Genomic DNA, 230,686 nt, shown 5'->3' with positions numbered 1-230,686 from the left:
ATGGATAAAAAAATTCTTGCGTTATAGACTGCACAATCAATAACCTACACCGATGTTAGTTTAGAAACAAGGAGACTTTCTCAGTGGATATCAATAGCAGTATAGCATATATCAACGATTATTTATGGAATTGGCCGCTCATATTTTTTATTTTTTTTGCGGCTACAACCATAACGGTAGCTTGCCGGTTTGTTCAATTCAGGCATTTCTTTACCGCCTGGCGCCTCACTCTCAAGCGAGAAATGAACCGCAGTAAGGGCGATATGACCCCGCTTGAAGCACTTTTTAATGCACTCAGCATTAGTACCGGAAATGGGAGTATTGCCGGAATGGCCACGGCGGTCGCTTCTGGCGGCCCGGGCGCTGCATTATGGGTTTTTATTTTTGGCTTTTTAGGAATGGGGCTACGATTTGCGGAAGTTTTTTTAGGTTCTTATTTTAAACCTGAGCATCAAGCAGATTTAACAGTCGGTGGCCCGATGATCTATTTACAGCGGCTTCCATTAGGGCATTTTTTTTCGCGTATGTATGCATTTTTGCTCCTTTTTCTTGGCCTTGCAGCAAGCGCTGGCATGCAATCAAATTCGATGTGCGTGGGATGCGTTTATCTTTTTGGTGTTCCGGCTTGGTTGGTAGGCTTAGTTTTATTCGGCTTCGCGCTTTATGTAATTACCGGTGGCGCGGAGCGCATTGTTAACATCGTCGATGCGGTGGTTCCTTTTAAAGTGTTGGCTTTCTTTAGCACGGCGCTTGTGATTATTGTTTATCATTATGATAAATTACTGCCGGCTCTTTCGCTTATTATTCGATCTGGATTCAGTTCAGCGGCCATTGCGGGAGGAGCTGCCGGATTTGGTGTGCAGCAAGCGATGCGGTACGGTTTTTCTCGTTCGATTAACGCCTCAGAAGCGGGCCTGGGTTCTGCTGCGGTATTTTTTGGCGGCACCAACATTGCCGAGCCAAGAAAAAACGGTATTTTATCTATGCTCAGTGTTTTCATGAGCGCAAATCTTGTATGCTTTTTGGTAGCTTTAATTATTGTAATGACCGGTGTCGTTAACTCTGGCCAAACAGGATTGGCGCTCACTATCGCTGCGTATGAAACAGTTTTTGGATCTTTGGGCGGATTAATTGTTACGATTCTATCGCTTGTTTTTGGGCTTGGTGTGATGATTTCATATGCGTATGTTTCTCTTTCTTGTTGGTTATTTGTTACCAACGGTAGATTTGAACGCGTTTTTAAAATTCTTTTTCCACTTTCCGCATTTTTCGGTGCGATTAGTAAGGTCGAATTAGTATGGAATTTGAGCGACCTGGTAAATGCCGGATTATTGGTGATTAATATTTCGGGAATTTTGTGTTTATTGCCGATTATTGCAAAAGAGATGCGAAAATCCACCCATTAACTTCTCATTAGCCGCATTAATTAAATCTCTTTTTTAACAAAAATCTGCCATTCGCTGATTTTTGCATGAAAAGATGCTTTTGTTCATTTCCTCCAATTGATTTTGGTATTATATATTTTAAATAATACTTTAAATGGGGTGGCAATGAAGAGAATAATTAAGATCTTAATTACGGTGTGCACATTTTTAGTTTGCACTATTAAGCCAATGGGTGTGCAGCAACAACAATCATTTAATTGTCCATTAACTACGCCCATAACCGTTACTCTTTCTTCGATGGCCGTTACGTCCAAGGGAATGATAGAGTTTAAAAGTGTCCCAGAAAAGCGCCAGTTAGTAACACAAGAAGAAAAGAGTAGATTTTTAGCATTATTGAATGCAATACCTGCATGGCGCCAAAGACGTAAGAATCAAACATCATTCGATTTAGGAATATCAGATCTTTCTCTCCGTTATTTAATGGAAAATGCTGAAATTTTATCGAACATAAAAAAGTTTGAAGAAAAAATACATTTCATAAATTCGCCCTATCATTTGACGATGCTGCTTCAAGATGTGGCAACGCTCGGATTAAATAATCTGGCAGAAATTATTGCGCGCGTTCTTGCACAAAAGATAACCGGGGATGCAAATCTTAATCTTTTTATGAATAAGGGAGATTTAGATTTTGATGAATTATATACCTATTTTAATTCACTAAATAAACATAGCACAGAGCTTAGTTCGGTTAACGATTATTTAAGAAATGCACTTGCTGCTATGTATCAGTATTCGTTTGGGAATATTTCTTCTCGGATTTTTTCTTTTAAAACAAATAACTCAATTTCTTCGCTTGCAGTTGATACTAAAAAAGGGTGGCTCGCTGCAAGTAATGATGCAAATGAATTGAAATTGTGGCAATTGAGTGATGGTAAGCTGTTGGCAACTGAAAATATTAAAATAAAAAATTTAATTTCTCTCGTATTCAACCCGGAAAGTACAAGGATCATGGGTGCTTACGGCGCGAAAATTTATGAATATTCCGTTCCTGAGTTAAAGGCAACACACGAAATTGGAGAAGATCAAGATATTAACCGAATTGCATTCTCGCCGAAGAATCCTTTCCTGGCTATCGCAGGCGGTAAAGATGGGAAAATGCTTAGTTTGAAAACAGGAAAAAAATCATATATTGAAAAACTAGAAAACAAATCCCTTTTTAGTATTGGCTATAATAAATCTGGCTCTTCACTTGTTGCTGCCGGATCCTCCGCTATTTGGCTGTATAAAGGTGCAATAAAAGGCGAAGAAATAAAGCTGTCGCCGAATGCATTTGCTTTTGATCCGGTAAATAGCCTCGCCTTTGGCACAAATGAAGATCATTTATTTGCAGGAACAAAAGACGGAATTATTGCGCGTATTAATTTGCTTACTAAGAAAGCTGCGGCGGTTTCTCGTCATGAAGCTTCGATTAAAACAATAATCGTGGATGAGAAACGCAGCTTACTTATTTCAGGAGATACGGATGGGTTAGTAAAGGTTTGGCGCATAGCACAAAGAACTCTGCAGCTTAAAAAAAGCTTTAAGTTTAACGGATCAATTAATGCGCTAGCATTGAGTTCCGATAATAATTATCTTTTTATTGGTACAGCTAAAGATGGCATTCGTGTTGTTGATATGCGGGTCGTAATGGACCAACTTTCACCTCTTAATATGATTTACTTTATCTATATAGCCCGGAAAATGGGTGTTGCGCAAAAAGGCGGAATGCTTGAAATCGGTGAGAAGGCTGTAGACTTTTACAACGAAAATATTCCTGCATTTATTCGTAATTCTCTCAATGCACAATTTGTTCCTTTACGAGTTTCAACGTCTGAGCAAATGCAAGTCACAAAAACTAATAAAGAAGAAGAATCTCCCGAAATAAAACCTATTGAGCATAAACCCATAAGTATTTATGAAAGAATGCTTAAATGGTTTAGTTTGCGCAAAGAACAAGCAGAGAAAAGAGAAGCGATAAAAAAACATGCAGAAAGCCAACTTGAGCAGCTTGATTGAGTGAAATGTCTTCGCGACAAACGAATAATGCGTTAGAATTGTTTTCATAATTAACTTATTTTTCAGGATTTTTATGAAAACGCAGGGCATTTTACCATTTATCTTTCCCGTTGCATGCCATACCAATAATGTTGGTGGATCTTCTATTTTTGTAGCCGTTAAAGGTATGAAAGATGATGGGGTTAATCATATTCCTGAAGCATTATCACGCGGTGCACGCATTATCGTTGTTGCGCATGATGCGCACATTTCAGATGAAATTCAATGTTTGATTCAAAAATCACAAGCACTTTTATTGCGCACCGATAATCCACGCCGCGCGCTTGCCCAATTGAGTGCGCATGCGCTAAATTATCCTGCGCATGCGTTGAAAATAATAGGTATTACGGGCACTAAAGGAAAAACGACCACCGCATTTTTGCTTGCGCATCTTTTGCGCAGTGCAGGAAAGAAAGTTGCGCTGCTTAGTTCTGTGCATAATATGATCGATGCTGAAATTCTTCCAACCGAACTTACAACGCAACATCCTGATTATTTGCACGTGTTTTTTGATGCGTGCAAAAAAAACAATATTGAATATGTCGTGATGGAAACCGCTGCGCAAGCATTTTCGCTCGATCGTGTTTTTGATTTATTTTTTGATGGCGTTATATTTACGAATTTCTCAAAAGAGCATGCGGAATTTTATCCAAATCAGGAATCGTATTTCGAGGCAAAATGCCAGATTTTTGCGCAATCCAAAAAAAATGCACCAGTTTTTATAAATGCTGATGATGCGCATTACGAAGAACTTAAAAAAAAATGTGCTGCTGCGCAATCGTTTTCTTTGCGTACGGAGAGCTTGATCAAGGGTGAAATTATTTCAAACGATTGGAATGGCCTGAAATTAAAAATTGTGCTTGATGGCAAAGATTATCAATTTCTTTGCCCGGCGCTTTTGGGCGAATTTAATGCGTATAATATTTTGGCAGCAATAAGTATGGCTCATCGTATTGGTATTGATGCTGAAACTATTTTTAAAACATGCATATCGTTTAACGGAGTTCCTGGGCGGCTTGAATTGTATAAACTTCCAAACGGTGCACGCGGCATTATTGATAAAGCGCATAATGCATCTTCATTTGAGGCGGTGCTTTCTGCGTTGCGTCCATTAACAAATAAATTAATCGTTGTATTTGGTGCGGGCGGCGATCGTGATGCAACAAAGCGACCATTTATGGGCGCGATTGCAAGTAATTATGCCGATTTAGTAATTATCACTTCAGATAATCCTCGATCAGAAAAATTGGCTACCATTATTGGACAAATTATGGCCGGGATTGATGAACAAAAATTAAACAAAACTATTATTATTGAAAATCGCGAAAAAGCAATTCTGCACGCATATGCAAATTCTTCGAGCGGCTCGATTATTGCGTTGCTTGGTAAAGGGCCAGACGAATATGAATTAGTGAGCGGCGTAAAAACTTATTTTAGTGAGCGATCTATTTTACAATCGCTCCCCATAAAGGAAACGTTGTGAATATTATCGATATTAGTTGGCCAATAATTGCTGGCATGACCGAATATAAAAACCGCGCGAGCGTGCAAATAAAGAAATTAAAATCTGTTGTACATGACCGAATTGCAGAATCTGAAATTTGTTTGCATAGCCACACCGGCACACATATCGATGCGCCATCTCATTTTTTAAACGATGGTAAAACCATAGAAAACGTATCGCTTGACTCGTTGGTTGGTAGCTGCCGCGTCATTGATTTAATGCATGTTAAAGATGCAATTACGCGAAGTGATATTGAAACTCACGAAATTAAAAATGGCGAGCGAATTTTATTGAAAACAAAAAATAGTGAGCATTCTTTTACAGAGCCGTTTGATGCATCATTTATTTATCTTGCTGCAGATGCTGCTCGTTTTTTAATAGATAAAAAAATAAAAACAATCGGTATCGATTATTTAGGAATTGAGCGCGCCCAACCCAAACATGATACGCATGAATCTCTGATGAAAGCGGATATCACGATTATTGAAGGTTTGCGTTTAGAGCACGTACCGGCAGGAAATTATGAACTTTATTGCTTGCCACTTTTAATGCCCGGAATCGATGCAGCTCCCGCTCGCGCGATCTTAATGAAGCGATAAGCTACTGCAATTCTTTTTTAGTGAGCACACGAATTATGCCTTGCGCAAAATCTTTTGCATCTTCGGGGCCTGCTGCTGTAACTATCAACCCATCGGTAACAATCTTTTTTTCTTCTTGGTAATCTACGCCGTGCAATTTGTATATAACGCCCAAAGCGTTATCGCCGTTCCATCCGGTAGCTTTTTTACCAGTGAGTGCGCCAGCTTTTGCAAGAATTCGCGTAGAAATGCAAATCGCTCCATAGGGAGCATCGCTGTGTTTTGCTTGCGTGATCAAATGGGCTGTTGTGGAATTATCCAAACATTCAAGCGCGCCTGAACCACCAATTAAAAAAATACCATCATATTGGTTGCCATCAAGTTGGTCGATTGTTGTATCGACCGGTGCAGTTGAATTGTCGGTCGCGATTGCGCCGCCAGCTCGATCGCTTGCGGTGAGTACTTTTACACCTTGTGCCTCAAGCTGTTTTTTCGTTTCCAGATATTCAATTGGCTGGAATCCTTCACTCGCGATAATCAATACTACTTTTTTATCTTTTACTACGTTCATTACTCATCCTTAGGTGTCATAAAACTTGGCGTCATCTTAGTTTGTTGAAGATTGGTTGTCAATGGAGCGGGATTTAAGCGAATTGATTCGTACCTTTTGATTAAGAATCGATAACTCTACTTGATACGCAGGATATGAAATCGTCTCATAAGTGATCGATGAATTTGTTGGAATGAAAGATGCGCATGCATTTGGGCCGATGCGCAAAAGTGTGCGATTTTTTGTAAGCCGAACGATATTCGTTTCCTCTTTGCTGAGTGCGGTGCGCAAAATGCCATAGTTGCGCATGAAATTTTTTGGCGCATCGCCGTGCCAATAGGGAAGATGTATATTTTTAATCATGCAGCATTGCGCAAGTCTGGCCACCGTGCTTAGAGTGCAGGTATTTGGCTGGAGGATGATAAGATGATCTATCGTGCTCGTGCCGTATGAACTGATTAAGTGTGATATAAGCGTATACTCCACCCAGCTGATTGTGGAAGCGCGCTTTCCTAATGCGCCAGGATCTATGATGACTGTTTTTTCATTTGCTCGCATGATAGTTAATTCACTTTCATTGCATACTATTTTTTCGATTGACGGTTTGCTTTGTGCACTATATTTGAGCATTGCGGTAAAAAAGATAAGGGTTGTTATAAAACCAGTAATTCGTTTAAGTGGATGATTAAAAAATTTTGAGTGCAGGATGAAAAAAGAAAAAAGAGGCAGAGCCAATAAAACTAATGGATGAATAGTCGGCAGTTCGATGAGCCAAGATGCGCTACCCCATGAAAATACAGTATTTGATAGCTGTGATATTTTTTCTAAGCAGATAATCAAAAAAGAGTTTGGCAGAAAAAAAAGTTCGCTAAAAAAAATGAGAGATGAAAGGAAAAGTAAAATAAAAAGAAATGGATTAAAAATTAAATTACTTACCGGTGTCATAAGGCTAAAGGGAATGCCCCATGCAATGAGCAACGGCAGAGAAGCGAGGTTGAGAAAAAGCTGAACCTCAAGATAAGCAATGAGTGATGAAAAAATGCGATATAAAATTGGGCGAATCATGTTATTTTTTACTCTAGCGTTTTTTTCGGCTTTTGTCATACTTGCAAGGAGTATTAATCATCTGCAAACCCTGATCTGTTGACATTTTTTTGCAAATAGGCTATTATAAAAGGTGTATAATAGGATTGAAATTTGCATATGAGGAGTTGAATTATGAATTATAAAATTATCATGCTTATGGCTGTTCTTATTGTAGGTATGAATGCTTTTGCACAAGAATCTGCCTATCCTTTGCCACATTCTGAACCAATGATCGAAGAATTTGGGGAACTAAAAGTAGAAATCCCAACAGATATTGATAAAGACCTTGAAGAGCTACAAAAGAAACATGCATTAGCTCGCGAAGCAATGGCGCACGAAGAAGTGCCAGGACCAGTTGGCGTTCCAGTGCCTGCAAATGCTCAACCAGCAACCAACCACGATGTTGAGGGCGGAGAAACTGGTGAGCAAGTGCAGCAAACCGAAAACCAAGCAGAAAAAGCTATTAACGGTTAATATCTCGCACTAAAAAATAGTAGAAAGATCGGTTTTTAAACCGATCTTTTTTTATTCTTTTTTTCCTGCATCAAACTAATTCAATCGCATTATTGCTTATCTTTTAAGCAAAGAAGTAAAATAAGGAAAAATGTGATGAGGGGAGATGGGGATGAAAAGGTTATTTAATATATTTTTCTTATTTAGTTTTTGTTGCAGCCTACTTAATGCAGTTAATTTGACCGTCGCCGATATTGAAGCAATAAAAAAAGATCATCGTGATCAAATTAATTCAACTATTAAGGCTGTGCATGATCAGCCTTCTGTGCCGATAAAATTCGAGCAATTACAGCGCCTAGCACTCATACGGACGGGCAATAAAACTATGGACGATTATTTTTTTGAATTAGGTACATGGCTTGGAAATTTATCCTATCAACGCGATGCCTTAACGCTTATTAACCAGACGGGAAAACGGTTACAAGAACTTATTGCACCATTGAAAAAAGCAATCGAAGCACCAACTACTGCCAATGCGACTAAAGTTGCTTTTAGAAATCTTTATAATCAAATAGTAGTGCTTATGCTTGAGTATGCAGATAGATTAAAGGCTGATGGTGCGCTTGAGATTCAACTAGCTCCGATTAAGATTCCTACACTCAGATAATTCGAAGCTATTCACAACTTACTACTTCTATTTTATGATACCACCAAAAACTTAGGATAAGTTTTGGGGTAAATAAAAGGAGGTACGTTATGTCGATCGCTTTATCTCAATCGTCATCTTTTTCATTTCGTGAATTATTAGGGATGAATCTAACGATTCTTTTTGTGTGTGCATTCGCACTGAGAGCTTTATTTTTTTATTCATACGGACAGCATGAACAACGATATTGGCAAGCGGATAGTATGGATTATCATGTATGCGCTGTTGGCATCGCACATGGAACAGGAATGCATCGCGTGGACGATCACAAACCTATTTTTTGGCGCACGCCCGGATACCCTTATTTTATTTCACTTTTCTATAAGTGGTATGGCCTTTTCAGTCCAGCATTTGACGCAAATATGCCAGCACAAAAAGCGGTGGTTTGGGCCCAAATTGCTTTTGCGTCGTTTATCCCACTTTTGATCTTTTTTCTCGCGTTTTTAATAACAGGATCACTGAGTTTAGCGCAAATTGCAGGTTGGATTTTTGCGTTTCATCCGGGATTTGTTTTTGCACCAAGTTATTTATTAACCGAAGCAATAGCGCTTCTTTTCTTTTTTGGATTTCTTAGTTGTTTATTTTCCATAGCTCTGCCGACTAATAAACACTTACAAGAATCGTCGGCACTCTCACGAATTATTGTAGGCGCAATCTTGCTTGGCCTTTATACATGGATGCGCCCCAATGGCGAATTTGTTTCAATTCTTGGATGCATTATCCTCTTATTAAACTCAGTTTCTTGGCCGAAAAAAATAATGCGCAGTGCTCTTTTTTTAGCAGTATTTTTTGCGACACTTTCTCCATGGTATGTTCGTAATCATAATCTTACGGGCCGTTGGTTTTTTTGCCCAATGTCTGGCGCTTATTTGTGTGCATTCTCGGTGCCAAAGTTAATTCGTCGCGCAGCAAACCAACCGCTTGATTTGTGCCTCAAATATATGTTCGTTCAAGCACAAAACGAAACTGCATCGCAAGAAGAAATCTACCGCGCCATTAAATCTCCGTACGTTGTAGCGCGCGAACTTTTTTGTATGCAGTTAGCGCTTCCTTGGATTCAGCAATTTCCTAAATATTTCCTGCTCGATTGGATGACTGAAGTAATTAAATCGACCTTCGATTTATATAGTAGCCAATTGGTTTCTTTGGCAAAAAATACTTTTAAATGGGATCAAATTGAAGAGGTATTGAGTCAAAAAATTGCCGCTTGCTTATATGCAGAATCAATTCCTTGGTGGATGCGCATTACCGCTTGGCTTGAATTTTTCTATGCGATTCTTTTATGGATCGGATTCTTAGCAGGATTTTGGCTTTTTTTTATACGCAATGCGTATGCATTTTTAAAAAAACGTTCGTACGATAATCATATGCTGATGGTGTGGTTGTTATCGGGCATACTAATAGGCGGCCTTCTTTTTATGACCGGGGGTTTTGGATACGCTCGCTTGCGTATGCCAGCCGAACCGCTTCTTGTTATTCTTTCGCTTACCTTTTGGCTATGGATATTTGGAAAAAAACAAGAATATCTTGAAGTTTAATCGTAGAGAAGCATAGATTAAGCATTAGTGGCATATGCAAAAAAATGGGGGATGCTATGAAACTAATGCTTAAAAATAAGAGCACATTTTTTTTATTTTTCTTAATGTTGCCTTGCGATGCCCAACTACATCCTCATATATTAAAAGTGGTTGATGAGCGCCCTGCAGATGGATTTGATCCAAAATCGTATTTAATTACCAGTGATATCGAGCCGATTACTAAAAAAACATTCGCACATCTTTTCTCAACTCAGCCGCCGCTTTCAGTGGTACAAGCATGTTGCAAAACTGAAGAAGGTACGGCTATCGTGCGCTATTATTCTCAATTAAGTTTTGAATCAATATTTAGTAAGCCTGGTAGCCTGAAGGGAATCCACGATTCCTTTAGTTACGGCGCAAAAATAATAGATGGTTCACTGGAAGTGACATCATTTGCAAATTATATTGAGAATATTGGAATCGAGAACTCTTCTGAAACAAAGCAACTTATGAGAAATTGGTATGCGATATATCAACCCAAGAAAAAAAACTGTTGCACGCCAATAAAACTAGCAGCAACAGGTACAACGCTTCTAGGAATGGGAGTTCTGGCGCTTATTTTTAGCAATTGGCAAACTATTGAAAAATGTTGCCCGCAATAATCTGCTTTTTTAATTCGAATTGTTGCTCATAAAAGAACTTAATATATCTGCAAATATAATATCGGTCCCCTGGGCTGGAGCGATTTCCAGGGCCAAATCTTTTTCCTTAATCTTTTTGATGGGAATAGAAGAGCATCGTTCTTTATATAGCTTTGCATAGGGATTATTTGCATAAGAAGGGCGAGACGAATTGGGACTTGTAAGCCAAAGAATCTCTCTTTGATAACTATGACCCAATTGCGTAAATTCTTTGAGGGCATCTAGCAGTTTGCATTGATGGTTAGTCGTCCAAATGCCCGTTGAAGATTGCCTCTCCAGCTCTTTTATTTTTTTTATATTGGCAGCTATCATTGGTACCTGGACGAAATAGAATTCGGGTTTAAAGTGCTTATCCCATTGCTCTAAATGGGGATAGACGTAAGTGGAGGGAAATTTTTCTGCCCATCTAGCGGATTGATAAAGCTGTTTTGTTATCGTGTTCAGATAATATTTTTTAGTGTCTTCATAACATTCAATAGCGACAATGCGGGAAGTATGGGGTATGAATGCGGCGGATTTAATTGAGCATTCAGGAGGCAGCGGAATTTTTTCTTCGCACCTCTTTCCGCTCATATCTATGAGACTAAGTTCTGAGTATCCGTCTTTGAAAAGAAGAATATCGTTCGCCTCACCAAGGCTTACATATTCATTTTCTGCTAATTTTTTTATAACCGGCTCACCATTTGGCGTTAAACTAAAAAGTGTATCTGAATCAATATGAGCTATGGGGATTGGATCACTATCGATAGGATAGAGGTAATACATATTGTCTAAGACTGATATCAATTTATGCGGCATCTCAATGCGCCAAGTAGATACCAATGAATCCGAGTGGTCGGCTTTGCCCAAATAAATATAATCTTTCACATCTCCAAAAAAATATGAAATGAATTTATCTGGCGCAGACTTTTTTAAAGAAGCACCCCACGATTTATTCAAAGGAGGTTTGCAACCTTTCTTGTACGCAGCAGCTAATCGATTATGGTTTGTTCTGTCGCCACATTTCTCTTCAGAAACGACATCCTTATCACGCTTTTCATTTAACGTTAAGCCTAACGCAGTCTGATAAGACCACTCATTTCTTTTGCGGGCAATAGAGGGAATGTGGCATGTGCTGATTGTTTTTAATCCTTCGTATGTTGGCTTGTATACATCTATGAGTCCACCGTTCTGAGGATCTTCTATTTTTGAATCATTTGTTAGAAATGGCTCGAAATTATGCCGTTTCCTAAAGGCGGCGGCGTAAACGTTGTAGTATTCCTTAATCTTGCCATCAGCTGCTTTTAGTTGATCTATCGTACCAATTTTTTCGCTAAGATATTTCTTTTCTTTTTGATCTGAATCTGCAAAAGATTGCAAGATTATTTCTTTAACAATCTCTGGCGGCATGTGCAAAACAATCTTTGCAAAAATATCATCTGAATATGCGGGATGTTGTGTATAATCAAAAGGCTTGGAAGCCTCTTGCGCACAAATGCTTTTTGGCAAGAGTAAAAATAAAATAAAAATAAACATATACTAAATTTTAATAGGTGATGTATGAAAATTTTTGCATAAATCATGCTAGCAGAAAAGCTTTAAATTAGAAATAAATTTATAAATAATTTTATAATAGAAACATTGGAAGATGTATGGAAAAGTTATATTCTCCGTGGCGCAATTCGTATGTCCGCGGCGTACATGGCCAAAAAAAAGAAAATAATGCTGAAGAAAAATGTCCGTTTTGCGAGCAATATGCTGCTAACGACGACGCATACTATGGTATTTTACTCAGAGCAAAGCATCATTTTGTGATGATGAACGCGTATCCTTATTCTGGCGGGCATCTGCTTATTATTTCAAATGAGCACACGCCCGGAATTGAAGAATTGAGCAAAGAATCGCGTGCAGAATTAATGGAATTGGCGTCTTTTGCTACAGCTCTACTTAAAAAAGAACTGAATGCTCAGGGAATAAACCTTGGGGCCAATTTAGGAAAAGCGGCAGGCGCCGGCATTCCTGCCCATTTTCATTTTCACGTACTTCCCCGCTGGGTTGGCGACACTAATTTTTTCCCCTTAATTGGAGAAACAAAGCAAGTGAGTACCGATTTGAAAAAGATTTATGAACAACTACTGCCCGCATTTAGCGGGTTCAAAAATTAACGAATCGACTTCGAGACGGTCTCGACGCCAAAAATGGTTTGTGCTAGAGTAAAAATACATCGATTCTGCTCGTCTTATAAGGATAAATCAATGCAATCGCTTGAAATTCGTAAACTCTTTTTCGATTTCTTTGTTAGCCGCGGGCACACACAAGTGCCAAGTTCTTCGCTTATTCCCGCTCAAGATCCAACGATTCTTTTTACTAATGCTGGAATGAATCAGTTTAAAGATCTCTTTTTGGGTAAAGAAACGCGCAGCTATAAACGAGCGGTAAGCATTCAAAAATGCATGCGCGCGGGCGGTAAGCACAACGATCTTGATAATGTTGGGTTTACGGCGCGCCATCTAACTTTTTTTGAAATGATGGGCAATTTCTCTTTTGGCGATTATTTTAAAAAAGAAGCAATTCAATTTGCTTGGGATTTCTTGACCGGCTCGATGAAATTTAAGCCGGAAGTAATGCATGCATCGGTTTATTATAAAGACGAAGAAGCGTTTGAAATTTGGAATAAACAAGTAGGCCTGCCTGCAGAGCGCATTCACAAATTAGGCGAAGCTGATAATTTCTGGCAAATGGGCGATACTGGCCCCTGCGGCCCGTGCTCTGAAATTTATATTGACCGCGGCGCAAAATATGGCTGCAATAAACCGGACTGCAAGCCTGGATGCTCATGCGATCGTTATTTAGAAGTATGGAATTTGGTTTTCATGCAATTCGATCGCCAACCGGATGGCAGCGACAAATCGCTCAAATCGCCCGGCGTTGATACTGGAATGGGGCTTGAGAGACTCGCATTGCTTCTTGAAGGAAAAGATACCGTTTATGAAACCGATGTATTTGCGAACGTTATTTCTCGTATCGAGCAATTAACTGGCAAAAAATATGGACAGCAAGATAAAGAAAAAAAAGCGGCATTTCATGTGCTTGCAGATCACATTCGCGCTTCCAGCTTTTTAATTGCAGATGGCGCAACCCCTTCAAATGATGGTCGCGGTTATGTACTACGCAAAGTTATCCGCCGCGCCGCATTATTTTCTAAAAAATTAATTGAAAAGCCGATTTTTCCGTTGCTTGTTGATGCGGTAATCGAAGATATGGGTTCAGTATACCCTGAGCTTGCGCAGCATCGCGCGCGCATCGTTATGCTTCTTGAACAAGAAGTAGAAAAATTTGATGCGAATTTGACCAAAGGACAGGAAATGCTAGCCGACTATTTTAAAGAAGCAAAAAATAAAATAGTTTCAGGCTCTCAAGCTTTTAAACTCTATGATACGTATGGATTCCCGCTTGAAATAACGCGCATTATTGCGCAAGAAAAAGGGTTTGAAGTTGATATTCCTTCTTATGAAAAAGAGATGGAGCAACAGCGAGAACGCTCAGGAAAAAAGGAAACGGTTCACGAAATTCAACTGGGCGAAAATATTAAAACAGACTTTACCGGTTACTCAGATCTTGAAGCCGCTTCAAAAATTACGGCACTTATTGTCGATAATCATGAAGTGGAAAAAGCGCCAGCTGGCTCCGACGTATGGGTGGTGGCCTCAAAATCACCATTTTATGTTGAGAAGGGCGGGCAAGTAAGTGACCAAGGTTCTCTCAGAATCGATGGGTTTCAAGCGCCATTGATTGGTTTAAAGAGAATAGATAATGCGATCGCTGCACGGATAAAAACCCCAAAGCCAATTTCGGTAGGTGATCCAGTTGTATCGATCGTAGATAAACAGCTTCGATTAAATACTATGTACAATCATACCGCAACACATTTGCTTCAAGCTGCGCTCATTAAATTTCTGGGAAGCGAAGTGCGCCAAGCTGGTTCGCTGGTGGCTCCCGATTATTTACGTTTCGATTTTACGTATCATGAAGCAATTTCTGCAGATCAAATAAAACAAGTCGAAGATTTAGTTAACGAAAAAATTAGAGAAAATATTCCAGTTTCTATCACCGAAACAAACTATAATGATGCAATAAAGCGCGGCGTAATGGCGATTTTTGGAGAAAAATATAATCCAGAAAAAGTTCGTGTGATCGATGTACCAGGATTTTCTGCAGAGCTTTGCGGCGGAACGCACGTGCGCCAAACGGGCGATATTGGTTGCTTCAAAATTACTGAACTAACAGCGCTTGCAGCTGGGCAAAAACGAATTGTCGCGCTCACTGGCCCTAAGGCGATAGAAATGTATCAGCAAACGTTTACCATTTCAAAAAAATTGAGCACCGATTTTAAAGTGCCGGTTGATCAAGTAATGGATGCGATTGCAAAACATCGTGAGCAATTGAAATCTGCGCAAGATTCAATACGACACCTAAAGAAACAAATGATGCATTTGCAGCTTCCCCAGTGGCGCGAACGCATTGAAAATATTAACGGCATTCCATTTTTATTCTTATCATTCAATGATGCTTCAGTTGATGAATTGCGCGAAATTGGGCATGAATTAATGCGTACAAAACCAGGATTTTACTTCTTGTTGAACTCTGCGCAGCAAAGTTCATTTGTGGCACTTCTTTCGCCAACAATAAAAACGTTTGCGCTGAAAAATGTTTCAGAATGGCTCAAAACAGCATTCAATATGCACGGCGGCGGAAAAGCAGAATTGCTTCAAGGCGGCGGCCCGGGAGTTGATGCTCATGCATTTTCTAACGAGCTTAAAAAATGGATAGCAAGCAAAAAATAATAATTTAAAATTTTGGTGTTTAGGGATTCTGATATGATTTATTTTATAATGCTTTTTTTAATGGTTCATACGAGTTTTTCCTATTCTATGGATAAGTACTCAGTTAGTGCGAATAATCCACCGAGCTATTTACTGGAGTTAAGTGACGGTACTCATTTAGAAAAAGATGGAGCTGTAATTGAGAATATTGTTGAGAAGAGTAGTTTTTTTAGAGAGGCAGTTTTTGGGGACAATTCTACCTCCACTAAAGAGAAATTATCCAGTTTGGAATTGAATCGTTTGAGAGAGATGGGGGCCAAGAAAGAACCGGTCAAGCTTCCTTTTATCAACAAGAGCATGTACGGAAATATAGTATTTGATAATTTGATCGAGGATTTAGAGAATAATTTAAAAGAATCGAAAGAAGAGTTAAGCGGTTTCGATAAACAATTTTTCACAAAATTTGATTCTGAAATTTTTAATGATCGTAAAACATTAAAAGAAGCCAAAAGAATTGTAATTGATCGTATCGCAAAAAAAAGATATTCGGCGTCTGATGTTATTTGGTTAAGCCCCACGGAACAATTTATAGCGAACACATCTGTTTGGACTAATCTGAAGGTAGAGGATCTAGCCACAGGAAAAGTACACCATTTGGGTACAAAAGGAGAAATCCAAACGATTAGCTTTACCGAAAATGGCAATTCTTTAGCTATTGGCGAATCAAATAAAAAAATTAATATCCACGATACTCTCTCGGGAAAGCTTCAGCAGGAACTAGCTGTAGATTCTGATAAAATATCTCAGCTAAAAACTATTTTCTTGAGTCCGTTTGGTAAATATCTAGCTATTTTAGGAATTAAGAATTCTTCGCAAAAAGGCTATGTACTGCAACTAGATTCAAATAAAGCAATTATTGACGATATTAGATCGGACAATAATAGTGATGGCCTTATTTCTTTTGATAAATCGGAAAAGCAACTGGTTTATATAAATGGAAAAGAAATTGTATGGTATGATCTTGTTAAAAAAAATTCCTTTAGAAAAATAAGCCCATTTGGTTCAAAAGTTCCCAAAAGTGTTAAATTTTGTAAAGACGAAAGAGTAATAGTCCAAGGAATGGATGGTTGGCTTCAAGTTGATACACCTCAAGGCGCTAGCGGATCGGTTTATGAAGATGTGATTGGATTTACTGATGTCGGCACAGATCTCTATTATTTGGATAAAGATTATGACCTCCATAAATATGGTAATTGGAGTCAAGCTAAAACTGATCAAAATATACATTGGGCTATGTTAAGAGGAAATTTTGCCATAGGGTCAATAGCTAAAAAAGATGGAGATATTAGAACCGTAGCTTATGATTTGATGAGAAAAAAAATGGTTAAAATGCCATATATAACTAACAATAATGGAGCAGTTACTTCTACAGGAATTAATTATATATGTTCTGAAAAAACACTTTATTCAATACCGTTAATCTCCGCTATTAATCAGTGTAATTCCCCCAGCCAGTTAGCATTAATAACGGCTTTATTTCATTTGCAAAATAAAAATACTCCGATTGATTTGAAAAAAGGAGAAATGCAAAAAAAAATATTCGATAGTTTAAATTCAGAGCAAAAAACTGAACTTATAGATTATTTCAAATTAAACTAGAATATAAACTGAATGCTGCGTCTTTTATATGCAAAATTTTTTTAACTTTGAGAAATCTATTTTTTTTAAATGCATATTTCTTCAATTTTTTGTATAGCCTGATCAATCATTGCATCAAGATCTGCAGAATTTTGCGAAAAATTTTGCAATACATAATCGGGCACTTGTTCTCGATTTGCGGGGCGATCGATGCCGACAGAGAGGCGTGCAAATTCCGGGCCGACGAGTTCGATAATGGATTTCAATCCATTATGCCCTTTGGCGCTGCCGCCTGCGCGTACCTTAAGTTTACCAAACGGCAATTCCAATTCATCGTGAATCACGAGAATATTTTCTTTTTTGATGCCTTGCTTGGCCAGTTCGGGTAAAACTTTTCCTGATACATTCATAAACGTTTGTGGTTTAACCAAAATAACTTTATTGCCATTGATCTCTATAGCGGCAACTTCCATATTTCCTTTGGCGTGCCACGAAGCATTTGCTTGATCTGCCAGTGCATCAACGATCATAAAACCGATATTGTGCCGCGTACGGGCAAATTTCGGGCCAGGATTTCCTAGCCCGATAATTGCTTTAATATCTTTTAACGCTGTTATTGGAGCGATTTGCATGAGTTATTTTGGTGCTGTTGGCAATGAAGATGGTTGCGCAGCTGGAGTTAGTACTGGTTTCATGCTTTTGCGTTTTTCTTCGTTGTATTTTTTATTCATGCGAGCTGAAACTTTATCAGAAATATTGAGCGCTTTAGAACCGTATACAATGCCGGCGCCTTGCACGAGAATGATTCCTTCTTCATTTGCAACTTCTTCAGCAGCCTCTTGGATTTTTTTAAAGAAACGCATTTCGAGCTCTTGTTGCGCTTGTTGCACGAACGTTTGCAAGCCTTCCATTTTTGTTTGCCCTTGTGCGCGTAAGCTCATAATATCGGATTGATATTTTTCACGAGCATCGGGGCTAAGTGCAGGAGCCTTTGCTTGAAATTCTGCCTCTTTTTGTTTGATCTTATTTTGAATATCAACAATCTGACGCTCTTTTGTTTCAAAATCCGCTTTGAGTTTTTGCTCAGCATCTTTTACTTCATCAAGTTTTTGCAAAATTGAATATGGATCTACGAACGCGAGCAAGCTTTGTATGGTATCCTTAATCACTTGTTGCAAATCTTTTATTGAAAGATCGGCAACTTTTTTATCTGAAGGCATTTGAGCAACTCCCGCCATTGAATACATTTTGGGGCAGAGCAGCATTGTAAAGAGAGTTAGATACGTTTTGATGCAGACCGATTTCATGGCTCATCCTTTTGCAAATAGAAGTTTTAAAATGTTATTTTAGTCTATCCCATTTGGATGAGCAGTCAAATGGGCAGAATTCAAAGAAGCCCAAGCTTTTACTGACTTTGTTTGTTCGTATTGGCAGGATCATTTTTATTTGTTTGATTAAATTGCGACCAATCAATGGTTGAGTTGGAAAAGTTAATCGCCTTATCTGAATTTTTAGTCCCGTTAATGGTATTGAATACTACTATCACTTCGCAAAGATCATCGGTGTATTTGTTCTGATCTAGAGGGAATTCGTATCGCTCAAGCATTTTTGCAGATTCTTTTGAAATAATGCACTGCTGCCCTGAGCTCAACTTAATTAAAAGTTGATACGCTGCTTTCGATGGTGCATTAGAAATGTCCTTATGAATTTTTTGTAGACGCGGCCAATATTCGTTATAGGTTTGTTTATCTACCAGATAATCGGTCTCATTTTCGTCTGATATTAGAATATTTTCTTTTTCTTTCTTGGAATTGTTAAAGGAATTATCCATACATGAAGTTGATGAAAAAACAAATAATAAAGCGAGAAAAAATAGCATTATTGCATTCCTTTTTGTTGCAAAAATTGCGCAATAAATTTGCGTGCTTCTTCAATAATTACTAATGAACTAGTAAGTATAAAAATTAGAAACCATTGGTTTAGGGTTAAGGGTACCGTATGAAAGAAACGCTGCATAAATGGCGCATAAACCAGGAGGAGCTGCAGAAATAAAACGAATGAGGTTGCTGCAATCAGCCAATGGTTGCTAAAAAAACCAATTTGGAAGTTAGTTAAATGTTGAGATCTGCAATTCCACGCGTTCATCCACTGGTAAAGTGCCATGGTGACCAAGGCCATGGTTTGAGCCAGTGGAATACTTGTTGATTGGTACCATAAAAAAACTCCGAGCGAACCGATTGCCATAGGCAGAGACAAATAAAATGTTTTTAATAGTAATGATTTATCAATGAGTGTGGTACGACGGTGCGATACTTTCAAATAATGGTTTTTTTCCTGTGGCTCAACTGCGAGCGCGACATTTAAAAAACCATCAGTAACTAAATTAAGCCAAAAAATCTGCACCGCATTCAGTGGTAATGTGGCTATATTTAAACCCAGTGAAAAAAGTATGAGCAGGACTTCCGCGAGATTAGTGGCAAAAAAATAAAGAATTACACGCCGGAGGGTGGAAAACATATGTTCACTGTAGGCGATCGCATCCATAATACTTGCAAATGAATCGTCCAGCAGAATTATATCAGCAACTTCTTTTGCAGCTTCAGTGCCAATCCTTCCCATGGCAATTCCAATATCTGCGGCAACCAACGAAGGCGCATCATTTACTCCGTCTCCCGTCATCGCTACGACTTGGCGCCGTTGATGATAAGCTTCGATAAGTTGCAGTTTATTTTCTGGCGAAAGACGTGAATAAACTGTTGCTACTTTTGATTCTTTAGTAAGTTCTTGCGCGCTCAATTTTTTAAATTCTGGCCCATCAATTGCCGTATCGCCTTCTTTGTAAATGCCAACCGCTTTCGCGACGTAAAGCGCTGTACCCTGATGATCGCCGGTTGCCATCACTACGCATAAGCCGCTCGCGCGAGCTTGCTTGATCATATCGCTAACTTCTGGGCGAATGGTATCTTGTAGGCCGAAGAATCCCAAAAATATTAAATTTTCTGAGATCATATTTTTTAATACTTCTCCACTGAGTTCTTTTTTCGTTGGTAAATCAAATTCTTTATACGCTGCAGCGATCGTACGAAGCCCGCCTCTAAGCAAATCAGCGAGAGCATTTTTGTCATCTTGCGTTGTTATAGTTGAGCGATTCATCACCAATTCAGGAGAGCCCACTATGAGGGCTATAAGTTTATTATCTTTCAGATAAAAATCTGCTTGATAACGCAAATCTGCTTGAAAAGGTATTTCAGCATAAAATATGTATTGATTACGCAATTGAGCCGGATCGTAGCCTGCTTTTTGAGAAAAAACGTATAAAGCTGCCTGTGTAGGATCGCCTTTAAGGGAATAGAGTCCTGTTTTTTGATCTATATTCATTTGGGTTCGATTAAGCAATGAGGTTGTCTGCGCCATGAGATCGAGATTTGGATGCTCATGTATATTTTTTATGATGGAACCGTCACTGATCATTGAACCTTGGGGGTGATAACCCTGACCGGTAATTTCGTACCAATGATGATTTGTATAAACTCGAGAAACCATCATTTCATTTTTGGTAAGGGTCCCGGTTTTATCGAGTACGATAACGGAAGTGCGTCCCAATCCTTCCACTGCCTGAAGTCTTTTTACTACGATATTTTTCTTTGCCATCTGATATGCACCATTAACTAGTGTTAATGTGAAAACAACTGGCAACCCTTCAGGAACGACACAGATAAATAAAGCGCTCAAAATAATGAGTAAATCTGTCCATGAGCGACCATGCCAAATGCCAATAATAAATAGGAATATACATGCGGTTACAATAAAAATGAGCACCCAGAGCGAAATGCGATCAAGATCTTTTTTGAGCGGCATATCGGTATGAATAGTTTCTGCAAGAGTTCCAATTTTTCCGACCTCAGTTTTCGCACCTATCGCAACAACGAGTGCGGAAGCATTTCCAGAAAGCACATACGTTCCCTTGAAAACCATATTTGATTGATTTGCAATGCCGCGTTCATCTGCAATAGCATTAGCAGTTTTATTAACGCCCATAGATTCACCAGTGAGTAATGCTTCGTCAACCATAAGTAGATGAGCATTAATGAGTCGAGAATCGGCTGGTACTTGTTCTCCTTGCTGGATGATAATAATATCCCCAGGGACAACTTCTTTCGATGGAATAATAATTTGCTTTCCATCGCGCACTACCAGAGCTTCAGTTTTTAAATAGTTTTTTAAACTAGCAAGGAGCGTCTGCGTTCTTCCTTCTTGGATTGTTCCAATGAGAGCATTAAAAAAAAGAATAACGCTAACAATCAATGCATCAATTGAATTTCCAAGAATCATTATGATGCTTGCAGCGGCAGCGAGTACATAGATAAGTGGACTCTCAAACTGTCTTAAAAAAATTCGGAACAGTGAAACCGGCTTTTTTTCCGGTAGCTGATTGAGCCCATATTCTTTCAAACCGTATTGCGCTTGCTGAGTAGAAAGGCCATCGGTTAGATTTGTTTTAAAATATTCAGAAAGGGCTTGAACGGTTTCTTGATAGGGAGGCTTAATATACATGCTTTTTTATTTCCTTTTTTTTTACCGTAGCATGGCAAATTTAAGGAACTCAAGCATGTTTTTGAAAAAGAGCTTATTAAATTAGTGAACAATAATAGTCTTTTGTATTGATTAAAATTTTAGAGAGAAGAAATTATTTTGAAGACACTGAATTTTTGAATTTTTCAATAGCTGCAATAGTTTCGTGCGTAAGACGATCAATTGCTTCGTTGCTATTGAACGCATTATGGGGGGTGATTAAAACATGTGGATGATTAAGAAGATAATTATTTTCTACGATATTTTTTAGCTGCGATTCATTGGGGTGCTTTTGCGAAACGAACTGCAAAGGTTCGATTGTGACGCTTTCGTCTTCCAGTACATCAAGGGCTGCGCCCGCAAGTATATTTTTTTGTAAACCGGTTATTAATGCATGCGTTTGAATAATTCCTCCCCGTGCGGTATTTATTAAATAAGCGCCTTTTTTTATGAGCGAAATGTTTTGTTCATTTATTAAATGATGAGTCTTTTCTGTTAATGGCACATGAATTGAGACTATATCGGCAGTTTTTAATAATTCTTCTAGAGATAGATAGATTGTTCCAAATTCTTTAAGTTCTGGATTTTGAACGATATCGAATGCGATTGTTTTCATGCCAAGGCAATGTGCAATCCGAATGACGTTGCTGCCGATATTTCCGGTACCAATAACGCCTATGGTTTTTTCGTAAAGATCGAATCCGCGCAAACCTTGCAGCGAAATTGAATGTTCTTGCGAAGTTCTTTTAGCGGCAGGATTAATTTTGCGTGCGAGATTAAAGATTAATGCAAACGCGTATTCAGCAACTGAGCGATCCGCATAGTGTGCAATATTTGAGAATAAGATGCCGCGCATTTTTAGCGCATCTAAATCAATATGGTCACAACCTACCGATCGTGTGAGAAGAAATGCAAGATTGGGGAATTGATCGATAACTTTTTTGGTGACGCAGGAAGAGGTGAAAACTGAAATAACTTCCGCATCGCTGTGATTTCCTGGAACGGTTTTCTCATTCAATGGTTCCGAAAAGAAAAATAGTTGGTCTTTCGAAAAAGCAGTGCGAAAAGAAGCTTCTTGCAAAGGCTCACATTCAAAAAATAACATTTTCATAAAAGCATTCCTTTTCTGCAAGTATGAAACGTTATTTAAAAAATGGTCAAGAAGCTTCTAAAAAACAAAATACGAATGAACTGTTTTCAATCTTGCTTTGTTTAAGATTGCTATTTATGCGGATTGGCGTTTTGGACTGCTTCATCTGCAATCATATCATTAGCTAAAACTTCCATTCCGGTTTCAGGAATAAAAACTTCAAATCGTTGCTTGGTATCGTTTAATTTTACAAATTCCAATGCCATCGTGATGAAATTCATTTGGTATGACTTACTTACGTAATCTTTTATTTGCGTAGACAGCTGGCCATTTTCTAACAGCCCAAGTTGTTCTAATTGTGGGAGGTTATTTTTATCTTGTGCATCCATTTTTTCATCTTGCGCTAACCCCGCAAGTGTTCGAGATAAACCACTTTTATTCTTTTGATGCTCGAGTTGTGCAATTTTTTTCCAAATGCTCTCGTGATCCATCGATAAAATCGATTGGCAACTAATAAATGAAAGGCATAATAGTATACGCATCCTATTCCTTTGCAATAATTGATTGAGCGCTATTAATCCCAAGTAGATTCGCAGTATCCTTCTGTTGGATCGATTGGGTTAATGAAGTCAAATGTAAAATCTTTCTCTCTTTCCAATTCTATTCTTTTTTGAGGAGAAAGTGATAATGCATTAGTAGCAAGAATAATTTTTTTTGTGTCTTCATCTATTTGTGATGGATGGGTAGGAAAGCCGGCATCGCCAACTTGTTGTTTCCTATCCTTGAACAATAATTCTTGTCCATGGCAGAGAGAATACAAGCAATAGGGAAGGTCACTTTGCAACGTATTACTGGTGAGCAATTTTTTGAACTTTGGCCATCACTCATCGAATTTTTCTTGGGATACAGCTTGTCCTGTATGTAAAACAACCGTTCGATTATCCATAGAATGAATTAAGGTAGGAAAAAATGCTATTGCTGCAAAAATATATTTCATTCATTTCTCCTTTAATTATATAGAGCTTATTGCAGCAAAGTATAATCATAATTGGAGAAGCGTTCAATTAATGGAGGCTGTTTTCTATTAAATAAAAAACAGCCTCGTTAACTATAGATCCGAACTTGTTAATAATTCAGTGGGAAAGTGTATCACGCTGTGTAGTGAAAGGGGAAAAGCTATTTCTTTTTTGATACCAATTGTGCACGAATAACATCTAATTCCGTTACTGTTTTTTCTGCTTTGAGTTCTGCGCCCAATTTAGAGGTGTTGATTGCAAAATTTATTGCCTCTTTGACTAAAGGGGTATATTCGGGAGCTTTTTTGGGAAATCCGTATTCTTCAAGAACTTTGATATTCTTTAAGCCATCTATCCCAATGCCCTGTTCATATTCTTTACCGTTTTCTTTATATTGACCGTCGAGATCCTGTTTCCTGTTGCCGTTGATGATATGGTTTAGAGTTATCAAAGGCCATGGATCATTTTTTGGATGCTTCATGAGTTTTGCAACAGCTGGTTGCACCGACTGATAGGCATTAATACCTTGTTGTCGCTCCGTAAGTTTTTGCTGATCCATGCAATTTATAAGCGGATAGAAAAGAGGTGTCATAAACAATAGTTTATAATTCATAAAGTCCCCCTAAGAACTGTGTACCGTTTAATTAGTTGATGAGTTTTGGCATCTCTTTGTAATCGATGCCATTTTTTGTAATAATGCAGTGCTTCATTTTCCACTCGTCAAACGATTTACCAACGCTTAAAATCCCATACGAGTCGAAGTGAATATTCATTCCGTTAACAGGGGATGAAACAAAGGTATAAACCAATCCGTTCCAGAGTGGAACAATTCCCTGATTTTCTTTCATCATTTCAAGCATTGATCCATGGTGCTGATGCGCGCGAAAAATTGTGCGAATGTGAGCATTTGCGGCGCTGTGCATACTTAGAAAATGTTTGGTTAGAATTTTACCAAGCACCCAACCGCGATCTTCTTTATAGCCAATTGCAGATGATGTATACAGCGTATCTTTTTCAATAAAATCGTTCCATAAAAATCCAAGATGCGTAGGCGAAGTTGGAGCTGAGAGCGAACAGCCGCATATTTCTTGCGCGGGAATCGTATCGAGAATTGGTTTTTTTAACGCTTGCGGCAATGCGCGAATGGCGCTTGCTCTCTCGATTCGATCAATTGCTTGAAAAGTTTTGTGTGATGAATGCTCTAGTAATTTTTGAGGATTGAATCCAATTTCAATACCCCCGTGGCAACATTGAATAATATCAAAATTATTATTTATTCCTGCGCCTAAATAGAGCACAGAGGGCATCAAATCAAATAATTTATAGATTAGTGAATTGTCGGCTGCGGCAATTTCCGGAAACTTTGTAGTAAGTTCTTGGCCAAACCCGAATGAACGGTTCATCATTTCATCTTCATGGTTGCCGCGCAGTAAAATCACTTTGCCAGGATTTCGTATTGCAAATTGTAAAAGAGTATTGAGCGTTTCTATGCTGTAAAAACCGCGATCGACATAGTCTCCCAGAAAAACAAAGTAAGTATTTGGTTGTGTAATCGCGAGTTGATCGTTCACGATTCCTTGTTTTATGCAAGAATTAAACATTCGTACGATCGAATGGACTGATCCATGAATATCACCAAAAAAAAGAATTTTGCTGTCTTGCGGTACGATTAACTTTTGCGCAAAAAGACCATTTGAAGAACGCGCGTCTATCCATGGAGCGTTGCGTTGTTCGATTACTCGTTGTGCCCGATAAGTGGCTATTGTCGCTCGCAACTGATCTAAGCTAAGAAAGGTTGGCATGAAGCGGAAGGTCTTTTCCGGCAATACCGAAATTTGACGCTCCAGAAGCGCTAGTGATTCAAATGAAGGAGCTGCGCTTGCTAAGTGGGCAATCGAAGCAATAGGCCATGCTATTTTTAAAAATAGTCGGTTCATAGTAATACCTCCGGTTTTTGCTTTTTTTAGAGAAAAACTCCAAATAATGCATGAAAACGAACCCTTATTAATTAAGCTAGCACAAAATGAGATGATTGAAAAAAGGGTCTGGCCAAATTATATAGCAGGCGCTTCTTAGGGGATATTCTCGGGTTTTAGTATGAATTGGCCGGTTAGATCTTTAGGATCTGATGGATTGATGATCAACTTACAATTTGCATGGGCTGCAATGATGATAGAACGTTTATGCACATCGAATTCCTCGCTGCTGGTAGGAAGACTGTGTTTTTCCAATATTTTTTTATGGTGGTCTGGTAGCGCTGTGCCTTCTTTGCAAAGAGCCAAAAGCGAAACATGCAGATCTTGAGAATAATCTCCACTTCGAGCAACGCGCAGAATGTTACCCCAAAAGTTTTTGAACGTCTCCGTAAAAACGGTTTCGCCGGTATGTAACGAAACATACGTATCAATTTGCATAGGTTTAGGTTTACTGCTCATATTCATAGAGCAAAGAGTGCAGGTAATTGAAAATGTAATGAATGTGAAAAATAACTTCATTGCTCTCCCTTAAAAATAATTAAGGAAAGTATAAGAGCTTATGGTTTCTAGATCAATTATTTGTGATGTGTCCGTGAAGGCAATAGTATGGATTTAATAGACTCGCCCTACTTCGCTCGTTGGCGAGCTACGAAGGGCATACTTCGCCTCAATTGGCTCGCGATATTTATTTTGATCCGTTAAAAAAAACTGGCCTGCCATACGTAGTTTACCGAGCCGGAATGCCTCGGATAAGCGAAAATAAGGATTCTTTTGATTGGATCAGCCCAGGCGTCGCCTAAAGGCTATGCCGGGCAGTCTTCGCTATTTAACTGTGTATCCGTCCTTAGAAAAGATGGCGAAGCCAGGCGTAGCTTGTCGAGCCGGAAGGCCCGGATAAGCGAAGACTGGTGGAGGCGATGGGAATCGAACCCATGTCCGCAAAATAAAAAACGTAAAACGCTACATGCTTATTTTTCGAATATACTCATACGCCCCTCGAAAACACAGGAATGCGCATGAGCCAGTTTCGTGATACTGATACGCTACGCAACTGAAAAATCTACCGCATCAGTTCTATCTGATTAATACGTGTCAGTTCAACTGATAGACACGCCTTACTGACAAGTGTCTCTTAACGATTAAGCGAGGGCAAAACCTGCGTTGTAAGCGTTAGGATTCGGTTGAGATGCGTTTGCATTTCTGTTTTTGACCAATTTTGTACGAGTCTCAGTCAAACTCGGCATGCTTTCTACGATGTTTATAGAACGTCGAAGCCAGTACGCCCCCAAAAATTTCAAAGAATCCATCTATTCAAATAGTAACAAAATTTCTTCATTTTGTCAAAAAACTAAAATTCATCGGTGATTGCTATAATTTCTTCATAGATGCTTCAATTCGTTGTCCATTTTCCATCTTTATACATCTGATTTGCGCTTGGGTATCTGGATTTTCTGTAGATCGTGCAAGAATATATGCTGCTGAATTATCATTTTCTAAAGCTTTTGATCTGACTAAATAATAGTCTGCCACGCTATTTCTTTCCATTCCATATCCATCGTCGATATCTGCCGCTATTGCCATATTCGGTTTTGGGAATTTTTTATTTTCTATATCTTGCAAATAATCTTGTGCGGTTCCGTGAACGTACATGGAAATAGTAGTTTGAGGGAATGCTTCTTGCAGGTAATCTAATAGACTATTATGCAGAAATGATTGAGTATGTAATTCGTCCAGTATTGTATTTTTTAGAGCCAGGCTGTCTGATGCCAAAGCTTTTTCTTCAGAGTTTTCGCTAAATTCGTTTTTAGTTGATTCTAAGGTTTTTTGAATAGAACTTAAGGTTTCTTCTGATGAAAATGTTTGTCTTTTGACGCGTCGATTCTCTTCTGTTTTATTCAAATATAATTGAGGAATAATTAATTGGTGATCAATCTGATGAATGATGAGCTCTGCTGACTTAGTTGTTTCAAGGGCTTTGGTATAGATAATGGCATCAGAAAGAAGTTGCCCGCACCCAAAGCTTGCAATGGATATTGTTTTTTGGTTTTTTAATTGTCGTGCAAGTTCTTGAGAAACTGTATTTTCATATGTATCTCGATAGTTGGGATGTATGGCTCTGCTCAATGGACAAACCCCCATTTGAGAGGATGCACATTCCGATAGCGCTATGAGCGGATGTTTTTTTTTGTACTTTTCCAGAAGGGCTATGCGCTCTGTATACTTTTCTTCTTTGGTCAATCCAAGATCATCTATTTCTTGAAAAACTTTTTTTCGTATAATTTCATGATTTTTTAAATATTCGTTACTCATTATCTGGTTTTTTGTTGTTTCAATTGAAGGCAGCTCATCCATTCCAATAACGTAAAAGGGAACAATGAAGAACAGGCAAAGAAGATTAAACATTAGATCCTAACTATATTAATGGGTATTCTTTTTTTTCAATTTTTAAATTTGCAGATTTCTATCAATATCGAACTGCTTGGCATTGTGATTACTTAGGAGCGCTTGGCTGAACACTTTTATTTCAATTTTACAACTGACGGTTTTATGTATTGAACTTCATAATAGAAGGTTGTAGTAGGCTTGCGAGTTATCGTTTGAATAATGCCCTCGCATTTTTTGCTCAAGAGGATTGATTTAGCAGTTGGATTGGCAACAAGGGCAGCAATCGAGAGTTCATGGAAGGCTTTCGATGCAAAATTTTTATCCGACAGGTCAAATTCGTGTTCAATATCGTCCCCGCAGACAATATCGGGAACAAGGAAGTCATCATCAGCTGCATGGTTTAAATAATGATCAACACAATTATAAACGGACAATGTCAAATCGGCCTTTGGAAACATCTTTCTCAAACCATTGAGTAATTGATTATTGCGTGTTTTTCCAACAGAAAAGCTTTCAACCAACCGTTCTTTTTTAACTTCACTTGAACAAGGAGTAGAAACAAGTTCTTGCATCTTGCCAAGCTCTTCTTGTCCTATTGTTTTTTCCATTAGATTATCGAGAGAATGATCTTTGCTTTGAACAGTGCAAAATAAATCGAAAATGCCGTGAAAGATATCAACAACATCAATCGCTATTTTGGCATTGCTTTTTTTATCAAGAGTTCGCGTTAAAATCTCCAAGTCTGAAAAAAGCGGTGTGCTTACTGTAGTATATTTAACCGTTTCTTCTGTGCGGTTAATCTTTTCAATAAGAGCAGCACTAACGATTTCAGCATATTTTTGTCTGAGTTTAGGATTTTTAAAACGACTTAAAAGACAATCTTCACTGCTGTGTCTACCACATTCATTAATAAAAAAAAATGGAACTGTTTTTTCTATTTGCGCTACAAGCCCCTCTCTGGGAACATCATCATCTAGTTTTTGTTCTTGAATTTCAAATGCAGCCTGAGACAACATATTAGCTTGCAATAGATCTACTGGCTTTAAGAGAATTGTTTTTTTTAAGTTCTCAAAATCTGCAGATTTTTTTGTTGTTGTTGATTGCGTTTTTTTTTCCATGCAGGAAAGAGGAACATTAAAAATTGAAAAAAATAAAATTATAGCCGATAAATAATTCATGCGTTTGCTTTCAGATCAACTCTGAGAATATAGTTATTTATTATGAAAAAAGAGATATGAGCGCAATAGGAGTTTGGTCATTCTTTTTTTTCATAACGAGCAATTGCGCCTGTGTCGACGATGGATCTTCGCGGGCCAATAAAAAAGTGGCCGCGTTAGGATTTTCAAATGCTTTTTTAGAGATATCAGCATAAGCAATGGTGCTGCCGGACTTGAAGTCTTCCACGTTATCGATATCGCAAGCAGTAACAATAGTGGGCGGGCTTAGCTTTTCACGCTTCATATATTGCAAATAACTATCTGCCGATTGGTGGACATATAACGAGATCGCTGCTTTGGGAAATGCATTTTTAAGAAAATCAAGCATGCTGTTATTCTTTAATGACGTGTAATGCAAGCCGGATAGAATAATATTTCGTGCTGTTTCTTTTGATAGAGGCTGCTTAGACTTAGTTTGTAACGATTTTGAAATGAACTCGATCGCAAAATTTTCTGTAAAGTCTTCGTGTTCAATTAGACGCTTTTTTCCAATCAGATCCGAATAAGGCGTGTTAAACTTATAAACTAGATCAATGTTATGAATGGTGAGTTTTGGGTTATCGGTCACTTTAGCAAGTGCTTTTGTGTACACAATGAGGTCTTGTGAAAGATCACCCGAACCAAAACTTGCAAGGTGCACTTCTTTCTGTGTTTGCAATTGCGCCGCCAATTCTTTTGAAACCTCTTTCTCGTATGCATCTCGTAACTCGGGAAAGAGCATTCGATCAAGCGGACAATCTCTTCCTGAGATTCCTGGGCATTCGCCAAGTTGAACAAGGGGCATGATTGCTTGATATTTTTTTATAATTTCGATGCTTGCGGGCCAGTTGTTTACGGTATCAAGATTTTTTGTTTTTATTTCGCCCATCATTTTTTTCTGATGATTTCTTATTTCTTGTATGAACGATACGGGATCCTTCAGAATAACTTGGCGGGTTTCTTGAATTGTGAACGATTTGTTTTGTTCCATGCAATGGGCATAGGAACCAAAAAGAAGTAACAAAGAGTAGAGAACCATCATGATAATCCTAGATGTAAATGCTTAGGTTTTTTAATATTTATTTTTTAACTCGCGTTGCGATTCGCGCTTGAGATCTTTTTCTTTAATTGCTTCTCGTTTATCGCCAGCTTTTTTGTGTTTACCAATTCCCAAATCTACTTTAATGAGATTTTTTTCATTCAGGTAAATTTTGAGTGCTAAGATCGTAACTCCTTTGCGAGAGATATCGCCGGCGATTCGATTAAGTTCGCGCCGATGAACGAGAAGTTTTCGTGAACGAGTTTTTGTTTCATCTTTTTTTTGATACGCCTGCGCATACGGTGCCACGGTGCAATTGATTAAAAAAAGCTCTCCTCGGTAAATCGTCGCATAGGCACCAACAAGCGAAATGTGCCCGGCCCGCATCGATTTTACTTCATCCCCGGTGAGCACAATTCCTGCTTCGATGTGATCGAGAATTTCATAATCAAAAAAAGCTTTTTTATTTTGCGCTAAAATTTTCATAATGAAGATTCCGATTAATGCTTAGAGAAATACAACAAAAAGCGCTTAACAAAAGGATATGCTGCGCAACTAATAATAAAAGCTAAAATCGTTCCGCCAATAAGAAACGGCCATAAGCTTGGCGTTGGTATTGCCAGCCGTGTTTGAAGCCAGAGTTCAATCGGTGCAAAAAATGCTGGATTTTTTGGCGGTGTTCGATGAAGAACTTTTTCAAACAGAAAGAGGCCAAAATTGTAATTTGCTAAAGAAATAGGAATAACGGTCCAAATATTATTAATCATGAATGAAGCGGTGAGCGTTATAGATGCTTTGAGCGAAAAAAAATAAGAAAGAATAATAGCCAATATCGTTTGCAGCCCGAGAAAGGGTGACCAAGCGACAAACATACCCACGCACCACGAGCGGGCGGCCAGCTGGGCTGATATCGAAGGAGTAACGGTCTGTTTTATAAATAGTAGGAAACGTTGTATCATGGTACGCTGCTAGAGTTCTTTTCACCTTGTAAACATTAGTATAAACTAAGAAAAAAAATAAAAATACACAATATAACTTGAGGAGCAATCATGAAAAAGGGATTTGGAACTTTTTTGTTGATGGTTCTTGTCGGTTCGGGCCTCTTTATAATTTTTCCAGTGTTGCAAGTATATGCGGTTAGCCAACCAACCAAACAGGTAACAATTTTTGGATTTATTAGTAGCCCAAATGGTACCGAAGATCTTGGTGGTTTGCCGGTGTGCTATAAGGGTGGGCTCTATAGTGTTTCGGTTGATAAAGAGAGCGAAATCAGAAAAGCTGCATTTGAAATTTACGAGGATGATAAACCGAATCAAATTCACGTTCTGATCATGAGCACAGAGGATCTAAAAATCCCTGACGCAAATCACATTGAACACTTGCAATTGGCGCCTAAAGCTTCATATAAACTTTATAAATTAAGTAAGTATACGGTTGATATGCCTCAAATTGATCCGCTTGAGCTTTTGCAAAATAAAAAATCAATTGAATGGCGTGATTCATGGCGCGTACAAGAAATTCGCTTTAAAGAGGGCGAAATGATTGTTCCTGATAATACGGTTATCGTCTTCATGAATCCTGAATATATCAATCGCCTTGATGTCCGTGAATGGGCAAGCGGCGGCACGAGCATTTATTTGCCAACGATTGTAATTAAGGATTCAGTTACCAAAGAAATGATAAGATCGATGCGTGATCGCATGGTTATTGGCGGAATCAATCTGCGCTCATTTCACAAAAAACCATTTAAGGCGATTGTGCAATGCGCCTCAAACAGACTCATATCAATACCTTTCAATGCGCGCGGATACAGCGCATAGAAAAAGTTAACTTCTGGATAAATGAGGGAATGTATGGCGGGACGATTGATTTTAGGGATAGAAACTTCATGTGATGAAACGGCGGCAGCTGTGTATTCAAGTGATGATGGCCTTCGTTCCAATGTTTTATATTCTCAAACGGAAATCCACAAAGAATACGGCGGCGTTATTCCTGAGCTTGCATCGCGCTCTCACTTGGAGAAAATAAATAGCATTGTACGGCGCGCGCTGGAACACGGGGGCGTGACTCTCGATGTTATCGATGCCATTGCCGTAACGGTAAAACCGGGATTGCCCGGATCACTTCTGGTTGGTCTTTCATTTGCAAAAGCTATAGCATGGGCCAAAAAAAAACCGATTATTGGCATTGATCATCTTGAGGGACATATTTTTTCATCATTCTTGGAAAAATCTTTACCATTTCCCTATCTTTGTTTATCAGCGTCAGGCGGGCACACGGCGCTCTATCTAGTTAAAAATTTTGGTGAATTTCAAATAATTGGACAAACGCTTGACGATGCGGCGGGCGAAGCGTTTGATAAAATTGCAAAACTAATGGGGCTCGGATATCCAGGCGGTCCATTAATAGAAAAATACGCTCAAGAAATTTCGTTTGAAGATTTTTTTCATTATCCGCGCGGTAATCCACATACACTCGATTTTAGTTTTTCAGGATTAAAGACGGCAGTTCTTTACGATTTAGTAAAACGCGGTTGGTATGATCTACCAGCAAAATCACTTTTGGCTACTATGAATTTTGAAAACAAAAAGCAAGTTGCCAGTTCTCTTCTTGTTTGTATTAGTAAAATGTTTGAGCAAAAAATTGAACTTGCATTAAAAGAGTTTTCATATGTGCGCGGTATTTCTTTTGTTGGTGGTGTTGCGTGCAATCGATTCATTAAAGCAAAGTTAGCCCAGTTAGCAAATAAACATAACTTGCCATTTGCGAGCCCATCGCCAGCCTTTTGCACCGATAACGCAGCTATGATTGCATTTGTGGGAAATTATAAAGCTGAGCAGAATAAGTTCGATACCTATTCTCTCGATATTTTTTAAGAAAAATAGATTCTCTATTTTTTTACAAAGTGAACACTGACCAAAATAAAAGGCCATGGAATTCCATGGCCTCTATAATCTTTTGCAAGATTTATTTTCTATCGTATTTTTAGAATCCGATACCGATGCCGCCAGAGCCAACACCAACGCCGACGCCATCAACGCCTACAGCAACGCCGTCATCGCCAACGTAACCGCCGTCGTCGTAATAAGTGCCATAATCATCGTAGTCGCTATAGTAGCCAGGGCCGCCATAAAAACCTATTCCGGTACCGCCGTAGAATCCTCTGTCGTAACCTCTACCATAACCACGACCGCCATATCCGCCCCAGTGACCGCCACCGCCGCCGAAATGTCCGCCGCCGCCGTGGCCGCCCCCGCCTCTACCGTGTGCAAGAGGCGCAATTATCGCAATGGATAGTACGACGAGCATAATTTTTTTTAGCTTCATTATTTTCTCCTGATTTCTTTTTCATATTTTTAATAAAAAATAGGCCTCGATAGTTTCAAGGCCTATTTGGAAAATTTACTGATAAGGTTTATGTATTATCGGTAAAAGCCACGCCCTGATGGGTTGCTCAACACGCCGCCGTGTCTATATTGACCTAAACCAGATCGCCCTTGTCTGTATGTACGGTTATAGTAGTTATTCTCTTCAGGTGTTCCTGTAGCATAATTCGTTTCAGTACCGTAAACATTAGGATTTGTATAATTCGGATTAGCCAAACTTGCAGTTCCTGGATTTGTATAACCAATCGCAGTTGTTCCAACCTTAGTAGTTGGATATGCGGTGGCAGTTACGCCAGTGTTTGCCGTGGTTGGATAACCGGTAGGGTTTGTATACACGCGGTTACCATAATAAGTAGTTGTTCTACCTATAGTGCCATCTACACGAGTTGTACCAAGACTTGCTTGTGCAACTGGAACGACAACGAGAAGTGATAAGGCAAAGAATGCTATATTTTTTAACTTCATATTTTCTCCTTTTAATATGTTCTTTTTGATCCACCATTTTGCTATAAAAATGGAAGAACTTTTTTGAGGTCGAATTGAGCAAGAATTGGTTGGAAATTTTGAGTATATAATCCGCCAGGCATTTTTTGAGGCGGCAACTCATTTGACCATTTCAATTTGTTCAAATTACCTACAATCAATTACCAGAATAGCTTATTTATACGCGGAAAATCAATGCTATTTGAAAAGTGGGGCATGGTTATTTTTGAAAAAAAGCCATAACAATTGGCCATCAATAAGTGCTCAATTTTATAGGTGGCAATTTTATAAGATATATATAATTAGCCTTTAAGAAAGCCGATTTTTTTTATGAGTTTTTCCCAAAACTCTGGGAGCGATTTATTGCCCTTATTTTCAATTTTTAAGTTTTCAAGGGCGGGGGATTGCGGTTTAAATGTTGGTTTCAATTCTGAAATACAAAGTGCATCATCTAATCCGCTGATAAGTAGTGAATCATCTGCGTTAAAAACTGCGTGATGGATTCCTTTCGGGTTAGCGTAATCAATTCTTTTTATTATTTCGAGGTTAGTAGAATCGAACAGGAGCACTTCTCCGTGTGTACTTCCCGCTGCCAATCTTTGATCATCATTGCTGAACGATAATGCAAGTACGTGCCCCGAAAGTTTGGTGGATTTTTTTTCCCAACTATGAGTATCCCATAAAAAAAGTTCGCCACCGTGTGCCCCTGATGCCAATAGCGATCCTTCTTGATTAAATGCAAGGGATGTAACAGAGCCGGAGGTATGATGAAGCGACGTTTTATGTTTTTTCTTATTCTCGGGGCGATCTAAACAAAAAATGCGGATTCGCATATCATGGCTCGATTGAGCTATCAATGATTTCTTGTAGGAGAATGCGTGCGGTTCATCGCATCCTTCATTATATATCAAATTTCTTAGCGGATATGGCTGAGAAGGATTCCAAAAACTCAGGTTCGATTGTTCGTCAAAATAGAGAGTTTTGCAAAAACAATCAGGGACGTTAATGCTCGTCGTTGATACAACTTTTGATGCATCTTCATTTAAGCTAAACAGAGATCCCGTTTGGTAGCGAGTAACAAACGCGATATATTTATTATCGTCGCTGATTGCAAGGCAAACGGGATAGTTTTCTAATTTGATAGCTAACAGCTCTGGGAAAGAATAATCTTTTTTTTCATTCTTGAATTCGGCTAATTCCATTCCGCTGGCCTCGCTGCATAAAATCGATGCCAAAGCACTTAAAATAATATACAGCGCCATTTTTTAGCTTAAGTATTTTTTGAGCAGTTCTTGAATCACTTTTGGATTTCCTTTGCCCTGCGTTTTTTGCATCGCAGCTCCGACAAAGAATCCAAAAAGTTTTTGCTGCCCAGCTTTATATTGTGCCGTTTGCTCAGGATGAGCTTCAATAAGTTCCTTAATAATCGATTCAAGTTCCGCAGAAGCACCAACTTGCTCCAGCCCAAGTTCTTTAACGAGAGCGGAAGGGTTTTTTCCCGATTGCGCGACGTGCATAAAAATTTCTTGTGCTGCCCGATTATTAATCGTGCCTTTATCGATGAGCGCGACGAGTTCCGCTAATTTTTCGGGAGTAACTTTACTTGCCGTTAATTCAAGTTTTTCTTCTTTTAAATAGCTTAAGAGGTCGCGCAAGATCCAGTTAATGATCTGTTTGCTTGGATTGATGGAATATGCTTTTTCAAAATAATTTGCGAGTTCTGGCGCATCAACTAAAATTTCTGCTTCATATGCAGAGAGATTTTTTTCTCTCATAAGGCGCTCAAGTTTTTGTGCAGGAAGTTCAGGAAGGGTAGCTTTGATCGCGTCGATTCTTTTTTGATCGATTGCAACGATAGGCAAATCCGGCTCACTAAAATAACGATAATCGGCAAGCTCTTCTTTGCTGCGCATTGGAACAGATTTGCGTTCTTTTGTATCCCAAAGTCGCGTTTCTTGTTTTACAGCGCCGCCATCTTCGAGCAATTCGATTTGTCGTTCAATTTCGTATTCGATAGCATCGCCAATGAATTTAAACGAGTTAATATTTTTAAGTTCTACTTTGGTACCAAGATTTGGATCGTCTTTTTTTCGCACCGAAATATTGGTATCTGCGCGAAATGCTCCTTCTTCCATGTTGCCGGTAGAAACATTTAAATATTTCACCGTTTTATGAAGCATTTGCAGATATTCTCGCGCTTGATAAGCACTATTAATATCTGGATGGCTGACAATTTCAAGAAGCGGAGTGCCTGCGCGATTTAAATCCACAAAACTTTCGCCCGTTTGTGCATGAATATTTTTTCCAGCATCCTCTTCCATATGAATACGAATAAGGCGAATATTTTTCTTGCTGCCATCTTCCAAATGAATGGTAACAAATCCATCAGTACAAATGGGCAAGTAGTTTTGGGTAATTTGAAAATCTTTTGGCAAATCTGGATAGAAATAGTGTTTGCGATCAAATGTAGATTCTGGACTAATGGTGCAGTTTGTAGCAAGGCCGGTCATAATAGCGTATTCAACTACTTGAGCGTTGAGGCGGGGCAGAGCTCCCGGTTGGCCTGAACAGGTTTCGCAAATATTGATATTTGGCTCGGTTGCAAACCCGTTTGAACATGTGCAGAAAATCTTACTTTTTGTGGTAAGCTGTACGTGAACTTCTATACCAATATCAACACGGTAAGCGGGGTATGCATCAAGAACCGAAGTTTTGCCAGACACGGGTAATCCTTTGCCGAATGAGTCTTTTTATTGAATAAGTATAGCAAAAAAAGGCCAATCGTAAAATTGGCCTATAGATTATGAAATAATTATCCTGCCTAATTGCTATCTTTTGAGTCGCGATGGGAAGAATTGGCAATCCTACGGATACAAAACTTTTTTAAATCTTCTTTTTTCTTTTGAATTTCGGTTTCTTCTGTTGGGACGAGCGTTGAGACCACCTGGAGGGTGCTATTAAGTTTTTCATAGGTTTGGACTATTTCTTTTTTTTCTTCAATGGATAAGCCCTCCAAAAGATTTTCAATACTTGATGTCGGCGGCGTTTGGCGACGCGTGTTATCCATTGCTAGAATCGAAGATGCATTGAACGTTAATAGTAGGCCCGCTATGATTTTTTTCATAAAAACTCCATTATGGGGTCGTTTGCGAAATTAAATACGTTGTTTCTTATTGCTTAAAATTCTATCTTTTCCAGTTTTAAAATTGTTGTAGAGCTTTTGCGCCTTAGAATCAAAATTGGCTCGATCAATTTGTTGGTCAAAATGGCTATCAATCAACTGTTGTAACCTGCTTGTGTACCACGATTCTAGAGCATAAAATTGGGTTACTTGCGTGCTCGTGTAAGTTCGCTTGCTAATTTCATTAGAGCGCGCTTCCATCCCTAGCAAGTTCGGAATCGAATATCCAATGATAACGGCAATGATAATTTTTTTCATGGCTAAATATCCGATAGTTTTAAATTAAATTTACTAATCAGATTTTAAACAGAACAGTAAAGACTGCAAGTAAAAAGAAAGTTTTACTATTGAGATTGTGCAGTTGTGTCGACTTTTTTACCGCTCTGTAAGAATTTATCAAGACCGGTTAATTTCGACCACACGCGTAATCCGGTTTCTACGTAGAGAGACGTTTGATTCCATTTAAGCGTTCGTACTATATTATTTTTACACATTGCGCCCAGGGGCGACGTACCAATACTTTCTTTTGTTCGGGTGTCGACAAAATGAATAGTTCCTAATGCTGCAACGGCCAAAAGATAGTCGATTTCTGGGTGAAAAGCGACAGCGTTTATTTTTTCTGGAAATTCAAAAGTTGCGCTTTCGCTCCCATACATTCCCAAATCCCACAGCCTAACGGTTTTATCGGCAGAGCCTGAAGCGAGTATAAGTTCATTTTGTGATAATGATGATAATGAAATGCTCGCTATCGGTTTGGTATGTTTTGCTATTGTCTTTATCGATTCTGTCTGCTTTCCAGGATTTTCAAAGATTTGTATCTCATTCCCTTTTGTATCGATTAATTTACCGGCAGCAAGAAGCGCAGAATCAATATTAACAGCTTTTGGGTCGAGCTCAGTGAACGTTCCTCGGTCGACCTCCCACAAATAAAGAATGCCACCTTTTTGTTTGTTTATAGTTGTGGAAGTTGATCGGTAAAGGGTTAAGAGTTTATTATTATCGAGCCCTTTCACCGTAACTGGATAAGGTTTTTTCCCTTGAGAAATAAGATCTGGGCTAGACACCCCTTGTGGGATTTCAAAAGTAGAACTGTTGAAATCAATTACTTTAAAATCTGTGCATTTTACATGTTTTCCTGTGGGCACTTCTACAACGCACACAGCGCTTTCCGGCTTTGTAATATAAGCAATGCTTGTTGGGCTGGCAAAGGTGGTATGCGTTTTCCACGGTGAACCGTTCAAAGTGAGAAGCTCTTTATCCTCTTCCATATCGTGAACTGCAAAAACCCCAGGACCAGGATATGTAATCGCGTACGCCTTAGAAGAAAGTTCAGAAAAACTGCGTGTGAGTGGTTGCCTTTTGGAGGTATACGATTCGATTGGTTCAATTGCGATTTTTGGCACACTTGATGTTCTGCGGAATGGATCGTATTTTTTCATCATTCTCGCAAAAGAATTCTCCATTATTTCAGGCATTGAAGCGAGGTTTACTTCAGTAACTTCATCTTTTGAATTGTTGTTATTGTTGTTAACCAAAGGCTGTGGAGATTGTTCAAAGGTTTTGGTTTTAAAGGGATCTTCTTCCAGAAGTTGTTTTAAATCGCGACAGCTATTGGTTCTTCGCATCTCGGGCTTTTTTTCTTTATGCATTTGGGAATAACTGGGAAGTGCAATCACACAAAAAAATAAACACCCAATTATTTTTTTTAGATTCCCCATTTTTTACCCACTCCCCATTTGCCCAAAAATTATTTTATATGGAACTCCCCAACAGGCATCTCTGGATTGCTCATCAGCGTAATTTTTAATCCCAATTCTTTTTCAAAAGCTAAGATGGCATTATATTCGATCGTCGTTATATAATCGAAAATGGTTGGATTGAAGGTAATTTCGATGTGTTTAGTGCCGCGCATTTTTTGCAATTTTTCTCGAATTTCAGAAAGAATTGCATAGCATTGCATTTGTGTCGATTTAACAAAACCAAGCCCGTGGCAGCAACTGCATGCGCGTGTTAATTCTTGCAATAATGTTTTGCCAGAACGTTTACGCGTCATTTGCACAAGGCCGAATTCAGAAACTTTAAGTACAACCGATTGAAATTTATCACGCTCTTTGAGTGTTTTTTCCAAAAAGCGCATTAGCTTTTGTTGGTTTCCAGATGAAGCCATATCGATAAAGTCGATAACGATCAAACCACCAATATTGCGCAAGCGTAACTGACGCACCACTTCTTCAGCAGCTTCAAGGTTGGTTTTGAGAATCGTATCTTCAAGATTTGCCTTGCCGATATATTTTCCGGTGTTTACATCGACTACCGTCATCGCCTCAGTGGTTTCAATAATGAGCGATCCGCCCGATCTGAGTGGTACTTTGTGTGAGAGCGCTTGCTCAATTTGCTTATCGATTTGATATTTTTCAAAAATATTTTGGGGGCCAGAATAGAGTTTCACTTTGTACATATATTCCGGTGCTATTTTTTTTACAAACTTATAAACATCCGCCTGTGTTTGTTTATCGTCAACGATGACCTCTTCAACATCGTCATCAAGATGATCACGAATCATGCGCAATGGCAGCGGAAGATCTTCGTGAATTTTTTGTTGGGGTTTTGCTTTTTGATATTCGTGCATAATCGTTTGCCAGATATCAGTAAGGTACTGAACATCTTGCACGATTTCTTTTTCTGTTCGATTTTGCGAAGTGGTACGAATAATTGCGCCCATCCCTTCAGGAAGATTTTTCATCAAAATCTCCTTGAGCCGGATGCGCTCTTCGCGCTCTTCGATTTTTTTTGAGATCGCGATGCGTGGAATATTTGGCATTAAGACAATAAATCTGCCGGGTAGCGTAAAACAGGTGGTTAATTTCGCACCTTTTTCATACACAGGCTCTTTACTGACTTGCACAAGAATATGCTCGCCTTCTTTAAGAATCTTACCAATGTCCATTGCTTGGCGATGGTGCGATTCTCGTTGTTGGGGTGCATCGTCAAGATCGACTGTTGAGCTCATTCTATCTATAGCAAGCTCGCGGTCTATCTCAGAAATATGAAGGAACCCAGCTTTTTCCTGCCCGATATCGACAAACGCTGTTTGGATTCCGGGTAGAATCGTGGTAACCACGCCCTTGAAATACGATTGCTCAAGCGTCGTACTCACTGGCGAAGAGAAGTAAATGTTTTGCAGTTGTCCATCGCGCAGAATTGCAACTCGTGTCTGCCACGCGGCAACATTAATTATAATTTTTTTCATGAATCGTCCCCACCCTAAGGTGCTGGAAAAACGTGTTGTAAAATACCTTATAACCGTAAGTATACCGTATCCGATCGCCAAATAGTAGAAAAACTCGCTAAAACTAATAGAAAAGAGGAGAAAAATATGGTAAATTGCCCACCGTTGCTTGAGAAACATAACCCATTTTGGAGGTGGAGAGCCTATGCAAAAAAAATTATTAGTTTTCGTTACTCTATTCATAATTGTCCTATCAGGGTGCGGAAAAAAGAAGGTAAAGCGGGAACATCCTGCAAATTTAGCAGCTGCAGTTGATATGCCGGTCCCGTCAAAGGGCCAGCCTAAAGTGAGTTTCTTTGATGAGGATTTGGGTGCATTTGAAGATGTAGAAACATTGGTTTTAGATGAGGAAAATGCACAAAAAGGCGCAAAGAACGATGTTTTAGCGCTTGGCGAGCTCGATCAGAATGATGAAGATGTACTCGTTGTTTATTTTGACTACGATAGCCCAAAAGTCCGGGACGACCAAAAAGCAAAACTTGCGTCCGTAAAAAAACAAGTTGATACATGGGTAGATGAAGGGAAAAAGGTTGTCGTTAAAGGGCATTCATGCACCTGGCACGGTACCAAAGATTATAACTTAGCGCTTTCAAATCAACGTGCGAGTGATTTGGCTCAAACCCTAGTTGGAGATTCTGCTAAAGGGAACGTTAAAGTATTTGGCGTAGGCAACGAAGAACTTGCCGCTTTTGAAAATACTTTCGAAGGCCAAGCGCCAAACCGTCGTGTAGAGATTTATGCGATTAATGCATAAATAAGTTTAAAAATCTTACATAAAAAGGCTCAGACTTTCTGGGCCTTTTTATATTTAAACCTTTGAATTTGCGCCATCTCTCGATACACGCACTTCGTGCGCACTCGAGACGAGCGCAGCTAACAAAATATTAAGAGTTTTCCAGTAAATAACATTTTTTGAAGCGCTCGTCCCGAGTGAACGCTTTGCGTTTGTATCGAGGGATGTGCGAAAAAAATGGCAAAATCCTAAAATAGTTCCTGAATCATCACGTCAATTTGTTTTGCGGAAACTTGTGGTGCCATTGCGCGATAAAATACTTCATCATATTCGCGGGTTTGTACGACAACTGGCATTGCGACTGCATGGCCAACAATCATCGCCTGTTTTTTTGTATCCAACGATGCTAAAATGCCGCGCAAATGATGCGCATTTGAAATACCAGTGAGCACTGCTTGGATATCTTTATCATCATTGAGTTGTGCAATAATTTTGGTGCCAATTTGAGAAATAATTTCTGGATCGATGCCTGATGGCCGCTGATCAACAACTAAAAGAGAAACGTAATATTTACGCATTTCCCGCGCGATCGTGCCAAAAATAGTTTGGCGTGCCGCGTGCGGATTCAAAAATTTATGCGCTTCTTCGATAGTAATCATTAATTTTTTCGGTTCATCTTCAGCCCGCTGACTTGCTAAAAATTTTTCTGTTTTTTCAATATATTCGGTATGAATACGGCGCGTGATCATGTTTGCAAGCAGCAAATAGCAAAGGCTTGAAGTGAAATTACCAAATTCGATGATGACCGAAATGCCCTTGCTTAAATATTCAATAAGCTGATCAATTGATGAACCTTCCCGAAAATTGCCACCCGCAGCGTGCCGGAAAAACGGAAATCGCTCAATGCGTTTTAATTTTCTATAAAGTGCAGCAATAGATTCAGGATGGCCGCCAATTTCTGCTGCAAATTCTTTTAAGCGATCGCCTTGCGCTAAAAGAACTCCGAGCCATTCGTGTTTGTGCCGTGCGGCAATTAAATGCGCTGCTTCAACTGCGGTACTATGCAAATTAAGTTCTTCTTGCAGCGCTAAAATATCTTCAACATGCACGGCGCTATACGGCAAATTGATTTCTACATCAGGGGTGGCACCGCGTCTGCGCGTTGATTGTGGATCGAGAGAAAAAAGTGCAACTTTTGAAGGAAAGAGCGTTTTTAAACCTTTAACAAATGAATGCGATCCTTCTTTTCGCGCTTGCAGGCCGTATTCGCTATGCATATCAAAAATTAAATTTACCGCTTGGTCTTGTTTTACTAATCCAGCAAGCACGAGCCGTGTTAAGAATGTTTTTCCCGTTCCGGTTTTTCCAAAAATACCGTTACTGCGTTCGGTAAGCCGTTCAAGATTGATGCAAACCGGCGTATCCATATCAAGTGGGCAGCCAATGTTAAAATAGGGAGTTTTAGTATCGTTTTCATCGCCAAATATGAGCGCGATATCTTTTTTATCTGCTTCAAAAATCGGCGCAAAATGTGGTGGAATAGTTTTTACGGGAATCACGCGCTGTTCTTTGGTCATCATAAGCATTGGTTTAACTGATGCGGTCGCATAAATGTCTTTTTTTGCAAGAATTTTGGCGAGTAATTTTTCTTTTTCGCTTGGTGGAAAAAGCAAGATATCTGGATGCGTAACGGCGAGTGAAAGATCGGTGATTAGTGAAAAAAAAGTGTGATGATCGCCCGCAATGCACACAAATTTTCCAGCTTTAATCTCTTCAAGATGCGCTGCGTTCGTGATCCGCATCACGAATCCTTCGGTTAACGATCCTGAGATAATATAGCCCAATTTATTTTTCATAAAACTTAACCCTTCGATACAATTTCTCACTCTGTTCGAAATCACTCAGGGCGAGCGGGGTGGATAGATTTTTTGAATTAATTTTTTCTTATTTATTAACGTTTTTTTTGGGGCCTTCTATTGTGAGTGCCGACTCCGCTCGTGGTGAGTGTTTTGCGAATTTTATGAGCAAAAAGTATCGAACCATGGCGGACGAGGGATCATTATTCGTTTAATAATAAAAATGCGGCTGTTCTGGTGATTTCTAAAATGCCACCTGGTGTGCAAAACGTCTCCTGCTTACCGTTCTTCAAGCAAACAGTAAGCGGTTGGTTCGGCGAGACAAGAACGATCATCGGTGCGTGGCCGCGCTGAATGATAAAATTTCCATTAGGCGTGTTTACTTCAAGCCAAGATATTGCTAGCTCTTTTTTTTCGCGGGGACTAATAATCGTGAAATCCATTTACGCCTCAAGCGCTAATTGTTTTGCTTTTTTTTGCGCATCTTCAAGAGTGCCAACCATATAAAATGCTTGTTCTGGCAAATGATCATAATGCCCGTTGATGATGTGCTCGAAGTCGTCTAACGTTTTGCTCAGTGGAACGTACGCTCCTTGCATACCGGTAAAAGATTCGGCGACAAAAAACGGCTGTGTTAAAAATTTCTGAATTTTTTTTGCACGTTGAACGAGCAATTTATCATCATCTGCGAGTTCGTCCATGCCTAAAATGGCTATAATATCTTGTAGATCTTTATAGCGCTGCAAAATTGTTTGTACATTTCGAGCTATGGTATAATGCCGCGGCCCCACAATATGAGGATCCAGCGCCTTTGAATTTGATTGGAGCGGATCGATAGCAGGATATAATCCGAGTTCAACTAATTTTCGTGAAAGTACGGTGCTTGCATCAAGATGCATAAAGGTGGTAGCTGGAGCGGGATCGGTAATATCATCTGCGGGAACGTATACCGCTTGAATTGAAGTAATCGAACCGTTTACCGTATTTGCAATTCGCTCTTGAAACGCGCCCATCTCAGAAGCAAGTGTTGGTTGATAACCAACTGCTGATGGCAATCTGCCTAAAAGAGATGAAACCTCAGATCCTGCTTGCACAAGCCGGAAAATATTATCAACAAAGAATAGAACATCTTTGTGTTCATTGTCGCGAAAATACTCGGCCATCGTAAGCCCCGATAACCCGACGCGAAAGCGTGCGCCTGGCAATTCTCCCATCTGGCCAAAAACCAGGGTAGTTTTATCAAGAACGCCCGATTGTTTCATCTCGAGCCACAGTTCATTACCTTCGCGCGTTCGTTCACCGATGCCGGTGAAAACCGAAACGCCGCCATGTTCAACGGCGATATTGCGAATGAGTTCCATAACAATAATTGTTTTTCCAACACCAGCGCCGCCAAAAAGGCCAATTTTTGAACCTTTTAGATACGGGCACAGAAGATCAATTATTTTTATGCCAGTTTCTTGGATTTCGTTCGTAATTTTTTGCTCAGTTAGGGGAGGAGGATCGCGGTGAATTGCCCATCTTTCTGAGGATGCCACAGGGCCTTTGCCATCAATTGGTTCGCCAAGGACATTAAATACACGGCCTAAATTGCTGGGCCCAACGGGTACTTCAATCGGATTTCCGGTATCGACAACAGTGAGGCCGCGTTGAATATTTGCGATATTTTCAAGGGCAATACAGCGAACAATGCCATCCCCTAAATGTTGAACGACCTCAACCGATGCAGTGGTTTGACCACGATTATTATCGGCCGGCAGCATAATTTTAAGTTCGTTCAAAATGTGAGGGGTATGCTCTTGGGGAAATTGCGCATCGATTATGGTATTGGTGACGCGTAAAACGGTACCCTGTTGTTGGCCATTTGTTTCTAGTTTTTCGGTAGCCATGAAGCTCCTTGCTGCAACGCTTGAAAGCACTGATTTTTATATAGGTATCAGGCTAGTTGAATGCATTTGAGTTGTAAAGATACCCCGATAAAACTTTTATTTTGATCGGCTACAATGTGTTGCTCCGCAAGAGCTAAATCTTTTAGACTAATTTCAATCTTAAATGGAGGGTCTATGAAAAAAATAGCTGTGGTGCTTTTATTTTTACCAGTAATGATAAGTCAGGGTGCCTATACTGCACGTTTTGGCGATGTTCAATTTAATCTAAAAGATGATCAAACGGTTATTGTGCCGCAGTCGACATTCATTCAACTGAGAGAATATTCTCCGACTATCAACAATGCTGCTGGAGAAGTCGAAGCCAGTGCAAACGCTGTTAAAGAGCTGCCATTTTTACAGGTCGACAAAGACTCGCTCAAATTTATCGTCGAGGCTCTTAAGATTATTCAATCGCCTGGCCAATTAATAATCAAATTAAAAAATTATCTGCAGACACGCGGCGCCAATTCATTTTCGAATTTGATGAGAGTTGTTGAATTTTTTGATATTAAAGAGTTACTTAACGCGTATGATAGTTTGCCGCAGCTCAAGCAAGCTTGCCCGATCACTATCAAAAGAAAAGAGCCAGAATCTGAGATAACCGAGCCAAAGAAATTAAGAATAGAAGGTAAGCAATTAACGATCTCGATTCCGACAGGAGGTAAAAGCAGAGAACGGGTATTAAAGATAGTAAAAGCTTCACGCGTTCTTACAGATTATGTTAGAGATGCGCGTAAGCTTGAGAACATAGATGAGATTGCGCCGGGAGCAGACCTTCTTATTACCAGTATTTCGATCGATCACTGGAATTTACTCCTAGAGTTGGCTGATAATATTGAAGATTTTTCTAATGATAATCAAGTGCATAATGCTCTCAAGCAATACAGCGCAGATAGATTAAAAGATATTCTCTTGATTGCAGACTATTTAGAAATGGCTCGATTGTTGGATAACGCTATTGATCTACTTTTAGCACGATTGGAAAGCGAAGAAATAGTTTTTGATGCGCTTGCGCATTTAGGCGCCTACGATAAATTTTTTAATCAAATAACGCCAGAAGTTCGCGAAATACTAAAGCGAAGAATTCTAAAAAGCGAGCTGTTGGGAAAATTCCATTGGAGTGGGCCATTGAAAATTGGCACCGATCGAGAATTGAGCGGGATAGCGATGAGGCCTGATGGTTTAATTGTTGCCGCGGGTATTAACGATACCCACAAAGAGAAAAAAGGAATAATACTCATAGATACTACTACGAAAAAAATAAGTTTCCTTGCAAGTCTTGAATTTTCACCAGATGCGATGCAATTTAGTCCAAACGGGAATTATATTTCTACTAAAGCTCGGATAGGCTTTTCTCAAGGCCTTTATTTGATGGACATAAAAAACGGAAACCAAATAACGGTCAAGCAAGCCTCAAATTCTGCAAGTGCCTTTAGCCATAATAATAAATTTCTTGGATATATTGCCAATGGTAGACTTTTCACCCTCTATGATCTCGCTACAAATAACTATGATTCTGTTTTTGATACATGGGACTTATCACATTCGAGTATTTATAGCATGGCTTTTTCGCCAAACGATCAAACGATTGCATTGGGCCTGGCGGATGGACGAATTTTCTTTATAAATCTCAACACAAAAGAAATAATCAAGCGACTGCTGACTGAAGATATGAAGCCGATTGAAAGCCTTGCGTTCCTAAGTGAAAAGCAGCTTCTTGCTAAGTCATACGAAGGAAAGATGAGACTGTGGGATATCGAAAAAGAAAAAATAATTGAGGACATGTCTTTCGAATACAATGAAGCGCCTGGTTGGATAACGAATCCTATTTTCAGTCCCAATGGTGCAAAAATTGCAGCAGACTACTGGAAAGAGATACGAATTTGGCAAGTTTCGAATCCTCAACACTATCAAACTATTATTCTCCCTCAGGAAGTTTGGTCTCTGGTGAGAGGCGAAATGGCTCGACATGATTTAATCTCGTTTAATGGTGATGGGTCTCGCATAGCAATCGCGACACGGCAAGGCGTACTTGTATGGAAAAACATTGATTACCAACTCGATAAGCTTTCAATCGATAAAGTTTTTACACTTGCGTTAATAAAGAAATACCATGCGCTTTCTGGTCCGCAAAAAGAAAAAGTGATTTTAAGCCAAGATTTTGAAAAAAAGATAACTAGCTTACCAATGGATATTAAGATTCTTGTTGAGCAGTATTATCCTAAATTTATGTCGGATCTAAAATTAAATAAATAGGCGCGGGCGCGTTAATTAAGCAATAGGTAAAAAATGGAAGATATAATAAAACAAGTAGCTCAACGTGCAATTATCATTGCATCCGCTTTATTCATGATGGGCAGCTGCCCGCCTGATCAGGTTTTGGTCAAACTTAAAGGCGATGTGGAGATAACGATTCCTAAAAATAAGCTCCTATTTCTTGCGACTAAATCTCAAACACTTAAGGAATTGATAGAGGATATTTTACAACAAGGCCAATTACAAGAAATTGCCCTGCCAGATATTGATGAAAAGTCTTTTGTCTTTCTAAAATCATTGCCCGAAGCGGTTTTGAACGATTTGCAACAATTTGACGAAAAACTTCGCTTAGAACAAACAAAAAAGCTGGGAGGATTTGAGTCAGTTCTAGATATGCTGAATTATCTTGATATTCAATTGCCTCCTTCATTTCAAAATATGTACTCAAAAATTCTTAAGAACCGAGAAGAGCTTGCTCAACAAGAACAGCTTGTAACTCCTTTGCAGCAGGGGAAACGCAAAATTGAATCAACAGAGGAAACTAAAAGACTAAAAACGGAGGAACGCGAGCTGTTCGCAGTTATATTTCCAAAAGAGCAAACAGAAGCTCAAACGATCATTAGGATTTTTAATGCATCGACCGTTTTAAAAACGTTAATTCAAGATATTTATGAAGTATCTCCTGAAAAACTTGCTCCAGGAAAAAAAATTGTGATTGGTAATATCAGCCAAGAAGAGTGGGAGATTCTCAAAAAGCTTGCAATAGCCGTGCGCGATTTAAATAATGAAGAAAATGTGACGCATTTATTCAACAACATTAGCTTCAACTCTGAGCAATTGCTCAAATTTCTGCAGCTTGCCGATTATTTGGATATGAGAATATTGAGCAATGTTGTCGAAAAAAAAATGGCAAATGCTCTCATTAAAAAACTCTTAGCGACTGAAGCAGCTGATGTCGCAACCTTCTTAAAATGGGTTTCGTCATTGCCCAGCACCGCGGAGGCTTCAATTGTTCGTAATACTATTTCACAAACGGATTTTCTCAATTCGTATGGATGGAAAACTGAAGAATTACACCTCTCAAATTATATTGCGACGAATCAGATAATTTCAGATCTAATAGTTAATGAAGATACCAACACGCCAATAATTTTTTTAAAGAGTCCAGATTCTCCTCTTCAAATTCTTTGGATAACAAAAGAAGTTTACCGTCTTACTTACGAGTTGGCTGGAAAAGGATTGAGAATAAGTCAAAAAGGCACCGTGTGTATGTTTTTGGGAGAGCAAGCCCTCCGTTTTTGTGATCTGAGTGCAAAAAAAGATATGACAGCAATCCCCTTGGAACAATTAGGAATGGCTGCCTCGATTTTTGATTTGGGTTTAGTCCCTGGGATTTTGAGTAATGATGGCACTATGGCAGCAATTCGTACTTCAGATACACGAGTTCAGATTATTAATCTAGCAAACCAGAAAAATATTCGTATTATTCCGCTTGACGGAACATTTTCTTTAATTTGTACTATGGCATTTGATGACGCAAAAAAAACATTGGCTATTGCCGATCCGACCACTTTAGAGATCCAGCTTTGGGATATTTCATCTTCGCCAAAACAAAGAGTCATCTCAGTCGCGAATGGAATTGAACGAATATGGTTTGATAAAGATGGCAATTTAATAACAAAAACTCGAAATTTATTTGTGACTTTAGATATTAAATCGGGTAATCAGCTTAGATCATTTTCGGCTACAGATAGGATCCTGCGATTTAATTCAATAAACGAACAAATTATTATGCAAAATAAAAATAATGCGATTAAAATTGTTGGGTTGAAAACAGGTGAAGTGCTCACAAGTATTAAAGTGAACCAGGAATTGACAGCTGCTGCGGTTAATTCAAGTGATAGGTTATTTCTTGCAGCTATAAAAAATAGAGTTAACTTATCCAGGAATGCATTACGTCCTATCGTTAATAAATTAGCGCTAACGCAACTATTTACTCTTTTAATGATCTATCAGTTGCACAGAATCAACAAACAACCTGAATTTAAACTGCCTCAAGACATGATGCCATATTTCCAAGCGCTGCCTGAAGAATTGAAAAAAGAATCGACTGAAAAACTAAAAATTAAATTCTAGGATTATAAATAATATTCTGGTGAATTGCTTAGATCATTTTTAGAAGATAAGCTTGTAGAAAACCTTCTTAGAAAGAATGTGTGCAGGCAGTTACTATGAGCAAGATGCTTCTTATTGCAACGAATAATCCAGGAAAATTTCATGAACTTTCTTCTAGAATATCAAAGTTTTTACCTACAACTTCATTAAAAGAGGTTGGAATAACTGATGATGTTGAAGAAATTGGACTTACCTTTGAGGAAAATGCAGGAATCAAGGCACGTTTTTTTGCGGAACGCGCGCATATGATGACGCTAGCAGACGATAGTGGGCTTTGCATTGATGCATTGCACGGTGCACCCGGTATTTACTCCAAGCGGTTTGCCGGCGAGAATGCTACGGATGAACAAAGAATCGCCAAAGCTCTTGAGCTGATGAAAGATATCCCTGAAGGAAAAAGAACGGCATCGTTTGTAGCGGCACTTGCTGTCGCTCACTTAGATGGCACAATTCATTATTATCGCGGAACACTGGATGGTTTTATTTCACGTGAGCAGAAGGGGAAATTAATTCCAGGGCTTCCCTATAAAACAATTTTCTTCTTGCCTGAATATGGAAAAACGTTGGCTGAGCTAGATGAAGAAAACATTTCCTATGTTTGTCTTCGCGATAAAGCAATAGAAAAGCTACTTGCCGATTTAAAATAGATTACAAAATTAATGCGGGTCTCTGAGCCTTTTTGCTACAGTGATTAAAAAATGTGAGCAAAAGGAGCCTTATGAAAAAGTTGATAGTAATTTATTTATTATTTTTTGTCACTTTGTTGCAGGCAAGTTTGCCTTCATCTATTACGGTGCATCTTAAAAATGATAAATCTGCTAGGATTTCATCAGAACAATTGCAAGAGTTAGCAGCAATATCGCCTACTATTAAAGATATCATCGCTGATGAGAGGTTTGCAAATGAATTTGGTCTACCTGATGTGGATGAAACATCATTTAATTTTATTCTGAGCGTATTGCTTAAACTTTCGAGGCCTGACGAGCTGGTTATCACCTTCAACAATTTTAGAAAATTTCATGGCACTACCGCATTTACACAACTAGGAAAAGTAATACGATTTTTAGATATACCAGTACTGCAAAAGATATATCAGCAATTTGCGCTTACTGGCGTTGCCCCTGCTATTAAGTCTGCACAAAAAAAATCATCGCAGCACGACGTTTGCTCTATCCCTTCAAGTAGCTTTGAAAAAAAAGCACTTGTTAATTATACGCTCACAATACCTGCTGAAGGTGAAGCGCGAGCTATAACGATAAACATCATTGAAAATTCGGAGACACTAAAAAATTTATCAGAATTCTTGGGGTATAAAGATCCTAAGGAGCTTCCTGCTGATACACAAATGTCGTTGCCCAACGTAACCGGCATAGGCTGGAACCTTCTTTTTATCCTTGCCAAAAAAACTAATCTCCTTAAAGAAAAGTTAGCAGAAGATCTCTCTTCTTATGAGCGAAAACAGCTTATCGAGCTCTTATCAGTAGCAAATTACTTGGCGATGCCAACCGTACTTGATCTTGTTGAAAGCGCGCTAGCGCATAAAGTGGCTACTCCTGCTTTTTTAACACAAGTTGCTAAGAATCCAACTTTATTGTTTGAGATAGTTGATGAAATTGTGCCAGATTTGCAGTTAACATTGCAGGAAAAAATCATTGCAAACATGCTTGCAGATAAATCAGCACTCTTTGGCTGGGCTCAAAAACTAACGCTTACCTTTGCTCCAGAGGATTGGAAAACCAAAGGTAAAATAGCATTAGGGAGCATTCGTACTGATATACGAGCGATAGCTTTTAATAGTGATGCGACGCAAATTGCTGTTGCTATGGCGAGTAATAGTATTGCTATCTTTGATGTGCAAACAGGGAAACAAGTAAGAGTAATTGAAATTCCTCATTTTACATCACTTAAATCTTTGATCTCTGGTGGATCGGTTCTAGCTGCTGATGAATGGAATGGATCTGAGATTGTTATCCTTGATTGGAATACAGGCAAAATCATTCAAACAATAGTTGATCCAGCAGGAAAATTGTATAATCGCCTCGTGACGATGAGTGCTGATGGTCGTCGATTGGCCTATGAGAGCATCCATAATGATATTATAGCAGTAGACACAATGAGTGGAAAAAAGCTGAACGAGTTTACAGCTCTTACACAATGTATTGTTTCTCTTTCTTTTAATAGTCATGGTACACAATTAGCGATAAGAATAAGCAATTTGACTCTCACTCTATGGGATTTGGATAAAGATACGGTGAGTACTTATCCGAAAAAAGTGTACCAATCAGTATTTAATCCTCGAAAGGAAGAAATTGCGGTCGGATTGGATAACGTCCACATAGGAATACTAAACGCTGCTGATCATAAACTTCAGAAGACGGTAACTGTATATGACCAGGAGATTAAGGGATCCTTGGTTGCTAATTCCTTTGTTTTTAATGGTGCTGGTACTATGCTTGCGTATTCTTTTAAAGACAGTTCTGCTTCTAACGGAATAGCCCTTTGGATACCGGAACTTGCATTATCTTCACCTTATCCGATCGTAACAGGTTTTGATGATAACATTATGCAGTTTGCCTTGAGTGAAAATGTACTCGCGTTTTTTCTTATGAACAGTAAGTCAGTAATTATATGGGATGATGTCACCCCTTATGTAGCTCGTTTGACTTTGGAACAAGCATTACTTGTAAGAGTTATTCTTCATTTAGGTAAAATTAAGAAGACGGTGGAATTGCCAAGTGATCTTAAAAGCCTGTTTGGCACCTTGCCGCATCCTTTGCAACAGCGTTTGATAAACAAAATGGGAATAATATTTTAAAAATTAAAGCTACCATGTACAATTTTTTACATCTACGGCAGATGTCGTAGCTTTTTTTTGTAGTTCCTGCTGGGTCAATAATCCTTCTTTTGCATCGTGATGCGTGAGCACGCTTGCGCTATTGATCATCCCATTTATTAACGCTTGCTCGATCGATTCTCCTTGAACGATTGAAGCGACAAAGCACGAACCAAATGAATCGCCGGCACCCACGGTATTGATCACATCTATTTTCAAAGCAGGATGAAAAAGAATTTCATTTTGAGTCGCGACGTACACACCTTCAGCGCCATTAGTAACAACAACAATTTTGGGGCCCTGGGCGATGATCGTGGCACAATAATCCAGGAGATTAAAACAAGAAGTGGCATGCAGTAGCGATGGTAAATTATTTGTTTTTTGGCTAATCGGCGCACCGGCTTTTAAATGTTCTTTAGAAATCGTTCCCATAAAAAGTTCAGCTTCTTGTGCATTTAAAATTAAAATATCGATCGCGTGAAGCGATTGAAAAAGAATTTGGGCGCCGATTCCTGCATGCAATTGGCTGCCGCCAGGATTTGTCGCAATTTTTACGCCAAGCTCACGCGCTTGGAGCGCAATTGGCAATAAGAGAGGAGCTGCTGCATCGCTGAGTGAAGTTATATAAATCAAATCAAACTGTTTGAGCATTGAAAGCGGCATATGCTCCCGATGCAAATGCGTGTTTGCACCGCGAAATGATAAAATAGTTCGCTTTCCGCCCGCGGACGGAATAATGAACGATCTGCCTGTTTGTGATTCGTCGGTAGTATGAATATAATTCGTGTTTACGTTTTCTTGTTCAAGTTTTTGAATAACTGCGTGCGCGGCAAGATCTTTGCCTAGCAGGCAGTTAATAAATGTTTGAAATCCGAGTCGAGAAAAAGAAACGGCGGAGTTTGTAGCTCCTCCGCCGGTAGAGTAGAGTATTGTTTCTAGTTCTATTTTTGTATCAACTTCCAGCGCAAGATACGAAGTCCCTTTTAGATTGAGTGTTTCAAGCTGCTTGGGCACAATATAGATATCTTGCGTGGCGCCACCAATAGTTAATACTTTCATTTTTAGTCTCCGCTATGGTTCGATACATTTTGCTCACTAAGGTTTGCAAAACACTCACCACGAGCGGAAGACATAAATCCCGCTCGCCCTGAGTAAATGCGACAGCGTTTGTATCGAAGGGTCGGGATAGTTTTCAATGTTTTTCTTTCGTTTCTGGCATGAGTACGTGGCTTAACACTTCATTTGCGTGCGTCACCCAAATGACGTTGATATCTTTTACAATATCTTCTTGGCCAACTAAATCGCATTTGTTTTTCTGCGGTAAAATCACATGCGGAACGCGATTACGTTTTGCGGTCAAGATTTTTTCTTTAACGCCGCCAATTGGCATCACATCGCCATGAAGATTTAGTTCTCCCGTCATTGCAAATTGTGCATTAATTGGGCGCAAGGTGAGCGCCGAAAGAATCGACGTGAGCATCGCGATACCCGCGGACGGGCCATCTTTAGGAATTGCGCCAGCAGGAACGTGAATATGCAGATCGTAGTGTGTAAACATCTTGCTATTAATGTTGAACTCTTTTGAATGTGCACGCGCATAACTCATCGCCGCTTGAGCAGATTCTTTCATCACGTTGCCAAGTTGCCCCGTTAAAATCAAGCGTCCTTTTCCGGGCATTGCAACCGCTTCGATGCGAATCATTTCGCCACCATAAGAAGTCCATGCAAGGCCGTTGGTTACGCCCACATGATTTTCCTTATTAACATCATCTTCAAGGAAGCGGCGCGGCCCCAAGTAAAGCTCAATATTTTCAGGAGCAAAACTAATGGTGCGATTTTCTTCCACATAGCATCGTGCAGCTTTTGAGCAGAGTTTTCTGATTAAACGCTCAAGTTGGCGAACACCAGATTCTCGCGTGTAGTTAAGCACGAGATCTTTAAGCACATCGTTGTGGAAACTTAAATTATGATCTTCCATGCCAGCATCTTTAATCGCTTTTCTAATCAGATGCAGGTTACTAATATGCAGTTTTTCATCGAGCGTGTAGCCAGAAAGTTGAATAATTTCCATCCGGTCGCGCAATGGTTCTGAGATTGTTTCCAGCGAGTTGGCGGTAGCAATAAAAATGACTTTAGATAAATCGAACGGAACGCCTAAATAGTTATCGTAGAACGTTTTATTTTGTTGCGGATCGAGCACTTCAAGTAACGCCGCTGAAGGATCACCACGGAAATCTGCACCGATCTTATCAAGCTCGTCGATAACAATAACCGGGTTGAGCGATTTTACTTTGCGGAAACCTTGAATTATGCGGCCGGGCATTGCACCAACGTAGGTGCGGCGATGGCCACGGATTTCTGCTTCATCTTTTACACCGCCAAGAGAAACGCGGAAACATTCTCTTCCTAAACATTTAGCGATCGATTGCCCAAGTGAAGTTTTGCCTGTTCCTGGGGGGCCAAAAAAGCACAGGATCGGTGTGTGCGAATCTTGTTTAAGTTTGCGGATCGAAATGAAATCTAAAATACGTTCTTTAATCTCTTTAAGGCCATGATGATCTTGATCAAGAATTTCTCGCGCGTGCTTAATATCAAGATTATCGGAAGTTTCAGAACCCCATGGCATTGAAAGCATCCAATCAAGATAGGTGCGGGTTACCGATGCTTCCATAGAATCGGCAGCGGTTCGCTCAAGACGATTTAATTGACGATTAACTTCAACCCGTGCTTCTTCAGAAAGCGCGAGCGTTTCAATTTTTGTGCGCATTTCTTCAACATCTTCAACATCATCTTCGCCGAGTTCTTTTTTAATCGCTTTTAATTGTTCGCGCAAGTAAAACTCTTTTTGCGACTTGTTCATAGATTCGCGCGCGCGGTTTTTCACCCGTTCTTGTACTTCCGCAACTTCAAGTTCGCGGCTTAAGAGCAGATAAATTACTTCAAGGAATTCTCGTAATGTCGGTTTTTCAAGAAGGCCTTGCGCGTCGACGACCGATAAACTTAAATGAGAAAGAATAAAATCGGCAATTTTTTGCGGATCCTGCATTTTTGAAAGGATGGTGTGAAAATCGGGGCTAAATGTTTGGCCTGCGGCATCCATGCGTTCTGTTAATTCTTTAATATTTTTAATTTGCGCGACAACCTCTGCGCTTTCAGGCATATCTTCATGATTTAAAACTTGAACGCGTGCCGATAAAATAGAATTATCGGTTATTATTTCACTTGCAGTTGCCTTGTGCAGACCCTGAACTAAAACTTTAATGCCGCCTTCAGGAATTTTAACGAGACGCATAATTGAAGCGACGGTACCGATGCAGAAAAGATCTTGGGTTCCTATAGCGGTTTCGTGGTTATCAATTTGTTTTTTTGAAGCTAAAAGCATAACAAGCTTTGAACCTTCAACAGCTTCTTGTACACCTTTAATAATCCGTTCATCAAGCACCAACAATGGAACGATCATGTGCGGAAAAACAACGACGTCCATTGTGGGGATGACTGGGAGTATATCAGGAATGGTTTCTTTAATATTTTTAGATGACAATGTTTTCATTACACTCACTCCCCCTTATTTGTATTTTACCCAAAACACCGTATACTCATTCAGCGCAAATACCGCTTGTAATATTGGTGTTGTCCGTATCCCTTTTATCTTCATTGTAGAGTATGAACACAATTGAAAACAATAATTGCGTGAGAGTTGCCCAAGGGCATTTAAACAAGCGGCTGTTTCCCAATAGAATGATTGTAGCAACATGCGCTTAAAAACCCTTATTTTTCAAGCCGTTAGTAAATCGTTTTCGGGACTGAATCGTTTTACACTCAATCCAATAACAGTTTGTTTTGAAAAAAATAGATGCTATGGAGTTGTAGGGCGATCTGGCGCCGGCAAATCTACGTTTATGCATCTTGCAGCAGGGCTTGAACAAGCAACAGCCGGTTCTATTATCTACGAATTTGATAATGGATCGCAGATTCCCGCTTCGCTTGGTGATTTAGCACGGCAAAAAAATATTGGCATCGTTTTTCAATCCCCCCATTTAATTTATGAACTCTCGGCATTAGAAAATATTGCTATTAAAGGTATCATTGCCGGTTATTCTCAAAGCGAGGCTATAAAAAAAGCGATGCTTCTTCTTGCGCAGATGGGTTTGCAAGAATATGCGCATTCATTTCCACCAGTGCTTTCAGGCGGGCAGCAGCAAAGGGTGGCGCTTGCACGCGCATTAATTACACAGCCAGATTTTTTACTCGCAGATGAACCGACGAGCGCACTTGATGCTAAAACCGGCGAGGAAATTATTAATCTGTTACTTGAATACCAAAAAGATTTTCAAGTGGGACTCATTTTAAGTACCCATGATCATGCTATTTTATCAAAAATGGATACAATCATCGAAATAACGAATGAACAACATTAATTAACCCCAGTGGGGACCCCGGAAAATATTTTTCTCATTCACCCGCGGCTTCAAAACCAAGGTTTTCTGGGGGAAAAAGAAAGGATTTATCATCGTGAATAGACAAGCGATTCGTCAAAAAACGGTTCAAGTTGCAAGCTCAACCATGATCAGTCGTCTTTTGGGCATGGTGCGCGAAGTACTCATGGCAAATCTTTTGGGCGTCGGCGTGATTGCCGATGCTTTCATCACCGCATTTAAAATTCCTAATTCTATGAGAAAAGTTTTTGCTGAAGGCGCATTAAGTGCGGCGCTGGTGCCCACGTTTGTTTCGTTAGGCAAAAAAGATGATAAGCAAGCAGTCAGCAGTTTAATGACGCTATCATTACTTATTTTTGAAGGAATCTTATTAGTTCTATGCGTTCTGATTTTCTGGAAAGCGGAAGCAGTGATTCGTTTTATTGCGCCAGGTTGGTATTGCATTCCTCAGCAGCGCGAATTTGTGGTTTTTGGTATTCCGGTGCTTGATAAAACTATCGGCGCATGCGTCGCCTTTCTAGCGCAGGGGCAAGCAGGAGCACAAGTAGCGTACGCTGTTTCTTTCCTGCGGCTGCTCATTGGATTTATTCTTTTCTTATCAACCAGCGCGCTGCTTGCAAGTGCATTGCAATCGGTGAACGATTTTTTCGTGCCCGCGTTTGCTCAGGTGCTTATTAATGTTATTTTTATTGGCGGCATTTTATTATGCATGATTTTTAATTGGCCAATAAAGGTGTTGTGTGGCTTTATTTTATTCAGCGGCTTAGCACATATGCTTTGGCATTTAATCGCCTATTTTAGAGTTGGTTTTAGTTTTGCGCCAATAACGGAAAAAACTTGGGTTTCCATTCGGCAAGTGCTCAGAAAATTTTTGCCCTGCCTTCTTTCAATGAGCGTTATGGAATTATTGCTCGTTGTTTCAACCAGCATTGCATCCTTTTTGCCTGCAGGATCGATTTCGCTCGTTTATTATGCGAATCGATTTATGGGAATTCCGCTCGGCGTTTTTTCTCGCGCGTTTTCAACCGTTTTATTTCCTTATTTTGCCCGGGTGGGCACGTATGCGCGCTCGCGTTTGAGCTTTTTTCTTTTTGAAGCGGCAAAGCTTATTTTTTGGGTGATGGTTCCTGTTTCACTTATTTTTGCGTTTATTTCAGAAAAACTTTTCTTAACGCTTTTCCTTTCAAAAAAATTCACGATGGTCCATGTACAGGAAGCGAGCACTATTTTGATTATTTTCGTCACAGGGCTTTTTTTCTTTTCGCTCAATCATATTTTATTGAATTTATATTATGCATTGCATGAAACGCGCATTCCGCTGTATATTTCTGTCGCAGTTTTACTCATTGATGTAGTGCTCAGTTATTATATTTTGATGCCGCTTTTTGGTGCAGCGGGCATTGCACTCACCACCGTAATCGTCAGTGCGTTGCAAACAGTGCTCTTCACGTTAGGGCTGCAGTATTTTTTTGGTATTGTGTTGTATACAAAAAGATTTGCATCATTTGCTCTCAAAAGCGTAACGCAATGTACTTTGTTGGGAGCGGCATTTGCGGTGATTTATTATGCAGCAGTTTCACTCATAAACTCTCTGGGTTCGTGGGCACCAACGCTTCTTACTACATTGATGTTTTGGGCATGGTTCTGCCCGCTTGCGGTAGCTTTTTTTCTTGCGCTCTTTAGAACGCGCCGCTATTTTGGCATATCGCTCTATTTTTTGGAGTAATAAAGTATGAATCGCGAATTTTCTGCGGGTGTCGTTGTTTATTATGAGCGAGCGGGAGTGCGTACCTATCTATTACTTCATTACGCGTCGGGCCACTGGGATTTTCCTAAAGGGCACATTGAGAAAGGCGAAGATAAAATTACAGCGGCAATGCGAGAACTTCAAGAAGAAGCTGGGTTGACTGCAACGTTGGTTGATGGATTTGAAGAATCGTTTGAGTATTTCTTTAAAAATTCAAAAACGGGCGAGTTAATTCTTAAAACCGTGTATTTTTTTATAGGAAAAGTGAACACAAAAAAAGTTACGTTGTCGCACGAGCATGTTGGCTACGAATGGCTGCCGTATAAGGAAGCTGTGGAAAAACTCACGTATCCAAATGCAAAAGAATTGCTTAAAAATATGGAACAGTTTTTAAATAAGTCAGATGAAAAAAAATAGGGATATCGAGCGCGATATCCCTATTAAACAAAACTAGTAACGATTATTTCTTTTCTTGCGTTTGCTCAGTAAAGAATATCATTGGTTTTTGTGAACCTGATTTTGTTCCACGGAATTTAACGTGAGCATCGGGGCCAACAATAATCTTATTAATGCCATCATTTTCAAGAGTCTTGATATCATAACTTTCAGAAACGGCGTCTAATCCGCTGTTTTTTGCCGGCAAGAGAGAATATAAGGTGAGTCTTCTATCTTGCGCGTTAACTGTGGTAACCAATCGCGCTTCCGTATCTGGCTTAATAACGACTTGGATGTTATCGCCAATAGTATGGATCCCTTTTTGCCCGACATGGTTAAGCAAAGCTTGCTCGTGAGCCCCATGCTGCCATAGGTGAGTTTTGCCAGACTTAGGTTCTTTTACGATGAAGCATCCGTCCTGTTTTTGGAGTTTTCCGTCTTGATCTCTCTCGAACTTCAACCCTTGAGGGATAAATGTAACTTTTTTCTGAATTCTGAACGCAGGCTTAGGTTTTAATAAATGTGCCGCAACGCTCACTTCGTCATCAAAGTGAACCCATTTATCATCTTTTTTTACTTCAGAAACTATGTTCTTATTATCTTGATCAGCAATAACTTTCACTAATCCAAAAGTTACATGTTTTGGAGCTTTTGTTTTTTTAGGTACGTATGCGCAAGTTGAATTTTGAGCGTTTGTTTCTAGCGTCGTAGCTTCACTCTTATTCAGGTCTACATTATGCAGGCGCGCATGTCCCTGGTATGTTTTAACGATTTTCTTAGAACCATTTTCCATACATAGGGTAGAAAATGAGAAAGTTACAAAGGCTAAAAATAGAATATTCATAATAATCCTGTAGTTTCAAAACAAAGATTTAATTTTTTTTATGCTTTTTTTGCAGATTCAATATTCGCCAATTTATTCGTCGGAGCCGATTCCAAAATAGTCGGCGTGAAATATATAACCGATGATAGATTTGTTTTTTCCGGAAGAATAGCTATTTGATGGGTGAGGTGATCAAATACGTGATCATTGCCCATATAAACGAAGCGGCCATTTCCGAATGTCTTGAGACCAACGCTTTTTGGCTTACCATTCGAAAAAAGACTGCGCGCAGCTGGCTGCGTAGTTGCAGGAGCAACTCGAGCAAAAAGATTTGCTAGCGGGTTATTGTTATTAATAACGATTGATGATTTTGGCGAATAAAGTGTTTCTTTTTTATCATCCAGTGTTTTAATTACCCTTGCTTGTGGCGATGCTTTGCTCGATGGTTTAGTTTCGAATTGTATAGAGTAATTTTCCTGCTGCAACGCGTTTATTTTCTTGGGAGTTCCTTCGGTTTTTACACGAAATCCCGGAATAGTCTTATTGGGAGCAATAAGAATCTGCTTATCTCCGCTTGTTTGTATTCCGCCAAAAATAAGAACAGGATCAATCGCGATAGGATTTTCATCTTCATCGCAAAATAGAACATTTTCATTTTTTGGTTTTAATGCTTTAAAACCATTAAGCTCTCTGATTCGTGCGGCTTGGACATATTGAAATATCTTATCAACGATCGCTGGGTGACCATCTAACTTTTTGATGATCGCCGATCCATCATTGGCAGATTGATTGTTGTTGTCTGGATTTTCCATAGAAAAAATAGAAAAATGCATGATGAATGCACATATCAATAATAAAAAGTTCATAAATAACCCCATATAAATAAATAATTGATATTAATTAAGTTCACTTGGCAAGGGCAAGTTCGTGATAGAATCTTGGGTGTTATTCATCGGAAGAGCGCAAAGCTCAAATAATAATGCTAAAGAAAAGAATATAACCAACATTTGAAACTTAAGTTAAAAGGCTCGGCCTAACGGAAAACACCAATATACGCATGCTCTATTCATAATAATTGAATTAAAAAACTATGTCAAACTGGCTACTTTTTTAAATAAATGACAAATGTGAAATTGGTTGATAGCTGACAAATCAGGCTATCGAGAAACTCTGGCCGATCTAAAAAAAGCGGCGCAGGGCTAAATAGATAAATATAGTTATCAAGAAAGAAGATTCCTTAAAAAAGAGTAATGAAAACGAGGGCACTTTTTTAATCAAAAAGGTGCTGAAAAATCATGTTAATAGCGATAGTAATAAAGAAAGTCGTAATCCTACGAATGAAATAAAAAAATATGAACACATAAAAATTGAGGAAGAGAAGACGATTCGTTAAGAAAGGGCCGGGCCAGAATTAGCTTTTTTGGAGCATAAATTGGTGGCGGGGGCTGGATTCGAACCAGCGACCTTTGGGTTATGAGCCCAACGAGCTACCAGGCTGCTCTACCCCGCGTCAAACTTGTTTTTCAATTTTCAAAACGCTTATTTGCAATATCTTATTGAAATGCGCTTTTGTACTGGTAATAGTACGCTTTTTTTGTTCTTTGTCAACAGGTTAAACCTATTTACTCTCTAAAATTATACAAACTGTAGCGATTGTGCGCGTATGCGTGATGCTTATATGAGCAACTGGTGCCGTTTTGAGCTGTGGGAAGAATGTTGATATAAAGAAGGGCCAATCGATCCGAATTATTGGCGCACCATGAATTCCTTGGTAAATTTCAGATTTTTTAGCGACGGCCAGGAGCAAAAGTGGCTTTTCGGGGATAAGATTTGAAAGCGCTTTGAACAGCGCTTCTTTTGCTGCAAATCGGGCGGCAAATCGTTCAGCACTTTTTGCGGGGATTGCTTTACAATAATCGATTTCATGCTGGCTAAAAAATTTGAGCAGTTGCTGCTCGGTAAACCTATGCCAATGTATAAATCGTTCGATTTCTGCCGAATCGATACCAAGGCCAAGGATCATGAGCGCATTTTTTCTAGCGTTGCATCAAGTGAGCGATAAAAGATCGCTTCACGAATGTGAGGCATTTCGATTATTAAAGAGTTTTCAATATCTGCGATGGTGCGCGCAACTTTTAATATTTTATGATATCCGCGCATGCTTAAATGAAGTTTCTCAAAAGCTTGCTTTATCAGATGCTCCGCATCGGGAGTTAAAACACAAAATGCATCAATCTGCTGCGAATTCATGTTGCTATTAAATTCATGCTGATTGCCAAATCGTTTTGCTTGCGCATCGAGTGCGTTTTGTACGCCAGCAAAAAGTTCTGCCGAAGTAAGAGCTGGCGCGTCAGTTTTCTTGAGGGTATCGTAATCAAGAGAAGGCACATTAATTTGCAAATCGATGCGATCCAAAAGCGGGCCCGATAATTTAGCTAAATAATGTTCAATTGCGGTGCGCGAACAGTGGCAATTCCGTTTTGCATCGCCAAGAAATCCGCACGGGCAAGGATTGAGTGCCGCAATAAGTAAAAAAGATGCTGGAAAAGTGACGCTTTGATTTGCGCGTGAGATGCAGACCGATTTATTTTCTAGTGGTTGGCGAAGCACTTCAAGCGTTGTGCGTTTAAATTCGGTAAGTTCATCTAAAAAGAGAATGCCGTTGTGCGTTAAACTTATTTCGCCCGGTTGCGGAAAAGAACCGCCGCCTACGAGCCCCGCTTGCGAAATGGTATGATGCGGATTACGAAACGGACGCTCGGTAATCAATTGTTTTTGCAATTTACCGCTTACCGAATAAACTTTGGTGGTTTCTAAAATTTCTTGAAACGATAAAGGAGGCATAATTGAGGGCAGTCGTTTTGCAAGCATCGTTTTTCCGGAACCTGGAGGGCCTATAAATAAAATATTATGCCGGCCCGCAGCACAAATTTGCAAAGCGCGTTTTGCTTGATGTTGGCCTTTTACTTGCCCAAAATCTAAATCAGCAGAAATTATATTTTTTGGAATATAAGAAGTTTTGGTTGGCGGGATCGATAATTCGCCCCTGAGAAACGAGATTATTTCTACAAGATTTGAAACACCAATTACTTCCACGCCATTAATAAGCGCCGCTTCGTGCGCATTTTCTTTTGGAACGACTAATCTTTTTTTTCCTAATATTTGCGCATCAAAAGCGATAGGCAAAGCACCTTTTATGGAACGAATCGTGCCATCCAGCGAAAGTTCTCCAATAATAAGAGTCTCGTGCAAGAATGCAGATTCAATTTTAATTAATTGCGCCGCGGCCAGAATTCCAATAGCAATCGGTAGATCAAAAAGCGTTCCTTCTTTTTTTAAATCGGCGGGGGCTAAATTTACCGTAATTTTTCGTTCCGGCAAACGAATACCGCTATTTTTTATGGCAGTTGCAATACGTTGACGACTTTCTTTAATAGCAGTATCGGGCAGGCCTACAATAAAAAATTGGAGCATGCCGTACGAAAGATCGACCTCTACTTCAACCAGATGCGCTTCAATACCAATCGTTGTAGCTGAAAATATTTTTGCATGCATATTTTTTTGTATTCCCTAAGCAGCAGATACTTTAAAGTTGTAATTAGAGTAAACAGAATTTACAGTTTTAGCAAAATAAAAAACTCGATTAGAGACAATTAGGCATTTATTAGAACGCGTTAAAGAGCAAATGAAGAAGTTTTATTGATAGCCAAGCGAATATGACTAACGAGCACAAGGCTGGTAAAGAAAGCATAATTTGTGTTTTTCTATCAATAACCTTTTTCGTGTTAGGGTCGAGAAGCATTTTTAAATGGGCGCCAATAAAGGTGGGCGAGGAATAATGAGAAAAATAAGCAATATTAGGATTGCCAGAATCATTATAACTGCTTGAAAATATGAACGGAAAGCTGGCTCGTGTCTTTTCAAAAAACATCTTTTCCAAAAGCTCTCTAGAATCTTCGCTTTGTTCTACGCTAAACGCATCAACTTTCTTTTTTATATAAAGGTAATGAGCGCAAAAGAAAAAGAGGCCAATAATTATTCCAATTGCTTCACGATTATTTAGTAAAGAATACCCATCTGGAAAAAATAATGTCTGAAAAGCAATAACAAGCAACGATAGAAAAATATAATTTCTCATTCAGTCTTTGCTTTTTACATTCCTGCATTTGAAGGCATGGGAACAGCGATCGGATTTTCAAATGCTGAATCAAATTCAAATTCATTAAACTCTTTGATCATGGTATAATTCTGTACCGCTTTTTCGACACGATGTTGATAATACCAGTTGTGATAAAGCGAATTATAAATGCCCCAGATGATTCCTACTGCGCTTAATGCAGCGCACGGAATTGCAATAACGAGTTTTCCTGCATCGTACGAGCCGTTAACGCAATTTTCAGTTTTTGATCCATGGTAGCAACCTGCAAGCCCTAAAAATGCGCTCAAGAGGCCAATGGTGCGATACCGAAACTGCCATTTATCAATTCCTTCTTGGCTCGTTTCGCTTTTTTGCTCATCAGTAATTTCATTTAATTTTGTTCGAGCAGTATGCACAGCGTTATTAAAGAAATATTCTTCTTCGAGTTTTTTGCGAGCGATATCGAGCGACTGATTTAGTTTGTGAATAACATTTAGATTTTTCAATGTAAGTGAAGAAATATTTGCTTGAATCGCATCGATCAGTTTCAGGAGTTTTTTGTAGATAACTAACTCCGCTTGATAGCGCTGATACGCTTGCTGGTAAGCTGCTGTATCAAATTTTTGCATAGAGCTTTCTTTGTGGCTCATTTTTATATCTTTTGCATCGCGCCACAAGAGCGTGATCATATTATCCGATTTTTGGGTGTTGATAGTCTCTGTAAATTGAAAATCAACTTTGTTGGGAGCGACCGGCAATGCAGGCAAATTAACGAGTATTGCAGAAATTCCTCGAGAAATTAAGGAAGGATGGAGCTGATTGATACCATCAACAACTTGCTCATGATTTTGAGTAGGGAGAGAATTGTAGACATCCCGTAAATCGATTTCTGCGTGTTGCGCGTTCGTTGCTACTATGTGCAAAAGAGATAAAAAAAACAATTTTATTTTCATTTTTTCCTCGCTAAAAGAAGAGATAAAGTCCATTTTAGCAGGTTTTTAAAGATTGCGCGATGGGGGGGTTGGGCTTTGGCGGATAAAGAGCACAAAAAAGGGCAGCTTGGCGCTGCCCCTAAAATCTTTATTCTCGAGACTTTTACTAAAATTTTAGATTTTCGAATTTGTTAATAAGCTCGATATTGTGGTTGGCATCTTCGGTGCGTTTTTGATAATGGTGAATGTGATTATTTGATGTTGAATTTGTGAGAATGGCTCCGCCTGCACCAAGCAATGTAGCTGCGGCTCCCGCTCCTCTAAGTTCTGGCGAGTTGCCATAAACAGCCCCAACCACTCCAACCACTGCAAGCGCTCCCCAGCCAACTATCAATTTGGTATAGAAACGATACCAGCTTTCCAATTGCGGAGAGGTCGTTTGAAATTTTTGCTCAGCCTTTGCTTCTCGTTCGCGCGCTTGAGCGGTGTACGCTGCGTCTTTCAAAAATTGAACAAGTGATGATTTTTTTTGCACTAGATTTAAATCTGGGCGAGTTTCGTTAATCTTTTGAAGCATCTCAAGATCTTCGCTTTTTACCTTTCTCAAAACATCCATAGCAAGATAATATTTCTCTTGGTATACGGCCGATTTTTCTTCGAACGCAGCCAGATCTTTTTTATACGCTGCATAATCGTATTCGGTCGAGACAGATCCTTCAGTGGTCCGTAAATTATCTTTGTGTGAACCGCCTGCGCCGTTAGAATTAAGCATGATTTCAGAATTCTTCAGTCGAGCTGTTGTTTTAACTTTTTTATAATGTTCAAGTTGCGGCTGCACTGGCCTTTCTGGAACCGTTACAAGGAGTTTTATCAAACTGTCGGCCAAATTGTTGTGATTTATTGCTTCGATATTTTCTACAACCGCCTTTTGTTCTTGGTTAAGGCTATTTTTAATAAATCTTAAATCAGCAACTTTTGCATTAGCTGAAAAAGAAAAAACAAATGCGAGCACAAAAAAGCGAATTAAATAAAAATTCATATAAATCCTTGTTGTTTAATGAGCATAACGCGTCATTTTTGTTCAAAGTATAAGTTAACAGGCAAAACTTTTCAATTTTATAAGGGACCTGGGGCTCGAAAATAAGAAAGGTTAAAAGCAGCCACAGTAGTACTTTTTAAAATTTTGCGTAAACTGGTGCGTAACCAAAAAAATGCATGCATAGAGGAGACGGGTGAATGATGCTTCTGTTTATTCTTATGATTTTAAACCAGGCCTTGAGTTTGCATGGTGCCGCTGATCCAATTGTTGATTTTTCCAATCGCAATCTCGCATTTGCTATGGAAGATGGCAGAACATCTTCTTTAAAAATGATTGGTGATATTCAAGTTTCATTTGGTTATTCCTCAACCGTATACATTAACGGGCAACAAGTTAAAGATAATCCGCTAGAAGATAAAGAAGTTAGTTTATTTGATTTATTGGTCGATCAACCACTCATTGTTACTAAAGACGAACCGAGTACACTTTATCACATTGTTTCAGCACCATCGTCTCCAGTATTAGCAATTAATAGTATTGAAGGAATCAACGATGCGGGAACGAGTGGAACTGGGCCACTTCCAACCGATGGTATTCTTGGGCTCAGCATTGGCGCTTCCGGAACACAAGAGAATATTGATCACGATTATTTTTTTGCTGCTGTAAAAGGGCACGGCCGCCAATTTGGAGAAATTGGTGGTGGGATTGCGGTACTCCGGCTTGATCGCGAGATCGGCACGACCATGGTTCGCAACGAAAAAACAAACAAAGAAGAGCCGCAACCGTACATTAAACGCTTTTATTTTAATCCGCTGGATGCGCACAGCGGCAAAAGTAATGGAAACTGTGCTTATCCGATCGATAACGGAGAAGGGAATTCAAATCTCCTCTCCATTAATGGTGGTTTGGATAGCTTGATGCCGAATGCTGTAGCTTTACATTGGGATCACCATCTGAGACGCCTTTTCATTGCGGTTCAATCGACGACAAAAAAACATGCGACTCATGATCAAGGAAGCTGCGCATTGCTCGTTGGCAGATTGGTTGGCGATCGTTTATGCCTTGAGCCATTTGCGCCGCATGAATCTCTTGCGCAATTGGGCGATACTCCGTTCAGTTCAATGGGTTCTTCAAAAAAAATAAGTTTACATAAAATTCAAACTCTCAGAACATCAACGGGAGCTCTTTATTTAATTATCGTTGGCGGTAATGGTTCTCCTGAGGAAACGAACAAAAAGATGTTTGCTTTTCCTGTGGTTGATCGATCGTGGACGACATCTTTTTCAGAATGGAGTGAAGATCCTGCACTTGGAACGTTAGCAAATAACGAAACCGGAGCAAGCTCTGCATGGGGGTTTTTGTTTAGAAATAAATTTACGCAAACAAAACTCGATCCTGAATCTATTTCCATCGGCGGCGGCAAAGAGCTTCCAGGATCAATAATTGATATGCAAACGGTGGGAGATTCGGTATGGGTAGCTGTGCGAGGTACAGATGCAAATGCGCATGGGCTTTTTGCATCCGATCCTATTTTCGATGAACAGGGCCGCATTGCTTCGTGGACACCTTGGAAACGCTCCTTCCCGACAAAAGAACAACCGCTCAAATTTATTTACAACGATCAGCATCGCGTTCTTCAAATAATGGGAGTTGATAATCAAAAGGCTCTGCATCCTTATAAATCTGCCTGGATGCCTGCGGTGGATAATGAGCAGATTAAAGAACATCAAACAACTTTCACTCTGGCGCGCGAACTGGTGAATTCTTTTTCTCCTGCTTTGGGTGGTGTTCAGGGAGTTGCGTTTTTTGATAAAAATACGCCAGGAATGATGGTTAACGATGATCATGCAGGTTTGATCGCAGCGACAGGATTTAAGAAAGTTTTTCTTGGGCTCACAAGCCGTACTTGTCAGCCATTGCATTATACCTTCGAGGGTAGTGCTTTAGATGATCTTGGGCCAATAACGTGCGTTACATCAGTTGCCAGTGATGGATCAACGTGGTTAGTTGCCGGCGGTATTAAAGGTCTTGCGATTCTTTGCGATAAGGATGGCAAGGGAATACCTGCACAGGCAACATTTGAGGATTTTTTATTTGAAAGTTCAAAAGAAGAGTATTCGTGGAAAAAAATAGGTACGCATCGAGGCATACAAAAGTTAATTTCCGGAGATGATTGTCTTTTTGTAATGACGAGAAACGGGATTGAACGAGTAGAATTGTCTGATGAAGCGATTGTTAAAAATGAGCTTTTATCAACGCAAGTTTTTTCAATAAAAGAATATACGCGAGGAACGATTACCGATGCGATTATTGGCAGTAGCGGAGCGATTGTAGCAACCACCCATGGTTTATTTAATACAGCTCCTGGCGTTTCTCTGCGCAGTGTTCAGGGAGCGATCGATTGCAATTGGCAAGCAGTTGCGCCATTGCAGAATAAATCGATAATAAGTCTTTACGCTGTTTGCGGTGGCGATTGCGCGGGTTCTAGCGAAAAAAAACAAATCTATGTGCTTGCTGGTTCAGTTCTTGAGGCCAATTCGTGGGTATATCGTTTTTATTATCTCAACGGTGAATTGAAAATTGTTTCGTGCAAAGAGAAGCAGGATATGCTTCTTAATTGTAAAGAGTATCGCCGTTCTATTTTAGCTGAAGGATCACATCTTTTGATGACCAAAGCTGCCGGCCGCGGAGTGGCTCCATTTTTCCAAGTTCATCAATTAATAAACCCTGGCATGCGCTTAGGGTTGCACAAAACTAATAATACTTTTATACAAGCTTCCGGGCCGTATTGGACAGAGCTTGATCATACTGTTTTTGATACAAGTACGGGGCGATTAATGCTATGCGGAAACGGCGGTATCTATGTGCGCGAATAGAGATTTTAGCGGGCGAGGAATGCATCAATGACGATAAAAAAAAGTAGTATAAAAATTATTCTTCTTGGGTTTGCTGCGATTATGAGCGCCCATTCTTATGGAATGTTTCCGATAAATTTATTTAGACCGTGGGACATCAATTTGCGACCGCCAAAATGGTGCAACACCCATGTGCAACTTACTGGGTGGGGAGAATTTGGATTACGTGCGTACGGTTATAATGCTGAGGGCAAAAAAGTTCCTGTAACCCAAATTTGGACGCCAAACCAAGATGCGATTGCGATGCTCAAAGGTTTCGGGCCAGATTCTCCGGAAACCGATTTTTTTGTCGATGTTTTGGGTTCTCCCGTTGACGATGGTATCCGAGGAAATTTTAAGGTTACTGGAGATTATGAGGCAAGCACTTTTGGGTGGACTGCCCGCTATCATGCCCCCCATAATTTTACGATAGGTTTTCATATTCCTTTTTACGCAACACATTTGAAAAATGTTGTTTTCATTGATCAGACAAATTTTGTTACCGCTTCGGATATTACAGTACGCGAAAATTTAACCGATCAGTTCGCATTCGTTCTGAGTCAGTTTGATCCAACACTTAATATCGGAGGTTGGAAGCACATTGGGATTGGAGATGCGGCAGTTGTTGTAGAATGGCTGCGCGAATTTTATCAAGGCAGGCCCGTATTGAAAAGTGTGCAACTCAATGCGCGAGCGGGGCTCACTATTCCATTTGGTGCGCCAACCAATATTAACGATATTCTTTCGATGCCGTATGGATTTGATCGTTCTGTGGGCATTATTCTTGGGGGCGGCATCAACGTTGATTGGTGGAATTATATTCGCGCCGGCATCGATGCAGAATTTATTCATCTTTTTGGCAATATTCGTGAACGACGAATAAAAGTTAATTTTGATCAAACCGATTTTCTTTTGCTGGCAAAAACGCGCGCATTTAAAGAGTACGGCTTCACTCAGCGGTTTGATGTGCATGCCGACGTTTATAATCTTTTGGGCGGTGGATTTTGGTTTGGGGCGGCGTACCAATATTGGCGTCACGACGATGATGGTTTGAGCCTGTGCTCGAATGAGTTTAATCAAGATATTGCAAATAGCGCCCAAAGCTTGCAAGGTTGGACAATTAATGAGCTTATCTTCAAAGTTGGTTACGATTTTCAAGCCATTATTCCAGAATGCAGGGGATTTAGGCCACAGGTTTCTGGTTTTTTTAAATTGCCACTTCCAGGAACACGTTCAATTGAGGAAGTAACTATAGGTGGAACATTTTCTTTGAGTTTTTAGAAGGAGTAAATTGATGCAGAAACTTATTTGTGTCCTGGCGCTTTCTTTTTTTGTTTCGCCTCTTCGCTCAATGAATACAGAACAAGTTTGTGATCTGCCGCATGATAATGCTCAATTACTTGTGAATATGTTATGTGCGGCAATGCCGTTATCAAAACTAAATCAACAAGATAAAGAAAAAGAAAACATAGTTCGCATCACTGATGAGACGGCTATTGAAAGTGAAAGAATTAGTTATATTAATGAATTCAATAAATTATCTTTAAGCGAACGCACTGAGCATATTAAAAGGGGCGCAGTTTTCAATCGGACGCCTTCACTTTTAATGCATTCAGCTTTTGCAAAACTATCGCCTAAAGAACTCAATAGGTATTTTAAGAAAATCGATTTTCCTGATGATCTTACCTAGCATTCTTATTTTTGCAGTGCAATTACTTCAGTAATAATTCCTTGAGAGCGTGCCGCTATTTTTGCGCGTGTTGTGCTGAGCGCGTCAAGGAGCCGTTGCTTTTTGGTAATTAAATCTTCTTCTTGTTCGCATATATGGCAAACGATGCAATCATCAAGCGCAATATCTTTTTCTATGGTAATGACCGTATCCATTAAAAGATCTGAGCCGGCTAATTCAAGAAAATGAATAAAGCGTTCAACGAGCGTATTAAGTAAATCATCAAGATCGTCTTCTATGATAATTTCTTGTTCTCTTAATGAATTGAGATGTTCTGAAATCTTTCTAAACGAATCCCATGCATCGGTTTGATCTAAAGGGCTCCAGATAATTTTTGAAAGTGCCGTATCTAGAAAATGTGCAACGGTGGTTCGCAGTTGTTCTTTATCAAGCTCTGCTTGCATAAATTCACTTTCTTTAACTTCTTTAACAATATCGGTTGCAAGTGTATCTAAGAAATTATTTGGTTCAGCTTTAAAATAATCAAAATGAGCATTGAAAGCGGTAAATAAGAGTCGCTTAACGAGTTTTTTTAGCTTGGCAAACATTGTTGTAGATTGTTCCACCATCGTATCTTTTAAATATTCTGGCATTTCTTGTGTTATTGCAAGAATGGGGCCTGCGGTCATATAAGGAGCCGCTTTGATCTTATTGGTAAAAAGGCGAAGAGAGGCGCTCGTGGATCCAGCGCTTTGATGCGATTGCTTCGACCATTTTAAAAATTGATTTACTGGCTTATCAAGGTTGTGCGGTATAAATTGCGCTGCATATGCAGGATCATTAAACGCATGCCGCAGAAAATCGCGAAAACCTGTTTTAGTAAAATTGATCGGTTGATAAAATGATTCTAAAAGTTTATCGTTATCAGTAGAGTATGCGTTATAATTGTTTTCGCCATAGATAAAATCTTGATTATCCATAGCGGTTAAAGTATGAATGAAAATGGCGCTGAGCACTATCATTAAAAATCGTCGATTTTTTAATAGCATCGCGCTTCTCCTAGAAATAAAGTGTTAATAACTATAGAAAAAGATCGTATCATGAAAAAGAGCATACATGCAACAACCTCTGTGTCAATTAATCATAGACCTGACCGACTGTTTTGAAAACATGCTCTCAAGGAAGAGATAAATGGCATTATTTGCATATCAAGCGCTCGCAAAAAATGGTAAACGGGTGATCGGAACTGTTGATGCACCGACGATTGATGCGGCTCGTGATTGGATTATTAAGAATGGTTTATATCCAATCGATATAAAATCGACAACAAACGAAACTGCGGGGCAATCACTCTGGCAGCGAGTTCGCGGTCTCTTTTCTCGCGTTTCATTTAAAGATAAAATTCTCTTTACCAAACAATTAGCGGTACTTTTAAAAGCTGGCGTGCCGCTGTTGCAAGCATTTGAGCTCCTTGTGGATCAATTTCAAGGAAGAATGCGCACCATTTTAGTTTCCGTGCGAGATGATTTAAAAGAAGGTAAATCACTCGCTGATGGATTGGGAAAATATCCAAAAGTATTTGATAATATTTATATTCAGCTCGTGCGTGCGGGCGAAGCGAGCGGTAAGCTGGAGACTATTTTAGATCGATTAGTTGAATATATGGAACGCCGCCAAGCTATTATTAAAAAAGTTAAAGGCGCACTTACATATCCGCTTATTCAGTTGGTTATGATGGTCGGCATAGTTGGCGCGTTGGTGACGTTTGTTTTACCAAACTTAGTTTCTGCATTTGGCCAGGATCAAGCTCTTCCAGCAACAACCCGCTTTCTTCTTGCGACTTCGACCGCTATCCGTTCCTATTATCTCGTTATTATTGGCGTAATTATTGTACTCATTTTTGCGTATCGATGGTTTAAATCAACCGCTTCGGGCGGTCGCATTATCGACGCAATTAAACTGAAATTGCCGATTATTGGTTATTTTACGCAAATGGGTGCGGTGGTGCAATTTAGCAGAACGCTTGGAATGCTACTGGAGAGCGGCGTTAATCTCTCCGATTCGCTTGATATTGTTGTTAAAGTAATCGATAATCGAGTGCTTAAAGATGCGTTAAGTGAAGCGCGCGATAAAATTATCAAGCAAGGTAAAATTTCAGAATACTTAAAACAAACAAATATTTTTCCTCCGATTGCTACTTATTTAATTAATACCGGCGAGCAAAGCGGGCAACTTGATTTCATGCTACTGACGATTGCAAAAAATTATGAAGATGATTTGGCAGAGTATGCAAATACCCTTTCAACTCTTCTTGAACCGATTATGCTAGTAATTATGGCAATATCTGTTGGATTTATTGTTATGTCGGTTATCCAGCCAATTCTTGGCGTCACACAGAAATTTAATATTTAATGGGAAAGGGCATTTTTATGACGACTGCAAACAGGCAAGCAACTCCAGGATTTTCTCTTATAGAAATCATGGTTGCTTTTTTAATTCTCGGTTTAGTTATGGCGATTGCGGTGCCATCATATTTTGGCATTGTTAATTCTGCTCGCGCACGAAGCACGAATGCAAGCCTTCAAGTGGTTAAGAATGAAGTAAATCTCTATCAAATGGAGCATGGTAAATTTCCTGCACGTTTGGTCGATTTAGTAGAGCGTCCAAAAGGTGAAGAAGGAAAAGGCTGGAGAGCTCGCATGGATAAACTTCCTAAAGATGCGTGGAATAATGAATTTTATTATAAAGTACTTCCATCTGGCAGCAAACATCCTTATGAGCTCTATTCATATGGCGTTTCAAATCCAGAGGATAGCACTCCTGAGGATCGCATAAGTGCATGGGAATAAGAGCGGGTTTTCGCTTATAGAACTATTAATAGTTTTATTTATTTTGGGACTTGTTGGATTAGTCGCTATTCCCAATTTGCGATTTCGCAATGCGGAATACGAACGTAAAGATTTTGTCGCAAAATTTGAAAGCCTGATTCGTTCTGCTTGGTTGCAAACATTGCAAACGCAGCAAACGCATCGTGTTAATATTGATCTAAAAGCGCGCACTATACTTGTTGAACGTGTGGTGCGCGCTCCAGAAAAAAGCACCAAAGAAAATTATGAGCCGGTAATTATTCCGTATGTTTCTTCTCCATTTAAAATTCCTGTAACGATCGAGTTACGGCAATTTTTTATTCAAGGAAGCGACATGCTTAATCAGCCCGGAATAAAAATTGAAACGATTTGGTTTTATATCGTTCCTGAAGGATTGGTACAGGAAGTGATTATAAATGCGATCGATTTAAAAGATCTGGACGCACAAGGAAAAGCTAAGCAATTTAGTTTAATTATTAATCCGTTCACTGCACAACTAAGTGAGTATGATGCATTTAGTAAACCGTAATACTATGCGAAATGAATTTGCGGGGTTTTCACTCATTGAAGTGATGCTCGCTCTTTTTATTGTAGGTTCGGTGCTCACCTCGATTTTTTTACTACAGCAAAGAATTACCGATAGCGTAACGAGCTATGCGACAAGTTGGCAAAGTATCATTCTTATGAAAAAAAGAATGAAGCAATCTGTTTTTGATCGAGCGAAAGAAGGGCTTTATGGCCCAGCAAGCAAAAAATCAAAAGAAACCATAGGAACTCCTCCGATAACTATTACCTACGAATTAATAAAACCCCCAAAAGGCTCAGCGCTTGAAAAATTTCCGTCAATTATGATCGAATCGATACGCGCACAATGGGATGAATGGTACGGCAAGCGAGAAGAAAAAATGGTTTCATTTCTCTATAGGCCGGAGCAAAAAAAATCATGAAAAAATCTGGCTTCACGCTTATTGAACTTGTTATAGGAATGCTTTTTTCTGGCATTTTAATAACGGTGCTTTTCAGTAGTTTTTCGCTGATTAATCGCGTTAATAATTTTGTTGATCGCATTATTAGCCGGGATGTGCGTGTGGCAATAATTGATAATCAACTTCAAAAAGATTTGAACGGAGCATTTATTCCGCTTCAAGCGGTACCTGCTGCAGAGAAAAAAAGCACTCCTTTGCCTGGCCAAAAAGATGCGGCTGCTCCAAAAGAACCAGCTAAAAAAGAAGAAAAAAAGAAACTTCTTGAAAATGTTTTTATAGGAAGAAATAAAGATAATAATCTTTCTGTATTGAGTTTCATTACCAACAATCCGTTATTAATTTACGAAAAAGAAAAAGGAATTGTTGCAAAGCCGAGAATTGTGCGGGTGGTATATCGCTTGGCGGCAGATAAGGAACATCCTGGAAGTTTTATTTTGACGCGGCAAGAAGGATCAGATCTTTCGCTTGATGCGTATGATGAAAAAGCTGCAAAACAAATTAAGGGTTATCACCTTGGTTCATTTATTAAAAGTATAAAAGCTGAATACAATGCGCCAAAAAAACAGGAAAATAAAGATCAAAAAAAAGAGTATAGTGCGCTGCAAGAATGGCCTGAAAAAGAAAAAAAATCTGATGAAAAACCTGAGATGCCTCAATTTATTAAAATAGAGATGGTACTTTGGGATGAAGCAATGGAAGAAGAAAAAAAATATTCATTTATGCACGAAATTTTTGCGCGAGAGCAATTGTGAAATCAAGCACGAATCAACAATCAGGATACATATTAGTTCTTACGGTCATGATCATCGCGATAGCGTTAATGCTTGTTTCGCGTCTTTCTTATCGCGGATCGGTGCAAGTAGCTTTTGATCATACGATGATTCAAAGAGAAAAGGCGAAGGCGTTAGCGCTTGGTGCAGTACAACTGGCGATAAGTCAGCTTTCACTTCTAGATACTCAGACCGGAGCTGCTGCACAAAAGGAAGCTGCTGGCCAGGAAAAAAAAGATCCATTGCTCGAAGCGGTAAAAACAATAATTCCCCCACTCAATCAATGGCAAACTCTTAATCTCACAAAAGATAAAGAGGGAGTTGATGCTACAGTGCAGTTTTGCATCATGTGCGAGAACGGCAAATTTGATTTGCATGAATGGTTCGATTTTGAAACAAAAAAATTTAAAAATGAAAATGCACCTGCTGGCCAACAAGATGGTAAAAAAAATGCACAAGCATTATTTGCAGCTATAAAAAAGTTTACAAAAGACAAAGATTTGTTTGAGCCGTTTGAAAAATATATGAAACAGAGACAAGGCAAATTTAATGATGTAACTGAACTGTTAGAGATACCTGAATTTGCTGCGGTATTTAAAGATGCGATTTTTTATGAACCGCCAGATCCTGAACTTTTAGATAAAAAACGGCCTCTTTATCTAAAAGATCTTTTTACGATAGAGAGCGGCAATCCGCAATTATTAGCATGGTTTCTTTCTGATGCAGCGCTTGCTGCATTAAATGCTCCCCGCGTACAAGCAAATGAAAAAAAGCGTGCCGAATTGCTTAAGGAGCCTCTTGCCAGCTTCAAGCAAATTATGCCTCTCGATCAATTATGGGATAAATTTTTACAACCACTTTATGGTAAAGAATTTAAAAATCTGCCCAAGGAATTTGTTCCCCTTCTAAGTCCTAAATTCGAGCCAAATGCGTTTTCTGTGCTCTGTTATGCCAAAATTGGGGCGATAACACAAAAAATTTATGCTATTATAGGAAAACGCAAAAAGGCCGAAGACAATCCTGTGCCTTTTGCAATCAACAAGCTCTACTGGATTTGACATAAAGGGTTAGCATTGCAGATTAAGGCAGAAACCATCGTTGGGATCTTTATCCTGACAGCCCTAGGTATTTTTTTTTATTTGAGTTTTTTCCTTGGCGTTTTTCGTTTTGATCGTCTTAAATATAATCAGTACATCGTCTATTTTAGTGATGTATCAGGAATGGAAAAAAAGGCTGATGTAAAAATCGCCGGGGTGAAAGTTGGATGGATTGAAAAAATAGAATTAGCCGCGAATACGCATTTTCAAGCATGCGCCACTATTATGGTGCAGAAAGATTTTATTTTATATCGCGATGCGCATGCAATTGTTCGCCAGGATGGGATCTTGGGCACTAAATATTTGGATATTTTTCCAGGAGATGCTGATCAAGCAAGATTATTTCCGGGAGATATTCTAGGCGTGCCAGGCAGATCTCCCGTTTCTGTTGATGATATTTTAGTGCGGATGCGTGATATTGCGACCGATGTTCAGCAAGTAACTCGCTCGCTGAGAGAAACTTTCGGGGGAACACAAAGCTCTGATGAACTGCGCGGTATGTTTAGAAATTTCCAAGAAGCTGCAGAACGAATTGCATCTATTTCTCAGGTTCTTGATAGAACACTTATTGGTAACGAACAAAATCTTAATGGTATTTTAGGCGATCTTCGAGAATTCACTCATGGGCTTAGGGATAAATTTCCCGATTTGCAAAGCAGCATAGCGCACACATCGCAAACAATTGATCGGGATGTATCTCGTTTAGCAGATAGGTTTGAAGCTGCGGCGCAAGCACTTGAAGATGCAGCTTTTCAAGCGCGTGATGGCTTTAAAAATGTCAGCTCCGTTGCCGGAAAGCTTGATGAGGGCAAAGGGCTTCTTGGCAAGTTAATTAACGAAGATGAAACCTATCGCGATTTAAAAGTGACGATTCAAGGAGTGAAAAGCTATTTTAATAAAATGGATGCGGTCAATGTGGTGCTCGATTCGCACAGCGAATTTATGTTCCGTCCTGCAGAACATGTTTATTTTGAAGACGCTAAAGGATATTTTGATGCACGTTTTCATGTAACTGAAGATAAATTTTATGTTTTGCAGATTGTTGGCTCACAAAAAGGAAAATTGCATCGGCAAATTGTCACCAAACAATGGTTTGATGAAAATGGAAAACTATTATTGCCAAGTGAACTTTTAGCAGAAAAAGTAGCAATACCAGAACTTATTGGTGTTATTGAAACAACCAATCGCTCACTTGATATTTATAAATTCGGGTTCCAGTTTGGTAAAATTTTTAAAGATGTCGCGTTCCGCATGGGAATATTTGAAAACACCATTGGTATCGGTTTGGATATTGATATTCCATTTGGCTGCCCCGATACATTCCGCTGGGTAACAACTTTTGAAGCGTTCGATTTTAGAGGCCGTGATCGTCTCAATGATTCTCGCCCGCATCTTAAATGGCTAAATCGAGTTTTCTTTATGCGTAATATTTATTTAACGTTTGGCGCCGACGATTTTGTAAGTCGTCAAAATGCGAATGCTTTTTTTGGCGGCGGTATTCGTTTTTGCGATGATGATATTAAATTTTTACTTGGTACTGTTGGCTTCGGCGGATTGAATAGATAGCGACAATCGAGCGGTCGAAGAAGATCTTTCAAAAAATGATGTGCGTGTGCGAGGTTTTTTCCCATTTTCATTTTTTGCTGTATTTCGGCCGGCAGGTTGCTGCTGAATAAGGGTGCTGTGGTGTAATTTATATTCCGCCATCCATGCGCTAAAAACATTTTTTAAATACATTATGCGTTTTAACTTCTCGCGTGCGTGCACGATTGCTTTTTGATAGCCGGGAAATAGCCCAATGAGATGCAATCGCTTAAGAGTATCTAAAAGCCAAATGTACGAGTTTAAATCTCTGATCTCTTTATTAGTTTCGTTAACGAATGCTACAAAAGGAGAAATAAAATCTGCTATTTTTTCCGCAGATTGATATTTTTCTTGAATGGCGAGCACCAGTTTTTCAGAAAGTTGCGTTGGTGTCATCGTTTCGATTTCATCAATGTTTTCATTTTTTTTCCAATATGCCCACGAATCTTGCTGCGATGTGCTGCGGTGTAAATAGAGCAACCGAAGGGTAAGATAAGTATAAACCGCTGCAATCGACCCTAAAAACAATTTTCCATAATTTTGCTGTATATAAAGTTTTGTAAATTCACCAAGATCAAGAAGCTGCGCTTTAGCATAATGTTGTGTATTTTTTCCGTACTCGGCCCATTCTCTAATTTGCTGTTGGATTGAAATCTGATTAAGATTTGTGTTCGTATTTTCTATATGTACAGTAGGTTGCGGTGTGGTTACATGTAAATTAAATGTTTGTGGCGGCGTGGGAAATTTTACTGACGTAGTTGGTTTTTGCGATTCAGTAAGAGGCGCAGTGTCCGCTGCAAGGCAGTGTGCATTGATGAGAATAGAGCATGCAAAAAATAACAATTGCATCATAGTTTTCCTTAAGGAAGATTTGATAATAATTTTGGAGCGTAATCCACAATAAATTTTGCACCAGTAAAAGTTCCAGCCGCTAGAAGGCCAAGCATGGTAAAAAAAATCGATTTATCAATAAAATCTGGTGTTCTTGCAATAGGGAGTGTTTGTGCGGGAGAAACGTTCGGAAGTTCTTGTATGATTCCTGCCGTATTTATATTCGTATTTACGACGTGAATTTTGTGAGCAGGCGATGGCGCTAGAGCAATTTCCATCGTTACGGTTTGTGCATCGGCGCTTTCGGTGATAATTGGCAGAGGAGCTCCTTGCTCGTGCGTAACAATAATGGCCTGCTCAGCAGTTGTATAATGAAAAAATGCGAGTGACATTATTAAAGAAAAAATAATTTGGTAGTGCATTATCGATAACCTCTTTTTTCTTCATCCTTATTATTAACCGTAACAAATTGTTTTTGCAGAAAAACAGAATCTAGCGATTTGATAAAATCTGTGCCTATGATTGAAAAAAAGAAAAAGAGGGTGTTGAAATGGTGCGAAAATCAAGTTATGCAATTAATCCCATTATTCTTAATCGTTGGTCTCCTAGGGCAATGTCGGGCGAGCCGTTGACCGATAAAGAACTCATGCAGCTTTTTGAAGCTGCTCGATGGGCACCATCTTCTTTTAATAATCAGCCCTGGCGTTTTATTTACGCAAAAAAAAATACCGATTCGTGGGAAAAGTTTTTTAATCTTTTGGTGCCAGCAAATCAATCGTGGGCTAAAAATGCAGCTGCATTGGTAGTTATAATTTCACGTAATAATTTTAGTTATAATAATAAACCTTCAAGAACCCATACATTTGATACCGGCTCCGCTTGGGAAAATCTTGCATTGCAGGGATATCAAGATGGATTGGTAGTACATGGAATGGAAGGGTTTGATTATGATCGTGCAAAAAAAGAACTTATAATTCCGGATGGTTATACCGTAGAAGCGATGTGCGCAATCGGCAAACCTGGAAAAAAAGAAGATCTACCAAAAGAACTACAGGAAAACGAAGTTCCATCGGATCGCAATCCACTCGAATCCATAGTATTTGAAGGAACGTTCAAGGAAAAATAATGCAATCGATGTGGCAGCAATTAACGCGGTTTATTATTGTTTATCAACTCACCATTAACTGTTTTTCAATGATCGCACTTGATGAGTTTCCTTTTTATCGATCGTTGTATTGGTTAATAGTGGCAGAAATTCTTTCAATCTGTGTTGGTGTTTTTGCAATTATATTAGGAACAATGGTAATCGATCATTATCCAACATTGTTTTTACAGAATTTTTGGCTTTGGTTTTTTTTGGGAGCGGTTTGCATGAGCGCGCAATTGTTCCTGTGGCAGTTACTGCTAAAAAAAGAGAAAAATAGTTTATTGCTATTATTTTTTGGTATTGGAATCGTTTCTTGGGCAATAGTGGCTGCGCTTTTTTGGAGTTCTTGATTCGATCTTGTGCTCTAAAATCTTCTGTGGTACCCTACTTTCCGCGGGAAGTAATTAATCATACTAACCATTAAACTCAAACGAGTTTGTGGGCAAAAAAATTGAGAGATATCTTATGCATATGTTCAAAGTTATTGTTTCATATACGGTAGTAGTAGTTTGTGGTGCGATGGTTGTAGCAGCACTTGCAGAGAAAAAAGATATGGAAAATCGGCGCGAGTCGCTCCATGCACAAGCTATAAATTGCCGTAAAACAGATTTTCCGGTGGAACAAATTTTTATTGAACGATGGTCGCCTCGTGCACTCTCTGGAAAAGCGATCAGTGATGAAGAACTGATGACTCTTTTTGAGGCCGCTCGCTGGGCCGCTTCTTCATTCAATGCGCAACCATGGCGTTTTGTGTACGCAAAACGTGGTACACCAGAATGGAATACGTTCTTTGACTGGTTGGTCGACTTCAATAAATCATGGGCAACGAATGCTTCTGCACTTATTCTCGTTATGTCTTATAAGTATTTCCCTCATAACCATGAATTTAACCCGACGCATGGATTTGATACTGGCGCTGCATGGCAAAACATTGCGCTTCAAGCATCAAAAATGGGTTTGGTGGCACATGGAATGGGTGGGTTTGATTACGCGCGCGCTAGAAAAGATCTTTCAATCTCTGATGATTTTGATATTCATATGATGATCGCTATTGGAAAGCCGGGCGATCTATCGGTACTTCCAGCAGAACTTCGATCACGCGAAGAACCGTCAATTCGCAATCCAATCAAATCATTTGCATTTGAAGGATGTTTAAAATCGAACGAATAATTTAAAGCGCTGTTTTATTTTCTTGCTTTATTAAATCGAGTACAGCTTTTAATGGTGCCGCAGTAGTTGCAAAATGCTGCGGCATTGTTTTTGGATCTAGTTTCTTTTTGAGCGCTGCGGCTAAGAGCAATGCTTGAGATATTCCCGTTCCTAATTTAATTTTATAAACCATATTAACTTGACTTAAGTCAACGAGAACTAATTCGTCTCCTTCATGAGGAATTGAAATAAACTGATCTCCATTTGGATGGTATTCTACTTTTCTTATCTGATTTCTAGACGGTTCCATAGATAAAGGTGGAATGATTTCACGTTTGTCTGCGATCATAATTCCATCTTTTTTTACTACTATCATTTGCTTGAATTCTTCATGAGGATGATCTGCATGATTCTCATTGGTGCATTTACTCTTGAATGAAATATGATTGTTTAGTGGCAAATGCATAAGCATTATTTGTGCCGCAGCGCAAAGATTAGGAATGTCGGAAATATCAGTTCCAATTTTTGATAAAACAATTGGTTTGCCATCAATGAGCTGTACTACTTTTAATCCCTCTAGATTTCCATAAATAATTGTTTCCGAATCTGGATTACATTTTGCCACTCTAACATTAAATCCAGGATCAATATGTTCCTTAACTATTTTGGCTTCATCTTTGCCTGGTGACCACACAAATATCTTACCTTTATGATCCCCAGAGATGAGTTGATTAGATTTCGGAACGAATGAAACGGTATTAACGCACGCTTTATGGTTGTCAAATTCAAAATATTTTTGGCCTTTCAATGTGTTCCACAGCAAGACTCGCCCATCAAGACTACTTGATGCCAGTTCGAATTCTTTATTGTATGCAAGCATGGTTATACTATCTTTATGCCCAGATAATGGTTTGTGAAGAGGTTCACCGTTATCGGGATTAATAATATAGATATTACTATCCGCTGCTATCGCCAACTGCGAACCATTTTTATTATAAGTTGCATCGCTTATTCGTTTGTATGGCAAACTTTTTTTATTAATAGTTATGTATTCAATCATTTTAGGCATAACAATTTTTCTTAAGATACTATTAACCATAATTTTTTCTTTACGCTTTGAAAGATCTTTTTCTGGTAATTCACCAGTTTTCAAGAAAGATTCTAGATGTTGGTCTGATGTCAAATTTTGAGCGATAGTCTCTAATGCAATAGTTTCCAATTGTTCTTCGCCAAGTTTTGATGCGATCTGTAACTGTATTCTAAGATCATTGGAAGTTTTCTGCGCAAATAAAATACGTAACATTTCTGGGTTGCTGTTTAAATTAAAAAGGAATTGAGAAAAGGCTTGAAAACCGATTGCAGAGAGGTCTTTTTCTGCTTTCTTTTCTTTCTGGAATTCATCCGCCAATAATTTGCAACGATCGAGTATACTTTTAAGTTGCTCGCCTTTATAAGTATGAGAAAAGTTATTTGCAAATTTAATCGTTAATTCTTCAAGGATTTCTTCTTTTTTTTGAATAAGCGCCGCATAAGAAAATTGTGTTAAAAAACACCATCCCATTAAGAGCATTATAGAACGCATTTTTCCCCCATTTCCACCCATTTTTTCTAATTATAGTAAACTATGACTCGCGCGTTCAATAATCTTTTTACTCTGGAAAAACCATGAATGAACAAGAACTCTTTGAGATCCTGCATCGTATGCAGATTAGTACCGATACTTATGAGCATAAACCTGCATTTACGGTGCTCCTTCGATACAATTTCGAGCTTTGCTCAAAATCACTCAGGATGATCGGGAGGCGAAATTATTTAATCCGCTCGTGGTGAGTGTTTTGCGAAATTGTGTAAATGAGCAAAATGTATCGAACCATGCGCAATACCGCTACAACGCTTATCAGCCCAGAAGATTTAAAAAAATTTATTGCGCGGTGCGGCAATCAAACAATAATAATAAATTTTTCAGAACTTATTTAGATGCCAGGTGCTTTAAAATCCGCGTTTCTTCTTTGTGCATTATCGCATAATCTTCATCTTTTTCATGATCGTAGCCGCGCAAATGGCAAATACCATGAACGATGAGCACACGCATACGATCTTCAAGAGAAACGCCTAATTCTTGAGCTGCTTTTTGCACGTATTCGAGCGAAATAATCAAATCGCCAAGGTTTTTTTCGTCATCGCAATGAGGAATAATGCGTTCACCCGGTTTTATATCTTCATAATAGGAAAACGAAAGAATGTCGGTCGGTTTATCTTTCTGACGGTATTCTTTATTGTATTTGTGAATAGTTTTATTAGTGGTAATCCAGACGCCCAGATCAAAATCACCGTATTTCAAAAAATCGAGAATCTTTTGAGCATCTTTTTTTAAAAGATTTGTGTCGTATTTAATTGTGCGTTGAGTGTTTTTTATGGTGATCATGAGTTTTTATCGTAGATTCTGTGGAAGAGATTTATGTATCAAGTAGACGCCACGAACGAAGGCTGCGCCTGCAATACAATTTACTATAAAATCCTTAAATTCCCAGTTGGAGTACTTATCTGAAAGCTGTTTACCTATAGCGTTGGGCATATCTGCTTTTGGTTCTCTCGATACCTTGGCATTATCTAAGGCATAATCAGATTCAATATATTTATTTTCAATTTTAGTTTTGGAGTCTCTTAAGGGTCGGTATTTATACCAAAAAGCGACAGCACCGATACCATACCATGTTATTGGATTATCTAATTTTTTTACACATTCGATCGCATGAGAGCTAACTGTTGCTTTTAAGCTATCGTCTGAATAAGCGCCAAATGGGAAGAATATAGTAAAAAATAAAATTCTTTTAAGCATAAATATCTCCATTCAATCTATATTGTCTCATGATATTCTCCATTTGGCAAAAGTGGATTTTATTTATACTGATCTTATAAATAGGACTTCATAACTGAATTATCATCGAGCGTTGTTCTCCATCTTGCGTTAATTTTGATCCTGATTCATGCAAACCAATCTGATAGTTGATTGTATGCGCGTGCGTAATTCCTTTGATCAATTGCTCTTCGCGCTTTAAGAAACCAAGATGTTCTTCTTGTTGGCTATACACAGCAAGTTGTTGCAATTCGGTTTTTAGAGAAAGTTGATGTTCAGTTTTTAATTTACGTACCGCGGTTATGAGCGAGAGCACGGTGCTAATAACATGAACACTAAAATCAAATTCGTACGATTTCTGGAAATCGCTGAATTTTGTTTGGTGAATTGATGCAGCAAATTTATTCGGAGTTCCTGTGAGGCCATTTGCAGAATAATAAAGCTCTTGATAAATCGATTCACAAATGTGCGGTAAATAAGGGCTATAAAGTTGCAAAATACGAAGGCCGACGTTATATAAAGTCCATTTAGTAGCAGCAACCAATTCAGGTTTATAGTTTTCTGGCTTGAATAATTGATCTTTGACTAATTCTAAATAATTATCGCAGAAATCTTTCCAGAAAAATTGTTCAATCGCATCGAGCGCTAAATTAAATTCTTGCTGATCAAGATGTTTTTTGTAAAGTGCAAAACATGCTGAAGCACGTGCAAGTAACCATTCATTAATCGCACCAAAATGGGCAGTATTATTTTCAGACTTAACATCTTTTGTGTGCTCAGCGACAAAAAGGAATGCATTCCAAAGTTTGGTAATTAATTTTTGCCCGATCTTGAGCTGCGTTTCAGAAAACGCCATATCGTATCCCAAACTTCCTGAAGCAGTCCAATAACGAATTACGTCCGCGGGATAGTTTTTAAGAAGTTGTTCAGGATCGGTTTTAGCATTTTCTTTTGATTTTGATAATTTTTCTTTGCTATCAGAAAGCACGTGGCCTGAAATTACAATATCGCGCCATGGAATCGTATCATGGTGCATCCAAACTTTAATAATCGTATCAAATGCCCATGTACGAATAATATCGTGTGCTTGCGGGCGCATGCTCATCGGAATAAAATTGAGAACTTCTTTATCGGTGAATGCACTTTGTGCGTTTTTATTGAATTCGGTATAGCAAATATAGGGCGTGAGCGATGACGTGTTCCAGGTGTCCATCACGTCGGTATCGCCAACGATCTCTGAACTGCCACATTTTTTGCAAACGCCGCTATAGTGCATTTCCTGTGGATCTACCGGCAATTGATTAATATCCGCGAGCAGAATTTCTTTGCATGGTGCGCAGTGCCATACTGGAAACGGGATACCAAAAAAGCGTTGACGCGATAAGCACCAATCCCAGCTGACATTTTCAACCCAATTTACATACCGTTGCTTCATGAAAGAGGGAAACCAATTAATATCGTCGGCTAACGCAATTAATTTGTTTTTATGTTCCAAAATATTTAAAAACCATTGCGAGAGGGGCAAATATTCGATCTCTTGCTTGCATCGTTCGTGAACGTTTACTGCATGAGAAATCGGTTTTTGTTCTTTAAGCTCATTTGATTCTTTGAGAAGCTCAATAATTTTTGTGCGTGCAGCGTGCGCCTTAAGGCCAGCGAGCTGCCCGGTGGATTCAATCCAGCGGCCATCAAGGCCGATCGATTGTTTGAATGGTAGTTTATATTTTTTATACCAAAGAATATCGGTCTTATCGCCGAAGGTGCAGCACATCACGAGCCCGGTTCCTTTTTCAGGGTTTACGAGTTCATCTGCAATAAATGGTACTCGATTGCCAAATATTGGAACAATCGCTTCTTTGCCTTGGTATTTCGAATAGCGTTTATCATCAGGATGATACATTAATGCAACGCAGGAACTTAAAAGTTCAGGGCGCGTGGTTGCAATAATAAGCTCGGTACCACCATCCATTTTGAATGCAACGTTATTGAATATTGATGGCTTCTCTGCATCGTCAAGTTCCGCTTGCGCAACTGAGGTGCGGCAATTAGTGCAATAAAGCGCGGGCTCAAAACGGCGGTACACGAAACCTTTTTTATAAAGCAAAATAAATGATTCTTGAGAAATTTTGCGCACTTCGGGCGAAATGGTTGAATAGCATGCATCCCAATCGACCGAAAGCCCCATGCGCTGCCAAAGCTCTTCAAACTGTTTTTCTACGCCGGCAGTTTCTTCAAGGCACACGTTAATAAATTCTGAACGTTTCATGCTATGCGCAGAAATTGCTCGTTTTTTTTCTACATACCGTTCAGTTGGTAGGCCGTTATCATCAAAACCGAAGGGATAAAATACGGAAAAACCGCTCATGCGCTTATAGCGAGCGATAACATCCGTTTGGGTGTAAGAAAAAATATGCCCGATATGCAAAGAGCCAGATACGGTTGGCGGGGGGGTATCGATCGAATAGAGTTCGCCCGGATTATTTTCCGTTTTATAAGTATTGTGCTCTAGCCAAAGTTTGCGGGCTTTTTGCTCGCATAACTGATGATCGTATTTTTTTTCCATGAATGAACCGTCGATAAAGAATTGAGAAACTATTTAATAGTCCCATTCTAAACGAATCATGCAAGGTGGTCAAAAATAGAGTCGGGCTTAGTTTTTTTTCAATTGATCGGGAAGGTCAACTACTCTATACAACGTCCCAAAAAAAAGGAATATCCCTGTCCCCAGGCAAACATGGCTTGCGTATCCGCATAATTTTTCTGATCGCGGATAGTTATTTTGTCTGAAATAATGTTTAGCAGTATCAAGACCTCCAGCCGCCATCACTAAAAGGCAAGATCCAACACCATAGCCAGCCGTTACCAGATTATTTTGATCATTCTCCTTAGAAAAATCATTTGGTTGAGCACTGGTTAAAGAATGCGTAATGAGGAACGAAAAAACAAATATATGAATTGTGTGTAATAATTTCATGAAACGTCTTAAATCCCTGATGGGCAATAAAATTAAGGATGATAAAATAGACCGCCAATAATACTTATATTCGCCAGGTGTGGTCGCTAAAATAAAAACTTGTTAGTAAAAAAGATTACTTGCCAAACTGGCGAGCGCACTCTTCAGATCGTATTATTGGTGTACCATACGCGAATCCGCCTGCAAGAAAAATGGCTGATAAAGCAGCTGAACTGTGCCCAATCAATGCAACAGTTTTGCTTGCGCATGGATAATTATTTTGATTGAGCTTTTGTGCTGTAGCGTAGATGCCGCAAGTTAATATTAGTCCAAAGACTCCTATCGTTCCCGAAGTTATTTGTTTAACCGAATCGGATTGTCGCTGGATTACGCAATTGATTTCTGGTGGATTTGCGTTAGCGACTGAATAGGTGATAGCTAAAAGTATAAGTGTTAATTGATGCATTAATTTCATAATTGCCTCTGCTTATTGATTATTTTTTGCACTTATAATAATCATTTGCGGCATCATATGCAATCTAGCTTAAGCAGATGCCACTTACAATGCGAAAGCTTTTAATATTTGTTTCTATTGGATAGCTTCATTAAGAAAACTTATTGCTGCTAAAGAAAAAATCCCACCGAAAAATAAACCAAATATGTGCCGTTCATCATCCACGATATTAAAATAATAATCATTTTTTGCTTGCTGCAAATTTAATGATCTATCTGCATATGGTGTATTTAATTTCTCAGCGTATTGTTCATCATTATTTTTTTTAGCTTCTTTGAAAGTTTCAAAACAGATTTGTGCACACTTAATTGAGCCAACAGCAAGGAATCCATTTGTGATTATGCTCAATAATGGCTTAGAATGAATTGGAGCTACTGGTAAAAGCAGCATCAATGTGAGTAAAATATATTTTTGTAATTTCATTTTTATTTTCCTATCTTTGAAATTCTTCTTGATTATGTGAGTTATTTTGAGATCGTTGAGATAAGTAATCCGCAAGCCTAAATAATGTGGGGGCGAATAACACAATGCTTCCTGAGCCGATGATTGACACCTTCAATAAGAAAAGCGTTAATGCTTTCGTTGATTGAAGAGTATTGCGAGCACCATCTGGCATATTTAAAAAAGAGCAACTCCAGATAGCTAGAGATTTCGCATTAGTACAGATGTCGCTAAAAGCTTCAGACATAGTTGAAATGTTTGAAAAGGCTTTATCTAAAGGCGGTAGTTTTATTTTTCCAGAAGCAAGCGAGAAAGAAAGGATCGTTCCAGTGAATATTGCGGCTGAAGTTTGTGGATGATTTCTAACCCATTTGGTTATACCCGCGTTAGTTTGCGTTGCAGTACTCATCACGAGAAAAGTCATAACTATTTTTAAAAACAGCTTCATATTATGCGGTCTTGCTATAATAGTCATATAATGCTCGAGCAAGCACAGCGCTGCGAATTAAGGCAAGCCCTGAGATTGTTCCCCAAAAATATGGAGCTATATTGAAAGATTGAGATTGAAGAGGATTACCTGCATTTCCACGATTGTTTCTTATACTCAAAAAATAATTTCGAGCACGAGCAAAGAGCGATGCACTTTCATGCCATCTACGATCTTCTGGTATGCTTTCTTGGGTAACTTCAGATTCGCTATTTTCTCTTTGTTGTTGGATACCTGAATTTTTAGCTAAATATCCGCAATAAAGTGCGCAGGCAGCTGTAGCGCCAAATGCTAATAATGCACCCGTTGCTTGGCTGGTTGTTTCAATTTTAGAGCTATCAAAATAATCTACTGGCAATGTTTGCATTGATACGCAACACAGTGCTAGTAGTGAAAACTGCAATTTAAATCTTTTAAAAAATAACATATAACCTCCATTTATTTGCTATTATTAATTTATCACAATTGAAAAATTAAGCAACCGCGACAATTTTTATAGGTCGCTGCATGAAAAGCTTAAATTAGCTATCAGTAGGGGATTTTACATCATCAAGGCATGAATTAAAGAGATAATAGCCTCCATAAATAACGAGGCCGGTGACGCCAAGCGCAATCCATGGATGTTCATACGATTCTTCATAAATTTTTCTTCTATGTGCTTCAAAATCAATATTCTTCAGGTGTTTCCACAGAGCAGAGCCTGAAAAATAGGTAATGTAGCCCGCAGCGCCCAGGAGAGCTATTTTGGCGCCAAAATAGGTCGCCTTTTTGAGCGTCCACCCCTGAGATTTTTGAACTGCCATAATCTGTTGAGTTGGATTGGCAAAAAGTACGATTAACGTGAGGAATGCTATTTTTTTAAGCAATTGCATATAATCCTTTCAAGTGAAATTAAATACACGAAATACTGAAAGAATTATATAGAAAAAAACGAAATATGAATTGAAAAATTATTAAGAATACAAGGCTTTTAAATGAGGCCAAACGTAGATTGCTAAACCTACACCGCCAAATACTGTAGCCATACCAGCATTAATTAAAATTCCGTTTTTGCGGATCTCTGGGGGTAAATTTGCATCTGAATCAGGACTGTACCATTTGTAGGTTTTTGCAAGTGAAGCTGCTGTCCACATCGTGCAAATTGCAAGAGCGGCGTACCGTGTTTTTGAATAATCAGCCAGTTTTGAAATTAACGGTATTTGCCAGCCATCAGCTGGTAATGCTGATGAACTTATACTCAAAAAAAGAGCTGCGCATAGTAATTTTTTTATATTTTTTTTCATATAATAATCACTTTCATTTGAGGGAAATTTATCTGTTTATGTATGCTAAGAATCCTGTAATCGCTGCAAGAGCAAGAGAAGCATTCGACATGCGAGAATGAAATCTGTGATCGAGGATTCTTTCTTGTTTTCCGATATTTGCATTATTAACCAAGGTTGGATGCAAAGGATGCGAATGAATATCTGGTCTGTCTGCGCTTAATCGCCTTTCCAGATTGCAAAGCCGAATGTACTCCGATTGTTGTATATGTGCTAATTGTGATTGGTAGATACTAAAAAAGAAAGAACATACTGAAACTGTTTGCATAATTGAGGGATTGAATTTTATATCCAGAAATGCATTCATGAAAGAAGGGTTTAGCTTTTCAGCAGATTCAGCAAAACTATTACCGCAGCAGATTAAAAGTAAATTTAAAAAAAGTAATTTTTTCATTTTTTTCCATTTTGTACACAGTGATTTTTGCTCGATTTTATATTTCTATTATAAATTTTATAAAAAAGTGGGGATTTTGTCAACTGCAGGCGAATTTTATACTATTTAAGATGGTTCACCGTTAAATAGCTGAAAAAAATGGAAGATCCTAAAAGCCAATACCTACAATGGTATTGAATCCTATTTTTTTTGTAGCAAGTTGTGCGTCGACAGGATTACCGTGGCTGCCTGCATTTACTCGTGCAAGATTCCTCGTTTTAAAGAATCTAGATTCCCTAATGTTTGTGAGGGACCAAAGAGCACCAAATTCTGAAGCAACGGCGATCGATCCAGTATAAGTTGCTGGATGAGAAATGAATTTTCCGAATCGGGCTTTTTCAGAAAACGCAATATTAAAAGAAAAAAAGAGTGTAAGAGTTAAACAAAAAGAATGTAGTTTTATCATAAAATTATTTATTGCGTGATTTTAATGCGAAATATGCACTTACAGCTGAAATTCCAAAGCAAAGAGCTCCAGCAACTCCGCATACAGTGCTATCGCCTGCAATGAATAATCTAACAAGGTCATAAGGGTTAACGTGATATAATCTTCCAGGCTGAGGAGGATTTGCAATTTTGTTAGCCTGATTGTGCACTTTTCTGACATTTATATTATTCATAATTCTGGAAACCGAATAAATTCCAGCGCCAGCAAAAACTATTGGTGTTGCCGGATGTGAAAAGAACTGTTGCAGCTTTCCTGGCTCTGCAGAAATTGTATAGCTCAGCAAACTAAGAAGAATGATGAGTAAAGTATTTTTTTTCATAATAAAAATCCCCCGCTGATAAAAAAATATTAGAATTTTATTGTATCAACAGGGGATTTAATATCAAATGCTTATGCGTTAGCGGCTTGCGGCTGCGCTGTTAGCCTTCTATTCAATTCAGCTAAAATGGCGTGTGCTGAATTTTTTAAATCGGCGGGAATGCCATCTTTTTGTACATACGCCACCAAAACATCACGCGCTTCAGCTTGTTTTCCTAGGTCATGTAAGCATGCAGCAATGCGCAGCTCCAGGTTTGCCATTTGGAAATTAAGACGTTTTGCCATTTGGAATGAATCGAGCGCGCTTTGCAAATCTTTTATGCGAACATAGCATTCGCCCATGTTGTACCATGATCTTCCATCGTTTACGTTTCTGTTTACTAAGAAACGATAAATTTGAATTGCTTCAGGATATTGCTGGTTCATGGTGTATGCATATGCCAAATTAAACGTGTGATCGTACGATGTTGGATCAAATTCGAGTAATTTTTGATACGCAAGGATTCCGTCTTGGTATTTTTGCATAGCCATTGCCATGCTCGCAAGAACGGTGAACCCTGCTACGTTATCAAGATCACCTTTGGTGCACGCGTCTCTAAAAGATTGGAGCGCTTGATCGTATTTACCTTGATCCATGTACATTTTTCCGTAATTAAAATACGCCTTTCCATAATAGGGGCGAAGTTGCAATGCAACTTGGAGCATTTTTTCAGCGTTCTCGTAATCTTTTTTTGCAATAAAGAACGAAGCTAAATTATTATAGCCTTCCGGATAATTGCGGTGAATATTAAGCGCCTGTTTCATCGTCTCGATTGCCAGATCGATTTTATTAGTCGCAGAATACGCAACAGCCAAATTATTCCAAGGATCTGGGTAGTTGCGATCCATGTCGATCGCTTTTTTATAAAGGGGAATAGACTCTGCCATGCGCCCTTGTTCAGAAATCGCTACGCCTAAATTATTATAAGCGCGCGCTTTCATAGGAGCATTTTTAATGATATTCGTCCAAAAATCTTCTCCTGATCTCCACACTTTATTTCTTTCAGTTGTCATGTACCCCAATGGAAGGCAGAGGAGCAATGCAAAAAGATAGTTGATAGCAGGATGAGAAAAAGTTGGCGATTTTTTTTGGAGCGCATCTAAAATAAGTTGATTGAGTTTAACAAGTACGCATGCGAGTAAAAAAAGCACCGCAAACGACGCAAGATAGGTTTTATAATCAACGAGCAGTTCAGAAGAGGGAATGATTGATGATCGAGGAGCGATGGCGATCGCAAACCACAAAGCTGCAAACGCAATAATTGATGTTCGATCGCGATAAAGCAGGCGGCCAATTGCAACGGCGCATCCGGAAAGCAAAAGAAAAAATAGAATACAATCGGGCGCAAAAAAGCTTGAGACCAGTTTCCAATCGTATTCAACGCTTATATCAAATGGCCACACAAACATAACGATATAGTGCGTGATAACTTTAAATTGTGAAATAAAAAAATGGAGTGGTTTAATAGGATCGGATTGGTTTTGAGTAAGTATATTGCCAATATTGTTACGCGCTTGCATTTTTAATCCGATAGCATTCGTAAAAAAACTTGGTTTTAGATAATAAAGATATATTCCCCATACCACAAACATCAGCGACGTATGAATCCAAATTCGGGATTTAAACGATTGCCAATTTCCTTGCGCGACAAAAAACCAATCGCAAAGGAGAGTTAGTAAAGGCGAAACAATAGCAATTTCCTTGGTCCCAGATGATAAAAGGCCAAGGGTTAAAAGGAATAAAAAAAGAAATGCCTTTGCAAAAAATCTTTTTGCATTCGCAAGCGCTAGAAAGGTAATGCAAATCGCAACCGTAAAAAGAGTGGCCAGTCCTTCAAGTTGTCCTTGAATAACGTACGAAACGGTTTGCGTTTGAACAGGGTGCAATACAAAGAGCGCACCGGTGCAAAATGCAATAGCAAATCTATTTTCAGAGAAAAATGTGCGCCGTTTAATGAGTGAAAGAGCGTAAAATACAAAAAAGAAAACAAGGATGCCAGTAAAGGTGTGTGAGGCGACATTGAACAGACGATAACTGAACGGATCGAATTTTCCAATCTTATAATGAAGCGTATTTATCCAAGCACTAATCCAGCGAACGTAGGCCAAGAAAAGATCAGAAAAGCCCATATGTCGTATATTAAAATAGCGCTGAATATTAATAATATCGTCAAATTGGAAATCATAATGGAGGGATGGGTAATAAAAAAGAAAAGGGAAAAAGGTAAGCGCTAATAGAGAAAGAGTTATTTGAAGTCGGGTTACGGCTGAAGGTTTAAATAATTCCTCGTGCACCAGCTGCGGCTTTGCTTGTTGTTGAACTATTTTTTTCGTTTGCTTCATTAAAACTCCTTTAATTTACCTTGAACGAGTTCGTAGTTTATCCAAACCAATAATTTTGGCAAAGTATGAATCCGTTTGTTTGAAAATTACGAAATTAGGATGTCCGCATGGTTCGATACATTTTGCTCATAAAAATTTGCAAAACACTCACCACGAGCGGCCTGGGTATATTCCCCCGGCGCTCGCCCTGATCCTTCGATACAAATGCTACCGCATTCACTCAGGATGAGCGGAGATGGACAGCGGTAAGCGAAGCCTGGGTGTATCCAGCCGTCGCATAAAGCTATGGCGGACAGGTCGAAGGGTGCGCAGATTAGGCTGTTCTTATTGCTGAACTTGTGAATTTGACCGATCTACCCATTTTTCCTAAACTGGAGAAAAATAGTCTTTATAAATCGAGTCCAATACTATGATTTCATTAAAAACTGCTGAAACAATTATTGCATTTGTTTCGTTTGCGTTTGCTTATATTGTGAGCACTACTACTTCTGGTTATGTTCAAGCGTGGGCCGCCCATAAAATGGGGGATGATACACCTGCTCAAGTTGGCTATTATTCTTGGGATCCATTCGTACACGTTGATCCTCTAGGCGCTCTTTTTTTTATGTATGCAGGTATTGGTTGGGTTCGTTTCATTCCGCTTAATCCGCATAACTTGCCAACAATATGGCGCCGAGCCGTAGTCTACTTGTCTCGTTCGGTCGCCTATTTTTTTGTTGCCCTTTCAGCACTGATTGTTCTTGTGCGCATCTGCGGTACCGAACTTGTTACCACCGCGATGAAAATGGCCCATTCTGGCTATCTTTCTCTTAATGCTCTTGCAGCGTGCGTGAGCGCAGATTCTTCTTGGATGCTCGCGCTAACACTTTTGCTTGTGGTGATGATCTATTTGAGTATTATCATGGGGGTATTAAGTTTAATACTCGATGGCTTTAGATTTGTTGCGGTAACTTTTTTTCCTGACAATGATCTATTTAAAGAGGGCGAACTTATGAGTATTATTATCCCTCTCTTTTTTATTATATTTTTTACCTATTCATTGCGCATGGTTGCTTTGAACGGAATTTCATATCTTGGTTTTTTTATATCATCATTTTTAGGAGCTTCGTAATTATATGAAGCAGGCGACGATCGATAATCAATTTGAACTTCTTGCAATGGGAACAGTGCAAATTGTTTCACCGGAAGATCTCAAAAAAAAATTAATGCGTGGTATTCCGCTTAAAATTAAATTGGGATGCGATCCAACAGCTCCCGATCTTCATTTGGGCCACGCGGTTGTGCTTTCAAAAATGAAACAGTTTCAAGAATTTGGGCACCAAGTTATTTTTTTAATTGGTGATTTTACCGCGCGTATTGGCGATCCGACAGGTAAATCAAAAACACGGCCACCACTTTCTGATGAAGAAATCGCGCATAATACGGCAACCTATTTTGCGCAAGTAGGAAAAATTTTGGATCCTGATAAAACGATCATTCGCTTTAACTCTGAATGGCTTGCAGAGCTTTCTATTAAAGATTTTGTAAAACTTTGCGCAAAATCGACCCTTGCTCGTTTAATCGAGCGTGAAGATTTTTCAAATCGTTTAAAAAGTCATGAGCCGATCGGTTTTCATGAATTGCTTTATCCACTAATGCAAGGTTATGATTCCGTTGCGCTAGAAGCTGATGTAGAACTTGGCGGTACCGACCAAACATTTAATTTGCTTATGGGCCGTTTTCTGCAAGAACATTATCGCCAAGAGCCACAAGTTATTATGACGACGCCGTTGCTTGAAGGGCTTGATGGCGTACAGAAAATGTCTAAATCTCTGGGCAATTATATTGGCCTCACTGAGCCTGCAGATAAAGCGTACGGAAAATTAATGTCGATTTCCGATAAATTAATGTGGCGCTATATGGAGCTTCTTCTTCATACGCCTGTCGCAACAATAAGCATGTGGCAAGAGCGCGTTGCCGGCGGCACAACTCATCCAATGGAATTAAAAAAACAAATGGCGCATGATGTTGTTTCCCGTTTTTGGTCTGCTGATGAAGCAAAAAAAGCGCAAGAACAATTCGAAGCACTTTTTCAGCAAAAAGATTATTCGCAAGCAACGCCAGTTTCATTGGCTGCAGATTTAGCAAATCCATTATGGATCGTCGATTTACTTAAAGCATTAAATGCGGTCGCTTCTTCATCAGAAGCTAGGCGTTTAATTGAAGCAGGGGCAGTGAAAATCAACGATGAAGCAATTACAGATTTTAAAGCACAGGTTGCTTGGAAATCTGGAATGAATATTAAAGTTGGAAAACACCGTATTTTCAAAATACAATAATCAAAATACATTTTAGGGGCGGCATATGTCTTCTTTGCAAAAATTGCGGACCGTTGGTCTTATTGTTATTGCTTTCGCAGCTTTTCAACTCACTTCCGCTCATGATGAAGGGCCAGTCAAAGCTGAAACGAATAGTTCGCTGATTGGCATTAGAATTATTCCTCAAAGAATTATCCAATTGCTTCAAACAGTTCAGAAGTTTTATATGGTGAAAGCTGAAACAAGGGAAGAGATTCCCCCTTTCCTAGAAAGACCGTTAATTAAATCTCTGGGCGTAAAGCTTGCTCCATCAAATTAACATCAGCAATATTAATTTTACGTTGAGGAATTTATCATGATAAAACAAACAGCGTTGGTTTTTTTATTTTTAGCATGTACGCATTCAATTTATGCTATTGAAACTATGTACGATGCAATCCAAAAGGGACAGATAGATAAAATTCGATCTGTTTTAAAAGACAAGTATCACTTTGATCCAGTTAATAAATTTTTTTTATGCGATCGGATTCTTGCCGAAAATGAACGCACTGTCGTTTCAATGATACGAGATTTAAAAAACAGTAACGAAGCGATAGAGAATGCCATTTATGATAAAGAGAATGGTATTGGAACTGGCTTGCAATCTGTAGCAACAGGAATTTTATTTACAGTAATAACTTATGGTGCGCTTACTCTTCCGATAGGAATGACGAAGTTCAATGATAAAATATCTGAGGAAGCAAGGGGCTTTCGCCATGTGCTTTTCGGAATAGGCGCTATAGCGACAGCTGTCGGTGGCCTTGGGATTATACATGGCGCTCAATTAATAAAAAATGCTGGGCCAGCAGATAATTTGAAAATTGCACAAAATGAAATAGCCGAGAACTCAAAAATATTTTTAAATCAATTCACTAATTACTGCGATGAGCATCGAATCAAATTACCTAGAGAAGTTCAAAAAGAACTTTGGGAATTTGAGGATTTTCTAAAAAAAGATTAATAGATCAACGTATATCAAGGGGCCTTAATGGCCCCTTTTTTTGTGCAAAAAAGAAATTTTTATCGCCATTAAAAATTTGTTATGATTGCACGCGTCCCGCAAAAAGAAGATTTAGAAGGAGTTGAGTATGAAGAAAATTATTATTTTAAGCTTGGTGAGCATTTCTGCGTTTGCATCTCAGATCGATTATTGGCGAACTGTTCCGTGCGAACAGTTAAAAAAACATTTACAGCATGAGTTTGAAAAACCATACGATACAAGCCGCGATTTTCCGGTACTCACGTTTGTGCAGTGCCCAGAATTACTCAAAATCATACTTCAAAAAATTATTGATAAGAATAATCCAATTCATATGGGAGTGTTAAAGCGAGCTTTGCGGCATGCGATCATGATAGATCAATTAGAGAGCGCCCGCTTGCTTTTAGAATTTGGCGTAAGTGCCGTTTCTCGTAGTGGCGATCCAATGAACTATGTGCGCTCTGAAGAAATGGTAGATCTACTGATAGAGTTTGGCGGCCATGTTAATCGAACTGAAGATTATTCAACGCCACTTTATTGGGCGCTCGATGGCCGGTTTTTAAGCGCGGTAAAAGGCCTTTTGCATCATGGTGCTGATAAAAGCGCTGTATCTCGGAAATTAAAAGCTATCTCTCTCAATCAATGGCTAGATCAAGAAGAACTCAAAGCGCAAACTACACGCGATGATGAATATTTGAATTTTATTTTGCATGTTCGCGCAATAGCTTCTTTATAAGATTTCTTTAAATAAAAATGAAGGACGAAAATGATAAGAAAAGCGCTGTTAATTACTTTTTTTGTACAAGCCTCGATATATGCCAACCCAGTTAAGCCGACATCAAATGATCCGGATATCGATGTGCTTGAGATGGTGGCTGATGCTCATACAATTATTAAAAATTCCTATGGGCCTGAGGCATTGCCGATTAATCCGAACCTGGAAGGGACATTGTGGGGATTAGGGAAAGTATTCGCTTGCTTAAAAGCTGGCCGCGCTGATGTACCGACTTTTTACAAAATGGGATGCCCCGATATTATTAAATCCGCCAAACAAACGGAAAAATAGTACCGAACGCATAAGAAATCGAAGCTGGACGATATAAAATATGTCCCGTGTTGGTATTTTCAGATTGACAATAATTAATGTTCTGCTAGAGTAAAAATGAATGGAGGTTATCATGAAAAAACTCATGATTTTTTTTGCTTTAATAAATTTTGCACTTCAGGCATTATCTGCCGATTTGAATTCCATTAAAAATGCCATTGATTCGTACGATATAGATACGTTTAATGAATCATTAGCAGATTACGGAATATATAATTCCAGCCATTGGGAATTTCCTTATGAAAATTTCATTAAATGTGATGGCATAAAAGATTCTCTTAATGATGATAAGGTAGCGAAATATGCACAAGATTTTCTTACCCTAAAACGGTACGCTCAAGAAAAGCATGCAGATATTAAAATAGAACTCTTAAAACCAAAACTTCTGGGTTCCAAGAGTTACTTAGCAATCGGATGTTTAGGGCTTAGCGCATTTCAATTCAAGGGCTTTTTTGAATCAGCCCAATCTTTTTTTCTAAATAGACAAATTTCAAGTTTGGGTATTGGTACGGTGTGTTTATTAACCGGATTTGCATTGATGGATTATGGATGGCTTCTTTATAGCCGTGATCAACATTCCATTAAGCAGCATTTTTCCCGCTTAGAAAAGCAACGGAAAAATCTAGGATATTTTATTACCCAAATGAATGTGGCGGGAAGAAATTTAAAATCATGCGTGCATGGTATTAATGCAAACTATTCTCTTGCTGTGCCTGATAAAGTTGCCGAGTTACTGAATGAATTCTAATGAAACAAATTTAATGGATGGTTATTATGAATAAAAAAATAATAATGGCGCTCCTTGCTGCGTTTGTTGGTACAGGTCAATTTTGTACCGCTATGCAATTTGCGCGTAGTTTTAAAACTAACGTCACAACGCAAGCACCTCGTTACAAAGGGCAATGGCATATTATTGCGGGAAACGATCAAAAATTTGAAAACGTTTTGCATAAAAATTATGCGTTTGATGGTAACAAAATAAATATTGATACGTTAGGCATAATAACCCCTGATAAGAAAATTGATCAGGTGCAGTTCAAAAAAATTAAAAACGACCTCAATAGTTTCGCACATTCAGCACTTTTAGTGTCGCGTCCTTCTATTTCGTATCCTTATGATTTTTTAAGAGGAGCATTGAAAACATCAGTGTTTCTTGGTGGAATAGCTGTTTGCAGTACGATGGCAGGATTTAATGGGCTCTTTCCAGGAACTGAAACGTTACTTGTGCTAGCGACGATTGGTGGCGTTGGCAGTGCAATGGGAAGAAATTTATTACCGGTATTGCGCTGGAAGCCATGCTATCAAGCAGCTCAAAAAGCTGCGCAGGAATTAAACAATGAGGTTTTGCAACATACTAAGTACACCGAAAAATTAACGCTGCCAACTGATCAAGCACTCCATACTAGTGGTGTAGCGGCATCAATGATTTCTGCTGAAAAGTTAGACTAATTGAAATTATCTTGAGCGAGAGCTTTTGATTAAGATGATATCTTAATGTAGAATGGTTTGATCAATAGAGTAATTAACAAAGGTTATACAATGAATATTCGTTTGTTTTTGATTTTTTCTGTCTTATTTAAAATAATAACTATCGATGCGATGGAGACCCCAAATGCCGGTAAAGATTACGAACAAAAAATAGTAATTGTCTTTCCGGCACCCAATTCTGAGTATTCAGATTATAGGGGAACTCAAAAGTATAATTCTCTGAGCGAAGACAAGAAGAAAATTATTGATTCAATTATCGAATGTGATTCTCAAAAGACCGCATATAATATTGCTTATGATTTGGCGGCTCCCAATGAAGTACATAGCAAGCCAGTGATCCAGAATTATATGAAAGAAGAAGTTACACAGTCGATCAAACACAATGGATGGTCGGTCCTATTTAATTGGTTTTTTGGTGGTTCAAATACAGTGAAAATTGAGCAAGAAAACAAATCAACGCACATCCTTCATACAGATCAATATACGGCGGATGTTAAGCACTACATGATGCAACTTATTGAGAGAGGTAATAACGCGCGAGCTATGCAAGAGGATTTATACAATAAAAAATATCCGGCACTTGTTCATTTTGCCAAAACTAAAAATATTGGTATCAAAGAAAAAATTGAAAAAGATCTTATTTATAAAGATTTAGAACACACAGCAGAGCTCCAGAAAGAAGATGCTAAGGAAGAATATCGAGCTGAAGCGAAAGAAGGATCTGAGGGGTTGAGTAAGTGGAATCGTCGTTACGCAGCTGCTGCGATTGGAAGTGCTGCTACTGGTTTGATTTCGTGTGCTGTTCTAAATAGTCCTCATCCATCACCTGAAGCTAAAATTATTTCGCTTGGAGCAGCCGCTGGAGGCCTGTATGGATTATGGTGGAGCGGTAATTATTTTACTCATCGAAAATATTATGAGAAGCGTAAAATTGGTGCTGAGCATAATTACGAAATGCTTCGTGGACTCAATAGTCTGGATTAATTTCTACCTATGATGGTAGTTAGGAGCCATGCTGCAAACAAAAAAGTTTTAAAAGGAATTTTTATGAATAAGAAATTAATTATGCTTTCATTGTTCATTGCAATGCCGCTGATGGCGGAGCAATCGCAAGAATCACTATGGAAAAAGTTTACGCCAACATTTATTGCGTCATTTAAAAAAGCGGTTATGAATCCATTTGCAGGATTTAAAGCTGCAGCAAATAAAAATAACCAGCTGAGTTTTTCTAAAATGAGTGAATATATTAAACAACGCAATCCATTTATTGCAGGGCTCGCAAAATATGCGCCAGCAGTTAAAGCTGAAACTGACGATGCGCGTGGTAAAAGGCTAACAATTGCGATGCGCAATGCGGCGCTTAATCATCAATTGTATAATGCTATTCAAGAAGATGATGTTTATGCATTTGAACGAAAACTTGAAGATGGCGCTGATCTGAGCAAAGCGAGTGATTATTTAATGAATGAGCAGAGAGAATGCTCAGCATTTAATCGCTATTGGTTTAAAAAATCCCATTGCAATGCTCTTGAGCAAATGGATAAAGTACTTATCCGGTTTGTAAATGAAGATTTAGAAAAAACTGATCATAGATAGTGGCGTTTATTCAAGAAAATTTAAGGGAAGCCGCGAGCTTCCCTTTTTTATTATGATGTCAAAAGCAAATCGTATAAAATAGTTCTCTAATTCTTGGATTTAGTGCATATTTTTAATTCACTAGGCGGGACAATATTTTCTATCCTATTAAGAGGATTTACATGACAAAAAAATTACTTCTCAAATTATTTTTCTTCAATGCACTGTGCGCTCAATCAATTGGTGCCAATCCTTTCTTTTCTAATACGCCATTAGATGGATTAAAAAATAGTGTGTCCGATTATAATAGTGAAAAATTTAGAGATGTTCTTAAGAATTCCTATCAATTCCATTTTGTTAATAATGCTATGAGTTTTGATGTGGACACTGCGTTGTTAAAAAAGTGTGAACACAAAACTATTGATACATCAAGACTCTATGAAATAATTCACGATTTTCAGGCATTAAAAAATGCAATAAAAGAAACAAAAGAAAAAACCCGAATGGAATACGCTCTAAAGGGGGGTGCGTCTGCGGCGATTGGCATGACTCTGGCAGCAGTATCTCTTTTTTTTGCACAACATACCTATAGAATGTGGGAAAGAGTGCAATTCAAGAATGAGCAAGAAGTAGCTGCCGCTGTTATAGCTCTACCCGCAACGGCTTGCGTGCCGGCCCTTTACTATGCATACACAACCGGCCAATTGGGTAAAGCATGGAATTATGAAGAAAATCGCACTAAACTTGCTGCGATTGAACAAGATATCCAAAAAATTGCAAAGATTATTCATGATCGGACTCAGAGTTTTGCCGATGATGATACAAAAAAAGTATTAAAAAGCTTTGTAGAAGAAATGAGTTCGAAGTAAAAATAAATATTATTTAGGGATTTTACTATGCATAAAAATATAAGCATCAAAATATTGTTGATTGGGTCGTTTTTAATACAGCCAGTTGCGGCGAAAATGGATTTATTTTCTCGTGCGCCAGTTGAGCAAATAAAAGATGCAATTTCAAATTATGATAGAGAAAAAATAAAAAATGATCTTCATGAGCATTATCATTTAAATGAGCAATCAAAAATAGATAACGAAAAATTGTACAAAATAATGCATGATTTTCGCGCAATGAAAAAAAAGGCACAGGAGACCCAGGAAAAAACTAGATTGGGTTATTTGTGTAAGGGTGCAAGTGCATCAACGGTTGGGATTATCTCCGGAATCCCCGCAACCTTTGTGGGAATTACAATGGTTACTAATCTCAGTGCGATCGATGGTCTTCGCGGATTCTCTATATTAATGGGGTTGATAGGCAGTTTCGGAACGATTTCTTATGCTGGATGTTCTTACGGTAAAAATCAGTTAGATAAAATGTGGCATTTTGACGCAAATGCTGAAAAAATTAAGCAAATCCAGGATGATCTTCAAATTGCTGTAAAAGCAGTAAAAGAACAGGCAGAAAACTATGCGGATGAGGATATGAAGGAGGCACTAAAAAACTTTGTACTCGAAATGAGTGCTTCGCCGTCACAAAGCTAATAGTTGCCATTTTTTATAATAATTCGTGCTTGCCATGCGATTTTCAAAAGTCGCTAATTATGCTATTCTATAAGCATGAAGAGCCCATTTAAACTACACTCACCATTCAAGCCCGCTGGTAGCCAGCCGGAGGCGATTAAGAAGTTGATCGCAGCCCGCCAAGGCGAAAAAAGTGACGTTCCCGCTCGTTCGACCCTTATTGGGGTGACCGGCTCGGGTAAAACGTTTACTATTGCAAACGTTATTGCAAACCAGAATAAGCCGGTGCTCGTGCTTGCGCCAAATAAAACGTTGGCGGCACAGCTTTATGAGGAGTTTTCGGTCTTTTTCCCAGAAAATAAAGTTTGTTATTTTGTCAGCTATTACGATTATTATCAACCAGAATCGTATTTGCCTGCGCAAGATATTTATATTGCCAAAGAGACGAAGGTAAACAGTGAAATCGAACGTTTGCGCGTAGAGGCGGCAGCTTCGCTTGTGAACCGTAACGATACGATCGTTATTGCGTCCGTTTCATGTATTTATTCTCTTGGTAATCCTTCAGATTATCGTAATTTAGGATTTGCCATTAAAGTTGGCCAAACGATGAAACGCCAAGATCTTATTCATCAGTTGCTGTTTATTCAATACCGACGCAATGAGATGGATAAAAGCTCAGGCACTTTCCAAGTTTATGGCGATACGATCGAAGTTAATCTGCCTTATCAAAAAGAAAAATTACGTATTGAACTTTGGGGCGATACCATTGAATCGATGGTGTGGGTTGATAAGCATAATAATAATGTGCTTATGAAACTGGATAATACTATTATTTTCCCCGCGAAGCACTTCGTCACGACTCAAGAGAAAAAAGATGCAGCGGTTCTCAGTATTCAAGCAGAGCTTGATGAATGGGCGCCAAAAATCAAAAATCCGGTATATCAAGAGCGAATAAAGCAACGCGTTTCTCATGATATTGAAATGATTGAAGAACTTGGCTATTGCTCCGGCATTGAAAACTATTCGAGCCATTTTGATGGGCGTGTTCGTGGTGAAAAGCCCTACTGCCTCTTAGATTTCTTTCCAAAAGATTTTTTACTGATTGTTGATGAGTCGCATGTGGCTATTCCGCAATTGCGCGGCATGTATGCTGGCGACAAATCAAGAAAACAAGCGCTTATCGATTTTGGATTCCGTTTACCATCAGCATCTGATAACCGCCCACTAAAATTTGAAGAAATTGAGGGCTATTTTAACGATGCGATTTTTGTTTCCGCTACGCCCGGTGATTATGAACTATCGCATTCGAGTGCGATAGTTGAACAACTTATTCGCCCGACCGGTTTACTTGATCCGGTAGTTGAAATTCATCCACGCCAAGATCAGATGAAGCATTTAATTGAGAACATTAAAAAAACCAAAGAAAATGGCTTTCGTTCACTTGTTATGGTGATGACCAAGAAATTGGCAGAGCAGCTGGCCACCTATCTAGAAGAACAACAAATAAAAGTTTGTTATCTACACAGCGAACTTAAAACGCCTCAGCGAAGCGAGCTCCTGCAAAAACTTCGTTTAGGGATTTTTGATTGTTTAGTTGGCGTGAATCTCTTGCGCGAAGGTATCGATTTGCCTGAGGTTGCGCTTGTCGCGATTATGGATGCCGATATTGAAAGTTTCTTGCGCGATAAACGTTCATTGATTCAAATAATGGGCCGCGCTGCGCGAAATACTGAATCAAAAGTAGTTCTTTATGCAGATAAAATTACCGAATCTATGAAAAGAGCGCTTGATGAAGCAAAACGTCGCCGCACTTTGCAAGAAGCATATAATAAAGAACATAATATTACGCCAAAAACGGTTAAGCGTGATGTGGTAAAAAGTATCACCAATATTCAAGCAGCAATCGCGGCAGCCTCTAAAGGCAAAAAGAAAAAAGACGCTGCACAAATGAATGAAAAAGAATTATTAACGCGCGTTGTTGAGCTTGAAACGCTTATGCAAGCAGCTGCTGAAGAATTCGATTTTGAAAAAGCTATTGAATTGCGCGAAGAGTACATTCAATTAAAAGCTAAACTTTCAGAAGTAAAATAAATTACTCATCCCTTCTTTATAGATTTCTTGTTTTTTACTCGTTCTTCAGCTTCCGCTATTAATGCTGGGGCTGTTTTTTGTATTTCTGGTACGGTTGGGAGTTTGTTTAGTTGGGCAGCTATCGCTTTTTTTTCGTCATTGTTTAGGCGCGCAAATCTAGCGAGAATCTGATCTGCCGATTCAGAATTTTGATTAGTGGAATTGCTCCCCATCCCATATATTAAATGCGATTGTATAGTTATCAAAACGATTAAAAGGTATAACCTTTTCATAGCAGCCTTTCTTGTTATTTATAGATTATTTTTTTAGGCTGATTCATCGTTGCTATAGATTTAATTTAACATGCGAGAGCTTATGAATAAAATAGTTTTGAGTGCCGTTGGTATTGCGGCAATTATTGGAACCGCTGTTTATGCTAAGCGTGTATTTTCTAAAACCGTTGATTATACGAGTTTTAGTGCAGACGATATCCCGTCTATTTTTCCGCAAACAGTTGTTGCTTTGGATGAGATGGCAGCTCAGGCAATACAAAATGCGCGCGAAGCAATTGCATCAATTTTGGCAATTCCCGAAAATGAACGCAGCTTCGAAAATACAATCAAAGCGCTTGATCGCGCATCTCGCTATCATTTTTCAATACCAATGAATATCATGTATGTGGTTAAGTCGACCTACGCCGATGCGGCAATGCGTGAAGCGTCGCAAAAACAACTTCTTGAAATGGCAAACATTTCTTTGGATTTATTTGAACAGAATGTGGATCTCTATCGCGCCTGCAAAGCATATTATGATGGTGCTGCCAAATCTGAAAATCTGACAAAAGAAGAGCGCTATCTTCTTGACGAATTAATGAAAAGTTTTAAGCGAACAGGGCTTGATAAATCTGAAGCTATTCGCAATCAGATAAAGACGCTTAATAAAGAACTTACAGCTCTTGAACTTGAGTTTGATAAATATATAAATGAAGATAATCGCTTTATTGAAGTTTCGCGCGAAGAACTTGCGGGATTGGATGAGAGGTTTATTGAGGGGCTTGAGAAAACTGAGCAGGGTAATTATAAACTCACTGTCGATTATCCAATCTATTTTCCTGTCATGGATCATTGCACCGTTGCATTAACAAGAAAAAAAATGTGGCGTGAATTTGTAAACCGTGCGCATCCTAAAAATAACGGTGTACTTGAAACAATAATGCGCAAACGGCATGAACTTGCCAATCTGCTTGGCTATGAAAATTATGCAGCGTACAATATTGATAATGAAATGGCGCAAACGCCGGAACGCGTTGAGCGTTTCTTGAACGATGTGGTGCAGCGTGCGCATCAAAAAGAACACGCAGAATTTCAATTGCTGTGTTCAGATTTGCCCTCGTCAGTTACGCTAAGTAGTAACCAGAAATTTTACCCATGGGATCGTGCACATTGCCTCGCAACGTTTGAGAAAAAACATTTCAAGCTTGATAAGCGAGAAATTGCCAACTATTTTCCAATGGCCGAAACACTCAAGGGATTGCTCGATATTTATCGCGCGTTCCTGGGCGTAGAATTCAAAGAATTGCCTGCTGAAGGATTTTGGAGTAAAGATGTACAGCTTATCCAAGTATCTTCAAGAGAAAACGGCGGAATACTTGGGTACTTAGTTTTAGATTTGTATCCACGAGCCAATAAGTATTCTCATGCTTGCGAAATAACGATTGTTCCAGCACTCAAAAAAAATGATGGTCAGCAACCTGCGCTTGCTGTTGTTCTCGCAAATTTTCCTAAGCCATCTAAAGATCAGCCTTCGTTATTGGATCATGGAGATGTTCAAACCTTCTTCCATGAGTTTGGCCACGCTATTCACGAAATAGTTGGATCAACTAACTTTGCTTCAACTGCGGGCACCAATGTGAAACGAGATTTTGTTGAGCTACCATCTCAAATGCTTGAAGAATGGCTTTGGGATAAAGATATTTTAAAACAACTGAGCAAACATTATCAAACGGGTGAGTCTCTCCCCGATGAACTCATTGATACGCTTATTGCACAGAAAAATTTTGCGAGCGGCCATCATGTTCAGCGGCAAATCTATCTTGCTAATATTTCGCTCCATTTTTATAAAGCGGGCGCGAACATAAATATTAAGGGATTAATGAAATCGCTTTCAGAATCAATACGAAAAAATATTGAGTTTGATAGCGAGGATAACTTTTGCAGTGCATTTGGGCATTTAACTGGTTACGGTGCGCGCTATTATGGTTATATGTGGTCTAAAGTTTTTGCGCTCGATATGTTTGATCATATTAAAGAACGCGGACTTTTAAATCCTGAAGTTGGAAAACGGTACGTTCAATGCGTGATCGGCAAAGGCGGCAGCGAAGATCCAAATGAATTATTGCGGGATTTTCTTGGCCGTGAGCCAAACAGCGATGCATTTTTTAAAGACCTTGGGCTTTGATGATTCAAGAAATTTAAAGCGGTGCTAGAGCGACCGTGTCCGCCATGGTTCGATACATTTTGCTCTTAGGATTCGCAAAACACTCACCACGAGCGGTTCGGATAGATTTTCGAGCCCAAGATCCGCTCGCCCTGAGTGATTTCGAGAGTAGTGAGAAATTGTATCGAAGGGTGCGGCATCTTATAATCATAAAGGATAGATAATGAAGAAAATAATTTTAAGTGCGATGTTAGTAGCAATTGCTGCAGGTGGCTTATACCTATTTGTAAAGCATCCAGATGTGCGCGCTATCGATTATCCGAATTTTACCGTTGAAGATATTCCAAATATTTTTCCCAAAACTCCATCTGAGTTAAGAAACTTAATGGATAATGCGATGGCGCAGATAAAAAAAGATATTGCAGCAATTCTTGCAATTCCTGATAACGAACGGACGTGGGCGAATACTATTTATGCATCAGAACAAGCTGGATATTTTTTTGGAATACCTGCGCGTATTGCAAGCGTTATAAAATCTACCTATAGCGACGATAAAATGCGCGATACGGCGCGAGAAAAGTTACTAGAAATGAGTAACCTCTCGGTAGATTTACTTAGCCAGAATGTGGAACTTTATAAGGCGGTAAAAGCGTATTACGAAGGAAATGCGAAAAAGGAAAATCTCACCAAAGATCAGCAGTATGTTCTTGATGAATCGATGAAAGAATATAAGCGTTCTGGCATTGATAAACCGGAAGAAATACGCGAACAAGTAAAAAAACTCAATAAAGAGCTTGCCGAGATTGGGTTAGCATTCAGCCAAAATATCGATGGTTCTGAGCGTTCAATCGAAGTAACGCGTGAAGAGCTTGCCGGGCTTGACGATCGCTTTATTGAAGGACTTGAAAAAACAGGTGACAACAACTATAAACTGACAACCGCTTATCCTATTTATTTTCCTATTATGGAAAATTCTACTCTAGCAGCTACGCGAGAAAAATTGTGGAGAGAGTTTGCTAATCGCGCCTATCCAGAAAATATGAAAGTTCTGGAAAAATTAATTGAAAAACGTGATGAACTTGCAAGGCTTCTTGGTTATTCAAATTACGCAGCTCTCAATATTGATGGCGAAATGGCGCAGACCCCTGAGCGCGCGCAAGCATTTTTAGATGATCTTCTCAAGCGTGCGCAGGCAAAAGAGGATAAAGAATTTAAACAACTTATTACCGATCTGCCTGAATCGGTAAAATTGAGCCCAAGCAATAAATTTTATGCATGGGATCGCACTCATGCGCAAACGATGTATGAAAAAAAACATTTTAAAATTGATCAACGAGAAATAGCTGAGTATTTTCCGTTAGAAAGCACCATTAAAGGGCTGCTTGATATTTATCGAGCATTTTTGGGAGTAGAATTCAAAGAATTGCCCGCAGGCAGTTATTGGGATCCTGAAATTAAGCTCGTTGAAGTTTCTTCAAAAGAAACTGGGGCTATCTTGGGATATTTACTTTTGGATCTTCATCCGCGTTTTAATAAATATTGCCATGCTTGCCAAATGACCGTTATACCAGGATTTATTAATTCAGAAGGGCGGCGACAAACGGCGCTAGCGCTTGTAATTTCTAATTTTCCTAAAGCAACAGCAACCGAGCCATCGCTTTTGGAGCTTGATGATGTACGCACTTTCTTTCACGAATTTGGGCACGCGTTGCATACAATTCTAGGCGCAACTAAATTGCCATCAACATCTGGCACCAACGTAAAAACCGATTTTGTAGAAATGCCTTCTCAAATGCTAGAAGAATGGCTTTGGGATCCTGCTATCTTAAAACAATTAAGCAAGCATTATAAAACTGGCGCACCACTGCCAGATGAACTTATCAAGACGCTTGTTGAGCAAAAGAATTTTGCATCAGGAACCGCAATGATGCGCCAAATTTACATAGCAAATCTTGCGCTGAAACTTTTTAGTTCTGGCGCGCATCCAGATATTGAGAATTTAACTAAAACTCTTTTTCAAAAGATGCGTAAATATGGGCAATATTCTCCCGATGATCATTTTGTTGCTTCGTTTGGCCATTTAACTGGATACGGAGCAAGTTATTACAGTTATTTATGGTCTAAAGTATTTGCGCTCGATTTATTTAATTACATAAAAGAACGTGGATTGCTCAATGGGGAAGTTGGGAAACGATACGTTGATAAAGTTTTGGGCAAAGGGGGCAGCGAAGATCCTAATGATTTGCTGAAAGATTTCCTCGGCAGAGAACCGAACAGCAACGCCTTCTTTAAAGATCTCGGATTATAATACGATGCCGCTCAATTAATATAATCATGCAAACAAAACAAAAAAGAGCACGCTTTAAAAAGCGTGCTCTTTTACTTAGATAAATGGAGGTTAATTTTTTAAGGAACTAAACGTACCTCAACAATTTTTCCTTGTCCTCCTGGACGTAAGTTTGCGGACACGTATTCAGGATTTTGATAGTGAGCAATAGGATCACCAATGGGCGTTCCAGTTTTGCGGCGCAATACGAGATGAGAATCGTTCTTTGCTTCATCAGTGAAATGTTCATCAATTTTTTTCAGTACTTTCATTCTAGATTCTTCATCTGCAGAATTTAAGGTTACGGTTGCTAAAACAACTTGAGGTGCATGGCCATAAATATTCCAGTGGTAGGTCGCGATTTTTTCTCCGCGAGTTGCCTTTTCTTTTTCTGCTTGCTCAAGCGGTATGTTTCTTTTACAAATTGAAACAGGGTAATGCTCCGATAGTTTTGTAAAAAAAGTATCGAAATCGTTAAAATAATCGGTATCGTATTTTGCATTCAACGCTAAAATGCTTGAACAAAGTATTAATAAAGTAATAATTTTCTTCATCTTCCCTGCGCTTGGCCAGGTATTCCGACCGGCCTTTCTTGGTTAATAAGATAAATCGTCGCATATTCTGAACTTCCAGCAGTACTTATATAACCAGGATTTTTATATTTATCTAGAACCGTTGAGCCGGCAGGAGGATTTCCTCTTGTTGTAAGCCCGAGAACGCCAGGGTATTTTGGCAGCAAAGATCTATACGCACGGTGCAATAAGCGTAAGTCGTGCCCGTACCTAAAATTGTAATCTAATACTTCTGCTTGGGCACGGCCAGCTTCAGAATCTGCGGCTTGAAGTGGAACGCCGGCACCCACCATTGCAGATAGTTTAGTACGATAAGATATTATCGCGAGCAAAGATGCGGCCGCGAATAAAGTGACGAGTGCAATGCGCTTCATACTATCCCCTTTTTTTATCCCCTCTAAAACTTTATTTTCGCGGCGGTATGCCGGGAATTTGACCAATCGGTGCTGTGGTTTTTTTCGCTACCGGTACAAAATAGATACGCGCAGTTTTGCCATCAGAAGTAAGTACGCTACCTACCAAGTGGCTGTCTTTGGGTTGGGTATCTACAACTGATCCGGTGCTCATTTGAACGCCATTTATTTTTTGTAATTTTTCGTAAACTTCTTTAGTAAGTGCGGCGCTTGATGGATTGCCATAGACAATTACTTGAGGCAGTGAATTATTCACAAGGGTGTTAATATTTTTATTGAGTCGACCGTTGTTATAGCTCGGTTTATCGTATTGTGCTATCCACGTATAATGCGATTTAGCTTTGTTATATTCATCTTTTGTTTTGATCAATTTTACGTTTTGAATCGATGAAACGGTGTTCTCAATTTCTTTCAGTACTTCATTTCTCGTAATGAGGGGTTCCACCATTGCGCTTATAGAAATATTGAGTCCAGAAAGAACTAAAACTATCGTTATCAATTGGAGTATTTTTGTATTCATTATTTACTCCATTGCAAATAATATTTATTTTTTTGATAGGGCGATATGAACCAACCAATAGTTTCTGCAGAAGGATCTTCATGTTTAACTATTTTAAAATGAACGCCATCTTGGAGCTCTTTAAGTTTTCCCCAAATAGTTTGAAATGCGACTTGCGCTCGAGCCAGTTCATCTCTTGTTATTTGGCCTCCACCATTCCAGCTTAATTCTTGAAATTTATATTGATTGCCAGTAGTTCCTATTTGCATACTTTCAGGCGTTGCTATTTGCGCGAGGATCTCTCCTTGCTGCGTATTTTTAAATGATAGGGAGTAGCGGCCGGGAAATTCAGCTTGCGCTGATGCAAAAAGATTATTTATTGCAGCAATCAAATTGCTTCTTTTTTTTGCGAGTACTTTTTGTGCTATAGATTGTTCTGCGGGTATGCCGACAGGTTTAAATAATGCGTGCATTGAAAGTGGCGTAAGCACTAGAAGTAAGAGAGCTATTTTCTTCATACCATTTCCCCTAGAGAAAGAGGGATTCACTTGCTTGCAAACAGAAGGGCTATCGTTTATGACCTCCCGTCCTAGAGTGCTTGCATTTGAATCCCTTATTTTTCAGTTAACCAAGCTACTTATTAAAAGTTGCCAGAGCGTTGGTTATTAATTATTTCTCGTTTTGTTACATCTGCATCAAGCGCTTCTTTAGTTGCGCCTTTGTTAAGTTCTTCTAATTCTTGCTCAGTTATCGGACCTTTGTATGCTTGTGTAGGTCTAGATGCTCTTTTTGCCTTGATCAAGCCAATGAGCTTACCGTTATTTGCTTTTTCGCTTGGCGCATACTCAACAGATACCATATTTAGAGAGCTTCCCGCTTTGCCTTTTTTCGAAATCGCGAGATTTTTGAACGATGCAAATTCGGTGCCTAGTTGTTGAGTTCCTTCAGACTTACGTATGTTTACGAAGTTTGAGTTGTCTTTTTTAAGTTTCGCAAAGAAATCAGAAATTTGAGCTAATATTTCATGTTCATCGCTGCCTGGCAATGCAGATCTTCCTTGTTTAAAGCCAACTTCAACTGTTTGTAATTGAGCACCGGCTGCAGCTGTGTTAGCGTTATATTTTGGGTTTTCATACGTAGCTATAACGTTTTGAACTGGAGCAGTTCCCGCGCTGCGATGAATAATGATCGTATTTGGATGTTCTGCTTTTAGACCTTTAAAGAACGTATCAGCACGATTCAAGAAATACGTCTTGTTTCGTGTAATAATTACGTTTGTTTTTGCTGGCGCTGCGTCAACTAACGCTGTACCAATAATTGCGCCAAAAAGCGCAAGTGCTAATAATTGTTTCTTCATTGTTTCTCCTACTTATAATTAATATTAATTGCATGTGGAATATAATAAACTTCTACATTACGAGTAATATACGGTGCATCTTGCTCAGCCGCAGTTTTTCGTAAGCCTCCAAGTTTTCCATAAATGTTGTATGCGGGGCTTTCATACGTAGCCACTTTGTATTGCGCATACGCGGTTGGATTTTTGTAGATATCGAGCAATTTTGCTGAAATATTTGCTTTATTGATATCAAAGCCAGACCATCCTGGAAGCGTTGAATAATCAAATTTTTTCAGATAAATACCATGATCTTCAGATCCTAATTTGCTGAAGAAATTGTCTATATAGGTAAGTACTTCATTGTAGTTAGGATTGAGACCGGTATAGCGAATGTCGCCGCTGCCAGCTTGAGTGAAAAACTGAGCAGGTCGCGCAACTTCTCCAATGCCGCCCACCGAGTTGAGTGGTTTAACTCTTACGAGTGAGCCAAATTTTGCTGGTAATTGTTCGGTAAAGAACGCCTTTACGGTATCGTCTAACGTAATATCTTTTGCCATTATTGGCATCGCTATTAAAAACGCCACAATTAACATGACAAATTTCTTCATGTCAATCTCCCTTTTTTATCAAAACTTTATAATTATAGGCATAATACAATTTAATATTACAATTAATAATAATTACAAAGCAATCATTTCCCGAATTAGTTTCTATTTGAAAACTGTCCTGGGCGGGCTGTTTTTATAGTGGAACGCGAGAATGTGTCATAAAAAGTGGTTAATCTGCGGGTTTGTTACTTTTTTGCGCATCCCTCGATACAAACGCAAAGCGTTCACTCGGGACGAGCGCAATTAAGCAGGCGCTTCCCCTTCGTTTATAATTTCTCAGGGTATGACTGGAAGCATATATATTGAAAGAAGAACTATTAAACCGGCGCTCGTCCCGAGTGATTTCGAATGAAATGAGAAATTGTATCGAGGGATGCGCAATCTTATTGGTAATTTTTCTCAGTAGCGACAATTGATGACGCTGAAAAAAATTTATTCTATAAAAGAGTTTTTTTATCATTTTTGCGTAGTAATGGTATGATGAAAAATTTTGAATTATGGCGCTTCTATTAAAAACGACTCAATTGCGATGATATATTTCTTAATAAAAATCTGATTGTTTTTTTAATCATCCATAAGATGTGGATTATCTTTAATAATATTACAACTAAAAATAATTGACGATTGATAAGTTTTACTATTTTTTGCTAGCCATGAATTAACGCCTTAGATAAACTAGGAGGCGTGCAATTACAAGTAAGGCAAATAAATGGAAAAGCACCGTGGAATTATCCTTAAGGCGCATCTGCCAAATGTGCACAAGTGTGTTATCTTTGATCGATTAATTGGCAAATTTGATGGTACTGCTCCAAAAGGGTTGCAGAATTTGGCGCCAGGTTTTTTGATAAGTTATTATCGAACAGCTTACGGCCCTCTTTACAAACTGGAAGATATTGAATTAGTTGCAGTTCCTGCGTGCATGTCTCACGAAACAATCTATTTTTTGCATCACGTACTGGAGCTTTGTTATTACTTCATGCCACACGAATCGGGTAATGAATCCCTTTTTTACTTGCTGGAATTTTTATTGCATGGTGCCGATTATATAACGTATTCTTGGTTTAAAAAAATATTTTTATTAAGATTTTTTATCAGTGTTGGAATGTATCCTGAGGACGAAATGTTGCATACTGAACGCATTCAGGAGTTGATAAACGGGCCCATCATACTCCAAGACCATATGCTTGATCCCCATACTAATCAAGCATTAACCGAATGGTTGCGTGATTGTGTAGCGCTGCATCCTCAGAAACATCTTTTTAAAACTTTAGCCATAGGAAGTAAATATGCGCTTTTGGAATAATCAAAAAGGACGAGACGGAGCGATTCGAGCTCTGTTGATAATGTTGACGAGTGTTTCAATAATTAATGCTAGCTTACTGGATTCGCCGGCTGGAAAATTTTTCAGTGCAGGCCGCGATGAACAGGAGCAACTTCTTGAGCATGTAAAGGGAGAAGATAAGAAGTGGAAGCCTGCAAATCAAGAGCAGCAAAAAAAAATAGCGAACCAGCTAGAGCTGACCGATCGAGCTTTGGTAGAGGTAAAAAACGCTCAACGAACCGCACAAGGTAGAGATGCCGATTTCTTTAATAAAAAGATTTCATCGCTCAATGAAATTCATCAAGCTCTTTTTAACATGCAGCTTGTACGTAAAGAAATTACGGCCGATCTAGAATCTCATATTAAAGCGCTGGAAGAGCATAAGAAGGATCCAGCTTTTAAGTCTTTAATTATTGAGCCGCGTGCATTTTATAATTTTGATGCGCTGCGCAGTGCAAATCAAAAAGTGGTGTATCAGGAAGATGCGGTTGCTCAACTTGCTACGCAGAAAACCGATGCGCTCGTAGAGCTTGATAATCGCAAAAAGAAAGCGGCGCTTGCGCAAAAAGAATACCAAGAAAAGAAACGAGCTCAAGAAGATTTCGGCAGTAAGACCGTTACTCTTTTCAAAGAGTTTAATTTTGCTCAGCGAGGCGAGCTGCTGGATTTAACTGAGCGTTTTGCAAATTATGAAAAGCAGGTAGCAGATCTCAAAGTTATTGAGATGGTGCGCAAAATTTCTCTCATTAATACAAAAATTTTTCTGGAAAATGAAAAATTAAAAATATTAAAAGAGAACCTTAATAAAATAAAAGGCGCATTTCGTGTTTCCGATACGGAAGTAATTGCTGCTCGGGAAAAAATTGAAAAAAGCAAAACCGATGCACTTGAAGCAAAAGATAAGCTGTATCAAGAAATTAAATCGCTCACTGCAGAGCGAGAACGGTTAAAAAGAGAACTTGATTTGCTGAGTCGTCGTTATGCGGTGAGTGAACGAGATATTGCTTCCTGGAGTATTACGAATAAAACACCAGAGGGATATAGCGCGATTACTGAAATCGGTTCCAAAAACGCGCAAATTCAGCTTCTTGATAGGAAAATAGAATATTTGCATGCGCAGATCGATCTTGAAGATGCAAATTTTAAGCGTCAAGAAATTGGTTCCGCTATTCTTTCAATGTGGCAACAAGTAACTCAGCGCCGCTTCAAATCAAGCGACGAGATTGGAGCCTTTGTTAAGCGCTTTAAAGAACAAAGCGCTGAAACGCAGAGGGAATTAGGGTTGCTGAGCGATAAGCGAAATGCTACAACGAATCTATTGAATCTGCAGAACAAGGAAGCTGCAAATCTCAAAGCATTTATTCAAGAAGTACAAAATGAGCAAGATCTCGTTTTTAAGCGGTATCCAACTCGCTATACCGCTATTATTGAACGCCTTGCCGATTCGGAAAAAGTAATTGCTGAGCAGATTGAAAATACGAGCAGATTGATTGAGGTTGAATCAAATCTTATTGCAACGCTTGATGAAACAAATAAAGAACTAAACTTTGTATTAGGTGAGTTGGAAGCCAAAAGTATTTGGCAACGATCCGAATATGCAATTTCTTGGCGCGGGCTAACTAATTTCTTTCCCGATTTGAACGTTTTTTTCAAAGATGTTCAGCAATTGGCACAAAATGCTATGAGTAAAGTTGGCTGGAAATCGTTTTTGGCCTCATTTACCGATTTATTGCAGCGCCCACTTTTAGTACTGATGCTCATTGCCTGCGGATTTTTACTCGTACTTCTTTATAATTATTTGCGCCGTTTGATTGCAATAATTCGCGCGTGGCTTTTAGCTGCAACGCCGATTCATAAAATTGTTTTTTATTTAGCACGCATTTCTGGGATGATTCTTTTTTGCATAGAAAAGCATTTTCTGCCACTTTTTATCTGGTCGATATTTTTTGTCGCATTCTCCCAGGATTTTATTACCGATCTTTTTTTGAAGGTGATTTTTTATTTAGTTTCTATCCCATTCTTTTTGTATGTTGCAACACGTTCAGTTCGTTTTATTATTGGGTTAAATCGCACGCAAAACTATCCGCTCTTTGGTAAATCTTTTGAGCCGCGCTTTGCGTCGGTCGCCTATATCTTTTCGTATGTTTCGATTGTTGTACTTTTATTTCGTGAAGCGTTTATCGCGGCAACCATCCATAAATCTGAACTCCCAACAATTCTTTTGGCAACCTATTCTCTCTTTTTGCGCATTTTAGTGATTTTTGCAATTGGCAGAAAAGAGGTAGTAACATTTATTTCTCGCCAAGGAACTATTGGTGCCTGGATCTCTAAATATATAAATACGTATTATTATTTATTGCTTGCGGCGATCGTAGGGATCATGATTATCAGTGATCCGTATGTTGGTGGTTATGGCAATTTGATCTCCTATATTTTATGGGGCGCGATTGGAACGGTTGTACTTGCAAAACTTGTGATGATTGCAAATCTTTATATTAGACGCTTTTTATCTGCTGCTTATTTTGCAGCGGATGATGAATCGACCCACGAACGTTTTGCGTATGCAAAAACGCTGTACGGCCTTTCTGTCATTGCGCTTTTTATTGTAACGCTTTGTTTTGCAGTAGTAGTTGCGACGCGCATTTGGATGATTCCATTTTCATGGAACGATGTTTCTCAAGCGCTTAATTTTCAACTTTTTGATACTGGCGTTGATAAAACAACAGGGCAACTGATCTATTTCACGCCGCTTAAATTGTTCGTGGTGCTTTCATTTATCGCCGGCGGCTTTATACTCGCTCTTCTTATTAATAGATTTGTACTCAAATTAATTTTTGATTTACTGCCCGTTGATCTGGGAGTGCAAAATACGGTTACGAGTATTTTGCGCTATCTAATAATTGTTATAGCGATTTATTTTGGCTTTCAATGGGGCGGGCTTGGAACGCTTCTTCTAGCAATCGGTGTGGTAATAGGTTCGATTGGTTACATTGTTAAAGAACCAATTGGCGACTTTATTTCGTATTTCATTATTTTAGTGCAGCGTCCAATTCAAGTGGGCGATTATATTATGATCGATACCGATTACGAAGGCGTTGTGCGAAAAATTACACCACGCTCAATTATTTTACGCCGACGCGATAGCTACACCATCATTGTTCCTAATTCTATGATTTTAAGTAGGCCAATTAATAATTGGAACTATGCGCGCAATTTCATTGGGTTTGATGATATCGATTTTACGGTACCGTTCGATACCGATCCGGTAAAAGTTAAATCGCTGATTCTGCAGGTTTTGGAAAATAATCCGGATGTGCTCAAAAGCCCGCGACCGGTAGTCCGCTTGAACGATTTTGATGAGAACGGTTTTAGATTCAAAGTACGCGGATTTGTTAGCGACGTGAACATTATGCGTAAATGGGATATCGCAAGCGATGTTCGATTGGGGCTGACGAAACTGTTTAGAGAGCACAATATTAAAATTGCGGTGCCAACGCGCGTTATTATTACAAAACAAGAAACGAATTAATTAAATTCCTGCTGCTTGTACTCAAGTGAAAGGTACAAGCAGCAGATTGGTTGAGCGTCTCGATTATTTCTACTTTGCCAATGATGCAGGTCTTTTGAAAAACGAGGAAATCTATTGGCTAGCGAGCGTTTACTAGGGCCGCTGTGATCGCTTATCTTTTTTTCAATAATTTTTTTAAGCGATCAGGTAATTCTAATTTTATTGCGCCGATTACAAGCATTGCAAACGCGCAAATGATAAGAATTGCATTGAACCAAGCGGTGAAAATATTGAGAGTATAGAGTAAAAGTACGACGCCGAGGGTAAATAAAATAATACCTTGCGTAGTGTTATCCAGTTTGCTGAATTGTAATTGTGCCATTGAAGTTGTCTCCTTTTTTTTGACAAATAATGATCTATAAATGTTACCATAAACAAGGCACTTGAAGCTCTGCAAGAATTTTTAATCCCTACACATGACTTTTCAGTCACGATTGCTGGAAATTAAGAGATCTAGCTATCTTGACCTCAATAATAATCTGGGGCGATACTGTTGGTAAATTGGTTTATGAATAGGAAAAGAAAGTATATGAAGATATTTCTCGATACTGCCGATATAGGATTAATTCGCCAATGGGCAACAACTGGCCTTATTGATGGCGTTACCACTAATCCATCGCATTTATCAAAAGCGGGTGGCAACCCGAAGGAAACGGTGAATGAAATTTGTGCAGTGCTTCCTGCTGGCGAAATTTCGGTGGAAATAACCGAAAAAGAACCGAAAAAAGTATATGAACAAGCCCATCAAATCGCAAAATTGCACAAAAATATTCTTGTGAAAGTACCGTGCCACAAAGATTATTATGCGGTCATAAAAAAATTAGTTGAAGATAGACTGCGTGTGAACGTTACGCTTGTTTTCACTCTGGAGCAAGCACTTTTTATGTGCAAACTCGGCGTTACGTATATTTCGCCGTTTATCGGCAGATGGGATGATATTGATGTAAAAGGTAGCGATCTTCTTTTTGAAATTCGCGAAATGCTTGATTGCTATGATTATCAAACCGGTTTACTTGCAGCGTCACTTCGTTCAGTGCTTCATCTTCACGAAGCAATTGCTGCCGGATCTGATGCGGCCACGTTGCCTGTTGCAGTACTTGAACAAGCGAGCAACCATTTACTTACCGATCGCGGCATTCAATTGTTTGATGCTGATTGGCAAAAACTAAATATAGATAGATTTCCATAGATGAGCTACTTAGAAGTTTTGGGATGTGATTGAACTATTCGTGCGCACATCCAGCCGGCAAAAAAACTCAATAATGGAACAGTATAAAAAACAGGTTTTACTTGTGCGGTATGCTTTATAATCTTTCCTAGACCGATTTTATTCTCAGAAAAGGGATTTTCGGCACCTTGAATGGTGTGCTCAAAAGTGAGATTATTTTGTATGCAAAACAAAAAAGGGAATTTATATTTTTTGAAGATAATTGTTGATTCAATTGTTTCGCCACTCTTTTTTTTATTTAACTCGTGTGTTTCAATTTGATGTTTAATCATGCTTGAAAAGATCGGGCAATATGGTTGTAAATAATCTTTTAATGAATCTTCTTTTTCCAAAATAAAAGGGGTTCTTTTTTCATGAATTATTTTTTTTGAAGCTTGATGCAAATAGCACCATTGCACTCCTACTAAAGTGATCGCACCGATTCCAACTGCAGCATAAAGATTTTTTTGATCAAACGAATCAATAGCATTTTGAGAAAATAATAATAGTAATACTAGGATGCGAGAAGAATAATTCATTGTGCTCGATTTATTTTTTATTTAAAAGCGTGAATGCATAGCCAGTCCCCAATGTTAGCAGCGCGGTAGCTGCAAAATATGGATAGCTACTGCCCAATTTAACCTCGTGAAAACTTGTATGATTTTTAATCGCAAATTTTTTACCATTTTTTTCTTTGTTAACTAAATAATCGTTCGTAATCGTATGCTGTGTAAGCGTAAAAGTGGGCAAATGGATTCTGCTACTGATTAGTTTATATTCAAATTGTTCTCCAGGCGAAGTTTGTTCTAACGATGCAGCAAGCGGTTGGCCGATCACCGAATCATCAATTCCATTAAATGATAGTGGACTCCAAAGCGTCGAATCGCAAAGTTCACCAGAACCGTGCATCTGATTAATTTGTGCAACTTTATCAAGCACCCAATGGCGATGAAAAAGTGAAATAAGTAAACCGGTTGCTGCGCCGACTGAAAAGAGACCTACTGTCTTTGAATCGACCGCATTAAGACGGGGCATGAAAGTATTTTGGAATGGCAAAAAGAATGCAATAATTAATACAGCAGGTAACTTGAAAGCTTTAATCATAGCGTTTCCTAAAAAAGAAGGGGCCGCCTTGATGCGATCCCCTAAATGAAACTATCAAAAAAACTATTTACTAGGTGAACGCAGCATTTGCGATCCGATTAGTGCAAATGCGCCAACTGTAAAGAGTGCTTTTGGCAGAGATCCCACTAACGGACCAAATTGTGGCACATGTACGTGAGTTTCGTCTTCCGAGCCACTTTTACATACAATAACTTTTGACGTTTGAACCTGCCAGGGGAAGAATGAATGATCTTTCGTGGCGCTGGTGATACTGCCGAGAGTTGCGTAGATAGTTTTAAGTGTGTGCGATCCATCGACCTTCTTATTATTTTTTTCACTTTGTATAAATCTATTTGCTCTATGGCGCTGATATGCAGTAAATCCAATTCCAAAGACGATGCCAACGGCAGTCGAAATTTTTTTTGCATTCGAGAAAGAATCAGCGCTAAAGCCATATTGTTGCTCTGCGATCGATTCGTGCATTGGCAAAGCTAAAACCACTAAGAGCGCAGAAATGCGCATTAAATTTTTCATAAAGAATCTCTCATTAAAATTATTAAAGCCGATTCAGTATAGCAACAGCCAACAATTTTTAAATAAGCTGCAGCTTTATAAATGATGCCTCTTAATAGCTGCATTGCTTTTTTATTTACCCACTAAACGCACCGTTTGTTGGCACAATAATCCTAATCCAATAGATGCTTGGACTAAAACTATCGCTTTCCATCCATTGATCTTGAATTTTGAATCGTAAAATGAAACGCGGTTTTTGCCGTAATCCCCGATAGTGCTCGCGTCGCTATCTTCATCTTGAGAATTTGATTTTATTAATGGTTGATGGGTATCTTTTTCACTTAATGTTATATATACATTTTCAATAACAAATGGATGAAGGGCAGATTTTGTTATATGAGTGAGACAGCCTGGGACAAATTTGCGATTTTCTGCCAGGATTCGAGTCACCTCCGGTTTCCACCTGTATTCTGGGTTAGGATTTTTCGCTAATAGCTCTAATTTTCCTGATTCAAACATTTTTTCAATTTTATCGGGAGCGGGAACTGTACCTTTGCCCTCTTGTTTTTTTATAAAGAGTTTATTTTCTGCAACTTTTTTTTCACAAGAATAATATTTAAATCCCATATACCCTAAATAGCCCAAAGTTCCCGCGCCAAATGCAATTTTTTGCCACGTCGTTTGGTTATCGAAATTGAGAAATTTTGCTTGTAACGGTTGGGCAATGAGAACCATTGTCAAAAAAGCTTTAAATGTATGCATTTTTATCTCCTTCATTTGTTTTTCAAATTTAAACTACATCATTTTTCTGTGATTTCGCGATAGAAGAATCTTTGTTTTTTCTGTTTCTCTCATGCACATAAATTTTCATCCACACCTTAAAAAAATGCGCAAGAATAGGGTTAATAAGTAAAATGATAAAATTAATTGCGTTGTTTTAATTGCAAATAGTAAAATAATCATAAGTGTACATGCGCGAAGTGCGCACAAAAAGGAGAGTAGGATGAAGAAAATTTTGGTGATTATGCTTGCGGCAATCATCAGCTTAACGGCTGTTGATATGCTTGATGCTCGCGGCGGCGGCGGCCGTGGCGGTGGTGGTGGACGCGGTGGCGGAATGGGCCGCGGCGGTGGCATGGGTCGTGGTGGCGGCGGACGATCGATGAGTCGTGGCGGTATGGGCCGTACTGGTGGTGGGCGAGGAATGGCGCGAACCGGCGGCGGTCGCGGAGTATCGCGAACGGGTGCTCGAGGTATGGGTCGCGGTGGTGCTCGCGGAATGGGCAGAGGAGCCGCAGGTAGAGGTACAGGTCGTGGCGCGCGCGGAATGGGTAGAGGCAGGGGTGCTGGCCGCGGTGCTCGAGGAAATCGTTCATTTGCACACCACGGAAATCATGGTTGGCGTAACCACGGTTGGGGTAATGGCTGGTGGGGCGGCTGGGGCTGGGGTTGGGGCTTCTCTCCTTGGGCATGGGGATGGGGCGCAGGACTCTTGGGCTTAGGCGCATTGGCACTTTGGTATGATTACTCAATTCCTCAGCAAGCGGTTACCGTTGTGTACAATGATTATTATCCATATTGGGGATACGATTTAGTTGATACTGAAATAGAAAAAGATATGGAGCCGACGGTCTTCGATGATTTAGCTAAAGATAAGAAATGGGATGAGGTTCAAGAGCAACTGAAAAAACTTCGTAATGATTATGGTGAGCGTATGGATGCTTTACATACTCAATACGATGCAATTTCTGATAAAAACAGTGCGCAAGCGCAAGCGCTCAAAGGCCAAATAGATAAACTTGATGACAGAATTTCAAAAGTACAATTGCACTTATCAGGTTTACAAAAAAATATGCCTGCTGATATATCAAGCCAAATGGATAAGGGAGGCATGATGAATGTATCTCAACCGGCGCAAAGAGGTACACCAGCAATGACAATAAATCAACCGGTAGCAACAACAAGCGGAAGAGCGTACTAAAAGAACACACTCTACTCCATCATAAGGGCGAGGCGGGGACACTCCACTCGCCCTTTTTTTTTACCCCAGGATTTACAAGAGAGATTTGATTTTTATTAATTTTTTATCCATTGGCGGTAGAACGTATTCTGGATACACTAAAATTATGTTCGTACATAACCGTACTGGAATAATGCATGATCGAAGATCAGAGAAAATTTAAAATTCTTTTTGTTTCAAATAATTTTAGGCCGTATAGCGGCGGTGTTGTGAGTGCGCTTACTATTTTGATCGATGAATTGATGGCGCACGGCCATGAAGTTCGCCTTATTACGCTCGATTTTGGTGTTCCCTGCGTTGATGAACCGTATGTAATACGAATTCCATCAGCAATTACTTTTTTACACAAAGGCAATCATATGGCGGTTCCTTGGAGGATTAACGCCTATATGAAAAAACTGATAGCAGAATTTTGCCCCGATATAATCCATGTACATCATCCATTTCTTCTTGGGGATGTTGCTCAACAATTAGCAGATAAAAATAATATACCGCTTATTTTCACCTATCACACGCAATACGAAGAATATGCGCATTATGTGCCACTTCTGCCGCAGCCTGTAACGACAAAAACTATCACCTATTTAGTGCAACGTTTTTGCGCTCGTACCGATCTTCTTATTGCTCCCAGCTCATCAATAAAAAAACAACTCGAAGATGTTGGCATTAAAAAATCGATCACCGTTATTCCGACTCCAATAAGAGATCACTTCTTTTCAAACGAGCATCTAAAAAATAATAAGCGATTCCGCTTATTAACAGTTTCAAGATTTGTGCCTGAGAAAAATTTATTTTTTCTGCTCGATATGATGCGGCTTCTTGATACCAATAAATTTGAATTAACATTGATTGGCTATGGATCTTTATATAATGAATTGCAAAAATATGCGTACGAATTCTGCAAATTTAATCGGACCGTAGTCAGATTTATAGAAAAGCCAGCGCAGGAAATTCTTTTGGATGAATATCGCTCGGCAGATGCATTTATATTTGCATCAAAAACAGAAACGCAGGGCCTTGTATTGGCCGAAGCAATGGCAAATGGGTTACCAGTTATTGCGGTTGATGCCCCCGGCTCGCGCGATATTGTACAATCAATGATCAATGGATTTCTAGTTGCAAACATCGATGAAATGAAAACCAAATTAGAAACGTTAGCGCTCGATAAAACGCTGCATGAAAAACTTGCACAAGGTGCTGCACAAACAGCGCAGAATTATCGGGCTGAAAAATGCATCGCGCAACTTATCGCGCACTATCATCTTGCGCTAAAAAAGAACGAATAGCGCCGACACCAACAGCAACCGCCTGCGGTGCACGCAAAATGGTGGGTGTAAGTTTAGTACAAAGGGCGTTATGCTTTTTGAGTGCCTCTTTTTCTGCTAAAGAAAGATCTGCTTCCGGCCCAAACAATAAATGCAAATGGGTATGTTTTTGCCCATGCAATGTTTTTATTGTTTCAGAAAGGTGTTCACCTTGGGAATCAAAAAAAATAAGTGGTTCTTTTTTACTATTTTGCAAAAGCTCAAAGAATGCTTTTGGTGCTTTAAGTCGAGCAAGTGTAAAATGTTTTGCTTGTTCCGATGCGGCAATAATAATTTTTTCTAATCGCTCTTGTTCTTTGGCACCGCCCCAAGCGCGTTGAGTTTTTTCAGTTATCATTAGCTGAATCTCATTCGCACCGCATTCCACGGCACTGTATACTGCTTCTTCGAGCGCTTCTCGTTTTAAGACCGGAATAAAAACGGTAATTAATGGCGTGAGTTTAATATTCTCTTGCGTATCCAAAACTTGAATAGTAATCGAATGCTTATCTATCGCGGTAAGTATAACAGTGCTATGTAATTCGTTACCAAATAAGATAAATTGATCGTTTTTTTCAAAGCGAAGAACGCGAACAATGCGATGAACCATCAACTCATCGGTAATGATGAATGACGATTTTGCGTGCCGCTGCACATCAGGATAATAAAGTGCAAAAAGATGTTTATCGGTTGCAGTTTTTTTCATGTGAACGATTTGGCAAAAAATAAGATTTTACATTATTAAGAGAACTATTCAGGTAATCAGTCAATAAATAATAGTGATACAGCGCGAGAGCGTACGCTTGGCGAGCGTAATCGGTATAAGTAGCCCCGCTGCGTTTAATCGTTGCAGGAATTTCATCTGGATACGCTTCAAATTCTGAAGCGAGTGCATAAGGAGCTTGAATTTGCCCCGTACCTGTGCCTGTTTCTGTTGGTTCAGGATCTTCAGGATCGCCGCCTGTTGGTGTTTGTTGGCTTTGCATAGCCAATGTGACAGCATCGTCAATTAAAGAAGCTATCGCTTCTAGTGATACAATGATCGCATCTTCAAACTTTAAAGAATTATCAAGGGAAACCGCTACTGTGGCTGTATTTTTGGAAAATTCTATAGAAAGAATGATCTGATTAGATTCATTATCTGAGCAATGCGTTAGGCGATTACGAGATTTTTCAAATTGTGGATGTGAATAGAAATCCCACAATACACAATTTTTTGAACAATGCTCCGGCAAAATAGTAATTTTTTCTGTAGCTAATGCATCAGGCTCGATAACGCAAATGCATGTTTCTTGCGTTGCACGATCTGTAAGGCGAATAATACAAATGCTATCGCGATCAAGTTCATCGAATTCCATAATATTATTTGCCGCAGAGGCGGTAAAAAAAGATAAAGCTATAAACAATAGTGGCATCATCGTATATCCTTCCACAATTCATTATTTCAAAATGCTTCAATAAAAAAAATTAATAGCTTCCAAACTCCTGCCTCTTGGCACTAGATTAAGACGAAGAGTACGCTATCAATTGAGCGGAGTGTACCATATATAAAAAAAAGAAACGAGAGCTGGCTATGGAAAAAAAACCGTTAGTTTTAGTGATATTAGATGGCTTTGGTTCGAGTGCGCAAACTACCGGAAATGCGATAGCGCACGCAAAAAAACCTTTTTTTCAAATGGTTCTTGAAAAATATCCACATACAGTGCTTGCTGCGTCAGGTAAAGCAGTTGGTTTGGCACAAGGCCAAATTGGTAATTCTGAAGTGGGGCATCTAACAATTGGCGCTGGTAGGCGAATTGAAAGTGATGCGGTGCGCATTGATACAGCAATTAAGAGCGGTAACTTTTTTTCAAATAAAGTGCTCATTAATGCATTCAAAAAAATTAATAAAAAAAATAAACTCCACGTAATTGGATTAGTTTCAAATGGCAGAGTTCACAGCGACATTGGGCATCTTTATGCGCTCATAAAAGCAGCAAAAGAAAATAATATTGAGCGAGTAGTTGTTCATGCGATTCTTGATGGACGCGATGTACCGCAACGATCAGCGGAGTATTTTTTAAATGAATTGGAAGTATGGTGCAAAGAAAATGGTATTGGAACAATAGGCTCTCTGCATGGTAGATTTTATGCAATGGATCGCGATCAGCATTGGGAAAGAATTGAGCAAACATATCAGGTGCTAACCCAGCCTCAAGAGATTCAATTTGAATCATGGCGAGCGGCTCTTGATTATTATTACGCAGAAAATATCTCTGACGAATTTTTACCGCCAACCCAGCTTAAAGCGATGCGAATTATCGAAGCTGATGATGGCATACTATTTTTTAATTTTAGGCCAGATCGTGCGCGCCAACTAACAGAAGCTTTTGTTGCTCAATCGTTTTCTCATTTCTCTCGATCGTACATGCCACTTTCGTTTTTTATAACGATGACGCAGTATGATAAACAGAGCGATACACCATTTTTGATTAAACCGCTCGAAATAAAAAATACTTTAAAAGAAATATTAAGCGAAAACGGAAAAAAAACGTTCGCACTTGCGGAAACTGAAAAATATGCACACGTTACTTATTTTTTTAACGGGCTCAAAGAACAAACATTAACAAATGAAACGCGTGTATTAGTTCCATCGCTCGGTTACCGTAGCTACGCGGATGCACCGTGCATGTCTGCGTCTGAAATTACAAAAAAAGCTTTGGAGGCGTTGCAAGAAAATCGGTACGATTTTTTTCTCATAAATTATGCGAATGCTGATATGGTGGGGCACTCAGGAGATTTTAATGCAACGGTTAAAGCGATCGAATGCCTCGATGACCAATTAGAAAAATTATGGCAGGGAGTGAAGAAAGCTCATGGCATACTTTGTATCACCGGAGATCACGGAAAGGCAGAGCAAATGATCGACCCACAAACAGGGCAAGAGCAAACATCGCATACGACAAATCCGGTTTATTTTATCGCAATAAATTCTGAAAAAGAAAAATTGGATATTTCTTCGCTTAAAGAATTAGCCGATATTGCGCCATGGATTTTAAGACAGATAAATTGCACTGTTCCGAATGAGATGAAAAGATAAGAGAAAATTCTTGACGACGCCCTGGTTAATATTAACCTGATGACAATTATCTTAATTTTGTCTAAAAGGGGAAGTAGTTTCATGGATAAAGCAAATATTTTTAATAAGCGCTATATCGTTTTTTTCGCATTCATCAATTTTTTTTTTAATAATGCCATCATTGCGGGTGGCTTTGTTGCGGGGACACCTGTACTAACGCCAAATGGATTTGTTCCAATTGAACAGATAAAAGTTGGAGATAAAGTAACGTGCCGTTCATATTGGAATAGCTGTGAAACAATCGGTACTGTTGCGGCGACGCGAAAAAAAACAGTTAATCAGATTGCTAAAATAGGCATTGAGCATGAAAGCGTATTAGAAACAACGTTAGATCAACAATTTTGGCATTTATTATTTGGGTGGCGTGCTTCTAAAGAATTACAGGCATCTGAAGAAATATTTCCGTTGGCAGATTGTTTTCTAAATGGATTAGCGACTCCTCCTCCCGGTCTTAGTTATCAAGAAAAGTCAGAATTCTATAAAAAGAAACCGCCGTGTGTTCGCGCTAAAGAGATGCTAAACAAAACGACAGAAGTTTATGATTTGCATGTTAAATATCATTATCATTATATCGTCACTAAGCATAATATCATGGCGCACAACTTTTTCCCTCCTGTTTTAGCCTGTGTTGCCTGGTTTGCAGCAAATTATGAATTTTTTTTGACTATTGCCATTCTTCCATTCTTGATCCCACATATTTTAAAGAAACTTACGAATAAAGAGGCGCGTCAATGGGCTGATGGCAACGGTTGGGTCGAAGATAAAAATCCTCCTAAAAAAGTGATTGATGATCTAACGGGCCACGGTAAGCCACCTGTGTTTAAAGATCCAAACGCAAATAGATGGATTAGTCCAGACCAGGATAATCACGGAGGAGGTGTATGGAAAGAATTTGGTAGAAGTGGCAGGACCGGTACTCTAGACAAAGATCTTAACAAGATAAGAAAATAATTTATGGAACAATTTAATATCAGAGTTCTAAAAAGAAATCCTATAAAATTTGAAGGGGAAACTCGTCAACCAGGAAAGATAACTATAGGAAATTTTAATGAAAGATTTTGGATGGCGTTGAGCTATTGGAATCTTCAGGAATATAAAAAACAATGGGAAGAGGGTATTCAGAGGCTTAAAACCCATGATTCTTCATGTTTGGTTGTAAAAATACGGAAGATAGATACTGAAGTTGTCGTCTCTGCATGGGTCTTATATAAACAAGGAGATACTATCATTTTTCAATATCATTTTCTTCCCGATGAAGAAATGGCCGTTCATCTTCCGCCTTTTGATACCAAAACTTGGTATATGCATATAAGACCGAGAAGTAATGAATTGGAAGAATGGAAAATGCCAGCAAAAGATTTTTTTGCTTCGTGGCATGAGCATCATTTTCTGAAGAAAAAATAATAACTGTGAACGGATTCAATATCCGAGCATTAAAGAAAAATCCAATTAAAATATCTGGAGAAATGCGACATCCTGCCTCTATTACAATAGGAAAATTTCGTGAAACTTTTTGGATACCTTTGGATTACTGGAGTCTTGACGAATATAGAAAGCAATGGCGCAATGGAATTGAACGATTAAAGACTCGCGATACATCTTGTTTAATAGAAAGAGTAAGAATAGATGAGCATGACTTGATCGGGGCGGCATGGGTTCTGTACAAAGTAAAAGATAGCGTTATCTTTCAATATCACTTTATTCCTGGCAAAGAAGATATTTCGCATCTTCCAGTTTTTGATACGAATACTTGCTATCTCTATATTCGGCCGAGAAGCAGTACCGCAGAAGAGTGGGCAATATTAGTTAAAGACTTTTTTGCTTCGTCGCACGCGCATAGTCATCCGAATAAGAAATAAAATAGGTTTATTGCAATTCTAGAATAGGAACAATTAACTAGAAAGCAATTAGAAAAAAGAGCACGGAATACTTTGCGTCGCTGAAGATCATGGCAACGCTGAGCAAATGATCGATGAGAAGATAAGGCCAAGAACAATCGTATGAACATTCTATTGTCATAAGAGATGGAGAAAAAATAATGAAGATTGAGCGCTCATGGTTGAATAGAAATATTGTTGGATTTGGGCTCACAAGTTTTTTCAGCGATTTTTGTTTTGAAATGACAACACCAATTTTGCCATTTTTTATTGAGCAATTGGTTGGTCCATCATATGGAGCTTTTGCATTAGGACTCATTGAAGGGGTTGCAAATGGACTAGCTGCATGCACTCGAATTATTGCAGGCCGTATTGCGGATAAAGCGAAGTTTTATAAACCATATTTAATCGCAGGTTATGGTTTAATGCCGATTTTTATAAGTTTAATTGGCACAGCAACCTCTATTTGGCTAGTACTTTTCTATAAAACAGCGGCATGGATTTTTAGGGCAATGAGAGAACCCATCCGAGATACCTGGCTTTCTAAAATCGTTGCATCAAGCTACTACGGCCGAGCCTTTGGATTTAATAGGGCACTCGATAGTACGGGAGCAATCGTTGGTCCGCTTATTACTTTTTTTATCTTAAACAAAGTATCATTGCGTACTATTTTTTTCGTAGCGATTATTCCGGGTATATTTTCAGTGCTCTCACTCATCATTTTAACGAGCGAAAAAAACAAGGCGAAAGAACCCAGCAAAGAAAAACACCATTCCTGCGAACAATTAAAACGTTGCCCGCCAACTTTATACATTTCCTTTTTGTTATGTTCCTTTTTGGCATTGGTAATTTCAATCAAACGCTCTTAATTTATCGGGCACAAGAGAAATTTACAGGAATAGGAACATCTTCTCTTATTGGAAGCGGATGGGCAATTTTATTCTATACTTTTTTTAATATCATTCGTGCAACCAGCGAATTGGGCATTGGTTCATTAAGTGATTTCGTAAACCGAAAAAATCTTTTAGCGATTTTGGGATTCGGCACTTTTGGGATAACCAGCATCTGCTTTATGTTTCAACCAACGCATGCGGCACTTTGGTTTTTGTTTTTTGCTCTTGCCGGATTGAGCACGGGCACTGTAAAAGCACTTGAAAAAGCATATGCAGCATCGCTCTTGCCGGAAAATATTCGGGGAACGGGGCTTGGTATTTTGCAAGCAGTTGATGGAATTGGTGATTTCATCTCAAGTGTGGTGGTTGGTACTCTTTGGAGCGTATGGTCGCCCGTCATTGGATTTGCTTATGCAGCAATGCTGAGTTTTATTTCGATGCTTCTATTTTTAGTGAGAAAGTAAGAGTTAGATTATTTGCGCAAGCATTAATAAATCAGACTTATCATGAACAATAAAATCTGGTTTATATGCAGCGAGCCTCTCTGCTGTGCAAAGGCCCCAGGTGACTGCTGCGCAACGAATATGATTTTCTTGAGCAGCTTGAATATCGCGCGTTTCATCACCTATATAAATAACATTTGAGGCTTCAAGATTATGATCGTTGAGAAGCTTTTTTAAAATTTTTCCTTTACCAAACAAACTGCTGCCTCCATGAATGAGATCAAAGTAATCGAGATTGTGGTAAGCGAGAAACTCTTTAACATTTTGAGTCGAGTTTGATGTTACAATGCCAAGCTTAACCTGTTTGGCTTTCAATTGATCAAGAATTGATTTCAGCTGATCAAATGGCTGAATTGATGTAATTTTTTTATTTACTTCATTGCGAACAGCTTGAACAACAAATGGGAGTTTAATTGAAGAAATTTCAAATTCTTTTAAGAATTCAGAACTATCTTTACCTGCAAGCAGTTCAATTCGTTCAATTGTTTTGTAACCAAAATATGAAGCATTATTATTAAGTGCTTGAAAAATGGCGGGAAGCGAATCGGCGATAGTTCCATCAAAATCAAAAATGAGCATTTTTGTCCCTTGAGGATAAGGAGAATAGGACCATTTATCTTTAAAATAAATTGTCGTGCTGATTACCAGCAAGGTAAGAAAAATAATTTTTGTTTTAGAAACGCTTCGACCCATTTTCTTTTTTGTAAGATGTATATATTTAAACGATCATTTATCTCTGATTATACATCATATTGAAAATAGAGAAATCCATCTTCATCGCGGCTTGTTTCTTTGAAACCAAATCGTGTATAAAGCTTGATTCCCGGTGCATTGTTGGTACGAGTGACGAGGCGAATTTTTTGTGCACCGCGAGATTTTAGATCATCAACCGCCAATTGCAGAAGCTTATACCCATATCCTTTGGATCGAAAATTTTTATCTACCGCTACGAAGATAATGCGCCCCACATAGAGCGATAATTTATGGTATGCGGTGAACCCAACAGGTTTTCCATTTTCATAAATTACTTTTATCGTTAGGTCACCAATATTTTCTGCGCTTTTTGACGATGCACGATAATGCAGCATATATTCGGGAGAGAAATCGGTTGAATATTCACTCACGAGCCAGTACCAATCGTTCTTGAAAATATCTAGAATGAACGACTTATCTCTGGTTTCATCAAAATCTAAAACTTCAATTTTTGTTTTTGTAGTAAAGTGGTGAACTGCAACAATGCCACCGCCAACAAGAACTGAAATTGCCAGAGCAAACGCGAGCAGGCGACTACGAGAGAATTTACTCATGAGATCCTTCATTATATTCAATATGAGCGAGCATTAATCCATGAGCGGGTGCATTTGGGAGCCTGTGCTCAGGATTTTTTGCATGCAATATTTCTTCAATATATCTTATTGATAACCCAGGTCGTGATGAAACTTCAAGTGCTGCGCCCACCATTCTGCGAATCATATATCGCAAAAATTTAGGGCCACGAACTCTAATGCGATAGACACCAAATCTTTTTATATATGAAACAGAAATTTCATCTACCGTTCGCACAGTGGTTGGTTGTTCGCCGCTGCAAAATGAGCGGAAATCATGTGTTCCAACAAAGATTTGTAGAGCATCATTTAGTTTTTTTAGATCGATTTCGTGTCGCATCCAAAATCCGTAGCGCGCTGCAAATGGCAAGGGGCGATCCACAAAAAAATGATACCAATATTCTTTTTGTTTGACGTTTGCCTGAGGATGAAATGATGTTGGTGCGTATTCTATTGAACGAATAAGCAAATCAGTGGGCAATTTGTTATTCCAAGCTCGTTCAAGCATGTGCGGTTCTATTGAAAGTTCCGAATCAAAAATAACAACTTGCCCAAGGGCATGCACACCTGCATCGGTACGTGAGGCACCGATGACAGAAATTGGCCGGAAAAAAACTTCTTTAAATTTTTTTTCAAGCACATTGCTCACGGCAGAGTTATCAGGCTGTTGTTGCCAGCCTGAATATGCAGTGCCATCGTATGCTAATATAAATTTGTAGCGTGCCATGAAAAATTAAGAAACGTTATTTTCGCAATGAAGCGCGCAACATTTTCTTGCGCAATCTAATATGATGCGGTGTTACTTCGATTAACTCATCAGGCTGAATCCATTCCATGCAACGTTCAAGCTCCATAACGCGCGCAGGAATAATTTTAATCAGATCATCAGATCCGGAAGCGCGCATGTTTGTGAGTTTTTTTGCTTTGCATGGGTTGACGTCCATATCATTATCGCGGCTATTTTCACCAACGATCATGCCTTCATAAATTTCGTTGGTAGGGCTAACAAAAAGTGTGCCACGATCTTGTAAGTTATCGAGAGCATACGCAGTTGCAACGCCGTTATCCATCGAAACCATTGCACCTTTAGTGCGGCCTGGAATATCGCCTTTATATGGTTGATACCCATGGAATTGAGTGGTAAATAGACCGTTTCCGCGTGTATCGGTCAAGAATTGAGAACGGAAACCTAGAAGTCCGCGTGCAGGAATTTCAAATTCCATGCGCAAGCGGCCGTTATGCTGCTGAATAAGATTTTTAAGCTCAGCTTTCTTTTTGCCCAAGCGTTCCATAATGATCCCTTGATATTCAGGATCAATATCGATAACCACATATTCGATCGGTTCGCATTTTTCGCCGTCGATCGTTTTGTAGATAACTTCAGGCGCAGAAAGTTGGAATTCAAAGCCTTCGCGGCGCATATTTTCAAATAAAATTCCCAAATGCAGTTGGCCGCGTCCTGAAACTTTAAAGGTTTCTGGCGAATCGGTTGGCTCAACGCGTAATGCGACGTTAATTTTTAGCTCTTTTTCAAGGCGATCTTTAATTTGACGAGAAGTTAAAAGTTTTCCATCTCGACCGCTAAATGGAGAATCGTTTACCGAAACGAAGACCGACAATGTCGGTTCATCGATAGAAACGTACGGATATGGGTGCGGTTGATCGATTTGGCAAAGAGTCATACCAATAGTCACCGGCTCGTTAAATCCAGTAACTGCCACGATTTGACCGTAGCTTACTTCAGGTGTTTCTTTTCTTTGAAGGCCATGGAATGTGTAAATTTTTGTGATTTTAGTTGGCTTGCCGATCGTGCTATCTTTGCAACAAACGATATCTTGGCCAACTTTCATCGAGCCGCTAAAAACGCGCCCGATAGCGATAGTGCCCAAAAAGTCTGAATAATCCAAACTGGTAACCAGCATTTGCAGGTAATCAGCATATGGTTTTGGAGATGGAACATTTTTTATTATTGCTTCAAAAAGAGGATTCATATCCCCTGAGCGAGCTGCTGAATCATGGCCAGCAAATCCTAGTTTAGACGAACCGTAAAGAAGCGGGAAATCAAGCTGAGAAGAATCGGTCGCTAAATCGAGGAAAAGATCATGGATCGCATTTTCGGTATGTTCAATATTTGCGTCCGGACGGTCAATTTTATTAATAAGAACAATCGGCTTCAGGTTCAATTCGAGTGCTTTGCGCAAAACGAAACGTGTTCCTGGAAGAACGCCTTCAGCAGCGTCAACCAGAAGTAAAAAGCCTTCAACCATCTGCAAGGTACGCTCAACTTCGCCACCAAAGTCGGTATGGCCCGGGGTATCAACGATATTGATATTGTAATCGTTATAATAGATACCGGTTTGTTTTGCCAAAATGGTAATACCACGTTCTTTTTCAATGGCATTTGAGTCCATAACGCGGTCAGTTTGCATATCGGTCAAAGTGCCCGATTGGCGCAGAAGTTTATCAACCAAGGTAGTTTTACCATGGTCAACGTGAGCAATAATTGCAATATTACGTATTTTTGAAGCTGACATAATCTTGTATTCTTATGTAAAAAAAGGGTAAAAAATGGTTTTTTTGATTCTATTTATAATTGTAAATTGATCTTAAGAAATTGTCTAGCAGCCGTTTTCTTGCATAATCCCAGAAGATGGCGTTTTTGTGCATAAATTTTAGTTTTTGGTATGCTTTTTTACACGAACTGAAATTTAGGGACTTTTTATGCTTACTATTCTTTGTTGGGGGCTGCTGTTTTTTGGAAACTGTTTTCTTAGCACCGCTCAAATGACTCCACTTTTTAAGCAATTGAAACCAGAAGATTTTGCGCATTATGTATTAAAAAATTCGCCCACCGGCGTGCGGCAGGAAATTTGGCGTCATATGATTCAAGATTTCCGTAAAGAAAGAGACTATATTCCTTTGGTGAAAAAGAAGAAGGGCACAATAGTGGATACTAAGGAATATGAAGTCGGGGGAATGCTAAGGGAAATAGGGGGCACCCAGGTAAAAGAACAGTACTCTTTTCATGTTGCGCCCTTCTACTTATTTTCAAATAATTTTGAAGTTTCTAAAAACGAGGATGATCGAACAATTACTGTGCGATCCAAAGAATCTGAAAAAAAGTGGGAACCGATTATCCCTAAAAACGAATACTATATTCATACCGGAAGCCTGAGTAGAGATTCAATTTATGTCCCGCTCGAGCGTTTTTCTGGTATTTTTTCGACTGCAAGTCAATATGATGAAAGATGTAAAAAAAACTTCTCTTTTTACGCCCCTCGCCCAGAAAACAGTTATGACAAATTAAATATAGATAGTCATCAAATAAATGATGCCAATCCCGCGCCAGGATCCTGCATATTCATTTCTCCAAGGAAAAGCAAATCTATTTGTATAGTAGATGTTCCATCCGGAAAAATATACAACTCGGGATTAGAGCTCATAGATGGTAATAATATGGAGTTTGTACCTTCAACGGGTAAAATGCTGATCATGGAGCCAACAAATATTTTTGAAACAACAATAGGACGTAAGGTGAAATTGCCAGAGCGTATTTTAGACTATTCTACTGGCGATATTCTGGGTTTTAATAATGAAATTGATGCAAAAGCGGTGGGTTCACTGCAACGATACATGAAAACCATTTCATTGTTTTATGAAAAATTGCATCATCATACAGATCCTGAGATTTATTTTATGGCTTTTGGCCATAAGGAAATGATTGTAGGTCTTATTAATCGGGCGCGCGAAATTGTTAAAAATAAAAATTTACATTTTGATAGAGAACAATTTTATAAATATTCAACGTGCGCAAGTGATGATAAAGACGTCCAAGTAGTAACTTCAAATGATTTGGGTGAAAAAGAAATCGAGGCTAAAAGAATCTTAGAAGATTTCAGAAGAATTGAACCAGAAATAGTGAGAACTCAAATACTTTATTTTGATAGTTTATATCCACTTGAAAAACCTATAGAGCTTAAGGGAGCACTCTCAAAAACGCATACGAATTCATTTGAAATTCTTTATCAGGCTGTCGCAAGAATGAATAAGACTAAAGAAAAGAAATCGTCCATAAAAAGCGATGTCATTCAAGTGAGGCCAGAACTTTTTAATCATATGGTTCCTATTCAAACAGTATTTCCAAACTCGGAAGTCAAACGAGTTATGTTGTGCACGGTTGAACAGCAAAAATATAGAGAATCAATAAAAGATAGATTTTTTTGGGGTATCAAAGCTGGATTGATAATCGGTGCGGTTTGTGCGTATTACTATCCTGATAGAGCAATTAACTATGCTCAGAAAGCTGCCCAGGGTATAGGCTATTGCTACAACAAGGTTAGGGCAATAATAGGTTGAAAATTTTAAGAATCATTATAGATTCTTTTTCTCAAAAATTTTTATTGTTGCAAACAATATCACTGCGCAAAAGCACGCACTATAACAAATTGCAAAAAAAACGTGCGCATAATTAATCGGCAGTTCGTACATCACGTTCGATTGAATGTTAATAAGCTCCAAATCCGGCATTAAATAATAAAACGCAAAGCATGCAATCCGAGCAATGCCTCCAGTTTTTTGTTGCATTATAGCAATCCAAGAATGATTGAGAACGCACATCAGATATGATCCAAGAAGGGCTGCATAGCACCAATAAAGAGAAAGAAGCATGCTCCAAAAAAGAGCAAAAGAAATTAATAAAATTCCTTCTAGTGCGTACATGCAAAATGCGGGCCAGAGATAAAAAAACCAAATGTTCGTTTGGTAATATAAAAAAAGAAGGATGGAGAAAAAAAATAAGAATGCACTTGCAAAGATAATGATCGAAAATGCACAAAATGAACCGATTAAAAATGCATAGCGAGTGCAGCCGCTCGTTAAAAACCAATGATAAAAATGCGTTTGCTCTAGCCGATGCAAATAATTCACTACAAAAATTAAAACAAACATGATCGAAAAAAGATGATAGGCGCCGCAGCAAAAATCTATCAGCACTTTCGTATGCCCGCTCACAATAAGCGTTGTAAAAAAAGAGCCCATAAAAAATAATGATGCGCACAATGCTGATGCAAAGGAAACAATTCTATGATGCCATGCATCGTGCAGTGTATAGCGCGCACTAATTAATGTTGGATGCATAAGAGATTTTTTTTGCCGCAGACTACGACCGGTTCAGGAAGCGTTTGTGCAAGATCTTGAATTTGTTCAATTAATAGGTCTATTGCTCTTTTTCTATCCGGCAAAGAAAGCGATCGAGCAGAAAATTCTTGAGCAAGCGAAGCGACATTATTAAAAATATTGCCAACATGCAAATGCATTTGATCTTTGTTTTCTCGTTCAAGAATCGCTTTTCCAATATTTGCTACAATGCACAATAAATGACGAAACCAATTGATTTTTGGTTTTTGTGTAGTTTGATCATCGATGTGTTCAATGATTTCTCGCTGTTCATTTTCAGTGTAAAGCGGAACGGGAAAATAGATCACGGGGCGTTCATTCAGGGAACCTGAAGCGCGCGATGCGGTATAATTTTTAGAAGAGAAAAAGCAGCATGCGATCAATAAAACGTAATGTATCTTCATTCTCAGCTCCTGAGCCAAAATTATTTTATGCTGCAGAAATACTAAAAAAAAGATTATTAGGCAGTCAACTTTATGATGCGCACCCTTCGATATAATTTTTAACTTCGTTAAAAATCACTCAGGGCGAGCGGGGGAAGAAAAAAATGACTAGTTCCGCTCGTGGTGAGTGATTTCGAACTTTGCGAGAAATTGTATCGAACCATAGCGAGAACATCAAAATTATTTTTTTATAGTATTCGATTTTTCGTGCGTTACAAGCACTTGAGAAACGCGACGAGGGCTCGCTTTTTGAACTTGGAATTTATACGATTTATAAATTATCGATTCGCCTTTTTTAGGTAAATGCTGCAGTTGGTAGGTTAAAAAACCACCAAGGGTAACAACATCTTCTTCATGTTCGAAAGTGATGTGCAAAACTTTGGCGAGTGATTCAAGATCAACTGCACCATCAACAATCCAGCCGCCTTTTTCATGCGGTACAATTTTTTCAGTGATTGGTTCATATTCATCACTAATATCGCCGACAATTTCTTCAAGAACGTCTTCAAGCGTTACCAAACCGGTAATAATTCCGTGCTCATTGAGTACGATTGCGATATGTTTGCGCTGCTCTCTAAATTCGCGCAGCAATTGGTTTATGCGCATGGTATCAGGAACAAAAAGAATGGGGCGAACAAGCTCAGTAAGCGATTTTTCTTCCCCTTTTGACATAACGACAAAAACATCTTTTTGGTGGATCATGCCAATAATATTATCGGCCGTACCATCGTAAATAGGAAAGCGAGAGAACTGATATTTTGAAAAAGTTTCGACCGCTCGTTTTAAAGGTGTGTCTGAGCTGATCATTACTATATCGCTTGCAGGAACCATAATTTCGCGTACCGATTTGCTGCCAAGCTTAAAAATGCTTTGGAGCATTTCAGTTTTTTCACGCTCCATTAATCCTTTTTCATTAATATAATCGATTAAAAAGCGTACTTCGTGTTCTGAAGTAACCGATTCAGACGGTTCAGAAGAGCCGCCAAAAAAAGCGATGACGCTTGATGAAAATTTAAGGAGAAATGTTACGAGCGGATAAAAAAGATAGAAAATAAAATTGGTGAACCACATCGTCGATGGCAATAATGCGGGGCCATGAACTTTAGCCATGTTTTTTGGAATAACTTCCCCAAAAATTAAAATGGCGATCGTAGCAATACCGATGCCGAGCGAAAATCCAAGGCTACCAGAAAGATTAAGATGCGCAAAAATCCGCTCCATAACGTTGGTAATCAACGCAGCAGCGGTAACGTTTGCGATATTATTTGCAATTAATATGGTAATGAGAACTTGATGCGGATTCTCTTCGAGGGTCGTCATGAGTGTTCTATAACGGGAAGAAGTACTGCTTGCAAGTTCTTTAAGCTTGAAAAGGCGCAGTGCTGTAATACTCGTTTCCAGGAAAGAAAATATTGCACAAAAAATGAGTGCAACAACAAAACCGATTATTTCGGTATACATTACATGATCAAAAAGCGAAGGAGGTTCCATAATTATAAAGGTCCTTTAGTTAGGTAAAACGTTTTTTGCGAGTAAAAAACCGTTCTATTGGCTTGCATTAATCTCCGGGAATATTATCAAAGTCTTTATCCAAGTTTTCAAATTCTTTATCGAAGAACGATTGTAGCTTTTTACTGCGAGATGGATGACGAAGCTTGCGCAATGCCTTCACCTCGATTTGACGAATACGCTCACGGGTAACGGAAAAATCCTTACCCACTTCTTCGAGCGTATGCTCAGAAGCTACATCGATACCAAAACGCATTTTAATGACTTTTTCTTCACGCGGGGTAAGTGTTTTGAGCACTTCGCGCACACGTTCTTTTAAGTCGTTACTTGCTACCGTATCGGCAGGAGAGAAATCGTTTTCATTTTCAATAAAGTCTTTAATAAACGCATCTTCACTATCACCAACAGGTGTTTCAAGAGAGATAGGTTCCTTAGAGATCTTGATAATATTTTTAATTTTCTTTTCATCAATATTGAGTTCTTTAGCAAGTTCGGCGTGAGATGGTTCGCGGCCGTGTTCTTGAATAAAGACGCGCTTAATTTTGTTAATTTTATTAAGAGTTTCAACCATATGTACCGGTACGCGAATAGTACGAGATTGATCTGCTATTGCGCGGGTAATTGCCTGGCGAATCCACCAGGTTGCATAGGTAGAAAATTTAAATCCGCGCTCAAAGTCGAATTTTTCAACCGCGCGCATTAAACCAATGTTTCCTTCTTGGATTAAATCTAAGAAGGGAAGACCTTTATTGATATATTTCTTTGCGATATTTACTACGAGGCGCAAGTTTGCTTTTGCAAGATCATCTTTTGCTCGTTTATCTTTATCAAGGCCGGCTTGGAGCTGATTATAATTTTTCTCAATGTGCTCCTGGCTGATGCCCATTTCGCCTTCAACTTTTTTGATCGTTTTAAATCCGCCGCGGATAATGCGCTCAATTTCTTCTCTTTGCGCAATTTGTTCGGCGGAAGGATGCTCCGGATGGGCAAGCGATTTTAAATCGTTTTCGGCTAGCGCTATTTCAGCTTTTTTCTCTTCGATTTTGAGCATTGCTTTTTCGATGCGCTTTGCAAGCTTACGAATGAGCTTATTAGAGATCTTAATTGTTTGAATTGTTTTGCTGATCTCTTCTTTATTTTCTTTTACCTTATCAAGCATCTCTTTTTTCTGCGCAGGATCGGCAAGCTTAGCTCGATAACTGCGATAGATTTGCTCTTCGTTCCCTATTAAATTTTTTACTTCCAACAAAATAGAAAGAAGTGCCATTTTTTCTTCTTCAATTTTTGGAAGATTTTCTTGGTCAAATTCAGAGAACTGAATAATATCTTTAAGTGGCAGCGTATTGCGTTGCAATTTCTCTGCGATATTTACCAATTCTTTATGAATGAACGGAAATTTCGAAATAGAGGCGATCGCTTCGCTTTTGCCAAGTGCAATCTGATCCGCAATTACTTTCTCTGTCTTTTTGTTAAGCAACGGAATTTTACCAATATCGCGCAAGTAACATTTTACGCCATCGGTCAATTGAGCTGAAGAGGCTGTTTCTTTAACAACCAGTTTATCTTCCTCTTCTTCTGCTTCGTCTTCATCTTCTTGGCCAGATTCTTCTTCTTCAGTATCGATTTCAATTTGTGCATCAAAGGTGCCTGGAAGTGCAGCAGGAACAAGTTCATCTTTTGGAAGATCTTCAATATAAGCGTCCGAAACTTCTTCTTGCATTATAAGTTCTACGCCTTCTTGAGGGAGAACGCGCATAAGCTCTGCAAGCTCTTTATCAGAAAGTTGATAGCGCTGTCTGAATTCGATCAGTTCTTCATAAGTGAGAGCGCCAATTTTCTTTCCTTTTTCAAGGATGGTAGAAAATATTTCATCTTTTAAGTCTATTTCAGGAGCTGAGCTTGGTTTTGCAGGAGCTTTTTTTGCAGGCTTTGCCGGTTGTTTTGCTGCCGGTTTAGCGGGCGCTGGAGGGGTTGCGACAACGGCCGGCTTTGCTGCAGGTGCAATAGGTTTTTTTTCTTGAGGTTTTGCTACAGGAGCTGGCGCAGGTTTTTTTTGGGTAACAGGGGCAGCCGCTGTTTTTTTAATTTGAGGGGCTACAGAAGGTTTTACGATCGTTTTCTTTTTGGCTTGTGGTTTTTTTGGAGCGGGAGCCGATTTTTTTGCAGGCGCAAGTTTGCTGAGCGCTCGTGCAATAGTACTTGTAGCTGCGCGCAAAACTTTTGCAGCAACTGAGCTTTTTTTGACTTGTACGGTCTTCTTAGGTTTAGAAGATGTTGTCTTTTTGACTATTTTTTTAATCATATAAGGCCCCTGCTGACAAGTTTTTGTTTCAGCTCTTGAAAATGAGTTAAAATTTTTTGGACGCTCGGTTCGTCGTTATCTTGCTTTGCTCGATTTAATTTGATTTTAGTATCTGTTACGAACGATTTCCAGTTTTTCTTTTGAAATTGTGTGAGCAAATAATCAAAGTTCTCTGGCCCGTCGTATTCATGACACTCAAGAAGCAGCTGACTCATTAATACTTTCTCCTGATCAGATAAATGTTCAAAAAAAAGTGAAAAATCCACCGGCTCGCTCTCTTTTCTTAATAATTGCAGTTTTATTAGAAGATCGCGCACGGGTGGGGTTGCATATTCGGTCAGGTACTCTTCATCTTCGTTTTTTAACAAATTCATGTTATTTATTATAACAGAAAATAATTTTTTTTCCAAGAGAGGTACTTCTTTAAGTGCGATTGCCAGCGAGGATGGGCTGTGCCGGGGCGTATTAGATTCTAGCTGCGCATCCGAAGCGCTGGGGCTAGAAAAATTGCCCTGCCGCTGAGCCTCACTTGCCAATGCTTGAAATGGTATGTCGCAGGTCTTTGCCACCCTCTGAAGCAGGATGTCCTTTTTTAGCGGATCTTCTACGGTTCCTATAATTTCAATGAGCTCGCGGATCGTGTCCATTTTTTCATGGAGAGTTTTGTTAATAAACCCGGAGCCGACCGTATCCACAAAAAAGATGAAAATATCGTGCGCAGCAGCTGCTAACTGGACTAAATTCCCGCCTTTGCGCAAGAATGAATCCGGATCTTCTTTTTTAGGTAATTCAATGACGCGAAGCTCCAAGTTTACCTGCCAACAAAGCTGCGTGAGTCTCAGCATAGCTTTTTTGCCAGCATCGTCTCCATCATAAAGAACGAAAACTTGCTGAGCGTACCGAGAAAGCAGTTTTAATTGTTCTGAGGTGCAGGCGGTGCCAAGCGTAGCTACGGTATTAAGAAACCCATACTGCGCCATCATCAGGCAATCCATGTAGCCTTCGACTAAGTAAACACCATTTTGAGCTTGTATCTCTTTTTTTGCTAAATCGAACCCAAAAAGAAGAGAACCTTTTGAAAAATAGGGGCTTTCTTTGCAATTATAATATTTTGGTCGTTCGTCGTTTTGCCTAAAAATTCTTCCGCCAAAACCGCATCGGCGCCCCATTGGATCTGCGATTGGAAAAATTATCCGATCTGCAAGCGGGGAATAGTACATTCCTTTGCTCTCGGAGACGACGTTTGTTGCCAGAAGATCTTGCGCCATGAAATGGTGCTGGCGAATCATATCGATTAAATCTTTAATTGCTTGCGGAGATTGAGGAAAATAACCAATTTTAAATCGCTCAATCGTTTCATCATTTATTGAACGTTGTTTAATGTACTCAAGTGCATCTTTATTTTTTTTCAGCTGATCGTGGCACCATTGGGCAATTAAATTGCACAGCAGCCAATAGCGTTTTTTTTCATCAGTTTTTTGGTGCGCAGCATCTTTATTATAACTGAGATGTTCTTGGGGTATTTGAATATTGTATCGCTCAGCTAAATAGTGCGCGGCTTCAAGTTGTGTACATTGCTCAGCTTTTGCAATGAACGAAATAACATCGCCTCCCGAATGGCACCCAAAGCAATAATAAATTTCTTTATGTGGGCTTACGGTGAACGACGCAGTTTTTTCATGATGAAAAGGGCAGTTTCCTTTTAAATAAAGTCCCGCTTTTTTCAAACTCGCATATTCACTGACCACATCAATGATCGAAACATGACCCTTAATGAAGTTGAAAAGGCTCATAATGCTTTCGCTTCATGCCGGCAAGAAGTAATCCAACGGATGTGAAACACATAATGAGTGCTATCCATTGATTAATTGAAAAAAAAGGGAGAAAGGGTGTTGGTACGATAATGTGATCTTCTCTAAAAAAATCTACAAAAAATCGTTCGGTGGTTACAAGCACTACATACCAAAGGGCGAGCACGCCCGGTACGCGAACACGTTTTTGCAAAACAAAATAAAGAAAAAGAAAAATAAAAAGCAAAATTGCCGAACTATATAATTGCGATGGATGGCGCATGCATATTTTTCCATATTCATCGGCGATAGAAATGCCTATGAAAGATGTCGTCGGCAAACCAAAGCAACAGCCTGCAAAAAAACAACCTATGCGGGCAATGCTCTGCAAAAGTGGCGCATAAAGAGCTGCTAAATCGAGGAGCTGCCATTTATCAATTGAATATTTTTTTAAATACCAAGGGATCACACAAATGATGCCAAGGATACTTCCTAAAATGGAAAAACCTCCGTGCCAAAATTCGATAACCTCAAGCGGGTGATCAAAAAGATGCCAATTGGTAAGAGCAAAGAGAACTTTGCCACCAACAATTGCAGCAATAATTCCGCGAATCAGCAACGTTATAAAAAGATCGGTGCTTAAAATTTTTTCGCGGCGCGGATCGTTGAGCGCCATAAGGGTAAAAATAATTAACCCCAGCGCAATCATCGCGCCGTACGAATGAACAGAAATTGGACCGTAAATATGAATGAGTGTTGGGTACATAGATCTTTTAGATAGTAAGCGGTTGGTGTATCTTTACCCAAGTGTATCACAAACGCTGCCATTATGAAGAAGAACGATTGGGGATTTAGTATGAATAAAAGCGAGCTTATACCATTTTTGCGACATAGTGCGTATCAATTGCGGGTCGATTCCCTCCTTGCAACCACCCAAGCCGGCTCGGGACACCCGACTTCGTGTCTTTCGGCGGCAGATATAGTCGCGGTGCTCTTTTTTTATGCTATGCATTTCGATCCGAAAGATCATAAAAACCCGAACAATGACCGATTCATTTTATCAAAAGGGCATGCTGCGCCACTTCTTTACTCGGTTTGGAAGGAACTTGGAATTCTAAGCGAAAAAGAATTAATGACGCTGCGTAATTTTGGATCAAAGCTTGAAGGGCATCCGGTTCCTCGTTTTGAATGGGTTGATGCGCCAACCGGCTCGCTCGGCCAAGGATTATCGATCGGACTGGGAATGGGACTGCGTGCTAAAAAAACAAACCGTTCTTTTTATACCTATGTTTTAATGGGTGATTCTGAAGTGGCAGAAGGATCTGTTTGGGAAGCGGCAGAGTTGGGGAATTTTTATAAACTCGATAACGTTATTGGCATTATAGATGTGAATCGATTGGGGCAAACCGCAGAGACGATGGAAGGCGATAAATTAGAAGAGCATGCAAAAAAGTGGCGTGCTTTTGGATGGAATACCCATAAAATAGATGGGCACTCGATCGATGAAATTATCAAAGCGTGCGAGACGGCTCGCGTTCCAAATGGCCAGCCAACCATGATTCTTGCACATACATTTAAAGGATACGGCCTCAAAGAAGTTGAAAACAAGAACGGTTTTCATGGAAAAGCGTTTAAAAAAGATGAGCTTTCTGGTTTATTAGTTGAATTGAAAAAACGATTTGATGACGATGTGCAAAAAACATCATATCAGTGGAAACCGCAGCTGCCAGCAAAATCTGGCGAAATTTCTGTTAACAAAAAAATTAATCTTGGAAATCCATCGTATGCAATTGGAGAATCGATCGCTACACGAAAAGCGTTCGGGCAAGCGTTAGCTGCTGCGGGAAAACATAATAACGACATTATGAGTTTTGATGCTGAAGTGAAAAACTCAACTTTTGCAGAAATTTTTGAAAAAGAATTTCCTGATAGATTTGTTCAATGTTTTATTGCTGAACAAAATATGGTGGGTATGGCGGTTGGCGCTCAAACGCGCGGGGCAGTACCATTCGTTTCTACTTTCGGTTGTTTCTTTACGCGCGCATTTGATCAATTAAGGATGGCAGCAATAGGAAATTGCCCATTGCGACTTATCGGATCTCATGCTGGTGTTTCAATAGGCGAAGATGGCCCATCTCAAATGGCGCTTGAGGATATCGCGATGATGCGTAGCTTGCCAGCTTCCATTGTTTTATACCCGTGCGATGCGGTAAGCGCATGGAAACTTGTTGAACTTATGGCAAACCATCACGAATCGATCAGTTATTTAAGAACGACGCGAGGAGAAACGCCGGTAATTTATGATTCAGAAAATAAATTCGAAATTGGCGGATGCACAATTTTAAAACAAAGCGATAATGATCAAGCGTGCATTGTTGCTGCCGGAGTTACCGTTTTTGAAGCGCTGAAAGCGTACGAAAAATTAAAGAAAGAGGGCATCTCGGTCTGCGTAATTGATCTTTATAGCATTAAACCGCTGGCAGAAGATGTGCTTAAAAAAATAGCAAAAAAGTCTGGCGGACGCGTTATTACAGTGGAAGATCATTATCTTGAGGGCGGTATTGGTGAAGCTGTTTGTTTTGCATTACGCAATGAAGATAGTGCTATTGAGTGCTTAGCCGTTACTAAATTGCCACGATCAGGTAAACCGGAAGAACTTTTAGACTTTGAAAAGATCAATGCGGCTGCAATCGAGCAATGTGTAAAAAGGCTTATAAAATAAGGCTTATTTGGCATAGTTCTGGATATGCGCTATAATTATCTTTAGAGGTAATTATGGAAAATAAATTATATTTGAGAATAGTCTTATTTGTTAATTGTATTTCAGTGTCTGCATTGGCTATGGAGAAACCAGACAAGGATGATGGTTTTATAAAAATTGGTGATTGGAAAAAGGTAGAAAATCATTTTCCCGCTCCCAATTTACCAAATGACCAAATCGATCGAATAAAAGCACTCGCAAACTATATTATTACGCATCTTCCCGCGAAGCAACAAAGGCCATCACTAAAAAGCGTACTAGAATTGGAATTTATTCCTGTTGAAAGTGCAAGCCCACAGCTTAGAAGAGAATACAAAAAACTAGAAGCTCATCTTGACATCATGGCAATTGGTGTGAGAACTCGACAACCGATTATTCTAGATGAAGGTAAGGCGGATCTTTCGCTCATTGTGCTCGATATTGAAAAGAAAATAAACAAAGCAGAAATTCAACCGCAAATTCAAATAAAAGAAGATGCACTAGAAAAGATTCTGCCTAAAAAGAAAGAACCTTTTAATCCCAAGCGGAAACGTAGATTGGTGGGTACTGATCTAAAAGGTGATGCGAATAATTCTGGATTGATTACAGCGCTTGAAAAACGAGATAAACGATTTTTCGTTGGCGCTTTAATGTATGCGGAGAAGATCCAAAAAATGCGGACTTCGTATTATCACTTACCATTTAAACAGAATCTAAATTCACCAATTATAAATAAGCAACCAGAAATCGTCATGGAAAACCGCGAAGAAATATCTTTAGAACTTGAGCGAGAACGTATTGAGGCGTATGAAGTGTATATTGCTTGCCGCCGTAAAAGGATTATGGATTATCAAACGTTAATTTCAAATAAGTCTCACCAAATAGTAAGATACGATAAAGCTCCATGGTTAATGCGTATCTTCAATCATTATGCAATACGAGATTTAAAAAATGAACTTCAAATTTATCGAGAAAAAATTAAATTTTGTGAAAATGAAATTACAAATATTTCTAATAAAATAAATTTGAGCACTTCAGGAATGAATGATGCGCCGAAAACAAAAAGTAATGAATTAGGATTGAGTCAATTACTCGAAGATTCGCCGATCACGTCTCAGAAAATAAAATAGGAATTTTATTTCTCTTCAATCGTAAAATCAATGGATCGCAATTTTGTATTGGAAATGGCACTCGATCAAGAGTTGCAAGAATTTCTGGCAATGCAAGGACGAATGTCGACAATATAAATGAAAGATGGAATGGACCAACGCCATCAAATCGCACTTTTACTTGCAGTAGATTCTCGCATGGCGCAAATTTGCGGCCAGAAAAAAGTGGAATACTTGCTCGTTGTGGATCATCAACATGATAACCAAATCGTTGCATATCGCCAATCTGAATCATATCGTACGTCGAATAGAGCGAGTAAATTTTCTTAAAATAGCGCGATTTTACATATTGAGCTGTTTCAACTTGGACCGGAACTGCCAGCATCACAAGTTTATCGATAACGATAGGATCTTCAGGATCGTTCACTATTTCAATGTTTAAGGCTACATTGCCACCGTGGCTGTGCGTTATCAAGCAAATTTCAGGTTGCGCGCCGTATTTTTCGCGATAATCTGCTCGTAATTTTTTTAAATCGCGCACTAAAGAACGTGCCGCATCAATTCGCGCACGAGAACTTAAAACACCTGTCCAGCTTAAAATATAAAAATGCTCATGGCTAAATTCGCAAGGCGCGGCTTTGCAGAGCCGGTTAACGATAAGTTTTCTATAAAGATAATCGTTTGGTAGATCCGATGCTAAATAAACCCCTTCTTCTTGAGCGCGCATACTTTTAAACATTTTATTGAACCAAAAATGGGTTCCGTGTACCCAAACAATAATTCGCGGTGCAAAAGGTTGAACGCTAGACTCTTCAATTGTTTCAGTTTGGGGGCTCGTCGGAAGTATTTCTTGCGTTACCGGTGACTCTTCTTTTGTACGTACTTGGTCTTTCCGAGTCGTTTCGCATCCGGAAAACGAAAGCGAAAGAAGCGCTACGATAAAAAGATGTACGCATAAAAGGTTTTTGTTGCTCATTAAAGCACCCTTAAAGTTATATTCACATTTTCCAGCTTAGCCGATCGATGAGCAAAGGACAAAGGGTTTGCTTATTGGTTTACATCGGCCAGAAAAGCTTTTTGTGCGAGAATAGAGGTAAAAAACATTGTAAGTGCGCTTCTTTTTTTGGCACATTTCTACGATTTTGCTATTTGCCACAAAGTAGAAAAAATTATGAAGTTGGCACCGATTGCTTTCTTGTCTTCTTTCATTATACTGAAAAGTGCCTATTGCCTCGGTAAATCTAATAGTTTTTTACACCGAAGGAATCATCATGGTTCTAAAACATTTCATGTATGGCGAAGCTGCAATTTTTGGCTTTCTCATTCTCATTTTCTCAATTATCGGCATCATATTTTTTCTTTTTAAAACGCTGTTTCGCGTAAAGCAAGCGGAAGTTGTTATCATTGAGCGTTTAGGCCGGTTTCATAAAATTCTAAAGCCGGGAATGCATATTCTAGTTCCTTTTATTGATGAACCACGGGAAGTGCTCTGGAGCTTTTTAGTTCCTGATGATCGCGGTCGATTTCCGGTGCGCATTACACGCGTTTTTAATAGAATTGATTTGCGTGAATCGGTGTACGATTTTCCTAAGCAAAGCGTGATTACTAAAGATAACGTAATGATGGAAATTAGCGCGTTGCTTTACTATCAAATCACCGATCCAGAATTGGCTGTTTATGGCGTAATGAATTTGCCGGAAGCGATAGAAAAACTCACGCAAACAACTTTACGTAATCTAGTTGGTTCACTTGATCTAGATGAATCGTTAGTCTCGAGGGATAAAATTAACGAAAAATTGCAACATATTCTCGATGACGCGACGCATAAATGGGGCGTCAAAATAAACCGAGTAGAATTGCAGGAAGTTAATCCGCCAGAAGATATTAGGCAAGCAATGGAAAAGCAGATGCGTGCTGAGCGCGATCGCCGTGCACGAATTTTAGAAGCGGAAGGTATGAAGCAAGCGCTTATTACCGAAGCTGAAGGGATTCAAGAATCTACGATTTTGAAGGCAACGGGGGATGCGCAATCTGCGGTGATTGCTGCGCAAGCTGAATCTGAAGCGCGTCTTAAGCTCATGAATGCAGATGTTCAATCTGTTAAGCTTATCGCGGCTCAATTGCCACAATCAGATCCACTCGCTTATTTAATTGCGATGAATTATATAAAGTCGTTGCAAGAGCTGACCAAAGGTAAAAACGATAAGCTTGTCGTTGTTCCTTATGAGGCCAGTTCATTAATGGGTTCTTTTGCATCAATCAAAACTTTGTTTGAGCAAAAGTCTTAACCTGCTTTGCAGGAAATTCGAACGCTTTTTCTGGTTGATTCTTTGCATTGATTCTTGTTGCAAGTGGTTCAATAAGAGCAATGAAAAAAAGAACAACCAGTTTAAGCACGATCCACAGCGTGCCATTACTATGCTTCATAGCAAAACTCCCTTCTGAAGAAGTACACATACAAATAAATGAGAAATTAAAATCGAATTAGTTTGATGACCGGGCGGGCCAAAAATAAGCTTCAATTGAGCGACACTGGTTGCTGCTATTAAAAAAGTGAAGATGGGAAAAAAAGAAATTTCTTGAGTTGGCTGTTATAGTACTCATCGTACAGCGCTCAGTCTTCATGATGGTCTCCTTGTCGTCCAAATATAACGAAACTACTGTACTTAATAATGAGTTTGGTGCGCAAGAGTTCTGCATATTCTAATTTTGATTTTCTGATCGAGCAGCTTTGAGTGATTTTGCGATGTTTTCTACTACCGTTTTAGTTTCCAGATTCGTAGTTTCAAGGTTATACCATATCTTGTTTTCCGGATCTCGCTCTTGCGCCAGGCGCGAGAATTTATTAAGCCAAATGCCATCATGATCTTTCATCATTTGGCCAACTATTTCAAAATCTTCGGTTTTTTTAAATTTCGAGAGAAGAATAACAGGCAAATGCATCAGGTACACGCCTTGCTTTTCCAATTCCGCTTGGTGCTCGCGAAACTCCATATTAAATGTTGCGCAAATGAGCGGCTCTGTTGGGCTGCTTAATCCTTTGCTCAGGGCTTGATAGAACCAACTATTAGGTAAGTTAATATTGTATGCGCCGATAAGTGCGTTTGGTAATCTTTTTTTGATGTGCGTGCGGAGCAATGTACCAATTATGGTTGCTTCTTGCCGCAAGGTAGCAAAATATTCATCCATTTTTTGTGTTTTAAGCAAATAACGAACCCGATCGTTAATGGTTGCCGTTGGTACATTATTATCAATGGGATGTTTTTTTGTGTAGAGCCGCCATGCTGTCGTTGAAAAATCCATTGATGGTAAAAATTGTCCGGTTTGATTCTGCGCGTGATACATTTCTAAATCAAGAAAAACGCCCGCAAGAGGTACGCCATTGCCCGTATTTTTTTCCCATTCATCTACAAATCTATCAAATACCGTTAAAAATTCTGGTTTCCAAAAATGCTCAACGTCAAATGGGCTTGGTATATTTTCGTAACATTCGCCATACATATCGCATGCAGGATCGCGCTGTGGGTTGCCTCGTAAATTGCTTGTTAAATTTGCACCCATAAAAAAAAGCGGTAACGGTTTATCATTTAATTGTTCTCTTTTTTTCATAGCTTGAGTGAATCGTTTTATCGAATCGAGGAAAGCCTGTTTCTTTTCTTTTTGGCCTGCTGAATCTGCTAAGTAAACTTCTGGTAAAAGTTCAAACCACATTACGTTAATTCCCGCATCAGAAATATCATTTACTGCTTCTTGTTCTTTTCCATCGTACGGCTCAAGATTCATCCATGCACATACGATTCCTTCTTTTTTGAAACGCTGGTATGCAGGATTTAAAATTTTTTGGAAACGTTCTTTAATAGATTCTCGATTCTTCGATTGAAGATTCTGATCTGTTTTTGCAGCACCAACCGCTTGTCTTAACGTGGTATATATTTGTGCATTGAGGGCCATTCGCAACTTTTTATCCATAGGTGTTAGTTTAAACGGTTCTTTAATTTCGCTCGTTTGAATCATGTTTACGCTCGTCAGGAAAATAGTATTGCCTGTTTTTTCATTGCGAATCTTGATTCCTAAAGGATAGAGCGGGCTCAGCGATGATATTTTATCTACAGATTTGGGGAGCATTTCTGCCACAAGTTGCGGAGCCGAAGGGCAATAAGTACTTGCTTGTAACGGCGCTGGTGCGCGTTTATCAAGCAGCGCAGTGCGATAATGCTGACTTTTACTTTCATCAGAACGAACAAAATGATTAATAAAATGAGAAACATACTGCCGGTTTTCCGGAGTTTTATTTTCTAAGAGTTGCAATTTTTCAAGTAGTTGTTCGGTTATGCTAGAAACGAGCACGGGATTTCCGGTAACCGGTATTATTAAACCAATGAGACTATCTTTTTTTGTTTTGAGATGATCGATAAGCATATAAAGATGTCGGAGCATCGGTGTTTGAATACTATTTTGCTTGGTTAAATCGCGAGCAGTTGCGCTATAAAATGAAGGATCCAAAACAAGCCATATTGCATTATGGCGAGCAATATCGGATGGCGTTACATTGTATGCATGTTTAAAAATTGGTTCAAAACCAGCAGTTGCCAGTGTATCAAGTGACTTTTTAAAATTAATTCGATCATTATTTCCAGTTTCAATAACAAGAATAGAACGTTTTTGCTCAACTGCGTGAAGAAATACCATGCTCGCTAGCGATACGATGCATAGAGAAAGTAAACTTCTTTTTTTCATAATTGAACGCCAATCGAGTAGTTCAAAAAATTTTTAGTTCATCTTCACTATGAATATATATTTAAATATTTCAATTTTGCAATAAATTATAATTTTACAAAGCAAAACGGTGTCGTTCTGCAAATGTTTTTTCTCAGATAAGAAATCTTAGGTGATTTAGTTTTGGCCATGGGTTGTATGATGTTCAACGACCTCTTCGGGAAACGCAAGCTTTTTTAGGAGAGCGCTGAATTTTTTGCTGAGCTCTTCAAGATCTTCATGTGTTTTTGAAGGTGCTTCATTTACCTTATTAATTTCAGTAATGATAGCATCGGTTTCTCTTTGATGGTACTTGAACTCCGCATCCATTCTTTCAAATATGCCGCCGATCTGGGCAAGTTTGCTGTATTGGGTTTCCATAAATTGATCATTGTGCTGTTCAAGCAACATACAAAATTGCCTGACGCAACGACAAATGATAAATGAGGCGAGTTCATTTTCCTGTTTTTCTTCGCTACGGTTATCGCACCGCGTTGCGATGAGGTGTGAAAAAACTTTGTGAAATTTATCGTGATGCTCAAATAGATTAACTTTATGCAGAATTGCTTTTGCTTGGATGTTAGCCTCGAGACCGGTTAAAAGTGTTTTGTCTAAATGTGCAAACGAAACCGACCAATCGAGAGCTATGCAAACTATTAACAGAAAACGATGATTCATTTATAGTACTCCTTAGTTCTCTTTGAAAAAAGAGTTAAATAACTTTCTGGCCCATGTTAGCAATTTGCAGGGATGTAGGTAAGCATTGGTTAATAAAAAGTTTTTGATTCTACAGTTCAACTTCTACTTTAACTCTTGATTGATTTAATTCCGTCTCATTTCTTACAAAAGACTCTATTGAATGGCATTCAGTGTTTGTTTCAAGGAGATAGGTAGCATACCTGTGCATAGCGAAGCCTGCCCACAATGCGGCTAGTGGCACGCAAATGAAAATTGCGAGAGTACGAGCGGGCAATTGATGTCGCGTTATTTTTTCGGGAAAGAGGTAATACGCTCCTTCATGCGCAAAATAACCCGCCAGAATCGCGGCACAAATCGAAGAGATATTCTTCTTAACTACTGAAATAAAAGATGCGGAAACTTCTTGGGGCTTTACGATAAAATGATGCTCAAGGAACTGCCATTCGTGCCCCGCAAAAAATTTTCGTGCATAATTATCGGCCTGGCTTAAATGCGACCATTCAAAAAGGAGTAACAACGCAATAAATAAGCGTTTTTTTTGTAGAGGGCATCCGGAAACCATATCTTTTTTCTCCCTGGGTAATGCTCGCCAATCGCCAATATTTAAAGCCTAGTTCAACAAGCACAAAGTTGCAAAGTGTGTACAACTTCAAGTTTATAAGCTAAACTCAATATCTGTTTTTTTATTTTTTTACTACCTAAACGAGTGGGTATCATGAAACAACACAAAATTTCGTTGTTCACCGCCATCTTGCTTAATCTCAATATCATGATCGGATCTGGTATCCTGATTGGTCCTGGCAGCATGGCTGCAATTGCAGGAAATGTGAGTTATTTGGCATGGATTATGGTGGCCCTGATTTTCTTACCTATTGTTCTGAGTACGGTACAATTAAGCCGTATGTTTCCGGGAGCCGGGGGATTCTATCTTTATGCCAAAGAAGGCCTCAATAGAACGGCTGGTTTTGCAAGTGGTTGGCTTTATATCGTTGGGTATACGTTTGCACTCGTCGTTGAATTTATGGCATTGAGAAAAACGCTGACCGTCATGATGGGATCAAATTGGCTCACCGATCATACGTTTGCTTTTGATCTTATTATCGTCGGCAGTACGACCCTTTTAAATCTTATGAGTATGAAAGCGCTCGGTCGATTGCTCAATGGGTTAACCATTACTAAGATTATTCCGCTTATTGCGGCTATTCTCGTTTTGCCTTTCGTATTTAAGCCGCAAACATTAGCGATAAGCAGTCAAGAATTAGCGCTTGTTCCATTTGCTATGCCGATGGCCATATTTGGTTATTTCGGTTTTGAATATTGCGCAAGCATTAGCCACTTAATCGAAGATAGTAAGAAAAATGCACCGCGCGCGATTCTTATTGGTTTTCTTTTGACCACCCTTATTTATACACTTTTCAATTTCAGTGTGATTAATATAATGGGAGTTCAAAAACTTTCGGAATTGGGTGCGCCAGCATTTGGAGATTTTGTTGCATGGCCGATTCCTGCGATGGCGGTTCTCTTGAGTTTCCTTATTTCAATCGCCTCAGTTCTTGCAATTTTTGCGGGCGCAAACGGAATGATGAATGGCAATTCAATTTTGCTCCATTCAATGGCTGAAGAAAAACTATTCTATTTTTCTCCAATGCTTTCTCGCTTAAGCAAACATGGTCGCCCTTGGGTTGCTACTGTTTTACAAGGGCTTGTTGCATTATTCTTGGTGCGCCATATTACCAATATTGATTATGCGTTTAGCCTTTGCAATCTTGGTATTTTTGCAGCATTCATCTTGCCATTTATCTCGCTCTTGAAATTGCAATTGAGCAGTCAGAAAAAATCGATCGTTTCGATCCTCATAACCATTACTGCGATTATTGCTGTTTTAGGGCTTGCAATTTATAGCTTCTATAATTTTGGCAGCACGATGCACGAACGTTTAGTTGGCATGATACCACTCTTTGTCGGTCTTTTTGCTGGCGGATTGCTGCTGCAGCGTAAATATTAAGAAAATAGTTGAAAAACACCAGATGCTTTATTGCGTCTGGTGTTTTTTTTATTTTGATGTTACAGGAATAATTTTTATATTTGGCTGAGACTTCCATGAGAAATCGAGCTCAAAAGCATCGCCTTCAGGAAGAGTAAACTCAGCCTTTTTCGTATCTTTGTAGTACCCGTTTGCAAAATTAAAAATATATTCAAAATTTACCGCATTATTTTCGACGGGAATTGAAGCGGTTGTTCCTTGCTTAACTTCGTTGCCATTAATTTTTAAAACAAAATCTGGCGTGTGTTTTCCTGTCCAGTGATGGTACGTGATCATGTCTTTGCTGATCGAATTTTTTATGTGGACCGTGCGAGCTTTTTTGTCTTTTTGCGCGATCACCGGTTCCTTTTTTTGTTCACATACAATTGCTGGAGTGATAATCGGTTTTTCGATCACAACCGGCCCAGGCTTGCTCGTTTCTTTTTTTATTGCGTAGGGGTTTACGTAGCCACCCTTTTTCTTTTCTGCGGCGATTTTGTCTTTGTTTGGGGTATCGCCGAGTGGTTTTTTAATGTCGTCTTTAGCGCAGTTCTTTTTTTCAATACTTTCTGATGCGGGCGGGGTAGTTTTTTTCTGAGGGCTGGCTACTTTTTTTACTTCTTCTTTGAGCATGGGCTTTGGAGAAGTTTTTTTCGGGCAGCTCGTGGATTTTTCAAGAACTATCGGATCGCCACCGAATAAAGGAATTGAAGCTGATGATAGAACAAATAAAAGGTGAGCTAATTTTTTCATTGTACTTCCTCTAAACATGAATCTTTTTTTGCTTTTATTTTACCATGCTCTCTGATTTTAAAAATAAGTACCGCAATTGCTGCAGGAGTCATTCCTGGAATAAGCGAAGCGGCCGCAATATTTTTTGGTTTATGTTTTCTTAATTTTTCTTGTAATTCTTTTGATAGACCGGCAATAAGTGTAACATCAAGCGATTCAGGAATTTCAAGATCTTGCATATGTTGCGCTTTTTCCATTTCTTTAAGATCGCGCTTTAAATATGGTTCATAGCGCACTTCTGCCCACACTGCCAATGCGGCGCGATTATTTAAAGCATTATTCGTTATTTCATGAATTCGTTCGATATTTGTTTCATCGCGTCCGAGCAGCTTTAATAAATCATCATTATTTTTTCCAGAACGAATATCGCGCACCACTTGTGCAACAAGCGTTTGTTCTTGTTTAATTTCATCATAAAACGATTTATTAATGAGTCCTAAGTTATAGCTCGTTTGCGCAAGCCGATAAAAAACGTTATCTTGCCGCAAAGAAAGTCGGCGTTCTGCCCGCGATGTAAACATGCGATAAGGTTCATCAACGCCGAGCGTTACTAAATCGTCTATCATTACGCCAATATATCCTTCTTGGCGCGAGAGAATGAAAGGTTTTTCCCCAATAGCTTTTAAATGCGCGTTAATGCCGGCAATAATTCCTTGCCCCGCCGCCTCTTCATAACCGGTTGTGCCATTAATTTGGCCTGCCAAAAATAAACCAGGAACATGCCGAACTTCAAGCGAATGGCTGAGTTGATCTGGCAAAACGAAATCGTATTCAACTGCGTATCCGGGGCGTACAATTATCGCATTTTCAAATCCGGGAATGGTACGTACATATTGTTTTTGCACTTCTAAAGGCAACGATGTGGAAATGCCATTTGGGTATACTTCTTCGCTCGAGGCACTTTCTGGTTCTACAAAAACATGATGCGAGGTTTTCGTGCCAAAGCGAGCAATTTTATCTTCAATTGATGGGCAATAGCGGGGGCCAATCCCTTTAATATTGCCGCTATACATCGGCGAAAGGTGTAAATTTTTGCGTATAATTTCGTGTGTTTTTTCGTTGGTGTGCGTGATGTAGCATGCATGAGAACTGGTAACATGCTGCGGTTTGAACTCAAACAAATAGTCCAAATTATCAGGCTCTTGCATGGTCATTTTTGAAAAATCGAGGCTGGAACGCAATAAGCGCGGAGGAGTTCCGGTTTTTAAACGGCCAATTTTGATTCCTAAATTTGCCAAAAAATGAGAAAGGTGGGGAACCGATTCGTCACCTTGGCGCCCGGCTGAATATTTTGTTTGGCCAATATGAATAAGGCCATTTAAGAAGGTGCCGGTCGTAAGAATAACCGAGCGAGCAGAAAATTGCGCCCCTTCGCGGGTTTTTATGCCGCAAACCTCATTTTTTTCATTGAGGATCAGATTTTCAACCATCCCCATCATAAGGGTGAGGTTTTCTGTGTGTTCAAGTGTTTGTTTACTTAATTTATTATAGGCGTGTTTATCGATTTGCAGGCGAAGCCCCTGAACGGCAGGCCCTTTACTGGTATTAAGCATGCGAGCTTGCAGATAGGTTTGCGTGCACAATTTTGGCATTAAACCGCCAAGCGCGCTAATCTCGAAAACAATGTGGCCTTTTCCAACGCCGCCAATCGCCGGATTGCAGGGCATAAAGCCAATGCGATCGAGATTGAGGGTGATCATAAGAGTGCGGGATCCCAAGCGAGCGGACGCGTAAGCAGCCTCAATCCCTGCGTGGCCGCCTCCTACAACAATGACGTCAAAATCGTACGATAAAGAATGATCGATGTTCATTTGTTTTCTATCCACCAGCGCCAGTTAAATCGGTTAGTAAAAAAGCGAGGGCTTTTTTATAGGCCCTCGCAGCATAGTTTACCGAATTATGATACTGATAGCAATTCATACCCGTCTTTGCTAACGCTAAGCCGGGTGGATATTTCGCTCATCGTGAGTAAATGCTTTAGCATTTGTATCGACTGCGTCCTGCGAAGCTCGAAGAGCGAAGAAGGAAGGGTAGCAAACAAGTACAGGGACGGCATTGCCCTATTTGGGTAAATGTAACCTCCATTTCCCCGAATTACTTGTTACGAATAACCATGACGCCGATATATTTTTTGATGTTATCTGGAGATGGTATATATTTTTTGAACGATTCAACGATCCAGCTATAGGCATTAAATGTTTTTTGAACTAAAAAAGGGTTTTTTGAAGTTTTGACACTTTCTAGCCGTGCGATAAAATCATCGATATATTCATCTTTATCTGGAACCGGGAACGTTATGAGTTCTTTGAATGTTTCACGATTTTCTCTGATCAATTTAATCAATTCATCGACAAATTCTCTGAACGATTTTTGTTGCTGTGCGTACGATTCCAAAATCTGAACTGCCTTTTCGACAGGGTTGACTTGTGATGGAGCTGCTTGGACGCTATCAGCTGAAGCGGTAGCTACGCAAAGCGCAGGCGCCGTAATCAGACCAATAGTTATCAGGCAAGAGGCTCTCAGTGAGGTATATTTCATATGTTCTCCGTGATAGAGTTTTTGTTTTACTTTACTACTCCTGCTAGCCACAACCTCCAGATTAATCGATTGGGTCGATATGTCAAAGGGGTGGGGATTCCGGATCGTTCTGCCATTTTTTATATAAAGCGGGCCGATGTGTCAATTCCTCGGTTCAGAATTGGTTTTGGGGATGTGTGGAATCAGGAAAATGGGGCGGTTTTGCAGTGGGATTGATTCAGTGAGGATTAAGGGCGGCAAATAAAATGCGCCAATTAATTTCAAAGTGAAAATCAATTGGCGCATGGATAATTAAATTCTTAAAGGCGAGAGGCTAAAATTAGGCGATTTTTATGCTGCTTTTCGAGATTTCCACCAAACAAATGCTTTCGTTGCAGCCCAAATACTTCCAATTGCTAGAGCGCCAAAAGCAAATCCATAGGCCTGAGATTTTCTTTTCTCTTGTGTAACATGCAAGTCTGTGAAGGCAATCTTTTTATTCAGCGCATGATCGGCTTTGTAATGGGCTGAGCAATCGATTATTAATTGTTCATTTTTACGCTTTGATTGTTCCAATAAAGAAAGCAAATTTTCGATAGGTTCAATAAGATACGCTGGACCTGTATCGTTTGTTCCTTTCGGGACTTGATCAAAAGTAAGTTTAATTCCATTTTTTTCAAAAACAGAATGATTCTCATTGATAATTTCTTCAGTACTATAAGAAGTAGTGCCAACCTTTTCGCCATTAGTACTTTTAATTTTTTGGTTCACGGTCTTGCGATAGCTGGCAATAGCCGGTTGGTACTTTTCGAGTAATAGATCCAGCTTATTGCCAGGCGTCAAATTTTCCCAAGAAATTTCTGTTTTTATTGACGCAGGTTGTTTGATTTTTGTTTCCATTCCAAAGGCAAAATTATGAATAACCAGTGAAACAAAAATAAATATAAGATATTTCATATAGATTCCCGTCCCAAAATTAAAAAATTATTAAAGAGTTACTTTTTAGATTTCCACCATACAAAAGTACCAAGCACAGTACAAACCGCGGTTGCACTAGCTGCTCCGACTAGAAAGCCATTTCTGCGACTGCTCGGAGAAACTCCCTTTTTTAGAGATTCATTTGTGGCTGCCAGGAGTGTTATTTGTTTTTCCTGGTCCGTAATTATTTGATTACATGATTCTTCTAGTTTCTTCATTTGTTCATCGTGACTTGAAATCTCCATAAACTTACTTGCATCTGAAAACTTCTCATATTTTTTTTGTCTTGAAATTAATTGATCTTCTTTTTCATAATATGCAGCTTCCCATTTTTTTACCGCTTGTTTAAAATCACCAAGAATCTTAAGCGTTGATCTTTTGGGGGCCGAATATTTATATTGTTCTACTTTTTCATTTTGTTCTAATTCATTATCGTCAACAAGTGGAATAAAATTCGGTTCAATCTTGCCGTCATTGGTTATTGCTAGATCATGTAATACAAGTAGCGGATTAAGAACAAAATCTCTCAATAAAGCGGGGGGCACCCGATAACCTTTATATTGTAATTTGAAGTATTGATCATAAAAATCACTTTCTTCAACTTTATATTTTTGCTTAATAGTTATAAGAATATCTTTTTCATTGGCTGTGCGATCTTCAATCGGGCGTGCGAGAATTTGAGCTGATATTTTATACGCATCTAACTCATCTCTGTCTTTAGTAGGAAGAGTATAATCGGAAACACTACTTAATTGTATTTTGCGGATTTTCCATTTTTGAATATTATCCTCGATCGTTTCTAAATATTTTAGAGCACACTCAATACGATCGCCTGCTCCAAATTCGCGCCATTGTTGCTTCTGTTGGACAATATCTGCATGGATCCATCTATTCATCCCTCTCCATTCTTTACGGACCAATAGCTTTTTGACATCGAATTCTCTAATTTTTTTAGAAAATCCACTTTCTCGCCCATTTTTGATTTCTTCTTCAGGAATTACGGTAGAACTGCGCATTCCGGTTTGGTTTAAATTAGGTACTCCAGTGCTATTACGTTCGACTTTATCTTTTTTGAGGAAGACAGAGTTAGATACTGAATTTGGAGACGTAGGCCTTGGCGATACCATTTTTGTTGTAGACCCCTGTTCAACTGGTAGTAAAGGCACTCCAGAATTTCCTTTAGTATTTTCTTTGGAAGAACCGTTTTCTGGCGCTGATAAAACTGATGGATTATCATATATAATAATTTGCGGGTTTTTATTTTTTTCATGATGCAGTGCCGCATTCATTTGAAATGATAGCGCAGCAAAAATGAGCAGTAAAAGTTTCATATGTCGCCCCTATATAGTTGTATCTAAGTTCACAGAAGGTTAATTGCGTATTATTCTAACTGATAGTAAAAAAAATTGAATATTATATTTGTCAGGATTTCAAATGCTGTATTATTTTTCGATGTATTTTAAAGCAACATCTTCATTTTGGAATGTGCTGCATTATGTTAGTTTTCGTGCAATGGCTGCGTTGTTAACTTCACTTTGTTTTTCTTTTTTATTCGGCGAATTGTTTATTGAAACATCAAAAAAGTTTTTTAGATCAAAAGCGCGAGAATGGACTCCTGAGCGGCATAAAGAGAAAGATGATATGCCAACTATGGGCGGTGTTTTTATTTTAATGATCGTGTTGGCGACTGTTTTGCTTTGGGCTCCTATTTTTCATTATCAAATACTCATTATGATTTTTGGCATGCTTGGTTTTGGTGTGATTGGAGCATGGGATGATTGGTTAAAAATAAAAACGCGCAAAGGCATTTCATCTCGCATTAAATTTTTATCGCAATGCGTAGTTGCTGGGTGTTGCGCAATTTCTATGTTTCTCAATGGTGTTTCCACCTCGATTAGTTTTCCGTTTTTTAAATCTCTCAATCCAAATATCGGAATATTTTTTATTTTATGGGCGACATTTATCATGGTGGGCGCAAGTAATGCGGTCAACTTAACAGATGGGCTCGATGGGCTTGCCATAGGTTCGCTTATTCCTAATTTTGCTACCTTTTCTTTAATCTGCTATGCAGCTGGCCATTATATGTTTGCTAACTATTTGCATATTCCTTTTGCAGGCACAGCGGAATTAGCGGTAGTAGGAGCGGCACTCGTTGGAGCCTCGATTGGTTTTTTGTGGTACAACGCGTACCCAGCTCAAATTTTCATGGGAGATGTAGGTTCATTAGCGCTGGGCGGTGCACTTGCATTGATGGCGCTGATGGCTAAGCAAGAATTGCTTTTGTGTATTGCAGGGGGCTTGTTTGTCGTTGAAGCGTTATCGGTGATGATGCAAGTTTATTCGTATCGTTATCGCGGTAAGAGAATATTTAAAATGGCACCAATTCATCATCATTTTGAATTGCTTGGTTGGCAAGAAGCAAAAATTACGATTCGATTTGGCATCATTTCACTTATATTATGTTTGATCGCTTTAATGACGCTTAAGATTCGCTGATCGAGAAAATGCGGTTGAGATATAAAGTATCATACCGAGTGCAATCAATATGCCAAAAAATCCAAGATAGATAATGCCGCTGGAGATAAAATTTCTAATGCAGCTAGCTAAAAGTAAAAGGCAGCTACCAATAGCGGCCCATGCAACAAATGGATGTGAGCTGAGCGATTCATTGCGGTGCGCTTTAATAAGCCCCATTACGCTGCATGCGTACGCAATGGTACAGCCTAAAACACTAATTTGTTGCAACGTTACTTGATGGCCTGCGGTGAGTAATAAATAACCGGCGCAGATTGCGCTTTCTGCAAGTACGCACATAAATGGCACTTGATAGCTATTAAGCGAAGTGAAGAATTTTGCAAAAGGGATATGTTTAAATTGCGCGAGGGTATATAGATTCCACGAGTTACTAAATAGAATACCATAACTACCGCCAAGGGCAGATGAGGCGCCAGCGATATAAAATAATTTTAATAAAATCGCTTTAAGCGCGCCGGCCGCTGGCATAATTTCATTAAGAACCACTTTAAAAATACCTAAGAAATTAGGAAGTTGCGTGAGCCCTTCGCCAAAAGTTGCAAACATAAGCAGTTGATAAAGCACGGTGAGAAAAACCACGATGCCAAAAGAATATAAAATCGATTTCGGGCCATTTTTTTCAGCATCTTCAATCGAATTACTAATCGAGCAGGCTACTTCAAAACCGACAAATGCATAAAGTACGAGTGGAATAGTTGATGGAATTCCTGCCCATAAAATACTATCGACTGGAATATGCCATTTTGAGAATAATGCTAAACAACTCAAGATTGCAAAAATAATCGGCGTAAATTTACAAAAGATAAAACCGTACGTGATGCGTGTTCCTGTTTTAATATTGAACATATTAAGCCACGTAAAAAGTGCAAGAATTGCAAAATCAATTGGCAATGAAGGTATTTGATCCAAAGCGGGAATAATAACCTTCATGGTTGAAGTAAAAATATGGATGAGCAATGCTGCCGACGCTAATTTCCCAACAAAATATGACCATGCGCTCAAAAAACCTACCGAAGGATGAATATCGGTTGCCGCATACGCATAAAACCCGCCTGATGGATGGCGGTTTAACGTAGTTGCGATTGAAAAAATAAGGGGGAGCATTAAAAGTGCGACCGTGATGTAGCTTGCAAAACCCAGAAATCCTGCAATTACTGCCAAATTTACTGTATTTATCAGCACGCCTGTGCCAAACATGACGTTAATGTTAATTAATATTGCATCGAGCAATGAAAGTTTTTGGGTTTGTGCCATAACGATTTGAAACCTTTGGTGACAAAAAAGTAATTCTATGAAATATATTGTTTAGTTTATGGTCTATCTTTGAATTCATCAAGTCGATGATATGCGAATTGTTTCCACTGATCCGCATGGTTCGATACATTTTGCTCACTTCGTTCACAAAACACTCACCACGAGCGGACGGAGGGACTAGTGTTATTACTTTTTGGTTCTTCAAATTTAACAATTGACAAACTCCGCTCACCCTGAGTGATTTCGAGTGAAACGAGAAATTGTATCGAAGGGTCACCGCGAGCGGATTTCTTAGCTTTTAGAGCAGAACACTTTTTTGCGTTTGGATCGACGTGTCCGCCATCCCTCGATACTATTTTTAACTTCGTTAAAAATCACTCGGGACGAGCGCGGGAAGTGCATTTCCTCGGTAGTTTCAATGTAATTGTGTATAAGTCAAAAGTTTTTGCATATTGCGCTCGTCCCGAGTGATTTCGAGTTTTCGAGAAATAGTATCGAGGGGTGCGCAATAAAAATTTATAAGAATCCTATATACATAGCGATCGAGCCTGCAATCGCAGCATTTAAACTTTCAGTTCCGCCGGGCATTGAAAGAGTGATAAGTTCATCGCATGCCGCAAGATAATCTTGGGCAATTCCATGCGCCTCGCTGCCGATCATTAATAAACTATTTTCAGCTAATGTATGCATCGGTTTGCCTTCTTGCACCACCAAGCCAACAAGCGGCATATCTTTTTTGCGTGTAAGAAATTCTGGCCACGTACATTGGATAATATTTACCAATCCGATCGTGCCTGCGGTCGCTTGAATTACTTTTGGATTGAAAGGATCAACTCCTTCAAGAATTACGACTGTTTTTTTTTCTAATGCTGCGCAGGTGCGGATTAAGGTGCCCATATTTCCCGGATCTGAAATGCCGCAGAGCACAATTCCTGAGCTAAGCGGTTCATTTTTTGCATGTTGAGGGATCTCAAAAACGCCTAAAATGCCACTTGGCGAACTGCTCGGGCTTATTTTGTTAAGTACTGCATCTGAAACGACCGTAATCTTTTCATCGGAAGCAATTTCTTGAGCTTGCATGAGCATAAAATGTGTCGTGATAAGTTCCACTAAATGCATTTTGCTTTTCAGCAGTGTGCTAACGGTGCGTATACCTTCTGCAATAAATTTTTGTTGGTGTTTGCGTTCGCTTGCTTCATGCGCTAAACGAACAAGATCTTTTACATGATCATTTTGTAAAGAAAGAAGTTCTCTCATAGAATTTATATTTCGTCGTTAAGAATGCGTTGTCGATACTGTGCCATAAGTTGTACCATAAAATGAAGATTATGAATGGTGGCAAGAACATGGCCAGTTACTTCATGCGCTTTAAAAAGATGATGTACATATGAACGGGTATACGTTGTGCACGTTAAGCAGGTGCAATTTCTATCAATCGGCTCAAACGATTGTTTGTGTTCATTTTTCTCAATTTTTACAAAACCGTTAAACGTAAACAATAATCCATGCCTCGCGCATTTAGTGGGATGTGAACTATCGAATGTATCGATTCCCAATGGAATTGCCGACTCGAGGGATGGAAGATCACCGATACCAAGCAAATGATTCGGTTTCTCAATTGGCATTTGCGGCATAAGTTCTTTAAGCATTTCGATCATTTCAATGCGGGATTTTCCTAAGCTGCCGCCGATAGCAAAGCCATCAAATGCTAAATTGGTTAAATAAGCCGCGCTTTCTTTGCGCATTTCGGGATTAATGCCGCCGTGAATCACTGCATACATTGCCTGATTATTTGCATTTTTTAGATGATAATCAAGCGATCGCTTTTCCCAGCGATGAGTTCGCTCGAGCGATTTTCTAAGAATAGTTGGATCAATATGATAAGGCGGTAATTCATCGAATGGGATAATAATATCGGCACCAAGCTCTTTTTGCGCTTGAACCGATGTTTCAGGCGTGAGCAAAACAGGTGCGCCATCCCGATAAGAACGGAATAGGACGCCCTCTTCATCAATTTTAATCACCGAATTGGTTATTTTTTTTTGGCCTTTACTTTTCAGCTCATCTTTTACCCCGCCATATGCCAAGCTAAATACCTGAAACCCGCCAGAATCGGTAATAAGGGGCTGACGACGGTTCATGAATTTGTGGAGTCCGCCAGCTTTGGCAACCGTATCGGTACCTGGATGGAGCATTAAATGATAGGTATTGCAAAACATCAGCTGAAGGCCAATATCATCGACCGTTTTGCTATCAAGAGCTTTTAGGGTAGCGTTCGTGCCGACCGCGACAAAGTTAGGGGTATCGATAACGCCATGCGGCGTATGGATTTTTCCTACGCGGGCACGCGATTTTTTCGATTGGTGAATAAGTTCAAATCTAAATGGCTGATGCATAGCTTACTGGTCATGTTGGCCTATAAACCTCGATAGCCAGATAGCTGGAATGGTGAGTATTACGGCGCATAGTTTAATAAAATAACTGATCAGGACAATGTCCCACACAGATTCTACTATGCCATAAAGCCCTAAAAAGGTGAATAGAAGGGTGTCCACCAGTTGGGCACTAATCGTCGAGCTGCAAAAGCGAGCGATCATGAGATTTCCCGAAAGCCGTTGGGAAAGCCATGCAAAAAGAGCCCGATCAAGATGCTGCGATACTAAGTAGGCAATCAGAGATGCTGCAATAATCCGCGGGCTATTGCATAAAAGTGCCTGAAAATGAGGGTGCATTGAATCGCAGAATGCGGGCAGGTACCAAAGCTGAATGTGCCCGGCAATGGCTGCCACAAACATCATAAAAAAGCTGATCCAAATTGCACGAATCGCTGTTTTGCTGCCAAAATATTCCTGCAGCATATTAAGCGAAAGAACAGCGCCAATCGTATACGCGTCAGCAGCAGTCACAATAAATCCGCCCAGCGCAATTTGCTTAGTGACAAATAAATTTGCAATAATGCTGAGCGTCGCAACAAGCGCAATAAGTGCGTCTCTTCCAATGCGAAGTGCGCATAACGTTGAGACGCTAATAATGAGAGAATGGATGATAAAAATTAGTTCGTTGATCATTTGGATAATTAATTTTTAGCCCACAATTTTTTATAAGCTAAATAAGTGCATCCAAGAGTTACAGCAGTTGTAGCTGCAATGCGTCCCCAATAATATTTTTTTCGTATTGCGCTTTCACTTGTGCTAGGCGACTCCAGTTTTTCAGCATAAAAATCTACTCGATTTTCATAAAAAATGTTGCCAGGCTTTCTGAATTCCTGCATCCCAAAAGAGCGACTACGCCCGGGTATCTCGGCTTTTTCTAGAAACCATGTTGCTCCAAAAATGTTAACTTCACAGCCTTTTTGATATTTAGGTGCTCTTTTATCTGTTTGCTCCAGTCGTACCCTAAATAGTTCATCTGCTGTCGCAGTCTTACTTGTGCAGGCACCTTTTTCGTCTTGCTCTATAACGTAGTTCATAGCTGAAGATCTAAGAAATATTTGTATTTTATTGTTGAGAGGGGCAACTGTGGAAACTGTGTATTTTACAGCTTCCTCATTCGGCTCAGATTTCATGATGACAATGTCACCTTCAGTCCATGAGACGGTTTCTTTCGGTAGTCCATCTATATTGAATGTTCTTGGATTTGCAGCGCAAAAAGCCGCAATTGTTAATGGAATACACATCGAGAGAACTTTATAATACATTTTTCATCTTTCAAATAATAAGGTTTCTAAATCCAATTAATCTGCATTCAGCATGTGGTTTTAAATTAAATTCTTTATGTACGAGTTCGCGCATTTTTTGCGCCAAATTAATAATATCGGTGCTTGTTGCGTTGCCGCGATTGATAATCATATTTGCATGTTGATGAGAAACAATTGCATCGCCAACCGAAAGTTTTCCTTTAACCCCAATTTTATCTAAATAATAAGCAATGTAGGGCAGTTTTACGCCAGTTCTTTCATGCTCAATTTCGTGCGGCAAAAAATTTCTAAAAAAGCTGCCGCAGGTGTTTGCGGTTGGGTATCGTTTAAAACGGTGGCGCATAATTTCTGTGCGGCGCCCCTGTGCAAATGCTGTTTCAAGTTCAGAAATGCGTTTTGTTTTGAAGGTGGCGTTTACTAAATAATGTTTTTCATCATGGAGCGTCGAAAAATCGTACGCAAAATTGAACCACTCGGGAGAAACTGTTTTTATAATCCCGGTTTCTCGTTCAATTACTTGCGCACTTACTAAAAATTGATCGAGCAAGAATTCAAAATAGTGCAAATTAATATAGACCGATCCGCCGACCGTGCCAGGAATTCCGCTAAATTCTTCAAGTGCGCTTAAATTATGCACAAAACAATATTCAATTAAATCGTTAATGGTAACGCCAGCGCCTGCGTGAACTAATGCTGTTTTCTCGTCGACAATCTCATGATTAATTTGTTTGAGAAACGGACGAATTACTAAACCGTCAAAACCATCATCGCTAATTAAAACGTTTGCGCCTTCGCCTAACACAAAGATGGGCAAACTATTTTGCTGAGCAAATGCGCACGCATCTTGGAATTCTTGCGCGTTTACTGGCTGAGCAAAAAAACGAGCTGCTCCGCCGGTTTTAAACCAATTTTTATCATTTAATGGAACATTGTGCTGGATCAGATTCATTGCTTTGATTCGTGCATCCAATTCGTGATGGTTTGGTGCGAATTTTTACTTTGTGTTCACGTACTAATTGTGCGCAGAGCTCGCTGCAGGTATTGATTAAATTTGATTGGCAATTATCGCACATCAGCACCTGTTTATTACATTCAGCGTTGATGCAATTGATAGGTTCATCGTACGGCGCGTTGCATCGATCGCAATTGCCCACGCAATCATCATTAATTTTTTCGGTTACGCGGCCATCAAACACATAGTTTTTCCCGCGAAAGAATCCTTCGGGAAATTGCTCTGTATAGCGCTGAATGCCACCGTTAATTTGATATACTTCTTTGGCAACATTTTTTGATTTCAAATAGGCAGAAGCACGTTCGCAGCGTACGCCGGAGGTGCATGCCATCAAAATTCTTTTATCTTTAAATGTTTCTAAATTGGTATTGATGAATTCAGGAAATTCTCTGAAATATTCGGTTGGAGCATTAATCGTGTTTGCCGTTTTGAATTGGCCGATTTTCCACTCATAATTATTTCTAGTATCAAGGACAATCGTATCTTCATTCATGTGAGCCATGAATTCGTGCGCTTGCTCAGGAGAAAGATGTTTTCCAGCATCTTTGGCGGTAATGCGCTTGGTATCAAGGCCCAAATGTACAATTTCTGGGCGAACAGCAATGCGCAAACGAGGAAAATAATCTGCGGCACCCGCGCTATCTTTAAAATCAATGCCGCCAAAAAGCGGATGCTCGAGCATCGTTTTTTGATAGAGTTCGATATTTTCATCGGTGCCACCAACGGTGCCATTGATGCCTTCATGCGCAATCAAGATGCGGCCTTTGAGCCCGAGTTCAACGCACAGTTTTTTTTGCCATTTAACGATGGCCGTTGGGTATTCGATATCGACGTATTTATAAAAGATAGTAATTTTGCCCATAAATCCCGTTACCGCGAATAAAAAGAGTTTTTGTTACTTTACCATGGATCTATTTGCTCGTCGAGCTGCGCTTTTACTGCAGGCTCGTAAACCCCTTGATGCGCGATTGCTCAAACATAAAAACAAAGAACATCATCGATAGAATAACATAGATAATATTCAGAACGATGCTTATCAAAAGATAGTCCATCGGAAAATGGTGATGCGTCACGATAGTGCGCAAACCTTCAAACGCATAGGTCATTGGCATGAGTTTGCCGATATATTGGCCCCATTTTGGGAGCGATTCAAGTGGATAATAGACGGAACTGAAGGGTGAGAAAATCCAACTAACCGTCCAAGAAAAGAAAAGCGCTTTTCTTCCCCAGTACATAACAAATGCGGTGGTGAAAAAACCGATAAATAGGCCGGATAAAAGAAGCGAAAATAAAAAAGGAAGAAGCATCAATCCCGAAGAAAATATATTGCATGAATAGAGAAACCAAACCATCGCAATGCAGATAAAAAGGGTATAAAAGATTCTGAAAAAACTCAGAATGATGATCGCGCTCATCCATTCAAAAATAGTGAGCGGTGTAGAAAATAAATTAATAAAGTTTCTATCCCAAAGCTCTTCGAGTGCGTTCATAGAAACCGCATCATGTGCCCGCTGCACGACGTACCAAAACACTAAGCAGCTTAAGAGTACAAGGATATTTGATGACAACGATCCCTGTTGCTGATCTTGCATCCACATGCTCGTCATTCCCCAGAGAATGATATCTAAAATAGGCCACAAAATATCATCCAAGAAGTTATGGAGATTGCGTATCCATGTAAGCATGTAACGAACTACCATCGCCCAGATGCGATGCCATTTCATGCGAGTTCCTTAAACGTTTTGTATGGATTTGTGATTTTTAAAAAATAATCTTCAAGCGTCGGTTTCTCGATCGAAATATGAGAATAGAGGATCTCTTCTCGTGCAAAGTTTTGCAGCAACTGAGCAATAGAATGTTCATCAAGCTCAACCGTAATTTTTTCTTTATCAATGCTGTGCGCGACTAAGTGGCTAGTCAAAAATTGATCCATTTTTTGCACGTCGTGCGCTACGGTAAACTGAACGCGTACTGTGGTCGCCTCTTTTGCAAGTACGCGCGGGCTGCTATCGGCAACAAGCATGCCATTATTCATAATAAGAACGCGATCACATAGCGAGGCAACTTCTTCCATGTTATGTGATGCAAAGAGCATGGAAGTGCCGTGTGCTTTTTTTTCTTCAAGTAGGAAACGGCGCACCGTGAGTGCAATCTCCGGATCTAAAGAAGCGGTCGCTTCATCAAGAAATACCATTTCCGGTTGTGCCAAAAACGCTTTTGCAATCATTACGCGCGAAATTTGGCCATCTGAAAGATGACCCGTTGAGAGATCTTTCAACTGAAAGATGCCAAACGTGGTTAACAGTTGTTCAATTCGATTTTTTCGCTCAGTTCTGGAAAGGCCATATAAGCGTGCACAAATATCAAGATTTTGTGCGACGGAGAGGGTGATGGGCAGTTTAATTGAGCCGCTAGCAAAAGCGATTCTCTGCAGAAGCTGGGAGCGGTTGCAAGAAAAATCCTGATTAAAATAATGAATAGTTCCAGAGGTTGGCTTTAAAGTTCCGATTAACATTTGAAGCGTCGTTGTTTTTCCCGCGCCGTTTGGCCCTAGAAGGCCAACAATTTCGCCTTTATGGATATCAAATGAAACGTTTTTTACGGCGATCGCCTGAGAAGTTGCGCGCGCAAAAAAAGAGCGCGTAATAAACGCTTTCGTTAGGTTTGCGACGCGTAAAATCGGTTCTTGCGGCGGCATAATAGTATTATGGGGTAATGTGAGGAAAACATACATAAGTGAGTATATAGGAAAAGTGGTGAATCTCCACAAGGAATTAGAATTTACTCTGATTGATCATTTTTGCAATTTGACGTACTCTAAAATCTATACATTTTGAGCCAAAAATCTCATTTCTTTCAGTGTTTATACTAGAGATTGTTAATAAGTTAGTGCCAGGTAATAGCCTCTCAACAGCGACCGATAGAAAAATAAGGGTATTGTTATGAAATTATCGCTCTCTTGGATTTTTGATCATTTGAAGGGATCGTGGGCAGATTATGATATCCAGGAGTTGGTGCGCCGTTTTAATACGACGACCGCTGAAATTGAGCAAGTTGAGCATATTACGCTTAATACAGATCATTTTACGCTGGGCACCGTTTTAAAAATAGATAAAGAAAAAATTATTCTTTTCAGCTCAGAACTTGATAAAGAACTGGTACTTCCTTCGCGCACCGACGCCGCAGTTGGCGGAGTGTTTCTCGTTTTTCACAATAAAAACGATCATCGTTGGGCAACACTTGCCGATTGGCATGCTGCCAAAGAAGGGCTCATTGGCGCGCTGAGCGCGACCGAAAAAGAGCTTGAGGGATCTTGGAAAGATTCTTTTGAAAGCGAAGATTATATTTTGCATCTTGATAATAAATCGGTGACGCATCGGCCTGATTTATGGGGCCACCGCGGCATAGCGCGTGAAATAAGCGCTATCTTAAAAATTAAAATGCGCCCAGAATCAGAAATAATTAAAAAATTTCCGGTCGAACGGCACGAATCTATTGCGTCTTCAAGCAAAGAACGCCCATTTTCTCTGAAGATAAAAAATCCTGAGTTGATCAAACAACTTGGCGGTGGCTCTATTTCATCGATCTCCTATTGCCCATCATTAATTTGGATGGCGCATCGTTTGGCACGCATCGATAGCAAGCCTATCGATGCAATTGTCGATACTACTAACTACGTTATGTTCGATATTGGGCAACCGATGCATGCATTTGATGCAGCAAAAATAGATGTGAAAAAAATTGAAGCTGGATGTGCAGGCCGCGAACAAACGCTTGAACTTCTTGATCGCCAAACAATAACGGTCGATCCTGAAGATCTCGTTATTAGCGACGGCGCAAAACCGTTGGGGCTTGCAGGAGTCATGGGCGGTGCATCATCGGCGGTAAATGCGTCAACGAAATCAATTTTTATTGAAGCGGGATGTTTTGATGCGGGAAGGGTTCGCAAAACGGCATTACGCGTAAAAAAGCGTACCGAAGCATCATCTCGCTTTGAGAAAAGCTTAGATCCAGATAACGTGATCAAAGCACTCGGGAGATTTTTGACTCTTTTGAGTGAAAACAAAATCGAATTTAAACTCGCTGGTCCCCTTGCGCTCTTGGGGCATGCAGTTGGGCAGGAAGAGTTAAAAATTTCGCACGATTTTATTACTTCTCGTTTAGGTGCAGATGTTCCAGCAGCGGAAATAAAAAAAATTTTGGAAGCGCTTGATTTTGGTGTTGAGACGAAGAAAAATGTTTATCATTTAAGCGTTCCCACTTTTCGTACATCGAAAGAATCTTTTGTAAAAGAAGATGTAGTTGAAGAAATTGGGCGCTTTTTTGGGTACAATACAATTCCGCTTGAAATGCCAGCACTTAAATTGAAACCATCATCGCTTTCAGCTACGTTTCAAGAACGGAATCTTAAAAATTTCTGTGCATATTCACTTTCAGCGCACGAAGTCACCAACTACGCAATCTTTGATGAAGAATTTTTGCGCCAATTAAAATGGCAACCTGCGCAAACCGTAACAATTCAAAATCCGGTTTCAGAAAATTGGCAAGCGATGGTAACAAGCCTTGTGCCGCATTTGATAAAAAATGTGATGCAGAATAAAACTGAGCGGGAGCTGCGCTTTTTTGAATATAATAATGTTTGGCACAAAAGTGGCACACAGGTTATTGAAAAAAAGAATATTGCAGGAATTATTTTCGCAAAATCTTCGCTTGATTTTTATGTTCTTAAGAATCAATTGAGTAAACTTTTTACTATGCTCAATATAGCTGCTGAATGGAAAGAGGCGAGCACAACCGAACCGTGGATGCACCCCTATCAAACTGCGCGCATTGAGGTAGCCGGTGCGAATCTTGGTTATGCAGGAATGGCAAACAGTACATTTCTTGCTAACGTAGTCGAAGGCAGCGCATTCATTTTCGAGCTTGATGTACAAGAACTTACAAAACATGCTGCCACTGATAAGCAACGCTTTACTCAGTTAGCAAAATATCCTTCCACTTGGTTTGATATTAGCATGATGATTGCGCGAACGATTAGCGTTGAGCAGATAAAGAAAACTATTTTGAGTGCGGATGGCAGAATTTACAAAGTAGAACTTGTAGATTTCTATGAAAAAGATGAATGGCAAGATCAGCGATCGGTTACCGTTCGTTTCTTTGCGCGCGATGCTGAAAAAACTTTGTCTCAGCAAGAAATCGATCATTTATACGATCACGTTCTGATGAAATTAAAAAATAACGGAGCGGTGATTCGATGAAAAATAGATCACTATTTTATGCTGCACTTTTTTTTGGAATAATTATTCTCGATCGTATGAGCAAATGGTGCGTTCTTAATTTTCTTTCTTCAAGTTATCGAATCACAGCGTTTCTGGAATTAACCAAAACAATGAATCGCGGAATTTCCTGGGGATTTTTTAATTCAGCACCTGAATATGCTTATTGGATAATTACGTTCGTAATTGGTGCGTTTTGCACGCTGCTTATTTTTTACGCATGGCAACGCGCAAAACGAGGATTTAGCATCGTAGGCGAAGTGCTTATTATTGCGGGCGGCCTTTCAAATTTTGTTGATCGAATTATGTATAGTGGGGTTGTTGATTTTATTCTTGTTTCTTTTGGGCAATGGTCTTGGCCCGTTTTTAATGTGGCCGATGCAGCAATAGTGATTGGTGCAGGGCTGATGATTATAGAATCGTTTGGGGGAAATTCAAAATGAGTAGCTTTGCGCAACGCGCGGTAACATTATCAAGAATTGGGTACGCACCGGCGCCGGGCACGATGGCGACGCTCGTAACGCTGCCTTTCGTAATACTTATTTCATGGTTTTCGTTCGATTATCTTATTATTCTTGCAGCAACAATCGGCATCGGTTTTGCATTAGTGCGCGCAAGTTTGCCATTTTTTGATAAAAAAGATCCGCATGAAATTGTGATCGATGAAGTGGTTGGTTGCTTGGTAACTTTTTATGGTATTGCGCTAACCTCATCAACATTATTTGCAGGATTTATTCTTTTTCGCATTCTTGATGTTTGCAAGCCATCGTTTATCGGCCGCACCGAGCGCCTTCCCGGTGTGTGGGGAATTATGCTTGATGATATTGTCGCAGGCATTGTCGCAAATATAATTTTGCGCGCAATGTTTTAATGACTGCACATCAGAGAAATTCATAACAAACGTTTGAAAAAATAATCAGTGGCAATAATAAAAAACTTGCTCATTAATAATTTACGCCAACTTATTGCACCGCCATTTTGCACTTACTGCGGGATTATTCTTTTTGAAAATGCATGGTGGTGCGCGCAATGTGCATCGCATATAAAACCAGTTGTTTCAAAAACAATGGAAGTAACTAAATCTTTTCATATGCCAGTTTTTGCAGCAGGGGTTTATGAAGAACCACTCAAATCGCTCATTCTTGCAAAAAGTTGGTCTTCTCGCGTTGCGAGTGTTCAATTGGGAGAATTCATTTGGCAACGCACATCAATTTCTGTTTTAGATTTTGATTATATTGTTCCGGTTCCTTTACATTGGCGGCGCTATGCATGGCGCGGATACAATCAAGCTGAGGTGATGGCACAAACAATAAGCAAATTTTCTGGAAAGCCGATTGCGCAGATCGTAAAACGAAAACGATCGACTCCCTATTTATCATCCAAAAAGATTCATGAACGATCTGAAATTATTCGCGATGCATTTGCCCCAATCGGAGATTTAAAAAAATATGATGGCGCAACTCTTTTGCTTATTGATGATTTGCTGACAACTGGAGCCACATTACACGCAGTTGCGCGTACTATTTTATATGGATGTAAACCAAAAGCGCTTTATGGAGCTGTTGCTGCACGGGTTATATAAAATTGGCGCATCCCTCCGTCTTCGCTTATCCAGGGCTTCCGCCTTGGCAAGCTACGCCGGACACAGTCGATACATTTTTCTCAACTAGGGTTTCGCAAAATACTCAGGATGAGCGGTAAGAAACAAAATCGTGAGCTCCCGCTCGTGGTGAGTGATTTTGAGCGGAGCGAAAAATTGTATCGAACCATGGCGGACAGATCGAAGGTTGCGCCGCTGCTGCATTTTGCAACGATTTTCGTTCTATGGTACGCTACCACCAGAAAAAAATAATTACATATATCAAAGAAAGGATCTCATGAAGACGCATCTTTATAGATCACTCCAAGGAGTGTTTGCTTTATCAATTTTAGCAGTTTTGCCGCAATGTGATTTTTTTGGCAGTAAGAATGAAGAAAGAACAGAATCATCATCTGCTGCTGCGGATCAAATGCCAGCGGGAAGTGGAGAAGTTTTACTTTCTATCGATGGCAAGCCGCGCATTACGGTTGATCGTTTTGAAAATTATGTAAGCACTGTTCTTGAAGCACAACCACAATTAAAGCAACTTATTGCGCTGATGCCGGATGCTGAAATGGAACTTTTCAAGAGCATGGCAAATGAAGAAATGCTTCAAGCTTGGCTTGCAAAAAGCGGAATGGATCAAAAAGAAGCATACAAAAAAGATCTTCAAATGATCGTTGATTTTGGTAAACGTCAATTAGCTGTAAAATATTTCCAAGAAGCTCACCCAGTAACAGTGAGTGAAGCTGAAGTGCGAAAATATTACGATGAAAACAAGAAAACAATCCCTGAGCTGATGATGAATCGCGGGGGCGTTGCAGCGCAAATCGCAACATTTGATAAGCAAGCAGATGCTCAAGCATTTTTTGCAAAAGTAAAAGAAGGCAAAGCTGATTTTGAACAAGCGGCAAGAGAAGCAAAAGGCACCGTTAAATCGTTCCAAGAAATTAACGAAATGAGCTTTGATGTTGATCCGGCAGTTCGAGAAAAAATAAATAGCATGAAGAAATTCCCAGCTATTGAAATGGCGACCGGTAAAGACAAAGCTTGGGTTATCAAAGCAACCGCTAAAAAAGATGCGCAATATGTGCCGTTTGATCAAATCAAGCCGCGCATAGAAGCGTTCTTGCAACAGCAAAAAATGGGCGAATTGTTCACGAAGGAACTTGAAAGCCTCCGCAATGAGTTCAAAATTGTAGAAAACAAAGACTATTTTGAGCGCAAAAAGAAGCTCAAAGAAGAAGAAATGAATAATATGATGGAAAAAGGCGGCCAAAAACAGGGTATGAACCAAGGCGATGAAGAAGGGGATAGTATCTCCCAAGCGCCATCAGCCATAAAGGGTGCATAAGGCCAGTTGCGCATTAGCGCGAAACATCTTAAGCTAATAATAATAAGGGGCATTGTATTCGATGCCCCTTATTATTTGACCCCAAAAAACCTAAGAGTTTGTTTGGGGACCCCAAATAAAAAAAGGGGTCTCTGGCAAAAAAGGATAGCTCGAATGAATATACGTATTTTTCTCCTCTTAATTGTTTTGCAAGTCGGTTTTCATTCTGAAGGGTTTGGCACGCCTCCCGCTTCACCAAAAAAACCTGCAGCAGTGAATAAAGCAACGAAGGTGGCCGCTCCTTTACCCAAAGCAGATAGCGCAACCAATAAATCGGCCCCAAAAAAACCTCAAGCAGTGGCAACGCTTGCTGGAAAAACAAATGATTCAACCAAGCCACAAGCAAAAGCGAAAACGGGCAAAGAGCTTGCCGATTCTCAAGAGATAAAAAAGACAGACGATCCGCTAGCGGATAAGAAAATGCTCGTTGTTGCACCGCCAAAACCGATGAAAGCAGGAAGAGTTTATTTGGATGGGGTTGCCTGCGCAGTAAACGGCCCTGAACGATGCCAAATTTTTTGCGAGACGGACAAATACCGGCCCGGCTTAGCGCCAAGCGCGGCGAGGAACGATACTGAAAAGCTTGAAATGTTCGCGTTTAACGAATTGGTGTACCAAAATTGGATGCAGCTTATTGAGCGCCAAAAAATGGATCCAAACGATAACTCAATCGTCAATAATTATATTGATGGCCTTTGCAGACAAAATAATTGGTCGATGAGCGATTTAGAAAAAATTCTTGCGCAATCTGGCTATACATTGCAAGAAGGTATCAAAGAGCTGAAAAAAATGTACGCGGTCAATTATATGAGCGAAATGAAGATGCAAGGCGTGGTAGTACCCGAAAATGAAATTGAAGCGTATTACAAAGAGCATCCAGTTTATAATGAACCACGAGTAAAAATTTCAAGAGCGTTCGTTTCCTTCTCTCAGGTGGGTTCTAAAGATGAGTTGCTCAGCAAGATTGCGGCGCATAGTTCATTTATTACCTCGTGGGAAGATGAGTTTTGGCTTAAAGAAAGCGAAATGGCTGAGCATATGCGTTTCTTATTATCGCTTGATGTAAATAAAATTTCAGAACCGTTAGAAACGAATGGCGGTTTTGAGCTCTTTAAAGTATCTGCTAAAAAACCACAGCGTTTGGTCTCGCTCAAAAAACGGTACAAGCACATCGTGGCAGAGTTGCGCCAAGAGAAATCGGTCGATCTATTTAAGAAATATAAAGATCAGCTTTTTGATTCTGCATCGATTGTTTACTATTCTCACGATGCAACAGCAAGTGCATAAAATCGTTGAGTTGCCACTATGAAGATTAAATTATCCGTGAGTTTATTTATCCTTTTTCTATTTTTCCATCTCGCTTCTTTTTCTATGGAGATGAAAAAATGGGATTATCGGGCCATTAAGGATATTAATGCTTACATTGATGGTAACAAAATTGGGGATATTACTTATCAAACGATTGATGACCCAAACCGGCCTTGTTTTATTATGAACCTCTGGGTTGATAAGGAATTTAGAAGTAAGGGTATCGGAAAAAGTCTTCTTAAAGAAGCCATAAAAGATTTGAAAGATCAGGGTTGCAAAAAAATCTGGCTTCAGTCAACGAGCCAAGCAAAAGGCTTTTACGAAAAATTAAATTGTAAATGCGTAAATTCTGAAAATCTTTTGATGGAATGCGAAGTAGATCAATAGTACTTGCTTAATTAATTGGAAAAAAATAGCGATGTTAAAATGTTTCCTAATAATAAGTTTGTTTTTATCAAGTTTTAACGATACTTATTCGATATGGCAGAATCGAAATGATATGCCTGTTGACTCGAATAAATCTTCATATTTCTCTAACGGTACAATTCGAAATGCATTATTTGGATTGTTTGGTGCCGCTACCGTAATAAGTGTTTATAAATATGTTTCTAAAAAATTACAGAATCAAGAATATAAAGAATTAGAATTAACGCTTTCTGAGCAAGAATCATTGGCCTATTACGCAGCTGGTACTGCATTTTTTTATCTGCTGAATGAGCCTATTGTTAGCGCGATATGTGAACTTAAGTCGTTTGATATAACATCGCATAATCCGCTTGAGTTCACCGATCATAGTCGTCATATCGTGGGGCGCACGCGAGACGATATTGGGACAGAAATTAAATTTTTGGTGGCGGGTAAGGCGACTTTAAGGCTATTTCAAAAACCCATGGTACATCTAGGAAACATTATTGACCCTATCGGGTATATCAATGACAGAATTCTAGATAACGGTCTTTCGGAAGCATTGCCATTATTGAATTATGAAAAAGTTTCGAAATTTTTAACTACGAAAACTAATGAAAAAATAGAAGCAGAAATAATAGATATAGTGACAAATTGTCACAAAGAAGCCTACGAACTGTTAGAGAAAAATCAAGAAAAAGTGCAGAAGGTAGCGTTACTGATATTGGAAAAGAAAAAAATGACACTACAGGCGGTCAGAGAATCACTAGATATTTCAGATGAAGCGTCTGCCGAATTGCAGAAGGCGAAGCAAAGAAAATTAATTGCGTATCATGAAGCGGGGCATGCAATTGTGCATTTTCTTAATCCTGAAACTAATCAAGTTTGGAAAGATACTGCCCATTATTTAACCATAAAATCAGAAGACGATGCTTTGGGACAACTAAGATATCATCCATTCAGTTTTTTGAGAACACAAAAAAATTACAAAAATCAGATAATGACAGAGCTTGGGGGTATGGCTGCTACAGAAATAGTTTTCAATGCAAAAACAACAGGATGCTCAGATGATCTAAAAAAAGCCTCAGATAAAGTTCTGACGCTTGCCAGCTGTTTCAAGCACGTTAATTATTCAGAATTAATTTCCGTCTCTGAAAGCACAAAAGAAAAAGTTGAAAATGAGATAAAAGAAACAATGAGCAGTTATTATGAAGAGACTAAACAACTTCTGAAAGCCAACCGCACCAAATTGGATGCACTCGCACAAACTCTTCTTGAAAAAGAGACATTATCTAAAGATGAGATTGTAAAAATTATACTGTAAAAATTTAGATCATAGCTGAGTAAATTTTAAAATAGTTTATATAAATTCATTCGGCACGAGCAGTGCAGAAATCTTGCAAAAAAGATTACATCGCAAGCTGTTGTTTGCATTACCCTAATTAAGTACACTGAAATAATAATGATCGTATTATAGAAAGGAAACTCTTATGCAAGCTATAGAGTTTGTCACTAAAGCAAAAGATGGTGTGATCAAAATTCCAAAAGAGTACATTAAAACTCTGCACGACGAGTTTAGAGTAATTATTTTAGTTGAACCGCACGTCACTGTCCCTAAAAAAAAGAAAAAGCTTACGTCTCTCAAAGTAAAAACCAAAGGGTTGGTTTTTGATAGGGATGAAGCGAATGAGCGATAAAGTTTTTCTTGATACCAATACATTGATTTACGCATATTCTGTCGATGAGCCGTTGAAAAAAAAGGCAATTGAAAAAGTTATAGAAAGTTCACACGAAATCATATTGAGCACACAGGTTGTTAATGAATTTATTAATGTGATGAGCAAAAAACGGAAAGTTGGTTTGCCTGAACTTGCTATTACCGTTGATGAGCTTGCGGATAATTTCTCTGTTGCTCAAATTACTCTGCAAACGATTAAACAGGCTTTGATGATTTCTCAAAAATATCAGTACTCATATTTTGATAGTCTTATTATATCATCAGCGCTTGAGCACAGCTGTTCGGTGCTTTACACAGAAGACATGCACAATGAACAGTTAATTGAAGGCAAACTGAGAATTAAAAATCCTTTTTTCAAATTATAAGTTTTACCCTATTCAAGTGCTTTAGAGATCAAACTATTTGCTTTATGTTGAACATCTCGATTAAATGCTGAAGGCAAGTCTTTGAATTTTGCGAGAAAAGAAAGCGCCTGATTAGCAAGTTTTTGCGCAGCAGCATCGGTTGCAAGATCAATGATCGCAGGTATGCCTAAGAATTGGCCAATAGCGATATAGTTAGGAAACATAGAATCGTTCACATCATCGCGATAAAGATCCATTTTCAATGTATTTTTAACCTGTTCGATATTTCCTTCAGTGCCAAGCCTACTTCCGATACCAAATAGGCCATTTATTTGATATTCCGTTAGGGGGAAAACAAGCATATCAGCTGTTTTTGGGTCAAATTGCGCGAGTGATGATGAGATTTTTTTTAAATTTTCTATAGCAGATACCACATTGTCTCTGTTTCGCTCAAAAATACGATCGGAACCAATTATTTTTATGAGACTTGGCTCTGGTTTTTTAACCAATGCTTCAGGTTTTGAACCTTCTTGCGCTACCAACAAGCTTTGCAAAATGAAGGACAAAATTAATAATTTCTTCATGGATTTTCCTTTGTAATCTTGAGAAAGATATACTAACTTTTAGCAAATTAATTTTTTTTAAAGCAATACTTTTCTCTGAGCATTTTTGTCGCGATGCTATGACAGTTTATAAAGTGTGAACAAATGCGCCAGTTAGGGTGGTAACGGAAATGATGAATGCATTTAATAAAAATGAGTGCGAAAAGGCTGAACAATTTATGGAAGCAGAAAAGCAAGCACCTATCTTAAAGAAAAATGAAAGCAATTAATTGTTTTCATTCATAATTTCGCTCGTAGCCAATTCATCTTTGAGTGCAAGCGCTTTAGCGATCAGCATTTCTTTTTGTGCTGCTAATTCTGGCTTGCCGGAAAAATAAAGATCCAAAATAGTTTCTAGATCCATATCAACTTTTAAATTCGATCTTTTTTCGCGACTTTTTGGTTGATGCACCGGAATGATTCCAACCACATGCAATGCGGAAGCGCATGTGCGTTCAATTTTAGATAAGTCGACCGTATCTTTTACCGTTGGAGGAACGTGATAAACAATTTTCAGAATTGCTTGCGCAATATCATGCTGTTTGAGTGCATCAAGAATTTGTTGCGTGTGATCGCAATCTGGCTGTAAATGAACTTCGATTTGAATAAAAGGGCGTGCGGGAGTTTTGATAAATTCGTACGATGTTTTTCCTTTTTGAGAAATCCGTACATCGCAAAATCCTTTTTCTTCTTTTCGTTCACCAAAATCTATTCGTTCTGGCGATCCTGAATAGACGACCGGAGGATGCGCATGCTCATTTAAATCTTGAAAACGATGCAAATGGCCAAGGCCGACATAATCAAACGGCGCAATTGCTAATTGTGATGGTAAAAAAAGTGGATCGTTGCCGTACACCGCACGTTTTTCTGAACCGGAAAAAATTCCGGAGCTTACCGTTAAATGGCCAGCAAGAACAGAAGGCAAATGAGGATCAAGTTGTGTAATTAAATGCTGCAGAATTGCAACGGTGGATTGAGAAATATAGTCGGTTAATTCTCCTGCAGATTTGAACATATGGTTTTGCGAAGTGGCGATCGTTGTCCGATTGGGCCAAGGGAGCCCGACAATATTTACCGGGCCACTTTTTGTTTGCAATACAAATGCATGCGGCTTTGCCATTACATGAAATCCGCTTAATGGCAGATCATTAAAAAGATCAAGCGTGTGCGCTTTTCCAAAACTGAGTGGATTATCATGATTACCAACCACCATAACAAGTGGAATTTGCGCTTTGTGCAATTTTAAAAAACATTTAAGCAAAAGGCGTTGCTGAGTGGGACTCGGATTGGTGGTTTTATACGCATCGCCAGAAAATAAAAAGAAATCAACTTGTTCTTTAATGGCATATTCGATGCAAAAATCGAGCGCTCGTTCAAAATCCAGCAACCGAGTATGAATCCCGGTTGCTGGATCTATCTTGCCATAATTTTCGACGCCGAAATGAATATCTGCCGTGTGTACAAAACGTATCATGTATTGCCAGAAAGTGCTGAATCGTTATGGGTTTTGAGTGCGCCTACAAATGAAACTTGTTCTGTTTCATTTCCTGTATCTTTTGGTTTATCTTCACCTTGAGCAAATTTCTTGCGTAATTTAGCAGCGTATCCTTCTTTATTAATTTGGTATGCGCGTGCAATTGCAAGTGAATCGGCAGGAACTTGTTTGGTAATTACAGATCCGGCAGCGGTATACGCATTTTTGCCGATAGTTACCGGCGCTATTAGTGTACTATTGCTGCCAATATAAGCAAAATCTTCGATAGTTGTTTGATTTTTACTTATTCCATTATGATTGCAGGTGATCGTGCCGGCGCCGATGTTTGCATGCTCACCAATACGTGCATCGCCAAGATAAGCGAGATGTTTTGCTTTGCTTGCGACTCCTAATGAAGTTGCTTTCAATTCTACAAAATTACCAACAACGGCAGTTTGTTTAATAATTGATTTGCCGCGAATGTGAGCGAATGGGCCGATTTGTGCATTTGATTCAATTGTAGAATCACGCAAAACCGAATGCGAATAAACGATAACACTTTCGCTTAAAGTGCAATTATCAATAACAGCAAACGGCTCGATAACGCAGTTAGCGCCAAGAACGGTTCCATTAATAATATGCGCACCGTAGCTGATAACGGTTCCTTTTCCGATCGAAACGTTTACATCAACATGCGCTGCTTGCGCTGCAAAGAAACGTACGCCACGCTCCATCCACATTGAAATTAATTCTGCCCGTTTAATTTGTTCCGCGGACCACAATTCTTTAAGCGTATTGATGCCACGAATGGTATCAAAAGGTGCTTGAATGGTAATAACGTTGTTAGCTTTTTCTATAAGATCGGTTAAATAATATTCGTTGCTAGCATTTTCGGTTTGCAATGTGCTTAAAAAATCTTGGGCAAAAGATTTTTTGAAAATATAAATGCCTGCATTTATGCAACACGACTCGGTCGCGGCGGTTTTTAAATCTTTTTCTTCAATAATTTTTATTTTTCCATTTGTTTCAATCACTCTTCCATAGCCAGCTGCCACGGGATGATCGCAATGCGAAACAACAAAAGAAACGTCAGCATTTGATTCGGTATGTTTTGTAATAAGCTCTTCGATAATCGATTCTGTTACCAGCGGCATATCGCCATTCATTACAAGAAGATGATCAGCATGCCAAAGGGTTTGAGAGCACATCAATGCATGCCCCGTTCCTTTTTGTTCTTCTTGGTGCGCTATGGTGAGCGCTGGATGATGGGCGGTTACTATTTTCTTTATCGCATCAGCTTCGTATCCGAGAACAAGGGTTGTTGGTAAGTTGAGTGATTCCAACAATTTTGTTGTATACAAAATCATTTCTTGTCCGCATAAGCGTTCAAGTAATTTTGTGCGGCCTGTGTTAAATCGTGTTGATTTACCGGCCGCTAAAACAATCGCTTGGATCGAAGGCGATTTCATGGTGTCTCCTTTTTTGAGTTCAAGTCGTGAGTTTCATAATTTAATAAAAAAAAGTTTCGTTATTTTTTAATTGTAAAAAGCTTAAACGCGAGTTCCTGCTAATGTCAATTTTCATTGTAGCGATGTAATGCGCAAAATTTCTTTAAAAAAAACGAAAATTGGTTATGATTAAGATCACACCTTTGCAAATAAGGTGACGGTACGCTGGAGAGATGGCTGAGTGGTCGAAAGCGGCTGCCTTGAAAGCGGTTATTCCTAATTAAATTGGAATCGGGGGTTCGAATCCCTGTCTCTCCATAAAAACTGTTGCTTTGTAATGCATCTAAAATCAGGATGATAGAGTATGGTGCGCCTTCGAAAAAACCTTCTGCTGTTCACCGTGATCTGTTGTTGGGGCATATCGCTTCGTGCAATGGTCTTTGATAATAGATATTTCCCGTTATTTCCGCATACGTTTTCACGTACACCGGCAAAAAGAACCTATGCTTCGGCAGATGCTTTTTTTATGCTCGCGCATAATGCGACCGATGAAGAGGATATCACTTTTGGTATTCCTGAAATTTGGGGCAGGTATGATTTGATAAAACTTGCCAATGCGTTTGTACTTTTGGGGAACGCAAATCCGCTCGCTCCGGATTTCGATCAATTTAGTTCTATTATTTATAATATGTCTGGTGCTATTGATTCTCAAGGCATTGAATGGGCTTATGAGCATCGATTCACAAAGCATTTTTCTATTGGCTTCAATGCATTTTTTATGCATCTTTTTTCACGTATTAATTTTCGCTTAGACGATCAACTGATAAGACAATATGGATTGAGTGAAGATCAAATTTTGCAGCTTGACCAAATTAGAAGGCAATTGCAAAATTCGCTCGGCTTTGAACCCACAAAATCAAGCACTGTAGGATTTTCTGATATCGATCTTTATTTTAGATTCGGGAAAATTTGGGAATATTTCTTGAAATTCAAACGTATCGATTTAGGTATTCGTGGCGGTATGATGATCAACACTGGAAAGAAACGCGATGTAAATAATCCAGCTTCGCTCCCCTATGGCGGCAACGGTTTTTTTGGCCTTTATTTGGCAGGCGATGCAGAATTTGAACTTAAAGAAGACTGGAAAGCGGGGCTTTATGTGCGCATGAGTAAACGATTTGCACGTACGTTCCCGAATAGAATCCCTATTGCAAACGAGCAGCCGCTTTTTGGTGCCGTTCTAGGAGATTTGCGCGTTGATCCTGGATTAACATTTGCAATCTCTCCTTATGCACGCGTTGAAGATATTCGTGATGGCCTTGGCGGTCAGTTGCAATATACCGCAGTAGTTCATTATGATGATTTGTATGTTGATAAGCGCGAAAATCCAATTCCTTCTGCAACACTGCAAGCACTGAATGATCGATCAGATTTTGGTTCTGAATATTTTACGGTGAATTTATTTTACGATTTCTCTCGCGTGCGAAAACCACATTGGTGTGCACCGATTGTTCAATTACAATGGGATATGCCAGTTTCGGTACTTGCAGCAAAACGCGTGAGCAAGACGCAGCGATTTTCTTTAGGATTGTTACTTAGTTTTTAGAAAAAAGATAAAGGTGGGCCACTATGAGATTTTTTCCTGCAAAAAAATTGTTTAGCGCTTTTTCGACCGATTTAGCGATCGATTTAGGAACAGCAAATACATTAGTATATGTGCGAAATCGCGGTATTGTTTTAGACGAGCCGTCTGTTGTTGCAGTTAAGGCAAATACAAATCAAGTGCTTGCTGCAGGGCGTGGCGCTAAGGAAATGTTGGGTAAAACTCCTGAAAGTATTGTAGCGTGCAGGCCAATGCGCGATGGCGTAATCGCAAATTTTGAACTTACCGAAAGCATGCTTCGTTATTTTATTCGTAAGGTGCACGGTAATCGCCGTATGCTTATTAGCCCGCGTATGATTATTGGTGTTCCCTCAGGCATTACGCAAGTAGAGCGACGCGCAGTTGAAGATTCTGCAAAACAAGCGGGCGCGCGCGAAGTTTACACCATTATGGAACCAATGGCCGCAGCAATTGGCGCTGGATTACCAGTACAAGATCCATCATGCAGCATGATCGTTGATATTGGCGGTGGAACAACCGAAGTTGCAGTGATAGCACTTAAAGACGTTGTTTTTTGCCGTTCAGTTCGCGTTGGCGGAGATGAGATGGATCGTGCAATTGTGCAATATGTTAAGAGAAAATATAACTTGCTTATCGGTGAGCGCACCGCAGAATTGATCAAAATTCAAATTGGTTCGGTGATGCCAGAGTCAAAAGATGAATCGATGGAAGTTAAGGGGCGCGATCTAGTGACCGGAGTTCCAAAAACAATCATTTTGACGAGTGCAGAAGTGCATGAATCTCTTCTTGAAACGATAGCGACAATAGTTGATGTTGTACGCGTGGCGCTTGAAAATACTCCACCCGAACTATCTTCAGATTTAGTTGATAAAGGTATTGTGATGGCGGGCGGCGGTTCACTTCTTAAAGGGCTTGCTCAATTGATTTCAAAAGAAACAGGTTTGCAAGTTCATCTAGCGGAGAATCCACTTCTTTGCGTTGTGATGGGTGCTGGAAAAGTACTCGAACAACTCGATTTCTTCAAAGACGCACTTTTAAAATAATTTTCGATAGTTATACAAAGAGCCACATGCAAAACGTGGCTCTTTTTTTTTGAAACATGCTATTACTAATAAAAAATAGGGTAGAGGCAATGAGGGTAAAACAATTCTGGGGGCTTTGCTTTCTTTTCGCATCAGTGGTTAGGGCAGAAGAGACACTATTTCTAAAAAAATTATTATTTTCAAAAGAAATAGCATGCGGAACTGCTCTATTGGGAGCCGCGTGGTACTATGACGCGGGTTACATAGAAAGTAAATGCACAACGTATCAACCAAAAAAAATATGGAAGAAATTGTCTCGCCTCGAGTTTACAAAAGAGCGTAAAGAAATTGTTTTTTCAAACGACGAAATAAAAAAGAAAATAAAACTAATGCAGGCGCCAAGTTACAGCGAAGAAATTTATGAGTTTTATGATCGCGATTGCCAGCTCATTGCGCCAGCTAGTCCCGTGCTAGGAAAGGAAGATTGCATTGATGATCTTTCAGAAATTAAAATTGTGCGCAAGCAGATCCTGCAAAAAGAAGTAACAGTTTTTAAAAGGAATTGTGAGAATGAGTGGATTCGCAAAATAATTATAGAAGTACCAGAGACAGTAATGGTAGCTAAATTAGATGAACAAAGATTGGAGAAATTATTACTTAGGCGAAAAATTGCTCAGAGCGTGGGTTGTGGATGCATTTTGTTGGGAGCAACACGAAGTCTATATAATTGGTTATATCCCTAAAAACTAAATTTTAGCTAGAGGATGACATGCTAAAAAAAATAAAATATGTATTTTTGCTTCTAAATTTATCTTTCGTATGCACGGTACATGCAGATTTAATTTCATTTTTAAAAAATAGTGCTCAATCAAAAGAAGTTTGGTTAGGTGCAGCAATTGCAACTACCGCTTGGGGAGTTCATAAGTTATATGCTGATAAATTTTCTGGGAGTTTACATGAAGAGATTTCTTATAAAAGTTCTGAAATTGACGGTTATATGGTAACAGAACGTTTTATTAATGCGCATATTAACCCAAACATATTAGCAAATGTTGAATCCTATTCTTTCAAAGGATCCGATGGAAAAACGCTAGAACTTGATTTATTAAAGGAGAGTTTAGATATTCGCACACTCCCGGCGATTGAATTTATAGGAATTACAGAAAAACCATACGGAAATAAGACGAAAAAAATTACTTTTCTTAAAACACTCGATAATAAGTGGCAGTACACTGAAATAGAACAAACTAAAACAACACAGATGGCGCTGCGTCACGATCAAATCAAAGCGAATAGATTTCACTTGGCAAGAAATATTGGCATAGGTACTGGTTTAGGGATTTCACTTTGGGGCGCCTATCTTCATAGCAAGTAGCTGATCTGAAATTTCGATAATCATAAAAAGCTCGTATAATCCGTCCATTTTTTTATAAATAAAGCCATAAATGCTGTTTTTTTGCCGGTCTGTGGTACACTGAAAAGGTCTTACTTAAGGATCTAAAGATGCATTTTGCTCATGGCATTCAAATAAAAAAGCAGTACGGCCAGCATTTTTTGCGTTGGCAAGTGGTGATCGATCATATGATTGAGCGCGTGTCGCTTGATAAAAGTTGTTCTGTATTTGAAATTGGGTGCGGCGATGGTTTTTTAACTCGCTCAATTTTAAAGCAGCCAATCAAGCAGTTGTGGGTTTTTGAAATAGATCCACAATGGGCAGATTTTGTCCGAAAATCGATGCCAAATAAGCGGATGACTATTTATGAGCAAAATATTTTAGATCTTGATTGGTCGATTTTCGAGCCTGATCAGCCATGGACTCTTCTTGCTAATCTCCCTTATCAAATTACCTTCCCTATTTTGCATCTGCTGCAAAAAAATAGGCATCTTTTGCGCGAGGGCGTCATTATGGTGCAAGAAGAAGTCGCAGAAAAGCTCCTTAAATCGCACGGGCGTGGCTATGGGTATCCCTCTCTCTTTTTCCAGTACTATTTTAATTGGGAAAAGCTTGATAAAGTGCCGCCTCAAGCGTTTGAACCGCCTCCAAAAGTGCATTCACGTTTATTATATTTTAAGCCTAAAGAAAATGTTGCTCCCATTCCTGACGAGCAAGGGTTCTGGGACTTCATTAAATTGTGCTTTCGCCAACCTCGACGCACTTTAAGAAATAATCTGCAGCAAACTCACTTTGATATGTCACTTATTTCTGAAGAATTATTGGTTTTGCGTGCGCAGCAAATGAATATCGACGATTTTCTAGCTCTATGGAAAAAATTTAATTCTTAATGCCATATTTGCCAGCATCAATCTCTTGATTTGCTTGGCGAATAATGGTGCAAATACGTTCATCAAATATTTTTGTATTAAAATTTTCCGGCCGTGATGCAAGCGCTTCTTCTTTTAGTTGATTAAGGAGGGCTGCTGGAATGAACGGAAGACATGTGCGTTTGCAGCCGGGTAGTTTAATAAACATGAATTCACGATTTGGATGAATTTCAGCAGATGCGTGGCATCCTTGACCGTTGATCGTTCTCATTGCCTGCGCAACAAACGGCAAGCAGACCGTAACCGGAAGTGGATACAGCGGAAACTGCGGGCGATAGCTGGTCGGTGACCAACCAAAAGACCATAGTTCAGAATGGCCGGGATCAGCGTTTCTGCTATGCAAACGATTTTTTATGGTGCAAGGTTGCACATCTGCACAGCAATTTTTTCTGCATCGTTTAGTTGTATCTCGCCTAAACTTCAGTTTGACTTGGGTTATCCGAGTTGAAATAGGTCTTTGGCGAGATGGATAAAACGCGCGATCGGAGAATAAGATTTGCGAACAGAAAAAATCTAAACGCTGAATCCGATCCCCTTCAGAATAGAAATTATCAATTCTCTTAAAAAATGAACATTCTGCAAGGTCGTACGATTCGGGAAGAATCGGCACGCCAATCAACCAAAGATCCTCAACATGAAATGTGCAAGAATCAAAAAGTGCTAATCGCAAAGCAAAATTTCCCCCGTGGCTATAGCAAACTAATCGAATGCGGGGTTCTTTTCCTTGAGCGCGCAAATCGTTTACGAGCGCTTCAAGATCTTGATAGAAGATTTGGGCTTCAAGCGTCCATAATCGCTGACTTAAAAGGCCAGACCAACCAAAAGTATAATAAAGATTTGCAGGCATTTGCGGATTGGCAGATTTTGCGACCGCATCAAAACTGCGGGCGATAATGCCCGATGCGTACCCTTTTTCGTAACAGTTCAAATCAATTTGCTTTAAGCCCATCTCTTGCATCGCATGATATTGATAAAAAAAATCATCTTTGCGCGTAAGTTGAACAGCTTTTTCGTATACCGAATTGCTGATATCGTCCCTTAAAAATCGGATTATATTAGCTGTATTGAGATATGGCTTAATACTTACTATTCCATGAACAAAAATAGTAACCCATTGTTCTTCAGCGCAAAATAGAGCGGGGGAACAAAGAGTTAAAGCGAAAATGGCATTTACAAGTATATTGGGCATTCGCATGGTATTCAGTATTTCGATTCAGTTGTTTTCAACTTTTTTCTTAGTTCAATCGTAACAATTTTTTCATGCCCGAGCTATCGTTTTTTGCTTTATGGTTTCTATTGTGCGGATCTGGGCAGTATTTGTATAGTATAATTAAATGTATAGATTGCGTTGCCAGGAGAGATGGGGCAAATGATTGCAAAAAAAGGTATGGTTATAATTTTTTTTATTCTGCTCTTGGGTTGCGATGCGCAGACCTACTGCGTAGCAAAATATTCTCGCTGGAATTTGCTTTTGTTGCCAACTTATTCGCTTGCGATTTTGGTCGGCGTTGTTGGCGGTGAAATCGCGGGCGCCGCGTTTGCAGGATCATTTATGGGGATTGACCGTTTAAGCATAATGCTGAGCCAACGAGATTCAGGAAACTTTTTAGTGCGGCCAGATATCTCACTTCCTAAAGACGTTGCAAAACTGGTGCAGGATTATTCAAAAAATATTGATGAAATTAAATCGCAAGAGCTGACAGGGGCTTTTGGAAAAAAAACATACAAATTTTCACAACGCTATTCCTCTATTTTTTATACGGTAAAAAACAGAGGAATTATATCTGGTTCGGTCAAGAATAGAGAATTTAAGCCCGATAAAATTGTTTTTAAAAAATCTAAAATAGTTGATCATCCGTGGACAAAGCGAGCAATCGTCACAGGTTTTATTATTGCAGGGATTGGGATTGGTTGTTCCAAAGCGTTAAACGGCACGTAGTTTAAAAATCACACGACTCTAAACTGCAAAAAAATGGTGCCGGAAACGGGACTATTTACGTAGCTTCACTCTAAGGATAAAAAATTTCTCAATCAGTATATGGAACTATTTATATAGACACTATACAATTTGTGCAACATTTTTGAGTCTCGCAAATTTACTAGCGTACTTTTAACGGAGAGAGGGGATATTTTGACGTAGCACTAGGGATACTTTGACGTAATTACCCTCTGGGATACACGCTCTGGTGCTGTCTGCCGAGGCGCCTAGATAGATTAAATAGAAAGATTTTGAAAGATTTAGAAAGTTACGCGCGTACGTTCATGCGTGCGATGTGCATACGCGTGTGCGCGCGAGATAAAATTTTAAAAATATAAAAATAATCTAAAACGGGAAGGGCAAATTTCATTGGTTCTGAATGCGTATCCTAGGGGAGCCCGGCATTGATTGGGCAACTCATTAATCCACCCTCATACTCAAAAATAAATCTTTTGGTACAAAAAGAGTTTGCTTCAAAATACTCATTGGTGATATATGAATTGTGCGTTGATTATGCCGGCATTGAACGCACCCCGGTATTTGCGCTCATAGAATTTAAAAAATATCTGGGAATTGCCGAAGATGAATATAAAGAATTTAAACACTTTAATTACAAAATTATTAAGAAGGCAATACTGGATGATCAACCAAAAGGCAGATCTTTTGATAGCGGTCAAATTTAGTGGCAAAAATGATGATGCTTTAGTATGGTTTGCCATTAAGAAAAAAACACGCACGAATATTGATGTTGAAAAAGTAATTGCAAAAATAAGAAAGCAACCGAAGCAGAAACAGAATTCTGATTGTCCCTTTCAACAGTTGAAAAATTATGGCGTTTCAGATCGCAAAGCAAAAGAATTCTTGGAAATTTTTAAACCGAGTGAAATTAAAAAAGTTATTGATGAACTTGAATGTGATCTCCAAAAGATTTGTAATCCGGCAGCATGGCTGGTCAAAAGATTTAATAGTAAAACTTCAGAGCACATAAAATTTACCGGCGCAAAACCATGCAAGGGTATGGATTTTATAATGGATGAATTACAGCGCAAACATCTTGCATTTGTTAAAGAACGGGTGCAGAATTCATGGAATAAATTGCCCGAAGAACGCAAAAATACTCTTGCAGTTACCTTTGAAAAATGGATGACAGGCCAGGATATTGGATTTATTATGTCTACCGGCATGGAGCAAATTTATCATCAAATATTTCTTGAGCAGGTTTTATTAACACCAGAAGAAAGAAATTTTGAATCATGGGCCGCTCTGCAATGCTCATCGCAAGAATGAAAATGAAAAAATTGAAATTCCCTTTGATTTGGCGGTAATATAGCTTATAATAAATGCTTTTCAAAGGTGGCATATGGTTAAAAAAAGCACAGAGAACTCTTTTGTAGAGATTCACCATCGCATGAGTGATGATGAAAAAAACTATTTCGAATTTTATTTGAGCATGCATTGCCTGAGCTTGATCAAAAAGAAGAGCATACCATCCATGCAGATGATCTTCTAAAGCTCTGGCAACTCCTACTTTGCTCCTTCGGAGCTTCGAAGGGCAGGCACGATGCGGGCAATCTATTCTTAGAGCGTTCATTTTGGCATTTAGGCGCAACAATCACGTTTCAATGTACTGCCAATCCCGCACGCCCATCCTGGGGAACATTTTCAATTTTTTATGGGCGTTGTATCAAAGGGGATATGATTTATTACGCGTATAATCAAGAATTCAAAAAGATGCTCTCATACCCCATTGTGCATAAAGAATTACTCCAAGAAGGATTAATCACCGAAATTTCGGATCGTCTTCCCGCATTCTCTTCTGAATCAATTCCAGCCTTAGCTGCATTATAATTTTAAAATACTATATCGATTCGATACATTTTTTATAATACAAAATACGTTCTAATTTTCGCGCACTATTCTCATATACTGGTAAATCAAACGGCAAAAGCTTTTATATGCAAGTATCCTGCCCAATGATACAGGCTTTGATACCACCTAATATTCCTTTTTTCCTGCTGAATATCTTTTATAAAAAGGACCAATGATGATGCAAAATCTTTTTTGTAGCGATTTTTAATTTCACGGAATAATTCCTGAGCATGGTTCGACAGGCTCACCATGATCGGATCTTCTTCTTTTTTCCATGATGACCATAGATCTAATCGATTAAGATAGTGATTACCTTTTTTAATGTAATAGTACAGCAATCCATAAGAACCAATTGCTAATACTATGCTAATATGCAGTTTATGATTCTTAATGGCATCGCCAATAAATGATTGTATGTCTTTGGTAGCCAGAGCTGCACCCTCACTATTCTTTTCAATCTGATTCAAATTTTGATGTGAATTGGCACTTGTATCATTTGCCGATGTTACGTGATTATTATTTGAAACATTAAAATTAAGAATAATTGCGCACGGCATATCTTCAACTTCAATTGTTTCATTGGGCACGATTAGAGTATGGTGCATCATGATGAGCAGGAAAAGAACTCGTTTCATTGGATTCCAAGATGAAAGGTAGTAAATAACTATTAAAGAATACCAACTTGCCCTTCGAAGTTCAAAATTATTCGTAATTTGAGCGAAGTAGGGTAAACGATTATTTCTTCGATATTATTTTCGAACCAACACACGACATTCAGAACATTTTATATTGCATAGCCAACCTGTGCTTCCTTCGACTACGCTCAGGATAAACTCCGCCTTGGCGAAGTAGGATGATTATGCATCACCAAAAAATTCACAAAATGGGAATGATTGGGTTCATTTATCTTAGCTAAGCAAAAAATCTACTGGCAAGCGGTTGAGCTCCAGATAGGAGTAGACTGGAATTCCATAGATCCGCTACACGGGGAAGCTGGAATTAAAAAGCAACATTTGGAGATATTTGAAGAGAAAATCTTAGAGAAAAAGGATCATATAAAGAGCCATTAATCCCATGATAACATCTTCGGATAAGGTAACATACGTCATGGGGAGTTTGAAAACCGTGCCCAAACAAGCGCAAGTAATTTCGCGGCCTTTACTGAGCTCAATAACTACCCCAATACTTCCAATAGCCATAATAATCACGGTAATAATATTGGCTACAAAGAGCTGATATCTGAGCAGGTATGCAATGCCAAGGCCTATTTCAATGAAAGGGTAAATATAGGCATAGAGTCTGCTTTGTTGCGCAATAATATCATACATTGAGTATGCTTCTACAAATCCGGGTAAATTAATAATTTTGAAGAATCCAAAAACTAAAAAGAATCCTGCCATGAAATCCAACATGGCTTCATTATAATTCCAGCCGCCTCTATAGAAGCTCATACCAATTGTGAAGGCGATTATGAGGCCAGCTATGATAATAAGTGGTAAAAAAGAATAAAAATTATATTTGCTCTCATGGTTATTTTCATGATTCATCAACTCATCCTTTTTAATGGGAACCCCCCAGTAGTATTAATTTCTGGGGGGTTCTATTGGTCATAATTAATTTATGATTGATTATTTATTTGCTTCCATAGCTGCGTCATGATGTTCCATCGCAGCTTCGTGATGAGTCATAGCCGTTTTATGATGTTTCATGGCTTGCTCATGATTCTCTTGGCTTTTTCTATGATGCTCCATTGCTTTTTTATGGTGTTCTTGCGCCTTTTTATGATGCTCAAGAGATTCGGGAGTATGCTTAGCGCTCATTGATGAAATAGAAAATAGAGAAATAACAACAAAGGCAAATATAAATTTACAATTTGATAATAGCTTCATATGTGATCCTTATCATTAAGCGTTAGTAAAAAAATCTATTAATTTTTATTTTTTATGACCAATAGAGACTATATTATTAAACGCATTCTCTGCATGCTTTGATGCAATCATTACATGCTTGAATGCATTTTTTGCATAATTCAGCGCAACGAGCATCAGGAGTGTTGCAAGCATTGCTGCACTCTTCGCATACTTTAATACATTTATTGCATTCATCGATGCATTTTTTCATAGAAGCGACACAATCACTATCATTGCATTGCTTTATATGATTTTGGCAAGCAGTGATGCATTTTCTGCACGCATCGATACATTCTTTGCATTTTCTTATGCACATATCAGCGCTTGCTTTGCATTCGCCTTTTTTCCCTATTATGCATTCATGGCAATCTTTGCAGCATTTGGCACATTCTTCACATGCTTTTATACAGGCATTACACGCATCGGTACATTCTTTAGACATTTTACAGGCCATTGGAAACCCCTTAATTGAGATTTATTTTACTAATTATGGATTTGATTGCTCAAAGCCTACTTAATTACTATTTCCTGCTATTTACATTCTTCTTTTAATTGAATCTGCCAATTCTTTACAAGCTTCTACGCATCTTTTACATTCTTCTACGCAATCACGGCAGGCAGAAGAACATTCCTTGCAGTCGCGAGAACATTCGTTACAAGAACTTGTACATCGTTTGCATTCTTGAGTACACTTTTTGCAGTCGCTGCTACATTCTTTACAATCAGAAGAACAGGTTTCGCAAGCCTTTGTACATTTTTTGCAAACTTCAGTGCATTCTTGCATAGCTTTTTCTAAACGATTATATGAAGCTTCTTGAGCTTGCATTAATGATGGAACAAAAAAAATAGATAATGCTAATGAGTAAGCGAAATTGTTGATATTCATTTTTTCCTCTTTTGTTTTATTACTTTTTATTATTAGATTTTGAGCAACCACAAAAAAAGTATCATGGGGGGGGGGGTAGTCAATAGTTTTATCGTATACTTTTTCAAGTATATTAAACAAAGGTGCGCTTACTTATTCAATTCTTTTGATAAAAGCACCAATACATATGCGCCTACTGCCATAACAATATCGCGTACAACAACATCATAGTGTCTCATAATATGATCATAGCCTTCATGCGTATGCGATCCCATTGAAATTAAATTAATGCAAATTATGAGTAGCCATGCTGCAATTATATATCCGCCAATGCGTGGTCTAATAAAAACCACTAATCCCATTATAATTTCTATAACTCCGATAGTATGCATAAATGCTTCTGGAGTTATATTTAATAATCTGGGGATGGCAAGATTTAAGTAGATATACCAATCAGCTAAAAAATCAAAGTACTTATCTAATCCAGTAATAATGGGTAAAAATCCATAGGTATAATAGAGTAAATACCATGCTCTTATTATATTTGATCTTTTGTTATCTATAACCATCCCTTACTCTATCAATTATGCATTAATACAAGATATTTCATGATTAGCGAACTCATATGGTTCTATATTTTTACCATATGCTCTTTCAAGCTTATTAAAAGCAATATGAAGATTGTAATATTTTTCTATCAATTCTTGCTCGGCCTTGTAAAGAGTTAATTGAGATTCCAATGCGGTAAGCATGTTAAGCTGCATGGTATTGGCATAGGTATAGGTATAATCGATAGCCTTTTCATATGATGGGATAATAAATGTATTGTAATAGGCTATTTCTCTTTTTTCTTTATGTACCGCGGTGAGCTCTTTACGCAACTCTTCTTGAATTATTATTTTTCTATAGCGCAATTTCTTTTTTGCGCGCTCGAATTCAAATTCTGCTTTAGCAATTTGGGCATAATTTGTATCAAATAAAGGAATTTCGAAATTAATTGCCGGTCCCCACCCGCGGAATGGCTTATCAAAATCTTGCTTGAACCCTATGCCAATATTAACATCTTTCCATACACTCGCTTTTTCAAAGCGTATTGTATCTTCATAGCGTTTGATTTTATAACGAGCAATCTGCATTTCTGGCCGATATTCAAGCGCATATGATTCAAGATCAGATAAAGAAGGTATTGTTATCGAATCTAAAATAGTATCAGTAAGAATAATTTCTTTGCTCGAGGGAGTTATGCCTAATAATTGCGTCAAATGAAGATAGGCTCTTTTTCGTTCTTTTTCATATTCTGTAATAGCTGTTTGCACTATTGCTACTTGTGCGTCCACATTATATTTATCAAGATCGTTAGAATACCCAAAGCCTTGTCGATAATAGATTTCTTCTCGGAGTTCTTTAGTAAATGATAAGATGATTTTTTCATTTTCAAGTTGTAGATCAACTTTTACACATGCATCATAGGCGGATTTGGTATTTTCTACAATATCAAGAATACCGGTAAGTATGCGAAGAGTAATGATTTCTAATTCATCTTCAAATATTCTTTTGCGCAAGGGAACTTGCCATAAATCAGAAAGCTTGCCCGTTGTTATGCTTTCAATATTAGTCTGAGCGGTTCCGGGGCCCTGGCTTGCGGTCGGAAATCTAAAAACATTTTGAGTTTGGGGATTGGTATACAATCCTGCCTGAATCAAATCGGCTTTGGCTATGCCTAATTTTGCAAAATCTGCTTGCAACGAAGGATTGTTCATTAAAGCCGTTTTTACTGCTTCATTACGGCTTAATCCATTAGTAATGGTAGCTCTAATAGTGCATTCCATATCGGGATATTTGTTATAACTATCATAAATAATTTCTGAGCCGGTAATTTCTTTGGTGGTCCTTTTTAAACGATTAAATTCTTGCGCGATCGGCACTTTATAACAACCGGGTAGCAATAGAATAAAAAATAGTAAAAGAGCAATCATTGTTTTGATTTCCTCCTACCATCAGTATCCCTTACAAGATCTAATTCATCCTGCTTTGGATGTCGCCATGGTGCATTGGGATCTTTGGGCTCAACATACACAATGGTGAACATGCCACCATGCCCCATAATCGGCAGAGGAACATCACCATGATCATTCATAATATGGTGCAATTTATGGCAATGGAGCCGCCATAGCCCAGGATTCCACGCGACAAATTCAACATCACGAGTAGTTCCGGGAGCAACATTAATGGTATTGCCCGGCCATTGTGCTGATTGAGGAATGGGGCCACCCTCAGTTCCCACTACTTTCCATGTATAGCCATGGATGTGAATGGGATGGCTCATCATGATAACATTTGCAAATCGAATTCGTACGCGCTCTCCTTGCTTAACCTTAATCATAGGAATGCTCGGCGCTGCAAATCCATTAAAAGTAAACCAATTAAAATCCATGCTCACCAGATCAGGATCTTCATTGCCCGGCCGAATCCTCCATTGCTGCAAAAATATTGCAATGTCGCGGTCAATTTTATACTCATAATTTTTGGGATGGATTATTAGCATTCCATGCAATCCATAATCATCTTGCTTCATCACATTAAACCCCGAGTGATACATCAGCGTTCCTGATTGATACAAGGTAAACTCATAAATAAATGTTTCACCCGGCAATACCGGCCTATTAGTTTCAGGGGTTGCACCATCTTGATCATTGGGAATCTCTAATCCATGCCAATGAATAGAAGTTGGCTCAGGAAGTTCGTTTTTAAAAATAATGCGAACTCTATCTCCCTCATTCACTTCAATGGTAGGGCCCGGCGTGGATCCGTTATAGCCCCAGGCTCTTATTTTCTGCACAATAGGACTATGATGATGGGCATGCTCTAATTTATTTTTTTTTGGTATCAAAGCATCATATTCTGCCGGTTTGCGTTCATCAACAATTGTTTTTTCAACCGGCTGCGCAATGAGATGGAATACTTTAACGTTTCCATCCATTTCATATCCTAAAGGTGGAATCCCGAGTGTCTGGACAACGCCCATTTGCTTGCCCATTAATGGCGGGGGCGGAGAAAACTTTATTTTTGGATCAGCCCAAGAATACGCAAGCTTAGGCGGTCTTTTTTTTGTTTCTCTTTTTTTTAACCCGCATGGTGATAGTACTTGTTGTTTTTTTTGAAAAGAGGTTTGGGGATAAGAAAGTTGATGGGGAATAATTAATGCCGGCTTTTGTTGATGATGCTGAGCCCTAATCAAGCATGAAGAAAATAGTAAAGAAATAAAAAGTAAGTGATTCATATACTCTGATTTTTTTTATTGATATTCGTTATTCAAATTATGTTAGCATGGTTGTGTATTATAACAAGTAGAAAAAAAGAGTAGTTTATTTAGCTTAAGGATTAACGTATGAAATATAGTAACCTGTTTCTTATGGCAGCATTATCTTTTATATCGATGTATATACTCATGTATATAATGGTGAATGAATTTGCCAATGTGTATTCAAATTTAAATCAGCTGTATATGGCAGGAATAATGACAATCCCAATGATATTCATCGAGTTGCTTCTCATGCGATCGATGTATGATAACAAGAAATTAAATGCTGTTATTAGTATAACGAGCATGACCATATTTATTGCATTAATACTATTTATCAGAAAACAAACAGCTATAACAGATAGCCAATTTTTAAAATCAATGATCCCGCATCATGCCTCAGCTTTATTAATGTGCGAACAATCTTCATTGCAAGATCCTGAAATCAAAAAGCTTTGCAAATCAATCAGTTCTTCGCAACAATCTGAAATTGATTTTATGAAAGCAAAATTAAAGGCTTTAGAAGCTAAATAATCAGCTTTAAAATAAAATCTTCCAGTCACCCAACTGTAACGCCACCCCCCGGTGCCGTTACAATTATTACACGATTAATGCATAAAAAATGTTTTCTTACCAATAAACGGAATCTGCTCAAGCGCGGTGCAAAAAAGAAAGAATCTCTTAATTGCAACATGCTACTTTTAGCAATGCTTTTCAAGAATCCATAAAGGGCAAATGCGCCGTTTATTTTTTCTCGCATTCAGAAGTGTGTGATCTTATTTCTTTGGATCCAGCATTCCCATTTTTGGGGATTTTTTTATCTATGCTTTTTCATGGTTATGCAATTTAAAATATTTTGGGATTCCGTTTGATGGCCGTGCCCGGCCCTTCGACTACGCTCAGGATAAACTCCGCTTTTGGCCCGGCCACGTCCGGCGAAGCCAAGGCGAAGACGGAATAGGCGTAGACTGGTTCGAAAAGAGCATCGAAGTGATAATCGTTTATTGGTTAGGTGAATAATTCAGTTAACTCGATCCAAAAGAGCTTATCGTTAATTTTGCAGCAGCTGCTGCAAAATTGGAAAAGCCGACATATAATAGATCAGTAGTATTGAAAAAAAACGCAGCAACCTTATTAGTCAATCTAAGATTGCTGCAAACAATATAAACGTGAGTTCATGGTATGAAAAGAGTCGTAAAAAAGCAAGATCATAAAAAAAAGAATGTTCCTTCCAAAAAAATATCTATCAAAGATTACGCTGAGACACTTGCAGATATAAAAAATAGAATTCAGAATGCTCAAGTCAAAGCGACTATGTCTGCCAATAGAGAGTTAATCGAGCTCTATTGGGAAATTGGCGAAATAATTAATGAGAAGCAAGAGAAAAATGGATGGGGATCAAGTACTATTGAAAAATTATCCAAAGATATTCAAAATTTATTCCCTGGAATGAGAGGCTTTTCAAGAGCAAATCTTTTTTATATGAAAGCATTTTGTCTTGCTTATCAAAAAGTCCAGAAGGCTTCTGGACAATTAGAAGACCTTCCTATTTTTAATATCCCATGGTGGCATAACGTAATTCTGTTAACCAAGCTGAAAGATAACGCTGAACGATTTTGGTATGCCCAAAAAGCCATTGAAAATGGTTGGTCAGGCAATGTATTAGAAATGAGAATTCAATCAAAAATATATCAACGAGAAGGAAAGGCTATCACCAATTTTAGCCAAACATTGTCAAAGCCTCATTCTGACATGGCTCATCGCTCGCTCAAAGATCCCTATCTTTTTGACTTCTTAGAACATACTGATGAACATCTTGAAAAATAAATTGAACGGGGGCTCATTGATCATATTCAAAAATTTCTCCTCGAACTAGGGCAAGGATTTGCATTCGTTGGTAGGCAGGTCCATTTATATGTAGGCGACACAGATTATTATATTGATCTTCTTTTTTATCTTCAAGTTACCGTGTTTTATTGTTGTTGAGCTAAAAGCAGGAAAATTTGATCCACGCGATGCGGGTCAAATTAATTTCTATCTACCAATCGGTTATTTGGTAAATATAGCCGATCGTTAATTTGCCGACTTGAAATTTTTCTTGAGCGAATGGTTGAGGAAATAGGTCATCTTTTTCTACATGTTCATAACGACCAAATATAATATGTTTTTCTGCACCGTTAAGCGTCGTTTCACGCAAAAAAGCATTGCTAGCAGACCCAGGATGTTTCTGATTTCTTCCCCAACAGCCGGTCCATTGCCATTTTATCGACCGCCAGACGATGTTGTAAGAAAGAGACGCAGTTGTTCTGGTGATGTTAATTGTCGGTTCAAGCTGTTCAGGAGATTTTAAAAAACCTGTACTTATCTGCGACGAAATATTTGGCGTTGCATTATAGGTGGCTCGTACCGAATAAGAATCAAAACGAGGACGCTCAATATCATAACGGTGTTGATCCGGTTCGCGACCGGTAAAGATTGAGGTATCTATTTTAAGATTTTGCCAAATATAGCCAGCGGTAAAAACACCAAATTGAACATGCGTCGAATCGAGCCAATGATGCGAGATTGGTGCTTCAGGATTATAGGTTCCGCTATAACGCATTAGATAAATCGGCGGACCTAGGGCTGGTTGTCCCGGCAATCCAAAATAGAAAAAAACCGAATGCTTTTGATTAATTTCAAACGTATTGACGATTGCAAGCTCATCAAATAAATCGTGCGGATGTTGGCGATCTATGAGCGGCGTTTCTCCGTTTCCCGGTTCTCCCGTTTGCAGTAATAGGCGGTAGCCTTTAGGGCCCATGAGCGGATCTAAAGAAAACATAGCGCGCAGCGCAAACGTATATCGATTTCCAAAATCGCGCTGTGCAGTTGCCATGAACATGCTGGTACTAAATAATTGGCTGCCCCCTCGCGGCCCTGTTTGGTGTGTATAGGCTGCGTTTAAAAAATCATGGGTCATAAAAAGCCATTTATGCGCTTCGAATTGTAACCCGTCAAGCGGAATGGACTCTGGTTGCCAATCGGTTCCTGAAATATCTCGCTCCATCGGATAGTAACCGTACATGCCATGCATTCGATGGTTCGCTTCAAACATATGCTGTTTCATCTTACGCAATGGGATGTAGGTTTCATGATGAGATGAATATGCATTCATTGAGAACATGAAAATAAAAAGAAACAAGTGCGCGATATAATTCATATCAATCTTTACGGTAAGAAATTATTATTCGTTATTTGCAGAACGATGATTATGAGTAAACAAAATACATATCAAAATTATTTATTTCCATCATTGAACCTATTACGTTGACTTTATTGAATAAAAAAAGAAAAAGGAAAAACTGAATGAATCTTAATAATTCGGACGCGCGTTCTTTGAGCACCATAAAAACGTTTACGCCTTTAATACTAATTCTGAGTATTATTATGTTTTTTACAATTATGCGTCGCTTTATCTATGGGTGGGATGCTATTGCAGCGATGAATGATTTTATGGGGAGTTTCTTTATTGTTTTTAGTCTTTTTAAAATCTACAATTTGCACGGTTTTGTTGAGGCATTCTCTATGTACGATCTTATTGCAAAACGATCGACCATGTATGCGTATGCGTATCCATTTATAGAATTATGTTTAGGAATCGCCTATCTTAATGGTCTTTTTCCGATCGCTACCAATTTGGCAACTCTTTTTTTCATGATAGTGGGAAGTATCGGTGTTGCTTACGAACTTGCGCAGAATAAAGAAATAGTTTGTGCATGCCTTGGCGCAGTTTTTAAATTACCGATGACCTACGTTACGCTCATAGAAAATATTTCAATGGCGATCATGGCGCTTTGTATGCTCCTTTACTTCTACCGATAAACTTTACAGCAATTTCTTGAATCGTTACGAGCTGCTTGAGTAGATTGGGAAAAAACAAAAGGAGTTAATATGAGAAAGTTTTTTTCTATAATTGTACTATGTGCGATCCTCACCTCGATGAATGTTTTTGGGATGGAGAACCCACAACCATCCGAAAACCCAACGCAAGGCCCACAAGTTCCTGCACCTGAACCAAAGCTTGAAGCGGAACCGATGCCAACAAAATGCCAGCTTTTAAAACAATTTGACTGCGTTGTTACGTCAAGGATGCCGATCCGTCCTGGACTAACAGAATTATTTCGTATTGCTCAATGGCCAGAATTTGGAAGTGATACCTTTGTACTCAGAGATCAAACTGATAATGCTGAACTTGACCGAAAAAAGCTTTATAGAGATGTGAGGCCGCATAAAAATAGTTTGATCCGAATTGCCGATTGTGCGGTTGACTTGCAAGTGGCATTAGATCAAGAAATAAGAGAACTTAATGAAAAGCCGTATGCAGTAAAAGGTAAGTATATCGCGAAGGGTTTTGCGCAAGCAGCATTTGGGTTGGGCTTCTTAGCATTTCTTGCTTATGATATTAAAAATTGTATAAACGGTGGATTAATAAGTCGCGAAGCATTATTTACTCAACAAACAGCGCATAACGGAGCAATCAAGACAGCGGCGTATGCGACACTTATAGGTGGCTCTATTTGGGGATTGAAAAATGGGTTTTCTAATCTCTACAAAGGTATAAACCTAGAGGAAGAACTTGCTCAAGCAAAAAATAATACTGACGATAATTTAGTTTGTTTAAAAACACTGATCGATTATAGAAAGCTTGTTCGATCTGAATTGCCAGAGAATGAAAAAACGCCTAAGGCAAAAAAACGAGTTAGGCTAACTACAAATAAGGGCAAAGAAGAAAAAGATAAGCCAAGTAGCAACCAATAACGAATTATGGGCCATTCTTTTGGGGATGGCCCATTACTCTTTTGGAGGTAATCATGCGTTTTTTTTTAGCGATTTTTTTTTCGGCCACAGCTTATCTTAATGCTTATGCAATGGAACAGCCCGTCCTGCCAACAAAGGCCAAAAAGCCTTTCAATGCTACAATCGAATCTTTAAAAATCGTAACGGATCTTGCAAAGAATCGATCCATTGTAAAGCCACTTGCGCAACTCATGCGTGTCGATGAGAATTCTTTAAGAAAATCTACAGTCGATGAGCTTCTGAAAATTAAAGACGCGCATGTTATAAAAACTGCTTACGCGAATCATGAAGGATTGATGGAGCTTCTAAAGAAAGAGACTCCAAATAAAGAAGAGCAAATTAATGCAAAAATGGATTATGAATTAAAACAAAAAGGTCGCTATGTGAGATGGCGTTTTTTGAAAGGTAGCATTCAATTTCTTGGCGCATTAGGCATTGGAGCGGTTTTATTTTATGATATTAAAAATTTTGGGCAAAGCTTGATCGCTCGCGAATTAAAACCCATGGATGCGGCAAAAATGGGATTTTGCTTTGCAGGTTTGGGCTTTGCATCGCTTTCTCTTTGTACGTCCGGATTAAATCGTATTAATAAAGCACTTTCGCATGAGAACTATTGCATACAGCAAAAAAGAATTGCCCTTGAAAACAGAGAAATCGTATATAAATTAGAAGATTTTAATTTTACCCGAAGCAATCCAGATACGCCACATCTTGGGGAAATTGAGTCAAGCAGCAACAGTGAATATGGAAGTAGCACGGAGGTTTACCCAAGTAATAAAGATACAACCAAAGATAAAACGAATTAACCTACTGCAAATTTTTTCGCTTTTTGAGCAGAACTGGAATCAGGGTGAGTAGACCCAGGCAAAGCAGCGCTGCAAAAAGATGCGGGGATAAAATATCTCGGGGTGAATTGATAGTGCATAATTGGCGGCCTGCAAAAGTGTAAATAACGGTTCCCGGAATAATGCCAATGGCAGTAGTCCACACAAAAGTGCTGAAGGGAATCTTCGTAAGCCCAGCAATGATATTAATCAAAAAAAATGGAAAAATAGGTATAATGCGCACCATCAGAAGATAATAACTCCCGTATTTCTTTAGTTCATCGTTAAATTTTTTTAGTTGAACAGAATAGCTGTTTTGCATCTGACGCCCCAATAAATAGCGTGTTGCAACAAAGGCGATCGACCCACTTATTGTTGCACTGATAATAATAAAGGATGTCGCTTTTAGGACTCCAAATAAAAAACCGCCAGCAAGAGCAAACATGGCAGCGCTCGGGGTGAGCATCGCAACAATAATATAAAGCAAGATATAGATGAGGCTTGCTTTGGTTTGGCTATTTTGCACTTGAATAAGCAGTTCTTCTTTACCTTCATTAAAGCATGCAAAGCTTAAATATGATGAATGTTGTGCGTAGTAGATTGCAAAGCTCATCAAAAAGAGAATAAGAAAAAGAGTGATTTTTTTTTGTTTTGAAATGATCATATTCTTTTCAAGATTTAGAATTTAAATTCACAAGTAAAGGCAGCTCGAAAATCAAATAGCGGTTGCAAGCCGTACCTATTCTGTGCAATAGGCACTTGAAAGCTTCCTTCCATTAAGAAATTTGCTCGCGTCCAACTCAAGAGCGGTCCAAAAAAAATAACTGCCTGGCCCGTATTTTTTAGTTTCTTTTTAAACAAAATATCCTGCTCATTTATAAGTGTAACAAACTGCATAATATAGTAAAAAGATTACAATGATTCTTCATCAAAATGCATGCGTCTACCAAATCCAAGCTCAAGATTTACTTCATTTCCGTTTTTAAATCCACGTTTGGTGGTCGTCGTAGCATGCCATGCAAGCCGCTGGCCCATGTACCAATCATGAGAACTATGAACCAGGGTAAATTGTCCGGTGAATCCGTATGCTCCCGTGCCGAGGTTGGGAATTTTTTTTACATTTCCAAGAGGAGCCGAAAAGCCAGCCATCACGTTTACTAAATAGGTTTTTTCCATAAAAATGTTTGCGGAAAGCTCTACGCGCAAATCACCGCTGCCGCTCGATTGACGTCCTAGCTTTTGGTAAAGGAAAATAATTGGCAGATTAAATCGAATTCCAATTCTGTCTGTAAACCCGTAGGAAACTGTTGTATCAAGAAATGCTAAAAGATCTTCTTTTGCTCGGTAATAAAATATTGTTTCTCGCACATCGGTGACTCCTGCTTGGCGCGGAATGGTTTTACCTATATCAGGAAGTATATCTTCCCTAATAGATCCGCCACTTGCGCAATTGGAGTGCCAATGAACGGTTGCGGCAAAAAAAAGTGCCACAAAGAATCTTTTGATAACTAGTTTACCAGCCGACCTCATATTAATTATTCAATTATTTCATCGCAACATTCTGCAGCTTCGTCGCATTTTGCTATGCAATCAAGAGTTGCATTCATGCAGCCTTCATTGCCAGTGCGGCATTCTTCAATGCATTTTTTACAACTATCAACTACTTCGTGGCAAAGCTGCATGCAATTATCATAAAGCGAGCGGCCAGCAAACGAGCCATCTTTGAGTTCTTGTTTGCACCATGCGATTGTTTGATTGCACGTTTCAATAGTAATCGACCATTGTTTAACAGCTTTTCCAACTGCCTCAGCGCATTCTGGTCCGTTACTCGTGCTGCACATATCCACGAGATCTTGGCAAGCTGTGATACAATTTTCACACTCAACAATTGTATTATTTAAGATTTCTTTGGATTGTTCCGTAAGTTTAGGCATTGATCTACTCCTTTTTTGTTTACCATAATTCAAGAACGCTTCATTCGTCAATCACTTGGATGCGCTGCGCATCTTGTATTTTGAGTAGGCTCTGAGGTACAGTGAAATCGATTACAATTAAAAGGAGAAGGCGATGAAGAAGCTGATAAAAATCGCGCTGTTAAATTCGTTTTTTTTTATAACCACTTTATCTTATGGAGATTTTCAACCTCTGTGGACTATTGTTGGTGCAGGGCCAGCGGGCCTAGCAGTGCTGGGGTTGCTTATGGATCTGGGAGTTGATCCTGATAAAATTGCTTGGATCGATCCTGAATTTGATGTTGGTCGGCTCGGCCAGTATTATTACACGGTGCCTGGAAACGCGACCACAAAAATGTACATCGATTATTTGAGCGCATGCAATACATTTCAGCAGTGCGCGCCAGAAGCACTTGATGAATTGAAAAAGCTTGAGCTGACGGCCGCATATCCGCTGCATGTGATTATCGATCCTCTCAGAAAAATTACCGAATGTTTAAAAACAAAAGTTCATGCAATTCATGACAAAATTAAATCGCTTCATTTTGATAATGAAACATGGCATGTAGCGACAGAAAATAATCATTTTGACTCGCATTATGTAGTGCTTGCTACCGGTTCGCATCCGAAGGAATTTGATTATCCAGTTGCGCATAAAATTCCTTTAGATCTTGCACTTAATAAATCTTTTTTGGCGCAGCATGTACGAAGTACCGATACGATTGCGGTAGTAGGAAGTGCTCATTCTGCAATGCTCATTTTAAAATTTCTTTCTGAGTTGCCGGTTGGCAGAATTGTGAATTTTTATAAGAATCCGCTCGTCTATGTTATTGATCATGGTACGTGGGCGCAGCACCAACAAGCGGGATTGAAAGGTACAACTGCAGAGTGGGCAAAAAATGTGCTCGAAAAGAATCCACCTGCAAATTTAGTCAGAATTTTTAATACGCCGGAATCTCTGGAAGCTTGGTTGCCGATATGCAATAAAATTATTTACGCTGTTGGTTATGAGCCGAATCAATTACCCCCAATCAATGGTAAAACAGAACTCATCTATGATGATGTCTCCGGAATCATAGCGCCTCGCTTATTTGGAATAGGGATCGCATTTCCTGAAAAATATTCGTATCCAGATGGAAGTACGGAATATCGAGTTGGGCTACGTTTCTTTATGGAATACGCGCAACGCGTTGTTCCAGAATGGATGACGAAAAAAGCGGCTCTAAATAGATTCGCTTCGTTTGAATCGCTCTTCATGATCGATGTGCTTTAATTAAATTTGCATAAACGAACGAGGCGTTGCAAAAAGGCAACGCCTCGTAGTACTTAAAAACAGGAGGATCCATGCTGGATGGGCTTAAACGATTTTTGTATACCTATGGCCTCTTGCTGAGAGGATCGCTTCGAACAACGATTCAAGTTATTTACGGAGTTTGGAAAATATCAAAGTTACCACAACCAATAGTCACAGTTTTTGGGGGATCTCGCCTTGCGCAAGATACCATTTATGCGCGCCAAGCGCATCTTTTAGCACATAAATTAATCGAACATGAATTATCGGTTATTACAGGAGGCGGCCCTGGTATTATGCAGGCAGCAACTTGCGGAGTTCGAGCCGAAACTTCAAAGGCGAGAACGCTTGGAGTGCTAGTACGAGGATTATCGGATGCTGAGCCAGGGAATGCATGTTTAATGGATGATTATATTACCACTGATTATTTTTTTGCGCGTAAATATTTACTAATTAATTACTCGGTTGCATTTGCCGTTTTTCCGGGCGGATTTGGGACGATGGAAGAATTAACTGAAATATTAACCTTAATGGAAACAAAAAATTTATCAGTTGCTCCGATTGTTTTGATTGGTACCGAATACTGGAAACCGTTTGTGGCTTGGCTTAAAGACTATAGTTTAAAAGAAAAATTGATTACGCAAGAAGAGCTTAATTTTATTAGAATGACCGATGATCTGGACGAGGCGCTTAAGTTTCTACAGCATGCGAGTCATGAGAACACAGATTTGCTGAAAAAAAAGAAGAGAATTCGTGAAAAATAAAGAAATTCCTAATTGGAGGCCGGTTGTAACTTGGTGTAACCAGGCGTGTAATCAGCAGTACACGGTTTCAAATGAGCCGATGTGCTGATGATTACAGATAATGTGCCTCAAAAAGTTAGCCTCGCTTACGAAGTGCGGCTCAATAGATGAGGTAAGCTAATTTCCTCATATCCTTCAATGATCTGATGAGCTTGCTCAAGTTGGGATCTGCGTTTTGCGGTATTAATACCAATGCAGAACATGCCAGCGGTTTTTGCTGCAGCAAGTCCATGCGCCGAATCCTCAATAGCGATGCAGTCTTCCGGGTTCATGCCGAGCTTTTCCGCCGCATGCAGGTAGATCGCAGGATCGGGTTTTCCTTTATTGCTTACGCGCGATATTGGATAAATATGCTCACCAAAAAGTTTGGAAAGGCCAAGTGCTCGATCGGTGATCGCTACAGTTTCATCGTGTGCGTTAGTCGCAACGCCGGTCTTTAAGTTATGCTTAATCACGTCGCCGTGAAAACTTAAAAAACCTTGAACGAACCGAACTTCGTGCACATACAGTTGATTGGCGCGTAGCGCTTTTTCTTCTATAAGTACTGCGAGTGCATCTGGTAAATCAAAATGATTCTTCAAAAAAGTACAGCTTTGATTGAGTGCCAAGCCGTTCAATTTTTCTTGCAACAAAAGCTCGATTTCTGACGAAACCGCTATGCCGCGATGGTTGAGCAATTCCTTAGTTGCTCGTTTCCAAATATGTTCGGTATCAACGATTGTGCCATCTAAATCAAAGATGACGGCTTTATACCGATTTATCATGAGTTCCCTTTCGGTGTTGTCCCGTAGCAGTCTTGTGTATATACTACGTTTATGTGTTTTAAATGTTTCATTGTTTATTTTACCTCAGGGGTAGTTAATGGTTCGCCCTTCATCAAAAGCGCTTTTCGGGCTCGCTCTTAGTTTTATTTTACTTCAAATAGTCAGCCTTTTTAAAGTAAACGCTATTTTGGGTTCCCAATATGGGTTTTTTTCGTTGAGTAATTCGATGCTACCTTTAATTGGTATCTGGTGCGGATTGCCGTTGGCGATCGGCGGATTAGTAATAAGGGGATTGCTGAGAGGCTTGTTAATTACTGGTACTATCTTCACACCACTAGCATACCAGATTCCAACCATTTGTGCATCCGCTTATTGGACGGTAGAAAACAGGGCAATTAAAATTCTTATTCCACTTATTTGTATAGCACTTTTTCTTGCGCATTCGGTTGGAGCTCAAGCATGGTGGTATAGCTTGTATTGGTTTATTCCAATGATTATTCAGTTGCTTCCGGTTCGGTCTCTTTTCCTGACGGCTCTCGGGAGTACTTTTACTGCGCACGCAGTTGGTTCTGTTTTATGGATTTACTGCCTACCAATGACCGTGCCGATGTTTGCAGCTTTGATGCCGGTTGTTATCATTGAACGATTAATTTACGCTTCTGGCATGGTGCTTATGTATCATTTAGTAAATTGGCTCGGTGGAAAATTAATCAAGATTAAAGGTTTTGCAATTGGTTTAAAAGGATCGATGGCATGATGAAGCATTTGGCAATTATTATGGATGGTAATCGGCGCTGGGCTCGATCAAAAGGTCTGGGTTCTCTTATCGGTCATTCAAACGGTTTTGAAGCAGCAAAGCGAGCGGTGGAATTCTGTTTAAAGAAGAAAATTGCCTATCTTTCGCTTTATACGTTTTCGATTGAAAATTTTAAACGATCAGAACATGAGCGCAGTTACCTTTTTGATTTGCTTGCTTCAAAAGCGCCTCAACTTGTCGACGATTTTCTTAAATATGGTGTGCGTGCCCGATTTATTGGCGATCGATCACTTTTTCCTGCGCAATTACTTTCAACAATTGAGAATCTAGAATCTCAAACGAACCAAGGGCATAACCTGCAAGTAAACTTTCTTTTTTGCTACGGTGCTCGGCAGGAAATTATACAAGGCGTTAAATCTATAATTCAGAAAATAAAAAACGGTGAACTTTCGGAAAATGATATTACTGATGAAACACTCAATAATTCATTGTGGACTGCCGGTATTCCTGAGCCAGATATGATTATTCGTACTGGTGGTACCAAACGGATGAGTAATTTCCTTCTCTATCAAGCGGCTTACAGTGAATTTTATTTTCTCGATTGTTTTTGGCCAGAAATTACCGAAGATCATCTGCAAGCTGCTTGTTTAAATTTTGAAGAAAGTAAAAGGAATTTTGGTACATGAAGCACGTGGCACTTCTTGGTGAGGGGAATTGGGGAACAGCAATTGCAACATTGCTTGCCCATAATGGATTCAATGTTCATTTGTGGTGCCATGATAAAGAAGTTGCTCAAGAAATTCGAACAAAAAAAACTAATTCCCGCTATCTGCCCGGTATTATTCTTTCAGATCGTATTACGCCGACCACAGATTTAGAAGAATTATTTAATACTTCTTCTATAATATTTGAAGCAATTCCGGTTCAATATTTACGTTCAACGTTAGAAAATTGCAAAAAATATGTGAAACCAGATCAAAAATGGGTTGTTCTTTCTAAGGGTATTGAAAACAAAACATTATTATTGCCAACGCAAATGCTTGATGATGTTCTTGGCCCGGTTGCACACAAAGCGGCACTGGTCGGCCCAAGTTTTGCGCAGGATGTCGCAACTCAGCAAATCACAGCAGTAACTTTAGCTACCACCGATTGTGATTTCGGTTTAGAATTGCAAAAAATGTTGAGCAACGATTTTTTTAGATCCTATTTATCGCTCGATCTTATTGGTGTGCAAATAGGCGGTGCACTCAAAAATGTTATTGCGCTGGCAATCGGGATGCTTGATGGGGCAGGTTATTCAGATAATGTAAAATCTTTTATTCTCACGCGCGGGCTTCATGAAATGATGCTTATTTGCCAATTGCGTGGTGGACGAGCGGAAACGGTCTTCGGGCTTTCTGGGGTGGGAGATTTAGTGCTTACTGCGATGGGAGAGCGCAGTCGCAATCGCGAAGTTGGAAAGCGAATTGGAAAAGGACAAACAATTGAGCACATTCTTGCGCAAACAGGATACATTCCCGAGGGTGTAAATACCGCAGCTTCCGTAAATCAATTGATCGCCGAGCTTTCACTTGATTTGCCTGTATGCAAGGGTGTTTACGAAATAATTGTTGGAATAAAAAAAATTGATGATTTGCTTAATGAGCTCATGAAAAGACCACTCGAACAAGAATGCGTTATTATAAATTAATATAAAAGAGGCATAAAGCATGCCTCTTTATTTTTACTATCACTTATTATTTTTTTGTAACTTCAAACTTAGGAAAGAAGTGCTCTTTCATGAGATCTCTTGTTTGATTGAGAAATAAGGTGAATTCTGCAAGCCTTTGATTATTATATTCTTCGATCGCTGCAATTTTTTCAGTATCGGTATTATTTTTTTTGAAAATTTCAATCAGCTGCTTTTCTTTGCGGTGCTGCAGATTCAAAAACATGAGCGCTTGCATTGCAGTTGAATTGATCATTAATTCTATCGCTGAAAGTTGTTCAGCATCTGGAACGAGATCAATCTCTTTCAAATAGTTTACATAAGCACTGAGTAATTTTTCAGAAGCAGCTTTATTTCCGTTGATTTTAGAAATGAGCGCCAATCCCTTTTTTTGAGCCTCGCTTGGCACCACCAAATTTCCTTTGATTGTTCCATCCTGTACCGAAATTATTTCACTTTGTGAAGCGATCCCTTGGAAAATTTGTAACCCAGGAATAATTGCTACTGTTTGAAAGTTCTGCTGCAAAGTATCTTCTGAATAAATGATGAAACTTTGTGCAATGATTAAAATAACGAGTATATTTTTTAACTTCATTTATCTCCTAAAAAAAATAAGGGACAGCGAATGCCGTCCCTTAAGATAGTTGTTTTTTAAAAGCTATTAAGCAGTCATTTGCATATCAGTAGATGCACAATTTTCTGCACAAGCATCTTTTTCGCATACTTGTTCGCAACACACTTCTTCGTTCTTTACTGCTGGGCAAACGCCATCTTGGCATTCTGATTCGCAGGTGTTGCAGGTTTCGTCCATTGGCATTTGGCGTGTGGTTTCTTCTGAATCAGCAAAAGCGCCGATAGACAAATTACCTTCGAGGTTTTTATCCATCTTGCAGCAATCAGCGATTTGGCACATTACGCTTGAAACTTCAGGCATAATATTTGTTTGATCAGCTTGATTTTGGCACATCATAATGCAATCACTTGCCATGCCAACAATGCGATTCCAATTTGCTTCGTCGCATCCAGGTTTTCTGCTTACAGAAAATCTGAACTCGATTCCTTCAATTTTGTTTGCCATTTCTCTCATTGAAGTAGATTCAGCAGCAGGGCATGTTGAGCAATCTGCTTGCGCAAGAGATGAAACAAATGCAAAAGCATAAAGTGAGATTTGTTTTTTCATAAATTCTCCTTGAGAAAAAAACATATGGAATTCGAGTTCAGTATAACAAAGGATTTTGCTTATTCAACCAAGAGCTGAACCGAGAGATAGTTTTTTTGATTAATAATTGTGCCGGCAAGCGGACGTTGTTCGCGGATGGTGCATTTTGAACAATCGTGTGCGAAGGTTTTCTCACGATTATGCACGATTTCTATTTTAAAATTATTCTCATCAATAAAAGAAATCAGATCCGAAACTTTTTTGCCACAGATATCTGGAAAAATAAATTCTTTGTTTGCGGGTGCCGTGATATATACCATTAGTTTTCGGTTTATTAAATCTGTGTTTGCTGCGGGAATTTGGCCGATGCAGGCGCCAGATGGTTGCAAGCTCGGAACTTCATAAACGCTCAAACGCAATGAATTCTTCTTTGCTAGTTGATCGATTTCATAAATAGATTTTCCTATGAAATCAGGCGCTTGCATAAGTGTTGATTTTTTTGAGACAACACAAAAAACTGGTTGATTAATACGTGTTAATTGGCCAGCTTGCGGTGTTTGATTTACGATGGTGCCTTCTGGCAAATCGTTATCTTCTTTTTGTGCAAGGAGGCGCAAATTAAGTTGATTTTCTGCAAGAAGAAGTGATGCATTGTGCACAGTGCTGCCAATAAGTGGCGGAACTGGTATTTGTTGCTGAGCGTAGCGAACATAAAGAATGCTGTAGCCAGCAATACAACTTATAAATGGAAGTATCCAAAAGAATGAACTAATTTTCAAGGTCGTTGTGCTGTTAAGAAAAAGGTTAAAGGCAATCAGTAAGCCAGATTCTGTTTTCGCTTGCGCGAATGACAATCATTTATCTATGCGACGTACCCGCACGTAAAAACCGGAACGAATACCGTCCGTGCCTATTGTGTCTTGCTCCAAGCAGGGTTTGCCTCGCTATGCTATCACTAGAATAACGCGTGCGCTCTTACCGCACGTTTTCACCCTTACCTTTTTTATACAAAAAGGCGGTTATTTTCTGTGGCACTTTCCATGGGCTTACGCCCCCCTTAGTTTCTAAGGTGCTTTTTCGTTAGGAGTCCGGACTTTCCTCTTTCCCTGTTTTATAGGGGAAAGCGATTGTCTAGATTGCCTCTAATTCTTATATTTCAAAAGTATGCGAATCAGTATTAGATTAACAAAAATCTGAAGAATGGTACAGGATATCTCGCTTCGCGTGAGTATCCAAGATGGATTTTGCAAAAAATGGGCCATAATGAGTGAAAAACCCAAAAATATATACGAAAAAAGATCTATCCTGTAATTCAAAAAAGGCAGAAGAGGCACGATCCATAAGGTGGCGTATGCAATAACGGTAACACTTTCCTGCGCACATGAAATATAAGAAAAATATTCAAGATAAAGAAAGCCGAGCAGTGCGCACAGCGTTGGTAGAGAATTGGTAGCAAAAAGTGCCACAGAAAAAAGTGACCATAATAATTGCAAATAAGGATAGGAGAAAAAATAGGCTACAGAAAGATCAGCAAAAAAAAATACGGGCAGAATTACATATATATTGGGTGCGCAAATAATATTCAATTTGGGTCCTCCGTTAAAAAATTGACTCCATCGAGATATTATATTGACAAACCACCTTATTCAAGTAACTTTTATACGAAATAATAAGGATACCATTATTTTTAGGAGTTGATCTTATGAAAAAAAATCTATTATTCGGGGCGGCACTTGCTAGCTTAGTACTTGTAAATGTTTCTAATATTTCTGCAGAAGTTGAGGTTAAGTCAGTTGACAATACTTCAGTTATTGCGCGTATTAAAGAAGTTGGATCATCTGTTGTAGCACACGTTCGTTCTCATCCAATTAAATATGGCGTGGGCGCAGCTCTTATTGCTGGTGTTTTGGTTGTTTACAAAATTGTTTCTAGCCAAGAAGAACAAACATCAGATGATATGACAAAGCTTGCTGCACGTAATTAAGTGTGAGCTCGAATTAGTCATTGATTAATTTGAATTTAAAAAAGGCCGTTTAAAAAAGCGGCCTTTTTTTATCCTTTTTATGAACATATATTCACGTGTGTTGACACTTTTCCTTATTTTTTTTGGTTCTTTTTTAGGACTGCTTTTTGGCTGTTTTGTTTTTATTGCAGCATATCCCTGGATTGATGTTTCAGCTTTGCATCGGGATAGTGCTGTTCGCCCTTCAATTATTCTTGATGATGAAGGGGTTGAATGGGCACGCTTTCAAGTAGACCGTAAAGAGCCAATAACTATTTCAGCCGTCCCTGAGCATGTAATCCAAGCATTTGTCGCGGCAGAAGACCGTTCTTTTTTTAAACATACCGGCATTTCTTGGCGCGGTATTATTCGTTCTTTATTTGTTAATATTTATCACCGAAAAAAAATGCAGGGTGCGAGCACTATCACGCAGCAGCTCGTGCGAATGCTTTATTTTGATCCACAAAAAACATTCATTCGCAAAATTAAAGAACAAATTGTTTCATTGATGTTGGAACAGCAATTAAGCAAACATCAAATTCTAGAACTTTATCTAAATAACGTTTATTTTGGTTGTGGTATTTATGGCATTCAAGCAGCGAGCCAACGTTTTTGGAATTGCTCGGTGCAAGATGTAACGATTGATCAAGCTGCGGTTCTTGCATCGATCATGAAATCGCCGGGGCATTATTGCCCGCTCTTGTTTCCGCTTTCTTGCCAAGAGCGCAGAAATATTATTTTGCATTCGATGCTTCAATGCGAATTTATTAAAAGAGACGATTACGAAAATTTGATAAAAAAACCGCTTGAGCTTGCAAAGCCCACAGCGATGCACGCACCACATGCAAAAGAATGGATTCGTGCATTTGCAGAACAAGCAATTGGGCGCGATCTATTGTACAAGGGCGGCCTGATTATTCAATCGACAATAAATCTGCAGATGCAAAAGGACGCTGAAGAAGAATTTGAAAAAAAAATTAGCCAACTACGTATTAAGATGATGCCAGAAATAGATGGAAGCGTTATCGTTATGGAAGGTGCGACGGGCGAAATCAAAGCGCTTGTGGGCGGATACAATTTTGCTGCATCGAAATTTGATCGAGCGCACGGAGCGCATCGGCAATTTGGTTCAATATTAAAACCGCTCGTGTTTGCAGCCGCGGTAGAAAAAGGAATTAGATTTGATGAAGTTGAGATTGATGAGCCGCTAGAAATTCCTTCGGGAAATAATGTTTGGAAGCCAGAAAATTTTTCGAATCAGTTTGATGGGCCGATGACGCTTGCCTATGCGCTTTCTCATTCAAATAATATCGTGACGATCAAAACATTATTGCGCATCGGTGCCGCGCGCGTAGCACAACTCGCGCGTGACTGCCAAATAAAATGTCAAATCCACGAATATCCTTCGCTTGCACTTGGCTGCATTGATGGAACGCTTAAAGAAGCGGTAGGAATGTTCAACATTTTTTCTCAACACGGAGCGTATGTGGAGCCACATCTTGTTTCATGGGTAAAAGATCAATGGGGAACTAAAATTTGGAAAGCACAGCCGCTAAAAAAACAAGTGATCGCCCCTGCAGTTAGTGGACAAGTTGCACACATTCTTGGCTTGAGCATCGAGCGATTAAAAAAAAGGCACCCAGATTTATTGCAAAGTGAAGCGATAGGAAAAACGGGAACAGAAAATACGTGCCGCACCTGTTGGTTCATTGGCTCAACGCCAACGCACACGACCGGCGTCTATATAGGTTGCGACGACAATCGATCATTGGGGAGATATATTTTTGGATCAGCGACAGCATTTCCTTTATGGTTATCAATGCAGAAATATATTTCATGCGGGCAAAAAAAATTCACCTATGACCCTTCTTTAAAAGCTATAATTATCGACGAAAAAACCGGAAAGCGTTGCACTTTGGCCGATTCTCGCGCAACGAGAATTCTCGTTGCCGAATGAAATGGGGCTTGCTGGGCACACATACAATGCTTGCTAATCGCATAATCAGGTTAGTAGTATAGCAATGTTTTTAAGAAGCAAGGAGAAACGGATGAGCATAATCGGCAATCCATTTTATTGGGTGATAATTTTTCTTTCTCTCATAACGCCTCATTTGGGCCACGCTAGCCAGAACGATCAATCAAATAAAAACGAAAATATTGACCAAAAGTGGGACGATTTAAAAAATAAGTTTGTAAATACGGCGCAAAATGCTAGTGATGGCGCGAGTGGTTTCCTTAACGGTATAGGCCAAAGTGTTGGTATCGTCACGGCAGATTATCATTATAGCTTTCAAGTATGGAACGATACGGCAAATGCAGTACTTGCTGCCACGCAAAGAATTGTTCCGGCAATGGGGATGAGCATTTCAGAAGATTATGATTATGCTCAAATCGTTGAGCCGTTTACTAATAGTGGCCAATCGTTTGTAAATCAACAACTTTATTTTAGTGTGGCTCTTTTTGCGGATCCAAAAAATAGTTTTGCTCAGTTGCTTGGTAAAGCGTCTGTGCAAGATTTACAAAAAGTAGCGGGTGCATCTGCTCAATATCAAATTTTGTCTCGTGATATTTATCCTTGGCCAAAAGATGATAATAATATGTATTTCTATCGCGTTTATAGAGCAAAAACTAATTTTGCTGCAGAATATTTGGGGATAAAAACGGCGACAACCGATTTTCTAGGAATGTTCTATAATAATAGTGCAAAAGATGTGACGCTCGAATTTGTTAAAGATAGCCAGGATTATAAAATAACTCTTGAAGCAGGCACATTCAATTCATTGCAATCTACCTCAACAAATTTTCCTTTTTCTATTCGGCCGCAGCCGGGCAAAAAAGCTGCATTTAATTTTTCAGCGGGAAACAATCCATTTGCAACGATGCCGATTGCGCAGCAGGGCATAGGAAACGTTTCATATAATGAAACCACCAAAACTTACGATCCAGCTGGCCCTATGCTTTACACGTATGAAGTATATTCTAAAGATAGCGGTGCGCTGGATGTAACAATTCAGGGTTTATCGATCGGAAATTTTGATCAGCCAATTTCCGGAAAACTACGTGATATCAATCCAGTTCAATGTCATGTATGGCGGCAATCGGCGCAGCAGGCCCAAATCGAACGCACTAAGGCAGCTACAAAAGAATCGACTGACGATACTACTTCTATTGCGTACGACGCGCCTGAAACATTTTGGGTTGCGTATAAAACTCAGGATTATAGTATTGCAAAAAAAGTGGAAGCGGGAAAAGTTTTAGATTTTACGATTATTCGTCCACAAATAAAAGAAAAAGAGGCGTGGCTGTATGGTGTCACTCTCTTAACTAATGATGACACAAAAGCGAAAAAATTTCTCGATCGTTTGAGTGAAGGCAAAATTGGGCAGGGCGCAGTGTATACCAAAGCTGGCTTGATTGGTGGCGAGTTAGATCTCTCTAAAATGAGCGCAAATACGAATGGATTAATTGCTGACACCGATCCAAAAGATGGAAACCGTTCAGGAGTTATTGGGTATGTTATTTTTGCCGATTCGTTTCTACCTACGGGCGTTGATAGTTCAGCGAATTTTTATTATTTTGCGCCACCGCCAGATTTGCGCATTGATCAATTATTGGGACTCATTTATTTTTCCGACGATTCGTATACTAAAGATCAAAATGGCGCAATTGTTTTAAAGCCTTCGATCGCTCAAGCTGCCCAGAAAAACTTTCTTTCTTGGCTTGCGCAGTATCCAAAGAATAAAGCGAATGTTCAAAGCGAGGTGAAAAAATATATTCAGGAAAATGGAAATGCGGTGCTCTTTGTTAATGGTTCAGGAGCCAGCGGTGAGCGTGTTCTTACGCAACAAGGGCAACATATGGTTGATATGATTTTGGACGGCCCTATAAGTATTGCAAACTATCCACTTTTGCGAAAAGCAGGGATTAACTATTATGTATTTACGCTGGGTGGTAGGCCCGATTCTTGGCCTTCGTAGTTCAACGCAATACGAACCGCGTAATCAAAAAGTTCTGGGTCGGTTACCAAATCGTTTTGGCGCAAAATATACACGAGTTCGGGATAACGCTCAGCAAATGCCGATGCATTTGCATTTTGGTGGTTGTCTGCACAATTTTCAAGCGGAATGGTAATGCAAGGTTTTTGAAAAAAAAGAGTTTCAAATAGTGAGCCGGCGCCCGCGCGGCATACAACTAAATCTGCTTGTTGATAATAGGCGTCAAGCGCATTATCGTAATCAAAAACATGCGCTGTAACGCGATTGGCTGTATAAAATTCCATAAGTTCGGCTCTATGTTGAGCACCGGTTTGGTGAATAATATGCAACGATGGCGCGAGTGGACTTTCTTTAATCCAATTTTTAATAAACGAATTAATAAATGCAGATCCTTGAGATCCACCAAGCACTAAGATTGTCTTGTGTTCTTTTGGTTGCGCAAGTGCCAATGGTTCGCGTTTTGCAGTTTTGAAACGCACTGGGTAGGGAGTAAGTATGCATTTTGATGTGGGCAACTTATCGAGCGCTTGCTCGAAGCAAATGTAAATGCGTTGAGCAAAATATGAAAGTAAGCGTACTGCTTTTCCTGGAATCGCATTGAGCTCATAAAGCTCAATTGGAATACCAAGGAGCGCTCCACTCAAGCAAACAGGAATAGAAATTGCGCCACCAAAGCTGATAATTTTGGATGGCTTATTTTTTTTTAATACTGAAAATGCTGCGGAGCAACTTTTGGCAAACGACACTATAAACGAAGGATAAAGCCAGAAGCGCCAGCCAGGAAACTTTTTGAGGCGGAGTTTTTCAGGATTTTCTATGAATGAATAATTTTTCAAAATAGAATGCTCAAGTGCGCGATCTGAAGTAAAAAAAAGGAACGGTGCATTTGTGCGCTCGCGATATTCTTGCGCGATGGTGGCACAAGGAACTACATGGCCCCCCGATCCGCCAGCAACAAAACAAATAGGGCTATTCATAGGAAATAAAACCTTTACGCTAATGAAAGTTCTTTGTGTTTTTTGTTCAACTTCTGAACATATTTTAGTTTAGGTAATTTCTTTGTGCTCTGATAGCTACTGACTTGAATTAAATCTGGTGCTTTATAGAATTTTCTTTCTTTATACCAAATTTTTGCTTGAGTATTGAGAAAAAGATGATTGTTTGGATCTTTTTTAAGTGCTGCATCGATATGTAATTGCGCCGCTTTGAAATTTTTATCTTTTACTAAATAATAGTCGGCAAGGAGATGGCTCAGGGGAGCAAAGTCTGGATTAATTTTAAATGCTACATTAAGGGTCTCAAGCATCGATGGCCATTGATGCCGCTCATAATAAATAATCGCAATTTGATAGAGAAGTTGTGTTTTAATCAGTACATCTTTTGATGAAGCAATCGCTTGATTAAGATAATATAATGCCTCTGAAAGCGTATTTTTCTTGAGCGCAATATCGATCAAATAAAAAAAAGGATAGGTAATCGAGGGATTTAAATGCGCATAATGCTTTAATGTCGCTATAACAGCTCGTTGTTCGGTCTTGTTAAGATACATAAGATGCAAAATTCGATACAAGGAAGGGTTATTCGGATTTTCGTCGATCCAGTTCTTTAAAAGAGCGATCGCCTCTTTTGACCTTTTAAGACAGCCGAGAAGCTCAATTTTAAAGAGTCTTGCAGACTCTTCATAGGGATGAATCAATAAATGATCGTTTATGAGTTCCAATGCTGTAATAAATTCTTTTTGGTGATATAAGTCGAGTGCTCGATCTAGGAGAGAATCATTCAGCGGCATGAGTTTGCTGTTTTCTTTCTTAAGCATCAGATTCAATATTTGGCGTTCGACGTTGGGATCATGCCCGACTATAGAGAGAAAGTTGCGATAACTTAACATTGCTTTATCTACATTTCCACTGAGTTCATTGATCAAACCGGAAAGAAGCCATCCTTGCTCAAAATTTGGATTTAATTCGACGCATTTGCCGATGTTAGAAACGGCCGACTCTTTTTGCATGAGCTGAAAAAAAATCTGGGCTTTTAAGAAATAGAAAATAAAGCTCGAGCTTTTTTCACCCCGAATTTTTAAATAACGATCCATGATTGCGACTGCTTCTTCAGGATGCCGTGCACGAACATGCGCCGCTGCAGCATAATAAACGAGTTCTGCATCTTCTGGATGTGAGTTTGCTAGCGCCATGATTCGTTTATCAGCTTGTGATTGCTTGCCACTCAATTCAAGAGCTTTAATAATGATCATCTGGAGATCAAGCTGCTGCGAAAAATTTGCTTCGATCTGCGGAATCATCGAAATTATTTTTTCGTATTGTTTAGTATTAAAGAGATTGTGAATGTAGCCTGGATAGCTGTAAAGGGATCCGCCTGATCGCATGATCGTATCAAAACATTTTTTAGCTACGTTATGTTGTGCTGATAAATCATTATAATATCCCCATATATAAAGATGAAAATGATTAGTAGGGCCATCATCTAGATGGGGCGGGGGAGTTGGCATTAAGGATAAAGTCGTTTGTATTAAAATGAAGAGAAAACTGCCTGAAAGGCTTAATTGCTTCATGTTACTCTTTCTCCCTATTGCAGCGTTGTAAAAACTGAAATAAAACGATGCGCAGTTCTGGATCATTTATCTTGCTAAGCGCCGCTTCTTGTTCCTTTGATAACGATAGTGGGGCGACGGCAGTAATCCGCTTAAAAGAAGGAGCGTTTCCACCTTTTTTTTTCTGCGCTATCTGTTTAAATCGTATATTTTTTATTCTGGGCTGGTCGAGACTTTTGTTAATTGTTTCCAGAATGACCGGGGAGAGGAGATACATTTCCTGAAGCCAGCTTGAGTTAAAGACCCCTAAGGTTATCGTGTCTTCCGCGATTTTAAGAAGCGTAACATGTGCCTTTAGGTTCCCAACAATCGTTTGCCACTGTGCAAGGAGTGTCACTTTCCACGATTGATCTGCAGGTAGCAAGTGTGGCAGGAGTTCTTTTATATGCATTGGCATCGATAGGAAATCCTTAAAAAGTAGTTCAACGTTCATGTAGTGTAGATACTTATTGCCTCCAGATCAATGATTGTGCAAAAGTGTTGGGTTGAACATCCAGCAGAATTACCTTATAATGATTGGCATACTTTTCATTTCAATAAATTATTAATTTTTCAAAAGGGCATAATTTTGAAACTAAGATTATTAACTGCTATAATGCTCATTGCATGGACCGCCATTGGTACTTCGTGTCCTATCGACTCGGGAACAAACCAAACGCAGCCCACTGTTTCTATAGTCATTGGCTACGCTATAACTTCCCAACAAACGGGCCAGTATTGGGCAGACTTTCCAGGAATTAGTTACGGCGCACAAAATTTTCAAAATTCTCCCCAAGTTCTAAATCCGTTACAACAGCAAAATCCAAGCGCAGCAACAAATAATAATAGTGCCGCTCCCAAGGTTTCGAGTACTGGTAGTTTTTAAGATTTGCTGTAAAAGTTTTTATAGCGAAATATACTACAGATTATCTCCAATACGAAGTATAATGAGCGATCATTCACCTTGCATCTGCTTTTATAATAAAGGATCTTCGATGAAATATAATCTCTTGGGAATAATGTTTTTAGGCTCAGTAATTGTAAATGCCGTGGGCCCTGTTGGCACCGAATCTCAAAACCGCAATTTCCAAGCGGTCTGCCTAGGATATAAGATTGTCTCTTGCACCCCAAACCCTGAGTTCGATTTTGGTAGCGCCTCGCGCGGCGCGTATTACTGTGAGTATGTTCTGGAAAATAATCCATCCCAAAACAGTAAAGTCGATATTGCGCATGCGAAAAATAAAGATGACAATGCAGATATGAAAACCGATACAAATAAGCATTGTCTCATTTCTTAGTGGTGGTTTTGTGAAAGAGGGGAGTAAGCGAAGTGCAAAAAAAATTTGAGGTTGAATCCCATACCGCCGATTTGAAAATTCGCGTTTTTGGCTCGACACAGGAAGAACTATTTATAAATGCGCTTATCGGCATGTTTCAATCAATTGGTCCGTCGGCGGTCAATTGCATTAAAAAAAAAGATTATCTTGTTTGCCAAGATCTTATAGTCACACGCAATTCAAAAGTTTCTGGAGAAAAACTAGAAGATCTTCTAGTAAATTTTTTATCAGATGCATTGTATCTTTCAGATGTTCATAACGAAGCCTATCTTGACGCGGTCATTCACCAGTTGGGCACCAATGTTTTAAAAGCTACGCTCCGAGGAGTGCCTGTTTTGCGTTTTGAAATAGAAATAAAAGCGGTAACCTATCATGAATGTCATATTACGAAAACAGCTGACGGCCTGTGGACTACGGAACTTGTTTTTGATATTTAACGGTGATCTCTCTATACGATGATCTAACTGCTGCGCACAAAAAAAAGGAAGCTATGGCAGAAAAAATAACTCAAGCAGATTTAATTAAAATCGAAAAATACCTTTATGAGATTCCGCGGACATTTCGCTCTGATATGCGAGTTCCGGCACGCATCTTTGCAACTGAAAAAATGCTCAAAGATATCGGCATTGACCGTTCCCTTTGGCAGTTAGTGAACGTTGCCACGTTGCCTGGTATCGTTAATTATGCGCTTGCGATGCCAGATATTCACGAAGGATACGGGTTTCCAATCGGCGGCGTTGCAGCGACCGCTATTGATCATGGAGGTGTCATATCGCCCGGCGGAATAGGTTACGATATTAATTGTGGTGTGCGTCTATTGGCTTCAAATGTTACTGCGAAAGAAATTGCACAAGATCTTGAACGATTAGCGACAGCACTTTTTAACGCAGTGCCATCAGGCGTTGGGCGGGGCGGCAACGTCGTGATGAAAGGAAAAGATCTTAATAATGTTCTGGCTCGCGGTGCACCTTTTATGCTCGAAAAGGGATTTGGGGAACCTGCTGATATTGAATATTGTGAAGAGCGCGGATGCATGAGCGGTGCAAATCCAGATCTCGTTTCCGATAAAGCAAAAGAACGGGGAGCTGATCAATTAGGAACGCTCGGTTCTGGTAATCATTTTCTTGAAGTGCAAAAAGTTGATGAGATTTTAGATCCTGAAACGGCACAGATTTTTGGTTTGCGCAAAGATCAAGTGACGGTGATGATCCATTGCGGCTCCCGCGGTTTGGGCCATCAAACATGCACAGATTATGTACGGCAATTTATGCCCTTATTGCCAAAATGGAACATACAACTGCCCGATAAGGAGTTGGTATGCGCGCCTTTTAAATCACCTGAAGGCCAAGAATATTTTGCAGCAATGCAAGCATCAGCAAACTTTGCGTGGGCAAATAGACATTTGATTGGCCATTGGGTGCGGCAAGCATGGCAAGAGGTGCTCGGAGATAATGCACATCTTAATTTAGTGTACGACGTTTCGCACAACATGGGAAAAAAGGAGAAGCACGAAGTTGATGGCTCGATGCTTGATCTCTTAGTGCATAGAAAAGGCGCAACACGTTCTTTTGGCGCAGAAAGATCGGAGGTTCCGGTAAAATACCGCGCAGTTGGGCAGCCTGTTTTAATTCCTGGCACGATGGGAACCGCTTCTTATGTACTTGTGGGCACGAATAAAGGAATGGAGTTATCATTTGGTTCCTCATGCCACGGTGCAGGAAGAAAAATGTCTCGCTTCGCGGCGAAAAAATCGGTTCGCGGATCTGCGCTTCGCGGGCAATTGGAATCAAAAGGGATTATTGTGCGATGCGATTCGGATGTTGGCCTTGCAGAAGAAGCGCCGAGCGCTTACAAAGATGTCGAAGAAGTAGTAAACGTTGTGCATGATGCGGGTATTGCAAAAAAGGTAGCGCGCTTAGTGCCGATTGCGGTGATTAAGGGCGGATAATAATGGGTGGTCGACTTTTTTGTAAGCATCGAAATTCCTGAGAAGCTGCCGGTTTACAAAAAAAAGGAATTAGAAAAAAATAAATTTTTTGAAGGTTATTGGGTGGGCAGGGCGCATAGTTGTTGCGCTTAGGTAAGACAAGTTTCCTAGCTCAAGCCCAAAAAACAGTAGTTAGTGAGCCAGCATATATTCAACAGCCTATTCAGGCATATTTTATAAAATAATATTCTCAAAATATATTTTTACTCTTAATGTAAAAATAATTAATTATAAGCCCAAATTTTTTATTTATTTTCAAATAAGATTTAATATATACTCTATGATAAATACAGTAAACCAATTCAATTCTCGCAAGGTGGCTGAGGTAAATATGAAAATAATTAATACATTCAGAGCGATATCCATATTATTCATTTGCACGAATCTTGCTTACGCCAGTTGTCCCCCGAGCGGTATGGAGGAAGAGGAATATCTGCCAGCGACAGGGATACAACAGACATCAGCCCCCCAATTTCCGTTTATTGTGCAAGACGATACTGGTAATATTGAAGTAACCGTGCCTGCTATAAATTCTGAGGCATATCAATTACTAAAAAAAGTAGTAGCAAGCTCTGTCACGTTGAAAAATATGGCGGAGGATGATCAGGCAGTACTGCAAGCAGGGAGTGTAATAACCCTTCCTAAACTCTCGCTTGGGGCAGTTCAAGCTATTTTTTCATTGGCAAACAGTGGCGTACTTGATGATGCAAAGTTAATAGAAAAATCATTAGAAAATTTTACTTTCACAGAAATTGCATACGTAGCTCAAGCTGCCAATTATTTAGACATTGAAAAACTATTAAAAGCATCAGTTAACGCTCTAGTAAAACGATTGCAATCCTCGAACGCTTTGGCGGAGCTTAATGCAAGACAGGGAATCTTCAACCAAATAAATGCTTTGCTTCCACAAGATCTTCAAAAAATGGTAACGAACAATCTTATAAGCGCTTTGGGCTTGCCATTCAGTCAATCAGAATCATTAACTGAACTCAGTGAAATTGACTCGGTAGCATTCAGTCCAGATGGTGGAAAAATCGCGTATGGGTCTCGTAGGGCAAATAAAGCTACAATCATAGTTTGGGACCTTGTTCTAAAAAAAGATTTTGCATTAATCCAAGTTGAGACTCGCCCTGAAAACGTTTTGTTTAGTCCGGATGGCAAAAAACTTGTTGCAGGATCAATCACCCGAGACCTTTCTCTATTTGATTTTCCTAGCGGTAAACAACTTAAAGCGATACCTGTTAATACAAGATCTATTGCATTCAGCCCCAATAGCTTAAAGTTGGCCTTGGCTGAGGCGTTTGGCCCCAACGTCATTATATGGGATATTATGCAAGAAAAGCAAATTCAGACCCTGCAAGGCCACACAGCTTCTGCTCACTCGGTAAAATTCAGCCCGGATGGAAAAATGGTAGCCTCAGGCGGGCAAGATTTTTCGGTAATTATATGGGATCTTGCAACTGGAAATAAGCTTAAAACATTAACTGGTCATTCACATATCATAAACTCTGTAGCTTTTAGTCCAGATGGTACAAAGCTTGCTTCGGGAGGAAACGATGGCTTTATAGTATGGGATCTTGCTACAGGAAACAAATTGCAAAGTAACGATAACGAAAAGAGGCTGGTAACTTCAGTCGCATTCAATGAACATGGCACGAAACTAGCCGTTGGCGGCCAAGACTCAATTACAATTTGGGATGCGCTTACCGGCAAAAAACTTCAAACTCTAGAGGCGAAGGGGGTGCAAAACGTGGTATTCAACTCAAATGGAAAACTTGCATCAGCGCAGGGCGTAGGTGGTATCAAAGGATCGGTTATTATCTGGGAATCTGATGAGCTCAAATTAAAATCGCTTTCGCTCAAGCAGCTCATTATATTCTTAATTGCAAAAGAAGCAGGCGTCAATGCGCTTAATAAAGAATTCGCAGATGAATATAAAAAGTTACCAGCAGAAGTGAAGGCATTGCTAGAAAAAAAGTAATTTCTCTAGGCGCGATTAACTAATTCTGCCGGATAATTTTTTTGCCTTGAGATACATATTTTTCCAAAAGAGCTTACTGCTTCCTGGCATAGGCGGATGCAGTAAAGCTTCTTTTAACAAATCAACCATGATGCAAGCCGTGGTCTGGTTCTTTTCAGATTCTTTGTAAGCAGCAGATTTTTTTTGCAACCAGTAAGCAAGAAGTTGATCTGTCAGCTCTAGCGTTTGCCGATCATGCAAATCATGCTCATCAAGAAGTTTCAGCAAAACATCAGGATGTTTAAAATTCAGAGAAACGAAAAGTGATGCTATCGGATGGGTAACTGCAGTTGCTGCGATCGATTTAAGATCGGTAACCAAACAGCGGGATCGAATAGTTACAAGCAGGCCATCAGTTCGTTCTGCTAATAAAATAAAATGATAACCCCGAGGCGGTTCTTCAAGGATTTTTAACATTCGATTTGCGCATGCGGCCGATAAAAAATCGGTTTTTTTCAAAATTAAAAAGAAATGTTCATTTTCCTGTAGCGAAAGAAGTGTTTTTTCAAGAAGCTCATCAATCTGAGCAAGCGTATAATTCGGATCTGGAAAAGCCCAATAAACGCCATGATGCTGATTTTCTTTTAATTGGATGCAGGCGATGCACGAGCCACATCCTTTTTTTGTGCACCAATAGTTTTTAAGGGCATGCATTGCCGCTTCTTTTGCATCATACTCGTTGCCCACCACCAAGTGAGCGGGGTGTAGCGTTAAAACTTCGCTGAGTCGGTGATGCGGTGATTGGAGGTGAGCCATACATTAATCTGGTTAAAGGTGAACGTTGCCAATTCATGTGGCGAGAAAGTACCATCCACTATGATAACATTTTTTGTGTTTGCATAAAGAGTTTCAAATCCATCGATCAAACGTTGGGTAAATTCGCTTGCTTCTTTTTCGAACGATGTTAGCTTTTTGCCGCGAGCAAGCAACCGTTCGCGGGCCGTTTGTGCATCAATGCGGACGTAAATAACCAAATCAGGCTTTATTGATTGCATTGCCCATTCATTTACTTGCGCGATCATTGTGCGATCCACTCCTTTGCCAAATCCTTGATAAACGAGTGATGAATCGCTCAGGCGATCTGAAATTACAAGCTTTTTTTCATTAAGCGCAGGAACAACAACTTCTTTAAAATGCTGAGCGCGATCTGCAGCGAAAAGCAAAAATTCGGCGATCGGTGAGAGCGGCTTTTCCTGATGCTGCAAAATGGTGCGCAGCGACTTTCCTAATTGGCTGCCGCCCGGTTCGCGGGTTAAAATTGTTGTAATATTCTGTCCTTCAAATTGTTCAGCAAGGGTTCGCGCGAGCGTTGATTTACCAGAACCGTCAATTCCTTCGATAGCGACGAGAAGCCCACGCTTTAATTTTGTAATCATGATTCTTCCTTTTCGTCGTACGCTGCGGCCAATTTATCCAATTCAGAGGAAACGCTTTGGGTCTTTGCAAATGATGGGGTTTGCTTCTGTCGTTCCTTCAAAACGTTGTGGCAAAATAATTGAGTTGTCTTGGGAAAGTTTTTCAAAACGTCCGCTAGCGCTTCCGCGATGGAGACCGTTGTTTCATACTCACCCCCACATGTATTGCTGCAAGCAAAAAACCAAGGCACGAGGTGCTGTCGCGATTTAAATTTCGCATCCAAAACGAGTTTGATCGATGTTAGGGTTCCTTCTTGAAGTTGCTTTTCCAAAATTTTTAAAGCGGAAGGTGTTCCAAGATGGGCCGCAGCTAGCATTTGCTTGGATATAAGGTCATTGAGCCTGGAATTCTTGAATTTTATGTTTGGGGCCCGTCGCAAAATAAAATAGTTATTGAACGAATCGTCAGACCCTAGATTCTTAACTATTTTGTTTAAGGATGTGCAGCAAAGCGCTATGTTGCGCATCTCATTTTTGACAGTGCATTTATCTTTTCCCGAATCTTGTTCATAAGTTGTATCAATAATCGTGCGGAAAATAAGTTGCCATGCAAGTTCATTAAAAATGATTGGGGCTGCCGTTTTTTTAGTTAGCTCCATTGTGTTCGTTTGAAAAAATGCGCTGCACAAAACGAATAAGAAAAACTTTCTCACAGTTTATCCTCGGTTGAGTACCAAAAGATCTACATAGACAGATTTTTAAAATGACAGTATTGCAAAGTATAACAAAAACCTTAAACAGTTCGATTACTTTTGCGGCGAGCCACGAGTTTTTTGATAAATGTTGAAAAAAACTTTATGGTAAATAATAAAAAGCCATTGTCGTGGCCTGATTATCCGAAGGAATATTTGTGAAAAAAGTTATTATTCAACCCGGATGCATTACCTGCGGTGCGTGTGAATTTATTACGCCTGAGGTTTTTGAGGTTACCGATATCTGTCGTGTAAAAAAAGAAGCTAATTTTAACGCGCACAAAGAGCAGATTAAAGAAGCTGCGCTTGCATGTCCTGTTGCCGTTATCAAGTATGAGGAATAATTAGTATGCAGGTGCGCCATTCTCGGGCCGAAATTGGCCGATTCAATCATTTAAAGTCTGAATTTTCTCATAACGGTTCATTTATTTTTGCGGGGCATTTACTAAAAAGGGCGGCAATGAAATTTGCCGATATGCCGGCGCTTATTGCCGATGAGGAAATCGTTACCTATAAAAAGCTTTATGAACGAGCGACAGCGGTTACTCTCGCGTTAAGGCAAATGGGCGTAAAAGCTGGCGATCGCGTGTGCGTACTTTTTGAAAATTCGATCGACTTTTACATTGCCTATTACGGCGCTTGGCAAACCGGAGCGGTGGTTGCCCCACTCAACACGTATTTGCATGAAAAAGAACTTGATCATATTATTAGCGATGCGCAACCGAAAGCACTCCTTGCAGGTGCGCAGCTTGCTGAAAAAATAAAACAAATTGCCCGAGAACTCCCACCATTAATTTCTGCAGAGCAAATGGCGCAGTTTGCCCTACCGACCGACGATCAGCTGAAAAATCTGGAAATTCCTGAGCGGGAAGAGGATGAAATTGCGGTACTCCTTTATACTTCAGGAACAACAGGTGTTCCGAAAGGCGTAATGTTGAGCACAAAATGCATTTTGACCAATATCATGCAAGGCTTAGCGATTTTAGATGTTCATCCCGAGGATCGCGTGTTGGGTGTTTTGCCGTTCTTTCACAGCTTTGCACAGTTTGCATGTGTTTGGGGAAATCTAGTGGTTGGTGCAAGCGTTATCATTGTGCCCAAAATTGACCGCAAATACATTCTTCATGGCTTGAGCCATAAACCCACTGCTGTGATTGGGGTTCCTGCAATGTATGGCCTATTTTGTTTGATGCGCACCATAGATTTTAGTTCCGTTCGATATTTTGTTTCGGGTGGCGACGCGATGCCGGATAAAATTCGAACCGGTTTTGAAATTATTTATCGCCGCAAAATTAGCAATGGCTATGGAATGACCGAAACTTCGCCGTTGATCGCGATCAACTTTGACGAGGAACTGTGTGACCCAAATACGGTAGGTCGCCCAGCGATTGGCATTGATTGTTCGATCCGTGATGAAGATAATAAAGAAGTTCCGTACGGTAAAAAAGGGTTACTTTGGGTGAAGGGCGATAACGTGATGCTTGGGTATTATAACGCGCCGGAGCAAACAGCTGCTGTGATGCAGGATGGTTGGCTCAATACGGGAGATTGCGCCTATTTTGATGATCAAGGCCGCATAGTGATTTATGGACGCGAGCGGGACATTATCAAAAACAAAGGGCTCATTATTTATCCGCAAGAGATCGAAAATATTATTATGGGTCATCCAGCGGTGATCAAAGTGGCTGTCGTAGGAAAAAAAGATGAAGCAATAGGTGAGATTCCGGTAGCGTTTCTGGCGCTGAAAGAAAAAGTTACCGATATTGAAAAGCAGCTAAAAGAATTATGTGCACGTAATTTAGCTCTTTATAAAATTCCGCGAAAATTTATCGTGATGGATGATTTGCCGATGACCGCTTTGGGCAAAATAGATAAAAAGAAGCTTCGTGTTGAGTTAGCAAATCACACGATCAGAGATTAAAAAAATGGGGAGCGCAGTTAAAGTAATTCATATCATTTCAAGCCTTAAAATGGGCGGCGCAGAGAGTTTGCTTTATGATCTGACTGAGCGGCTTCAAGAAAAAAACATTCAGCAAGCAGTGGTTTATTTTCATGAAGGCCCTTTTGTCGCGCGCATTAATGAACTTGGCATAAAAACCTATCACGTTAAAGGCTATTTTTGTCTATTCGATCCGTTTTTTTGGATTGCGCTTTATCGAGCAATCGATTCAGAAAAACCGAGTTGTATTCACGCATCACTTTGGGCGGCAAATGTGGCCAGCCGAATAGTAGGGAAACTGAAAGGTATTCCCGTCATTTGTGCGCTTCATAATAATCACGATCAAAACGGTTTCGTGCGGAATGCGATCGATTCGCTTTCCCTTTGGTTGGCAGATGAGATTATCGCTGTTTCAGAGGGGATTTGCCGCACCATGAACGATTATCGCTTTATGCCAGCGCAACGCGTTCACATTATTAAAAATGGCATTGATGCCGATCGAATACGCAGCAAGAGTGAAAAAAATCTTATAACTAGAGAGAGTTTAGGCCTTACTGAAGATAATTTTGTGTTTGGCTCGGTTGGCCGTTTCGTGCCACTTAAAAATTACTCATTCTTAATCGAAGTTTTTGCAAAAATTCATAAGAATTATCCCTCAACCCGCTTAGTTTTGGTTGGCGGCGGGCCCCAGGAGGCCTATTTGCGTTCACTGGCGGAGAAATTGGATATAAAAGACGCGGTTATTTTTATCGTTGGGAAGAATGCGATCGGCTATTATCCTATTTTTGATTGCTTCGTTCAATCTTCTGTAAAAGAGGGGATTTCAATGGCACTTTTAGAGGCGATGAGTATCGGAATTCCCTGTGTGGTTACCAATGCCGAGCTTGAGCACGATGTCATTCAGCATAAAAAAAATGGGCTTTTATTGCCCGCAAATAACGGCCCTATTTTTTATGATAATTTATGCGCTATAATGACCGATAGCCCATTTGCGGCCGCTCTCGGGAAAGAGGGGATGGCTACAATAGCGAATGAATTTAGATTTGACCGAATGGCAGATTCCTACCGGGAGCTTTATGAAAGACTTTCTGGGAAAAAATAGGAAATATTTGCATTTTGAAATAATATTTTGATATGTTTTTTCTTGATGATGCAGTTGCAAGCGCGATCGGAATAAAATTTGATTTTTGTGTGTGCTTGATGTATCATCAACACAGAATAATTTATTATTCGATTTAATTAGATAACCTCCATTTCCCCTGTCCACGACGTTCTGTCTGGATAGGGGTTTTTTTTGCCCTGACTAATATTTAGTCACCTAATAACCCAAATATCCCGAATATTAATAAAACGCTGCCTGCAACATATGAGCACCCGCTTTGGTAGTAAAGCTTTTTCAGCGCTGCGGCAGTTTCTGGCGAGCTTGCTGCAATCTCATAAAACTGGGGCATATCAGGAACGTAGTAGCGGGTGAGACTTGGTGTCCAGAATCCGTATTTTTTATTCATATACTCGACATTGTTTTTAAGCTCAGCCAAGAGTCTATTATAATCTGGAATAGTCGCGCGGGCAGTTTGTTCGAGTTTCTGTTCCAGTTTATATCCCAATGAGAGCAATAGAATTCCTCCAATGCTAGCAACAATCGATTTTGTTACGCTTGCGCGTACCGGCTCATGGAAATCATGATAGAAATACACACGCTCCGCA

General features: G+C 39.2%; 235 protein-coding genes, 2 tRNA genes and 2 other RNA genes (1 of these 239 running past the window's edge). 110 read left to right on the top strand and 129 right to left on the bottom strand.

All coding sequences use genetic code 11. The annotated features are described in order from the left end of the window. Positions 1 to 83 precede the first annotated feature (83 nt). The 4 genes from HYX58_05270 (at position 84) to HYX58_05255 (ending at position 5,582) form a co-directional block, all read left to right on the top strand. Positions 84 to 1,406, top strand: coding sequence for a sodium:alanine symporter family protein (locus HYX58_05270; protein MBI2775389.1), 1,323 nt, complete (start codon positions 84 to 86; stop codon positions 1,404 to 1,406). A 144-nt stretch (positions 1,407 to 1,550) separates the two neighbouring features. After that, positions 1,551 to 3,440 (top strand): hypothetical protein, encoded by a 1,890-nt coding sequence (locus tag HYX58_05265; GenBank protein ID MBI2775388.1) that lies wholly within the window; start codon positions 1,551 to 1,553, stop codon positions 3,438 to 3,440. Positions 3,441 to 3,513: 73 nt separating this feature from the next. Then, entirely contained in the window at positions 3,514 to 4,962 is a 1,449-nt protein-coding gene (locus HYX58_05260; protein ID MBI2775387.1) for a UDP-N-acetylmuramoyl-L-alanyl-D-glutamate--2,6-diaminopimelate ligase, read from the top strand. After that, entirely contained in the window at positions 4,959 to 5,582 is a 624-nt protein-coding gene (locus HYX58_05255) for a cyclase family protein (GenBank protein ID MBI2775386.1), read from the top strand. The genes HYX58_05260 and HYX58_05255 overlap by 4 nt, the downstream gene beginning before the upstream one ends. A gap of 1 nt (position 5,583) precedes the next feature. Here the strand turns inward: HYX58_05255 and HYX58_05250 are convergent, their stop codons facing one another. Further along, entirely contained in the window at positions 5,584 to 6,132 is a 549-nt protein-coding gene (locus tag HYX58_05250) for a DJ-1/PfpI family protein (GenBank protein ID MBI2775385.1), read from the bottom strand. 36 nt (positions 6,133 to 6,168) lie between these two features. Next, positions 6,169 to 7,176 (bottom strand): hypothetical protein, encoded by a 1,008-nt coding sequence (locus HYX58_05245; GenBank protein MBI2775384.1) that lies wholly within the window; start codon positions 7,174 to 7,176, stop codon positions 6,169 to 6,171. A gap of 153 nt (positions 7,177 to 7,329) precedes the next feature. Here HYX58_05245 and HYX58_05240 point away from each other — a divergent pair, with 153 nt between their 5' ends. The 4 genes from HYX58_05240 to HYX58_05225 all read left to right on the top strand — a co-directional run bounded on the left by HYX58_05240 (position 7,330) and on the right by HYX58_05225 (position 10,535). Then, complete coding sequence (locus HYX58_05240; GenBank protein MBI2775383.1) at positions 7,330 to 7,671, top strand: hypothetical protein; 342 nt, start codon at positions 7,330 to 7,332, stop codon at positions 7,669 to 7,671. A 151-nt stretch (positions 7,672 to 7,822) separates the two neighbouring features. Then, positions 7,823 to 8,317 carry a hypothetical protein gene (locus HYX58_05235; protein MBI2775382.1) on the top strand — a complete coding sequence of 165 codons (495 nt, stop codon included), beginning with the start codon at positions 7,823 to 7,825 and terminating at the stop codon, positions 8,315 to 8,317. An 89-nt stretch (positions 8,318 to 8,406) separates the two neighbouring features. Next, the gene (locus HYX58_05230) at positions 8,407 to 9,894 is read left to right on the top strand and encodes a hypothetical protein (GenBank protein ID MBI2775381.1); all 1,488 of its coding nucleotides are present in this window, start codon (positions 8,407 to 8,409) and stop codon (positions 9,892 to 9,894) included. Positions 9,895 to 9,950: 56 nt separating this feature from the next. Continuing rightward, positions 9,951 to 10,535 (top strand): hypothetical protein, encoded by a 585-nt coding sequence (locus HYX58_05225; protein ID MBI2775380.1) that lies wholly within the window; start codon positions 9,951 to 9,953, stop codon positions 10,533 to 10,535. A gap of 9 nt (positions 10,536 to 10,544) precedes the next feature. Here HYX58_05225 and HYX58_05220 read toward each other — a convergent pair whose 3' ends face one another. After that, a complete protein-coding gene (locus HYX58_05220; protein ID MBI2775379.1) occupies positions 10,545 to 12,089 on the bottom strand; it encodes a hypothetical protein in 1,545 nt (514 codons plus the stop codon). Between the two features lie 116 nt (positions 12,090 to 12,205). Between HYX58_05220 and HYX58_05215 the strand changes: the two genes are divergently transcribed. The 3 genes from HYX58_05215 (at position 12,206) to HYX58_05205 (ending at position 17,035) form a co-directional block, all read left to right on the top strand. Continuing rightward, positions 12,206 to 12,718 (top strand): HIT domain-containing protein, encoded by a 513-nt coding sequence (locus tag HYX58_05215; protein ID MBI2775378.1) that lies wholly within the window; start codon positions 12,206 to 12,208, stop codon positions 12,716 to 12,718. Between the two features lie 90 nt (positions 12,719 to 12,808). Continuing rightward, positions 12,809 to 15,397 (top strand): alanine--tRNA ligase, encoded by a 2,589-nt coding sequence (gene alaS, locus HYX58_05210; protein MBI2775377.1) that lies wholly within the window; start codon positions 12,809 to 12,811, stop codon positions 15,395 to 15,397. Between the two features lie 33 nt (positions 15,398 to 15,430). Beyond that, positions 15,431 to 17,035, top strand: a complete 1,605-nt coding sequence (locus HYX58_05205; protein ID MBI2775376.1) for a hypothetical protein — start codon at positions 15,431 to 15,433, stop codon at positions 17,033 to 17,035. 65 nt (positions 17,036 to 17,100) lie between these two features. Here the strand turns inward: HYX58_05205 and HYX58_05200 are convergent, their stop codons facing one another. The 16 genes from HYX58_05200 to HYX58_05125 form a co-directional block, all read right to left on the bottom strand. After that, entirely contained in the window at positions 17,101 to 17,646 is a 546-nt protein-coding gene (locus tag HYX58_05200; GenBank protein MBI2775375.1) for an aminoacyl-tRNA hydrolase, read from the bottom strand. A gap of 3 nt (positions 17,647 to 17,649) precedes the next feature. Beyond that, entirely contained in the window at positions 17,650 to 18,321 is a 672-nt protein-coding gene (locus HYX58_05195) for an OmpH family outer membrane protein (GenBank protein ID MBI2775374.1), read from the bottom strand. A 98-nt stretch (positions 18,322 to 18,419) separates the two neighbouring features. Next, complete coding sequence (locus HYX58_05190) at positions 18,420 to 18,893, bottom strand: hypothetical protein (GenBank protein ID MBI2775373.1); 474 nt, start codon at positions 18,891 to 18,893, stop codon at positions 18,420 to 18,422. Continuing rightward, positions 18,893 to 21,568, bottom strand: a complete 2,676-nt coding sequence (locus tag HYX58_05185; protein ID MBI2775372.1) for an HAD-IC family P-type ATPase — start codon at positions 21,566 to 21,568, stop codon at positions 18,893 to 18,895. Before HYX58_05185 ends, HYX58_05190 begins: the two co-directional genes overlap by 1 nt. A gap of 133 nt (positions 21,569 to 21,701) precedes the next feature. Beyond that, entirely contained in the window at positions 21,702 to 22,697 is a 996-nt protein-coding gene (locus tag HYX58_05180; GenBank protein ID MBI2775371.1) for a hydroxyacid dehydrogenase, read from the bottom strand. Between the two features lie 110 nt (positions 22,698 to 22,807). Then, the gene (locus HYX58_05175) at positions 22,808 to 23,218 is read right to left on the bottom strand and encodes a hypothetical protein (protein ID MBI2775370.1); all 411 of its coding nucleotides are present in this window, start codon (positions 23,216 to 23,218) and stop codon (positions 22,808 to 22,810) included. A 32-nt stretch (positions 23,219 to 23,250) separates the two neighbouring features. Further along, positions 23,251 to 23,466, bottom strand: a complete 216-nt coding sequence (locus HYX58_05170) for a hypothetical protein (protein ID MBI2775369.1) — start codon at positions 23,464 to 23,466, stop codon at positions 23,251 to 23,253. 386 nt (positions 23,467 to 23,852) lie between these two features. Further along, positions 23,853 to 24,305, bottom strand: a complete 453-nt coding sequence (locus HYX58_05165; protein ID MBI2775368.1) for a hypothetical protein — start codon at positions 24,303 to 24,305, stop codon at positions 23,853 to 23,855. 31 nt (positions 24,306 to 24,336) lie between these two features. Further along, the gene (locus tag HYX58_05160; GenBank protein MBI2775367.1) at positions 24,337 to 25,629 is read right to left on the bottom strand and encodes a metallophosphoesterase; all 1,293 of its coding nucleotides are present in this window, start codon (positions 25,627 to 25,629) and stop codon (positions 24,337 to 24,339) included. 135 nt (positions 25,630 to 25,764) lie between these two features. Beyond that, on the bottom strand, positions 25,765 to 26,187 hold the full coding sequence (locus HYX58_05155) for a hypothetical protein (GenBank protein ID MBI2775366.1): 423 nt from the start codon (positions 26,185 to 26,187) through the stop codon (positions 25,765 to 25,767). Positions 26,188 to 26,574: 387 nt separating this feature from the next. Next, positions 26,575 to 26,955, bottom strand: a transfer-messenger RNA (tmRNA) gene (ssrA, locus tag HYX58_05150). Between the two features lie 81 nt (positions 26,956 to 27,036). Then, entirely contained in the window at positions 27,037 to 28,071 is a 1,035-nt protein-coding gene (locus HYX58_05145) for a hypothetical protein (protein ID MBI2775365.1), read from the bottom strand. A 116-nt stretch (positions 28,072 to 28,187) separates the two neighbouring features. Further along, positions 28,188 to 29,231 carry a hypothetical protein gene (locus tag HYX58_05140; GenBank protein ID MBI2775364.1) on the bottom strand — a complete coding sequence of 348 codons (1,044 nt, stop codon included), beginning with the start codon at positions 29,229 to 29,231 and terminating at the stop codon, positions 28,188 to 28,190. Positions 29,232 to 29,271: 40 nt separating this feature from the next. Then, entirely contained in the window at positions 29,272 to 30,291 is a 1,020-nt protein-coding gene (locus tag HYX58_05135) for a hypothetical protein (protein ID MBI2775363.1), read from the bottom strand. A gap of 30 nt (positions 30,292 to 30,321) precedes the next feature. Next, a complete protein-coding gene (gene smpB / locus HYX58_05130) occupies positions 30,322 to 30,774 on the bottom strand; it encodes an SsrA-binding protein SmpB (protein ID MBI2775362.1) in 453 nt (150 codons plus the stop codon). 14 nt (positions 30,775 to 30,788) lie between these two features. Then, positions 30,789 to 31,247 (bottom strand): DUF2062 domain-containing protein, encoded by a 459-nt coding sequence (locus HYX58_05125; protein MBI2775361.1) that lies wholly within the window; start codon positions 31,245 to 31,247, stop codon positions 30,789 to 30,791. Between the two features lie 90 nt (positions 31,248 to 31,337). Between HYX58_05125 and HYX58_05120 the strand changes: the two genes are divergently transcribed. Together HYX58_05120 and tsaD are read left to right on the top strand one after the other, a co-directional pair. Continuing rightward, complete coding sequence (locus HYX58_05120; protein ID MBI2775360.1) at positions 31,338 to 32,108, top strand: hypothetical protein; 771 nt, start codon at positions 31,338 to 31,340, stop codon at positions 32,106 to 32,108. Between the two features lie 33 nt (positions 32,109 to 32,141). Further along, positions 32,142 to 33,164 (top strand): tRNA (adenosine(37)-N6)-threonylcarbamoyltransferase complex transferase subunit TsaD, encoded by a 1,023-nt coding sequence (gene tsaD, locus HYX58_05115; protein MBI2775359.1) that lies wholly within the window; start codon positions 32,142 to 32,144, stop codon positions 33,162 to 33,164. Between the two features lie 109 nt (positions 33,165 to 33,273). Here the strand turns inward: tsaD and HYX58_05110 are convergent, their stop codons facing one another. The 8 genes from HYX58_05110 to HYX58_05075 all read right to left on the bottom strand — a co-directional run bounded on the left by HYX58_05110 (position 33,274) and on the right by HYX58_05075 (position 40,588). Continuing rightward, positions 33,274 to 33,615, bottom strand: coding sequence for a hypothetical protein (locus HYX58_05110; protein ID MBI2775358.1), 342 nt, complete (start codon positions 33,613 to 33,615; stop codon positions 33,274 to 33,276). 95 nt (positions 33,616 to 33,710) lie between these two features. Continuing rightward, positions 33,711 to 34,139 carry a hypothetical protein gene (locus tag HYX58_05105; protein MBI2775357.1) on the bottom strand — a complete coding sequence of 143 codons (429 nt, stop codon included), beginning with the start codon at positions 34,137 to 34,139 and terminating at the stop codon, positions 33,711 to 33,713. 320 nt (positions 34,140 to 34,459) lie between these two features. Continuing rightward, positions 34,460 to 35,419, bottom strand: coding sequence for a hypothetical protein (locus HYX58_05100; GenBank protein MBI2775356.1), 960 nt, complete (start codon positions 35,417 to 35,419; stop codon positions 34,460 to 34,462). A 3-nt stretch (positions 35,420 to 35,422) separates the two neighbouring features. Beyond that, the gene (gatB, locus tag HYX58_05095) at positions 35,423 to 36,880 is read right to left on the bottom strand and encodes an Asp-tRNA(Asn)/Glu-tRNA(Gln) amidotransferase subunit GatB (protein ID MBI2775355.1); all 1,458 of its coding nucleotides are present in this window, start codon (positions 36,878 to 36,880) and stop codon (positions 35,423 to 35,425) included. Between the two features lie 98 nt (positions 36,881 to 36,978). Continuing rightward, entirely contained in the window at positions 36,979 to 37,281 is a 303-nt protein-coding gene (locus tag HYX58_05090; protein ID MBI2775354.1) for a hypothetical protein, read from the bottom strand. A 30-nt stretch (positions 37,282 to 37,311) separates the two neighbouring features. Beyond that, the gene (locus HYX58_05085; GenBank protein ID MBI2775353.1) at positions 37,312 to 37,596 is read right to left on the bottom strand and encodes a hypothetical protein; all 285 of its coding nucleotides are present in this window, start codon (positions 37,594 to 37,596) and stop codon (positions 37,312 to 37,314) included. A gap of 86 nt (positions 37,597 to 37,682) precedes the next feature. Further along, positions 37,683 to 39,056, bottom strand: coding sequence for a hypothetical protein (locus HYX58_05080; GenBank protein MBI2775352.1), 1,374 nt, complete (start codon positions 39,054 to 39,056; stop codon positions 37,683 to 37,685). A 29-nt stretch (positions 39,057 to 39,085) separates the two neighbouring features. Further along, complete coding sequence (locus tag HYX58_05075; protein ID MBI2775351.1) at positions 39,086 to 40,588, bottom strand: Rne/Rng family ribonuclease; 1,503 nt, start codon at positions 40,586 to 40,588, stop codon at positions 39,086 to 39,088. A 184-nt stretch (positions 40,589 to 40,772) separates the two neighbouring features. On the opposite strand from HYX58_05075, the gene HYX58_05070 reads away from it, so the two are divergent. Beyond that, entirely contained in the window at positions 40,773 to 41,381 is a 609-nt protein-coding gene (locus HYX58_05070) for an OmpA family protein (protein ID MBI2775350.1), read from the top strand. A gap of 227 nt (positions 41,382 to 41,608) precedes the next feature. On the opposite strand, the gene HYX58_05065 is transcribed toward HYX58_05070, so the two are convergent. The 3 genes from HYX58_05065 to atpD form a co-directional block, all read right to left on the bottom strand. Continuing rightward, positions 41,609 to 43,216, bottom strand: a complete 1,608-nt coding sequence (locus HYX58_05065; protein MBI2775349.1) for an ATP-binding protein — start codon at positions 43,214 to 43,216, stop codon at positions 41,609 to 41,611. Positions 43,217 to 43,419: 203 nt separating this feature from the next. Continuing rightward, complete coding sequence (locus HYX58_05060) at positions 43,420 to 43,659, bottom strand: hypothetical protein (protein ID MBI2775348.1); 240 nt, start codon at positions 43,657 to 43,659, stop codon at positions 43,420 to 43,422. Beyond that, positions 43,660 to 45,105 carry a F0F1 ATP synthase subunit beta gene (gene atpD, locus HYX58_05055; protein ID MBI2775347.1) on the bottom strand — a complete coding sequence of 482 codons (1,446 nt, stop codon included), beginning with the start codon at positions 45,103 to 45,105 and terminating at the stop codon, positions 43,660 to 43,662. Between the two features lie 174 nt (positions 45,106 to 45,279). Here atpD and HYX58_05050 point away from each other — a divergent pair, with 174 nt between their 5' ends. From HYX58_05050 to HYX58_05035, 4 genes are all read left to right on the top strand, one after another. Next, positions 45,280 to 47,400 carry a WD40 repeat domain-containing protein gene (locus HYX58_05050; protein ID MBI2775346.1) on the top strand — a complete coding sequence of 707 codons (2,121 nt, stop codon included), beginning with the start codon at positions 45,280 to 45,282 and terminating at the stop codon, positions 47,398 to 47,400. A gap of 33 nt (positions 47,401 to 47,433) precedes the next feature. Then, on the top strand, positions 47,434 to 49,536 hold the full coding sequence (locus HYX58_05045) for a WD40 repeat domain-containing protein (GenBank protein ID MBI2775345.1): 2,103 nt from the start codon (positions 47,434 to 47,436) through the stop codon (positions 49,534 to 49,536). 95 nt (positions 49,537 to 49,631) lie between these two features. Then, a complete protein-coding gene (locus HYX58_05040) occupies positions 49,632 to 50,222 on the top strand; it encodes a non-canonical purine NTP pyrophosphatase (GenBank protein ID MBI2775344.1) in 591 nt (196 codons plus the stop codon). 71 nt (positions 50,223 to 50,293) lie between these two features. Beyond that, a complete protein-coding gene (locus HYX58_05035) occupies positions 50,294 to 52,390 on the top strand; it encodes a hypothetical protein (protein MBI2775343.1) in 2,097 nt (698 codons plus the stop codon). Between the two features lie 9 nt (positions 52,391 to 52,399). Here the strand turns inward: HYX58_05035 and HYX58_05030 are convergent, their stop codons facing one another. Both HYX58_05030 and lon read right to left on the bottom strand, forming a co-directional pair. Then, the gene (locus tag HYX58_05030) at positions 52,400 to 53,467 is read right to left on the bottom strand and encodes a carbohydrate kinase family protein (GenBank protein ID MBI2775342.1); all 1,068 of its coding nucleotides are present in this window, start codon (positions 53,465 to 53,467) and stop codon (positions 52,400 to 52,402) included. 133 nt (positions 53,468 to 53,600) lie between these two features. Next, entirely contained in the window at positions 53,601 to 55,958 is a 2,358-nt protein-coding gene (gene lon, locus HYX58_05025; GenBank protein ID MBI2775341.1) for an endopeptidase La, read from the bottom strand. A 202-nt stretch (positions 55,959 to 56,160) separates the two neighbouring features. Here lon and HYX58_05020 point away from each other — a divergent pair, with 202 nt between their 5' ends. From HYX58_05020 to HYX58_05010, 3 genes are all read left to right on the top strand, one after another. Next, complete coding sequence (locus tag HYX58_05020) at positions 56,161 to 56,826, top strand: ATP-binding cassette domain-containing protein (GenBank protein ID MBI2775340.1); 666 nt, start codon at positions 56,161 to 56,163, stop codon at positions 56,824 to 56,826. A gap of 94 nt (positions 56,827 to 56,920) precedes the next feature. Then, positions 56,921 to 58,570, top strand: coding sequence for a murein biosynthesis integral membrane protein MurJ (locus HYX58_05015; GenBank protein MBI2775339.1), 1,650 nt, complete (start codon positions 56,921 to 56,923; stop codon positions 58,568 to 58,570). 6 nt (positions 58,571 to 58,576) lie between these two features. Beyond that, a complete protein-coding gene (locus HYX58_05010; protein MBI2775338.1) occupies positions 58,577 to 59,008 on the top strand; it encodes an NUDIX domain-containing protein in 432 nt (143 codons plus the stop codon). 43 nt (positions 59,009 to 59,051) lie between these two features. On the opposite strand, the gene HYX58_05005 is transcribed toward HYX58_05010, so the two are convergent. From HYX58_05005 to HYX58_04970, 8 genes are all read right to left on the bottom strand, one after another. Beyond that, positions 59,052 to 59,870, bottom strand: coding sequence for a hypothetical protein (locus tag HYX58_05005; protein MBI2775337.1), 819 nt, complete (start codon positions 59,868 to 59,870; stop codon positions 59,052 to 59,054). A 38-nt stretch (positions 59,871 to 59,908) separates the two neighbouring features. Then, a complete protein-coding gene (locus HYX58_05000; GenBank protein ID MBI2775336.1) occupies positions 59,909 to 60,715 on the bottom strand; it encodes a hypothetical protein in 807 nt (268 codons plus the stop codon). A gap of 567 nt (positions 60,716 to 61,282) precedes the next feature. Continuing rightward, positions 61,283 to 61,359: transfer RNA gene (locus HYX58_04995), tRNA-Met, on the bottom strand. 108 nt (positions 61,360 to 61,467) lie between these two features. After that, complete coding sequence (locus HYX58_04990) at positions 61,468 to 61,872, bottom strand: 4'-phosphopantetheinyl transferase superfamily protein (protein MBI2775335.1); 405 nt, start codon at positions 61,870 to 61,872, stop codon at positions 61,468 to 61,470. After that, entirely contained in the window at positions 61,869 to 63,404 is a 1,536-nt protein-coding gene (locus HYX58_04985; GenBank protein MBI2775334.1) for a YifB family Mg chelatase-like AAA ATPase, read from the bottom strand. Before HYX58_04985 ends, HYX58_04990 begins: the two co-directional genes overlap by 4 nt. Positions 63,405 to 63,513: 109 nt before the next feature. Then, positions 63,514 to 63,987, bottom strand: a complete 474-nt coding sequence (locus HYX58_04980; GenBank protein MBI2775333.1) for a hypothetical protein — start codon at positions 63,985 to 63,987, stop codon at positions 63,514 to 63,516. A 14-nt stretch (positions 63,988 to 64,001) separates the two neighbouring features. Beyond that, positions 64,002 to 64,940, bottom strand: coding sequence for a hypothetical protein (locus HYX58_04975; GenBank protein ID MBI2775332.1), 939 nt, complete (start codon positions 64,938 to 64,940; stop codon positions 64,002 to 64,004). A 145-nt stretch (positions 64,941 to 65,085) separates the two neighbouring features. Further along, positions 65,086 to 65,958 (bottom strand): hypothetical protein, encoded by an 873-nt coding sequence (locus tag HYX58_04970; GenBank protein ID MBI2775331.1) that lies wholly within the window; start codon positions 65,956 to 65,958, stop codon positions 65,086 to 65,088. Positions 65,959 to 66,155: 197 nt separating this feature from the next. Here HYX58_04970 and HYX58_04965 point away from each other — a divergent pair, with 197 nt between their 5' ends. Genes HYX58_04965 through HYX58_04955 form a run of 3 tightly spaced genes read left to right on the top strand, consistent with a single transcriptional unit; the run spans position 66,156 to position 70,542 of the window. Further along, the gene (locus tag HYX58_04965) at positions 66,156 to 68,834 is read left to right on the top strand and encodes a hypothetical protein (GenBank protein ID MBI2775330.1); all 2,679 of its coding nucleotides are present in this window, start codon (positions 66,156 to 66,158) and stop codon (positions 68,832 to 68,834) included. Positions 68,835 to 68,861: 27 nt separating this feature from the next. Then, positions 68,862 to 70,133, top strand: coding sequence for a hypothetical protein (locus tag HYX58_04960; GenBank protein ID MBI2775329.1), 1,272 nt, complete (start codon positions 68,862 to 68,864; stop codon positions 70,131 to 70,133). A gap of 13 nt (positions 70,134 to 70,146) precedes the next feature. Next, positions 70,147 to 70,542, top strand: a complete 396-nt coding sequence (locus HYX58_04955; GenBank protein ID MBI2775328.1) for a hypothetical protein — start codon at positions 70,147 to 70,149, stop codon at positions 70,540 to 70,542. Positions 70,543 to 70,547: 5 nt separating this feature from the next. Here the strand turns inward: HYX58_04955 and HYX58_04950 are convergent, their stop codons facing one another. After that, a complete protein-coding gene (locus HYX58_04950; protein ID MBI2775327.1) occupies positions 70,548 to 71,570 on the bottom strand; it encodes a hypothetical protein in 1,023 nt (340 codons plus the stop codon). 142 nt (positions 71,571 to 71,712) lie between these two features. On the opposite strand from HYX58_04950, the gene HYX58_04945 reads away from it, so the two are divergent. The 7 genes from HYX58_04945 to HYX58_04915 are packed head-to-tail and all read left to right on the top strand — an operon-like array spanning position 71,713 to position 77,807. After that, positions 71,713 to 72,933 carry a type II secretion system F family protein gene (locus HYX58_04945; GenBank protein MBI2775326.1) on the top strand — a complete coding sequence of 407 codons (1,221 nt, stop codon included), beginning with the start codon at positions 71,713 to 71,715 and terminating at the stop codon, positions 72,931 to 72,933. Between the two features lie 17 nt (positions 72,934 to 72,950). Further along, complete coding sequence (locus tag HYX58_04940) at positions 72,951 to 73,370, top strand: type II secretion system protein GspG (GenBank protein ID MBI2775325.1); 420 nt, start codon at positions 72,951 to 72,953, stop codon at positions 73,368 to 73,370. Then, positions 73,357 to 73,917: a type II secretion system protein gene (locus HYX58_04935; GenBank protein ID MBI2775324.1), complete on the top strand. Its 561-nt coding sequence runs from the start codon at positions 73,357 to 73,359 to the stop codon at positions 73,915 to 73,917. Before HYX58_04940 ends, HYX58_04935 begins: the two co-directional genes overlap by 14 nt. Continuing rightward, a complete protein-coding gene (locus HYX58_04930; protein MBI2775323.1) occupies positions 73,895 to 74,335 on the top strand; it encodes a prepilin-type N-terminal cleavage/methylation domain-containing protein in 441 nt (146 codons plus the stop codon). Before HYX58_04935 ends, HYX58_04930 begins: the two co-directional genes overlap by 23 nt. Further along, positions 74,332 to 75,126, top strand: coding sequence for a type II secretion system protein (locus HYX58_04925; protein ID MBI2775322.1), 795 nt, complete (start codon positions 74,332 to 74,334; stop codon positions 75,124 to 75,126). The genes HYX58_04930 and HYX58_04925 overlap by 4 nt, the downstream gene beginning before the upstream one ends. Next, on the top strand, positions 75,123 to 76,202 hold the full coding sequence (locus HYX58_04920) for a hypothetical protein (GenBank protein ID MBI2775321.1): 1,080 nt from the start codon (positions 75,123 to 75,125) through the stop codon (positions 76,200 to 76,202). The genes HYX58_04925 and HYX58_04920 overlap by 4 nt, the downstream gene beginning before the upstream one ends. A 15-nt stretch (positions 76,203 to 76,217) precedes the next feature. Further along, entirely contained in the window at positions 76,218 to 77,807 is a 1,590-nt protein-coding gene (locus HYX58_04915; GenBank protein ID MBI2775320.1) for an MCE family protein, read from the top strand. Here HYX58_04915 and HYX58_04910 read toward each other — a convergent pair. Beyond that, a complete protein-coding gene (locus HYX58_04910) occupies positions 77,769 to 78,677 on the bottom strand; it encodes a hypothetical protein (protein ID MBI2775319.1) in 909 nt (302 codons plus the stop codon). The genes HYX58_04915 and HYX58_04910 overlap by 39 nt on opposite strands. An 8-nt stretch (positions 78,678 to 78,685) precedes the next feature. Beyond that, complete coding sequence (locus tag HYX58_04905; protein MBI2775318.1) at positions 78,686 to 79,078, bottom strand: hypothetical protein; 393 nt, start codon at positions 79,076 to 79,078, stop codon at positions 78,686 to 78,688. A gap of 128 nt (positions 79,079 to 79,206) precedes the next feature. Here HYX58_04905 and HYX58_04900 point away from each other — a divergent pair, with 128 nt between their 5' ends. From HYX58_04900 to HYX58_04890, 3 genes are all read left to right on the top strand, one after another. Next, complete coding sequence (locus HYX58_04900; GenBank protein ID MBI2775317.1) at positions 79,207 to 79,782, top strand: nitroreductase family protein; 576 nt, start codon at positions 79,207 to 79,209, stop codon at positions 79,780 to 79,782. Beyond that, positions 79,782 to 80,153 (top strand): hypothetical protein, encoded by a 372-nt coding sequence (locus HYX58_04895; GenBank protein MBI2775316.1) that lies wholly within the window; start codon positions 79,782 to 79,784, stop codon positions 80,151 to 80,153. Before HYX58_04900 ends, HYX58_04895 begins: the two co-directional genes overlap by 1 nt. A gap of 202 nt (positions 80,154 to 80,355) precedes the next feature. Further along, the gene (locus HYX58_04890; protein MBI2775315.1) at positions 80,356 to 80,973 is read left to right on the top strand and encodes a nitroreductase family protein; all 618 of its coding nucleotides are present in this window, start codon (positions 80,356 to 80,358) and stop codon (positions 80,971 to 80,973) included. A 1-nt stretch (position 80,974) separates the two neighbouring features. Here the strand turns inward: HYX58_04890 and HYX58_04885 are convergent, their stop codons facing one another. From HYX58_04885 to HYX58_04815, 15 genes are all read right to left on the bottom strand, one after another. Then, positions 80,975 to 82,534, bottom strand: coding sequence for a WD40 repeat domain-containing protein (locus HYX58_04885; protein MBI2775314.1), 1,560 nt, complete (start codon positions 82,532 to 82,534; stop codon positions 80,975 to 80,977). Positions 82,535 to 82,921: 387 nt separating this feature from the next. Then, positions 82,922 to 83,377 (bottom strand): rRNA maturation RNase YbeY, encoded by a 456-nt coding sequence (ybeY, locus tag HYX58_04880; GenBank protein ID MBI2775313.1) that lies wholly within the window; start codon positions 83,375 to 83,377, stop codon positions 82,922 to 82,924. Between the two features lie 6 nt (positions 83,378 to 83,383). Continuing rightward, complete coding sequence (locus HYX58_04875; GenBank protein MBI2775312.1) at positions 83,384 to 83,791, bottom strand: hypothetical protein; 408 nt, start codon at positions 83,789 to 83,791, stop codon at positions 83,384 to 83,386. An 88-nt stretch (positions 83,792 to 83,879) separates the two neighbouring features. Next, complete coding sequence (locus HYX58_04870) at positions 83,880 to 86,372, bottom strand: valine--tRNA ligase (GenBank protein ID MBI2775311.1); 2,493 nt, start codon at positions 86,370 to 86,372, stop codon at positions 83,880 to 83,882. 87 nt (positions 86,373 to 86,459) lie between these two features. Beyond that, positions 86,460 to 86,783 carry a hypothetical protein gene (locus tag HYX58_04865; protein ID MBI2775310.1) on the bottom strand — a complete coding sequence of 108 codons (324 nt, stop codon included), beginning with the start codon at positions 86,781 to 86,783 and terminating at the stop codon, positions 86,460 to 86,462. A 115-nt stretch (positions 86,784 to 86,898) separates the two neighbouring features. Next, positions 86,899 to 87,237 carry a hypothetical protein gene (locus tag HYX58_04860; protein MBI2775309.1) on the bottom strand — a complete coding sequence of 113 codons (339 nt, stop codon included), beginning with the start codon at positions 87,235 to 87,237 and terminating at the stop codon, positions 86,899 to 86,901. A 114-nt stretch (positions 87,238 to 87,351) separates the two neighbouring features. Next, positions 87,352 to 87,699: a hypothetical protein gene (locus HYX58_04855; protein ID MBI2775308.1), complete on the bottom strand. Its 348-nt coding sequence runs from the start codon at positions 87,697 to 87,699 to the stop codon at positions 87,352 to 87,354. A gap of 10 nt (positions 87,700 to 87,709) precedes the next feature. Continuing rightward, positions 87,710 to 88,165 carry a hypothetical protein gene (locus HYX58_04850; protein MBI2775307.1) on the bottom strand — a complete coding sequence of 152 codons (456 nt, stop codon included), beginning with the start codon at positions 88,163 to 88,165 and terminating at the stop codon, positions 87,710 to 87,712. 1 nt (position 88,166) lies between these two features. Next, positions 88,167 to 88,631 carry a hypothetical protein gene (locus HYX58_04845; GenBank protein ID MBI2775306.1) on the bottom strand — a complete coding sequence of 155 codons (465 nt, stop codon included), beginning with the start codon at positions 88,629 to 88,631 and terminating at the stop codon, positions 88,167 to 88,169. A gap of 94 nt (positions 88,632 to 88,725) precedes the next feature. Beyond that, positions 88,726 to 89,076, bottom strand: coding sequence for a hypothetical protein (locus tag HYX58_04840; protein MBI2775305.1), 351 nt, complete (start codon positions 89,074 to 89,076; stop codon positions 88,726 to 88,728). An 81-nt stretch (positions 89,077 to 89,157) separates the two neighbouring features. Next, the gene (locus HYX58_04835) at positions 89,158 to 89,487 is read right to left on the bottom strand and encodes a hypothetical protein (GenBank protein ID MBI2775304.1); all 330 of its coding nucleotides are present in this window, start codon (positions 89,485 to 89,487) and stop codon (positions 89,158 to 89,160) included. Between the two features lie 28 nt (positions 89,488 to 89,515). Beyond that, positions 89,516 to 89,920 (bottom strand): hypothetical protein, encoded by a 405-nt coding sequence (locus tag HYX58_04830; protein ID MBI2775303.1) that lies wholly within the window; start codon positions 89,918 to 89,920, stop codon positions 89,516 to 89,518. A 148-nt stretch (positions 89,921 to 90,068) separates the two neighbouring features. After that, positions 90,069 to 90,365 (bottom strand): hypothetical protein, encoded by a 297-nt coding sequence (locus HYX58_04825; protein MBI2775302.1) that lies wholly within the window; start codon positions 90,363 to 90,365, stop codon positions 90,069 to 90,071. A 4-nt stretch (positions 90,366 to 90,369) separates the two neighbouring features. Next, on the bottom strand, positions 90,370 to 90,726 hold the full coding sequence (locus HYX58_04820) for a hypothetical protein (GenBank protein MBI2775301.1): 357 nt from the start codon (positions 90,724 to 90,726) through the stop codon (positions 90,370 to 90,372). Between the two features lie 71 nt (positions 90,727 to 90,797). Then, positions 90,798 to 93,107 (bottom strand): tetratricopeptide repeat protein, encoded by a 2,310-nt coding sequence (locus HYX58_04815; protein ID MBI2775300.1) that lies wholly within the window; start codon positions 93,105 to 93,107, stop codon positions 90,798 to 90,800. A 409-nt stretch (positions 93,108 to 93,516) separates the two neighbouring features. Here HYX58_04815 and HYX58_04810 point away from each other — a divergent pair, with 409 nt between their 5' ends. The 13 genes from HYX58_04810 to uvrB all read left to right on the top strand — a co-directional run bounded on the left by HYX58_04810 (position 93,517) and on the right by uvrB (position 104,198). After that, positions 93,517 to 94,218 (top strand): hypothetical protein, encoded by a 702-nt coding sequence (locus HYX58_04810; GenBank protein MBI2775299.1) that lies wholly within the window; start codon positions 93,517 to 93,519, stop codon positions 94,216 to 94,218. 4 nt (positions 94,219 to 94,222) lie between these two features. After that, positions 94,223 to 95,425 carry a tyrosine--tRNA ligase gene (locus HYX58_04805; GenBank protein MBI2775298.1) on the top strand — a complete coding sequence of 401 codons (1,203 nt, stop codon included), beginning with the start codon at positions 94,223 to 94,225 and terminating at the stop codon, positions 95,423 to 95,425. A gap of 25 nt (positions 95,426 to 95,450) precedes the next feature. Continuing rightward, the gene (locus tag HYX58_04800) at positions 95,451 to 95,723 is read left to right on the top strand and encodes a hypothetical protein (protein MBI2775297.1); all 273 of its coding nucleotides are present in this window, start codon (positions 95,451 to 95,453) and stop codon (positions 95,721 to 95,723) included. Between the two features lie 36 nt (positions 95,724 to 95,759). Further along, positions 95,760 to 96,404: a hypothetical protein gene (locus tag HYX58_04795; GenBank protein ID MBI2775296.1), complete on the top strand. Its 645-nt coding sequence runs from the start codon at positions 95,760 to 95,762 to the stop codon at positions 96,402 to 96,404. Between the two features lie 127 nt (positions 96,405 to 96,531). Then, positions 96,532 to 97,158 (top strand): ankyrin repeat domain-containing protein, encoded by a 627-nt coding sequence (locus tag HYX58_04790; GenBank protein MBI2775295.1) that lies wholly within the window; start codon positions 96,532 to 96,534, stop codon positions 97,156 to 97,158. A gap of 30 nt (positions 97,159 to 97,188) precedes the next feature. Beyond that, positions 97,189 to 97,488 carry a hypothetical protein gene (locus tag HYX58_04785; GenBank protein ID MBI2775294.1) on the top strand — a complete coding sequence of 100 codons (300 nt, stop codon included), beginning with the start codon at positions 97,189 to 97,191 and terminating at the stop codon, positions 97,486 to 97,488. Positions 97,489 to 97,600: 112 nt separating this feature from the next. After that, positions 97,601 to 98,275, top strand: a complete 675-nt coding sequence (locus tag HYX58_04780) for a hypothetical protein (protein ID MBI2775293.1) — start codon at positions 97,601 to 97,603, stop codon at positions 98,273 to 98,275. Between the two features lie 26 nt (positions 98,276 to 98,301). Beyond that, complete coding sequence (locus HYX58_04775) at positions 98,302 to 98,976, top strand: hypothetical protein (protein ID MBI2775292.1); 675 nt, start codon at positions 98,302 to 98,304, stop codon at positions 98,974 to 98,976. A gap of 90 nt (positions 98,977 to 99,066) precedes the next feature. Continuing rightward, positions 99,067 to 99,999, top strand: a complete 933-nt coding sequence (locus HYX58_04770) for a hypothetical protein (GenBank protein MBI2775291.1) — start codon at positions 99,067 to 99,069, stop codon at positions 99,997 to 99,999. Between the two features lie 63 nt (positions 100,000 to 100,062). Further along, positions 100,063 to 100,611 (top strand): hypothetical protein, encoded by a 549-nt coding sequence (locus HYX58_04765; protein ID MBI2775290.1) that lies wholly within the window; start codon positions 100,063 to 100,065, stop codon positions 100,609 to 100,611. A gap of 161 nt (positions 100,612 to 100,772) precedes the next feature. Further along, a complete protein-coding gene (locus tag HYX58_04760; protein MBI2775289.1) occupies positions 100,773 to 101,459 on the top strand; it encodes a hypothetical protein in 687 nt (228 codons plus the stop codon). A gap of 27 nt (positions 101,460 to 101,486) precedes the next feature. Further along, complete coding sequence (locus tag HYX58_04755; GenBank protein MBI2775288.1) at positions 101,487 to 102,128, top strand: ammonium transporter; 642 nt, start codon at positions 101,487 to 101,489, stop codon at positions 102,126 to 102,128. Between the two features lie 75 nt (positions 102,129 to 102,203). Continuing rightward, positions 102,204 to 104,198, top strand: a complete 1,995-nt coding sequence (gene uvrB / locus HYX58_04750; GenBank protein ID MBI2775287.1) for an excinuclease ABC subunit UvrB — start codon at positions 102,204 to 102,206, stop codon at positions 104,196 to 104,198. A gap of 5 nt (positions 104,199 to 104,203) precedes the next feature. Here uvrB and HYX58_04745 read toward each other — a convergent pair whose 3' ends face one another. Continuing rightward, the gene (locus HYX58_04745) at positions 104,204 to 104,470 is read right to left on the bottom strand and encodes a hypothetical protein (protein ID MBI2775286.1); all 267 of its coding nucleotides are present in this window, start codon (positions 104,468 to 104,470) and stop codon (positions 104,204 to 104,206) included. 82 nt (positions 104,471 to 104,552) lie between these two features. Here HYX58_04745 and HYX58_04740 point away from each other — a divergent pair, with 82 nt between their 5' ends. Together HYX58_04740 and HYX58_04735 are read left to right on the top strand one after the other, a co-directional pair. Further along, on the top strand, positions 104,553 to 106,634 hold the full coding sequence (locus HYX58_04740) for a Zn-dependent oligopeptidase (protein ID MBI2775285.1): 2,082 nt from the start codon (positions 104,553 to 104,555) through the stop codon (positions 106,632 to 106,634). 202 nt (positions 106,635 to 106,836) lie between these two features. After that, a complete protein-coding gene (locus tag HYX58_04735; protein MBI2775284.1) occupies positions 106,837 to 108,921 on the top strand; it encodes a Zn-dependent oligopeptidase in 2,085 nt (694 codons plus the stop codon). 98 nt (positions 108,922 to 109,019) lie between these two features. Here the strand turns inward: HYX58_04735 and HYX58_04730 are convergent, their stop codons facing one another. The 6 genes from HYX58_04730 to HYX58_04705 all read right to left on the bottom strand — a co-directional run bounded on the left by HYX58_04730 (position 109,020) and on the right by HYX58_04705 (position 112,367). Continuing rightward, complete coding sequence (locus HYX58_04730; protein ID MBI2775283.1) at positions 109,020 to 109,493, bottom strand: hypothetical protein; 474 nt, start codon at positions 109,491 to 109,493, stop codon at positions 109,020 to 109,022. Further along, complete coding sequence (locus tag HYX58_04725; protein ID MBI2775282.1) at positions 109,490 to 109,885, bottom strand: hypothetical protein; 396 nt, start codon at positions 109,883 to 109,885, stop codon at positions 109,490 to 109,492. Before HYX58_04725 ends, HYX58_04730 begins: the two co-directional genes overlap by 4 nt. A gap of 31 nt (positions 109,886 to 109,916) precedes the next feature. Then, positions 109,917 to 110,444, bottom strand: a complete 528-nt coding sequence (locus HYX58_04720) for a hypothetical protein (GenBank protein MBI2775281.1) — start codon at positions 110,442 to 110,444, stop codon at positions 109,917 to 109,919. Continuing rightward, entirely contained in the window at positions 110,444 to 110,941 is a 498-nt protein-coding gene (locus HYX58_04715; protein ID MBI2775280.1) for a hypothetical protein, read from the bottom strand. The genes HYX58_04720 and HYX58_04715 overlap by 1 nt, the downstream gene beginning before the upstream one ends. Positions 110,942 to 111,063: 122 nt before the next feature. Further along, complete coding sequence (locus HYX58_04710; GenBank protein MBI2775279.1) at positions 111,064 to 111,780, bottom strand: hypothetical protein; 717 nt, start codon at positions 111,778 to 111,780, stop codon at positions 111,064 to 111,066. Between the two features lie 8 nt (positions 111,781 to 111,788). Continuing rightward, positions 111,789 to 112,367: a hypothetical protein gene (locus HYX58_04705; protein ID MBI2775278.1), complete on the bottom strand. Its 579-nt coding sequence runs from the start codon at positions 112,365 to 112,367 to the stop codon at positions 111,789 to 111,791. Positions 112,368 to 113,076: 709 nt separating this feature from the next. Here HYX58_04705 and HYX58_04700 point away from each other — a divergent pair. Together HYX58_04700 and HYX58_04695 are read left to right on the top strand one after the other, a co-directional pair. Then, positions 113,077 to 113,670, top strand: coding sequence for a hypothetical protein (locus HYX58_04700; GenBank protein MBI2775277.1), 594 nt, complete (start codon positions 113,077 to 113,079; stop codon positions 113,668 to 113,670). Continuing rightward, the gene (locus HYX58_04695; GenBank protein MBI2775276.1) at positions 113,654 to 117,217 is read left to right on the top strand and encodes a mechanosensitive ion channel; all 3,564 of its coding nucleotides are present in this window, start codon (positions 113,654 to 113,656) and stop codon (positions 117,215 to 117,217) included. Before HYX58_04700 ends, HYX58_04695 begins: the two co-directional genes overlap by 17 nt. A gap of 151 nt (positions 117,218 to 117,368) precedes the next feature. Here HYX58_04695 and HYX58_04690 read toward each other — a convergent pair whose 3' ends face one another. Beyond that, a complete protein-coding gene (locus HYX58_04690; GenBank protein MBI2775275.1) occupies positions 117,369 to 117,578 on the bottom strand; it encodes a hypothetical protein in 210 nt (69 codons plus the stop codon). Positions 117,579 to 117,785: 207 nt separating this feature from the next. Here HYX58_04690 and HYX58_04685 point away from each other — a divergent pair, with 207 nt between their 5' ends. Continuing rightward, positions 117,786 to 118,445 carry a fructose-6-phosphate aldolase gene (locus HYX58_04685; GenBank protein ID MBI2775274.1) on the top strand — a complete coding sequence of 220 codons (660 nt, stop codon included), beginning with the start codon at positions 117,786 to 117,788 and terminating at the stop codon, positions 118,443 to 118,445. A gap of 5 nt (positions 118,446 to 118,450) precedes the next feature. Here the strand turns inward: HYX58_04685 and HYX58_04680 are convergent, their stop codons facing one another. The 4 genes from HYX58_04680 to HYX58_04665 form a co-directional block, all read right to left on the bottom strand. Further along, complete coding sequence (locus HYX58_04680; GenBank protein ID MBI2775273.1) at positions 118,451 to 119,002, bottom strand: hypothetical protein; 552 nt, start codon at positions 119,000 to 119,002, stop codon at positions 118,451 to 118,453. Between the two features lie 10 nt (positions 119,003 to 119,012). Next, on the bottom strand, positions 119,013 to 119,567 hold the full coding sequence (locus tag HYX58_04675) for a hypothetical protein (protein MBI2775272.1): 555 nt from the start codon (positions 119,565 to 119,567) through the stop codon (positions 119,013 to 119,015). A gap of 63 nt (positions 119,568 to 119,630) precedes the next feature. Next, the gene (locus HYX58_04670) at positions 119,631 to 120,101 is read right to left on the bottom strand and encodes a hypothetical protein (protein MBI2775271.1); all 471 of its coding nucleotides are present in this window, start codon (positions 120,099 to 120,101) and stop codon (positions 119,631 to 119,633) included. 111 nt (positions 120,102 to 120,212) lie between these two features. Then, complete coding sequence (locus HYX58_04665) at positions 120,213 to 120,842, bottom strand: hypothetical protein (protein MBI2775270.1); 630 nt, start codon at positions 120,840 to 120,842, stop codon at positions 120,213 to 120,215. Between the two features lie 241 nt (positions 120,843 to 121,083). On the opposite strand from HYX58_04665, the gene HYX58_04660 reads away from it, so the two are divergent. Beyond that, entirely contained in the window at positions 121,084 to 122,061 is a 978-nt protein-coding gene (locus HYX58_04660; GenBank protein ID MBI2775269.1) for a hypothetical protein, read from the top strand. Between the two features lie 176 nt (positions 122,062 to 122,237). After that, the gene (locus HYX58_04655; GenBank protein ID MBI2775268.1) at positions 122,238 to 123,386 is read left to right on the top strand and encodes a glycosyltransferase; all 1,149 of its coding nucleotides are present in this window, start codon (positions 122,238 to 122,240) and stop codon (positions 123,384 to 123,386) included. Here the strand turns inward: HYX58_04655 and HYX58_04650 are convergent. Further along, entirely contained in the window at positions 123,346 to 124,110 is a 765-nt protein-coding gene (locus tag HYX58_04650; GenBank protein ID MBI2775267.1) for an RsmE family RNA methyltransferase, read from the bottom strand. The two genes, HYX58_04655 and HYX58_04650, sit on opposite strands and share 41 nt — an antisense overlap. Further along, positions 124,088 to 124,822 carry a hypothetical protein gene (locus HYX58_04645; protein ID MBI2775266.1) on the bottom strand — a complete coding sequence of 245 codons (735 nt, stop codon included), beginning with the start codon at positions 124,820 to 124,822 and terminating at the stop codon, positions 124,088 to 124,090. The genes HYX58_04650 and HYX58_04645 overlap by 23 nt, the downstream gene beginning before the upstream one ends. A 155-nt stretch (positions 124,823 to 124,977) precedes the next feature. Between HYX58_04645 and HYX58_04640 the strand changes: the two genes are divergently transcribed. From HYX58_04640 to HYX58_04615, 6 genes are all read left to right on the top strand, one after another. After that, the gene (locus tag HYX58_04640; protein ID MBI2775265.1) at positions 124,978 to 126,483 is read left to right on the top strand and encodes a 2,3-bisphosphoglycerate-independent phosphoglycerate mutase; all 1,506 of its coding nucleotides are present in this window, start codon (positions 124,978 to 124,980) and stop codon (positions 126,481 to 126,483) included. A gap of 81 nt (positions 126,484 to 126,564) precedes the next feature. After that, on the top strand, positions 126,565 to 127,473 hold the full coding sequence (locus HYX58_04635) for a hypothetical protein (GenBank protein MBI2775264.1): 909 nt from the start codon (positions 126,565 to 126,567) through the stop codon (positions 127,471 to 127,473). Positions 127,474 to 127,476: 3 nt separating this feature from the next. Beyond that, positions 127,477 to 127,926, top strand: coding sequence for a hypothetical protein (locus HYX58_04630; protein ID MBI2775263.1), 450 nt, complete (start codon positions 127,477 to 127,479; stop codon positions 127,924 to 127,926). Positions 127,927 to 127,931: 5 nt separating this feature from the next. After that, positions 127,932 to 128,381, top strand: coding sequence for a hypothetical protein (locus tag HYX58_04625; GenBank protein MBI2775262.1), 450 nt, complete (start codon positions 127,932 to 127,934; stop codon positions 128,379 to 128,381). Positions 128,382 to 128,560: 179 nt separating this feature from the next. After that, complete coding sequence (locus HYX58_04620; GenBank protein ID MBI2775261.1) at positions 128,561 to 129,268, top strand: MFS transporter; 708 nt, start codon at positions 128,561 to 128,563, stop codon at positions 129,266 to 129,268. Further along, complete coding sequence (locus HYX58_04615; protein MBI2775260.1) at positions 129,226 to 129,756, top strand: MFS transporter; 531 nt, start codon at positions 129,226 to 129,228, stop codon at positions 129,754 to 129,756. The genes HYX58_04620 and HYX58_04615 overlap by 43 nt, the downstream gene beginning before the upstream one ends. A gap of 3 nt (positions 129,757 to 129,759) precedes the next feature. On the opposite strand, the gene HYX58_04610 is transcribed toward HYX58_04615, so the two are convergent. The 4 genes from HYX58_04610 to typA are packed head-to-tail and all read right to left on the bottom strand — an operon-like array spanning position 129,760 to position 133,654. Beyond that, positions 129,760 to 130,488: an HAD-IA family hydrolase gene (locus HYX58_04610; protein MBI2775259.1), complete on the bottom strand. Its 729-nt coding sequence runs from the start codon at positions 130,486 to 130,488 to the stop codon at positions 129,760 to 129,762. Between the two features lie 47 nt (positions 130,489 to 130,535). Continuing rightward, positions 130,536 to 131,102: a GNAT family N-acetyltransferase gene (locus tag HYX58_04605; GenBank protein MBI2775258.1), complete on the bottom strand. Its 567-nt coding sequence runs from the start codon at positions 131,100 to 131,102 to the stop codon at positions 130,536 to 130,538. Next, a complete protein-coding gene (truA, locus tag HYX58_04600) occupies positions 131,095 to 131,847 on the bottom strand; it encodes a tRNA pseudouridine(38-40) synthase TruA (GenBank protein ID MBI2775257.1) in 753 nt (250 codons plus the stop codon). Before truA ends, HYX58_04605 begins: the two co-directional genes overlap by 8 nt. A gap of 16 nt (positions 131,848 to 131,863) precedes the next feature. Then, positions 131,864 to 133,654, bottom strand: coding sequence for a translational GTPase TypA (gene typA, locus HYX58_04595; protein MBI2775256.1), 1,791 nt, complete (start codon positions 133,652 to 133,654; stop codon positions 131,864 to 131,866). A 187-nt stretch (positions 133,655 to 133,841) separates the two neighbouring features. Here typA and HYX58_04590 point away from each other — a divergent pair, with 187 nt between their 5' ends. Beyond that, positions 133,842 to 135,476: a hypothetical protein gene (locus tag HYX58_04590; protein MBI2775255.1), complete on the top strand. Its 1,635-nt coding sequence runs from the start codon at positions 133,842 to 133,844 to the stop codon at positions 135,474 to 135,476. A gap of 15 nt (positions 135,477 to 135,491) precedes the next feature. Here HYX58_04590 and HYX58_04585 read toward each other — a convergent pair whose 3' ends face one another. The 6 genes from HYX58_04585 to HYX58_04560 form a co-directional block, all read right to left on the bottom strand. Next, on the bottom strand, positions 135,492 to 136,256 hold the full coding sequence (locus HYX58_04585) for a hypothetical protein (protein ID MBI2775254.1): 765 nt from the start codon (positions 136,254 to 136,256) through the stop codon (positions 135,492 to 135,494). Next, a complete protein-coding gene (locus tag HYX58_04580) occupies positions 136,241 to 136,699 on the bottom strand; it encodes a hypothetical protein (protein ID MBI2775253.1) in 459 nt (152 codons plus the stop codon). Before HYX58_04580 ends, HYX58_04585 begins: the two co-directional genes overlap by 16 nt. 219 nt (positions 136,700 to 136,918) lie before the next feature. Beyond that, a complete protein-coding gene (locus HYX58_04575; GenBank protein MBI2775252.1) occupies positions 136,919 to 138,229 on the bottom strand; it encodes an HlyC/CorC family transporter in 1,311 nt (436 codons plus the stop codon). Positions 138,230 to 138,296: 67 nt separating this feature from the next. After that, entirely contained in the window at positions 138,297 to 140,549 is a 2,253-nt protein-coding gene (gene rpoD, locus HYX58_04570) for an RNA polymerase sigma factor RpoD (protein ID MBI2775251.1), read from the bottom strand. Beyond that, on the bottom strand, positions 140,546 to 142,342 hold the full coding sequence (dnaG, locus tag HYX58_04565; protein ID MBI2775250.1) for a DNA primase: 1,797 nt from the start codon (positions 142,340 to 142,342) through the stop codon (positions 140,546 to 140,548). Before dnaG ends, rpoD begins: the two co-directional genes overlap by 4 nt. Beyond that, the gene (locus tag HYX58_04560) at positions 142,320 to 143,105 is read right to left on the bottom strand and encodes a prolipoprotein diacylglyceryl transferase (GenBank protein MBI2775249.1); all 786 of its coding nucleotides are present in this window, start codon (positions 143,103 to 143,105) and stop codon (positions 142,320 to 142,322) included. Before HYX58_04560 ends, dnaG begins: the two co-directional genes overlap by 23 nt. Positions 143,106 to 143,195: 90 nt before the next feature. Between HYX58_04560 and HYX58_04555 the strand changes: the two genes are divergently transcribed. Together HYX58_04555 and HYX58_04550 are read left to right on the top strand one after the other, a co-directional pair. Continuing rightward, on the top strand, positions 143,196 to 145,061 hold the full coding sequence (locus tag HYX58_04555) for a transketolase (GenBank protein MBI2775248.1): 1,866 nt from the start codon (positions 143,196 to 143,198) through the stop codon (positions 145,059 to 145,061). Positions 145,062 to 145,114: 53 nt separating this feature from the next. Then, positions 145,115 to 146,209: a hypothetical protein gene (locus HYX58_04550; protein MBI2775247.1), complete on the top strand. Its 1,095-nt coding sequence runs from the start codon at positions 145,115 to 145,117 to the stop codon at positions 146,207 to 146,209. Here the strand turns inward: HYX58_04550 and HYX58_04545 are convergent. Further along, positions 146,187 to 147,164, bottom strand: coding sequence for a hypothetical protein (locus HYX58_04545; protein ID MBI2775246.1), 978 nt, complete (start codon positions 147,162 to 147,164; stop codon positions 146,187 to 146,189). The two genes, HYX58_04550 and HYX58_04545, sit on opposite strands and share 23 nt — an antisense overlap. Before the next feature lie 331 nt (positions 147,165 to 147,495). On the opposite strand from HYX58_04545, the gene HYX58_04540 reads away from it, so the two are divergent. Further along, positions 147,496 to 148,476, top strand: coding sequence for an SPFH/Band 7/PHB domain protein (locus HYX58_04540; GenBank protein MBI2775245.1), 981 nt, complete (start codon positions 147,496 to 147,498; stop codon positions 148,474 to 148,476). On the opposite strand, the gene HYX58_04535 is transcribed toward HYX58_04540, so the two are convergent. From HYX58_04535 to HYX58_04520, 4 genes are all read right to left on the bottom strand, one after another. Further along, positions 148,448 to 148,615 carry a hypothetical protein gene (locus HYX58_04535; GenBank protein ID MBI2775244.1) on the bottom strand — a complete coding sequence of 56 codons (168 nt, stop codon included), beginning with the start codon at positions 148,613 to 148,615 and terminating at the stop codon, positions 148,448 to 148,450. The two genes, HYX58_04540 and HYX58_04535, sit on opposite strands and share 29 nt — an antisense overlap. Before the next feature lie 276 nt (positions 148,616 to 148,891). Beyond that, on the bottom strand, positions 148,892 to 150,925 hold the full coding sequence (locus tag HYX58_04530; protein ID MBI2775243.1) for a hypothetical protein: 2,034 nt from the start codon (positions 150,923 to 150,925) through the stop codon (positions 148,892 to 148,894). A 156-nt stretch (positions 150,926 to 151,081) separates the two neighbouring features. After that, positions 151,082 to 151,621 carry a hypothetical protein gene (locus tag HYX58_04525; GenBank protein MBI2775242.1) on the bottom strand — a complete coding sequence of 180 codons (540 nt, stop codon included), beginning with the start codon at positions 151,619 to 151,621 and terminating at the stop codon, positions 151,082 to 151,084. Positions 151,622 to 151,730: 109 nt separating this feature from the next. Beyond that, a complete protein-coding gene (locus tag HYX58_04520; protein ID MBI2775241.1) occupies positions 151,731 to 152,204 on the bottom strand; it encodes a hypothetical protein in 474 nt (157 codons plus the stop codon). A gap of 153 nt (positions 152,205 to 152,357) precedes the next feature. Here HYX58_04520 and HYX58_04515 point away from each other — a divergent pair, with 153 nt between their 5' ends. Continuing rightward, positions 152,358 to 153,647, top strand: coding sequence for an APC family permease (locus HYX58_04515; GenBank protein ID MBI2775240.1), 1,290 nt, complete (start codon positions 152,358 to 152,360; stop codon positions 153,645 to 153,647). Between the two features lie 48 nt (positions 153,648 to 153,695). Here HYX58_04515 and HYX58_04510 read toward each other — a convergent pair whose 3' ends face one another. From HYX58_04510 to HYX58_04490, 5 genes are all read right to left on the bottom strand, one after another. Continuing rightward, positions 153,696 to 154,418: a hypothetical protein gene (locus HYX58_04510; GenBank protein MBI2775239.1), complete on the bottom strand. Its 723-nt coding sequence runs from the start codon at positions 154,416 to 154,418 to the stop codon at positions 153,696 to 153,698. After that, a complete protein-coding gene (gene mnmG / locus HYX58_04505) occupies positions 154,415 to 156,268 on the bottom strand; it encodes a tRNA uridine-5-carboxymethylaminomethyl(34) synthesis enzyme MnmG (protein ID MBI2775238.1) in 1,854 nt (617 codons plus the stop codon). The genes HYX58_04510 and mnmG overlap by 4 nt, the downstream gene beginning before the upstream one ends. A 283-nt stretch (positions 156,269 to 156,551) precedes the next feature. Further along, the gene (locus tag HYX58_04500) at positions 156,552 to 156,995 is read right to left on the bottom strand and encodes a hypothetical protein (GenBank protein MBI2775237.1); all 444 of its coding nucleotides are present in this window, start codon (positions 156,993 to 156,995) and stop codon (positions 156,552 to 156,554) included. Positions 156,996 to 157,325: 330 nt separating this feature from the next. Beyond that, complete coding sequence (locus tag HYX58_04495; protein ID MBI2775236.1) at positions 157,326 to 157,931, bottom strand: hypothetical protein; 606 nt, start codon at positions 157,929 to 157,931, stop codon at positions 157,326 to 157,328. A 38-nt stretch (positions 157,932 to 157,969) separates the two neighbouring features. Then, positions 157,970 to 159,283, bottom strand: coding sequence for a hypothetical protein (locus tag HYX58_04490; GenBank protein MBI2775235.1), 1,314 nt, complete (start codon positions 159,281 to 159,283; stop codon positions 157,970 to 157,972). A gap of 103 nt (positions 159,284 to 159,386) precedes the next feature. On the opposite strand from HYX58_04490, the gene HYX58_04485 reads away from it, so the two are divergent. After that, positions 159,387 to 160,448: a phospho-N-acetylmuramoyl-pentapeptide-transferase gene (locus HYX58_04485; protein ID MBI2775234.1), complete on the top strand. Its 1,062-nt coding sequence runs from the start codon at positions 159,387 to 159,389 to the stop codon at positions 160,446 to 160,448. Here the strand turns inward: HYX58_04485 and HYX58_04480 are convergent. The 9 genes from HYX58_04480 to HYX58_04440 form a co-directional block, all read right to left on the bottom strand. After that, entirely contained in the window at positions 160,425 to 161,741 is a 1,317-nt protein-coding gene (locus HYX58_04480) for an APC family permease (protein MBI2775233.1), read from the bottom strand. The genes HYX58_04485 and HYX58_04480 overlap by 24 nt on opposite strands. Positions 161,742 to 162,257: 516 nt before the next feature. Beyond that, a complete protein-coding gene (locus tag HYX58_04475; GenBank protein MBI2775232.1) occupies positions 162,258 to 162,998 on the bottom strand; it encodes an RNA methyltransferase in 741 nt (246 codons plus the stop codon). Between the two features lie 5 nt (positions 162,999 to 163,003). After that, positions 163,004 to 164,137, bottom strand: coding sequence for a tRNA-guanosine(34) transglycosylase (locus tag HYX58_04470; protein ID MBI2775231.1), 1,134 nt, complete (start codon positions 164,135 to 164,137; stop codon positions 163,004 to 163,006). A 3-nt stretch (positions 164,138 to 164,140) separates the two neighbouring features. Beyond that, entirely contained in the window at positions 164,141 to 164,809 is a 669-nt protein-coding gene (locus HYX58_04465) for a queuosine precursor transporter (GenBank protein ID MBI2775230.1), read from the bottom strand. An 8-nt stretch (positions 164,810 to 164,817) separates the two neighbouring features. Next, positions 164,818 to 165,438: a hypothetical protein gene (locus HYX58_04460; protein MBI2775229.1), complete on the bottom strand. Its 621-nt coding sequence runs from the start codon at positions 165,436 to 165,438 to the stop codon at positions 164,818 to 164,820. 10 nt (positions 165,439 to 165,448) lie between these two features. Next, positions 165,449 to 166,387, bottom strand: a complete 939-nt coding sequence (murB, locus tag HYX58_04455) for a UDP-N-acetylmuramate dehydrogenase (protein ID MBI2775228.1) — start codon at positions 166,385 to 166,387, stop codon at positions 165,449 to 165,451. Next, positions 166,353 to 167,312: a rhodanese-related sulfurtransferase gene (locus HYX58_04450; GenBank protein ID MBI2775227.1), complete on the bottom strand. Its 960-nt coding sequence runs from the start codon at positions 167,310 to 167,312 to the stop codon at positions 166,353 to 166,355. The genes murB and HYX58_04450 overlap by 35 nt, the downstream gene beginning before the upstream one ends. Before the next feature lie 73 nt (positions 167,313 to 167,385). After that, entirely contained in the window at positions 167,386 to 168,174 is a 789-nt protein-coding gene (locus HYX58_04445) for an ABC transporter permease (GenBank protein ID MBI2775226.1), read from the bottom strand. After that, positions 168,171 to 169,184, bottom strand: a complete 1,014-nt coding sequence (locus tag HYX58_04440; GenBank protein ID MBI2775225.1) for an ABC transporter ATP-binding protein — start codon at positions 169,182 to 169,184, stop codon at positions 168,171 to 168,173. The genes HYX58_04445 and HYX58_04440 overlap by 4 nt, the downstream gene beginning before the upstream one ends. 208 nt (positions 169,185 to 169,392) lie before the next feature. On the opposite strand from HYX58_04440, the gene pheT reads away from it, so the two are divergent. The 10 genes from pheT to HYX58_04390 all read left to right on the top strand — a co-directional run bounded on the left by pheT (position 169,393) and on the right by HYX58_04390 (position 178,514). Then, positions 169,393 to 171,708, top strand: coding sequence for a phenylalanine--tRNA ligase subunit beta (pheT, locus tag HYX58_04435; protein MBI2775224.1), 2,316 nt, complete (start codon positions 169,393 to 169,395; stop codon positions 171,706 to 171,708). Then, positions 171,705 to 172,169 carry a signal peptidase II gene (gene lspA / locus HYX58_04430; protein ID MBI2775223.1) on the top strand — a complete coding sequence of 155 codons (465 nt, stop codon included), beginning with the start codon at positions 171,705 to 171,707 and terminating at the stop codon, positions 172,167 to 172,169. Before pheT ends, lspA begins: the two co-directional genes overlap by 4 nt. After that, positions 172,166 to 172,597: a phosphatidylglycerophosphatase A gene (locus HYX58_04425; protein ID MBI2775222.1), complete on the top strand. Its 432-nt coding sequence runs from the start codon at positions 172,166 to 172,168 to the stop codon at positions 172,595 to 172,597. The genes lspA and HYX58_04425 overlap by 4 nt, the downstream gene beginning before the upstream one ends. Positions 172,598 to 172,645: 48 nt before the next feature. After that, a complete protein-coding gene (locus HYX58_04420) occupies positions 172,646 to 173,308 on the top strand; it encodes a ComF family protein (GenBank protein ID MBI2775221.1) in 663 nt (220 codons plus the stop codon). 295 nt (positions 173,309 to 173,603) lie between these two features. Further along, a complete protein-coding gene (locus HYX58_04415; protein ID MBI2775220.1) occupies positions 173,604 to 174,659 on the top strand; it encodes a peptidyl-prolyl cis-trans isomerase in 1,056 nt (351 codons plus the stop codon). A 153-nt stretch (positions 174,660 to 174,812) separates the two neighbouring features. After that, positions 174,813 to 175,985, top strand: coding sequence for a hypothetical protein (locus tag HYX58_04410; GenBank protein MBI2775219.1), 1,173 nt, complete (start codon positions 174,813 to 174,815; stop codon positions 175,983 to 175,985). A gap of 90 nt (positions 175,986 to 176,075) precedes the next feature. Then, positions 176,076 to 176,393, top strand: a complete 318-nt coding sequence (locus HYX58_04405) for a GNAT family N-acetyltransferase (GenBank protein MBI2775218.1) — start codon at positions 176,076 to 176,078, stop codon at positions 176,391 to 176,393. Between the two features lie 112 nt (positions 176,394 to 176,505). Continuing rightward, entirely contained in the window at positions 176,506 to 177,735 is a 1,230-nt protein-coding gene (locus tag HYX58_04400) for a hypothetical protein (protein MBI2775217.1), read from the top strand. A gap of 166 nt (positions 177,736 to 177,901) precedes the next feature. Continuing rightward, positions 177,902 to 178,108: a hypothetical protein gene (locus HYX58_04395; GenBank protein ID MBI2775216.1), complete on the top strand. Its 207-nt coding sequence runs from the start codon at positions 177,902 to 177,904 to the stop codon at positions 178,106 to 178,108. Then, the gene (locus HYX58_04390) at positions 178,098 to 178,514 is read left to right on the top strand and encodes a PIN domain-containing protein (protein MBI2775215.1); all 417 of its coding nucleotides are present in this window, start codon (positions 178,098 to 178,100) and stop codon (positions 178,512 to 178,514) included. The genes HYX58_04395 and HYX58_04390 overlap by 11 nt, the downstream gene beginning before the upstream one ends. Before the next feature lie 8 nt (positions 178,515 to 178,522). On the opposite strand, the gene HYX58_04385 is transcribed toward HYX58_04390, so the two are convergent. The 3 genes from HYX58_04385 to glmU all read right to left on the bottom strand — a co-directional run bounded on the left by HYX58_04385 (position 178,523) and on the right by glmU (position 182,038). Next, entirely contained in the window at positions 178,523 to 179,077 is a 555-nt protein-coding gene (locus tag HYX58_04385) for a hypothetical protein (protein MBI2775214.1), read from the bottom strand. 244 nt (positions 179,078 to 179,321) lie between these two features. Then, complete coding sequence (gene sbcD, locus HYX58_04380) at positions 179,322 to 180,569, bottom strand: exonuclease subunit SbcD (GenBank protein MBI2775213.1); 1,248 nt, start codon at positions 180,567 to 180,569, stop codon at positions 179,322 to 179,324. Further along, a complete protein-coding gene (glmU, locus tag HYX58_04375) occupies positions 180,566 to 182,038 on the bottom strand; it encodes a bifunctional UDP-N-acetylglucosamine diphosphorylase/glucosamine-1-phosphate N-acetyltransferase GlmU (protein MBI2775212.1) in 1,473 nt (490 codons plus the stop codon). Before glmU ends, sbcD begins: the two co-directional genes overlap by 4 nt. A gap of 206 nt (positions 182,039 to 182,244) precedes the next feature. On the opposite strand from glmU, the gene HYX58_04370 reads away from it, so the two are divergent. The 6 genes from HYX58_04370 to rsmA all read left to right on the top strand — a co-directional run bounded on the left by HYX58_04370 (position 182,245) and on the right by rsmA (position 186,946). After that, a tRNA-Ser gene (locus tag HYX58_04370) sits at positions 182,245 to 182,335 on the top strand. Positions 182,336 to 182,381: 46 nt separating this feature from the next. Next, on the top strand, positions 182,382 to 183,623 hold the full coding sequence (locus HYX58_04365; GenBank protein ID MBI2775211.1) for a hypothetical protein: 1,242 nt from the start codon (positions 182,382 to 182,384) through the stop codon (positions 183,621 to 183,623). 23 nt (positions 183,624 to 183,646) lie between these two features. Next, positions 183,647 to 184,684 carry a rod shape-determining protein gene (locus HYX58_04360; protein MBI2775210.1) on the top strand — a complete coding sequence of 346 codons (1,038 nt, stop codon included), beginning with the start codon at positions 183,647 to 183,649 and terminating at the stop codon, positions 184,682 to 184,684. A gap of 89 nt (positions 184,685 to 184,773) precedes the next feature. Next, positions 184,774 to 185,406 carry a hypothetical protein gene (locus tag HYX58_04355; protein MBI2775209.1) on the top strand — a complete coding sequence of 211 codons (633 nt, stop codon included), beginning with the start codon at positions 184,774 to 184,776 and terminating at the stop codon, positions 185,404 to 185,406. A gap of 26 nt (positions 185,407 to 185,432) precedes the next feature. Beyond that, positions 185,433 to 186,038 (top strand): hypothetical protein, encoded by a 606-nt coding sequence (locus HYX58_04350; GenBank protein ID MBI2775208.1) that lies wholly within the window; start codon positions 185,433 to 185,435, stop codon positions 186,036 to 186,038. Between the two features lie 128 nt (positions 186,039 to 186,166). Further along, the gene (rsmA, locus tag HYX58_04345; GenBank protein ID MBI2775207.1) at positions 186,167 to 186,946 is read left to right on the top strand and encodes a ribosomal RNA small subunit methyltransferase A; all 780 of its coding nucleotides are present in this window, start codon (positions 186,167 to 186,169) and stop codon (positions 186,944 to 186,946) included. Here the strand turns inward: rsmA and HYX58_04340 are convergent. After that, positions 186,936 to 188,174, bottom strand: coding sequence for a hypothetical protein (locus tag HYX58_04340; protein MBI2775206.1), 1,239 nt, complete (start codon positions 188,172 to 188,174; stop codon positions 186,936 to 186,938). The genes rsmA and HYX58_04340 overlap by 11 nt on opposite strands. Positions 188,175 to 188,354: 180 nt before the next feature. On the opposite strand from HYX58_04340, the gene HYX58_04335 reads away from it, so the two are divergent. From HYX58_04335 to HYX58_04320, 4 genes are all read left to right on the top strand, one after another. After that, positions 188,355 to 188,924, top strand: coding sequence for a hypothetical protein (locus HYX58_04335; protein MBI2775205.1), 570 nt, complete (start codon positions 188,355 to 188,357; stop codon positions 188,922 to 188,924). Between the two features lie 443 nt (positions 188,925 to 189,367). Beyond that, the gene (locus tag HYX58_04330; GenBank protein MBI2775204.1) at positions 189,368 to 189,646 is read left to right on the top strand and encodes a replication initiation protein; all 279 of its coding nucleotides are present in this window, start codon (positions 189,368 to 189,370) and stop codon (positions 189,644 to 189,646) included. Then, positions 189,603 to 190,250: a hypothetical protein gene (locus HYX58_04325; GenBank protein ID MBI2775203.1), complete on the top strand. Its 648-nt coding sequence runs from the start codon at positions 189,603 to 189,605 to the stop codon at positions 190,248 to 190,250. The genes HYX58_04330 and HYX58_04325 overlap by 44 nt, the downstream gene beginning before the upstream one ends. Before the next feature lie 168 nt (positions 190,251 to 190,418). After that, positions 190,419 to 190,811, top strand: a complete 393-nt coding sequence (locus HYX58_04320) for a hypothetical protein (protein MBI2775202.1) — start codon at positions 190,419 to 190,421, stop codon at positions 190,809 to 190,811. 86 nt (positions 190,812 to 190,897) lie between these two features. Here the strand turns inward: HYX58_04320 and HYX58_04315 are convergent, their stop codons facing one another. The 4 genes from HYX58_04315 to HYX58_04300 form a co-directional block, all read right to left on the bottom strand. Beyond that, positions 190,898 to 191,467, bottom strand: coding sequence for a hypothetical protein (locus tag HYX58_04315; GenBank protein MBI2775201.1), 570 nt, complete (start codon positions 191,465 to 191,467; stop codon positions 190,898 to 190,900). Between the two features lie 402 nt (positions 191,468 to 191,869). After that, positions 191,870 to 192,379: a heavy-metal-associated domain-containing protein gene (locus HYX58_04310; GenBank protein ID MBI2775200.1), complete on the bottom strand. Its 510-nt coding sequence runs from the start codon at positions 192,377 to 192,379 to the stop codon at positions 191,870 to 191,872. An 81-nt stretch (positions 192,380 to 192,460) separates the two neighbouring features. Further along, the gene (locus HYX58_04305) at positions 192,461 to 192,721 is read right to left on the bottom strand and encodes a hypothetical protein (GenBank protein ID MBI2775199.1); all 261 of its coding nucleotides are present in this window, start codon (positions 192,719 to 192,721) and stop codon (positions 192,461 to 192,463) included. Positions 192,722 to 192,766: 45 nt separating this feature from the next. Then, positions 192,767 to 192,937 (bottom strand): hypothetical protein, encoded by a 171-nt coding sequence (locus HYX58_04300; protein MBI2775198.1) that lies wholly within the window; start codon positions 192,935 to 192,937, stop codon positions 192,767 to 192,769. Between the two features lie 52 nt (positions 192,938 to 192,989). On the opposite strand from HYX58_04300, the gene HYX58_04295 reads away from it, so the two are divergent. Then, a complete protein-coding gene (locus HYX58_04295) occupies positions 192,990 to 193,214 on the top strand; it encodes a hypothetical protein (GenBank protein ID MBI2775197.1) in 225 nt (74 codons plus the stop codon). A 63-nt stretch (positions 193,215 to 193,277) separates the two neighbouring features. Here HYX58_04295 and HYX58_04290 read toward each other — a convergent pair whose 3' ends face one another. Genes HYX58_04290 through HYX58_04275 form a run of 4 tightly spaced genes read right to left on the bottom strand, consistent with a single transcriptional unit; the run spans position 193,278 to position 196,887 of the window. Further along, positions 193,278 to 193,748: a hypothetical protein gene (locus HYX58_04290; GenBank protein MBI2775196.1), complete on the bottom strand. Its 471-nt coding sequence runs from the start codon at positions 193,746 to 193,748 to the stop codon at positions 193,278 to 193,280. Between the two features lie 8 nt (positions 193,749 to 193,756). Continuing rightward, complete coding sequence (locus HYX58_04285; protein ID MBI2775195.1) at positions 193,757 to 194,176, bottom strand: hypothetical protein; 420 nt, start codon at positions 194,174 to 194,176, stop codon at positions 193,757 to 193,759. A 15-nt stretch (positions 194,177 to 194,191) separates the two neighbouring features. Beyond that, entirely contained in the window at positions 194,192 to 195,583 is a 1,392-nt protein-coding gene (locus tag HYX58_04280) for a TolC family protein (GenBank protein MBI2775194.1), read from the bottom strand. Continuing rightward, positions 195,580 to 196,887, bottom strand: coding sequence for a copper oxidase (locus tag HYX58_04275; GenBank protein ID MBI2775193.1), 1,308 nt, complete (start codon positions 196,885 to 196,887; stop codon positions 195,580 to 195,582). Before HYX58_04275 ends, HYX58_04280 begins: the two co-directional genes overlap by 4 nt. Positions 196,888 to 197,019: 132 nt before the next feature. On the opposite strand from HYX58_04275, the gene HYX58_04270 reads away from it, so the two are divergent. The 4 genes from HYX58_04270 (at position 197,020) to HYX58_04255 (ending at position 198,985) form a co-directional block, all read left to right on the top strand. Next, positions 197,020 to 197,442: a DUF305 domain-containing protein gene (locus HYX58_04270; GenBank protein ID MBI2775192.1), complete on the top strand. Its 423-nt coding sequence runs from the start codon at positions 197,020 to 197,022 to the stop codon at positions 197,440 to 197,442. 648 nt (positions 197,443 to 198,090) lie between these two features. After that, the gene (locus HYX58_04265) at positions 198,091 to 198,735 is read left to right on the top strand and encodes a hypothetical protein (protein MBI2775191.1); all 645 of its coding nucleotides are present in this window, start codon (positions 198,091 to 198,093) and stop codon (positions 198,733 to 198,735) included. Next, a complete protein-coding gene (locus HYX58_04260; protein MBI2775190.1) occupies positions 198,736 to 198,894 on the top strand; it encodes a DUF1016 family protein in 159 nt (52 codons plus the stop codon). It abuts the gene before it with no gap. Further along, on the top strand, positions 198,848 to 198,985 hold the full coding sequence (locus HYX58_04255) for a DUF1016 family protein (protein ID MBI2775189.1): 138 nt from the start codon (positions 198,848 to 198,850) through the stop codon (positions 198,983 to 198,985). Before HYX58_04260 ends, HYX58_04255 begins: the two co-directional genes overlap by 47 nt. Here the strand turns inward: HYX58_04255 and HYX58_04250 are convergent. Beyond that, positions 198,947 to 200,110 carry a hypothetical protein gene (locus tag HYX58_04250; protein MBI2775188.1) on the bottom strand — a complete coding sequence of 388 codons (1,164 nt, stop codon included), beginning with the start codon at positions 200,108 to 200,110 and terminating at the stop codon, positions 198,947 to 198,949. The genes HYX58_04255 and HYX58_04250 overlap by 39 nt on opposite strands. Before the next feature lie 146 nt (positions 200,111 to 200,256). Between HYX58_04250 and HYX58_04245 the strand changes: the two genes are divergently transcribed. The 3 genes from HYX58_04245 (at position 200,257) to HYX58_04235 (ending at position 202,553) form a co-directional block, all read left to right on the top strand. Next, complete coding sequence (locus HYX58_04245; protein ID MBI2775187.1) at positions 200,257 to 200,772, top strand: heavy-metal-associated domain-containing protein; 516 nt, start codon at positions 200,257 to 200,259, stop codon at positions 200,770 to 200,772. Between the two features lie 69 nt (positions 200,773 to 200,841). Next, positions 200,842 to 201,708: a hypothetical protein gene (locus HYX58_04240; GenBank protein MBI2775186.1), complete on the top strand. Its 867-nt coding sequence runs from the start codon at positions 200,842 to 200,844 to the stop codon at positions 201,706 to 201,708. Positions 201,709 to 201,761: 53 nt separating this feature from the next. Then, positions 201,762 to 202,553, top strand: coding sequence for a hypothetical protein (locus HYX58_04235; GenBank protein ID MBI2775185.1), 792 nt, complete (start codon positions 201,762 to 201,764; stop codon positions 202,551 to 202,553). A gap of 1 nt (position 202,554) precedes the next feature. On the opposite strand, the gene HYX58_04230 is transcribed toward HYX58_04235, so the two are convergent. From HYX58_04230 to HYX58_04220, 3 genes are all read right to left on the bottom strand, one after another. Then, the gene (locus tag HYX58_04230; GenBank protein ID MBI2775184.1) at positions 202,555 to 203,235 is read right to left on the bottom strand and encodes a TVP38/TMEM64 family protein; all 681 of its coding nucleotides are present in this window, start codon (positions 203,233 to 203,235) and stop codon (positions 202,555 to 202,557) included. 248 nt (positions 203,236 to 203,483) lie between these two features. Then, a complete protein-coding gene (locus tag HYX58_04225; protein ID MBI2775183.1) occupies positions 203,484 to 204,062 on the bottom strand; it encodes a hypothetical protein in 579 nt (192 codons plus the stop codon). A gap of 44 nt (positions 204,063 to 204,106) precedes the next feature. Continuing rightward, on the bottom strand, positions 204,107 to 204,505 hold the full coding sequence (locus HYX58_04220; protein ID MBI2775182.1) for a hypothetical protein: 399 nt from the start codon (positions 204,503 to 204,505) through the stop codon (positions 204,107 to 204,109). A gap of 133 nt (positions 204,506 to 204,638) precedes the next feature. Between HYX58_04220 and HYX58_04215 the strand changes: the two genes are divergently transcribed. Both HYX58_04215 and HYX58_04210 read left to right on the top strand, forming a co-directional pair. Then, positions 204,639 to 205,796, top strand: coding sequence for an FAD/NAD(P)-binding protein (locus HYX58_04215; GenBank protein MBI2775181.1), 1,158 nt, complete (start codon positions 204,639 to 204,641; stop codon positions 205,794 to 205,796). Between the two features lie 71 nt (positions 205,797 to 205,867). Continuing rightward, on the top strand, positions 205,868 to 206,578 hold the full coding sequence (locus HYX58_04210) for a TIGR00730 family Rossman fold protein (GenBank protein MBI2775180.1): 711 nt from the start codon (positions 205,868 to 205,870) through the stop codon (positions 206,576 to 206,578). A 125-nt stretch (positions 206,579 to 206,703) separates the two neighbouring features. Here HYX58_04210 and HYX58_04205 read toward each other — a convergent pair whose 3' ends face one another. Then, entirely contained in the window at positions 206,704 to 207,381 is a 678-nt protein-coding gene (locus HYX58_04205; protein ID MBI2775179.1) for an HAD family phosphatase, read from the bottom strand. Between the two features lie 97 nt (positions 207,382 to 207,478). Here HYX58_04205 and HYX58_04200 point away from each other — a divergent pair, with 97 nt between their 5' ends. Genes HYX58_04200 through HYX58_04190 form a run of 3 tightly spaced genes read left to right on the top strand, consistent with a single transcriptional unit; the run spans position 207,479 to position 209,828 of the window. Further along, positions 207,479 to 208,138: a hypothetical protein gene (locus HYX58_04200; protein MBI2775178.1), complete on the top strand. Its 660-nt coding sequence runs from the start codon at positions 207,479 to 207,481 to the stop codon at positions 208,136 to 208,138. Then, positions 208,135 to 208,824 carry a di-trans,poly-cis-decaprenylcistransferase gene (gene uppS / locus HYX58_04195; GenBank protein ID MBI2775177.1) on the top strand — a complete coding sequence of 230 codons (690 nt, stop codon included), beginning with the start codon at positions 208,135 to 208,137 and terminating at the stop codon, positions 208,822 to 208,824. The genes HYX58_04200 and uppS overlap by 4 nt, the downstream gene beginning before the upstream one ends. Next, on the top strand, positions 208,821 to 209,828 hold the full coding sequence (locus tag HYX58_04190) for an NAD(P)-dependent glycerol-3-phosphate dehydrogenase (protein ID MBI2775176.1): 1,008 nt from the start codon (positions 208,821 to 208,823) through the stop codon (positions 209,826 to 209,828). The genes uppS and HYX58_04190 overlap by 4 nt, the downstream gene beginning before the upstream one ends. A gap of 46 nt (positions 209,829 to 209,874) precedes the next feature. On the opposite strand, the gene HYX58_04185 is transcribed toward HYX58_04190, so the two are convergent. The 4 genes from HYX58_04185 to rnpB all read right to left on the bottom strand — a co-directional run bounded on the left by HYX58_04185 (position 209,875) and on the right by rnpB (position 212,149). Continuing rightward, the gene (locus HYX58_04185; protein MBI2775175.1) at positions 209,875 to 210,441 is read right to left on the bottom strand and encodes a hypothetical protein; all 567 of its coding nucleotides are present in this window, start codon (positions 210,439 to 210,441) and stop codon (positions 209,875 to 209,877) included. A gap of 66 nt (positions 210,442 to 210,507) precedes the next feature. Next, positions 210,508 to 211,026 carry a hypothetical protein gene (locus HYX58_04180; GenBank protein ID MBI2775174.1) on the bottom strand — a complete coding sequence of 173 codons (519 nt, stop codon included), beginning with the start codon at positions 211,024 to 211,026 and terminating at the stop codon, positions 210,508 to 210,510. Between the two features lie 59 nt (positions 211,027 to 211,085). Beyond that, positions 211,086 to 211,784: a PASTA domain-containing protein gene (locus HYX58_04175; GenBank protein ID MBI2775173.1), complete on the bottom strand. Its 699-nt coding sequence runs from the start codon at positions 211,782 to 211,784 to the stop codon at positions 211,086 to 211,088. Between the two features lie 23 nt (positions 211,785 to 211,807). Further along, positions 211,808 to 212,149: RNase P RNA component class A (rnpB, locus tag HYX58_04170), an RNA gene on the bottom strand. A 558-nt stretch (positions 212,150 to 212,707) separates the two neighbouring features. Here rnpB and HYX58_04165 point away from each other — a divergent pair. From HYX58_04165 to HYX58_04155, 3 genes are all read left to right on the top strand, one after another. Then, positions 212,708 to 212,989: a hypothetical protein gene (locus HYX58_04165; protein ID MBI2775172.1), complete on the top strand. Its 282-nt coding sequence runs from the start codon at positions 212,708 to 212,710 to the stop codon at positions 212,987 to 212,989. Between the two features lie 79 nt (positions 212,990 to 213,068). Beyond that, positions 213,069 to 214,964, top strand: coding sequence for a transglycosylase domain-containing protein (locus HYX58_04160; protein ID MBI2775171.1), 1,896 nt, complete (start codon positions 213,069 to 213,071; stop codon positions 214,962 to 214,964). A 91-nt stretch (positions 214,965 to 215,055) separates the two neighbouring features. Continuing rightward, positions 215,056 to 216,984 (top strand): hypothetical protein, encoded by a 1,929-nt coding sequence (locus HYX58_04155; GenBank protein MBI2775170.1) that lies wholly within the window; start codon positions 215,056 to 215,058, stop codon positions 216,982 to 216,984. Here the strand turns inward: HYX58_04155 and HYX58_04150 are convergent. From HYX58_04150 to HYX58_04140, 3 genes are read right to left on the bottom strand one after another with little or no spacing between them, the layout of a single operon-like run. Continuing rightward, positions 216,939 to 217,979, bottom strand: a complete 1,041-nt coding sequence (locus tag HYX58_04150; protein ID MBI2775169.1) for a UDP-N-acetylglucosamine--N-acetylmuramyl-(pentapeptide) pyrophosphoryl-undecaprenol N-acetylglucosamine transferase — start codon at positions 217,977 to 217,979, stop codon at positions 216,939 to 216,941. The genes HYX58_04155 and HYX58_04150 overlap by 46 nt on opposite strands. Before the next feature lie 14 nt (positions 217,980 to 217,993). Beyond that, positions 217,994 to 219,571: a hypothetical protein gene (locus HYX58_04145; protein ID MBI2775168.1), complete on the bottom strand. Its 1,578-nt coding sequence runs from the start codon at positions 219,569 to 219,571 to the stop codon at positions 217,994 to 217,996. A 1-nt stretch (position 219,572) separates the two neighbouring features. Continuing rightward, on the bottom strand, positions 219,573 to 220,007 hold the full coding sequence (locus HYX58_04140) for a DUF721 domain-containing protein (protein ID MBI2775167.1): 435 nt from the start codon (positions 220,005 to 220,007) through the stop codon (positions 219,573 to 219,575). A gap of 171 nt (positions 220,008 to 220,178) precedes the next feature. On the opposite strand from HYX58_04140, the gene HYX58_04135 reads away from it, so the two are divergent. The 5 genes from HYX58_04135 to HYX58_04115 all read left to right on the top strand — a co-directional run bounded on the left by HYX58_04135 (position 220,179) and on the right by HYX58_04115 (position 224,894). Continuing rightward, positions 220,179 to 220,475: a hypothetical protein gene (locus HYX58_04135; protein ID MBI2775166.1), complete on the top strand. Its 297-nt coding sequence runs from the start codon at positions 220,179 to 220,181 to the stop codon at positions 220,473 to 220,475. A 109-nt stretch (positions 220,476 to 220,584) separates the two neighbouring features. After that, the gene (locus HYX58_04130; protein ID MBI2775165.1) at positions 220,585 to 220,887 is read left to right on the top strand and encodes a hypothetical protein; all 303 of its coding nucleotides are present in this window, start codon (positions 220,585 to 220,587) and stop codon (positions 220,885 to 220,887) included. 32 nt (positions 220,888 to 220,919) lie between these two features. Beyond that, positions 220,920 to 221,363 (top strand): archease, encoded by a 444-nt coding sequence (locus HYX58_04125; GenBank protein MBI2775164.1) that lies wholly within the window; start codon positions 220,920 to 220,922, stop codon positions 221,361 to 221,363. A 53-nt stretch (positions 221,364 to 221,416) separates the two neighbouring features. Beyond that, on the top strand, positions 221,417 to 222,874 hold the full coding sequence (locus tag HYX58_04120) for an RtcB family protein (GenBank protein ID MBI2775163.1): 1,458 nt from the start codon (positions 221,417 to 221,419) through the stop codon (positions 222,872 to 222,874). A 454-nt stretch (positions 222,875 to 223,328) separates the two neighbouring features. Next, positions 223,329 to 224,894 carry a WD40 repeat domain-containing protein gene (locus tag HYX58_04115; GenBank protein MBI2775162.1) on the top strand — a complete coding sequence of 522 codons (1,566 nt, stop codon included), beginning with the start codon at positions 223,329 to 223,331 and terminating at the stop codon, positions 224,892 to 224,894. A gap of 15 nt (positions 224,895 to 224,909) precedes the next feature. Here the strand turns inward: HYX58_04115 and HYX58_04110 are convergent, their stop codons facing one another. From HYX58_04110 to HYX58_04100, 3 genes are read right to left on the bottom strand one after another with little or no spacing between them, the layout of a single operon-like run. Continuing rightward, entirely contained in the window at positions 224,910 to 225,689 is a 780-nt protein-coding gene (locus HYX58_04110) for a hypothetical protein (protein MBI2775161.1), read from the bottom strand. Next, positions 225,644 to 226,309, bottom strand: a complete 666-nt coding sequence (gene tmk / locus HYX58_04105) for a dTMP kinase (GenBank protein MBI2775160.1) — start codon at positions 226,307 to 226,309, stop codon at positions 225,644 to 225,646. The genes HYX58_04110 and tmk overlap by 46 nt, the downstream gene beginning before the upstream one ends. After that, positions 226,306 to 226,947 (bottom strand): hypothetical protein, encoded by a 642-nt coding sequence (locus tag HYX58_04100; protein ID MBI2775159.1) that lies wholly within the window; start codon positions 226,945 to 226,947, stop codon positions 226,306 to 226,308. Before HYX58_04100 ends, tmk begins: the two co-directional genes overlap by 4 nt. Before the next feature lie 245 nt (positions 226,948 to 227,192). On the opposite strand from HYX58_04100, the gene HYX58_04095 reads away from it, so the two are divergent. The 3 genes from HYX58_04095 to HYX58_04085 are packed head-to-tail and all read left to right on the top strand — an operon-like array spanning position 227,193 to position 230,081. After that, on the top strand, positions 227,193 to 227,384 hold the full coding sequence (locus HYX58_04095; GenBank protein MBI2775158.1) for a ferredoxin: 192 nt from the start codon (positions 227,193 to 227,195) through the stop codon (positions 227,382 to 227,384). A 5-nt stretch (positions 227,385 to 227,389) separates the two neighbouring features. Continuing rightward, a complete protein-coding gene (locus tag HYX58_04090) occupies positions 227,390 to 228,961 on the top strand; it encodes an AMP-binding protein (GenBank protein MBI2775157.1) in 1,572 nt (523 codons plus the stop codon). 4 nt (positions 228,962 to 228,965) lie between these two features. Continuing rightward, on the top strand, positions 228,966 to 230,081 hold the full coding sequence (locus HYX58_04085) for a glycosyltransferase (protein ID MBI2775156.1): 1,116 nt from the start codon (positions 228,966 to 228,968) through the stop codon (positions 230,079 to 230,081). 208 nt (positions 230,082 to 230,289) lie between these two features. Here HYX58_04085 and HYX58_04080 read toward each other — a convergent pair whose 3' ends face one another. Then, positions 230,290 to 230,686: the 3' portion of a hypothetical protein gene (locus HYX58_04080; protein MBI2775155.1), read on the bottom strand. The gene runs 59 nt beyond the window's last position; the window shows 397 of its 456 coding nt (coding positions 60-456); its start codon lies beyond the right edge, outside the window — the gene reads right to left on this strand; the stop codon is at positions 230,290 to 230,292.

The sequence above is a fragment of the Candidatus Dependentiae bacterium genome (assembly GCA_016191325.1).
GTDB lineage: Bacteria > Babelota > Babeliae > Babelales > JACPOV01 > JACPOV01.
This window is presented reverse-complemented; position numbering and strand designations above follow the sequence as displayed.

What these genes read in the sequence shown, in the direction of transcription:
- HYX58_05195 (MBI2775374.1), bottom strand. Translation starts at nt 18,321, where the DNA reads ATGAAATCGGTCTGCATCAAAACGTATCTAACTCTCTTTACAATGCTG.
- HYX58_04735 (MBI2775284.1), top strand. Translation starts at nt 106,837, where the DNA reads ATGAAGAAAATAATTTTAAGTGCGATGTTAGTAGCAATTGCTGCAGGT.
- HYX58_04550 (MBI2775247.1), top strand. Translation starts at nt 145,115, where the DNA reads ATGGAAAATAAATTATATTTGAGAATAGTCTTATTTGTTAATTGTATT.
- HYX58_04830 (MBI2775303.1), bottom strand. Translation starts at nt 89,920, where the DNA reads ATGAAAAAATTACTTTTTTTAAATTTACTTTTAATCTGCTGCGGTAAT.
- HYX58_04485 (MBI2775234.1), top strand. Translation starts at nt 159,387, where the DNA reads ATGCTGTATTATTTTTCGATGTATTTTAAAGCAACATCTTCATTTTGG.
- HYX58_04650 (MBI2775267.1), bottom strand. Translation starts at nt 124,110, where the DNA reads ATGAAAAAAACTGCAACCGATAAACATCTTTTTGCACTTTATTATCCT.
- HYX58_04440 (MBI2775225.1), bottom strand. Translation starts at nt 169,184, where the DNA reads ATGTATGTTTTCCTCACATTACCCCATAATACTATTATGCCGCCGCAA.
- HYX58_05260 (MBI2775387.1), top strand. Translation starts at nt 3,514, where the DNA reads ATGAAAACGCAGGGCATTTTACCATTTATCTTTCCCGTTGCATGCCAT.
- HYX58_04115 (MBI2775162.1), top strand. Translation starts at nt 223,329, where the DNA reads ATGGAGGAAGAGGAATATCTGCCAGCGACAGGGATACAACAGACATCA.
- HYX58_04090 (MBI2775157.1), top strand. Translation starts at nt 227,390, where the DNA reads ATGCAGGTGCGCCATTCTCGGGCCGAAATTGGCCGATTCAATCATTTA.
- HYX58_04295 (MBI2775197.1), top strand. Translation starts at nt 192,990, where the DNA reads ATGATTTTGGCAAGCAGTGATGCATTTTCTGCACGCATCGATACATTC.
- HYX58_04275 (MBI2775193.1), bottom strand. Translation starts at nt 196,887, where the DNA reads ATGAATCACTTACTTTTTATTTCTTTACTATTTTCTTCATGCTTGATT.
- HYX58_04100 (MBI2775159.1), bottom strand. Translation starts at nt 226,947, where the DNA reads ATGGAGCTAACTAAAAAAACGGCAGCCCCAATCATTTTTAATGAACTT.
- HYX58_04140 (MBI2775167.1), bottom strand. Translation starts at nt 220,007, where the DNA reads ATGCCAATGCATATAAAAGAACTCCTGCCACACTTGCTACCTGCAGAT.
- HYX58_04875 (MBI2775312.1), bottom strand. Translation starts at nt 83,791, where the DNA reads ATGCTTAAAAGAATTTTATTTTTTACTATATTCTTCCCATTTGGCGCT.
- HYX58_04655 (MBI2775268.1), top strand. Translation starts at nt 122,238, where the DNA reads ATGATCGAAGATCAGAGAAAATTTAAAATTCTTTTTGTTTCAAATAAT.
- HYX58_04910 (MBI2775319.1), bottom strand. Translation starts at nt 78,677, where the DNA reads ATGATGCAATTGTTATTTTTTGCATGCTCTATTCTCATCAATGCACAC.
- HYX58_04500 (MBI2775237.1), bottom strand. Translation starts at nt 156,995, where the DNA reads ATGAAATATACCTCACTGAGAGCCTCTTGCCTGATAACTATTGGTCTG.
- rsmA (MBI2775207.1), top strand. Translation starts at nt 186,167, where the DNA reads ATGCATTTTGCTCATGGCATTCAAATAAAAAAGCAGTACGGCCAGCAT.
- uvrB (MBI2775287.1), top strand. Translation starts at nt 102,204, where the DNA reads ATGAAGAGCCCATTTAAACTACACTCACCATTCAAGCCCGCTGGTAGC.
- tsaD (MBI2775359.1), top strand. Translation starts at nt 32,142, where the DNA reads ATGGCGGGACGATTGATTTTAGGGATAGAAACTTCATGTGATGAAACG.
- HYX58_04395 (MBI2775216.1), top strand. Translation starts at nt 177,902, where the DNA reads ATGCAAGCTATAGAGTTTGTCACTAAAGCAAAAGATGGTGTGATCAAA.
- HYX58_04445 (MBI2775226.1), bottom strand. Translation starts at nt 168,174, where the DNA reads ATGAAATGGCATCGCATCTGGGCGATGGTAGTTCGTTACATGCTTACA.
- HYX58_04950 (MBI2775327.1), bottom strand. Translation starts at nt 71,570, where the DNA reads ATGCTATTAAAAAATCGACGATTTTTAATGATAGTGCTCAGCGCCATT.
- HYX58_05010 (MBI2775338.1), top strand. Translation starts at nt 58,577, where the DNA reads ATGAATCGCGAATTTTCTGCGGGTGTCGTTGTTTATTATGAGCGAGCG.
- HYX58_04770 (MBI2775291.1), top strand. Translation starts at nt 99,067, where the DNA reads ATGAATATTCGTTTGTTTTTGATTTTTTCTGTCTTATTTAAAATAATA.
- HYX58_05040 (MBI2775344.1), top strand. Translation starts at nt 49,632, where the DNA reads ATGAGCAAGATGCTTCTTATTGCAACGAATAATCCAGGAAAATTTCAT.
- HYX58_04660 (MBI2775269.1), top strand. Translation starts at nt 121,084, where the DNA reads ATGAAGAAAATTTTGGTGATTATGCTTGCGGCAATCATCAGCTTAACG.
- HYX58_04360 (MBI2775210.1), top strand. Translation starts at nt 183,647, where the DNA reads ATGAGATTTTTTCCTGCAAAAAAATTGTTTAGCGCTTTTTCGACCGAT.
- HYX58_04340 (MBI2775206.1), bottom strand. Translation starts at nt 188,174, where the DNA reads ATGCCCAATATACTTGTAAATGCCATTTTCGCTTTAACTCTTTGTTCC.
- HYX58_04270 (MBI2775192.1), top strand. Translation starts at nt 197,020, where the DNA reads ATGGCAGCATTATCTTTTATATCGATGTATATACTCATGTATATAATG.
- HYX58_04965 (MBI2775330.1), top strand. Translation starts at nt 66,156, where the DNA reads ATGATGCTTCTGTTTATTCTTATGATTTTAAACCAGGCCTTGAGTTTG.
- HYX58_04635 (MBI2775264.1), top strand. Translation starts at nt 126,565, where the DNA reads ATGGATAAAGCAAATATTTTTAATAAGCGCTATATCGTTTTTTTCGCA.
- HYX58_04885 (MBI2775314.1), bottom strand. Translation starts at nt 82,534, where the DNA reads ATGCGTTCTATAATGCTCTTAATGGGATGGTGTTTTTTAACACAATTT.
- HYX58_05220 (MBI2775379.1), bottom strand. Translation starts at nt 12,089, where the DNA reads ATGTTTATTTTTATTTTATTTTTACTCTTGCCAAAAAGCATTTGTGCG.
- HYX58_05205 (MBI2775376.1), top strand. Translation starts at nt 15,431, where the DNA reads ATGATTTATTTTATAATGCTTTTTTTAATGGTTCATACGAGTTTTTCC.
- HYX58_04675 (MBI2775272.1), bottom strand. Translation starts at nt 119,567, where the DNA reads ATGATTAAAGCTTTCAAGTTACCTGCTGTATTAATTATTGCATTCTTT.
- HYX58_04400 (MBI2775217.1), top strand. Translation starts at nt 176,506, where the DNA reads ATGCCTGTTGACTCGAATAAATCTTCATATTTCTCTAACGGTACAATT.
- HYX58_04895 (MBI2775316.1), top strand. Translation starts at nt 79,782, where the DNA reads ATGCAATCGATGTGGCAGCAATTAACGCGGTTTATTATTGTTTATCAA.
- pheT (MBI2775224.1), top strand. Translation starts at nt 169,393, where the DNA reads ATGAAATTATCGCTCTCTTGGATTTTTGATCATTTGAAGGGATCGTGG.
- HYX58_04960 (MBI2775329.1), top strand. Translation starts at nt 68,862, where the DNA reads ATGACGATAAAAAAAAGTAGTATAAAAATTATTCTTCTTGGGTTTGCT.
- HYX58_04520 (MBI2775241.1), bottom strand. Translation starts at nt 152,204, where the DNA reads ATGGTTTCCGGATGCCCTCTACAAAAAAAACGCTTATTTATTGCGTTG.
- HYX58_04240 (MBI2775186.1), top strand. Translation starts at nt 200,842, where the DNA reads ATGAGAAAGTTTTTTTCTATAATTGTACTATGTGCGATCCTCACCTCG.
- HYX58_04180 (MBI2775174.1), bottom strand. Translation starts at nt 211,026, where the DNA reads ATGAAAAAACAAATCTCACTTTATGCTTTTGCATTTGTTTCATCTCTT.
- HYX58_04460 (MBI2775229.1), bottom strand. Translation starts at nt 165,438, where the DNA reads ATGTATTATAAAGTTCTCTCGATGTGTATTCCATTAACAATTGCGGCT.
- HYX58_04085 (MBI2775156.1), top strand. Translation starts at nt 228,966, where the DNA reads ATGGGGAGCGCAGTTAAAGTAATTCATATCATTTCAAGCCTTAAAATG.
- HYX58_05155 (MBI2775366.1), bottom strand. Translation starts at nt 26,187, where the DNA reads ATGAAGTTATTTTTCACATTCATTACATTTTCAATTACCTGCACTCTT.
- HYX58_04620 (MBI2775261.1), top strand. Translation starts at nt 128,561, where the DNA reads ATGAAGATTGAGCGCTCATGGTTGAATAGAAATATTGTTGGATTTGGG.
- HYX58_04925 (MBI2775322.1), top strand. Translation starts at nt 74,332, where the DNA reads ATGAAAAAATCTGGCTTCACGCTTATTGAACTTGTTATAGGAATGCTT.
- HYX58_04355 (MBI2775209.1), top strand. Translation starts at nt 184,774, where the DNA reads ATGAGGGTAAAACAATTCTGGGGGCTTTGCTTTCTTTTCGCATCAGTG.
- HYX58_04425 (MBI2775222.1), top strand. Translation starts at nt 172,166, where the DNA reads ATGAGTAGCTTTGCGCAACGCGCGGTAACATTATCAAGAATTGGGTAC.
- HYX58_04245 (MBI2775187.1), top strand. Translation starts at nt 200,257, where the DNA reads ATGAATCTTAATAATTCGGACGCGCGTTCTTTGAGCACCATAAAAACG.
- HYX58_05060 (MBI2775348.1), bottom strand. Translation starts at nt 43,659, where the DNA reads ATGGATTTCACGATTATTAGTCCCCGCGAAAAAAAAGAGCTAGCAATA.
- HYX58_04715 (MBI2775280.1), bottom strand. Translation starts at nt 110,941, where the DNA reads ATGAAGAAAATAGCTCTCTTACTTCTAGTGCTTACGCCACTTTCAATG.
- HYX58_04805 (MBI2775298.1), top strand. Translation starts at nt 94,223, where the DNA reads ATGAAGCAGGCGACGATCGATAATCAATTTGAACTTCTTGCAATGGGA.
- HYX58_04890 (MBI2775315.1), top strand. Translation starts at nt 80,356, where the DNA reads ATGGAAAATCGGCGCGAGTCGCTCCATGCACAAGCTATAAATTGCCGT.
- HYX58_04585 (MBI2775254.1), bottom strand. Translation starts at nt 136,256, where the DNA reads ATGCATCCAACATTAATTAGTGCGCGCTATACACTGCACGATGCATGG.
- atpD (MBI2775347.1), bottom strand. Translation starts at nt 45,105, where the DNA reads ATGGCTACCGAAAAACTAGAAACAAATGGCCAACAACAGGGTACCGTT.
- HYX58_04700 (MBI2775277.1), top strand. Translation starts at nt 113,077, where the DNA reads ATGGAAAAGCACCGTGGAATTATCCTTAAGGCGCATCTGCCAAATGTG.
- HYX58_05110 (MBI2775358.1), bottom strand. Translation starts at nt 33,615, where the DNA reads ATGAAGCTAAAAAAAATTATGCTCGTCGTACTATCCATTGCGATAATT.
- HYX58_04220 (MBI2775182.1), bottom strand. Translation starts at nt 204,505, where the DNA reads ATGCCTAAACTTACGGAACAATCCAAAGAAATCTTAAATAATACAATT.
- HYX58_04535 (MBI2775244.1), bottom strand. Translation starts at nt 148,615, where the DNA reads ATGAAGCATAGTAATGGCACGCTGTGGATCGTGCTTAAACTGGTTGTT.
- HYX58_05135 (MBI2775363.1), bottom strand. Translation starts at nt 30,291, where the DNA reads ATGATGGTTCTCTACTCTTTGTTACTTCTTTTTGGTTCCTATGCCCAT.
- HYX58_04850 (MBI2775307.1), bottom strand. Translation starts at nt 88,165, where the DNA reads ATGAAGCTGTTTTTAAAAATAGTTATGACTTTTCTCGTGATGAGTACT.
- HYX58_04510 (MBI2775239.1), bottom strand. Translation starts at nt 154,418, where the DNA reads ATGAAAAAATTAGCTCACCTTTTATTTGTTCTATCATCAGCTTCAATT.
- HYX58_04160 (MBI2775171.1), top strand. Translation starts at nt 213,069, where the DNA reads ATGAACATATATTCACGTGTGTTGACACTTTTCCTTATTTTTTTTGGT.
- HYX58_04790 (MBI2775295.1), top strand. Translation starts at nt 96,532, where the DNA reads ATGAAGAAAATTATTATTTTAAGCTTGGTGAGCATTTCTGCGTTTGCA.
- HYX58_05030 (MBI2775342.1), bottom strand. Translation starts at nt 53,467, where the DNA reads ATGAAAGTATTAACTATTGGTGGCGCCACGCAAGATATCTATATTGTG.
- HYX58_04385 (MBI2775214.1), bottom strand. Translation starts at nt 179,077, where the DNA reads ATGAAGAAATTATTAATTTTGTCCTTCATTTTGCAAAGCTTGTTGGTA.
- HYX58_05100 (MBI2775356.1), bottom strand. Translation starts at nt 35,419, where the DNA reads ATGGCGCTGTATATTATTTTAAGTGCTTTGGCATCGATTTTATGCAGC.
- HYX58_04120 (MBI2775163.1), top strand. Translation starts at nt 221,417, where the DNA reads ATGGCAGAAAAAATAACTCAAGCAGATTTAATTAAAATCGAAAAATAC.
- HYX58_04810 (MBI2775299.1), top strand. Translation starts at nt 93,517, where the DNA reads ATGATTTCATTAAAAACTGCTGAAACAATTATTGCATTTGTTTCGTTT.
- HYX58_04980 (MBI2775333.1), bottom strand. Translation starts at nt 63,987, where the DNA reads ATGAGAAATTATATTTTTCTATCGTTGCTTGTTATTGCTTTTCAGACA.
- HYX58_04495 (MBI2775236.1), bottom strand. Translation starts at nt 157,931, where the DNA reads ATGAAATATCTTATATTTATTTTTGTTTCACTGGTTATTCATAATTTT.
- HYX58_04825 (MBI2775302.1), bottom strand. Translation starts at nt 90,365, where the DNA reads ATGATAAAACTACATTCTTTTTGTTTAACTCTTACACTCTTTTTTTCT.
- HYX58_04930 (MBI2775323.1), top strand. Translation starts at nt 73,895, where the DNA reads ATGATGCATTTAGTAAACCGTAATACTATGCGAAATGAATTTGCGGGG.
- HYX58_04300 (MBI2775198.1), bottom strand. Translation starts at nt 192,937, where the DNA reads ATGAATGCAATAAATGTATTAAAGTATGCGAAGAGTGCAGCAATGCTT.
- truA (MBI2775257.1), bottom strand. Translation starts at nt 131,847, where the DNA reads ATGGCACGCTACAAATTTATATTAGCATACGATGGCACTGCATATTCA.
- HYX58_04990 (MBI2775335.1), bottom strand. Translation starts at nt 61,872, where the DNA reads ATGATCCTTGGCCTTGGTATCGATTCGGCAGAAATCGAACGATTTATA.
- HYX58_04870 (MBI2775311.1), bottom strand. Translation starts at nt 86,372, where the DNA reads ATGGAAAAAAAATACGATCATCAGTTATGCGAGCAAAAAGCCCGCAAA.
- HYX58_04470 (MBI2775231.1), bottom strand. Translation starts at nt 164,137, where the DNA reads ATGCATCAGCCATTTAGATTTGAACTTATTCACCAATCGAAAAAATCG.
- HYX58_04390 (MBI2775215.1), top strand. Translation starts at nt 178,098, where the DNA reads ATGAGCGATAAAGTTTTTCTTGATACCAATACATTGATTTACGCATAT.
- HYX58_04865 (MBI2775310.1), bottom strand. Translation starts at nt 86,783, where the DNA reads ATGAAATTATTACACACAATTCATATATTTGTTTTTTCGTTCCTCATT.
- smpB (MBI2775362.1), bottom strand. Translation starts at nt 30,774, where the DNA reads ATGAAAATTTTAGCGCAAAATAAAAAAGCTTTTTTTGATTATGAAATT.
- HYX58_04465 (MBI2775230.1), bottom strand. Translation starts at nt 164,809, where the DNA reads ATGATCAACGAACTAATTTTTATCATCCATTCTCTCATTATTAGCGTC.
- HYX58_05020 (MBI2775340.1), top strand. Translation starts at nt 56,161, where the DNA reads ATGCGCTTAAAAACCCTTATTTTTCAAGCCGTTAGTAAATCGTTTTCG.
- HYX58_04555 (MBI2775248.1), top strand. Translation starts at nt 143,196, where the DNA reads ATGAATAAAAGCGAGCTTATACCATTTTTGCGACATAGTGCGTATCAA.
- HYX58_04605 (MBI2775258.1), bottom strand. Translation starts at nt 131,102, where the DNA reads ATGAGTAAATTCTCTCGTAGTCGCCTGCTCGCGTTTGCTCTGGCAATT.
- glmU (MBI2775212.1), bottom strand. Translation starts at nt 182,038, where the DNA reads ATGAAATCGCCTTCGATCCAAGCGATTGTTTTAGCGGCCGGTAAATCA.
- HYX58_04130 (MBI2775165.1), top strand. Translation starts at nt 220,585, where the DNA reads ATGAAATATAATCTCTTGGGAATAATGTTTTTAGGCTCAGTAATTGTA.
- HYX58_04350 (MBI2775208.1), top strand. Translation starts at nt 185,433, where the DNA reads ATGCTAAAAAAAATAAAATATGTATTTTTGCTTCTAAATTTATCTTTC.
- HYX58_05185 (MBI2775372.1), bottom strand. Translation starts at nt 21,568, where the DNA reads ATGTATATTAAGCCTCCCTATCAAGAAACCGTTCAAGCCCTTTCTGAA.
- HYX58_05160 (MBI2775367.1), bottom strand. Translation starts at nt 25,629, where the DNA reads ATGAACCGACTATTTTTAAAAATAGCATGGCCTATTGCTTCGATTGCC.
- HYX58_04975 (MBI2775332.1), bottom strand. Translation starts at nt 64,940, where the DNA reads ATGAAAATAAAATTGTTTTTTTTATCTCTTTTGCACATAGTAGCAACG.
- HYX58_05190 (MBI2775373.1), bottom strand. Translation starts at nt 18,893, where the DNA reads ATGCTATTTTTTCTCGCTTTATTATTTGTTTTTTCATCAACTTCATGT.
- HYX58_04525 (MBI2775242.1), bottom strand. Translation starts at nt 151,621, where the DNA reads ATGAATCATCGTTTTCTGTTAATAGTTTGCATAGCTCTCGATTGGTCG.
- HYX58_05050 (MBI2775346.1), top strand. Translation starts at nt 45,280, where the DNA reads ATGAAAAAAATAGCTGTGGTGCTTTTATTTTTACCAGTAATGATAAGT.
- HYX58_04680 (MBI2775273.1), bottom strand. Translation starts at nt 119,002, where the DNA reads ATGAATTATTCTTCTCGCATCCTAGTATTACTATTATTATTTTCTCAA.
- HYX58_04640 (MBI2775265.1), top strand. Translation starts at nt 124,978, where the DNA reads ATGGAAAAAAAACCGTTAGTTTTAGTGATATTAGATGGCTTTGGTTCG.
- lspA (MBI2775223.1), top strand. Translation starts at nt 171,705, where the DNA reads ATGAAAAATAGATCACTATTTTATGCTGCACTTTTTTTTGGAATAATT.
- HYX58_04745 (MBI2775286.1), bottom strand. Translation starts at nt 104,470, where the DNA reads ATGAAAAGGTTATACCTTTTAATCGTTTTGATAACTATACAATCGCAT.
- HYX58_04710 (MBI2775279.1), bottom strand. Translation starts at nt 111,780, where the DNA reads ATGAAGAAACAATTATTAGCACTTGCGCTTTTTGGCGCAATTATTGGT.
- HYX58_04755 (MBI2775288.1), top strand. Translation starts at nt 101,487, where the DNA reads ATGCATAAAAATATAAGCATCAAAATATTGTTGATTGGGTCGTTTTTA.
- HYX58_04315 (MBI2775201.1), bottom strand. Translation starts at nt 191,467, where the DNA reads ATGAAACGAGTTCTTTTCCTGCTCATCATGATGCACCATACTCTAATC.
- HYX58_04815 (MBI2775300.1), bottom strand. Translation starts at nt 93,107, where the DNA reads ATGAAGCAAACGAAAAAAATAGTTCAACAACAAGCAAAGCCGCAGCTG.
- HYX58_04155 (MBI2775170.1), top strand. Translation starts at nt 215,056, where the DNA reads ATGAGCATAATCGGCAATCCATTTTATTGGGTGATAATTTTTCTTTCT.
- sbcD (MBI2775213.1), bottom strand. Translation starts at nt 180,569, where the DNA reads ATGATACGTTTTGTACACACGGCAGATATTCATTTCGGCGTCGAAAAT.
- HYX58_05000 (MBI2775336.1), bottom strand. Translation starts at nt 60,715, where the DNA reads ATGAACTTTTTATTATTGATATGTGCATTCATCATGCATTTTTCTATT.
- tmk (MBI2775160.1), bottom strand. Translation starts at nt 226,309, where the DNA reads ATGATTACAAAATTAAAGCGTGGGCTTCTCGTCGCTATCGAAGGAATT.
- HYX58_05180 (MBI2775371.1), bottom strand. Translation starts at nt 22,697, where the DNA reads ATGAAAATGTTATTTTTTGAATGTGAGCCTTTGCAAGAAGCTTCTTTT.
- HYX58_05265 (MBI2775388.1), top strand. Translation starts at nt 1,551, where the DNA reads ATGAAGAGAATAATTAAGATCTTAATTACGGTGTGCACATTTTTAGTT.
- HYX58_04685 (MBI2775274.1), top strand. Translation starts at nt 117,786, where the DNA reads ATGAAGATATTTCTCGATACTGCCGATATAGGATTAATTCGCCAATGG.
- HYX58_04840 (MBI2775305.1), bottom strand. Translation starts at nt 89,076, where the DNA reads ATGCAATTGCTTAAAAAAATAGCATTCCTCACGTTAATCGTACTTTTT.
- HYX58_04945 (MBI2775326.1), top strand. Translation starts at nt 71,713, where the DNA reads ATGGCATTATTTGCATATCAAGCGCTCGCAAAAAATGGTAAACGGGTG.
- HYX58_04250 (MBI2775188.1), bottom strand. Translation starts at nt 200,110, where the DNA reads ATGAATTATATCGCGCACTTGTTTCTTTTTATTTTCATGTTCTCAATG.
- HYX58_04940 (MBI2775325.1), top strand. Translation starts at nt 72,951, where the DNA reads ATGACGACTGCAAACAGGCAAGCAACTCCAGGATTTTCTCTTATAGAA.
- HYX58_04615 (MBI2775260.1), top strand. Translation starts at nt 129,226, where the DNA reads ATGTTCCTTTTTGGCATTGGTAATTTCAATCAAACGCTCTTAATTTAT.
- HYX58_04205 (MBI2775179.1), bottom strand. Translation starts at nt 207,381, where the DNA reads ATGATAAATCGGTATAAAGCCGTCATCTTTGATTTAGATGGCACAATC.
- HYX58_04190 (MBI2775176.1), top strand. Translation starts at nt 208,821, where the DNA reads ATGAAGCACGTGGCACTTCTTGGTGAGGGGAATTGGGGAACAGCAATT.
- dnaG (MBI2775250.1), bottom strand. Translation starts at nt 142,342, where the DNA reads ATGAGCCTTTTCAACTTCATTAAGGGTCATGTTTCGATCATTGATGTG.
- HYX58_05005 (MBI2775337.1), bottom strand. Translation starts at nt 59,870, where the DNA reads ATGAATATTCTATTTTTAGCCTTTGTAACTTTCTCATTTTCTACCCTA.
- HYX58_04265 (MBI2775191.1), top strand. Translation starts at nt 198,091, where the DNA reads ATGAAAAGAGTCGTAAAAAAGCAAGATCATAAAAAAAAGAATGTTCCT.
- HYX58_05080 (MBI2775352.1), bottom strand. Translation starts at nt 39,056, where the DNA reads ATGGGGAATCTAAAAAAAATAATTGGGTGTTTATTTTTTTGTGTGATT.
- HYX58_05065 (MBI2775349.1), bottom strand. Translation starts at nt 43,216, where the DNA reads ATGAAAAATAAATTGGGCTATATTATCTCAGGATCGTTAACCGAAGGA.
- HYX58_04165 (MBI2775172.1), top strand. Translation starts at nt 212,708, where the DNA reads ATGAAAAAAAATCTATTATTCGGGGCGGCACTTGCTAGCTTAGTACTT.
- HYX58_04610 (MBI2775259.1), bottom strand. Translation starts at nt 130,488, where the DNA reads ATGGGTCGAAGCGTTTCTAAAACAAAAATTATTTTTCTTACCTTGCTG.
- murB (MBI2775228.1), bottom strand. Translation starts at nt 166,387, where the DNA reads ATGAATCTGATCCAGCACAATGTTCCATTAAATGATAAAAATTGGTTT.
- HYX58_04775 (MBI2775292.1), top strand. Translation starts at nt 98,302, where the DNA reads ATGAATAAAAAAATAATAATGGCGCTCCTTGCTGCGTTTGTTGGTACA.
- HYX58_05175 (MBI2775370.1), bottom strand. Translation starts at nt 23,218, where the DNA reads ATGCGTATACTATTATGCCTTTCATTTATTAGTTGCCAATCGATTTTA.
- HYX58_04150 (MBI2775169.1), bottom strand. Translation starts at nt 217,979, where the DNA reads ATGAATAGCCCTATTTGTTTTGTTGCTGGCGGATCGGGGGGCCATGTA.
- HYX58_04365 (MBI2775211.1), top strand. Translation starts at nt 182,382, where the DNA reads ATGGTGCGCCTTCGAAAAAACCTTCTGCTGTTCACCGTGATCTGTTGT.
- HYX58_04740 (MBI2775285.1), top strand. Translation starts at nt 104,553, where the DNA reads ATGAATAAAATAGTTTTGAGTGCCGTTGGTATTGCGGCAATTATTGGA.
- rpoD (MBI2775251.1), bottom strand. Translation starts at nt 140,549, where the DNA reads ATGATTAAAAAAATAGTCAAAAAGACAACATCTTCTAAACCTAAGAAG.
- HYX58_04800 (MBI2775297.1), top strand. Translation starts at nt 95,451, where the DNA reads ATGTCTTCTTTGCAAAAATTGCGGACCGTTGGTCTTATTGTTATTGCT.
- HYX58_04305 (MBI2775199.1), bottom strand. Translation starts at nt 192,721, where the DNA reads ATGAAGCTATTATCAAATTGTAAATTTATATTTGCCTTTGTTGTTATT.
- HYX58_04145 (MBI2775168.1), bottom strand. Translation starts at nt 219,571, where the DNA reads ATGAAGCAATTAAGCCTTTCAGGCAGTTTTCTCTTCATTTTAATACAA.
- HYX58_04760 (MBI2775289.1), top strand. Translation starts at nt 100,773, where the DNA reads ATGACAAAAAAATTACTTCTCAAATTATTTTTCTTCAATGCACTGTGC.
- HYX58_05200 (MBI2775375.1), bottom strand. Translation starts at nt 17,646, where the DNA reads ATGCAAATCGCTCCAATAACAGCGTTAAAAGATATTAAAGCAATTATC.
- HYX58_04845 (MBI2775306.1), bottom strand. Translation starts at nt 88,631, where the DNA reads ATGTTATTTTTTAAAAGATTTAAATTGCAGTTTTCACTACTAGCACTG.
- HYX58_04670 (MBI2775271.1), bottom strand. Translation starts at nt 120,101, where the DNA reads ATGAAAAATTTAATGCGCATTTCTGCGCTCTTAGTGGTTTTAGCTTTG.
- HYX58_05230 (MBI2775381.1), top strand. Translation starts at nt 8,407, where the DNA reads ATGTCGATCGCTTTATCTCAATCGTCATCTTTTTCATTTCGTGAATTA.
- HYX58_05105 (MBI2775357.1), bottom strand. Translation starts at nt 34,139, where the DNA reads ATGAAGTTAAAAAATATAGCATTCTTTGCCTTATCACTTCTCGTTGTC.
- HYX58_05075 (MBI2775351.1), bottom strand. Translation starts at nt 40,588, where the DNA reads ATGAAAAAAATTATAATTAATGTTGCCGCGTGGCAGACACGAGTTGCA.
- HYX58_05165 (MBI2775368.1), bottom strand. Translation starts at nt 24,305, where the DNA reads ATGAATTATAAACTATTGTTTATGACACCTCTTTTCTATCCGCTTATA.
- HYX58_04835 (MBI2775304.1), bottom strand. Translation starts at nt 89,487, where the DNA reads ATGAAAAAAAATATAAAAAAATTACTATGCGCAGCTCTTTTTTTGAGT.
- HYX58_04630 (MBI2775263.1), top strand. Translation starts at nt 127,477, where the DNA reads ATGGAACAATTTAATATCAGAGTTCTAAAAAGAAATCCTATAAAATTT.
- HYX58_04705 (MBI2775278.1), bottom strand. Translation starts at nt 112,367, where the DNA reads ATGAAGAAATTTGTCATGTTAATTGTGGCGTTTTTAATAGCGATGCCA.
- HYX58_05140 (MBI2775364.1), bottom strand. Translation starts at nt 29,231, where the DNA reads ATGAATTATTTATCGGCTATAATTTTATTTTTTTCAATTTTTAATGTT.
- HYX58_04900 (MBI2775317.1), top strand. Translation starts at nt 79,207, where the DNA reads ATGGTGCGAAAATCAAGTTATGCAATTAATCCCATTATTCTTAATCGT.
- HYX58_04545 (MBI2775246.1), bottom strand. Translation starts at nt 147,164, where the DNA reads ATGAGCAACAAAAACCTTTTATGCGTACATCTTTTTATCGTAGCGCTT.
- HYX58_04450 (MBI2775227.1), bottom strand. Translation starts at nt 167,312, where the DNA reads ATGGGCAAAATTACTATCTTTTATAAATACGTCGATATCGAATACCCA.
- HYX58_05035 (MBI2775343.1), top strand. Translation starts at nt 50,294, where the DNA reads ATGAAAAAGTTGATAGTAATTTATTTATTATTTTTTGTCACTTTGTTG.
- alaS (MBI2775377.1), top strand. Translation starts at nt 12,809, where the DNA reads ATGCAATCGCTTGAAATTCGTAAACTCTTTTTCGATTTCTTTGTTAGC.
- HYX58_04210 (MBI2775180.1), top strand. Translation starts at nt 205,868, where the DNA reads ATGCTGGATGGGCTTAAACGATTTTTGTATACCTATGGCCTCTTGCTG.
- lon (MBI2775341.1), bottom strand. Translation starts at nt 55,958, where the DNA reads ATGAAAACATTGTCATCTAAAAATATTAAAGAAACCATTCCTGATATA.
- HYX58_04970 (MBI2775331.1), bottom strand. Translation starts at nt 65,958, where the DNA reads ATGAATTTTTATTTAATTCGCTTTTTTGTGCTCGCATTTGTTTTTTCT.
- HYX58_05240 (MBI2775383.1), top strand. Translation starts at nt 7,330, where the DNA reads ATGAATTATAAAATTATCATGCTTATGGCTGTTCTTATTGTAGGTATG.
- HYX58_04580 (MBI2775253.1), bottom strand. Translation starts at nt 136,699, where the DNA reads ATGAAGATACATTACGTTTTATTGATCGCATGCTGCTTTTTCTCTTCT.
- HYX58_04725 (MBI2775282.1), bottom strand. Translation starts at nt 109,885, where the DNA reads ATGAAGCGCATTGCACTCGTCACTTTATTCGCGGCCGCATCTTTGCTC.
- HYX58_04690 (MBI2775275.1), bottom strand. Translation starts at nt 117,578, where the DNA reads ATGGCACAATTACAATTCAGCAAACTGGATAACACTACGCAAGGTATT.
- HYX58_05225 (MBI2775380.1), top strand. Translation starts at nt 9,951, where the DNA reads ATGAAACTAATGCTTAAAAATAAGAGCACATTTTTTTTATTTTTCTTA.
- HYX58_04645 (MBI2775266.1), bottom strand. Translation starts at nt 124,822, where the DNA reads ATGATGCCACTATTGTTTATAGCTTTATCTTTTTTTACCGCCTCTGCG.
- typA (MBI2775256.1), bottom strand. Translation starts at nt 133,654, where the DNA reads ATGTCAGCTTCAAAAATACGTAATATTGCAATTATTGCTCACGTTGAC.
- mnmG (MBI2775238.1), bottom strand. Translation starts at nt 156,268, where the DNA reads ATGAACATCGATCATTCTTTATCGTACGATTTTGACGTCATTGTTGTA.
- HYX58_04235 (MBI2775185.1), top strand. Translation starts at nt 201,762, where the DNA reads ATGCGTTTTTTTTTAGCGATTTTTTTTTCGGCCACAGCTTATCTTAAT.
- HYX58_05090 (MBI2775354.1), bottom strand. Translation starts at nt 37,281, where the DNA reads ATGAAAAAAATCATAGCGGGCCTACTATTAACGTTCAATGCATCTTCG.
- HYX58_04215 (MBI2775181.1), top strand. Translation starts at nt 204,639, where the DNA reads ATGAAGAAGCTGATAAAAATCGCGCTGTTAAATTCGTTTTTTTTTATA.
- HYX58_04820 (MBI2775301.1), bottom strand. Translation starts at nt 90,726, where the DNA reads ATGAAAAAAAATACTTTACTCATCATTCTTCTTAGTTTGCTGAGCTAT.
- HYX58_04795 (MBI2775296.1), top strand. Translation starts at nt 95,760, where the DNA reads ATGATAAAACAAACAGCGTTGGTTTTTTTATTTTTAGCATGTACGCAT.
- HYX58_04785 (MBI2775294.1), top strand. Translation starts at nt 97,189, where the DNA reads ATGATAAGAAAAGCGCTGTTAATTACTTTTTTTGTACAAGCCTCGATA.
- HYX58_04730 (MBI2775283.1), bottom strand. Translation starts at nt 109,493, where the DNA reads ATGAAGAAAATTATTACTTTATTAATACTTTGTTCAAGCATTTTAGCG.
- HYX58_05045 (MBI2775345.1), top strand. Translation starts at nt 47,434, where the DNA reads ATGGAAGATATAATAAAACAAGTAGCTCAACGTGCAATTATCATTGCA.
- HYX58_04280 (MBI2775194.1), bottom strand. Translation starts at nt 195,583, where the DNA reads ATGATTGCTCTTTTACTATTTTTTATTCTATTGCTACCCGGTTGTTAT.
- HYX58_05120 (MBI2775360.1), top strand. Translation starts at nt 31,338, where the DNA reads ATGAAAAAGGGATTTGGAACTTTTTTGTTGATGGTTCTTGTCGGTTCG.
- HYX58_04695 (MBI2775276.1), top strand. Translation starts at nt 113,654, where the DNA reads ATGCGCTTTTGGAATAATCAAAAAGGACGAGACGGAGCGATTCGAGCT.
- HYX58_04955 (MBI2775328.1), top strand. Translation starts at nt 70,147, where the DNA reads ATGCAGAAACTTATTTGTGTCCTGGCGCTTTCTTTTTTTGTTTCGCCT.
- HYX58_04720 (MBI2775281.1), bottom strand. Translation starts at nt 110,444, where the DNA reads ATGAATACAAAAATACTCCAATTGATAACGATAGTTTTAGTTCTTTCT.
- HYX58_05215 (MBI2775378.1), top strand. Translation starts at nt 12,206, where the DNA reads ATGGAAAAGTTATATTCTCCGTGGCGCAATTCGTATGTCCGCGGCGTA.
- HYX58_04515 (MBI2775240.1), top strand. Translation starts at nt 152,358, where the DNA reads ATGAAACAACACAAAATTTCGTTGTTCACCGCCATCTTGCTTAATCTC.
- HYX58_04475 (MBI2775232.1), bottom strand. Translation starts at nt 162,998, where the DNA reads ATGAGAGAACTTCTTTCTTTACAAAATGATCATGTAAAAGATCTTGTT.
- HYX58_04285 (MBI2775195.1), bottom strand. Translation starts at nt 194,176, where the DNA reads ATGGTTATAGATAACAAAAGATCAAATATAATAAGAGCATGGTATTTA.
- HYX58_05070 (MBI2775350.1), top strand. Translation starts at nt 40,773, where the DNA reads ATGCAAAAAAAATTATTAGTTTTCGTTACTCTATTCATAATTGTCCTA.
- HYX58_04310 (MBI2775200.1), bottom strand. Translation starts at nt 192,379, where the DNA reads ATGAATCATGAAAATAACCATGAGAGCAAATATAATTTTTATTCTTTT.
- HYX58_04410 (MBI2775219.1), top strand. Translation starts at nt 174,813, where the DNA reads ATGAATATACGTATTTTTCTCCTCTTAATTGTTTTGCAAGTCGGTTTT.
- HYX58_04665 (MBI2775270.1), bottom strand. Translation starts at nt 120,842, where the DNA reads ATGCATACATTTAAAGCTTTTTTGACAATGGTTCTCATTGCCCAACCG.
- HYX58_05125 (MBI2775361.1), bottom strand. Translation starts at nt 31,247, where the DNA reads ATGATACAACGTTTCCTACTATTTATAAAACAGACCGTTACTCCTTCG.
- HYX58_04405 (MBI2775218.1), top strand. Translation starts at nt 176,076, where the DNA reads ATGAAAAAATGGGATTATCGGGCCATTAAGGATATTAATGCTTACATT.
- HYX58_04560 (MBI2775249.1), bottom strand. Translation starts at nt 143,105, where the DNA reads ATGTACCCAACACTCATTCATATTTACGGTCCAATTTCTGTTCATTCG.
- ybeY (MBI2775313.1), bottom strand. Translation starts at nt 83,377, where the DNA reads ATGATCACCATAAAAAACACTCAACGCACAATTAAATACGACACAAAT.
- HYX58_05145 (MBI2775365.1), bottom strand. Translation starts at nt 28,071, where the DNA reads ATGTTTAATCTTCTTTGCCTGTTCTTCATTGTTCCCTTTTACGTTATT.
- HYX58_04480 (MBI2775233.1), bottom strand. Translation starts at nt 161,741, where the DNA reads ATGGCACAAACCCAAAAACTTTCATTGCTCGATGCAATATTAATTAAC.
- HYX58_04765 (MBI2775290.1), top strand. Translation starts at nt 100,063, where the DNA reads ATGAATAAGAAATTAATTATGCTTTCATTGTTCATTGCAATGCCGCTG.
- HYX58_04200 (MBI2775178.1), top strand. Translation starts at nt 207,479, where the DNA reads ATGGTTCGCCCTTCATCAAAAGCGCTTTTCGGGCTCGCTCTTAGTTTT.
- HYX58_04855 (MBI2775308.1), bottom strand. Translation starts at nt 87,699, where the DNA reads ATGAAATTACAAAAATATATTTTACTCACATTGATGCTGCTTTTACCA.
- HYX58_04590 (MBI2775255.1), top strand. Translation starts at nt 133,842, where the DNA reads ATGCTTACTATTCTTTGTTGGGGGCTGCTGTTTTTTGGAAACTGTTTT.
- HYX58_04230 (MBI2775184.1), bottom strand. Translation starts at nt 203,235, where the DNA reads ATGATCATTTCAAAACAAAAAAAAATCACTCTTTTTCTTATTCTCTTT.
- HYX58_04860 (MBI2775309.1), bottom strand. Translation starts at nt 87,237, where the DNA reads ATGAAATTAATGCATCAATTAACACTTATACTTTTAGCTATCACCTAT.
- HYX58_05245 (MBI2775384.1), bottom strand. Translation starts at nt 7,176, where the DNA reads ATGATTCGCCCAATTTTATATCGCATTTTTTCATCACTCATTGCTTAT.
- HYX58_04780 (MBI2775293.1), top strand. Translation starts at nt 97,601, where the DNA reads ATGAAAAAACTCATGATTTTTTTTGCTTTAATAAATTTTGCACTTCAG.
- HYX58_04110 (MBI2775161.1), bottom strand. Translation starts at nt 225,689, where the DNA reads ATGGCTCACCTCCAATCACCGCATCACCGACTCAGCGAAGTTTTAACG.
- HYX58_05235 (MBI2775382.1), top strand. Translation starts at nt 7,823, where the DNA reads ATGAAAAGGTTATTTAATATATTTTTCTTATTTAGTTTTTGTTGCAGC.
- HYX58_04575 (MBI2775252.1), bottom strand. Translation starts at nt 138,229, where the DNA reads ATGGAACCTCCTTCGCTTTTTGATCATGTAATGTATACCGAAATAATC.
- HYX58_04325 (MBI2775203.1), top strand. Translation starts at nt 189,603, where the DNA reads ATGATCAACCAAAAGGCAGATCTTTTGATAGCGGTCAAATTTAGTGGC.
- HYX58_04905 (MBI2775318.1), bottom strand. Translation starts at nt 79,078, where the DNA reads ATGCACTACCAAATTATTTTTTCTTTAATAATGTCACTCGCATTTTTT.
- HYX58_04530 (MBI2775243.1), bottom strand. Translation starts at nt 150,925, where the DNA reads ATGAAAAAAAGAAGTTTACTTTCTCTATGCATCGTATCGCTAGCGAGC.
- uppS (MBI2775177.1), top strand. Translation starts at nt 208,135, where the DNA reads ATGATGAAGCATTTGGCAATTATTATGGATGGTAATCGGCGCTGGGCT.
- HYX58_04335 (MBI2775205.1), top strand. Translation starts at nt 188,355, where the DNA reads ATGATTGCAAAAAAAGGTATGGTTATAATTTTTTTTATTCTGCTCTTG.
- HYX58_04490 (MBI2775235.1), bottom strand. Translation starts at nt 159,283, where the DNA reads ATGAAACTTTTACTGCTCATTTTTGCTGCGCTATCATTTCAAATGAAT.
- HYX58_05085 (MBI2775353.1), bottom strand. Translation starts at nt 37,596, where the DNA reads ATGAAAAAAATTATCATTGCCGTTATCATTGGATATTCGATTCCGAAC.
- HYX58_04985 (MBI2775334.1), bottom strand. Translation starts at nt 63,404, where the DNA reads ATGCATGCAAAAATATTTTCAGCTACAACGATTGGTATTGAAGCGCAT.
- HYX58_04185 (MBI2775175.1), bottom strand. Translation starts at nt 210,441, where the DNA reads ATGAAGTTAAAAAATATACTCGTTATTTTAATCATTGCACAAAGTTTC.
- HYX58_04415 (MBI2775220.1), top strand. Translation starts at nt 173,604, where the DNA reads ATGAAGACGCATCTTTATAGATCACTCCAAGGAGTGTTTGCTTTATCA.
- HYX58_05250 (MBI2775385.1), bottom strand. Translation starts at nt 6,132, where the DNA reads ATGAACGTAGTAAAAGATAAAAAAGTAGTATTGATTATCGCGAGTGAA.